This is a genomic window from Pseudomonas grimontii (genome assembly GCF_007858185.1).
Lineage (GTDB): Bacteria > Pseudomonadota > Gammaproteobacteria > Pseudomonadales > Pseudomonadaceae > Aquipseudomonas > Aquipseudomonas grimontii.
In genome coordinates, this window is record NZ_VFES01000004.1 from 1 (window position 1) to 230,686 (window position 230,686).

The 230,686-nt window shown below is 61.5% G+C and carries 191 protein-coding genes, 4 tRNA genes and 2 pseudogenes (1 of these 197 cut by a window edge); 84 read left to right on the top strand and 113 right to left on the bottom strand.

The genetic code is table 11. From position 1 onward, the window contains the following. Positions 1-257: 257 nt before the first annotated feature. Positions 258-1,574 carry a xylose isomerase gene (xylA, locus tag FIV39_RS08475; RefSeq protein ID WP_090402514.1) on the bottom strand — a complete coding sequence of 439 codons (1,317 nt, stop codon included), beginning with the start codon at positions 1,572-1,574 and terminating at the stop codon, positions 258-260. Between the two features lie 139 nt (positions 1,575-1,713). Here xylA and FIV39_RS08480 point away from each other — a divergent pair, with 139 nt between their 5' ends. Further along, the gene (locus FIV39_RS08480; protein WP_090402516.1) at positions 1,714-2,910 is read left to right on the top strand and encodes a XylR family transcriptional regulator; all 1,197 of its coding nucleotides are present in this window, start codon (positions 1,714-1,716) and stop codon (positions 2,908-2,910) included. 81 nt (positions 2,911-2,991) lie between these two features. Here FIV39_RS08480 and FIV39_RS08485 read toward each other — a convergent pair whose 3' ends face one another. Then, on the bottom strand, positions 2,992-3,300 hold the full coding sequence (locus FIV39_RS08485) for a DUF6124 family protein (protein ID WP_090402518.1): 309 nt from the start codon (positions 3,298-3,300) through the stop codon (positions 2,992-2,994). 424 nt (positions 3,301-3,724) lie between these two features. Beyond that, the gene (locus FIV39_RS08490) at positions 3,725-6,133 is read right to left on the bottom strand and encodes a glucose/quinate/shikimate family membrane-bound PQQ-dependent dehydrogenase (RefSeq protein WP_090402520.1); all 2,409 of its coding nucleotides are present in this window, start codon (positions 6,131-6,133) and stop codon (positions 3,725-3,727) included. A 223-nt stretch (positions 6,134-6,356) separates the two neighbouring features. Between FIV39_RS08490 and FIV39_RS08495 the strand changes: the two genes are divergently transcribed. Continuing rightward, a complete protein-coding gene (locus FIV39_RS08495) occupies positions 6,357-7,658 on the top strand; it encodes an Nramp family divalent metal transporter (RefSeq protein WP_090402522.1) in 1,302 nt (433 codons plus the stop codon). 50 nt (positions 7,659-7,708) lie between these two features. Here the strand turns inward: FIV39_RS08495 and FIV39_RS08500 are convergent, their stop codons facing one another. Together FIV39_RS08500 and FIV39_RS08505 are read right to left on the bottom strand one after the other, a co-directional pair. After that, a complete protein-coding gene (locus FIV39_RS08500) occupies positions 7,709-8,752 on the bottom strand; it encodes an LLM class flavin-dependent oxidoreductase (RefSeq protein ID WP_090402524.1) in 1,044 nt (347 codons plus the stop codon). A 56-nt stretch (positions 8,753-8,808) separates the two neighbouring features. After that, positions 8,809-9,294 (bottom strand): flavin reductase family protein, encoded by a 486-nt coding sequence (locus FIV39_RS08505; protein ID WP_065925516.1) that lies wholly within the window; start codon positions 9,292-9,294, stop codon positions 8,809-8,811. Positions 9,295-9,615: 321 nt separating this feature from the next. Between FIV39_RS08505 and FIV39_RS08510 the strand changes: the two genes are divergently transcribed. Continuing rightward, the gene (locus FIV39_RS08510; RefSeq protein ID WP_090402526.1) at positions 9,616-11,022 is read left to right on the top strand and encodes a purine-cytosine permease family protein; all 1,407 of its coding nucleotides are present in this window, start codon (positions 9,616-9,618) and stop codon (positions 11,020-11,022) included. Here the strand turns inward: FIV39_RS08510 and FIV39_RS08515 are convergent. From FIV39_RS08515 to FIV39_RS08545, 7 genes are all read right to left on the bottom strand, one after another. Beyond that, the gene (locus FIV39_RS08515) at positions 11,010-11,576 is read right to left on the bottom strand and encodes a sarcosine oxidase subunit gamma (RefSeq protein WP_143513858.1); all 567 of its coding nucleotides are present in this window, start codon (positions 11,574-11,576) and stop codon (positions 11,010-11,012) included. The two genes, FIV39_RS08510 and FIV39_RS08515, sit on opposite strands and share 13 nt — an antisense overlap. Positions 11,577-11,579: 3 nt before the next feature. Beyond that, positions 11,580-14,477: a 2Fe-2S iron-sulfur cluster-binding protein gene (locus FIV39_RS08520; protein ID WP_090402528.1), complete on the bottom strand. Its 2,898-nt coding sequence runs from the start codon at positions 14,475-14,477 to the stop codon at positions 11,580-11,582. Next, the gene (locus tag FIV39_RS08525) at positions 14,474-14,773 is read right to left on the bottom strand and encodes a sarcosine oxidase subunit delta (RefSeq protein ID WP_065939715.1); all 300 of its coding nucleotides are present in this window, start codon (positions 14,771-14,773) and stop codon (positions 14,474-14,476) included. The genes FIV39_RS08520 and FIV39_RS08525 overlap by 4 nt, the downstream gene beginning before the upstream one ends. A gap of 13 nt (positions 14,774-14,786) precedes the next feature. Then, a complete protein-coding gene (locus FIV39_RS08530) occupies positions 14,787-16,028 on the bottom strand; it encodes an FAD-dependent oxidoreductase (RefSeq protein ID WP_090402530.1) in 1,242 nt (413 codons plus the stop codon). After that, positions 16,010-16,915: a bifunctional methylenetetrahydrofolate dehydrogenase/methenyltetrahydrofolate cyclohydrolase FolD gene (gene folD, locus FIV39_RS08535; protein WP_090402532.1), complete on the bottom strand. Its 906-nt coding sequence runs from the start codon at positions 16,913-16,915 to the stop codon at positions 16,010-16,012. Before folD (FIV39_RS08535) ends, FIV39_RS08530 begins: the two co-directional genes overlap by 19 nt. Beyond that, entirely contained in the window at positions 16,912-17,778 is an 867-nt protein-coding gene (gene purU, locus FIV39_RS08540) for a formyltetrahydrofolate deformylase (protein ID WP_090402534.1), read from the bottom strand. Before purU (FIV39_RS08540) ends, folD (FIV39_RS08535) begins: the two co-directional genes overlap by 4 nt. Before the next feature lie 343 nt (positions 17,779-18,121). Next, complete coding sequence (locus tag FIV39_RS08545) at positions 18,122-18,721, bottom strand: helix-turn-helix domain-containing protein (protein ID WP_027603577.1); 600 nt, start codon at positions 18,719-18,721, stop codon at positions 18,122-18,124. A gap of 283 nt (positions 18,722-19,004) precedes the next feature. Between FIV39_RS08545 and glnT the strand changes: the two genes are divergently transcribed. The 5 genes from glnT (at position 19,005) to FIV39_RS08570 (ending at position 24,913) form a co-directional block, all read left to right on the top strand. Beyond that, complete coding sequence (gene glnT / locus FIV39_RS08550) at positions 19,005-20,339, top strand: type III glutamate--ammonia ligase (protein ID WP_090402536.1); 1,335 nt, start codon at positions 19,005-19,007, stop codon at positions 20,337-20,339. 145 nt (positions 20,340-20,484) lie between these two features. Further along, positions 20,485-21,390, top strand: a complete 906-nt coding sequence (locus tag FIV39_RS08555; protein ID WP_090402538.1) for a class II glutamine amidotransferase — start codon at positions 20,485-20,487, stop codon at positions 21,388-21,390. An 11-nt stretch (positions 21,391-21,401) separates the two neighbouring features. Next, positions 21,402-22,076: a GltB/FmdC/FwdC-like GXGXG domain-containing protein gene (locus tag FIV39_RS08560; RefSeq protein WP_090402540.1), complete on the top strand. Its 675-nt coding sequence runs from the start codon at positions 21,402-21,404 to the stop codon at positions 22,074-22,076. A gap of 14 nt (positions 22,077-22,090) precedes the next feature. Next, positions 22,091-23,413, top strand: a complete 1,323-nt coding sequence (locus FIV39_RS08565; protein WP_027603581.1) for an FMN-binding glutamate synthase family protein — start codon at positions 22,091-22,093, stop codon at positions 23,411-23,413. Positions 23,414-23,587: 174 nt separating this feature from the next. After that, positions 23,588-24,913, top strand: coding sequence for an ammonium transporter (locus tag FIV39_RS08570; RefSeq protein WP_090402542.1), 1,326 nt, complete (start codon positions 23,588-23,590; stop codon positions 24,911-24,913). Positions 24,914-25,443: 530 nt separating this feature from the next. On the opposite strand, the gene folD (FIV39_RS08575) is transcribed toward FIV39_RS08570, so the two are convergent. From folD (FIV39_RS08575) to FIV39_RS08615, 9 genes are all read right to left on the bottom strand, one after another. Continuing rightward, positions 25,444-26,379, bottom strand: coding sequence for a bifunctional methylenetetrahydrofolate dehydrogenase/methenyltetrahydrofolate cyclohydrolase FolD (gene folD / locus FIV39_RS08575; RefSeq protein WP_090402544.1), 936 nt, complete (start codon positions 26,377-26,379; stop codon positions 25,444-25,446). Positions 26,380-26,453: 74 nt separating this feature from the next. Beyond that, positions 26,454-28,133, bottom strand: a complete 1,680-nt coding sequence (locus FIV39_RS08580; RefSeq protein WP_090402546.1) for an APC family permease — start codon at positions 28,131-28,133, stop codon at positions 26,454-26,456. A 74-nt stretch (positions 28,134-28,207) separates the two neighbouring features. Continuing rightward, a complete protein-coding gene (locus tag FIV39_RS08585; protein ID WP_090409892.1) occupies positions 28,208-30,517 on the bottom strand; it encodes a DUF1989 domain-containing protein in 2,310 nt (769 codons plus the stop codon). Between the two features lie 2 nt (positions 30,518-30,519). After that, entirely contained in the window at positions 30,520-31,887 is a 1,368-nt protein-coding gene (locus FIV39_RS08590; protein WP_090402548.1) for an NAD(P)-binding domain-containing protein, read from the bottom strand. Between the two features lie 20 nt (positions 31,888-31,907). Beyond that, positions 31,908-32,774, bottom strand: a complete 867-nt coding sequence (gene purU / locus FIV39_RS08595; protein WP_090402550.1) for a formyltetrahydrofolate deformylase — start codon at positions 32,772-32,774, stop codon at positions 31,908-31,910. A gap of 30 nt (positions 32,775-32,804) precedes the next feature. Next, positions 32,805-33,935, bottom strand: a complete 1,131-nt coding sequence (locus tag FIV39_RS08600) for an aminomethyltransferase family protein (RefSeq protein ID WP_090402552.1) — start codon at positions 33,933-33,935, stop codon at positions 32,805-32,807. Between the two features lie 30 nt (positions 33,936-33,965). Next, positions 33,966-34,982 carry a heme-dependent oxidative N-demethylase family protein gene (locus FIV39_RS08605; RefSeq protein ID WP_090402554.1) on the bottom strand — a complete coding sequence of 339 codons (1,017 nt, stop codon included), beginning with the start codon at positions 34,980-34,982 and terminating at the stop codon, positions 33,966-33,968. 11 nt (positions 34,983-34,993) lie between these two features. Next, positions 34,994-35,923: a PDR/VanB family oxidoreductase gene (locus FIV39_RS08610; protein WP_090402556.1), complete on the bottom strand. Its 930-nt coding sequence runs from the start codon at positions 35,921-35,923 to the stop codon at positions 34,994-34,996. Beyond that, entirely contained in the window at positions 35,920-36,366 is a 447-nt protein-coding gene (locus FIV39_RS08615; protein WP_090402558.1) for a dimethylamine monooxygenase subunit DmmA family protein, read from the bottom strand. Before FIV39_RS08615 ends, FIV39_RS08610 begins: the two co-directional genes overlap by 4 nt. Positions 36,367-36,615: 249 nt before the next feature. Here FIV39_RS08615 and FIV39_RS08620 point away from each other — a divergent pair, with 249 nt between their 5' ends. The 3 genes from FIV39_RS08620 to FIV39_RS08630 are packed head-to-tail and all read left to right on the top strand — an operon-like array spanning position 36,616 to position 39,031. Then, positions 36,616-37,662: an ATP-binding protein gene (locus FIV39_RS08620; protein WP_090409894.1), complete on the top strand. Its 1,047-nt coding sequence runs from the start codon at positions 36,616-36,618 to the stop codon at positions 37,660-37,662. Then, positions 37,631-38,290, top strand: a complete 660-nt coding sequence (locus tag FIV39_RS08625; RefSeq protein WP_090402560.1) for a response regulator — start codon at positions 37,631-37,633, stop codon at positions 38,288-38,290. The genes FIV39_RS08620 and FIV39_RS08625 overlap by 32 nt, the downstream gene beginning before the upstream one ends. Next, positions 38,291-39,031, top strand: coding sequence for a PAS domain-containing protein (locus FIV39_RS08630; RefSeq protein WP_090402562.1), 741 nt, complete (start codon positions 38,291-38,293; stop codon positions 39,029-39,031). A 447-nt stretch (positions 39,032-39,478) separates the two neighbouring features. On the opposite strand, the gene FIV39_RS08640 is transcribed toward FIV39_RS08630, so the two are convergent. From FIV39_RS08640 to copC, 9 genes are all read right to left on the bottom strand, one after another. Next, positions 39,479-40,366, bottom strand: coding sequence for an aldose 1-epimerase (locus FIV39_RS08640; RefSeq protein ID WP_090409896.1), 888 nt, complete (start codon positions 40,364-40,366; stop codon positions 39,479-39,481). A 2-nt stretch (positions 40,367-40,368) separates the two neighbouring features. Further along, positions 40,369-41,649: a TRAP transporter large permease gene (locus tag FIV39_RS08645; RefSeq protein ID WP_090402564.1), complete on the bottom strand. Its 1,281-nt coding sequence runs from the start codon at positions 41,647-41,649 to the stop codon at positions 40,369-40,371. 1 nt (position 41,650) lies between these two features. Next, on the bottom strand, positions 41,651-42,178 hold the full coding sequence (locus FIV39_RS08650) for a TRAP transporter small permease (protein WP_090402566.1): 528 nt from the start codon (positions 42,176-42,178) through the stop codon (positions 41,651-41,653). 67 nt (positions 42,179-42,245) lie between these two features. Continuing rightward, positions 42,246-43,208 carry a TRAP transporter substrate-binding protein gene (locus FIV39_RS08655; RefSeq protein ID WP_090402568.1) on the bottom strand — a complete coding sequence of 321 codons (963 nt, stop codon included), beginning with the start codon at positions 43,206-43,208 and terminating at the stop codon, positions 42,246-42,248. Positions 43,209-43,259: 51 nt separating this feature from the next. Further along, positions 43,260-44,135 carry an SMP-30/gluconolactonase/LRE family protein gene (locus FIV39_RS08660; protein ID WP_090402570.1) on the bottom strand — a complete coding sequence of 292 codons (876 nt, stop codon included), beginning with the start codon at positions 44,133-44,135 and terminating at the stop codon, positions 43,260-43,262. Between the two features lie 30 nt (positions 44,136-44,165). Then, positions 44,166-44,984 carry an NAD-dependent epimerase/dehydratase family protein gene (locus FIV39_RS08665; protein ID WP_090402572.1) on the bottom strand — a complete coding sequence of 273 codons (819 nt, stop codon included), beginning with the start codon at positions 44,982-44,984 and terminating at the stop codon, positions 44,166-44,168. Between the two features lie 223 nt (positions 44,985-45,207). Then, a complete protein-coding gene (locus FIV39_RS08670) occupies positions 45,208-46,470 on the bottom strand; it encodes an OprD family porin (RefSeq protein ID WP_090402574.1) in 1,263 nt (420 codons plus the stop codon). A gap of 174 nt (positions 46,471-46,644) precedes the next feature. Next, entirely contained in the window at positions 46,645-47,502 is an 858-nt protein-coding gene (gene copD / locus FIV39_RS08675; RefSeq protein ID WP_090402576.1) for a copper homeostasis membrane protein CopD, read from the bottom strand. 3 nt (positions 47,503-47,505) lie between these two features. After that, entirely contained in the window at positions 47,506-47,871 is a 366-nt protein-coding gene (gene copC / locus FIV39_RS08680; protein ID WP_090402578.1) for a copper homeostasis periplasmic binding protein CopC, read from the bottom strand. 115 nt (positions 47,872-47,986) lie between these two features. Here copC and FIV39_RS08685 point away from each other — a divergent pair, with 115 nt between their 5' ends. Next, entirely contained in the window at positions 47,987-48,607 is a 621-nt protein-coding gene (locus FIV39_RS08685; RefSeq protein WP_027606227.1) for a TetR/AcrR family transcriptional regulator, read from the top strand. A 95-nt stretch (positions 48,608-48,702) separates the two neighbouring features. On the opposite strand, the gene preA is transcribed toward FIV39_RS08685, so the two are convergent. The 3 genes from preA to hydA form a co-directional block, all read right to left on the bottom strand. After that, positions 48,703-49,977 (bottom strand): NAD-dependent dihydropyrimidine dehydrogenase subunit PreA, encoded by a 1,275-nt coding sequence (preA, locus tag FIV39_RS08690; protein WP_146371500.1) that lies wholly within the window; start codon positions 49,975-49,977, stop codon positions 48,703-48,705. After that, positions 49,977-51,344 (bottom strand): NAD(P)-dependent oxidoreductase, encoded by a 1,368-nt coding sequence (locus FIV39_RS08695; RefSeq protein ID WP_090402582.1) that lies wholly within the window; start codon positions 51,342-51,344, stop codon positions 49,977-49,979. The genes preA and FIV39_RS08695 overlap by 1 nt, the downstream gene beginning before the upstream one ends. Positions 51,345-51,499: 155 nt before the next feature. Then, entirely contained in the window at positions 51,500-52,939 is a 1,440-nt protein-coding gene (gene hydA / locus FIV39_RS08700; protein WP_090402584.1) for a dihydropyrimidinase, read from the bottom strand. A 591-nt stretch (positions 52,940-53,530) separates the two neighbouring features. Between hydA and FIV39_RS08705 the strand changes: the two genes are divergently transcribed. Both FIV39_RS08705 and FIV39_RS08710 read left to right on the top strand, forming a co-directional pair. Next, the gene (locus FIV39_RS08705) at positions 53,531-55,018 is read left to right on the top strand and encodes an NCS1 family nucleobase:cation symporter-1 (RefSeq protein ID WP_090402586.1); all 1,488 of its coding nucleotides are present in this window, start codon (positions 53,531-53,533) and stop codon (positions 55,016-55,018) included. A 166-nt stretch (positions 55,019-55,184) separates the two neighbouring features. Further along, positions 55,185-56,468, top strand: coding sequence for a Zn-dependent hydrolase (locus FIV39_RS08710; RefSeq protein WP_090402588.1), 1,284 nt, complete (start codon positions 55,185-55,187; stop codon positions 56,466-56,468). Positions 56,469-56,577: 109 nt separating this feature from the next. Here the strand turns inward: FIV39_RS08710 and FIV39_RS08715 are convergent, their stop codons facing one another. Continuing rightward, on the bottom strand, positions 56,578-57,036 hold the full coding sequence (locus FIV39_RS08715) for an REP-associated tyrosine transposase (RefSeq protein ID WP_090402590.1): 459 nt from the start codon (positions 57,034-57,036) through the stop codon (positions 56,578-56,580). Positions 57,037-57,404: 368 nt separating this feature from the next. Here FIV39_RS08715 and FIV39_RS08720 point away from each other — a divergent pair, with 368 nt between their 5' ends. After that, positions 57,405-57,893, top strand: a complete 489-nt coding sequence (locus tag FIV39_RS08720; protein WP_244176274.1) for a hypothetical protein — start codon at positions 57,405-57,407, stop codon at positions 57,891-57,893. Between the two features lie 199 nt (positions 57,894-58,092). Here FIV39_RS08720 and FIV39_RS08725 read toward each other — a convergent pair whose 3' ends face one another. From FIV39_RS08725 to FIV39_RS08735, 3 genes are read right to left on the bottom strand one after another with little or no spacing between them, the layout of a single operon-like run. Continuing rightward, on the bottom strand, positions 58,093-59,511 hold the full coding sequence (locus FIV39_RS08725) for an efflux transporter outer membrane subunit (protein WP_090402592.1): 1,419 nt from the start codon (positions 59,509-59,511) through the stop codon (positions 58,093-58,095). After that, the gene (locus FIV39_RS08730) at positions 59,495-60,661 is read right to left on the bottom strand and encodes an efflux RND transporter periplasmic adaptor subunit (RefSeq protein ID WP_090402594.1); all 1,167 of its coding nucleotides are present in this window, start codon (positions 60,659-60,661) and stop codon (positions 59,495-59,497) included. The genes FIV39_RS08725 and FIV39_RS08730 overlap by 17 nt, the downstream gene beginning before the upstream one ends. Next, positions 60,651-63,872 carry an efflux RND transporter permease subunit gene (locus tag FIV39_RS08735; RefSeq protein WP_090402596.1) on the bottom strand — a complete coding sequence of 1,074 codons (3,222 nt, stop codon included), beginning with the start codon at positions 63,870-63,872 and terminating at the stop codon, positions 60,651-60,653. Before FIV39_RS08735 ends, FIV39_RS08730 begins: the two co-directional genes overlap by 11 nt. A 207-nt stretch (positions 63,873-64,079) precedes the next feature. On the opposite strand from FIV39_RS08735, the gene FIV39_RS08740 reads away from it, so the two are divergent. Further along, positions 64,080-64,448, top strand: a complete 369-nt coding sequence (locus tag FIV39_RS08740) for a PA0061/PA0062 family lipoprotein (RefSeq protein ID WP_090402599.1) — start codon at positions 64,080-64,082, stop codon at positions 64,446-64,448. Between the two features lie 38 nt (positions 64,449-64,486). Here the strand turns inward: FIV39_RS08740 and FIV39_RS32960 are convergent, their stop codons facing one another. Beyond that, positions 64,487-64,648 carry a hypothetical protein gene (locus FIV39_RS32960; protein ID WP_167361105.1) on the bottom strand — a complete coding sequence of 54 codons (162 nt, stop codon included), beginning with the start codon at positions 64,646-64,648 and terminating at the stop codon, positions 64,487-64,489. Between the two features lie 211 nt (positions 64,649-64,859). On the opposite strand from FIV39_RS32960, the gene FIV39_RS08745 reads away from it, so the two are divergent. Continuing rightward, positions 64,860-65,522 (top strand): C39 family peptidase, encoded by a 663-nt coding sequence (locus tag FIV39_RS08745; RefSeq protein ID WP_090402601.1) that lies wholly within the window; start codon positions 64,860-64,862, stop codon positions 65,520-65,522. Between the two features lie 39 nt (positions 65,523-65,561). On the opposite strand, the gene FIV39_RS08750 is transcribed toward FIV39_RS08745, so the two are convergent. The 5 genes from FIV39_RS08750 to FIV39_RS08770 form a co-directional block, all read right to left on the bottom strand. After that, on the bottom strand, positions 65,562-66,263 hold the full coding sequence (locus FIV39_RS08750; protein WP_090402603.1) for a VIT1/CCC1 transporter family protein: 702 nt from the start codon (positions 66,261-66,263) through the stop codon (positions 65,562-65,564). A gap of 13 nt (positions 66,264-66,276) precedes the next feature. Beyond that, positions 66,277-67,266, bottom strand: a complete 990-nt coding sequence (locus tag FIV39_RS08755) for an FAD:protein FMN transferase (RefSeq protein WP_090402605.1) — start codon at positions 67,264-67,266, stop codon at positions 66,277-66,279. Next, positions 67,256-69,436, bottom strand: coding sequence for a PepSY domain-containing protein (locus FIV39_RS08760; protein WP_090402607.1), 2,181 nt, complete (start codon positions 69,434-69,436; stop codon positions 67,256-67,258). The genes FIV39_RS08755 and FIV39_RS08760 overlap by 11 nt, the downstream gene beginning before the upstream one ends. 25 nt (positions 69,437-69,461) lie before the next feature. Continuing rightward, positions 69,462-69,932: a DUF2271 domain-containing protein gene (locus FIV39_RS08765; RefSeq protein ID WP_146371502.1), complete on the bottom strand. Its 471-nt coding sequence runs from the start codon at positions 69,930-69,932 to the stop codon at positions 69,462-69,464. An 84-nt stretch (positions 69,933-70,016) separates the two neighbouring features. Further along, entirely contained in the window at positions 70,017-70,340 is a 324-nt protein-coding gene (locus FIV39_RS08770) for a PepSY domain-containing protein (RefSeq protein ID WP_090402612.1), read from the bottom strand. 131 nt (positions 70,341-70,471) lie between these two features. Here FIV39_RS08770 and FIV39_RS08775 point away from each other — a divergent pair, with 131 nt between their 5' ends. Then, complete coding sequence (locus FIV39_RS08775) at positions 70,472-71,131, top strand: response regulator transcription factor (RefSeq protein WP_090402614.1); 660 nt, start codon at positions 70,472-70,474, stop codon at positions 71,129-71,131. Further along, complete coding sequence (locus FIV39_RS08780) at positions 71,128-72,468, top strand: sensor histidine kinase (RefSeq protein ID WP_090402616.1); 1,341 nt, start codon at positions 71,128-71,130, stop codon at positions 72,466-72,468. Before FIV39_RS08775 ends, FIV39_RS08780 begins: the two co-directional genes overlap by 4 nt. Before the next feature lie 158 nt (positions 72,469-72,626). Here the strand turns inward: FIV39_RS08780 and pbpG are convergent, their stop codons facing one another. Then, the gene (gene pbpG, locus FIV39_RS08785) at positions 72,627-73,550 is read right to left on the bottom strand and encodes a D-alanyl-D-alanine endopeptidase (RefSeq protein WP_090409900.1); all 924 of its coding nucleotides are present in this window, start codon (positions 73,548-73,550) and stop codon (positions 72,627-72,629) included. A gap of 208 nt (positions 73,551-73,758) precedes the next feature. Further along, positions 73,759-74,613, bottom strand: a complete 855-nt coding sequence (gene folD, locus FIV39_RS08790; RefSeq protein WP_090402619.1) for a bifunctional methylenetetrahydrofolate dehydrogenase/methenyltetrahydrofolate cyclohydrolase FolD — start codon at positions 74,611-74,613, stop codon at positions 73,759-73,761. A 275-nt stretch (positions 74,614-74,888) separates the two neighbouring features. On the opposite strand from folD (FIV39_RS08790), the gene FIV39_RS08795 reads away from it, so the two are divergent. The 11 genes from FIV39_RS08795 to FIV39_RS08845 all read left to right on the top strand — a co-directional run bounded on the left by FIV39_RS08795 (position 74,889) and on the right by FIV39_RS08845 (position 84,913). Further along, a tRNA-Arg gene (locus tag FIV39_RS08795) sits at positions 74,889-74,965 on the top strand. Between the two features lie 32 nt (positions 74,966-74,997). Next, positions 74,998-75,073: transfer RNA gene (locus FIV39_RS08800), tRNA-His, on the top strand. Positions 75,074-75,130: 57 nt separating this feature from the next. Next, positions 75,131-75,215: transfer RNA gene (locus FIV39_RS08805), tRNA-Leu, on the top strand. 77 nt (positions 75,216-75,292) lie between these two features. Further along, positions 75,293-75,368: transfer RNA gene (locus FIV39_RS08810), tRNA-His, on the top strand. A 399-nt stretch (positions 75,369-75,767) separates the two neighbouring features. Continuing rightward, entirely contained in the window at positions 75,768-77,078 is a 1,311-nt protein-coding gene (tig, locus tag FIV39_RS08815; RefSeq protein WP_090402622.1) for a trigger factor, read from the top strand. Positions 77,079-77,169: 91 nt separating this feature from the next. Continuing rightward, the gene (gene clpP, locus FIV39_RS08820) at positions 77,170-77,805 is read left to right on the top strand and encodes an ATP-dependent Clp endopeptidase proteolytic subunit ClpP (RefSeq protein ID WP_003174822.1); all 636 of its coding nucleotides are present in this window, start codon (positions 77,170-77,172) and stop codon (positions 77,803-77,805) included. A 112-nt stretch (positions 77,806-77,917) separates the two neighbouring features. Further along, on the top strand, positions 77,918-79,201 hold the full coding sequence (gene clpX, locus FIV39_RS08825) for an ATP-dependent Clp protease ATP-binding subunit ClpX (RefSeq protein ID WP_003238279.1): 1,284 nt from the start codon (positions 77,918-77,920) through the stop codon (positions 79,199-79,201). A 162-nt stretch (positions 79,202-79,363) separates the two neighbouring features. Next, entirely contained in the window at positions 79,364-81,760 is a 2,397-nt protein-coding gene (lon, locus tag FIV39_RS08830) for an endopeptidase La (protein ID WP_090402624.1), read from the top strand. Positions 81,761-81,879: 119 nt separating this feature from the next. Then, on the top strand, positions 81,880-82,182 hold the full coding sequence (locus tag FIV39_RS08835; RefSeq protein ID WP_222435745.1) for an HU family DNA-binding protein: 303 nt from the start codon (positions 81,880-81,882) through the stop codon (positions 82,180-82,182). 233 nt (positions 82,183-82,415) lie between these two features. Then, the gene (locus FIV39_RS08840) at positions 82,416-84,290 is read left to right on the top strand and encodes a SurA N-terminal domain-containing protein (protein WP_090402628.1); all 1,875 of its coding nucleotides are present in this window, start codon (positions 82,416-82,418) and stop codon (positions 84,288-84,290) included. Between the two features lie 98 nt (positions 84,291-84,388). Further along, positions 84,389-84,913: a GNAT family N-acetyltransferase gene (locus FIV39_RS08845; RefSeq protein WP_244176276.1), complete on the top strand. Its 525-nt coding sequence runs from the start codon at positions 84,389-84,391 to the stop codon at positions 84,911-84,913. Here the strand turns inward: FIV39_RS08845 and FIV39_RS08850 are convergent. Next, positions 84,860-86,065 (bottom strand): MFS transporter, encoded by a 1,206-nt coding sequence (locus FIV39_RS08850; protein ID WP_090402632.1) that lies wholly within the window; start codon positions 86,063-86,065, stop codon positions 84,860-84,862. The genes FIV39_RS08845 and FIV39_RS08850 overlap by 54 nt on opposite strands. Before the next feature lie 119 nt (positions 86,066-86,184). Here FIV39_RS08850 and FIV39_RS08855 point away from each other — a divergent pair, with 119 nt between their 5' ends. Both FIV39_RS08855 and FIV39_RS08860 read left to right on the top strand, forming a co-directional pair. Continuing rightward, positions 86,185-87,081, top strand: coding sequence for a LysR family transcriptional regulator (locus tag FIV39_RS08855; RefSeq protein ID WP_090402634.1), 897 nt, complete (start codon positions 86,185-86,187; stop codon positions 87,079-87,081). An 89-nt stretch (positions 87,082-87,170) separates the two neighbouring features. Continuing rightward, on the top strand, positions 87,171-87,947 hold the full coding sequence (locus FIV39_RS08860) for a DUF2242 domain-containing protein (protein WP_090402636.1): 777 nt from the start codon (positions 87,171-87,173) through the stop codon (positions 87,945-87,947). A 108-nt stretch (positions 87,948-88,055) separates the two neighbouring features. Here FIV39_RS08860 and FIV39_RS08865 read toward each other — a convergent pair. The 3 genes and pseudogenes from FIV39_RS08865 to FIV39_RS08875 form a co-directional block, all read right to left on the bottom strand. Further along, positions 88,056-88,259 (bottom strand): annotated as a pseudogene (locus tag FIV39_RS08865) (hypothetical protein); the annotation flags it as partial. Between the two features lie 327 nt (positions 88,260-88,586). Then, positions 88,587-89,621, bottom strand: coding sequence for an AraC family transcriptional regulator (locus FIV39_RS08870; protein ID WP_090402638.1), 1,035 nt, complete (start codon positions 89,619-89,621; stop codon positions 88,587-88,589). A 4-nt stretch (positions 89,622-89,625) separates the two neighbouring features. After that, positions 89,626-90,756 carry a carbon-nitrogen hydrolase family protein gene (locus FIV39_RS08875; protein ID WP_090402640.1) on the bottom strand — a complete coding sequence of 377 codons (1,131 nt, stop codon included), beginning with the start codon at positions 90,754-90,756 and terminating at the stop codon, positions 89,626-89,628. 211 nt (positions 90,757-90,967) lie between these two features. Between FIV39_RS08875 and FIV39_RS08880 the strand changes: the two genes are divergently transcribed. Together FIV39_RS08880 and FIV39_RS08885 are read left to right on the top strand one after the other, a co-directional pair. After that, a complete protein-coding gene (locus tag FIV39_RS08880) occupies positions 90,968-93,007 on the top strand; it encodes an NADPH-dependent 2,4-dienoyl-CoA reductase (RefSeq protein WP_090402642.1) in 2,040 nt (679 codons plus the stop codon). A 57-nt stretch (positions 93,008-93,064) separates the two neighbouring features. Continuing rightward, entirely contained in the window at positions 93,065-94,027 is a 963-nt protein-coding gene (locus tag FIV39_RS08885; protein ID WP_090402645.1) for a 1-aminocyclopropane-1-carboxylate deaminase/D-cysteine desulfhydrase, read from the top strand. Here the strand turns inward: FIV39_RS08885 and FIV39_RS33310 are convergent. From FIV39_RS33310 to FIV39_RS33320, 5 genes are all read right to left on the bottom strand, one after another. Next, positions 93,981-94,343 carry an SAM-dependent methyltransferase gene (locus FIV39_RS33310; RefSeq protein WP_261384634.1) on the bottom strand — a complete coding sequence of 121 codons (363 nt, stop codon included), beginning with the start codon at positions 94,341-94,343 and terminating at the stop codon, positions 93,981-93,983. The two genes, FIV39_RS08885 and FIV39_RS33310, sit on opposite strands and share 47 nt — an antisense overlap. 3 nt (positions 94,344-94,346) lie before the next feature. Continuing rightward, the gene (locus FIV39_RS33315; protein WP_244176278.1) at positions 94,347-94,661 is read right to left on the bottom strand and encodes a hypothetical protein; all 315 of its coding nucleotides are present in this window, start codon (positions 94,659-94,661) and stop codon (positions 94,347-94,349) included. A 39-nt stretch (positions 94,662-94,700) separates the two neighbouring features. Continuing rightward, the gene (locus FIV39_RS08895; RefSeq protein ID WP_090402647.1) at positions 94,701-95,834 is read right to left on the bottom strand and encodes a terpene synthase family protein; all 1,134 of its coding nucleotides are present in this window, start codon (positions 95,832-95,834) and stop codon (positions 94,701-94,703) included. Positions 95,835-95,931: 97 nt separating this feature from the next. Continuing rightward, entirely contained in the window at positions 95,932-96,978 is a 1,047-nt protein-coding gene (locus tag FIV39_RS08900) for a terpene synthase family protein (RefSeq protein ID WP_090402649.1), read from the bottom strand. Between the two features lie 170 nt (positions 96,979-97,148). Next, positions 97,149-97,541, bottom strand: a complete 393-nt coding sequence (locus FIV39_RS33320; RefSeq protein WP_244176279.1) for an NUDIX hydrolase — start codon at positions 97,539-97,541, stop codon at positions 97,149-97,151. A 291-nt stretch (positions 97,542-97,832) separates the two neighbouring features. Between FIV39_RS33320 and FIV39_RS08915 the strand changes: the two are divergent. Next, positions 97,833-98,224, top strand: a pseudogene (locus FIV39_RS08915) (hypothetical protein). 254 nt (positions 98,225-98,478) lie between these two features. On the opposite strand, the gene FIV39_RS08920 reads toward FIV39_RS08915, so the two are convergent. From FIV39_RS08920 to FIV39_RS08930, 3 genes are all read right to left on the bottom strand, one after another. Then, positions 98,479-99,054: a cytochrome b gene (locus FIV39_RS08920; RefSeq protein WP_090402651.1), complete on the bottom strand. Its 576-nt coding sequence runs from the start codon at positions 99,052-99,054 to the stop codon at positions 98,479-98,481. Between the two features lie 113 nt (positions 99,055-99,167). After that, positions 99,168-99,995: a phosphonoacetaldehyde hydrolase gene (gene phnX / locus FIV39_RS08925; protein WP_090402654.1), complete on the bottom strand. Its 828-nt coding sequence runs from the start codon at positions 99,993-99,995 to the stop codon at positions 99,168-99,170. 27 nt (positions 99,996-100,022) lie between these two features. Further along, positions 100,023-101,132, bottom strand: coding sequence for a 2-aminoethylphosphonate--pyruvate transaminase (locus FIV39_RS08930; protein ID WP_090402656.1), 1,110 nt, complete (start codon positions 101,130-101,132; stop codon positions 100,023-100,025). 112 nt (positions 101,133-101,244) lie between these two features. Between FIV39_RS08930 and FIV39_RS08935 the strand changes: the two genes are divergently transcribed. After that, positions 101,245-102,102, top strand: a complete 858-nt coding sequence (locus tag FIV39_RS08935; protein ID WP_090402658.1) for a LysR substrate-binding domain-containing protein — start codon at positions 101,245-101,247, stop codon at positions 102,100-102,102. 100 nt (positions 102,103-102,202) lie between these two features. Continuing rightward, positions 102,203-102,910: a YebC/PmpR family DNA-binding transcriptional regulator gene (locus FIV39_RS08940; protein ID WP_090402660.1), complete on the top strand. Its 708-nt coding sequence runs from the start codon at positions 102,203-102,205 to the stop codon at positions 102,908-102,910. A 76-nt stretch (positions 102,911-102,986) separates the two neighbouring features. Here the strand turns inward: FIV39_RS08940 and FIV39_RS08945 are convergent, their stop codons facing one another. The 4 genes from FIV39_RS08945 to FIV39_RS08960 all read right to left on the bottom strand — a co-directional run bounded on the left by FIV39_RS08945 (position 102,987) and on the right by FIV39_RS08960 (position 106,729). Beyond that, positions 102,987-104,291 carry a protein kinase gene (locus FIV39_RS08945; protein ID WP_090409903.1) on the bottom strand — a complete coding sequence of 435 codons (1,305 nt, stop codon included), beginning with the start codon at positions 104,289-104,291 and terminating at the stop codon, positions 102,987-102,989. 40 nt (positions 104,292-104,331) lie between these two features. After that, positions 104,332-105,426 carry a cell division protein ZapE gene (zapE, locus tag FIV39_RS08950; RefSeq protein ID WP_090402662.1) on the bottom strand — a complete coding sequence of 365 codons (1,095 nt, stop codon included), beginning with the start codon at positions 105,424-105,426 and terminating at the stop codon, positions 104,332-104,334. A gap of 62 nt (positions 105,427-105,488) precedes the next feature. Further along, the gene (locus FIV39_RS08955; RefSeq protein ID WP_090402664.1) at positions 105,489-106,226 is read right to left on the bottom strand and encodes an anti-sigma factor family protein; all 738 of its coding nucleotides are present in this window, start codon (positions 106,224-106,226) and stop codon (positions 105,489-105,491) included. Next, entirely contained in the window at positions 106,223-106,729 is a 507-nt protein-coding gene (locus FIV39_RS08960; RefSeq protein WP_090402666.1) for an RNA polymerase sigma factor, read from the bottom strand. Before FIV39_RS08960 ends, FIV39_RS08955 begins: the two co-directional genes overlap by 4 nt. Before the next feature lie 169 nt (positions 106,730-106,898). Here FIV39_RS08960 and FIV39_RS08965 point away from each other — a divergent pair, with 169 nt between their 5' ends. Next, complete coding sequence (locus FIV39_RS08965; RefSeq protein ID WP_090402668.1) at positions 106,899-107,981, top strand: catalase family peroxidase; 1,083 nt, start codon at positions 106,899-106,901, stop codon at positions 107,979-107,981. Beyond that, positions 107,978-108,517, top strand: coding sequence for a cytochrome b (locus FIV39_RS08970; protein ID WP_090402670.1), 540 nt, complete (start codon positions 107,978-107,980; stop codon positions 108,515-108,517). The genes FIV39_RS08965 and FIV39_RS08970 overlap by 4 nt, the downstream gene beginning before the upstream one ends. Positions 108,518-108,539: 22 nt before the next feature. Here FIV39_RS08970 and FIV39_RS08975 read toward each other — a convergent pair whose 3' ends face one another. Further along, positions 108,540-109,691, bottom strand: a complete 1,152-nt coding sequence (locus tag FIV39_RS08975; RefSeq protein ID WP_090402672.1) for a M14 family metallopeptidase — start codon at positions 109,689-109,691, stop codon at positions 108,540-108,542. A gap of 465 nt (positions 109,692-110,156) precedes the next feature. Continuing rightward, positions 110,157-110,507 carry a DUF6124 family protein gene (locus FIV39_RS08980; RefSeq protein ID WP_090402674.1) on the bottom strand — a complete coding sequence of 117 codons (351 nt, stop codon included), beginning with the start codon at positions 110,505-110,507 and terminating at the stop codon, positions 110,157-110,159. A 131-nt stretch (positions 110,508-110,638) separates the two neighbouring features. Here FIV39_RS08980 and FIV39_RS08985 point away from each other — a divergent pair, with 131 nt between their 5' ends. Then, on the top strand, positions 110,639-111,274 hold the full coding sequence (locus tag FIV39_RS08985) for a LexA family protein (RefSeq protein ID WP_090402676.1): 636 nt from the start codon (positions 110,639-110,641) through the stop codon (positions 111,272-111,274). Here the strand turns inward: FIV39_RS08985 and FIV39_RS08990 are convergent. The 4 genes from FIV39_RS08990 to FIV39_RS09005 all read right to left on the bottom strand — a co-directional run bounded on the left by FIV39_RS08990 (position 111,271) and on the right by FIV39_RS09005 (position 116,888). Then, positions 111,271-113,196, bottom strand: coding sequence for an acetyl/propionyl/methylcrotonyl-CoA carboxylase subunit alpha (locus FIV39_RS08990; protein ID WP_090402679.1), 1,926 nt, complete (start codon positions 113,194-113,196; stop codon positions 111,271-111,273). The two genes, FIV39_RS08985 and FIV39_RS08990, sit on opposite strands and share 4 nt — an antisense overlap. After that, entirely contained in the window at positions 113,193-113,999 is an 807-nt protein-coding gene (locus FIV39_RS08995) for a gamma-carboxygeranoyl-CoA hydratase (protein WP_090402682.1), read from the bottom strand. Before FIV39_RS08995 ends, FIV39_RS08990 begins: the two co-directional genes overlap by 4 nt. 15 nt (positions 114,000-114,014) lie before the next feature. Then, positions 114,015-115,619 carry a carboxyl transferase domain-containing protein gene (locus tag FIV39_RS09000; RefSeq protein WP_090402684.1) on the bottom strand — a complete coding sequence of 535 codons (1,605 nt, stop codon included), beginning with the start codon at positions 115,617-115,619 and terminating at the stop codon, positions 114,015-114,017. Positions 115,620-115,724: 105 nt separating this feature from the next. Beyond that, complete coding sequence (locus FIV39_RS09005) at positions 115,725-116,888, bottom strand: isovaleryl-CoA dehydrogenase (RefSeq protein WP_090402686.1); 1,164 nt, start codon at positions 116,886-116,888, stop codon at positions 115,725-115,727. Between the two features lie 150 nt (positions 116,889-117,038). Here FIV39_RS09005 and FIV39_RS09010 point away from each other — a divergent pair, with 150 nt between their 5' ends. Next, complete coding sequence (locus FIV39_RS09010) at positions 117,039-118,673, top strand: AMP-binding protein (protein WP_090402688.1); 1,635 nt, start codon at positions 117,039-117,041, stop codon at positions 118,671-118,673. 80 nt (positions 118,674-118,753) lie between these two features. Continuing rightward, positions 118,754-123,937, top strand: a complete 5,184-nt coding sequence (locus FIV39_RS09015; RefSeq protein ID WP_159440120.1) for an NEL-type E3 ubiquitin ligase domain-containing protein — start codon at positions 118,754-118,756, stop codon at positions 123,935-123,937. Positions 123,938-124,486: 549 nt separating this feature from the next. On the opposite strand, the gene FIV39_RS09020 is transcribed toward FIV39_RS09015, so the two are convergent. From FIV39_RS09020 to FIV39_RS09030, 3 genes are all read right to left on the bottom strand, one after another. Beyond that, on the bottom strand, positions 124,487-125,386 hold the full coding sequence (locus FIV39_RS09020; RefSeq protein WP_090402691.1) for a hydroxymethylglutaryl-CoA lyase: 900 nt from the start codon (positions 125,384-125,386) through the stop codon (positions 124,487-124,489). A 16-nt stretch (positions 125,387-125,402) separates the two neighbouring features. Beyond that, positions 125,403-125,795 carry a MerR family transcriptional regulator gene (locus FIV39_RS09025; RefSeq protein ID WP_090402693.1) on the bottom strand — a complete coding sequence of 131 codons (393 nt, stop codon included), beginning with the start codon at positions 125,793-125,795 and terminating at the stop codon, positions 125,403-125,405. Between the two features lie 115 nt (positions 125,796-125,910). Next, positions 125,911-126,846 (bottom strand): LysR family transcriptional regulator, encoded by a 936-nt coding sequence (locus tag FIV39_RS09030; protein WP_027606275.1) that lies wholly within the window; start codon positions 126,844-126,846, stop codon positions 125,911-125,913. Between the two features lie 166 nt (positions 126,847-127,012). Between FIV39_RS09030 and FIV39_RS09035 the strand changes: the two genes are divergently transcribed. Beyond that, entirely contained in the window at positions 127,013-128,242 is a 1,230-nt protein-coding gene (locus FIV39_RS09035; protein ID WP_029298342.1) for an acyl-CoA dehydrogenase, read from the top strand. A gap of 122 nt (positions 128,243-128,364) precedes the next feature. On the opposite strand, the gene FIV39_RS09040 is transcribed toward FIV39_RS09035, so the two are convergent. Next, positions 128,365-129,699, bottom strand: a complete 1,335-nt coding sequence (locus tag FIV39_RS09040) for a substrate-binding domain-containing protein (RefSeq protein ID WP_146371504.1) — start codon at positions 129,697-129,699, stop codon at positions 128,365-128,367. 123 nt (positions 129,700-129,822) lie between these two features. Further along, positions 129,823-130,635, bottom strand: coding sequence for an exodeoxyribonuclease III (gene xthA / locus FIV39_RS09045; protein WP_090402697.1), 813 nt, complete (start codon positions 130,633-130,635; stop codon positions 129,823-129,825). A 168-nt stretch (positions 130,636-130,803) separates the two neighbouring features. Here xthA and FIV39_RS09050 point away from each other — a divergent pair, with 168 nt between their 5' ends. The 7 genes from FIV39_RS09050 to FIV39_RS09080 all read left to right on the top strand — a co-directional run bounded on the left by FIV39_RS09050 (position 130,804) and on the right by FIV39_RS09080 (position 141,778). Further along, positions 130,804-131,448: a GNAT family N-acetyltransferase gene (locus FIV39_RS09050; protein ID WP_090402699.1), complete on the top strand. Its 645-nt coding sequence runs from the start codon at positions 130,804-130,806 to the stop codon at positions 131,446-131,448. A 64-nt stretch (positions 131,449-131,512) separates the two neighbouring features. Next, entirely contained in the window at positions 131,513-133,240 is a 1,728-nt protein-coding gene (locus FIV39_RS09055; RefSeq protein ID WP_090402701.1) for an autotransporter assembly complex protein TamA, read from the top strand. After that, entirely contained in the window at positions 133,240-136,911 is a 3,672-nt protein-coding gene (locus FIV39_RS09060; protein ID WP_090402703.1) for a translocation/assembly module TamB domain-containing protein, read from the top strand. The genes FIV39_RS09055 and FIV39_RS09060 overlap by 1 nt, the downstream gene beginning before the upstream one ends. Positions 136,912-137,112: 201 nt before the next feature. Beyond that, a complete protein-coding gene (locus FIV39_RS09065) occupies positions 137,113-137,586 on the top strand; it encodes a MarR family winged helix-turn-helix transcriptional regulator (protein WP_090402705.1) in 474 nt (157 codons plus the stop codon). Continuing rightward, positions 137,583-139,034 (top strand): efflux transporter outer membrane subunit, encoded by a 1,452-nt coding sequence (locus tag FIV39_RS09070; protein WP_090402708.1) that lies wholly within the window; start codon positions 137,583-137,585, stop codon positions 139,032-139,034. Before FIV39_RS09065 ends, FIV39_RS09070 begins: the two co-directional genes overlap by 4 nt. Before the next feature lie 15 nt (positions 139,035-139,049). Next, the gene (locus FIV39_RS09075; protein WP_090402710.1) at positions 139,050-140,249 is read left to right on the top strand and encodes an HlyD family secretion protein; all 1,200 of its coding nucleotides are present in this window, start codon (positions 139,050-139,052) and stop codon (positions 140,247-140,249) included. Further along, on the top strand, positions 140,249-141,778 hold the full coding sequence (locus FIV39_RS09080) for a DHA2 family efflux MFS transporter permease subunit (protein ID WP_090402712.1): 1,530 nt from the start codon (positions 140,249-140,251) through the stop codon (positions 141,776-141,778). The genes FIV39_RS09075 and FIV39_RS09080 overlap by 1 nt, the downstream gene beginning before the upstream one ends. Before the next feature lie 324 nt (positions 141,779-142,102). Here FIV39_RS09080 and lpxH read toward each other — a convergent pair whose 3' ends face one another. Together lpxH and FIV39_RS09090 are read right to left on the bottom strand one after the other, a co-directional pair. Beyond that, a complete protein-coding gene (gene lpxH, locus FIV39_RS09085; protein ID WP_090402714.1) occupies positions 142,103-142,852 on the bottom strand; it encodes a UDP-2,3-diacylglucosamine diphosphatase in 750 nt (249 codons plus the stop codon). Beyond that, positions 142,849-143,352, bottom strand: coding sequence for a peptidylprolyl isomerase (locus tag FIV39_RS09090; protein ID WP_090402716.1), 504 nt, complete (start codon positions 143,350-143,352; stop codon positions 142,849-142,851). Before FIV39_RS09090 ends, lpxH begins: the two co-directional genes overlap by 4 nt. Before the next feature lie 239 nt (positions 143,353-143,591). On the opposite strand from FIV39_RS09090, the gene FIV39_RS09095 reads away from it, so the two are divergent. Next, positions 143,592-145,292 (top strand): glutamine--tRNA ligase/YqeY domain fusion protein, encoded by a 1,701-nt coding sequence (locus tag FIV39_RS09095; RefSeq protein WP_090402718.1) that lies wholly within the window; start codon positions 143,592-143,594, stop codon positions 145,290-145,292. A 37-nt stretch (positions 145,293-145,329) separates the two neighbouring features. Beyond that, positions 145,330-146,718 (top strand): cysteine--tRNA ligase, encoded by a 1,389-nt coding sequence (gene cysS, locus FIV39_RS09100; protein WP_090402720.1) that lies wholly within the window; start codon positions 145,330-145,332, stop codon positions 146,716-146,718. Between the two features lie 437 nt (positions 146,719-147,155). Here the strand turns inward: cysS and FIV39_RS09105 are convergent, their stop codons facing one another. The 7 genes from FIV39_RS09105 to FIV39_RS09135 all read right to left on the bottom strand — a co-directional run bounded on the left by FIV39_RS09105 (position 147,156) and on the right by FIV39_RS09135 (position 154,299). Further along, the gene (locus tag FIV39_RS09105) at positions 147,156-147,494 is read right to left on the bottom strand and encodes a Na+/H+ antiporter subunit G (protein WP_069076526.1); all 339 of its coding nucleotides are present in this window, start codon (positions 147,492-147,494) and stop codon (positions 147,156-147,158) included. Then, positions 147,491-147,769: a K+/H+ antiporter subunit F gene (locus tag FIV39_RS09110; protein ID WP_005789171.1), complete on the bottom strand. Its 279-nt coding sequence runs from the start codon at positions 147,767-147,769 to the stop codon at positions 147,491-147,493. The genes FIV39_RS09105 and FIV39_RS09110 overlap by 4 nt, the downstream gene beginning before the upstream one ends. After that, complete coding sequence (locus FIV39_RS09115; RefSeq protein WP_090402722.1) at positions 147,766-148,254, bottom strand: Na+/H+ antiporter subunit E; 489 nt, start codon at positions 148,252-148,254, stop codon at positions 147,766-147,768. The genes FIV39_RS09110 and FIV39_RS09115 overlap by 4 nt, the downstream gene beginning before the upstream one ends. Further along, positions 148,251-149,933 (bottom strand): monovalent cation/H+ antiporter subunit D, encoded by a 1,683-nt coding sequence (locus tag FIV39_RS09120; RefSeq protein WP_090402724.1) that lies wholly within the window; start codon positions 149,931-149,933, stop codon positions 148,251-148,253. Before FIV39_RS09120 ends, FIV39_RS09115 begins: the two co-directional genes overlap by 4 nt. After that, positions 149,930-150,274 carry a Na+/H+ antiporter subunit C gene (locus FIV39_RS09125; RefSeq protein WP_003192163.1) on the bottom strand — a complete coding sequence of 115 codons (345 nt, stop codon included), beginning with the start codon at positions 150,272-150,274 and terminating at the stop codon, positions 149,930-149,932. The genes FIV39_RS09120 and FIV39_RS09125 overlap by 4 nt, the downstream gene beginning before the upstream one ends. Continuing rightward, complete coding sequence (locus FIV39_RS09130) at positions 150,274-153,195, bottom strand: monovalent cation/H+ antiporter subunit A (RefSeq protein WP_090402726.1); 2,922 nt, start codon at positions 153,193-153,195, stop codon at positions 150,274-150,276. Before FIV39_RS09130 ends, FIV39_RS09125 begins: the two co-directional genes overlap by 1 nt. A gap of 174 nt (positions 153,196-153,369) precedes the next feature. Then, positions 153,370-154,299, bottom strand: coding sequence for a DMT family transporter (locus FIV39_RS09135; protein ID WP_090402728.1), 930 nt, complete (start codon positions 154,297-154,299; stop codon positions 153,370-153,372). A gap of 92 nt (positions 154,300-154,391) precedes the next feature. Between FIV39_RS09135 and FIV39_RS09140 the strand changes: the two genes are divergently transcribed. The 11 genes from FIV39_RS09140 to FIV39_RS09190 all read left to right on the top strand — a co-directional run bounded on the left by FIV39_RS09140 (position 154,392) and on the right by FIV39_RS09190 (position 165,435). Then, positions 154,392-154,955: a helix-turn-helix domain-containing protein gene (locus tag FIV39_RS09140; RefSeq protein WP_090402730.1), complete on the top strand. Its 564-nt coding sequence runs from the start codon at positions 154,392-154,394 to the stop codon at positions 154,953-154,955. Positions 154,956-155,109: 154 nt separating this feature from the next. Next, the gene (locus FIV39_RS09145; RefSeq protein WP_090402732.1) at positions 155,110-156,306 is read left to right on the top strand and encodes an SfnB family sulfur acquisition oxidoreductase; all 1,197 of its coding nucleotides are present in this window, start codon (positions 155,110-155,112) and stop codon (positions 156,304-156,306) included. A gap of 11 nt (positions 156,307-156,317) precedes the next feature. After that, positions 156,318-156,644 carry an acyl-CoA dehydrogenase gene (locus FIV39_RS09150; protein ID WP_090402734.1) on the top strand — a complete coding sequence of 109 codons (327 nt, stop codon included), beginning with the start codon at positions 156,318-156,320 and terminating at the stop codon, positions 156,642-156,644. Continuing rightward, positions 156,644-158,047: an LLM class flavin-dependent oxidoreductase gene (locus FIV39_RS09155; RefSeq protein ID WP_090402736.1), complete on the top strand. Its 1,404-nt coding sequence runs from the start codon at positions 156,644-156,646 to the stop codon at positions 158,045-158,047. Before FIV39_RS09150 ends, FIV39_RS09155 begins: the two co-directional genes overlap by 1 nt. A 299-nt stretch (positions 158,048-158,346) precedes the next feature. Next, positions 158,347-159,195, top strand: a complete 849-nt coding sequence (locus FIV39_RS09160) for an AMP-binding protein (protein WP_090402738.1) — start codon at positions 158,347-158,349, stop codon at positions 159,193-159,195. Continuing rightward, the gene (locus tag FIV39_RS09165) at positions 159,192-159,962 is read left to right on the top strand and encodes an ABC transporter ATP-binding protein (RefSeq protein WP_090402739.1); all 771 of its coding nucleotides are present in this window, start codon (positions 159,192-159,194) and stop codon (positions 159,960-159,962) included. The genes FIV39_RS09160 and FIV39_RS09165 overlap by 4 nt, the downstream gene beginning before the upstream one ends. Continuing rightward, positions 159,962-160,843, top strand: a complete 882-nt coding sequence (locus FIV39_RS09170) for a branched-chain amino acid ABC transporter permease (protein ID WP_090402741.1) — start codon at positions 159,962-159,964, stop codon at positions 160,841-160,843. The genes FIV39_RS09165 and FIV39_RS09170 overlap by 1 nt, the downstream gene beginning before the upstream one ends. Positions 160,844-160,847: 4 nt before the next feature. Further along, positions 160,848-161,897 (top strand): branched-chain amino acid ABC transporter permease, encoded by a 1,050-nt coding sequence (locus FIV39_RS09175; RefSeq protein WP_090402743.1) that lies wholly within the window; start codon positions 160,848-160,850, stop codon positions 161,895-161,897. A 19-nt stretch (positions 161,898-161,916) separates the two neighbouring features. Next, entirely contained in the window at positions 161,917-163,257 is a 1,341-nt protein-coding gene (locus FIV39_RS09180) for an ABC transporter substrate-binding protein (RefSeq protein ID WP_090402745.1), read from the top strand. A 3-nt stretch (positions 163,258-163,260) separates the two neighbouring features. Further along, complete coding sequence (locus tag FIV39_RS09185) at positions 163,261-164,028, top strand: ABC transporter ATP-binding protein (RefSeq protein ID WP_090402747.1); 768 nt, start codon at positions 163,261-163,263, stop codon at positions 164,026-164,028. Positions 164,029-164,040: 12 nt separating this feature from the next. Continuing rightward, the gene (locus FIV39_RS09190; protein WP_090402749.1) at positions 164,041-165,435 is read left to right on the top strand and encodes an FAD/NAD(P)-binding protein; all 1,395 of its coding nucleotides are present in this window, start codon (positions 164,041-164,043) and stop codon (positions 165,433-165,435) included. A gap of 41 nt (positions 165,436-165,476) precedes the next feature. Here the strand turns inward: FIV39_RS09190 and FIV39_RS09195 are convergent, their stop codons facing one another. The 4 genes from FIV39_RS09195 to FIV39_RS09210 are packed head-to-tail and all read right to left on the bottom strand — an operon-like array spanning position 165,477 to position 170,082. Further along, positions 165,477-166,718 (bottom strand): efflux RND transporter periplasmic adaptor subunit, encoded by a 1,242-nt coding sequence (locus tag FIV39_RS09195; RefSeq protein ID WP_090402751.1) that lies wholly within the window; start codon positions 166,716-166,718, stop codon positions 165,477-165,479. After that, positions 166,708-168,186, bottom strand: a complete 1,479-nt coding sequence (locus tag FIV39_RS09200; RefSeq protein ID WP_090402754.1) for a TolC family protein — start codon at positions 168,184-168,186, stop codon at positions 166,708-166,710. The genes FIV39_RS09195 and FIV39_RS09200 overlap by 11 nt, the downstream gene beginning before the upstream one ends. Further along, positions 168,179-169,378: an ABC transporter permease gene (locus FIV39_RS09205; protein ID WP_090402757.1), complete on the bottom strand. Its 1,200-nt coding sequence runs from the start codon at positions 169,376-169,378 to the stop codon at positions 168,179-168,181. The genes FIV39_RS09200 and FIV39_RS09205 overlap by 8 nt, the downstream gene beginning before the upstream one ends. Further along, positions 169,375-170,082, bottom strand: coding sequence for an ABC transporter ATP-binding protein (locus tag FIV39_RS09210; RefSeq protein WP_090402759.1), 708 nt, complete (start codon positions 170,080-170,082; stop codon positions 169,375-169,377). The genes FIV39_RS09205 and FIV39_RS09210 overlap by 4 nt, the downstream gene beginning before the upstream one ends. Before the next feature lie 357 nt (positions 170,083-170,439). On the opposite strand from FIV39_RS09210, the gene FIV39_RS09215 reads away from it, so the two are divergent. Continuing rightward, complete coding sequence (locus FIV39_RS09215) at positions 170,440-171,198, top strand: TetR/AcrR family transcriptional regulator (protein ID WP_090402761.1); 759 nt, start codon at positions 170,440-170,442, stop codon at positions 171,196-171,198. Between the two features lie 162 nt (positions 171,199-171,360). Here FIV39_RS09215 and FIV39_RS09220 read toward each other — a convergent pair whose 3' ends face one another. From FIV39_RS09220 to FIV39_RS09230, 3 genes are all read right to left on the bottom strand, one after another. Beyond that, positions 171,361-177,738 carry a hypothetical protein gene (locus FIV39_RS09220; RefSeq protein ID WP_090402763.1) on the bottom strand — a complete coding sequence of 2,126 codons (6,378 nt, stop codon included), beginning with the start codon at positions 177,736-177,738 and terminating at the stop codon, positions 171,361-171,363. A gap of 366 nt (positions 177,739-178,104) precedes the next feature. Then, on the bottom strand, positions 178,105-179,166 hold the full coding sequence (locus FIV39_RS09225) for an FUSC family protein (RefSeq protein WP_090402765.1): 1,062 nt from the start codon (positions 179,164-179,166) through the stop codon (positions 178,105-178,107). A 49-nt stretch (positions 179,167-179,215) separates the two neighbouring features. Further along, positions 179,216-180,832, bottom strand: coding sequence for an NADP-dependent glyceraldehyde-3-phosphate dehydrogenase (locus tag FIV39_RS09230; RefSeq protein WP_090402767.1), 1,617 nt, complete (start codon positions 180,830-180,832; stop codon positions 179,216-179,218). A gap of 151 nt (positions 180,833-180,983) precedes the next feature. On the opposite strand from FIV39_RS09230, the gene FIV39_RS09235 reads away from it, so the two are divergent. The 3 genes from FIV39_RS09235 to FIV39_RS09245 all read left to right on the top strand — a co-directional run bounded on the left by FIV39_RS09235 (position 180,984) and on the right by FIV39_RS09245 (position 184,526). Beyond that, complete coding sequence (locus tag FIV39_RS09235; protein WP_090402769.1) at positions 180,984-181,847, top strand: Dyp-type peroxidase; 864 nt, start codon at positions 180,984-180,986, stop codon at positions 181,845-181,847. 120 nt (positions 181,848-181,967) lie between these two features. Continuing rightward, complete coding sequence (locus FIV39_RS09240; protein ID WP_090402770.1) at positions 181,968-183,335, top strand: MFS transporter; 1,368 nt, start codon at positions 181,968-181,970, stop codon at positions 183,333-183,335. 57 nt (positions 183,336-183,392) lie between these two features. Next, positions 183,393-184,526: an MFS transporter gene (locus FIV39_RS09245; protein WP_090402772.1), complete on the top strand. Its 1,134-nt coding sequence runs from the start codon at positions 183,393-183,395 to the stop codon at positions 184,524-184,526. 1 nt (position 184,527) lies between these two features. Here FIV39_RS09245 and FIV39_RS09250 read toward each other — a convergent pair whose 3' ends face one another. Then, on the bottom strand, positions 184,528-185,049 hold the full coding sequence (locus tag FIV39_RS09250; protein WP_090402774.1) for a DUF3087 domain-containing protein: 522 nt from the start codon (positions 185,047-185,049) through the stop codon (positions 184,528-184,530). Between the two features lie 132 nt (positions 185,050-185,181). On the opposite strand from FIV39_RS09250, the gene FIV39_RS09255 reads away from it, so the two are divergent. Both FIV39_RS09255 and FIV39_RS09260 read left to right on the top strand, forming a co-directional pair. After that, on the top strand, positions 185,182-185,361 hold the full coding sequence (locus FIV39_RS09255) for a hypothetical protein (protein WP_090402776.1): 180 nt from the start codon (positions 185,182-185,184) through the stop codon (positions 185,359-185,361). Positions 185,362-185,373: 12 nt separating this feature from the next. Continuing rightward, positions 185,374-185,574, top strand: a complete 201-nt coding sequence (locus FIV39_RS09260) for a DUF6021 family protein (RefSeq protein WP_032889722.1) — start codon at positions 185,374-185,376, stop codon at positions 185,572-185,574. A 31-nt stretch (positions 185,575-185,605) separates the two neighbouring features. Here FIV39_RS09260 and FIV39_RS09265 read toward each other — a convergent pair whose 3' ends face one another. Then, positions 185,606-185,842 carry a DUF6555 family protein gene (locus FIV39_RS09265; RefSeq protein WP_090402778.1) on the bottom strand — a complete coding sequence of 79 codons (237 nt, stop codon included), beginning with the start codon at positions 185,840-185,842 and terminating at the stop codon, positions 185,606-185,608. A 120-nt stretch (positions 185,843-185,962) separates the two neighbouring features. Between FIV39_RS09265 and FIV39_RS09270 the strand changes: the two genes are divergently transcribed. The 12 genes from FIV39_RS09270 (at position 185,963) to tssK (ending at position 200,881) form a co-directional block, all read left to right on the top strand. Beyond that, a complete protein-coding gene (locus FIV39_RS09270) occupies positions 185,963-186,778 on the top strand; it encodes an arylamine N-acetyltransferase family protein (protein WP_090402781.1) in 816 nt (271 codons plus the stop codon). Between the two features lie 258 nt (positions 186,779-187,036). Further along, on the top strand, positions 187,037-188,074 hold the full coding sequence (gene tssA, locus FIV39_RS09275; RefSeq protein WP_244176282.1) for a type VI secretion system protein TssA: 1,038 nt from the start codon (positions 187,037-187,039) through the stop codon (positions 188,072-188,074). A 38-nt stretch (positions 188,075-188,112) separates the two neighbouring features. Then, complete coding sequence (tssB, locus tag FIV39_RS09280; protein WP_090402783.1) at positions 188,113-188,613, top strand: type VI secretion system contractile sheath small subunit; 501 nt, start codon at positions 188,113-188,115, stop codon at positions 188,611-188,613. Positions 188,614-188,692: 79 nt separating this feature from the next. Next, positions 188,693-190,192, top strand: coding sequence for a type VI secretion system contractile sheath large subunit (tssC, locus tag FIV39_RS09285; RefSeq protein ID WP_090402785.1), 1,500 nt, complete (start codon positions 188,693-188,695; stop codon positions 190,190-190,192). A 31-nt stretch (positions 190,193-190,223) separates the two neighbouring features. Beyond that, entirely contained in the window at positions 190,224-190,703 is a 480-nt protein-coding gene (locus tag FIV39_RS09290; protein ID WP_090402787.1) for an Hcp family type VI secretion system effector, read from the top strand. A 63-nt stretch (positions 190,704-190,766) separates the two neighbouring features. Further along, the gene (gene tssE / locus FIV39_RS09295) at positions 190,767-191,285 is read left to right on the top strand and encodes a type VI secretion system baseplate subunit TssE (RefSeq protein WP_090402789.1); all 519 of its coding nucleotides are present in this window, start codon (positions 190,767-190,769) and stop codon (positions 191,283-191,285) included. After that, entirely contained in the window at positions 191,282-193,159 is a 1,878-nt protein-coding gene (gene tssF / locus FIV39_RS09300) for a type VI secretion system baseplate subunit TssF (RefSeq protein WP_090402791.1), read from the top strand. The genes tssE and tssF overlap by 4 nt, the downstream gene beginning before the upstream one ends. After that, complete coding sequence (tssG, locus tag FIV39_RS09305) at positions 193,144-194,163, top strand: type VI secretion system baseplate subunit TssG (RefSeq protein WP_244176284.1); 1,020 nt, start codon at positions 193,144-193,146, stop codon at positions 194,161-194,163. The genes tssF and tssG overlap by 16 nt, the downstream gene beginning before the upstream one ends. After that, positions 194,156-196,786: a type VI secretion system ATPase TssH gene (gene tssH / locus FIV39_RS09310; RefSeq protein WP_090402795.1), complete on the top strand. Its 2,631-nt coding sequence runs from the start codon at positions 194,156-194,158 to the stop codon at positions 196,784-196,786. Before tssG ends, tssH begins: the two co-directional genes overlap by 8 nt. Before the next feature lie 2 nt (positions 196,787-196,788). After that, on the top strand, positions 196,789-197,430 hold the full coding sequence (locus FIV39_RS09315; protein WP_090402797.1) for a YopT-type cysteine protease domain-containing protein: 642 nt from the start codon (positions 196,789-196,791) through the stop codon (positions 197,428-197,430). Between the two features lie 119 nt (positions 197,431-197,549). Next, positions 197,550-199,511 carry a type VI secretion system Vgr family protein gene (locus FIV39_RS09320; RefSeq protein WP_090402799.1) on the top strand — a complete coding sequence of 654 codons (1,962 nt, stop codon included), beginning with the start codon at positions 197,550-197,552 and terminating at the stop codon, positions 199,509-199,511. A 38-nt stretch (positions 199,512-199,549) separates the two neighbouring features. Then, entirely contained in the window at positions 199,550-200,881 is a 1,332-nt protein-coding gene (gene tssK / locus FIV39_RS09325; protein WP_090402801.1) for a type VI secretion system baseplate subunit TssK, read from the top strand. Positions 200,882-200,953: 72 nt separating this feature from the next. On the opposite strand, the gene nuoN is transcribed toward tssK, so the two are convergent. From nuoN to FIV39_RS09440, 22 genes are all read right to left on the bottom strand, one after another. Then, on the bottom strand, positions 200,954-202,417 hold the full coding sequence (nuoN, locus tag FIV39_RS09330) for an NADH-quinone oxidoreductase subunit NuoN (protein WP_003174731.1): 1,464 nt from the start codon (positions 202,415-202,417) through the stop codon (positions 200,954-200,956). A 7-nt stretch (positions 202,418-202,424) separates the two neighbouring features. Further along, positions 202,425-203,957, bottom strand: a complete 1,533-nt coding sequence (nuoM, locus tag FIV39_RS09335) for an NADH-quinone oxidoreductase subunit M (protein WP_090402804.1) — start codon at positions 203,955-203,957, stop codon at positions 202,425-202,427. A gap of 55 nt (positions 203,958-204,012) precedes the next feature. Further along, positions 204,013-205,866, bottom strand: a complete 1,854-nt coding sequence (gene nuoL / locus FIV39_RS09340; protein ID WP_090402806.1) for an NADH-quinone oxidoreductase subunit L — start codon at positions 205,864-205,866, stop codon at positions 204,013-204,015. Further along, entirely contained in the window at positions 205,863-206,171 is a 309-nt protein-coding gene (gene nuoK / locus FIV39_RS09345) for an NADH-quinone oxidoreductase subunit NuoK (RefSeq protein WP_003174727.1), read from the bottom strand. The genes nuoL and nuoK overlap by 4 nt, the downstream gene beginning before the upstream one ends. Positions 206,172-206,173: 2 nt before the next feature. After that, the gene (gene nuoJ, locus FIV39_RS09350) at positions 206,174-206,677 is read right to left on the bottom strand and encodes an NADH-quinone oxidoreductase subunit J (RefSeq protein ID WP_003174726.1); all 504 of its coding nucleotides are present in this window, start codon (positions 206,675-206,677) and stop codon (positions 206,174-206,176) included. Positions 206,678-206,686: 9 nt separating this feature from the next. Next, positions 206,687-207,235 (bottom strand): NADH-quinone oxidoreductase subunit NuoI, encoded by a 549-nt coding sequence (gene nuoI, locus FIV39_RS09355; RefSeq protein ID WP_003174725.1) that lies wholly within the window; start codon positions 207,233-207,235, stop codon positions 206,687-206,689. 11 nt (positions 207,236-207,246) lie between these two features. Continuing rightward, positions 207,247-208,254: an NADH-quinone oxidoreductase subunit NuoH gene (nuoH, locus tag FIV39_RS09360; protein WP_057721782.1), complete on the bottom strand. Its 1,008-nt coding sequence runs from the start codon at positions 208,252-208,254 to the stop codon at positions 207,247-207,249. Next, complete coding sequence (gene nuoG, locus FIV39_RS09365) at positions 208,251-210,965, bottom strand: NADH-quinone oxidoreductase subunit NuoG (protein WP_090402808.1); 2,715 nt, start codon at positions 210,963-210,965, stop codon at positions 208,251-208,253. The genes nuoH and nuoG overlap by 4 nt, the downstream gene beginning before the upstream one ends. Positions 210,966-211,099: 134 nt before the next feature. Then, positions 211,100-212,455 carry an NADH-quinone oxidoreductase subunit NuoF gene (gene nuoF / locus FIV39_RS09370; RefSeq protein WP_090402811.1) on the bottom strand — a complete coding sequence of 452 codons (1,356 nt, stop codon included), beginning with the start codon at positions 212,453-212,455 and terminating at the stop codon, positions 211,100-211,102. Next, entirely contained in the window at positions 212,452-212,949 is a 498-nt protein-coding gene (gene nuoE, locus FIV39_RS09375; protein ID WP_090402813.1) for an NADH-quinone oxidoreductase subunit NuoE, read from the bottom strand. The genes nuoF and nuoE overlap by 4 nt, the downstream gene beginning before the upstream one ends. A 2-nt stretch (positions 212,950-212,951) precedes the next feature. Further along, positions 212,952-214,736, bottom strand: a complete 1,785-nt coding sequence (gene nuoC / locus FIV39_RS09380; RefSeq protein WP_090402815.1) for an NADH-quinone oxidoreductase subunit C/D — start codon at positions 214,734-214,736, stop codon at positions 212,952-212,954. A gap of 72 nt (positions 214,737-214,808) precedes the next feature. Next, the gene (locus tag FIV39_RS09385) at positions 214,809-215,483 is read right to left on the bottom strand and encodes a NuoB/complex I 20 kDa subunit family protein (RefSeq protein WP_003174719.1); all 675 of its coding nucleotides are present in this window, start codon (positions 215,481-215,483) and stop codon (positions 214,809-214,811) included. A gap of 10 nt (positions 215,484-215,493) precedes the next feature. Continuing rightward, entirely contained in the window at positions 215,494-215,907 is a 414-nt protein-coding gene (locus FIV39_RS09390; protein ID WP_003219575.1) for an NADH-quinone oxidoreductase subunit A, read from the bottom strand. 656 nt (positions 215,908-216,563) lie between these two features. After that, positions 216,564-217,889, bottom strand: a complete 1,326-nt coding sequence (gene aceA / locus FIV39_RS09395; protein WP_003219577.1) for an isocitrate lyase — start codon at positions 217,887-217,889, stop codon at positions 216,564-216,566. Positions 217,890-218,384: 495 nt separating this feature from the next. Then, a complete protein-coding gene (locus FIV39_RS09405; protein ID WP_090402817.1) occupies positions 218,385-219,122 on the bottom strand; it encodes a secretin N-terminal domain-containing protein in 738 nt (245 codons plus the stop codon). A gap of 231 nt (positions 219,123-219,353) precedes the next feature. Then, entirely contained in the window at positions 219,354-219,776 is a 423-nt protein-coding gene (locus FIV39_RS09410; RefSeq protein ID WP_090402820.1) for a GNAT family N-acetyltransferase, read from the bottom strand. Beyond that, complete coding sequence (locus FIV39_RS09415; protein ID WP_090402822.1) at positions 219,769-220,935, bottom strand: ribosomal protein uL16 3-hydroxylase; 1,167 nt, start codon at positions 220,933-220,935, stop codon at positions 219,769-219,771. The genes FIV39_RS09410 and FIV39_RS09415 overlap by 8 nt, the downstream gene beginning before the upstream one ends. A gap of 84 nt (positions 220,936-221,019) precedes the next feature. Continuing rightward, positions 221,020-222,390 carry an adenylosuccinate lyase gene (gene purB, locus FIV39_RS09420; protein WP_032889684.1) on the bottom strand — a complete coding sequence of 457 codons (1,371 nt, stop codon included), beginning with the start codon at positions 222,388-222,390 and terminating at the stop codon, positions 221,020-221,022. Positions 222,391-222,515: 125 nt separating this feature from the next. Further along, the gene (gene hflD, locus FIV39_RS09425) at positions 222,516-223,139 is read right to left on the bottom strand and encodes a high frequency lysogenization protein HflD (RefSeq protein ID WP_090402824.1); all 624 of its coding nucleotides are present in this window, start codon (positions 223,137-223,139) and stop codon (positions 222,516-222,518) included. Then, complete coding sequence (mnmA, locus tag FIV39_RS09430; protein WP_090402826.1) at positions 223,136-224,260, bottom strand: tRNA 2-thiouridine(34) synthase MnmA; 1,125 nt, start codon at positions 224,258-224,260, stop codon at positions 223,136-223,138. Before mnmA ends, hflD begins: the two co-directional genes overlap by 4 nt. 59 nt (positions 224,261-224,319) lie before the next feature. Beyond that, positions 224,320-224,766 carry an NUDIX hydrolase gene (locus FIV39_RS09435; protein WP_090402828.1) on the bottom strand — a complete coding sequence of 149 codons (447 nt, stop codon included), beginning with the start codon at positions 224,764-224,766 and terminating at the stop codon, positions 224,320-224,322. A 220-nt stretch (positions 224,767-224,986) separates the two neighbouring features. Next, a complete protein-coding gene (locus FIV39_RS09440) occupies positions 224,987-227,212 on the bottom strand; it encodes an NADP-dependent isocitrate dehydrogenase (RefSeq protein WP_090402830.1) in 2,226 nt (741 codons plus the stop codon). 493 nt (positions 227,213-227,705) lie between these two features. Here FIV39_RS09440 and icd point away from each other — a divergent pair, with 493 nt between their 5' ends. Continuing rightward, a complete protein-coding gene (gene icd / locus FIV39_RS09445) occupies positions 227,706-228,962 on the top strand; it encodes an NADP-dependent isocitrate dehydrogenase (protein WP_090402832.1) in 1,257 nt (418 codons plus the stop codon). 81 nt (positions 228,963-229,043) lie between these two features. Here icd and cspD read toward each other — a convergent pair whose 3' ends face one another. Beyond that, complete coding sequence (gene cspD, locus FIV39_RS09450; protein ID WP_090409906.1) at positions 229,044-229,319, bottom strand: cold shock domain-containing protein CspD; 276 nt, start codon at positions 229,317-229,319, stop codon at positions 229,044-229,046. A 225-nt stretch (positions 229,320-229,544) separates the two neighbouring features. On the opposite strand from cspD, the gene clpS reads away from it, so the two are divergent. Together clpS and clpA are read left to right on the top strand one after the other, a co-directional pair. Next, positions 229,545-229,913 carry an ATP-dependent Clp protease adapter ClpS gene (gene clpS, locus FIV39_RS09455; RefSeq protein ID WP_010567912.1) on the top strand — a complete coding sequence of 123 codons (369 nt, stop codon included), beginning with the start codon at positions 229,545-229,547 and terminating at the stop codon, positions 229,911-229,913. Between the two features lie 29 nt (positions 229,914-229,942). Then, positions 229,943-230,686: the 5' portion of an ATP-dependent Clp protease ATP-binding subunit ClpA gene (gene clpA, locus FIV39_RS09460; RefSeq protein WP_053128508.1), read on the top strand. Its footprint extends 1,527 nt past the window's final position; 744 of the gene's 2,271 nt are visible here — the first part of the coding sequence; the start codon lies at positions 229,943-229,945; the stop codon falls past the right edge of the window.

Here is a 230,686-nt window from a genome sequence, read left to right on the forward strand (position 1 = left end):
GAACACTGTAATTGTGGCTAGCCGGGTGTTGTGGCTAACCGGGCTGTTGTGGCGAGCGGGCTTGTTGTGGCGAGCGGGCTTGCCCGGCGTTGGGCTGCGAAGCGGCCCCAAACCCAGGCACCTCGGTGTGTCAGCTAAAAACACATCGCCTGTAATGGGGCCGCTTCGCGCCCCAGCGCGGGGCAAGCCCGCTCGCCACAACAAGCCCGCTCGCCACAACAAGCCCACTCATCACAACAAGCCTGCTCGCCACACTGTCACCGATAAATAAACCGGTTGACTACCCCCTCCAGCATCTCCTGGCGACCACTCACGGCCTGCGGGTTCAGTTCGTGGGCAAACGCATGTTCGGCCAGCGACTCCAGGCTGAACTCACCGGCCAGCACGGCCTGGCCCAGCGGCTGCTGCCAGCCGGCATAGCGCTGGTCCTTGAACTGCTGCAACTGGTCGTTCTGCACCATGGCCGCCGCACGTTCGAGCGCCAGGGCGAGTACATCCATGGCGGCGACATGCCCGTGGAACAGGTCGACTTCGTCCAGGCTCTGGCGGCGGACCTTGGAGTCGAAATTGTAGCCGCCATTCTTGAAGCCACCGGCCTTGAGGATTTCATAGGTGGCGAGGGTCATCTCCTCGACGCTGTTGGGGAATTGGTCGGTGTCCCAGCCGTTCTGCGGGTCGCCACGGTTGGCGTCGATGCTGCCGAAGATGCCCAGGGACACGGCCGTGGCAATCTCATGGTGGAAGCTGTGCCCGGCCAGGGTGGCGTGGTTGGCCTCGATGTTCACCTTGATCTCGTGTTCCAGGCCGTACTCATGCAAAAAGCCGAACACCGTGGCGCTGTCGTAGTCGTACTGGTGCTTGGTCGGCTCCTGGGGCTTGGGCTCGATCAGCAGGTCGCCCTTGAAGCCGATCTTGTGCTTGTGTTCCACCACCATGCGCATAAAGCGCCCGAGCTGTTCGCGCTCGCGCTTGAGGTCGGTGTTGAGCAGGGTTTCATAACCTTCACGGCCGCCCCACAGCACATAGTTGGCGCCCTTGAGCCGCAGCGTGGCGTTCATCGCGCTGAACACCTGGGCGGCGGCATAGGCGAACACCTCCGGGTCCGGGTTACTGGCGGCACCGGCGGCAAAACGCGGGTTGCTGAAGCAGTTGGCGGTGCCCCACAGCAACTTGATGCCGGTCTGTTCCTGATGACGCTCCAGGTGGTCGACCATCTGCGCAAAGTGGTTGCGGTACTCCTTGATCGAACTGCCTTCCGGCGCCACGTCGGTGTCGTGAAAACTGTAGTAGTCGATGCCCAGCTTGGAGAAAAACTCAAACGCGGCCTCCGCCTTGCCGATGGCCACTTCCATCGGCTCGCCACTGCGCTGCCACGGGCGCTTGAAGGTGCCCATGCCAAACATATCGGCACCGGGCCACACGAAGGTGTGCCAATAACAGGCGGCCATGCGCAGGTGCTCGCGCATCGGTTTGCCGAGGATCAACTTGTTGGCATCGTAATGGCGAAAGGCGAGGGGGGCATCGCTGCTGGGGCCTTCGAAGCGAACCTTCTCGACACCGGGGAAGTACGGCATGGCGTTTTCCTTATTGTTCTTGGCGGTGCCTGGATACTAGCAACGGCACCTGGCCCACTGATTATGAAAATCACCAAGGTGTAGTGCGATTTTGACTGGCGAGGGCTAGTCTGTTGCGACTGGCCCCAGGACAAAAACAATGAAAACCCTACCGCCCGTCCACCGCATCGCCCTGTTGTTTAACGGCAGCAAAATCTACGACCGCGGCATCATCGCCGGCATCGGCAATTACCTGAGCAGCACGCGCGCGTCCTGGGATTTGTTCCTCGAGGAGGATTTTCTCTGTCGCCTGCGCGGTATCGAGCGCTGGCAGGGCGACGGCATCATTGCCGACTTCGACGACCCGCTGATCGGCGAAGCGTTGGCCGACAGCAAGTTGCCGGTGGTGGCGGTGGGTGGCTCGTATGAAGACGCGCGCGCTTATCCCAAGGGCATTCCCTACGTGGCCACCGACAACCATGAGTTGATGAAGCTGGCGTACGAGCACCTGATCGAGGCCGGGCTGACCCGATTTGCCTGTTTCAGCCTGCCCGAGGCCCAGGCCAATCGCTGGGCCCAGGAGCGTGAAAAAGCCTTTCGCCGCCTGCTGCAACGCGATGGTCTGCACGTCGAGGTGTATCGCGGCCTGGGCACCAGCGCGCCGTTGTGGGACAGCGCGGTGGAACAGCAGATTGCCTGGCTGCACAGCCTGCCCAAGCCCATCGGCATCATCGCCGTCACCGACGCCCGCGCCCGACAACTGCTGCAAGCCTGCCTCACCGCCGGCATCGCCGTGCCGGAGCAAGTCGCATTGATCGGCATCGACAATGACCCCCTGACCCGCACCCTCACGCGGGTGCCGCTGAGTTCGGTGATCCAGGGCACGGAAACCATGGGGCGCACGGCCGCCGCCTTGCTGCACCAGATGCTGCACGGCAAACCGTGCGTGGGCACGCAGGTCCTGGTGCCGCCGGAGGCGATCAATGTGCAGGCCTCCAGCTTGCATCAACCCTTGGGTAATCCGTACGTGATGCAGGCGCTGCTGTTTATCCGCCAGTACGCCTGCCAGGGCATCAAGACCGCGCAGGTGGCCGCCTATGTCGGCGTGTCGCGCTCATCCCTGGAAGCGCACTTTCGCAAGGTGCGCGGCTGCAGCGTGCATGACGAGATCCTGCGTTTCAAACTCGCCGCCGCCGCCAAGGGCCTGGAAAGCCACGAACTGGCGATTGCCGATATTGCCGCCAAGTGCGGCTTCAAGTCGGCGCAGTACCTGCATACGGTGTTTCGTCGCGAGTTTGGTTGTACGCCGCGGGAGTACCAGCAGGGTGCGGAGTTTGAGTTGCCCGTGCCTGAGTAAGGCCTTACATACACTGCTGGACCCAATGTGGGAGGGGCGGTGCGACGCTTCGAGTTGCCCCCTCCCACATTTTTAACGCGTTCAGGCAGTTGCTTTTGCGGGTTTCAGGCATTCGATGGAGCGATCCACGGTGGTCTTTGCAATTTCCAGCAAATGCCACACGGCCAGAATCTTCGCCCGTTCGGGGGTTGGTAGCAGGTCACCGCAATCCAGCGCCGTGGCGGAAGCGCTGTCGAGCAAGCTGGCGGTGTAAAGCAGGGTATCTTCGAAACTCAGGTCTTCGTTGACCGAGTGGAGGCCTTGAGTGGGCAGGTAGTGGTCGATGGCGCGGTTGAAGGCGGCGCGGTCTTTGGCGGGATCAAAGGGTGGATCGGGTATGACTTTATTCATGGTGTACCTTCGCGTTGGATGAGGGGCCGACACCTTTCGCGACTAAACGAGGGTGGCGGCTGTACGCAGGTTAGTCGACCGGCTCCAACGCGAAAATACCGGCGCACCCGAAGGTGCCCTGCGCACAGCCACCATAAAACTCATGAAGGACCATGCACGCGTTGGAAGATCAGGCGACTAAACCCGATCACTGATTTGGCAGTGACGGACCGCAGACTAGCCAGCGATTCCAACAGGCACAAGGCGGCAGGGATTGTCTAGGAAACGTCCTGCAATTAATAGCGACCCGACTTGCTGGCCCTTTACAAACCATGACCAAATGCCACTAACGATACCGCTCACCTATTGAAATGCAGGCGATGTAGAAGGGGCTTGTTGCCGATGCCGGAGCGCGCGGTGCAAGGGCACCGCGCGGACAGAGGGGTTATGGCAGGGCGTAGGCGATCACGTAGTCGCCACGGTCGGTGGACTGGCGCGCACCGCCGGCGGTGACCACGATGTACTGCTTGCCGGTTTTCGGCGACACGTAGGTCATCGGGCCGCCTTGGCTGCCGACGGGCAGGCGGGCCTTCCAGATTTCATCACCGTTGCCGCTGTTGAAGGCGCGCAGGTAGAAGTCCTGGGTGCCGGCGATAAAGATCAGGCCGCCCTGGGTCGACAGCGTGCCGCCGAGGGTCGGCAGACCGATCTTGATCGGCAGGTGCATGCGGATGCCCAGCGGGCCGGTGTCTTCAACGGTGCCCACCGGCACTTGCCACGCGACTTTCTGGGTCTTCATGTCGATGGCGGTGAGGGTGCCGAATGGCGGCGCCTGGCACGGAATGCCGGCCACCGACAGGAAGCGGTTTTTGTTCACCGCATACGGCGTGCCCTTGAGCGGTACCGCGCCCATGCCAGTGTTCAGCGCTTCGCCACCGGACGAAGTCTGGGCCTTGTTCTGCGACGGCACCATCTGGATCCACAGGCCCAGGCGCATGTCGTTGACAAAGATAAAGCCGTGCACCGGGTCGGTGGAAATACTGCCCCAGTTCATGCCGCCCAGGGAGCCTGGGAAACTCAGGGATTTATCGGTGCCCGGCGCGGTGTACAGGCCGTCGTAGCGCATGCCCTTGAAGTCGATGCGGCACAGCAACTGGTCGTACGGCGTGGCACCCCACATGTCCGATTCGGTCAGGGTTTGCGCGCCAATCTGCGGCATGCCCACGGATTTCGGCTGGGTTGGCGAGTAGGGTTCGTTGGGGATGTTGGCGGCCTTTACCGGGACTTCCTTGACGTCGGTGAGTGGCTGGCCGGTGGCGCGGTCGAGTACATAGATTTGCCCGGCCTTGGTGCCAATCACCACCGCCGGTACCGCCTTGTCGCTGCCCGGTGGGGTGAAGTCGATCAGGCTCGGCTGCATCGGCAGGTCGAAGTCCCACAGGTCATTGTGGACGGTCTGGTACACCCACTTTTCAGCCCCGGTGGAGGCATCCAGCGCCAATACCGAAGCACCGTATTTGTGGTTGAGCTGGGTGCGTTCCACGCCGTAGATGTCGGTGGACGAGCTGCCCATCGGCAGGAAGACCGTGTTCATCAGCGGGTCATAGGACATCGGCGCCCAGCTGTTGGGGGTGCTGCGCACATAGGTGCTGCCGTCTGCCGGGGCGTGTTTGTCCTCCGGGTTACCTGGATCGAAGGCCCAGCGCATTTGCCCGGTGACCACGTCAAAACCACGGATCACGCCGCCGGGCATATCGGTCTGGACGTTGTCGGCCACGCGGCCACCGACCAACACGGTGGTGCCGGCGATCAACGGCGCGGACGACAGCTGGTAGTAGCTGTCCGGCACATTGCCCAGGCCAGCTTTCAGGTCCACCTGGCCGTGGGTGCCGAAGTCTTCGCAGAATTTGCCGGTGTCGGCATCCACGGCGATCAGGCGCGCATCGATGGTGTTGGTCAGCAAGCGGCGCTGGCATTGCGCACCGGCTGGAACGCTGGCGGCAATGATCGGCGAGCTGTTGGGCTGGGTCGGCTGGGCAATCGGCGCGGTGGCGTCGAAATACGCCATGCCCCGGCAACGCTGCCACACCGCCGACTTGGCGTTGACTTCGTTCTTCCACAGCTCTTTGCCGGTGTCGGCGTCGAGGGCGATCAGGTTGTTGTGCGGCGTGCAGATAAACACCTTGTTGCCGATCTGCAGGGGCGTGAGCTGGTCTTCGGCGCCATTGCCGTCGCTGAGAGCCACGTCACCGGTGTGGTAGGTCCACGCCACTTTGAGCTGGTTAATGTTGTCGCGATTGATCTGGTCCAGCGCGGCGAAGCGGCTGCCACCTTCGGTGTTGCCGTAGTGGGCCCAGTCTTTCTGAGCATCGGCCGGGGCTACCGGGGTGATACCAGGGCCTGCACCGGTTGGGGCGACACTGGGGTGGGCGACAAACATATTGCCCGCCGCAGCCGCCACGCCCACCGCCAACACGGAGGCAACGCCATAGGCACCGCGCGCAGGTCGGCCCGCCAGCAACGGATACACCAGCGCCACCACCAGGCCGATGACCGCGAACATGAACAGCCGCGAGAACAGCGGCCAGAACACCAGGCCCACATCCGCCACCGCCCAGATGGCCGTGCCGATCAGGAACGCCGCGAACAACCATGCACCTGCGGTGTTACGTCGGGCAATCAACAGGCCGGAAACCGCCATGGCTGCGCCGCCGATCACGAAGTACCAGGAGCCGCCGAGGCTGATCAGTTTGACGCCGCCGATGGCCAGCGCGAGGCCGAGCAGGGCGATGATCACGCCCAGGCCCAACAGGAGGAATCTAGAGGCGCCAAGGGCGCTCGATGCTCGTTTCATATCGACAGGACTCGAAGGTGAGAGGGCAAAGACGCGATTTTAGCAAGATAAGTAACCAGTTAGTACATTGTTGCGACAGGTGTTGGCCTGTTGCGAATGGCGCATGCCTGGGTCCGTACGAAACATTTATTAATACTTAACTCACTGTGATAGTTGTACGACGTCTCATCAGTTGTGTTCGACTACCCGCGCTCTCACAAAAAAAATAACGGAGACTCCCCCTATGACCGGTTTTCCTTCTGTCGAAGGCAAGGCTATGGCCAATGCGCCCGGCCATGTTGTACGACTTCTCAAATTGCTCGGCCCTGGCGTCATTGCGGTGCTGTCCTGGCTGGGTGCAGGCGATCTGATTACCTCCTCCGTTGCCGGTGCCAACTACGGTTACGCCATGATGTGGGTGCTGGCAGTGTCCCTGCTGCTCAGGTACCTGATCGTCAACATCATTGCGCGGTTTCAGCTGTGCAATAACCAAGGCATGACGATCCTTCAGGGTTATGCCCAATTGAACCCGTTTTTTGCCTGGTTCCTGCTGGTGTACGCGCTGCTGATGGGGCATTTGATGAATGCCTACATGATCAAGGGCGCGGGTGAAGCCTTGGCCATGCTGTTCAAGACCGACTATGCGCTGCTGTGTTCGGTAGCGGTGGTGCTGGCCGTGTGGCTGCTGGTCGGGCGCAATATCTATTCGATGATCGAAGGCGTGATGAAAGGCCTGCTGGCGATCATGACCCTGGCATTCATTGCCTTGGCGGTGATGTCCGGGCCGGATATGGCGGGCATTGTCAAAGGGACCATCGGTTTCAGCATTCCGCCGGATGAGGGCGTACATGGGGCACTGCTGGTGGCGGTCTCGGTGATCGGTGCGGTGGCGGGCTCGATTGCCAACTTCGTGCACCCCTATGTCATGCGCCAGAAGGGCTGGATCGGCCCACAGCACAAGCGCATCCAACGTAACGACCTGCTATTTGCCGTGTTCGTCGGCATTGTGATCAACCTGGCGATCTGGATTGTGGGCGCCGAGATCCTGCGGCCCAACGGCATTGAAGTGAAGACCTTGGGCGACCTGGGCAAGGCGCTCGAAATCTTCTTCGGCCCGATCGGTTGGTACATCTTCTTTATCGGTGTGTTCGCCACGCTGTTTGCGAGCATCTCCGGTAAAACCACGGCGTTTCCGATGCTCATCACCGACGCCTTCCAGCACGTACGGCCTGGGCGCCGGGAGCGTTACGGCAAAGAGTTTCACCATGACCCGATGCACAAGTGGTTCATGTTGTTCATCCTGGTGACCCCGCTGATCTGGTCGCTGCCGGGCATGCCGGACTTTGTCACGCTGACCATCGGCGTCAGCGCGTTGAACATCATTGGCTTGCCGGTGATTTCCCTCGGCTTGCTAATCATGTCCAACCAGAAGTCGCTACTGAACAAGGAGTACCGCAATAACCTGTTCGAGAACATTGCGCTGCTCTTCGCCACGGGGCTGGCGCTGTGGGTCGCGTTCCAACTGGGTGTCGAACTGTTCAGTTGAGGAGCGGGCGTGCAGGCGTCGCACCTGTGTGATGCGATGCCTGCAGACAGTCAACGAAACGCCGGCACCACCTGCTCGATAAACAGCGCCAGCGACTTCTTCTTCTCGGCATGGGGCAGGCTGTTGTCGCACCAGAAGCTGAACTCATCCACGCCCAGTTCCTGGTAGTAGCGGATGCGCGGGATGATTTCTTCGGCGGTGCCGATCATCGCGGTCTTGTGCAGGCTTTCCAGCTCGAACTCTGGGCGGGCAGCGAATTTTTCTTCCGGGCTCGGCGCCAGGAAACCATTCACCGGCACCTCTTTATTGCCGAACCAGGCATCGAAGGTGCGATAGAACTTCGAGATCGCCTTGGCCCCGACTTTCCAGCCGTCCGGATCATCGGCGGCATGCACGTGGGTGTGGCGCAGCACCATCAGTTGCGGGCGCGGTACGCCGGGATTGTTGTCGAGGGCGGCCTGGAATTTGTTTTTCAGGTCGAGGACTTCTTCGTCGCCCTTCATCAGCGGCGTGACCATCACGTTGCAGCCGTTGGCTACTGCGAAGTTGTGCGAGTCCGGGTCGCGGGCGGCGATCCACATCGGCGGGTTGGGCTGCTGGATCGGCTTGGGCACGCTGGTGGAGGTGGGGAATTTCCAGATGTCGCCGTCGTGGGCGTAGTCGCCTTTCCACAACGCACGCACCACCGGCACCATCTCACGCAGCGCCTGGCCGCCGCTGGAAGCGGGCATGCCGCCGGCCATGCGGTCGAATTCGACCTGGTAAGCACCACGGGCCAGGCCGACTTCCATGCGCCCGTTGCTGATCACGTCGAGCAAGGCGCATTCGCCCGCCACCCGCAGCGGGTGCCAGAACGGCGCGATGATGGTCCCGGCGCCCAGGTGAATGGCGGTGGTCTTGGCCGCGAGGTAAGCCAGCAGCGGCATCGGGCTCGGCGAGATGGTGTATTCCATGGCGTGGTGTTCGCCAATCCATACGGTGCTGAAACCGCCGGCCTCGGCCATCAGGGTCAGTTCGGTCAAGTCTTCGAACAACTGGCGGTGGCTGACACTTTCGTCCCAACGCTCCATGTGTACGAACAGGGAAAACTTCATGACGCTTACCTCTAATCTGTTGTTATTTTCCGCAAATACCGGGTTTGCAGGGAGGGTCAGGCAGGCACGGGCAGGGTACCCATTTTGCCGTGGCAATACACCAGTGGACCATTGGCCTGCTCTGGCACGATCAGGTTCTTTACCGAGCCGACCATAATCGCGTGGTCGCCGCCTTCATATTCGCGCCACAGCTCACACTCGATCACTGCAGTGGCATTCGCCAGGATCGGGTTGCCCAGTGCGCTGAGCGTCCATTCGATGCCTTGGGCCTTGTCTTTGCCCTTGCGCGCGAAGGCGTAGGCTTCATTTTGCTGTCCGCCCGACAAGACGTGGATGGCAAAGTGCCTGTTCTTGATCAGAATGGGATAGGAGTCGGAGCTGTAATTGGGGCAGAACAGCACCAGGGCCGGGTCCATGGACAGCGAGCTGAACGCGCTGGCGGTGAGGCCGACGATCTGCCCGTCGTCATCGAGCGTGGTAATCACGGTGACCCCGGAAGGAAACGAACCCATCACTTGTTTGTAGATGGTGGCATCGATCATGTGACGGTCCTCTGGCGGTGAAACGGTTTTTATCGGGTTGTAGGTATGATGGTATACCGTAATACAAAGCTTGCAAGCGCTTTTTTAAATCCCTGATAAACGTCTTTTGTGGCGAAATATTCAATGAATACGGGGTGTTAGGTTGAAAAATCAAGGAATCAATACGACAAGGAACCGGATCAGTTGCAGGTAAAACCAGCGGATCAGTCTTGTGGAAATGTTGGAATACCATAATATGGTGTTCATCTGAGGGGCGGCCAGAGAGCTCCCCCGGTTTGGCGTCAAACAACTATAAGATCAGACAAACGCGAGTTCATTTCCATGCCCCAGATGTCCCGGCAAGACCCCCTGATCGAGCATCACACGGTCGATTACGTCCCCCTCGCAGAGCGCCATGGAAAGGCCCGCGACCTGTTCACCTTATGGTTCAGCACCAACATCGCGCCGCTGCCGATCGTCACCGGCGCCATGGTGGCCCAGGTGTTCCATCTCAATCTGGCGTGGGGGCTGCTGGCGATTGCCCTCGGGCATCTGCTCGGCGGCATCGTGATTGCCCTCGCATCGGCCCAGGGCCCGCGCATGGGCATCCCGCAGATGGTGCAAAGCCGTGGCCAGTTCGGCCGTTACGGCGCGCTGCTGATCGTGTTCTTCGCCGCACTGATCTACATCGGCTTTTTCATCTCCAATATCGTCCTGGCCGGCAAGTCCATCGTCGGCATTGTGCCGTCGGTGCCAGTGCCCGCGAGCATCCTGATCGGCGCCCTCAGCGCCACCGCCATTGGCGTGATCGGCTACCGCTTTATCCATACCCTCAACCGCATCGGCACCTGGGTGATGGGCAGCGCATTGCTGGCCGGTTTTATCTACATCTTCGCCCATGACCTGCCCGCGGACTTCCTTACCCGTGGCGGCTTCAACGCGGCTGGCTGGTTGGCCACCGTGTCGCTCGGCGTGATCTGGCAGATCAGCTTTTCGCCCTACACCAGCGACTACTCGCGTTATCTGCCGGCGGATATCGGCATCACCCGACCGTTCATTGCGACCTACCTGGGCGCCACCCTTGGCACCATCCTGTCCTTCGCCTTTGGCCTGGTTGCCGCACTGGCCACGCCCGAAGGCACCGAAGCGATGGTCGCGGTCAAGCAAGCCACCGGCTGGCTGGGGCCGATCCTGATGGTGCTGTTCCTGCTCAATATCATCAGCCACAACGCCCTGAATCTGTACGGCGCGGTGCTGTCGATCATCACCTCGGTCCAGACCTTCGCCAGCCACTGGACCCCGAGCATCAAGGTGCGTGTGCTGCTGTCGGGCGTGATCCTCACCGGTTGCTGCCTAGTCGCCTTGGGCGCGTCGGCGGACTTCATCTCGCAATTTATCGGCCTGATCCTCGCGCTGTTGCTGGTGCTGGTACCGTGGGCGTCGATCAACCTGATCGACTTCTACATCATCAAGCGCGGGGTCTATGACATTGCCTCGATCTTCCAGGCGGACGGCGGGGTGTACGGGCGTTTCAACCTGCATGCGATCGTGGCGTACTTCATCGGCATCATCGTGCAACTGCCGTTTGCCAATACGTCGCTGTATGTGGGGCCGTGGGCCAACCTGGTGGAAGGCGCGGACTTGTCGTGGCTGGTGGGACTGGTGGTGACGTGCCCGTTGTATTACTGCCTGGCGACACGTCAACACACCCAAAAGGTCAGGGCGGCGCGGTTGGGCTACACCGACTGAGCCACTCCGCCGAACTCCTCCAACGCATCCCGCAACGCGCCCTCGAAGTATTCCTTCGAGGCGCGATCCCAGAGGATATGAAACGCCGGCAGCTCCACACTCCCTGTGTGGATGACAAGCGCATTGACCCGCGCCACCGACGTCTGCGCCACCATCCCCGGCTTGAAGGCCGGGAAACTCAGATCCACCCCACACAGCTTGGCCATCACCTGTGCAATCACGCCACCGCTGAGCCGCACACAGGCATGGCTGTCCTGGCGCGGCAGCAGGTAGTTGGCGCGGTGGTCCAGTTCCCAGCGCGCTTCTTCATCGGCAATGCGTTGCCCCTGATCCTGCGGGCTGCCCAGCACCAGGTATTCGTTCTGCGACAGGCGCGCCACCCAGCTGCCGTCCGCTTGCGCGCTGGCTTGGTTGGGCGTGCCCGGCAACGTAAAGCCGCGCGCGGTAAGGTACTCGGCGCTTTGTGCGCCGCGAAAGCCGACCCGGGGCAGGTCGGTCTGGTCCTGCAGCTGGCAGGGTGGCGTGAACAATTCTCGGGCTTTCAGACTGGTCATGGCTTAACCCTCCTGGCGTTGGTTAGTGGGGTCGAAGAACGGCAGTTGCACCACCTCGGCCTGGACGACGATGCCGCCCTCGACGCGAATTGGAATGCGCTGCCCCGGTGTGCTCTGGTCGATCCCCGCGTAGGCCAGGCCGATGATGCGGCCCAGGCTGGTGGAGTATTCGCAGGAGGTGACGTTGCCGCTGATGTCCGCGCCGTTGAGCACCAAGTGGCCTTCCAGCGGTTGCACACTGCCCTTGGGCAGGCTGAAACCCACCAGTTTGCGTTTCAGCGGCTGGGCTTCGAGGATGTCCACCGAGCGGCGGCCGACGAAGAACGGCTTGTTGCGGCTGACCGCCCAGCCCATGTCGATTTCTGCCGGGTGGGTCATGCCGTCGGTGTCCTGGCTGATGATCACGTGGCCTTTTTCCAGGCGCAGCAGGCGTTGGGTTTCGACGCCGAAGGGGCGAATGTCAAAGGCCTTGCCAGCCGTCATCAACGCGTCCCACAACGCCAGGCCGTGGCGTGCCGGTACGTGGATTTCATAGCCCAGTTCACCGACGAACCCGACCCGCAGCAGGCGCGCCTTGATCCCGGCCACCGTGCCCTGGCGCACGCCCAGGTAGGGGAAGCCTTCGGCACTGAGGTCGAGGTCGTTGCACACCTGCTCCAGCACCTTGCGCGAATCCGGCCCGGCGACGTTGACCGCACAGATCGCGGCGGTGACGTTGGTCACGTCCACGTCCAGGCGCCACTGTGCGTTCCACTTGAGCATCTGCTGGTAGATGCGGTCGACGCCGCTGGTGGTGGCAGTGACGTAGAAGTGGTTGTCGGCCAACCGCGCGCACACGCCATCGTCGATCACCACGCCGTGTTCGTTGGTCATCAGCGCATAACGCGAACGGCCCACCGGCTGCTTGAGGAACGCGAAGGTGTACAGGCGGTTGAGTAATTCGGCGGCGTCCGGGCCGCGCACGTCGAGGCCGCCGAGTGTGGACACATCGATCAACCCGACCTTGTTGCGCACGTGCAGCGCTTCGGCCTGCATGCACGCTTCGCGGTCGTCGGCCTTGCCGTAATAGGCCGGGCGCTGCCAGATACCGGCGGGCATCATCTTCGCTCCGGCTTGCACATGACGCGCGTGCATCGGCGTTTGGCGGTAAGGGTCGAAGGCACGCCCGGCGACATGCGCGAGCTTCTCCGCCACGAACGGCGGGCGTGCGGTGGTGACCCCGGTTTCACTGATATTGCGCTGGGTCGCCCAGGCCACCAGCCGTGCGGTCGGCAGCGCCGAGTGACGCCCCTGGGACGGGCCCATGCCGACCGTGGAGTAGCGTTTGACCAACTGCACATCGCGGTAGCCGATGCGGGTGGCGTTGACGATGTCGGCCACCTGCAGGTCTTCGTCGAAGTCGACGAAATCCTTGCCCTTGGGGTGCGGGAAGATCGGCCAGCTAAAGTTGACCTGGGCTTCGCTGCGCAGCGCTGCAGGCAAGCTGGCGCTGTTCAAACCGAGGGCGAGCAGGCTCTCGGCGGCAGCGTTGGTCGCATCTGCCAGCACGTTGTCCAGGTGATGCCGACCGTGTACGGAACCGGCCACGCCCAGGTTGCGCGGCAGGCCACTGAGGCTGAACTCCGCGCGCTGATCGTCATAGGCCAGCTTGCCACCGGCCTGGCACAGCAGCTGATAGACCGGCATATAACCGGCCGACATGCACAGCAGGTCGCAGTCAATCACTTGCCCACTGGCGCTGACCTGGCCCTGGCCGGTGATCTGGCGCACATCGACGCCCTTCACATGGCGCAGGCCTTTTTCATGCAGGGCCTCGAACACGGTGCTGTTGCTCAGGCACGGGATCTTGCGCTGGGCCAGGGCAGCCTGCAGGGCTTTGTCCGCCGGGGCGTGACGCAGGTCGATCACGGCGGCGACGTCCACGCCCTGGTCATGCAGGTCGAGGGCGGCGAGGTAGCCGTCATCGTTGCCGGTAAGCACCACCGCGCGCTTGCCGGGCTTGACCGCATACAGCTTCATCAGGCGTTGCGCGGCGCTGGTGAGCATCACCCCCGGCAGGTCGTTGTTGCGGAAGACCACCGGTTGGTCGAACGAACCGCTGCACACCAGGCACTGTTGCGCACGTACTTTGTACAGGCGCTTGCCCTGGATCACCGGCAGGTAGTTGTCGGTGAACCAGGCATTGCAGGTGGCGTCGGTGAGCACCTGGATATTCGCGTGTTGCTGCACCGCGCCGAGCAACTCGCGGCGCAAGGTGTCGGCGCGGGTGCCGGCAATGTCGAAGCGCGCGTAGGTCAGCGACCCGCCGAGGATCGGTTGCTGCTCGATCAACAGCACCTTGGCCCCGGCATTCGCGGCGGTCAGCGCGGCCTGCAAGCCGGCGGGGCCGGCACCGATCACGGCGAGGTCGGTGAACAGGTAGGCCTTGTCGTAGTACTCGGGTTGGAAGGTCAGGTCGAGCACGCCCAGGCCGGCCTTTTTGCGGATGATCGGCTCCCAGACTTTCCACATGCCCTTGGGCTTGTAGAACGAACGGTAGTAGAAACCCACCGGCATGAACTTGGAGAACTTGCCCAGGTAGGCGTCCTTGTCGTTGTCCAGCGAGCCGTTGACGTTTTGCGCAGTCACCGCCAGGCCGGCGGACAGCGCGTGGGCGTCGGCCAATACGTTGGGTTCGCGGGGCAGTTGCACCAGGCTGTTGGCGTCCTGGCCGGCCATGGTCAATGGGCCGCGTGGGCGGTGGTATTTGAACGAACGCGACATCAGGAAGCGCCCGTTGGCGAGCAGCGCGCTGGCGATGCTGTCGCCCTGCAAACCTTGGTAGGGCAGGCCGTCGAAGCTGAAATCGAGTGGCTGGTCACGCTGGATCAGCAAGCCCATGGGGGCGGGGAGGCGGTTCATCCGGCGATCTCCTTGGCGGTGGTGAAGTCGACGCGGGTGGTGAACACTTCGCGCGGATCGAAGGTGCGCACGATCTCGTCGGTGACCGTGTGGCGCTCGGCGAGGAACCAGTAGCTGGACGGCGTGTGCATCCACCATTCGCGCACCACGCCGGCGAGGTTGTCGGTGTTGAACACGTAGTCGGCCCATTCGGCATCGCTGCACGTCACCGGGTCGGGCATCGGTTTGAATTCACCGCCGTAGGTGAACTCGCTGATATTGCGCGGCCCGTTGAGCGGGCAAATCATGATTTTCATCGTCTGCTCTCCGTCAGTGGCTGGCCGCTGTGGCGCCCATTTCGTTGACTTGCTGGAAGGTCGAGAAACGTTCGAGGCCGAAGGGCTTGATCAAGTCCGGCACCTTGCCGCCGCTGGCGACCAGCTCGGCCATGGTCTTGCCGCAGATCGGCGTGGCCTTGAAACCCCAGGTGCCCCAGCCGGCGTCGAGGTAGTAATTCTTTACCGGCGACAGGCCCATGATCGGGCTGTAGTCGGGGGTCATATCGGTGATCCCGGCCCACTGGCGCATCAACTTGGCGTTGGCCAGGAACGGGAACATCTCGATGGCATGGGCCAACAGGCTTTCCTTGAGGTCCAGGGTCGAGCGCGTATTGAACAGCGGGTAAGGATCAGAGCCGCCACCGAACACCACTTCGCCACGGCTGGTTTGCTGCACGTAGCAGTGCAGGGCCGAGGAACTTACCAATGGGTCGAGGAACGGCTTGAACGGCTGGGTGACCATCGCCTGCAACGGGAAGGTCTGGATCGGCGAGCGGATACCGGCCTTGGCCATCAGCAGCGAGCTGTGCCCGGCAATCGCCTGCACCGCGCAGCCGCACTTAATGGTGCCGCGATTGGTTTTCACCGCAGTGATGGCGCCGTTTTCGATGATCAGGTCCTGTACTTCGGTGAGCTGATGGATTTCCACGCCGCGCTTGGCCGCCTGCTTGGCGTAACCCCAGGCCACGGCATCGTGACGCGCGGTGGCGCCGTCGATATGCCAGAGCCCGGCGAGCACCGGCAAGTGGCCGGGGTCGAGGTTGAGGCTGGGCACCAGCTCGCGGATCTGCTGGCGGTCGATCATCTCGGTACGCCCGCCGAAGTGCTTGTTGACCTCGGCACGCTGGCGGAACGAACGCACGGTGGCGTCGGTGTGGGCGAGGGTCAGTTGGCCGCGCTCGGAGTACATGATGTTGAAATCGAATTCGTTGGAGAGCGACTGGAACATCTTCACCGACTCGGCGTAGAAACGAACGCCTTCGCTGGTGAGGTAGTTGGAGCGGATCACCGCCGTATTGCGCGCGGTATTGCCGCCGCCCAGGTAGGCCTTTTCCAGCACGGCGATATTGGTGATGCCGTGGTACTTGGCCAAGTAGTAGGCGGTCGCCAGGCCGTGACCACCGGCACCGATGATCACCACGTCGTAACTCGACTTGAGTGCCTTGGGCGGTGGCAGGTCTACCTCCACCGGGTACTCCGAACTCAGCCCGTATTTCAATAGATTGAATGGCATACGGCCTCCGATTGGCTGCGTAGGGCGTGGTGTTGCGCCAGGGCGGCGGCCACGGTGTTTTTCATCAGGAAGGCAATGGTCATCGGCCCGACACCGCCGGGCACCGGGGTGATGGCGGCGACATGGGGCAGGGCGCTGTCGAAGTCGACATCACCCACCAGGCGGCTGCGGCCGTCGTCGTCGATGCGGTTGATGCCGACATCGATCACTACGGCGCCGGGCTTCAACCAGCTCGCGTCAATCAAGCGGGCGCGGCCCACGGCGGCGATCACGATATCGGCCTGGCGACACAGGGCCTGGGCGTCGTGGCTGCGCGAATGCAGCACGGTCACCGAGCAATCGGCCTTGAGCAGCAGCGCGGCCATGGGCTTGCCGACGATGTTCGAACGGCCGATCACCACCGCGTGTTTGCCACGCAGGTCGCCGCAGGTTTGCTCCAACAGATACAAGCAACCGCTCGGGGTGCATGGCGTGAGCACTGCGCGGCCCTGGCTGAGGCCGCCGACGTTCTGGCTGTGAAACCCGTCGACGTCCTTGTCCGGCGCGATGGCCTCCAGGGCGCGCAGTTCGTCCATCTGCGCCGGCAACGGCAATTGCAGGAGGATGCCGTGGATTGCCGGGTCGGCATTCAATTGGCCGATCAGGATCAACAATTGTTCGGTGCTGGTATCGCTGGGCAGGCGATGCTCCACGGAGCGGATGCCGACCTCTTCGGCGCGCAGGATCTTGTTGCGCACATAGACCTGGCTGGCCGGGTCGCTGCCCACCAAAATCACCGCCAGCGCCGGTTGAATAGCCTGTCCATGCAGGCGCGCCACGTCCTCGCGCACTTGCAGCAGCACCCGTGCGGCGGCGGCTTTGCCGTCGATCAGTTTATGCGCGCTCACCGGAACACCACCGTTCTGTCCTGATTGAGGAAGACTCGGTGCTCCAGGTGGTACTTGACCGCCTTGGACAGGGCCACGGTTTCGGTGTCGCGACCGATGGCGACCAGGTCGTCAGGTTTGTACACGTGGTCGACGCGCTGCACTTCCTGCTCGATGATCGGGCCCTCATCCAGGTCGCTGGTCACATAGTGCGCGGTGGCACCGATCAACTTCACGCCGCGTTGATAAGCCTGGTGATAGGGCTTGGCACCCTTGAAACCCGGCAGGAATGAATGGTGGATATTGATCGCCCGTCCCGACAGTTGCCGGCACAGGTCGTCGGAGAGGATCTGCATGTAGCGCGCCAACACCACCAGCTCGGTGCGGGTGTCGTCGACGATCTTCATCAACTCGGCTTCCTGCGCGGCCTTGTTGTCCTTGGACACCGGCAGGTAGATAAAACGAATGCCCTCGCGCTCGGCCATCGGCCGCAGGTCCAGGTGGTTGGAGACGATGGCGGTGATGGTCATGTCCATCTCGCCCTTGTGGTAGCGGTAGAGCAGGTCGGTGAGGCAGTGGTCGAACTTGCTCACCATCAGCATCACGCGCATCGGCTCGCGGGTGTCGTACAGCTCCCACTGCATGTCGAAGGCCTGGGCGACATCGGCGAAACCGTCTCTGATCTCTTGCAGGTCCCCTGTGTGCCCATCGTTGAAGCGGAACACGGCACGCATGAAAAAGCGCCCGCTGAAGTCATCGTCGAACTGCGCCATTTCCCCGATGTAGCACGCCTTGTCCGCCAGGTAAGTGGTAACGGCAGCGACGATGCCGGACACGGCGGGGCACGTCACCTTGATGATGAAATGGTTTTTTTCGTGTTGCATGACACGTCCTCGGGATGATGGCGGCAGCTCATCGCATAGCGAAAAAATATCTGAGGACAGCAGGCTCATTCCTTGAGCGCGTTTTCTTGTGGGGAATAAAATATTCCTGAAGTGGCTTTATAGGGGAATGGTGGCGGGGCGTCTAGGGGTTTTGGGAAAGATTTTTAACTGAGGGGAAATTTTTAGCCGGCAGAACGGCATCGAATGCAGTCAAACATGTGGGAGGGGGCTTGCTCCCGATAAGGGTGGGTCAATGACAAATGCATTCACTGACACTCCCTTATCGGGAGCAAGCCCCTCCCACAGTTGAATCTCTGTGCTTCAGGTGTATCGCGAGTTCGGATTATTCCTTGTCGTTACCGTAGTTCATGATCGACAACAACCGAATCGGCACCCGCACCAACTCCTCCGGCCCATGGGGAATCTCGCCCTCAAATGTCAGGCTGTCACCAGCTTCCATCCGATACAGCTGGTTGCCATGCCGATAAATCAACTCCCCCTCCAGCAAATGCAGAAACTCGGTCCCTGGATGGGCAAAGGTCGGGAACTCCTCACTGGCGTCATCCATGCTGACCATGTACGCCTCGAAGCTCTTCTTTGGCCCGCGCGTGTGGTTGAGCAGGTGATAGGTATGCCCTTTCTCGGTCCCCCGGCGCACCACTTCCATGCCTTGGTCGGCCTTGACCAGCAAGGCGCTGCCATCCTGCTGGTCGTATTCGCTGAACAACTTCGATAACGGCAGCCCGAGCACATCGCACAGACGGCTCAAGGTATCGAGGCTGGTGGAGACCTGGGCGTTCTCGATCTTGCTCAACATGCCCTGGCTGATATCGGCAATCTTCGCCACGTCGGACAGCTTCAAGTCCTGGGCCTGGCGCTGGCGTTTGATCTGCAGCCCCAGGTATTGCTCGAGCTTGAGGCGCGGGGCGGTTTCGGTGGACATGATCATCGGCTCCTGCACGGTTTCCGTTCAGTAATATTATTTTCGCACTGGGAAAGTGCAAGGTTTGGCGCTTGGAAGGTCACCCCGCTGTACATATTCCTGCGGGGAAAAGAATTTTCCCATATATACAGCACAAAAGCGCGGCTCCACCCACTTCGATGTGTCGATCACGAATCTGGCAAGGGTATTGCATTCCTGTAGGGAAACTAACTTTCTTTTTAGGAATAAAAAGACAGCCTAGGCCCACCCACACGGTTTTGCCTTTCGCGAGGAGTGACACGCAATGTTGCCAGCAGAAACCCAGCGCATCATCGACAAGCACGGGATCAAGTACGTGCTTGCGCAGTTTGTGGATATACACGGTGCGGCCAAGACCAAGTCGGTGCCCATCTGCGGGCTCAAGACGGTGGCCGAAGAGGGCGCGGGGTTTGCCGGGTTTGCCATCAGCGGCATGGGCATGGAGCCCCACGGTCCGGACTTTATGGCGCGCGGCGATCTGTCGACCTTGATCCCGGTACCCTGGCAGCCAGGTTATGGGCGCGTGGTGTGCGTCGGGCATGTCGACGGCAAGCCTCATCCCTACGACAGCCGCTACGTGTTGCAGCAACAAGTGCAGCGCCTGCAGGACAAGGGCTGGACGCTGAACACTGGCCTGGAGCCCGAGTTCAACCTGATGCGCCGCGACGAGCAGGGCAAGTTGCAACTAGTGGACCCCAGCGACAACCTCGACAAGCCTTGCTACGACTACAAGGGCCTGTCGCGTTCGCGGGTGTTCCTCGAATGCCTGACCGAAGCCTTGCAGGCGGTGGATTTCGAGGTCTACCAAATCGACCACGAGGACGCCAACGGCCAGTTCGAGATCAATTACACCTACAGCGACGCCCTGACCTCCGCCGACCGTTTCACCTTCTTCCGCATGGCCGCCGGCGAGATCGCCAATGACCTGGGCATGATCTGTTCCTTCATGCCCAAGCCCGACCCGAAACGCGCCGGCAACGGCATGCATTTTCACCTGTCGATCAGCAGCGCCGAAAACAAAAACCTGTTTCATGACGCCAGCGACCCGAGCGGCATGGGCCTGTCGAAACTCGCCTATCACTTCGCCGCCGGCTTGCTCGCCCATGGTCCGGCGCTGTGTGCGTTCGCGGCGCCCACGGTCAACTCGTACAAGCGCCTGGTGGTCGGCAACTCGTTGTCCGGCGCCACCTGGGCCCCGGCCTTTATTGCGTTTGGCGCCAACAACCGCTCGGCCATGGTGCGCGTGCCGTATGGCCGCCTGGAGTTCCGCCTGCCGGATGCCGGCTGCAATCCTTACCTGGTCAGCGCTGCGATCATCGCCGCGGGCCTGGACGGTATCGACCGCCAGCTGGAAATCGACCACGTCTGCAACGAAAACCTCTACAGCCTGAGCCTCGAACAGATCGCCGAGCGCGGCATCAAGACCCTGCCGCAATCCCTCAAGGAAGCCTGCGACGCGCTGGAAGCCGACGCGCTGTTCGCCGAAGTGCTCGGCGCGCAGATCGTGGGTGAGTTCATCAAGCTCAAGCGCATGGAGTGGGTGGAGTACAGCCGCCATGTGAGTGATTGGGAGGTCGCGCGCTATACCGAATTTTTCTGAGGCAAGGGGCGGCAGCTGTGAGTTGCAAGCTTCAAGCTGCAAGTCAAAGCGGTTGTAGGAAACGCTCCAAGTCATTTGTCTACCCGGCTTGCTTGCAGCTTGAAACTTGCAGCTTGCCACTGCGAACAAAGTGAGGACTGTTCTTATGTGTGGAATCGTAGGCCTGTACCTGAAGAATCCGCAGCTGGAGCCCCAGCTCGGCAAGCTGTTTGAACCCATGCTGCAAGCCATGACCGACCGTGGCCCGGACAGCGCCGGTTTCGCTATCTACGGCGATGAAGTCGCCGATGGCTGGGTCAAACTGACCCTGCAAGCCACCACCGAAGCCTTCGATTGGAAAGGCTTGATGGGCGAGCTGGAAGGGCGCCTCGGCTGTTCCCTGGATTGGTTCCAGAACGCCAGCGCCGCCGTATTGAAGATCCACACCGACGAAGCCCCGGTGCGCCTGGCCCTGGCCGAACTGGCGCCGAGCGTGCGCATCATGAGTGCCGGGCAGAGCATCGAGATCCTCAAGGGCATGGGCCTGCCCCAGGAAATTTCCCAGCGCTTCGGCCTGGCAAACATGCAGGGCAGCCACATCATCGGCCACACCCGCATGGCCACGGAAAGCGCGGTGACCATGGAAGGCAGCCACCCGTTTTCCACCGGTGCCGACCTGTGCCTGGTGCACAACGGCTCGCTGTCCAACCACTTCCGCCTGCGCCAGGAACTCAAGCGCGAAGGCATCCACTTCGAAACCGACAACGACACCGAAGTCGCCGCCGGCTACCTGACCTGGCGCCTGCAACAGGGCGACTCGCTCAAAGAGGCGCTGGACCATTCCCTGGAAGACCTCGACGGTTTCTTCACCTTCGCCATCGGCACGCGCAACGGCTTTGCGGTGATCCGCGACCCGATTGCGTGCAAGCCGGCGATCCTCGCCGAGACCGACGACTACGTCGCCATGGCCTCTGAGTACCAGGCGCTGTCGAGCCTGCCGGGCATCGAGAACGCGCGGATCTGGGAGCCGGCACCGGCCACGTTGTACATCTGGGAACGCCAGTCAGCTTAAGGAGCGCACACATGAAAACCATCGATCTTTCCACTGCCACCGTGCGTGACCTCAACCAGGCGCTGCACGCGCCGGTGCTCGAAAATGAATGGCGCGTGACCCATTCCAACGGCAAGCACAACCTCGCGGTGGGCGTGAACCAGGCCGTGTCCATCGATATCGAGGGCCACGCCGGCTACTACTGCGCAGGCATGAACCAGCAGGCCTCGATCACCGTGCACGGCAATGTCGGCGTGGGCTGCGCCGAGAACATGATGTCCGGCTCGGTGCGCGTCAAAGGCAGCGCGTCCCAGGCTGCCGGGGCCACGGCCCATGGCGGTCTGCTGGTGATCGAGGGCGACGCGGGCGCGCGTTGCGGGATTTCCATGAAGGGCATCGACATCGTCGTCGGCGGCAGCATCGGCCATATGAGCTGCTTCATGGGCCAGGCCGGGCGCCTGGTGGTGTGCGGCGACGCCGGCGATGCGCTGGGCGATTCGCTCTACGAAACTCACATCTACGTCAAAGGCACGGTGGAGTCCCTGGGCTCGGACTGCGTCGAAAAAGAGATGCGCAGCGAGCACCTGCAAGAGTTGCAGGAACTGCTCGACCGCGCCGGTTTCGCCCACCAGGCGGCGGACTTCAAACGCTACGGCTCGGCCCGTCAGCTGTACAACTTCAAAGTCGATAACGCCTCCGCGTACTGATCAGGAGCTCCACCATGACTGAACAAACCCCGCCGGTCCTGCGCGAGTCGGCCACCTTCGACCGCCTGACCATCCAGGAAATCCAGCGTGCCGCCGAAACCGGCATCTACGACATTCGCGGCGGCGGCACCAAGCGCAAGCTGCCGCACTTCGATGACTTGCTGCTGCTCGGCGCCAGCGTGTCGCGCTACCCGCTGGAAGGCTATCGCGAGAAGTGCGGCACCGATGTGATCCTCGGCAATCGCTTTGCCAAGAAGCCGATCCACTTGAAGATCCCGGTGACCATCGCCGGTATGAGTTTCGGTGCGCTGTCGGCGAATGCCAAGGAGGCCCTGGGCCGTGGCGCGACCATTGCCGGTACCAGCACCACCACCGGTGACGGCGGCATGACCCCGGAAGAGCGCGGCCAGTCCCAGCACCTGGTGTATCAGTACCTGCCATCACGCTACGGCATGAACCCGGATGATCTGCGCAAGGCCGACGCCATCGAGATCGTCCTCGGCCAGGGTGCCAAGCCCGGCGGCGGCGGCATGTTGCTCGGCATGAAGGTCACCGAGCGTGTGGCCGGCATGCGCACCTTGCCTATCGGCGTGGACCAGCGCAGCGCCTGCCGCCACCCGGACTGGACCGGCCCCGACGACCTGGCGATCAAGATTGCCGAGCTGCGCGAAATCACCGATTGGGAAAAACCGATCTACGTGAAAATCGGCGCGAGCCGGCCGTATTACGACGTGAAGCTGGCGGTCAAGGCCGGTGCCGATGTGATCGTGCTCGACGGCATGCAAGGCGGCACCGCCGCGACCCAGGAAGTGTTTATCGAGCACGTGGGCATCCCGATTTTGTCGGCCATCCCGCAAGCGGTACAGGCTTTGCAGGAGATGGGCATGCACCGCAAGGTCCAGTTGATTGTGTCGGGCGGGATTCGCAACGGCGCCGATGTGGCCAAGGCCATGGCGATGGGCGCGGATGCGGTCGCCATCGGCACGGCGGCGCTGATTGCCCTGGGCGACAACCACCCACGGCTGGACGCGGAACTGAAAAAGATCGGCTCGGCCGCCGGCTTCTACGACGACTGGCAGAACGGCCGCGATCCGGCCGGCATCACCACCCAGGACCCGGAGCTGTCCAAGCGCCTCGACCCGGTGGAAGGCGGGCGGCGGTTGGCCAACTACCTGCGGGTGATGGTGCTGGAGGCGCAGACCATGGCCCGTGCGTGCGGCAAATCGCACCTGCACAACCTCGACCCCGAGGACCTGGTGGCGCTGACGGTGGAATCGGCCGCCATGGCCCGGGTGCCGCTGGCGGGGACCAGTTGGGTGCCGGGTTCCGGTTACTGAGTTACGAGTCGGCTTGCCGGCTGCTACGGCGTTCCACCCCTGTAGGAGCGAGCTTGCTCGCGAAGGTCGTTAACGATAACGCGGGCATCCTGGATGACCGCGTTGCCTGGACGTTTTTCGCGAACAAGCTCGCTCCTACATGCATCTCCCCTATCTTTTGCAGGAGCTTTGAACATGGTCAATCGTCTTCTCGGCAAATCCTTCTTCGGTTTATTCGCGGCCAGTGCCTTTGCACCCTTGGCCCAGGCCGCCGACGCCCCCACCTTGAACACCGGCAGCACCGCCTGGATGGTCACCGCCGCCGTGCTGGTGCTGTTCATGTGCTTGCCGGGGCTTGCGTTGTTCTATGGCGGCCTGGTCCGTGCGAAAAACATGCTCTCGCTGTTCACCCAGTGCTTCGGCATCGCCGGGTTGGTGGGCGTGCTGTGGGTGATCTACGGCTACAGCATGGTGGTCGACACGTCCGGCATGGTCGAAGGGCAGGTGACCTTCAACAGTTTTGTCGGCGGCCTGAGCCGCGCCTTCCTGGCGGGCATGACCCCGGAGAGCCTGGTGGGGGATATTCCGGAAGGGGTGTTCGTGACCTTCCAGATGACCTTCGCCATCATCACCCCGGCCCTGATTGCCGGCGCCTTTGCCGAACGTATGAAATTCTCGGCGGCGCTGCTGTTCATGGCCCTCTGGTTCACCCTGGTGTATGCCCCGGTGGCGCATATGGTCTGGGGCGGTTCGGGGGCCTTGATGCATAACTGGGGCGTGCTCGATTTTGCCGGCGGCACCGCCGTGCACATCAATGCCGGTGTGGCTGCGCTGGCCGCGTGCCTGATCCTCGGCAAGCGCAAGGGCTACCAGAACACGCCGATGCCGGCGCATAACCTCAGCCTGACCATGGCCGGCGCGGCGATGCTCTGGGTCGGCTGGTTCGGCTTCAATATCGGCTCCGGTGGCGGCCTCAGCGGCACCTCGGGCATCGTCATGCTCAACACGCAGTTGGGCGCCTGCGCCGGGATTCTGGGCTGGATGTTCACCGAGTGGTTTAAGGTCGGCAAGCCAAGCGCCCTCGGCCTGGCCAGCGGTGCGTTGGCCGGACTGGTGGGGATTACGCCGGCGTGTGCTTATGTGGGTGTCGGTGGTGCGTTGGCTATCGGTCTGTTGTGCGGGGTGTTCTGCTACTTGAGCGTGACGGTGTTGAAGCGCCGCTTCGGTTACGACGATAGCCTCGATGTGTTTGGTCTGCATGGCATCGGCGGCATGATCGGCGCGGTGTTGACCGGTGTGTTCTGCGTACCGTCCATGGGTGGCCTGGTGGAAGGTGTGACCATGGGCGGGCAGGTGGTCGCCCAGCTTAAGGGGGTGCTGTTGACCACGGTGTATTGCTTTGTGATCAGTTGGATCATCCTCAAGGTGGTCAATGCCCTGGTTGGCTTGCGTGCCCATGAGTCGGTGGAGGAGATGGGGCTGGACCTGGCCGAGCATAATGAGCGGGCCTACAACCACTGATCATTTTCCCTGAGTAAACGCAGCTCAAAATGTGGGAGGGGGCTTGCTTCCGTGATGGCTCAGGAGCCGACGACTATCTAACTGGTGCCCCGCTACCTAAATGTGGGAGGGGGCTTGCTCCCGATGGCGGCCTTTGGGCCGACCATTTGTTGGAGTTGGAATGAGTACATATCCGTTGCTGCGGTCACGGCCGCTATGGGTTCCGCCCTTACGGCGGGTCACTTTTGGAAAAGAGCCCCAAAAGTAACCAAAAGGGCTCTTGCCCCACCACTCGGCACCTCGCCTAGGCTCGGTGTGCCCGTAATCCGACAGTGATGTGGGGGGCCGCCGCCACGCGCCATCCATGGCGCGGGGCGGCTAAACCGGCATCCCTGCCGGTTTACCCCCCAAATCACTATCGGATTCCGGCCAGCGTGGTTAACGGGGCGCCTGAGATCAAGATCAAGATCCAGATCAAGATCTACAGCAAGAGCAAGAGCGGCTCGCTTCGCATCGTGGTTACCATCTCTGCGTCGACAGCGGTCTGTCAGTCAGCTTGGTTGTAGCTGAGCCAACGCCATCGGGGGCAAGTCCCCTCCCTCATTTGCCTTGCTGCGTTGCAGCTGGCTTGCCACCAGGGTGTTTTTCAGCAAGTAGGCTATCGTCATCGGGCCCACACCGCCGGGCACCGGCGTGATCGCGCTGGCCACGGTGCGTGCGCTGGCGTAATCCACATCCCCCACCAACCGCGTGCCGGTCTCGGTAGTGATGCGGTTGATCCCCACATCGATCACCACTGCGCCGGGCTTGAGCCAACTGGCATCGATCAACTGCGGCCGGCCTACGGCGGCGACGACGATGTCGGCCAAACGGCACAACGCTGGGGCATCGACGCTGCGCGAGTGCACCACGCTGACCGAGCAGTTGGCTTGCAGCAGTAGGGTCGCCATGGGTTTGCCGACAATGTTCGAACGGCCAATCACCACTGCGTGCAAGCCGCTTAAGTCGCCGCAGGTTTCGTGCAGCAGGCGCATGCAGCCGCTGGGGGTGCAGGGCGTGAGCACTTCGATGCCTTGCACCAGGCCGCCGACGTTTTCGCGGTGGAAGCCATCGACATCCTTGATCGGGTCGATCGCGTGGATCACTGCCGCTTCGTCGATATGCGCCGGCAGTGGCAACTGCACCAGGATGCCGTTGACCGTCGCATCGGCATTCAACTGGGCAAGCAGGTCGAGCACCTGCGCCTGGCTGGCATCCTCCGGCAGCCGGTATTCCAGGGAGCGAATCCCGACTTCCTTGGCCCGCAGCAGCTTATTACGCACGTAGACGTGGCTGGCCGGGTCATCGCCCACCAGCAATACCGCCAGGGCCGGGTAGATTTGCTGCGAGGCTAGCAGCAGGACCTCTTCGCGAACCTCGTCGAGTACCTGGGCAGAGATGGCCTTGCCGTCGATATCGCGGGCAGGCGTGGGGAGAGAGCTGGTCAAAAGCGTCACCGTTGTCTGGGGAAATTAAGGCGCTGAGGGATAAGAATCCCTCAGCCATAGGCAGGCCAGAAGGCTCAGGCTACCAGTTGATGGCAGGCATATACCACCAGCACACCGGCGACCAGCGTGGCATAGGGCAGCCAGCCTGCGCGGCGTTGGCCGTCATCGGCCTGGATATACAGGTCAGTGAGCATGGCGGCGGGGAAGCGGCCCTTGTCCTGCACATAGTGGCGGTAGCAGAACACCGGCAGGATCAGCAGCGCCAGCAGCAACCCGGTGACCAGCGTGCCCGCGCCCCAGATGTCCGCGCCCAGGCCCATGCAGGCCAGGTTGACGAAGCTCAGCACGCCGCCGGCCGCCAGCAGCACGGTGGGGGCTTTGTACGGGCGCACCCAGTCGGGGCGGTCCAGGCGGTGGATCCAGCCGGCATTGAGGTTGAGGAAGTTGAAGATGATGTAGCTGACATTTGAAGCCGCAAGCACGAACACATAGTCCGACATCAGCAACAGCAGCAGGTTGAACGACAGGTCGGTCCACATCGCCGCCGTCGGCGCGCCATGTTCGTTGGTGCGCCCCAGGTACTTGGGCAGCCAGCCATCCACCGAGGCCTGATACAGGGTGCGCGACGAACCGGACATCGAGGTCATGATCGCCAGCAACGTCGCCAGCACCAGCATGATCAGCACGATATTGGCCACCACCTTGCCGCCGCCGATGCTGTCGGCCAACACCTGGCCAACGCCCATGCCGCTGTAGATCGCGGGCGAGAGCAGGCCGCTGTACACCGCGGGCGTGACGACTGCGCCGCTGGCATCGAGCACCGCTGGCGTCACCAGTTGGCCCAGCCCGAGGCTGCCTTGAAACGCCAGCGGCACCAGGGTGAACACCAGGATGCACAGCAGGCCGGCGTAGAAGATCGCCTTGAAGGTGTCGCGCTTGGGGTCCTTGAACTCACGGGTGTAGCACACCGCCGTTTCAAAGCCGTAGGTGGACCACGCCGCCATGAACAGCCCGCCGGCCATCAGCGACCAGCCGGAAATATCCCATGGCCCATCGATGACTTGCCCGGCCGCGTCATGGGCCAGGGGATACAGCGGCAGGAAGTTGGCCTGGGTCGCATCCCCAGTGAACAACGGCACCACGCCCACCAGCAGCAGCGGAATCAACGAGGTGACGCCGAGCACCAGGGTCAGGCGCGCCGACCGCAGGATGCCGCCGTGCTGCACGGCAAACACCGTGAGCAAAATCAACAAACCAATGGCGAACGTCGCGTTGATGCGCAACGACAGCCCGCTCTTGACCCAGCCCAGGTCCAGCAAGGTCAGTTGCCAGGTGTTGATCAACGCGTCGGCGGGAAACAGCGCCGTGAGGATATACCCCGCCGCCAGCCCCGAACCGATGGACAGCACCGGCGACCAGGCCAGCCAGTTACACCACACTGACACCGGTGCGATCAGCTTGCTGTAGCGCACCCAGGCCACCGCGCCGTACACCGAAGCGCCGCCGGATTTGTGCGGGAACAGCCCGGCGATCTCGGCGTAGGTGAAGGCCTGGATAAACCCGAACAGGATCGACACGATCCACACGATCCACGCCGGTTTGCCCACCGTGGCGGCAATCGCACCAATGGAGAACAGCACCAGCGCGGGCACGCCACTGGCGACCCAGAATGCTCCGCGCCAATCGATCTTGCGGTGCAGGCTGCCCACCGAGCCGGCAGCCTGCGGTACAGCCTCGAACGTCGTCGCTTCCATCTTCGTATTCCCATGTCTGAATAGCGGTTAGGTTGGGGCAGTCAAAATGGGGTGGCACACACGTTTCGGGACGATCAGCTACGCACCCGGCTTTTGTCCGGGTCGTAGAAAATCGCTGCGCTGACCGTGGCGCTGATGCGCTTCTGCAGGCCATCGACTTTGCCGATCTCAAGTTCAGTGCCGGGCTCGGCGCAGCTCACGTCGACCCGGCACAGCGCGATATTGCTGGCCAGCAGCGGTGAGCGGCAGGCACTGGTGATCACCCCGACCTGGGCCCGGCCCTGGTACACCGGGTCGCCGTGGTGGGCGGCCTCGTTGCCGCTCAGGTGCAGGCCGACCAGCTTGTGGCTGGGGTGGGCGCTGCGCCGCAGCAGGGCGTCGCGACCGATAAAGTCATCGGTCTTGCTCTTGAGCGGCACGCTGAAACCGATACCGGCCTCGAATGGATCGGTCTGGTCGCTGAACTCGTAGCCGGCGAAAATCAGCCCGGCTTCGATGCGCAGCAGGTCCAGGGCTTCCAGGCCCAGGGGCACCAGGCCCAAGGGTTGGCCGAGTTGCCAGATGCGGTCCCAGACCCGTTCGGCGTCTTCGGGCTGGCACCACACCTCAAAGCCCAGTTCGCCGGTGTAGCCGGTGCGCGAAATCATCAACGGGCAGCCGTCGAAGCCGTCCAGCCGGCCGACCAGGAAGCGAAACCAGCCGAGGGTTTCCACACTCGGTTGCGTGGGCGGGGTCCAGACCATCTGCTTGAGCAACTCGCGACTGCGCGGCCCTTGCACCGCCAGGTTGTGAATCTGTTCGCTGGCGGACTTGACCCACACCTTCATGCCCAGTTTCTGTGCCTGTTCGCGCAACCACACGCCGGCGTAGTCTTCGCCGCAGATCCAGCGGAAGTTGTCCGGGCCCAGGCGCAGCAAGGTGCCGTCGTCGAGCATGCCGCCGTGGGCGTGGCACATCGCCGAATAGACCACTTGGCCCACCGCCAGGCGCCGTACATCACGGGTCAGGCAGTACTGCAACAGGGCTTCGGCGTCGGGGCCGATGATTTCGAATTTGCGCAGGGCGGTCAGGTCCATCACCGCCACCCGTTCGCGGCAACCGAGGTATTCCTCGGTGGCGCCGTAACCGTCGTAGCGCAGCGGCAGCCACCAGTTGCGGTAGTCGGTGAAGCTGCCGGTGAGGGCGCGGGTACGTGAGTGAAACGCGGACTCACGGGTGAGGATCGGGTCGGCATCCGCCGTGGTTCGAGTGCTCATGGCGATGGAAAAACGCTCCTTTTCGCTGTAGATGCGGACATGGATGTCGGTCGGGTTCCAGCCATTGGCCGGGTCAATGTCATCCGGGCACGAGGTACTGCCGCACAGCAGGTCGGTCATGGCCCGCAGCAGCACATAATCGCCGGGCCGAGACCAGGGTTCATCGAGGGTCATCTGCTGGTGCGCATCGATACCGGTGTTAAAGAAAAAATTGATCGCCGGCCAGCCGTTGCGCGCCTGCACGCCATGGGGCGCAAGGACGCGGCTGAGGTTGTCGCTGCAGTTGTCGTGCCCGAAATAGCCATGGGTTTCGTAGTAGCGCGCCGCGCAGGCCAGGGCGAATGAATCGTGGCGCCCGACCGTGTCTTGCACCACCTCCAGCATCGGTTGCATCTGGCGGTCGAAAAACTTCGAGAACAGCCCCGGTGCCGGGTAGGCGCTGCCGTTCAGCGTGCGCGTGACGGTCTGGTCCAAGTCCAGCTCGACGCCGCGATCCAGGGCACGCCGGTCGAGGGCGACGAAGTCCGAACACTGGCGGCCCGCCACGTCCAGCACCTGGATGTACTGCCCCTTGGCGACGGTGTAGCCGTGGGCCGTGCCCGCGCGCAGGGTGAATTCGTCGAGTACATCGCCCAACGGCTCGGGCAGGGCCGGCAGTAGCAGCGGCGACGGATTGGCCCGCGTCACTATCAGACGCAGTTCGCTGGGCCGGTATTGCCGGTCGACGGCGGTGGCCTCGGCGGGTGCGGCGACAATCACCAGCAGCGCGTCCTCGGCGACAAACTGCCGGCTGTGGCCGGGCGGGCTGTCGGCGTCCCACAGCGAGGCAGCCAGCGGCAATGCCTGTGCGTCGATGCCGCGCCGCTGCAGTGCCTGGCCGATACGCCCAGGCACGCTGCAAACCGTTGACCCGCTCAGCCCCCAGCTCGCCAACGCGCTGCGACCGCCGGCGTCGAGGGCCAGCAGTGCGCAGGTTTGCCGGCCTTCGACGTCGATCACTTGCAGGCCGTCGCCGGGCTGCAAGTCGACCAGGGTCACACCGCCGGCGGCCACGCGGTAGCGTTCCAGGTTCGGCGCGCGGGCAAACAGCCCGGGCTCTCGGGGATGGGAAACACGCGGTGCATTCATCATCAGCCGACCGACTTGATGGGTGTCGTGGGCTCACCCAGGTACGCCGCCATCGAGTCATCCAGGGCCTGCAACCACGGCGTGTGGTGCGGCGGCGACTGGGTGCCGGTCATCAGCGAGCGATAGGACTTGTCGCGATAGCCCATGATGTTTTCCGCCTTGTCGTGCTTCCAGTGCAGAAAGGTTTCGTTGACGGCGGCGATGTCGAAATTCGGGTAGTCGGTGGCGTCCACCAGTTGCTGGATATAGGCGCCCTGGTACTCGAACATCTGCTGGTTGGTTTCCAGGGTCTGTTCCCGTGCGTGCCACGCTTGGCTGTCGGCGACCATCTCGGCGTGGCCGGGCAGCTGAATGCGCCCGAGGATCACATCGCGGGCATACCAGGCCTGGGCGTCGAACATGTTGAAGGAGTACCACTGGTCCTGCATGCCGAGGTAGATCAGGCGCGGGTTGGGTTCCCAGAACACGCCCTTGTAGAGGTTCATCGGCCACAGGCGGTTGTCGGTCTTGAGGCTCAGTTCATCGGGCAGGAACGGGAAGTGGTGCTTGTAGCCGGTGCACAGGATCACCGCGTCGATGTGCTTGCTGCTGCCATCGATAAAGTACGCGCGGTTGTTTTCCAGGCGCTGGAGCAGCGGTTTTTCTTCCCAGTTATCCGGCCAGGCATAGCCCATGGGCGCGCTGCGGTAGCAACTGGTGATGCTGCGCGCGCCGTATTTGTAGCATTGCGAGCCGATGTCCTCGGCCGAATAGCTGCTGCCGACGATCAGCAGGTCCTTGTCCTTGAACTCCAGCGCCTCGCGAAAATCGTGGGCATGCAGGATACGCCCGGCGAACTGTTCGAAGCCTTCGAAGTACGGCACCTTGGGCGTAGAGAAGTGGCCGCAGGCGTTGATCACGTAGTCGAATTCTTCGCAGGTCAAGGTGTCGCTGGTGTAGTCGTGGGCGTAGAGGGTGAAGCGCTGGCTCTGTTCATCGAAGGTGACTTGGCGCACCACATTGTTGAAGCGGATGTAGTCGCGCACGCCGGCCTTTTCCACGCGGCCCTTGATGTAGTCCCACAGCACTTCACGCGGCGGGTAGGAGGCGATGGGTCGGCCGAAATGCTCTTCGAAGGTGTAGTCGGCGAACTCCAGGCATTCCTTGGGGCCGTTGGACCACAGGTAGCGGTACATGCTGCCGTGCACCGGCTCGCCGTTCTCGTCGAGGCCGGTGCGCCAGGTGTAGTTCCACATGCCGCCCCAGTCCTGCTGTTTTTCGAAACACACCAGCTCAGGGATGGCGGCGCCTTTGTCGCGGGCCGACTGGAACGCGCGAAGTTGCGCCAGGCCGCATGGGCCGGCACCGATGATTGCAACACGTAGGGTCATGAGCGTGCCTCCTGAAGGTTTCAGCGAAAGATCACTGTCTTGTCCTGGTTGATGAACACCCGGTGTTCCAGGTGGTATTTCAGGGCTTTGGAAAGGGCCACGGTTTCGGTGTCACGGCCGATGGCGACCAACGAGTCGGGCAAGTGGGTATGGTCGACGCGCTGGATTTCCTGCTCGATGATCGGGCCCTCGTCGAGGTCGCTGGTGACGTAGTGGGCGGTGGCGCCGATCAGCTTGACGCCGCGGTCATAGGCCTGGTGATAGGGTTTGGCGCCCTTGAAACCGGGCAGGAACGAGTGATGGATATTGATTGCGCGCCCCGACAGTTGCTGGCACAGACCGTCCGACAAAATTTGCATGTAGCGCGCCAGCACCACCAGGTCGGTCTGGGTGTCTTCGACGATGCGCATCAGCTCGGCTTCCTGGCTGGCCTTGGTGTCCTTGGTGATCGGCAGGTAGATGAAGCGGATGCCTTCGCGCTCGGCCATTGCCCGCAGGTCCAGGTGGTTGGAGACCACGGCGGTGATGTGCATGTCCATCTCGCCCTTGCGGTGGCGGTAGAGCAGGTCGGTAAGGCAGTGGTCGAACTTGCTGACCATCAGCAGCACGCGGGTCGGTTGGCGCGAGCTGAACAATTGCCAGTGCATGTCGAAGCCACCGGCGAGGTCGCCGAGGCCCTTGCGCAGGGCGCCGATGTCGCCGCTCACGCCGGTGTTGAAACGGAACACCGCACGCATGAAAAACTGCCCGGTGAACTCATCGTCGAACTGCGCCAGCTCGCTGATGTAGCACTGTTGTTGGGCCAGGCACGCGCTGATCGCGGCGACAATCCCGGACGCCGCCGGGCAGGTGATCTTGAGGATGTAATGTTCGCTGGAGGCGTCCATCGAAGGCTCCTGAATTGCGTGAAGGAAGGCTCAGCCCTTGGCCGTGCGCTTGGTTTTTTGCGGGTCGTCGAAGGGCAGGGCGTGGGTGCTGGCGCTGGCCTCAAGGCTGCCGCGCACCTGCAAGGCGATGCCGGGTTCGGAGCAGGCGACGCTCATGCGTGCGATGGCCATCGAGCGTTTGCTCAGGCGTGAATACATGCCGCAGGTGATCACGCCGACTTGTTGGTTGCCTTGCCACACAGTGTCGCCGGCCTCGGCGGCGCGGACGCCCTCAAGCAGCACGCCGGTGATCTTGAAGCGCTCCTGGCCGCGCAGGCGCAGGTGTTCTTCGGCGCCACGGAAGGCGTTCTTGCCAGGTGAAACAGTGAAATCCAGGCCCATTTCCCAGAGGGTGTCGCCGGCCTTCTGGTCGGCGAAGGGGTACATCTGCGAGTTGTCGTAGGGGAAAAACATCAGCGAGCTTTCTACCCGCAACCAGTCCAGGGCGGTGAAGGCGCAGGGGATGATCCCCAGGCTCGCGCCTTGTTCGAGGATGCTGTCCCACAGGAACGGCGCATCGGCGGCCTTGCAGAAAATCTCGTAGCCACGTTCGCCGGTGTAGCCGGTGCGCGAGATCATCACCGGGCGGTCGAACAGGCGGGTTTGCAGGTGGTGGAAGTACGCCAGTTGGCGGATGCCGGGCATGTGTTCGGCGAGAAAATCCACCGCCAGCGGGCCTTGCAGCGACAGGTCGTGCAGGTCGTCATCGAACAGCACCGCCACTTGCCGGCCCTGGGCCGAGCGCACGAGCATTTCATGCCCGGTGCCGGCGCCATGCACCACCATGAACGCGTTGGGGCCGGTGCGGTAGACGATGCAGTCATCGACGAATTTGCCATCCTCATCGAGCATCGAGGCATACACCGATTTGCCGGGGTAGAGCTTGGCGATGTCGCGGGTGGTGGCCCACTGCAACAGGCTCTCGGCGTGGGGGCCCACGTAGTGGACTTTTTTCAGGCCGGACACGTCCATCAGGCCGGCGCAGGTGCGGATCGCCTGGTGGTGGTCGGCGAGGTCACTGCTGTAGGTCCAGGCAGTGCCCATGCCGTTCCAGTCTTCGAGGTTCGAGCCGAGGGCGCGGTGCCGTTCGGCCAATGCAGAAATACGCCATGAGTGGGTCATGTGAGGTTCCTTGTCGTAGAAGAAGGGGCGTCAGGCCTGTGGGTCGAACTGGCTCAGCCACTCGACCAGCGTGTGGCGGTAGCGGGTCATGCCCTTGTAGTCGGCGATGGGGTCGGGCAGGTCGCGCAGCACACGGTGCAGGCGACAGCCCCAGCCGGGTTGCGTGACCAGTTCGTCCAGGCTGATCAGGTAAGTGCGGATGCTGAACATCACCGCGTGGCTGCGCGGCAGGCGCGCCATCACTTGCAGCTCGACCCGCAGGTGCACTTGTCGGCCGACGTTCTGCGCGGTGATCTGGCCGCGATCGGCGCCCCATTCATGGAAGGTTTCCGGCGACGAATCCAGGCGCGGGTTGATGGTCAGGGTCCAGTTCAAGCGCCGTACCGGCTGGCCGACCTGCAGGTTGAGCAGGTACTTCAGCGCCCGTTCGAACACGCCCATCTGATGGGCCATGGGCACCGGTGCGTGCCACTGCTTGAAACTCATGCCAGCGTCGAACGCCAGCGACCAGTCGGCCGGGCTGGTGACCAGGCCGGCGTCCATGTACAGGTCGCCGTCGCGCTGGTCGAGCAGGGCGAAATCCCCCTGCACCTGGCGGCCGATGTACTCCAGCGGCGCGCAGGGCAGGCTGCTGGCATCGCCGAAGATGAAGGACTGGTCGATGTCCAGCAGGTGGTTGCGCCACTGCCAGCGCTCGCCGTTTTGCGTCAGGCTGAACGACTGCGGGTAGTCGGCGGCCAGGTGTTCCATGATCATCTGCAGCGCATCCCAGGCTGCCACTTGCATGTGCGGCATCACCAGGTAGCGGCGCGGGTCCTTGTCCAGCACCAGGGCGCGCTCGGCCATTTCCGAGCGGTAGTGCTCGTCGATGTCGAAGGCGTGTTCATAGATCGAGCCGGGGTCGCGGGAGATGGCCGGTTCGATGTTCACCGAGTACAGGTAGCTGTCTTCGATAAAGGGAAAGGGAAAACGCCGGATCGCTGCCGGGCTGTTGCGAAAACTGAAATCGTCGCGATAGCTCAGCACGGGGCTCGTTTGCAGGGGCATGGCACTCACTCCTATAGGTCCAGCGAAACGCAGGGGCCGCTGCCGCGCGAGACGCAGGGCATCAGAAAGTCGGCCTGCTCGGCCGGGCTGAGGAAGCTGTCGCGGTGTTCGATGGCGCCGCCCTGGTGGCGCGTGATGCACTGGCCGCAGACCCCGCCACGGCATAGGTTGGGCACCTGTAATCCTGCGTGTTCCAGGGCTTCGAGCAGGCTTTGTTCGGCCTCGACCCGCAGGCGCCGGCCACTGCGCAGCAGGTGCAGGTCGAATGGCTGGCCGGGTTGTGCGCCCTTGAAGGCTTCCGAATGCACACGCCTGCTCGGCCAACCGAGGCGTGAAGCGTGTTGCTCAACCGCCTCGAGCAAGGGCTGCGGACCGCAGGTGTAGACGTGGCTGCCCAGCGGCCGGTTGGCGAGGATCTGGTTCAGGTCCGGGCGGCGGTCGTAGGTGTGCAGGCGCGGGCCGAGGCGCTGTTGCAGCTCGTCGAGATAGGCGTCGCTGAGGCCCCGGCGGAACAGGTAATGCAGTTCGAAGTCGGCCTGCTGCTGTTCCATCGCGGCGATATAGGCCATGAACGGCGTGATCCCGATCCCGGCGGCGATGAGGATATGCAGGCGCGCGGTGCCATGGGGCGCGAACAGATTGGCCGGCGGGGAAATCTGCAAGGTGTCGCCGACCTGCACCTGCCTGTGCAGGTACTGCGAGCCACCGCGCGAGGCGTCTTGCAGGCGCACGGCAATGCGATAGTGCTGGGGGTGCGCCGGGTCGCTGGTGAGTGAATAGGCGTTGCGCACCGTGCCTTCGGCCAGCGGCAGGTGCACCTGCACATGGCTGCCGGGCGAGAAGCCGGGCAGGCTGCCCGTGGCGGGCGTCAGGGTGAATTCGCGCACCTCCGGCGTGAGCATGCGTGCCGCACTGACCTGAACGTTGAGGGCCGCGCTCATGGCTGGAACCCCGCGTAGGGTTGGTCGGGGTTGATGCATACGCCGAGATACGCCCCCAGGCGCCGGGAAAAATGCGTGCGGACCTCCAGCCCGACGTGGCAGCCGATGCAGTTCAACAGCGGCTCCGGCCCCGCCGCCTGGGTCAGGCCGCAGTGCGCGCAATACACCTGGCGCAGGCCCGGCGTGGTGCAGGTCATGTCGATCTCGTCGTCTTCCAGGCCGGCGGCGCGGGCCTCGCCGTGCACACGCCAGATAAAGGCTTCGTCGCCCAGCAGGTAGAGCCGGCAGCCCACGGTGGCGCTGGCCAGCGCCTGTTGCAGGCGCCGCGTAAAGTCGGGGTGTTCGCCGTTCAACAGCACGGGCATGTGCAGTTCGCTGATGAACGCTGCGCTGGCGGCGGCTGATTGCATTACCACGATGGGGCGGCTGCGGGTAGGCGTCATGCGGGCTCTCCACGGTGTGTTTTGTTTCCTGTTGGGAGAGATACTTTCCTATGGGGAAAATCTTCTCAATCTGGAAAAAGGGCTATGCCTTTGGAGATAAGCCTTGCGTGCCGGCCATTCGGGGCATGGAAGTTGCTGGTCCTTTGGACCACGCAGAGCAACCGGACGGGGAGTTATCAAAGAGTGCTGACACGACCAAAAGGCTGGCCGCTCTGGTTGGGGCCTGTACGCCCCGAACAGGCGCGCAGCGTGCGCAGGTTGTTGGCCGGGTTGCCCCTGCACGCTGACGGTGCCCTGTCGGGTTTCCTGGACCGTTTCGACGCACTGCTGCCGCCTGCCAGGCTTAACCTGATCCTCGGCGGTGAAGACCTGGGCCCGACGCGGCGAGGGTGGCTCGACGGCTGCCAGGAGGTCGCGCGTTGCCCCTGGCGCGACGCCAGCGTGACGGACGCTCCCCAAGCCTGCGGACCTTGCCGGCAACGGGGCGTGCACCGTCTGGTGTGCGCCTTGCCCGAGGGTGAGAAGGGCGCATTGCTGCTCGACACCCCCCGGCGGGCCGGTGCCAGTTGGCGCCAGTTGCTCGAAGAGGCGGCGCAGGCGGTGGGCGTGAGCGTGCGCCTGCGCAGCCACCACCGTGAGCAGCAGCGCAAACAGGCGACCTCCCGCCACGGCGCCCTGGCCCGTGAGCTGCACGATTCGGTGGCGCAGCAGTTAGGCTACCTGTCGTTCCAGGCCCATGGCTTGCAGTCGCAACTGGGCGAGCCGGCGCTGCAGGACCTGTGCAGCGGCCTGAGCCAACTGCAACGCCAGGTGCGCGAGCTGATCACCAGTGCGCGCCTGACCATGGACGGGCGCTCGCTGCGCCAGGCCCTGGCCGATTCGGTCGCGGAGTTCTCGCGGCGCTGCATCATTGTCTTCGAACTCGACAACCGCCTGGCCGACGACGCCCTGAGCCCGGAAACCGAATTGCAGATCCTGCAGATCATTCGCGAGGCCCTGGCCAATGCGGTGCGGCATTCCCACGCGCGCCACGTGCGCATCGAACTGCGCCAGACCCAGGATGGCGACGCCTCGGTGTCGGTGGAAGACGATGGCATCGGCTTGATCCCGGCCTGCGACGAGCACAACCATTTCGGCCTGGCGATTATCCGCGAGCGCGCCGCCAGCATCGGCGCACGGTTGAGCATTGAAGCGATCCGCCCGCACGGGGTGCGTGTGCACCTTGGCCTGCGCCGCCACCACGATCTGCCACAGGGGAGTCTCGATGGACTGCACGACCTTATTACTGATCGATGATCACCCGTTGTTTCGCAAGGGCCTGGCGCAGTTGTTCGATGCCAGCGGCGACTTCGAAGTGGTGGGGCAGGCGGCCAGCGGCCGCGAGGGCATCAACCTGGCCGTGAGCCTGACGCCGCAACAGGTGCTGCTGGATTTGCACATGCCCGGACTCAGCGGATTACAAGTGCTGGATGAACTGCGCCAGTTGCGTCTGGATTGCCAGGTGGTGGTGCTCACCGCCTCCATGGACCGCGCCGAGTTGCTCACGGCCTTGCGCCTGGGCGCCAGCGGTTATGTACTCAAGGAAACCGAGCCGGACGCGTTGCTGGCGTATATGCGCAACTGTCACAAGGGCGCGATCGTGCTGGACTCGAGCCTGATTGCCTTGCTCGCCGACCAGGCCGAGCCGTCGCCGTCGTGCGACCCCATCGACAGCGGCAACCTCACCGAGCGTGAAGGCCAGACCCTGGCGCTGATCGCCGCCGGCATGAGCAATAAGCAAATCGGCCGGGAACTGGGGATCAGCGACGGCACGGTGAAAATCTACGTGCGCAGCCTGTTGCAGAAGCTCGGCCTGCATTCGCGCCTGGAACTGGCGGCCTGGGTGCACAGCGGCGCCTTGATGAAACACGAGGAGCGCCACTAGATGAGGGACAGCCCCGAAGCGTTTGCGCCGCCGCCAATGGACTTGATGGATTGCTTTCCCGCCGCCTTATTGCAACTGCGCGACAACGGCCAGATCGCCCACTTCAACCTGGCCTGGGCCGAGTTGATGGGCCCGCCGGGCGCGGAGCGCAACCTGATGGACTACGTGCACCAGGAAGACCGCCCGCTATGGCGCCAGGCCCTGAACGAACTGCGCCGCCGCCCCGACACCTCATTCAATCAGCGCCTGCGCTTTGTGCACCCCAGCGGCGAGTTACGCTGGTTCGAGATCAGCCTCAAGCGCGGCCCCCAAGGCTTCTACCTGGTGGCCGGCGATGTCACCGCCCACAAGCGTCGCGAAATCGCCTGGCAGGCCAGCCAGCGCAGCAGCATGAGCTTGCTCGACAGCATGCCGGGCCTGATCTATCGCGGCCGCAACAACCGCGACTGGACCATGGAATTCGTCAGCGCCGGTTGCCTGCAACTCACCGGCTACCCCGCCGAACGCCTGGTGGACAACCATGAGTTCACCTACAACAGCCTGATCCTGGCGCAGGACGCTGACTACGTATGGCGCGAGGTGCAATATGCGTTGTCACGGCAGGAGCCGTTCGAGCTCAATTACCGGATTCGCTGCGCCGACCGGTCGATCAAGCATGTGTGGGAGAAGGGCGTGGGGATTTATGCGGATACCCGTGAAGTGTTGGGGATCGAGGGGGCGATTTTCGAGCGCAAGCTTTAACGGGTAAACGCAGCTCAAATGTGGGAGGGGCGGTGCGACGATTCGACTTGCCCCCGATGAGCATGGGTATCTACACACGTTGTATTAGCCAACGCTAACCACGATGCGAAGCGAGCCGCCCTTGATCTTGCTTTAGATCTTGATCTTGATCTCAGGCGCCCCGTTAAACCACGCTGGCCGGAATTCGATAGTGATTTGGGGGGTAAACCGGCAGGGATGCCGGTTTAGCCGCCCCGCGCCATGGATGGCGCGTGGCGGCGGCCCCCCAAATCACTGTCGGATTACGGGCACACCGAGCCTGGGCGAGGTGCCGAGTGTTGGGGCGAAGGCCTTTTGCTTTACTTTTGGGCCTTTCCAAAAGTGAGCCGCTGTAAGAGCGGAACCCTAAGTGGCCGTTACCGCAGCAACGGATATGTACTCGATCTGATCCAACATCCTGGTCGGCTGTCAGGCCGCCATCGGGGGCAAGCCCCCTCCCACATGTTGAATGTATTTCAGGTTGAAATTGAGTTGGACCGACTGATTGTGTTCCAGCAGTTTCAGGCCCGGCCGTCCCGCCAGGTGATGAGCATTCACCGGATGACTCACCGGCTCGATGCAAAAGAACCCCAGCCCCGGCGGGCAGTACAGCAGGAAGTAATCGGCCCCGCTGGCCTGGCATTCCAGCGCATAGCCCAGGTCCGGCTGTTCGATCCGGCAATACCCGTCCCACTGGCAAAACCCGTTGTCCACCAAGCCTTCGGGCAGGGTCTTCAATCCCCGGAAATCCCACTCCCCCGGCACCGGCGCCAACCCTGTCGGCAGCTTGGAGGCGTCACTCATCCACACCTGCGCGGCCTTGGCCTGCAACCGGGTACCCGGTCGGCGCGGGAAGTAGGGATGCAGCCCCAGCCCATGCCACGCTGCTTTCTCACTCAGGTGGGTGACGCGCAACTCGATACTCAGCATCCCTTCGCCCAAGCGAATACGCTGCTCGGCGCGATAGGCAAACGGCGCGTCACACAGCACCTCCAGCAGTACCTCATCCGACGTCTGGCTGACCACCTGCCACGCCTGTTGCCAGGCCGAACCATGAATCGGCAGCGGATCGGTCAGGCTGTTGGGCGTGAGTGCCAGCCAACCCTCGGGGTTGTCGAAACCGCCACGGGCAATGCGGTTGGACCAGGGCACCAACGGATAGCACCCCAGCTTGCCGGGCAAACCGGTATGGATCGCCTGCTCATCGTTATGGCGCAGCAACGGCTGCCCGGTGGCGCGCACCGTCCAGTTGACGATGCTGCCGCCCACGGCCGGATTCACGGTGAGGTGAGTCAGGTGGTCTTCAAGTTCAATCATCATCACAACACCACGCTGGGCAGCCACAACGACAGCGCCGGAATGTAAGTCACTGCGATCAGCACGAGGAACAGCACCGCATAGAACGGCAGCAGCGCCTTCACGGTCTTCTCGATACTCACCTTGCCCACCGCCGCGCCCACAAACAGCACCGCACCCACCGGCGGCGTAATCAAGCCAATGCCGAGGTTGACCAGCATGATCATGCCGAAGTGCACCGGGTCGACGCCGATACCGAGCACCACCGGCAGCAAAATCGGCGTGAGGATCAGGATCAGCGGCGCCATGTCCATCACCGTGCCGAGCAACAGCAGCATGACGTTGATGCACATCAGGATCACGTAGCGGTTGTCCGACAGGGTCAGGAACAGCGTGGTGATCTTCGCCGGGATCTGCATCAGGGTCATGATGTAGCCGAAGCTGGCGGCGAAGGCGATCAGGATCATCACGATGGAAATGGTGCGCACCGTGCGGTGCATCAGCTTGGGCAGCTCGTTCCATTTGTAGTCGCGGTAGATGAACATGGTCACGAAGAACGCCCACAGCACGGCAATCGCGGCGGACTCGGTGGCAGTGAAGATGCCCGAGAGAATGCCGCCGAGAATGATCACCATGGCCATCAGGCCCCACAACGCGTCGGCGCAGATTTTCAGGGCCTGTTTCAAGGGGATGACTTCGCCCTTGGGGTAGTTGCGCTTTTTCGCGAAGATCAGGCACAGCACCATCAGGCACGCGCTCATCAACAACCCAGGCACCACGCCGGCCATGAACAGCGAGGCGATGGACACCGTGCCGCCCGCCGCCAGGGAGTAGAGCACCGAGTTATGGCTGGGCGGGGTCAACAGTGCCTGCACCGAACCGCTGACGGTGACTGCGGTGGCAAATTCCCGTGGGTAGCCACGGCGCTCCATTTCCGGGATCAGCACCGAGCCGACCGAGGCGGTGTCGGCCACCGACGAGCCGGAGATGGCGCCGAAAAACGTCGAGGCCATGATGTTCACCAGCGACAGGCCGCCGCGCACAAAGCCCACCAGCACTCCGGCAAATGCCACCAAGCGCCGCGACATGCCGCCCTCGGCCATGATCGCCCCCGCCAGCACGAAGAACGGAATCGCCATCAGCGAAAACTTGTTCACCCCGCCCGCGACCTGAATCATCAGGGCCTGGAACGGGATATCGATCCACCACGCGCCAATCAGCGCCGACAAACCCAGGGCGTAGGCCACCGGCATGCCGATCAGGATCAGGGCGATAAAGCTGCCCAGCAGAATCAATGCGTCCATATCAGGCAGCCCCTTCGCTTTCTTCCACCAGGTCAAAGCGCACCACGCGCCGGTTGCTCTGGTCACCGAGCAGGAGTTTTTCCACCACGAAGATCAGGGTCAGCAGCCCGCCAATCGGGATCGGCATATAGGTGATGCCCACGCGCAGGGTCGGGATGGCGCTCATGAACTGGTTCCAGGTGGACAGGCACAGCTTGGTGCCCCAGATGGCCATGAACAGGCAGATGGTGCCCATCAGCAGTTGCGAAAGGATGCCGACGATGCGGCGCTGGGCGGGCGGCAGGCGGTCCGTGACCATGGCCACCGACATATGCGCACCGGCGCGGTAGCTGGCGGCGGCGCCGATAAAGGTGAACACCAGCATCAGCAGGATGGCGGTGGGTTCCGGCCAACTGGAGCCGGTGCCGAGGATATAGCGGGCGAAGATGCCCCAGGGGATGATCAGTGCGACGCCGAGAACCGAGAGGCCGGCGACCCAGATGCAGGTCATGTAGATGCGGTCGTTGATGCGCAGCAGTAGATTCTTCATGGCGTTCACCGTAACCGGGCGCGTCGGTGCAGACCGCGCCGGGCCTTTTTGCGAGAGGCAGGAGAGGTTATTGAACGGCGTCGATCCGCGTGATGATGTCGGCGTAAGGCGCGCCGTACTTGGCGCGAACCGCTGCGGTGGCGTCATAGAAGGGTTTTTTGTCGACGGTGATGAACTCGACACCGGCCTTTTTGAGTTTTTCCTCACTGCTGGCGGACTTGGCATCCCACAGCGCGCGCTCATCGGCCTGGGCGGCCTTGGCGGCGTTTTTGACCATGACCTGTTGCGCCGGGGTGAGCTTGTTCCAGGTGATTTTCGACATCACGATGGGCTCGGGCAGGATCAGGTGCTCGGTGAGGGTGTAGTACTTGGCGTTCTGGAAATGGTTGTGTTCCAGCATCGTTGGCGGGTTGTTTTCCGCGCCGTCGATCACGCCGGTCTGCAGGGCGCTGAAGATCTCGCCGGTGTCCATGGCAATCCCGTTGGCGCCCATCGCGTTGAAGGCATCGATGAACAGCGGGTTGCCTTGCACACGGATCTTCATGCCCTTGAGGTCTTCGATCTTGCGCACGGGTTTCTTGGTGTAGAGGTTGCGCGTGCCGCCGTCCATCCAGGCCAAGGCCACCAGGCCGAACTCGGAGTCGGTGATCTTGGCGAGGATCTCATCGCCGATCTCGCCATCGATGACCTTGCGCATATGCGCCTGGTCGCGGAACACGAACGGCAGGTTGAACACGTTCACGTCCGGCACCACCGGCCCGACGATGCCGAGGCTGACACGGGTCATCTGCACGGCGCCGACCTGGGCCTGTTCGACCACTTCCTTCTCGGAGCCCAATACGCCGCCCGGGAAGTACTTGAAGGTCAGTTCGCCGTTGCTTTCCTTGGTCAGGGCCTTGCCCATGTTTTCTTCGGCGACGACGGTGGGGTAGCCGGCAGGGTGAATGTCGGCGAATTTGATTTCCAGCGCGTGGGCGGCGCTGCTGAGGGTAAAGACTGCGGCGGCGAGCAAGGTGCGTTTGAAGTCCATGGGAGGTCACTCCTGTGTTGTTATTGTTGTATTCAAGGCACAGCGATGCAGCTAGAGGGTAAACGTCGGTTCAGGCAGTCCTTGGACGCCGGGGTTGAGGGCGAACACGCCGCCGGAGACTGACTGGTCACTCTGGTCGTCGCGGATCGAAGTGACGAACAGGGTGTCCAGGCGGCTGCCGCCGAAGGCGCACATGGTGGGTTTTTTCACCGGCACGGTGAGGGAGCGGTCCAGGCGCCCCTCGGGGGTGAAGCGGTGGATCAGGCCGGCGTCGTTGGCGCAGATCCAGTAACAGCCATCGGCGTCCACGGCGGCGCCGTCGGGGCGGCCAAGGTAGTGGTGCATATCGACGAACACGCGACGGTTGGACGGTGTACCGGTGTCGATGTCGTAGTCGAAGGCCCAGATTTGCTGCACCAGCGGGTGCGAATCCGAGGCGTACATCGTGCGGCCATCGGGGCTGAAGGCCAGGCCGTTCAGAGTGATAAAACCATCCAGCTGGGCATGGGGCGCTGAACCCGAGGCATAGCGATAGAGGATGCCCTCGGCCGCATTCGCGCCCATGTTCAGCACCATGCTGCCGGCCCAGAAACGCCCCTGGCGGTCGCAGCGGCCGTCGTTCATGCGCATGTCCGGGCGTGGGTGCTCGACGCTGGCCAACGGCGTGGTGTCGAGGCTGCCATCGTTGTGCGGCGTGAGTTGGAAGAAACCGGTTTCCATCCCGGCGACCCAGTTGCCCGTCGTTGTGCGGGCAATGCAGGCAAGCATCTGCGGGGCTTTCCAGGCGGTTACGTGGCCACGGGCGGCGCTCCAGCGTTGCAGGCCGCCGTTGGGGATGTCCACCCAGTACAGGGCGTTTTCCTCGGGCACCCACACCGGGCATTCGCCCACGGCATTGCGGGCGTCGACGATCAATTCAGCAGTCATGGCAACTCATTCCCTTGGGTGGGTGTGAACTCAGTCACCGAACGGCCCCGCGGCGCAGAACGCACCACCCTGATAGACCTTGGCCGGGTCATCGGCGGCCACCGGTGGCTGGGTTTCGACCTGGGCACGGAAGACTTCGGAGCTGTCTTTCGGGGCGTAGCCCAGGTGCGCGGCGTAGCGGTTGTCCCACCAGGTGTCGAGGTTATCCGACATGCCGTAGACCAAGGTGTGGCCGACATTCGGCGTATACAGCGCGCGTTCGAGCAGTTGGGTCAGGTCGTCGAAGCTCAGCCAGGTGTGCATCATCCGGCGGTTCTGCGGTTCGGGGAACGAGGAGCCGATACGGATGCTCACGGTCTCGATGCCGTAGCGGTCGAAATAGAAGCTCGCCATGTCTTCGCCGTAGGACTTGGACAGCCCGTAGTAGCTGTCGGGACGGCGTGGAGAGTGGGCGTCGAGTTTTTCGCCCTGCTTGTGGAAGCCGATCACATGGTTTGAGCTGGCGAAGATCACGCGCTTTACCCCATGGCGGCGCGCGGCTTCGTAGATATGGAAGGTGCCGCTGATATTGGCGCCGAGGATTTCTTCAAACGGACGCTCCACCGATACGCCGCCGAAGTGCAGGATCGCGTCGACGCCTTCCACCAGGTGATGCACCGCTTGTTTGTCGGCAAGGTCGCAGGGCTGGACTTCTTCCGAGGCATCGACCGGCGGGGCCATGCTGGCGATGTCCGACAGGCGTAGCACCTGGGTGTACGGACGCAGGCGTTCGCGCAGGACTTTGCCGAGGCCGCCGGCGGCACCGGTGAGCAGCAGGCGGTTGAAGGGAGTGGGGGTGGTCGTGGTCATGGGGAATTCCAATTTTTTTGTTGTAGGTTGTCGTATGACTATGTCGAAGTATTGCTAGGGATCCCCCAGGTTGTCAACGTTCTTCCAGACGAGTGAGATTCAAATGTGGGAGGGGGCTTGCCCTCGATGAGGGCGTGCCAGTGAATGCATCTGTTACTGACCCACCGCCATCGGGAGCAAGCCCCCTCCCACAGGGGATTTTCTGGGGCTGGGAGACTAGGTTCTACAGTAGGGAGATTGGATAGCTGATAAAGATGCGGTTTTCATCGAACTCGTTGGTGCTGAAATCCCGTCGCAGGGTCGAGTTGCGCCACTTCACGTTGAGGTTCTTCAATGCACCGCTTTGCACGGTGTAGGCCAGCTCCGATTCACGTCCCCATTCCTTGCCATCGGTGATCGCCCCGGTGTGCACGTTACTGCCGCTGATATAGCGATTCATCAGGGTCAGCCCCGGCACGCCGAGCACCACGAAGTTGAAGTCATGCCGCACCTGCCAGGATTTTTCCTTGGCGTTGTCATAACTGGAGTTGTAGCTGTCGTTGGCCAGGGTGCCGCCGCTGGTGCCGTTGACGCGCATCCACACGCTGTCGCCGGTGAGTTTCTGCAGGCCGACGTAGAAGGTGTTGCCGCCGTATTTAGCCGAGAGCAGGGCGAAGGTGGTCTTGTTGTCGAGGTCGCCGGCCAGGGCGCTGCCGTCTTCCTTGCCGTTGAAGAACCCGAGATTGGCGCCCAGGGTCCAGTCGCCCACCGGTTGGCTGTGGGTCAGGTTGACGTACTGTTGCTGGTAGATGTCGGTGAGCTCGGAGTACCACAGGCCAACTTGCGTGCGCTTGTCGTTGAAGCTGTATTCGCCGCCGCCGAAGTTGAAGCGGTCGGAGGTGAACGCGGCTTTGCCGTTCATGAACATGTCTTCCATGCTCGCGTCGTTGCGCGGGCTGTTGCCGCGAAACTGGCCGCCGTAGAGGGTCAGGCCGGCGATTTCATTGGACGTCACCTGGCCGCCGCGAAAGGTCTGGGGCAGCGAGCGACCATCGTCGGAGCGCAGGATCGGCAGCACCGGCATCCATTCGCCGACCTTCAATTCGGTCTTCGACAGCCTGGTTTTCAGCGCCACGCCCAGGCGCCCGAAATTGTCGGCGGGGCGGCCGTCATCGTGGATCGGCAGCAACTGGGTACCGCCGGTGCCTTTGCCGCCATCGAGCTTCTGCGAATACAGCCCCAGCACATCAATGCCGAAACCCACGGTGCCCTGGGTGAAGCCGGATTTGGCGTCGAGAATAAAACTCTGCGTCCACTCTTCGGCCTTGCCCTGAGGGTTGCTCGGGTTGGTGAAGTTACGGTTGAAGTAGGCGTTGCGCAGGTTGAGCGTGGCTTTGGCGTCGTCGACGAAGCCTTCGGCGTGGGCGACGAGGGGCAGGGCGAAGGCCAGGCTGCCGAGACCGATAAGGCCGATACACGACGAGGAATTACGGGCGAATTGACTCACAGTGACGCTCCCTTTCATTTGTTGTTTTTATTATTTGTTATACGTCGTCGTACAACATTGGAGGGATATTTGCGGGGTTTTCGTGAGGTGTCAAGCAGAAGTTATACGATGACTAGGTGGGGGTTGATCTAAAGCGGGCACAGTCAATGTGAGAGGGGCAAGCCTCTCACACATTCAGCCAGCCAGGACCATTGGAGGCAGGGTGCCAAGCAGGGATACGGCAGCGACTGCTGAAACACCGAGCAGCCACTCCAGCATCACACTGGCCTTCAAGCTGCCCAGCCGTTGTTCGCCGCTATCAAGGCGCAACCGGTTCAGCAGCGCCAGCGCCAACATGCCCAGCACCAGCATCACCTTGATCAACAGAATCAGCGCGAAACCACTGAACAACGGCGTGGGCCACAGCTGCCCGGTGAGTACGCGCACATTGATCAGGCCGGTCACCAGCAACCCCGCGACCAGGCCATAACCCACGCCGCTGAAACGACGCAGGACCGGCGCCAGCTCAAAACCGTTTGGCGGCTTGAGGATCAATACCAGCAGCAATAACCCACCCAACCATGCGCCGACGCACATCAGGTGCACCACCTGGTTGAGTATCAACAACTGCCCCCTCAGCCCATCAAGCATGGCGCCATGGCCGACCGGGGCCAGGGTCATCAGCAACAGCGTGATCAACGGCAGGCGCGCGGCCTTCCAGGCGGTCATCAGGGCGATGACCAACAACCCATTCAACATCAGATGCCAGGTCCACACCTGGCCAAAAAAGGTCTTGCCCAGCACCCGTTGCACGGTCGACAGTTCCAGCGCCGCCGGCCATGAACCGGCCATGCTGGCGGTAATCAACAGTAACCAGATCACCGCCGACGCGAGGGCCGTCCATGCCAGCCCACGGGTGATGCGCAACAATTGCCGGTCCAGCACCGGCTGCGGTTCAGCGCCGAGGAGCCAGGGCCTGAATACACAGGCCCCGAACATCAACAGCACGACGATGAAATGCACGAACCGGCACAGCACCAGCAGCGTTGCCATGGGTTATTGGCCGACCTTGAAGCTGTATTCACCGTTGCTCTTGTGGGTGTCGACGGACACCGCATTCCACACCACCTTGTAGTTGCCGGCCGCGAGCGGTGCGGCAGGGGTGACCACCAGGGTTTTCTTGTCGGCGTCCGGGGTTTCCAGGCCTTTGATGGCGATTTCGGTGCCGTCCTTGCTCAGGGACACCTTGGTGAAGGTGGCTTCGACGCCTTCGCTGAAGGTCAGGCGCAGATCTTTGGGGGCCGTGACGCTGCTGTCTGCCGCAGGCGTGGCGCTTTTGAGATGAGCATGGGCAAACGCTGCGCAGGGACCCAGCAGGGAGGCGAGCAGGGCGACAGTGGTCAGGGTTTTCTTGATCAACATTGTGCAATACCCAGCAATGGTTAGGAGCGGGCAGTGTACGAAGTTTCGACTGCGCCTGTCGCCCCGATCTAGAGCGGTGGTAGTCTTTGGGTCATGTCTTTGTCAGGGAGCCCTTATGGGCAATCACAAGAGCGGAATTCGCCGGGTCAACGTCGAAAAAATCCTGCTGGCGGCGGAGAAAATCTTCGCCGAGAAGGGCTACGGCAGTACCGCCATGGCCGATATTGCTGAAGAAGTGCAACTGCCGCGCTCCAACCTGCATTACTACTTCACCACCAAGAGCGAGCTGTACAGCGCGGTGCTGTTTGACCTGCTGGAAGTGTGGAAGCAGGACGCCCTCAGCTTCGAGACCTTCGATGACCCCCGCGTGGTGCTCAGCAGTTACATCCGCGCCAAGATGCAGCGCTCGCGCACGCGGCCGTATGGCTCCAAGGTCTGGGCCAACGAGATCATCCACGGCGCGCCGACACTCGGTGAGGCGCTGGATGAGAGCCTGTACGACTGGGCCAAGATGAAGGAGGCGAAAATTCGCCAGTGGGTGGAAGACAAACGCATCCTGCCGGTGGAACCGTCGAGCCTGCTGTACATGATCTGGGCGTCGACCCAGCACTATGCCGACTTTGATCACCAGGTGAAGATTCTGAATGATCACCAGCCGTTGTCGGATATGCAGTTCGAGAAGGCGATCCAGACGGTGACCAGTGTGATTTTGCGCGGGATTGGGTTGGAGCCTTGAGTGGGAGGGTGGGGCTTAGGGCCTCATCGGGGGCAAGCCCCCTCCCACATTTGATGTGTGGTGTGGGAGGGGGCCCCCGATAGCGGCCTGAAGGACTACACCGCCTCCCGATAGGGATTCCTCGGATCCTGCGTCCAATTCAAAAACGGCTTGCCCGTGTCGATAGGCACCATCTCGATGCAATCCGCCACCGGACAGGTGATCTGGCACAAGTTGCAGCCCACGCACTCATCATCGATCACTTCGTATTTATGCGTGCCGTCCGCCTGCTTCAAGCTGGCGATGGCCTGGTGCGAGGTGTCCTCACAGGCAATGTGGCAACGCCCGCAGCCAATGCACGCCGCTTGGTCGATCTTGGCGATCACCTGGTAGTTGATGTCCAGGTACTTCCAATCCGTGGTATTGCCCACTGCGCGCCCGGAAAATTCCTGCAAGCTCTGGTAACCCTGGCTGTCCATCCACCGCGACAGCCCGTCCTTCATCTCTTCAACGATGCGAAAACCATGCAGCATCGCCGCCGTGCACACCTGCACCGCGCCGCAACCGAGGGCGACGAATTCCGCAGCGTCGCGCCAGTTACCGATGCCGCCGATCCCGCAGATCGGCAGGCCCTGGGTCTGCGGGTCGCGGGCGATTTCGGCGACCATGTTCAGGGCAATCGGCTTGACCGCCGAACCGCAGTAACCGCCGTGGGTGCTCTGGGTGCCGACCATTGGCAGGGCGACCATGCGTTCCAGGTCCACGCTGGTGATGGAGTTGATGGTGTTGATCAGCGACACCGCGTCCGCACCGCCGCGATACGCCGCCCGCGCCGCCACACGGATGTCGGTGATATTCGGCGTGAGCTTGACGATCACCGGCAGCGAGCAATAGGTCTTGCACCAGCGCGTCACCTGTTCCACGTACTCCGGCACCTGGCCCACCGCCGCGCCCATGCCGCGCTCGGGCATGCCGTGGGGGCAGCCGAAGTTCAGCTCAATGCCGTCGCAGCCGGTGGCTTCCACCAGGGGCAGGATGTTTTTCCAGGATTGCTCAACGCACGGCACCATCAGCGACACGATCAGCGCGCGATCAGGCCAATCCTTTTTCACCTGGGTAATTTCCCGCAGGTTGATCTCCAGGGAGCGGTCGGTGATCAGCTCGATATTGTTGATGCCCAGCACTTCACGGTTGGCGCCGTAGTGCGCCGAGTACCGCGATGACACGTTGACCGCTGCCGGGTCTTCACCCAGGGTCTTCCACATCACGCCACCCCAGCCCGCTTCAAACGCACGCACCACGTTGTAGGCCTTATCGGTGGGCGGCGCGGAGGCCAGCCAGAATGGGTTGGGGGCCTTGATACCGGCGAACACAATCGAGAGATCGGCCATTACGCAGCCTCCACATTCAGCATGAGTTGGGCGTGCATGGCTTCGGCGGCCAGCTTGCCGTGTTGCACCGCCTGCACGGTGAGGTCCTGGCCGAGGCTGACGCAGTCGCCGCCGGCGTAGACCCCAGGGATGCTGGTGCGCAGCTGTTCGTCGACGAAGATCCGCTCGCCGACGCGGTGCAGCTGTTGCGCCATGGGATCATGCAAGGCCTCGCCGTCAAAACCCTGCCCGATGGCCTTGAAGATGGCATCGGCGGCCAGTTCGAAGGTCTCTCCAGTGGGATGCAGGCGGCCGTTTTCCAGGCGGGTGCGGGCGAAGCGCATGCCGCGTACACGGCCCTGTTCATCGAGCAGCACTTCTTCGGGCTGGGCCCAGGTCAGCAGGCGCACCTGATTGGCCTTGGCGATGTCCTGCTCATGGTGGGTGGCGCCCATATCGGCGAGGCCACGGCGGTAGACGAGGTTCACATCACGGGCACCGAGCCTGGCCATTTGCACGGCCATGTCGATGGCGGTATTGCCGGCGCCGAGCACGATGCAGCGGTCGGCCAGGGGCAGTTGGGTCAGGTCATCGGCCTGGCGCAGCTCGCGGATATAGTCGGTGGCGGCAAGCAGGCCGGGTGCGTCCTCATGGGGCAAGCCGAGTTGTTTGCTGGCCGCCAGGCCCAGGCCGAGGAACACCGAGTCGAATTGCTGGTGCAGTTCGCTGAGGGTGAGGTTCTCGCCGAGGCGCTGGCCGTGGCGGATTTCGATGCCGCCGATCTGCAGGAGGAAATCCAGTTCCTTCTGGGCGAAGTCATCCACCAGCTTGTACTTGGCGATCCCGTATTCGTTCAGACCGCCGGCTTTTTCCCGCGCTTCGAAGATCACCACGTCATGCCCGTGCAGGGCGGCGCGATGGGCGCAGGCCAGCCCAGCGGGACCTGCACCGACCACGGCGATGCGTTTTCCGGTAGAGGCGGCACGCTGGAACGGGTGTTCGCTGAAGTGGGCGTTATCCACCGCGTAGCGTTGCAACAGGCCGATCAGCACCGGCGCGCATTCTTCGGCGTTGTTACGCACGCACGCTTGCTGGCAGAGGATTTCTGTCGGGCAGACCCGTGCGCAACTGCCGCCGAGGATGTTGGCCGAGAGGATTTTCTGTGCTGCGCCCTGGACGTTGTCGGTGTGGATATTGCGGATGAACGAGGGAATGTCGATTTCGCTGGGGCACGCGTTCACGCACGGGGCGTCGTAGCAGTACAGGCAGCGCGAGGCTTCCAGTTGGGCCTGGCGGGCGTTGAGGGGCGGCGCCAGGTCGGTGAAATGGCTGGCGAGGGTGGCCCCGTCTTCATGGGGATGGGGGAGGTGGGTCAGGGTCTGGATCACGGTGTTGGCCTCACGGTTTTTTGGATTGCCTCTAAGTGGGCATTTTTGTTGCCTGTACTGGCCTCATCGAGGGCAAGCCCCCTCCCACATTCGACCGAGTGGTATCTGAATGAATGCGGTCAAGTGTGGGAGGGGGCTTGCCCCCGATGGCGGTCTCAGCGCTTCACAGCCACGGGCCTGGAATGCTCCGCCCGCTTGCTCAACTGCTCAAACACCGACGGATACGCCGGCCGCTCCACATAGCGCCCGGCCCCGTGTTCGGCGCGCAGGTCGCCATCGGCCCAGACCAGCTTGCCCTGGCTGATGGTGTGGCTCGGCACGCCGCGCACGGTCTTGCCTTCGAAGATGTTGAAGTCGACCTTCTGATGGTGGGTCTTGGCGGAAATGGTCCGCGTGCCTTCGGGGTCCCACAGCACCAGGTCGGCATCCGCACCTACGCGGATCGCGCCTTTGCGTGGGTAGAGGTTGAAGATCTTCGCGGTGTTGGTGGAGGTCAGCGCGACGAACTCCTGCATCGACAGGCGCCCGGTGTTGACCCCTTCGTGCCACAGCAGCGCCATGCGGTCTTCGATACCGGCGGTGCCGTTGGGGATCTTGCTGAAATCGTCACGCCCGGCGGCTTTTTGTTCGGCGCAGAAGCAGCAGTGGTCGGTAGCGGTGGTGTGCAGGTTGCCCGATTGCAGGCCATGCCACAGCGCTTCCTGATGCCCGCGCGGACGGAATGGCGGGCTCATCACATAGCCGGCGGCGGTTTGCCAGTCGGGGTGCTGGTAGACGCTGTCGTCCAGCAGCAGGTGGCCGGCGAGCACCTCACCGTAGACCGCCTGGCCCTTGCCTCGGGCGTAGGTGATTTCATCCAGCGCCTCCTGGGTAGACACGTGCACAAGGTACAGCGGCGTGCCGATGGTCTCGGCGATACGGATCGCGCGGCTGGCCGCTTCACCTTCCACCTGGGACGGGCGTGACAGCGGGTGCGCTTCCGGCCCGGTGATGCCCTGGGCCATCAGCTTGCGTTGCAGGTGGTACACCAGCTCGCCGTTTTCCGCATGCACGGTGGGCACGGCGCCGAGTTCCAGGCAGCGTTCGAAGCTGGCCACCAGGGTGTCGTCGGCCGCCATGATTGCGTTCTTGTAGGCCATGAAATGCTTGAAGCTGTTGATGCCGTGGTGGCTGACCAGCTCGGCCATTTCCTCGCGCACCTGTTCGCTCCACCAGGTGATCGCCACATGAAAGCCGTAGTCGGACGCAGACTTTTCTGCCCAGCCCCGCCACTGGTGGAACGCTTCCATCAACGATTGCTGCGGGTTGGGAATCACGAAGTCGATGATCGAGGTGGTGCCCCCGGCCAAACCCGCCGCCGTGCCGCTGAAAAAATCTTCACTGGCCACGGTGCCCATGAAGGGCAGTTGCATATGGGTATGGGGGTCGATGCCGCCCGGCATCAAATATTGTCCGCTGCCGTCGAGTTGTTCAGTGCCGGCGGGAATATCCAGGTCCGTGCCAATGGCGCGAATCAGACCGCCTGCGCATAACACATCGGCGCGGTAACTTTCATCATGGGTAATAACGGTGGCGCCACGGATCAACAGCGACATGTCGAGTTCCTCACAGGCTTGACCGGCTTGTGCCAGTTCTAAGTGTTGTATTGCTACGCGCCGATGTTCGGTTAATTCCTGTCATCGGTGACAGGAATAGAAACTAGCCCGAGTTTTTCGATTGAGCAAGAAGATTTTTTATAAGCTTATATAGTATTTAATCTATTGATTTATAAGGATAAAAATACAAAATCACCAAAATGTAGCGGTCTCTCACCATTTTGACGCACTTGACAGGTTCCCAATATGAGCAACATTTCTTATTGCAAATCAGATGCTTGAGACATGCCTCTTGACGGGGTCGGTAAATAAAAATAATTGTGGTGCACCAGATTGACTCCTGACGGTTCGGATAACTGGCGCGTTATTTAGCCTGAGTAACGCGGCAAGTACCGCAGGCGCAATCGGAAAGCTGATTAACATCAGCAAGTTATATAAGCGGTGCGGGTTCAAGGGCAGTTGTCGGCACGGTTATTGAGTGCAGTGGCGGCTGGCCGGACCCGTGATGTCATGTTGTTTACGAGGTACTCCGGCCACCCAGCGTTCAGCGCGGGGTGAGCAACAATAATTCGAAAAAACCGTGGAGCGGCCATGCAACAGAACAGATCGCAAGTCATTGAGCGCAACGGCCTGTACGAACTCGACGCCGGCCCCGACGTCCTCGACAGCCCTCGCTACAACCACGACATGGCACCGACCAAGGTGCACGAACGCACCTGGAACAAGTGGCACATCACCGCGCTGTGGGTCGGCATGTCGATCTGCGTGCCCACCTACACCCTGGGCGGTGTGCTCACCGCATATTTCGGGTTGTCGGTGGGGGAGGCGCTGATGGCGATATTGCTCGCCAATATCGTGGTGCTGATCCCGCTGACCCTTAACGCCTTCCCCGGTACCAAGTACGGCATTCCGTTTCCGGTGTTGCTGCGTTCGTCCTTCGGCATCCTCGGTTCCAACGTGCCGTGCCTGATCCGCGCGCTGGTGGCGTGTGGCTGGTTTGGTATCCAGACCATGTTTGGCGGGCTGGCGATTCACCTGTTCCTGGGCTCGATTTTCGAGGGGTGGAAGTCCCTCGGCGGCACCGGTGAGGTGATCGGCTTCATGATGTTCTGGTGCCTGAATTTGTGGGTGGTGCTGCGCGGCGCCGAGTCGATCAAGCGCCTGGAAACCCTGTCGGCGCCGTTGCTGGTGGCGGTGGGCATTGGCCTGCTGGTGTGGGCGATGCCGAATGTGTCTCTCAGCGAACTGATGGCGATCCCGCCCAAGCGTCCAGAGGGCGCGAGCCTTACCGGGTACTTCATGGCCGGCCTGACTGCGATGGTGGGCTTCTGGGCCACCTTGTCGCTGAATATTCCCGACTTCAGCCGCTATGCCAAAAGCCAGAAGGACCAGATCCTCGGGCAGATTTTCGGCCTGCCGCTGACCATGTTCCTGTTCGCCGCCCTCGGCGTGATCATGACCGCCGCCTCGGTGAAACTGGTGGGCGTCAGCGTGTCCGATCCCGTGACCCTGATCGGTCATATCCAGAGCCCGGTGTGGGTGGCCGTGGCCATGGCGCTGATCATCGTCGCCACCTTGTCCACCAACACCGCCGCGAACATCGTTTCGCCCACCAACGACTTCCAGAACATCGCGCCCAAGCTGATCAACCGCACCACGGCGGTGATCCTCACCGGCCTGGTCGGGCTGGTGCTGATGGGCCATGAACTGCTGAAAAAACTCGGCTTGATCGTCTCGGATGTGAGCCTGGAAACCGTGTATTCCAACTGGTTGCTGGGCTACTCAAGCCTGCTGGGGCCGATCGCCGGGATCATGGTGGTGGACTACTTCATCACCCGCAAACAGCAACTGGACCTGGCCGGTCTGTACCGCGACGACGTGTACCCGGCGTGGAACTGGAGCGGCTTTATCGCCTTTGGCGTGCCGGTGGTGTTGACGTTGCTGTCGTTGGGCAGCGATGCGTTCAGCTGGTTCTACAGCTACGGCTGGTTTACCGGTTCGGCGTTGGGCGGGTTGCTGTATTACGGCCTGAATGCCAGGCGTGGAATCAGTCCGATGCCAGCCAAATCCCCGCTGTAACGGAAGTGGAATGCAATCTAAATGTGGGAGGGGGCTTGCTCCCGATAGCGGTCATTCAGCCAATGCATGGGTGACTGATCCACCGCAATCGGGAGCAAGCCCCCTCCCACATTGGACCGCGTTCCCCCTGCTCCTATCATAAGAAGCTCAGCCTGAGGAGATCCCCATGAATGCTGCCCTTGACGTTCTGCAATCGACCCACCAGCACATCAACCGCGACCGCTTGTGGCAGTCGCTGATGGATCTGGCCAAACTCGGTGCCACCCCCAAGGGGGGCGTGTGCCGCCTGGCCCTCACCGACCTTGACCGCAAGGCCCGCGACCTGTTTGTGCAGTGGTGCGAAGACGCCGGTTGCACCGTGACCGTCGATGGCATCGGCAATATCTTCGCGCGCCGTCCCGGTCGTAATCCCAACCTGCCGCCGGTGATGACCGGCAGCCATATCGACACTCAGCCTACGGGCGGCAAGTTCGATGGTTGCTTCGGTGTGCTGGCGGGTGTGGAAGTGCTGCGTACGCTGAACGACCTCAAGATCGAAACCGAGGCGCCCTTGGAAGTGGTGGTGTGGACCAACGAGGAAGGCTCGCGCTTCCCGCCGTGCATGATGGGCTCGGGGGTATTTGCCGAGAAGTTTACCCTGGCGGAGACCTTGGCCAAGGTCGATGCGGACGGGGTCAGCGTGGGTGATGCGCTGAACGCGATTGGCTACGCAGGAACCCGTCCTGAGCGTGGGCATAAGGTCGGTGCGTATTTCGAGGCACATATCGAACAAGGGCCGATTCTGGAAGATGAGAAGAAGACCATCGGCGTGGTGCTCGGCGCCCTCGGGCAAAAGTGGTTCGACCTGAAGCTGCGCGGCGTTGAAGCGCATGCGGGGCCGACGCCGATGCACCTGCGCAAGGACGCCTTGGTAGGCGCGGCGGCGGTGGTGGCGGCGGTCAATGCGGCGGCGCTGGGGCATCAGCCGCATGCTTGCGGGACTGTCGGTTGCCTGCAGGCGTATCCCGGCTCACGCAACGTGATTCCCGGCGAAGTGCGCATGACCCTGGACTTCCGGCACTTGGAACCGGCGCGATTGGATTCGATGATCACCGAAGTGCGTAAGGTGATTGACGAGACCTGTGCCAAGCACGGGTTGAGTTTTGAAATGGAACCCACGGCCGACTTCCCGCCGCTGTACTTCGACAAAGGCTGCGTCGACGCCGTGCGCGATGCGGCGAATGGGTTGGGCCTGTCGAACATGGACATCGTCAGCGGGGCAGGGCACGACGCGATCTTCGTCGCCGAGTTGGGCCCGGCGGGGATGATCTTTGTGCCGTGTGAAGGTGGTATCAGCCATAACGAAATCGAAAACGCCGCACCGGATGACCTGGCCGCGGGATGTGCGGTGCTGTTGCGCGCCATGGTGGCCGCTTCGGCAGCCATCGCCAGCGGCAAACTCGCCGCCTGAAATGCGGGAGGGGGCTTGCTCCCGATAGCGGTGTATCAGTTACAGATAAGCTGACTGACCTACCGCAATCGGGAGCAAGCCCCCTCCCACATTTGAACTGTGTTTGACGTTAAACCCAGATGGCATCCCACAGTGGGTAGTCGCCAATCCGCTTGACCAGACCCGCTCGCAATGGATTAGCCACCACATACCGGGCTATTTTCACCAAGTCATCTTCCTTGCGCAGTGCGCGGTCATGAAAGCTTTCTTGCCAAAGCCGTCCCTTGCGACCACTCACGGCATTGACGGTCCTGGTGCTCTTTGACTTCACCTGGCACATCAAGTCCGCCAGCGAGCCTTTTTTCAGTTCAAGCAGCCAATGGAAATGGTCCGGCATGATGACCCAGGCCAGGGAATTGGCCAGCCCTTGGTACTGGGCCAACCGAAATTGCCAGACCACCAAGCGAGCGAGATGGAAATTGTCGAATATCGGTATGCGTTCGTGGGTGTTGGTGGTGATGAGGTAGATGCGGCTTGGTTCGCTGAAGCGGCCGATGCGCAGGCGGTGTGAAGCGGGTAAATCTGCCATTCCCTGGCCCTCTCTAGATGTGCTTAGAGAGGCTAGATTGGAGAGCAAGAGGTTGATGGGCGGGCTTTTGGCAGGATGTGTCTGGAAGGACGCTATCGGGGGCAAGCCCCCTCCCACATGGGGTCCGCAGTGCTTATACATTATGTGTCTGACGCAGAATCAGTGTGGGAGGGGGCTTGCCCCGATGAGGTCGGAACTGACGCTGCCGAAACCTCATTGCACTTGGAAATGTCTTGCTTTGAGGCTGTGGTGTAAGGCATGTCTTACTCCTTCGTACGAAGTCTCTTTTGTTCTTCTCCTCGCTCATCATCTTGGCCATCTGGTGTTAGGTTCTGCCGCGCAAAAACCTAATGCAGAGGAAGCATGTAATGGCGAACCCTATGCCCGCGCCTGATGAATCAGCTATGCCAGGTTCAGGAACTACTAGAAAGTCGCTTTACTCAAGGGTTACAACGATTTTGCTGGCGCTTTGCTTGGTGTATATCGCTGGTGATTGGCTGCTTTCGCCGGGCCGCCCGCAATTGACGGAGGTTGTACTCCGCGTGCCGATCAGTGATGACGCTTCGATCTATGGCGTCAAGGATGATCGCGGAGGGGCCACTGTGCCGTTCAGTTACCGATATTACGTTTACCGCACCTTGGGAACCGATAGTGAAATATTGGCTGTATTGAGAGATGCCAATCCGTTTCTGGTTACGCGTGACGGGGCGGTAAAAGTTGATGTCGAGAGCCGTTCGATTACGGTTTCGGTGTCGGGGGATGTATCCGACTATCACAGCAGTACCTTGTATCGGCATGCCAATGGTAGTGATTACACAGTGGTGAGTGTTTTTCTTAATAGTCGGCCAGAGGGCTGAGATGTGCGGTGGATCAGTCAGTGATGATTGACTGAACCACCGCAATCGGGGGCAAGCACCCTCCCACATTGGCTCAGTGGTGTTCATACATTGTGTGTCTGACGCAGGATCAGTGTGGGAGGGGGCTTGCTCCCGATGGCGGTGGCTCAGCTACGGATAAACTGGCTGTTCCACCGCCATCACTGTGCCTGGGGTGATGTCAGGCGCCAGGTTGCCAGCCGCCGCCGAGTGCGGTCATGAGTCCTACACTGGCCTGCAACTGCCGCGTCTGCACCGCCTGCAATGTCCGCTGCGCCTGCAACGCTGCGGTCTGCGCGGTCACCACATCCAGGTAACTCACCGCCCCCGCCTGATAGCTGTTCATCGCCAATGATTGCGTATGCTGCGCCGCATCCGCCGCCGCTTGTTCGTCCTGCGCCTCCTGCTGCAAATCCCTTAACTGCGCGAGGTTATCTTCCACCTCCCGTACAGCCTTCAACACCTGGCTGCGATACTGCGCCGACGCCTCTTCAAACTCGGCCTTGGCCTGGCGTTCATTGGCGCTCAGGCGCCCACCGTCAAAGATCGGCACATTCACCAACGGCCCCAGCGCCCAATACCGATTACCTGCCGAGAGTAGATTGCCCACGCCTTGCGTCTGCCCGCCGATCAGCCCGGTCAAGCTGAAGTCCGGATACCACGCCGCCTTGGCCACGCCGATATTCGCGTTGGCCGCAAACACCCGTCGCTCTGCCGCCACAATATCCGGGCGACGTTGCAGCAGGTGGCTTGGCAGCTGCGAAGGAATCCCCGGCAGGGCGATCAGTTGCTGACCGGGCGGCAAGGTAAAGTCGCTGGCTGCCACACCCACCAACTCACCGATGGCGTGCTCGGTGAGGTTGCGTTGCCCGCGTACCTCATCCAATTGGGCCTTGGCCTGCGCCAGTTGGTTTTGCGCCCGTGTCAGGTCCAGTTCCGAGGCAATCTGGCCCTCGTACCGGCTGCGGGTCAGTTGCAGTGCCTGGCTGAAATCCTCCAGCGAGCCAGTGAGAATCCGACTCTGCGCATCCAGCCCATTGAGCTGCACGTACAAGGTCGCCAACTGACGCTGCAAACTCAGGCGCGCCACCGCCAGGTCATCTCCTGACGCTTGCGCCTGGGCGTCGCCGGCTGCGACCTGGTTGCGGATTTTGCCCCACAAGTCCAGGTCGTAACTCAACGAAAAACCGGCGGTGTTGCCGTTGTACACCGACGGCTGCGTCTCTCCCCGCAACGGCCGCGAGTCAGATTGGCGCTGGCGCAACGGCTGTGCGCTGGCGGTGATCTGCGGGAACAGCCCGGCATGTAGCTGACTGGCATAGGCCTGGGACGCATCGAAGTGCGCCAGCGCCGCCGCCAAGTCCGGGTTGGCCTTGAGCAGTTGCTGCTGCAGGTCATTCAGGCGCGAATCGTTGTAGAGCTTCCACCATTCGGGGGCCAGTTGGTCGGACGGCTGCGCGCTGTGCCAGGGGCCGTCGCTGGTCTGTTCGCGGTAGTTGGCCGGCAGGTCAATCGCCGGCACCTTGTAGGTCGGCGCCATCGAGCAGCCTTGCAAGACCAGCAGCATCAATGCCGCGAGCGGTTTAAGCCCTGCGCGCATGTGCACCTCCGGCGTCGGCCAGTTGCACCGGGTCGCCTTCGCGCAAGGCATCGGGCGGGTTGTCGACGATGCGGTCGGCGGGTTTCAAGCCTTGATCGATCACCAGGCGTTCGCCCAGGTCGAGGCCGATGTGGATGGCTTGCAGGTGCACATGGTTCTGCCCATCCAGCACCGCCACCTGGGTGCCCTGGGCGCGGAAGATCAACGCGCTGGCCGGGATGCTCACACCATGGGTATCGGCCGGAATCGGCAGAGTGGCTTCGGCGTAGTCACCGGGCAGTAATTCGCCGTTCGGGTTGTCGGCGACGAATTGGGCGAGCAGGGTGCCGGAGCGGCGGTCGATGGCGGTGGAATCACCGATCAGGCGCGCCTTGAAGTGCTTGCCGGGATGCTCGGGCACGGTCAGCTCGGCTTCAAGGCCGGGATGGATGACCGCCGCGTAGTTTTGCGGCACCGGCACATAGAGGCGCAATTGGTGGGTGTCGGCGATGTTGAAGAGTTCCGGATCGCTGTCGGTGTCGGCCTTGATCAACTGGCCGATATCGGTGTTGCGCGCGGTGATGGTGCCGGTGAACGGGGCGCGAAGGGTCTTGTAGCTTTCCAGCGCCGACAGCCGTGCATAGTCGGCAGCGGCCGCCTCGGCGTTGGCCTTTGCGGCAGCGGCGTTGGAGGTTTTTTCATCGGCCTCCTGGCGCGAGACCGAATGGCTGGCCAGCAGGTTTTGCCAACGTGTGGCGGTGGTTTCGGCCAAGCGTGCGTTGGCCTGCTCCTGCACCAGGCGTGCATGGGTTTGCGCCAGTTGCTGGTCGAGGTCGGGGCTGTCGATTTCGGCGAGGACTTGCCCGGCCTTGACCTGGCTGCCGATGTCGACTTTCCAGTCCTTCAAATAGCCGCTGACCCGGGCGTGGATCGGCGCCTTGCTCCAGGCCTCCAGGTGCGCCGGCAGGCGCAAGGTATCGCCGGCCACATTCTGCTTGGGCTGGAACACCATCACTTGCGGGATGGCCGCGGTCTCGGTCCAGGCGGTGACCGATTGTTCGTGCAGCGTGCGGGCATGCAGGCCGTTGGCGACCAACAGGGCGGCCAGGGTCAGGCCGCCGACACCCATGAGCATCAGACGCTTGCGCGAGGGTTTGTGATCAGACGACATGTGGGGTTTCTCCTGCAACTGCGCGAGTAGGGTGACGACCGTGGACCAGGCTGAAGACCACGGGAACAAACAACAACGTGGCGAGGGTGGCGAAGATCAAGCCGCCGATAACGGCGCGCCCGAGCGGGGCGTTCTGCTCTTCGGAAATCGCCAGGGGCAACATGCCGATGATCATCGCCAGGGCAGTCATGCACACCGGGCGGAAGCGCGTGTAACCGGCCTCCATGGCGGCCTTCAACGCATCACCATGTTCGGCCAGGCGCTCGCGGCAGAAGCTCACCACCAAGATCGAGTTGGCCGTGGCGACGCCCATGCACAAGATCGCTCCAGTGAGCGCCGGCACCGACAATGAAGTGCCGCTGAGGAATAGCATCCACACGATCCCCGCAAGTGCTGCCGGCAAGGCCGTAATGATCACAAACGGGTCGGCCCACGACTGGAAGTTGACCACGATCAGCAGGTAGATCAGCACCACCGCACCCAGCAGGCCAAAGCTCAAGCCGCTGAAGGCTTCATGCAACGCATCGATCTGCCCATGCAGGCTGATCACCGCGCCTTTGGGACGCAGGGACGCGGTGTCATCCAGCACTTTTTGCACGTCGCGGGCCACGCCGCCGAGGTCGCGGCCCTGTACGTTGGCGTACAGGTCCAGGGTCGGTTCGATGTTGTAGTGGGTCACCACCGCCGGGCTTTGCACGCGAGAAATGGTTGCCACGCCGCCGAGGATCTGCGACTGCCCGTCGGCACCGGTCACTGGCAGCGCTTCCAGTGACGGCAGGCTGTCGAGGCGGTATTGCGGGGTGGCGGCGACGATGGAATAGGACACGCCGTTGGCCGGGTTGAGCCAGAAGGTCGGCGCGGTTTGCGAACTGCCGGCGAGGGAGGCAACCATGCTGTTGGTCACGTCCCGCTCGGTAATGCCCAGTCCGTTGGCGCGCATGCGGTCGACATTCACCTGCAGCGACGGGTAGCCGGTGGACTGCTGGATGCGCAGGTCGGCGATACCGGGCACATGTTGCAGGCGACGTTCCAACTCGACGGCGTAGGCGCGGTTTTCTGCATCGCTGCGCCCGGAGATTTTCACGTCCAGCGGCGCCGGCGCGCCGAAGTTGAGGATCTGGCTGCTGATGTCCGCCGGCAGGAACGCGAAGTGGCTGCCAGGAAAACTTTGCGGCAGCGCCTCACGCAGTTTTTTCACGTAGTCGGCGGTGGGCGCATGGTCTTTTTTCAGGCTGACCTGAATGTCGCCGTCCTGCGGGCCGATGGTGCCACTGCTGCTGTAGGCCATGTCGATGCCGCTGAGCGGGATGCCAATGTTATCGACGATGGTGTCCAGCTCAGCGGCGGGAATCACTTCACGGATCCGCGCTTCGATGCGGTCGAAGGCGGCGGCGCTTTCTTCGATACGCGTGCCCAGCGGCAGGCGCACATGCAGGGCCAACGCACCGGCATCCGTCGCCGGGAAAAAGTCCTGGCCCAGGCTGGGCAATAGCAGGAATGAGGCGAGCACACAGGCCAGAAAGCCCACGACAAAACGCTTGCGATGACCCAGGGCCAACGTCAGCAAGCCATGGTAAGTGTCGCGGATATTCGAGAAGTGGCGCTCGAAACCTTGCTGGAAATTCAGCACGGCTTGCAGCGCGGCATTGCGCGGTTGCTTGTGCTGCTCGCCTTCATGGTGGTTGATGAATGCATCTTCGGGATGATGTCCCACGCCCTGCTCCGGCGTGTGCGGCTTGAGCAGGAACATCGCCAGCGTCGGCACCAGGGTACGCGAGAGAATGAATGAGCTGGCCATGGCAAAGATCACCGCCAGCGCCATCGGCCGGAACAGATAACCGGCGATGCCTTGCAGCAGGAACATCGGCACAAACACGATGCAGATGCACAGCAGCGAGACGAACGCCGGGCCGACAATTTGCGCGGCGCCGTCGAGGATCGCGGTCTTCACCGCCTTGCCTTGTTCCAGGTGCCAGTTGATGTTTTCGATGGTCACCGTGGCGTCGTCCACCAGGATCCCCACCGCCAACGCCAGCCCGCCAAGGGTCATGACGTTGAGGGTTTGCCCGCTGACGGCCAGCAGCGCGATGGCCGACAGCACCGCCAGGGGGATCGACGCCGCAATAATGATCGTGGAGCGCCAACTGCCGAGGAACAGCAGGATCATCGCGCTGGTCAGCAGCGCGGCGATGATGCCTTCCTGGGCCACGCTGCCCACCGATTGCTTGACGAACACCGACGCGTCGCCCAGCAACGAGGTCTTCAGTGACGGTGGCAGGGTTTCGTTGATGCGCGGCAGCATCTGGCGGATACCGTCGATGATCGACAGGGTGGAAATGCTGCCGTTTTTCAACGCCGGCATCAGCACCGCCCGATGGCCGTCGACGCGCACGATGTTGGTCTGTGGCGGCGAGCCATCGCGCACGTGGGCGACCTGGCCGATGGTGATCAACGCGCCGTCGACGGTCTTGATCGGCAGGTCGTTGAGCTCATCGATGGCCTTGGGGCTGTTGTTGAGCAGGATCGTGTATTCGTTGGGGCCGAGTTTGGCGGTGCCCACCGGGATGATCTGGTTCTGCAGCGCCAGGGCATTGCCCACATCCTGGGCCGACAAGCCCTTGGCAGCCAGTGCCTGGGGGTCGAGGTCGAGGGTGATCTGCCGCTGTTTGCCGCCCATTGGCGTGGGCATTGCCAGGCCGGGCAGGGCGCTGAGAGGCAGGCGGATATTGTTCTGCACCAGGTCGCGGATCCTGGCTTCCGACAGCGTCGGGCTGGAGAACGCCATTTGCAGGATCGGCACCGTGGAGGCGCTGTAGTTGAGGATCAGCGGCGGCGTGATACCCGGTGGCATCTGCTTGAGTACGGTTTGTGACACAGCGGTCACTTGGGCATTGGCGGTGCGGATGTCGACGCCGGGCTGGAAGAAAATTTTCACGATGCCCATGCCGGGCAGCGATTGCGATTCGATATGTTCGATGTCGTTGACGGTGGTGCTCAGGGAGCGTTCGTAGGTGTAGATCACCCGACCGGCCATGGCGTCCGGCGACAGGCCGTTGTACTGCCAGACCACGGCGACTACGGGGATACCGATGTCGGGGAACACGTCGGTGGGGGTTCGCAGGGCCGCCATCGGCCCGATGATGCAGATGAATATGGCCAACACGATAAACGTGTACGGCTTTTGCAGTGCGGTCTTTACCAGCCCGAGCATGCGTGAACCTCCGAGGGAGCAGGATTGCAAACCCCGGCAGTCTTGCCCGACCCACCTAACACGCGCCTTTCAGCCAGGTGAAGGAACATTTAGGTAAGGGCTGAAGATCGTTTCATACGTATTCATTTGTTCTACAAAGCCTGGCTGCCCAAGCTTGCACCCCATCGGACGACTTGTCTTTTTACTGATGTTCTTTGGAGCCCTGCCATGTCACTCAAACCTTTATTGCTGATCCCCGCCCTGAGTGCTGTTTTGTTGTTGTCGGCCTGCGCCGGCCCGATCCCCAAGGCGGACCCCAGCGAAGCCTGGATTGGCTTGAAAGAAGATGCGCCCAACGACCTGATGGCTGAACGGGTGGACGGCAAGCGTGTAGATGACGGGCGCTTTTTCGAAGTGACACCCGGGGATCACCGCTTGGACGTGACGTTATTCGAGGAAGAGCCGGGCGACGACAACCAGCAGGACTGCCAGGGCCGAGTCGAGTACAAGGATTTCAAGGCGGGTGAGCATTACACCCTGGTGGAGTCGAGCCTGGGCACCACCGTGCGTGCATCCCTGAGGGATGGGCACGGTTAGGAAGTCGCAGCAACTCAGGATTTCAATTGCATGCCTGGCTAGGCGTGGTGCACTGCCGCCTTGTGGGGCTTGGCAGGTGCAGCGGGTTTGACGTGGGGGTGATGGTGCCGGCGGGTAATGCGCAACACCCCCCACAACATGGCGCTGGCTACCGCCAGCCAACCGCAGATCAACAGGAAAATCGTTGTTGCAAGGCTCATTTGGGCCTCCTTTCGCCCCGCAGGGGGCACACACAGTCTTCTCAATGGACAGTCTAGCTACCCGGCGGTTGCCTGCTATTGACCAATGGTCGTGTTCGTCCAACTTGTTTGCTCTATCCGCGACGCTTTACTGAGCCTATGGGCTATACCCGCGTGGCAGAGCGTCCTATGATCAGGGCCCTCACCGGCAGTTGATCAAGAGAGTAAAAAATTGCGGTTACGGTCGAACCTTAAAACATCCTTGTTGCTGGCCTGTGCCATAGGGCTCGCGGCCTGTTCCGGGCACCCGTCGAAACTTCCAGGCCTGCCGGAACGTGTCGAACTCAATGGTGTGCCGACCTTTCGCGGTGAGGCTTATCAGAGTGGTCCTACAGCGTTAGCCAGCATGCTGTCGCAACAAGGCATTGTGATGACACCGGGATTGCTGGATAAGCCGTTGCATTTGCCGGGCGGTGAAGCGGACCTGGAGCGCAATATGCAGGTGCTGGCCCGTGAGTACGGGCTGATGGTGTACCCGCTGGATGCCAAGCTGACCGCGGTACTGGCGCAGGTGGCGGCGGGTTACCCGGTGATGGCGCGGATTGGCGGCGGCCTGTTGTCTGACGCGCACTACGTGGTCGTGGTGGGTTTCAACCAGCAGAAAAGCACGGTGCTGTTGCGCTCAGGCATGGATCGACGCCTGCTGATGAGCTTCAGCGACTTTGAGTCGAAGTGGAATAGCGCCGGGCACTGGGCAATCCTCACCCAGCGCCCGAGCCAATTACCGGCCAATGTGGATGCGCAGCGCTGGCGGGATTCGGCTAACGCGACGGCCCAGGCCGGGCAGGAGCGGGCGGCGGCGCAGGCGCTCAAAGTGTTGGCCGAAAGAAAGTAAAACCAACTGCGCCCACCCCATGGGCGCGCGGGTTTTACACTAGACCACCGCACCGAACAACGCTCCGACGGTGGCCGTAATGCCCATGGCCAGCACCCCCCACAGGGTCACGCGCCAAGCGCCGACGAGGACTTTCGCCCCTCCGGCCCTGGCTGCCACGGCGCCAAGGCTGGCAAGAAACAGCAGGGACATGCCGGACACCCACGGCACAACGCTGTGCGCCGGGGCGACGACCGTCACCGCCAGCGGCAACGCGGCACCCACCACGAAACTGGCAGCCGAGGCCAACGCCGCTTGCAGCGGTTTGGCGGTGAGGGTTTCGCTGATTCCCAGTTCGTCCCGCGCATGGGCACCCAATGCGTCGTGTGCCATCAATTGATCGGCGACCTGATGGGCCAGTTCGGGTGATACGCCACGCTGCATATAAATGTGGGCAAGCTCGCTGTGCTCGGCTTTCGGGTTGCTGGCCAGCTCCGCCCGTTCCCGGGCCAGGTCGGCGCGTTCGGTATCGGCCTGGGAATGCACGGAAACGTATTCACCGGCGGCCATGGACATTGCCCCCGCCACCAGCCCGGCCATGCCGGTGACGATCAGCGAGGTATGGCTGGCGTTGGCGGCGGCTACGCCGATCAGCAGGCTGGCGGTTGAAACGATACCGTCATTGGCCCCCAGGACTGCCGCGCGCAGCCAGCCGATACGGTCACTGCGGTGGGATTCGGTGTGCCGGTGCATGAATTTCATAGCGTTGCGGGACTCACGGTCGTGGGTAGGCTTGGGGCGGACGGCTTTCAATCTGCGCCTGCAGAATGCCGCCGACAATGGATATTTCTTTGAGCTGGTCACCCTCGCGCAGCACAAATAGTGCGTCCAGCCCGCGTGCCTGGGCCAGGCGGGGGCCTTCGATCTCGCCCAGCACCATCAACGCCGTGGCCCAGGCATCGGCGAGCATGCACGAGGTTGCCACCACCGTGACGGCCGCGACTGTATTGCACAACGGTGCGCCGGTGGCCGGGTTCATGGTGTGGGCATAATGTTGTCCATTGACGTCAATCCAGTGCCGGTAGTCGCCGGAAGTGGCGATGGCCGCATCGCTGAGTTCCATGACCCCCATCACGTCACGCTGGCCCCGGCACGGTTTTTCAACGGCCACGACCCAGGGTTGAGCGTCCGGCTTGACGCCGCGCGCGCGCATCTCGCCATCGATGCCGACCAGGTAACGGGTCAGCCCGAAGCCGTCCAGGCAGCGTGCCAGTTCGTCCACGCCAAAGCCTTTGGCGATACCGTTGAGGTTGAGCTTGAGCGGTGCGCGTTTACGCACCCGGTGGCGTTGCGTGTCCACCGTCAACGCCGCATTGCTCGACAGACCGTAGCGTGGCGGCGGAGCGTCGATGGTCTGCTTGGTGACTGATGGTGCGCCGGGCCCGAAGCCCCAGGCGTCCACCAGATCACCGACGGCAATGTCGAAAGCCCCGCCGGATTGCGCGCTGATCCGCAGCGCGGCGGCCAGCACCGTGACCAGCTCTTTGGGCACCGGTACCCATGCCTGCTCGGAAGCGGCGTTGAGGCGATTGAGGTCGGAGTCGGGTTTCCAGATGGACATCTGCTGGTCCACCCGACTCACGGCCTGGGCCAGGCTGCGGTTGATCGCGTCGGTGTCGATGCCGGGTTCGGCATAGAACACGGCGGTGTAGCGGCTGCCCATGGTCTCGCCGTTCAGGCTGTAGCGTTGGGGCTCAGTACACATCTTCACGGTAGCGTCCTTGTGCCTTTAGGGCTTGCACACTCAGGTTAAGCGGCATGAGCACTTCATCCAGGGCGTGCATCACGCCTTTGGCCATGTCGCGGCTGCCACACACCAGCACCTGGGCGCCTTTTTCAATTAATCGGCGCAACGCCAGGGCATCGCTGATCAATCGGTCTTGCACATAGCTGCTGTCTTGCACTTGGGAAAACGCGGCACGCAACGTGGTCAGGCGACGGTCGGCCAGGTAGCGCTTGAGTTCCGGTTCATAGAGGAAATCCGAAGCCGGATTACGCCCGCCCCAATACAGGTGCATCGGGTGTCGGGCTTTGTTGTTGCGAATAAAACCGGCCAGGGGGCCAATGCCGGTGCCCGCACCAATCAGGATCACCGGGTGCGCGCCCGATGCCGGACGAAATTGCGGGTTGGGCTGGATAAAGGCATCGATCGGCGCGCCGATCGCCAAGTCATGCAGGAAGCCCGAGCACAGGCCGTCCTCGTGTTTGCGCACGCAAATCTCCAATACCCCGTCGTCGCTGCTGCTGGCCAGCGAGTAAAAGCGTGGCAGCGGACTCCCCGGCGGGTAGATGCCGACCAGGTCGCCGGCCTGGAAGCGCGGCAGTTTGCCGCGCGCCTTGAACCGCAGGACGTGGGTCGGGGCCTGCACTTGTTCGCCGTAGACGGTGCGCTCCGCCAGCACCAGTTGATGGGTGTGCGGCCGCTCGGGACTGTGGACCAGTTTCAACGGCTGCCCCAGGACTTCGCCCAGGTCCACGCCCCAGCGCGCGAACGCTTGAGAAGACTGGCGGTTGATGGTTTCCAGCGGCAACAACGCCACGCCACCGGCCTGCTCCATGGCGGCCTGCACCGTTTGGGCGTACTGACAGAATTGCGTGAACTGTCGATCGCCAAAACCCAAGACGGCAAAGGGCAGGCCGGGTTTGATCCCGCAGTGCGCCAGCCGCTTCAGGAACTGTGCGGCTGAGGCCGGCGCGTCGCCGTCGCCGTGGGTTGCCGTGAGGATGACAACCCGCTGCGCGCTGCGGTAATCCCCCTGCCATTCATTCATCGCTGCGCTGTGCACCTGATGACCGGCCTGGTGCAGCGCGTCATGCAAGGTACTGGCAAAGCCCCAGGTGGAGTTGTTTTCACTGCCCACCAGAATCACGCTGTCGGCGCAGTGGGCGGGGCTGTTATGGCGAAGGTGCGGACCGGCCTTGCGGCGATGCCACCACAGCAGAACACCGGTCACGCTCATCAACGGTACGCTCAGGGCGCTGAGTCCAAGGAGCAAACCCAGCCACCATAGGCCTTCGCCGGTGTGCAACTGATAGATCAATTGATAAAGGTTGTGCAGCGGGTCGTGGGCTTGATACGACAACAGCGCGCCGCTGACCGGGTCCACGTAGCCGTCGCCCTGGGCCGTGCGCAGGGAAAACACATCCTGGGGGTTGCCGGGGCTCGGGTACACCAGCTCGCGCAAGTCATTCAGGTCGGTGGCCTGCAATGCTTGCAGATTGGCCACTGGCTGTGCCGTGCCGGCGCTGATGCCGGCCGGGAAGGCCGGTTCAGTCTGACTGCCGTCGGCGATCAAACCAAAGGTCGTGGCCGACATGTAGAGCCCACTCAAGGCCGAGAGCAACAGCCCGAGCAAGGCCAGGCGCCCGATTTCGGCATGCCAGCGCTGGCTGAATGTGCCTCGCAGCGGTCGTGACAGGTTGCGCAGGCCGCCCAGGCGGCGCGCCAGCAACAGTGCGCCGGACACTGAAAGTATCAACATGAAGAGTGCGCCGACACCGGTGACCCCATGACCTGCGGTGCCCATGAACAGCGAACGGTGCAGGTCTTTTACCCAGCGCGAAAAGGCGGATGGCTCATAGGGGCCGAGCCCTTGCCCGGTGAGTGGGTCGACTGTCTGCGCACCGGCCTGGCCTTCCTGGTTGTAGTAGATGATCAGCGTCCCGGAGGGGCTGCGCTGGATCTGCTCCACCCCCGGGAAGTGCGTGGCAATGCGTCCTGCCAACTGCCCGACATTGAGCTGCCCGGTCGCGGTCGATGTGTTGTGCAGGCGTTCCAAAGCCGGGTTGACGGACAAAACCGCACCGCTGATGGCCAATATCATGACCAGCAGGGCGGCGATCAGACCGGGCAGTGAATGGAACTGGCGAAGCATGTTCAGCCTCCAGAAAGCACAATGGCTACAGGTCGTAGGTAAAGGACTCGACATAGATGTTGCCGCTGACCGGTTTGCCCGAGCCGCTCGATGTCAGGGGAACACTGACGTCGGCGCGGCTATCGCGCTTGTCTTCCACGGCGCTGTCGATACGGATCTGATACCCGGCATCGATCAAGGTGTCGGCCAGTTCCACGCTGACGTTGAGGGTGCGGCCACTGCCCACACTGGCGCCGCTGAGCCCGTCGAACTCACTCGGGTTCAGGCCACTGCCGCGCGCCCAGTCGCTCAGGTGCCGGTAGTACTTGGCCTTCTTGCCGGCGACCCACAGGGTTTTCTGGTATTGGCCGTTGGCGTCGGTGACATAAATCGCCAGGTATGCACCGTTGCCGCTGTAGTCCTTGAGCTGGGTGGTCAGGGTCACTTCGCGGGCCTGGGCCAACCCCGGTAGGGCTATGGCGCCGGCGAGGCAGGTTGCGACGATAAGCTTTTTCATAAGAGTCTCCTGATTGAGCGGTGTGGAGAGAGCCTGGACCTGCTGGCTGACAGCAACCTGAAGGCCTCGGGACAAGGTGATGAATCAGTGCGCTTCAGGGCGGTTGAGGTAGTCCTGGGGGTTGCCCTTGTCGCCAAAACGGATTTCCAGTTTGCGCAGGCGAAGGGAAGCCGGTGTGTAGCTGGCTTTGATGGCATTGCCCTTGCGGTCGCTGCCCTTGAGCTCGTAACAGCCGTCGTCGACCTTGATGCGCTGCACGCTCCAGCCATATTGCTGCTCCACTTGCTGGCGCAGGTTTTCGCGCGGTTGCCAGTCGCTGACCGGCTCGCTGCAATCATCATCGGCCAAGGCGTATCCACCGAGCAGGACGCTCAACAATGCAGTGCTGGCAATAAAAGCTGATTTCATGATCTGTCTCCGACCGAGTTGGCATGTACGGCATACGCTAAGGCGCATTCCTGACAACCAGCTGAATCTTCAGATTCACGTCAGGTAAGGCCGTTAGGGTGCTGCACGACAACCATCAGAGGAGGTGACAGATGCGGGTTTTATTGGTGGAGGACGCGCCAGGATTGGGGGAGGCGGTGCGCGAACAGATTGCCGATGACGGCCACGCGGTCGACTGGGTGCAGCGACTGGACCATGCCAGAGCCAGCGTGCGCACCACGCCGTATGACCTGATCCTGCTGGACCTGATGCTGCCCGACGGTCGCGGGCTGGACTTTTTGCGCGAACAGCGTTCGGCCGGCAATGTGACCCCGGTGATCATCCTCACCGCCCAGGACCAGATATCCGATCGCATTGCCGGCCTCAATGTCGGTGCCGACGATTACCTGGTCAAACCATTCGACCTGTTTGAACTCTCGGCCCGGGTGGCCGCCGTGGCCCGACGTTACAGCGGCAACCCTAACCCGCAGATCAAGCTCGGAGAGCTGCAGATTGATCTGGGCGCGCGCACCGTACAGCGCGCCGGCGTGACCATCGACCTGACGGCGCGCGAGTGGGCGCTGTTCGAGGCGTTTGTGCAACGCCCTACGGCGTTGCTGTCGAAGGCCCAGCTCGAAGATCGCTTGTATGCCTTTGGCGCGGAAATCGAGAGTAATACCATTGAGGTCTATATCAGTCGCCTGCGCAAAAAGCTGGGACGCGAACTGGTGGAAACCGTGCGTGGCATGGGGTATCGGTTGATGGCCGTATGAAGTCGTCGGTCAGTCTGCAAAAGCGTCTTGGCCTGGGATTGACCCTGGGTATGACCGTGCTCTGGCTGGGGGCGACCGCCGTGGCTTGGCAGGTGGTGCAACATGAGCTCAACGAGACGTTCGACAGCGCCCTGGAAGAGACTGCGCAACGGATCCTGCCCTTGGCCGTGCTGGAAATCAGCAATCGTGAAGAGCCCCGCACCGCGCAGCATGTCGCCACCCTGAAAATGCACAAGGAATACCTGACGTACGTGGTGCGTGACGCCCAGGGCCAGATTCTGATGCAATCCCATGACGCCAACCCGAAGATCTTCAACGAACACCCGCGCGAGGGGTTCTCCACAACGCGAAAATACCGGCTGTATGGCGCGAGTGCACAGCGCAGTAGCCTGTTCATCGAAATCGCCGAGCCGCTGAAACATCGTCGTGAGGCCGCGCGGGAAGCCTTGTTGGCGTTGTTGGTGCCGTTACTGGCGCTGATCCCCATCAGCCTGCTGGGCACTTGGTTGTTTGTACGCCTCAGCCTGCGCAGCGTATTGGCCTATCGCCGTGCCGTAGAAGCTCGTGGTGCGGGGGATTTGTCGCCGATCCGCGTGGCGCGCCTGCCCGCTGAAATCGACCCGTTGGCCGATGCGGTCAACCGCCTGCTGGAGCGCTTGCGCAAGGCGTTGGAGGCCGAGCGCAGTTTTACCGCCAACAGCGCCCACGAGTTGCGCACGCCGCTGGCGGCGACATTGGCGCAGATTCAGCGCTTGCGCCAGGAGGCGCCGGAAGGCCCTTTGCGGGGGCGAGCGGTAAAGATAGAACACTCCCTGCGCGAGCTGGCGCGGCTATCGGAGAAGCTTATGCAGTTGGCCAAGGCTGAGGGCGGCGGGCTGCTGTCCGAGGCGCCCCAGGATCTGATTCCCTTACTGGCCCATGGCGTCGATGAGTGGAATCGCAGCAGCGGGCAGCGCATTCGCTTGCACCTGCCCACTGAGTGCAGCGTTTATTGTGCTATCGACCCGGACGCGTTCGGGATCCTGTTGCGCAACTTGATCGAGAATGCGTTGAAGTACGGCACTACTGACCAACCCGTCGAAGTCAGCCTCACGGACCAAGCGTTGTTGCGTGTGGTCAATGGCGGACCGGCCATCCCGGAAGCGGTGTTGCAGCGTCTGACCGAACGCTTTGTGCGCGGCAGCAGCGAAGCCAGAGGTACAGGGCTGGGTTTGGCGATTGCCCAGGCGATCGTGCAAGGGGTCAAGGCGCGTATGACCCTGGCGTCGCCGGCGACAGACCGGGAGGACGGATTTGAGGTGAGTATTCAGTTTGTGCGCCTGCCCACTGGTGAATGAAGTGCGGTGACGCTCCTGAGAGGAGATCGAACGGGAGGGAGAGTCGCCTGCAGCGGTTATCCAGGGTGTCAATTGAGGGGCAAAACCTGCGTTTGGTGGTGCGTATCCATAAAAATGCCCCGGGCAAATCGAGGCCGGGGCATTTTAGGCGGACGTGTTTAACGACGTACTTCTGCGGCGTTCGGACGGTTCTTCAGGTTCTTGTCAGCCTTGTAGCGCAATGCGACGTCCGGCACCGAGCCGCCCTTGCCGGTCTCGACCCAGCTACGGATACGGCTGGCATCGGCGAAGTGGGTGAACTTGCCGAAAGCATCCAGGATCACCAGCGACACCGGACGGTTGCCCATGCTGGTGACCAGCACCAGGCAATGACCGGCCTGATTAGTGAAGCCGGTCTTGGTCAGCTTGATATCCCAGTTGGCGCGGTTGATCAGGTGGTCGGTGTTGGAGAAACCCAAGGTGTAGTTGGGCTTGCGGAACGCCACGGTCTTTTCCTTGGTGGTGCTCAACTGGCTCAGCATCGGAAATTTGTGCGCGTAGGCCAGCAGTTTGCTCAAGTCGCGGGCGGTGGACACGTTGTGGATCGACAGGCCGGTAGGTTCGACGTAGTGGGTGCTGGTCATGCCCAGGGCCTTGGCCTTGGCGTTCATCGCGGCAATAAAGGCCGCGTAGCCGCCCGGATAGTGGTGCGCCAGGCTCGCCGCGGCGCGGTTTTCCGAGGACATCAGGGCGATCAGCAACATCTCCTTGCGCGGCATCTGGCTGCCGATCTTCACGCGCGAGAACACGCCTTTCATCTCCGGCGTGTCGGTGATGTTGATGTCGATGTACTCGTCCATGTTCTGCTTGGCTTCAAGCACGATCAGGCCGGTCATCAGCTTGCTCACCGAAGCGATAGGGACCACCACGTCGGGGTTGCTGGCGTAGATGACCTTGTTGGTTTGCAGGTCCACCAGCATGGCGCTGCCGGAAGCGATCTGCAGTTTGGACGGATCGCGCGGCGCCAGGGTGGATTCGGCGGCGTGCGCAAAGGTGCCCGTGAAAGCAAAAAATAGGCTGACAATGGAAAGACGAATTTTCACGCGGATGAACTCGCTAAAAAAGTAAGAAATACCGTTGGGAAACGGGTTTTGTGACAAATGGCGTTACATTTTAGGAGTATGGACGAGAGACTGTCGAATGTTCTTCTAAAACCAGACGAAAGTGCTTAAAAACTAAGAAAAAACAGGCTTTCTTCCGGGCAATAAAAAGCCCTGCGATAAGGCAGGGCTTTTTCAGTACGGTTGGTTATTAACCGTGCAGGGTTTCTGCGGCGTACAGGGTGTTTTCCAGCAGGCAGGCACGGGTCATCGGGCCAACGCCACCCGGCACCGGGGTGATCCAGCCGGCGCGGGGCAGGGCGGTTTCATACACTACGTCGCCGACCAGCTTGCCGTCTTCCTGGCGGTTGATGCCCACGTCGATAACGATGGCGCCTTCCTTGATCCATTCACCCTTGACCAGGCCCGGCTTGCCGGCGGCCACGACGACCAGGTCGGCACGGCCAACGTGGCCTGCGAGGTCCTTGGTGAAGCGGTGGGTCACGGTGACGGTGCAACCGGCCAGCAGCAACTCCATGGCCATGGGGCGGCCAACGATGTTGGACGCGCCGACGATGACGGCATCGAGGCCGTACAGGTCGACACCGGTGCTTTCCAGCAGGGTCATGATGCCTTTGGGCGTGCACGGGCGCAGCAGCGGGATACGCTGGGCCAGGCGGCCGACGTTATAAGGATGGAAACCGTCGACATCCTTGTCCGGGCGGATGCGCTCCAGCAACTTGGATGCGTCCAGGTGCGCGGGCAATGGCAATTGCAGGAGGATGCCGTCCATCGCCGGGTCGTCGTTGAGGCTGTCGATCAGGTCGGTCAGGGCTTGCTGGGTGGTGTCGGCAGGCAGGTCGTAGGCCTTGGAAATAAAGCCGACCTCTTCACAGTCTTTACGCTTGTGCGAGACATAAACCTGAGAGGCAGGATCGCTGCCGACCAGGATCACCGCGAGGCCAGGCGTGCGCAGGCCTTGCTGGCTGCGCTCGGTGACTCGTTTGGCGATCTGCTGGCGCAGGCTGGCGGCGATTGATTTGCCGTCGATAAGTTGTGCAGTCATTACGCGTGATTAACCATCGAGAGGGGGAGGAAAAGTGCGCGCATTCTCGCACGCCACGGCGTGAGGGCAAAGGCGCTTGGTCTGCAAATTGGCCTAACCCCTTAAATAAAATGAATTTTTTTCAAAAAAGATTTGACGGGTTTCCAGGCCCTCTATACTATTCGTCGCACTTGTCGGGCACAGCCTAGCACTGGTTAAGAAGGTCGAGCAGAATCGTTGTTCTGTAAGGCTGGAAGCACTTAGTTTGTAATCCTCCAAGAGTACAGATTAATAAGGCGCCCGTAGCTCAGCTGGATAGAGCATCCGCCTTCTAAGCGGATGGTCGCAGGTTCGAGTCCTGCCGGGTGCGCCATTAGGCAGCTTTGGCACAAGTAGCGCTATATGGTGGGCGTAGCTCAGTTGGTAGAGCACGGGATTGTGACTCCCGTTGTCGAGGGTTCGATCCCCTTCGTCCACCCCATATTTTGAAAAGGCGCCAGATTAATCGTCTGGCGCCTTTGCTTTAAGAGCTTCAAGCGCGGATGTGGTGGAATTGGTAGACACACTGGATTTAGGTTCCAGCGCCGCGAGGCGTAAGAGTTCGAGTCTCTTCATCCGCACCAAATAAAGCTTTACTCGGTCTACATGCAGGGTAGGGTTCGACAAAGAAGTAGTTTGGTTTCTTTGTTAACGCAATATGGTGGGCGTAGCTCAGTTGGTAGAGCACGGGATTGTGACTCCCGTTGTCGAGGGTTCGATCCCCTTCGTCCACCCCATATTCGAAAGGCGCCAGATTTAACAGTCTGGCGCCTTTTTTGGTTTTGGCGGTTCGGATTTTCGCGGCTGCAAGTTCTGGGTCGCGTTGGCGGTGCGTTTCATCGTATTTATGTGTCTCGATGATGCTGCGTTGTCTATCTGCCCTCTTTGCAGGGTGGGACGTCAGGGAGATGAGTGACGACCCCTTCTATATATAGAAGGGGCGGCGCAGAGCCTTGGCGTGATTGGCTTTATTTGTCACCGGGGCGGGGCGCGACAGTGCCTTCGTACCGATAAATTGCCGGCTGTTTACGGGCGTATTTCCAGTAGGGTGACTTCTTGAGTTTGACCCACTAGAATGCATGCCCTTGATTGGGGTCGGAAATGGCCGGCTAACGTCTGTGCAACGAGGAATATCCATGCAAGTTTCTGTTGAAAATACTACTGCTCTCGAGCGCCGCATGAGCATCACCGTGCCGGCTGAGCGCATCGAGACTGCGGTCAACAAGCGTCTGCAGCAGACTGCCCAAAAGGCCAAGATCGCTGGTTTCCGTCCAGGCAAAGTGCCAATGAGCGAAATCAAGCGCCGTTTTGGTGCTGATGCGCGCAATGAAGCCGTAGGTGACGTGATCCAGGCTTCTTTCTACGAAGCAGTGGTTGAGCAAAAGCTGAACCCGGCTGGTTCGCCTTCGATCGAGCCTAAGTCCCTGGAAGCGGGCAAGGACCTGGAATACGTTGCCGTATTCGAAGTGTTCCCTGAATTCGAAGTGGCCGGATTCGACGGTATCGCTATCGAGCGCCTGAGCGCCGAAGTGGCTGATTCGGACCTGGACAACATGCTGGAAATCCTGCGCAAGCAGAACACCCGTTTCGAAGTGGCCGACCGTGCTGCCCAGAACGAAGACCAGCTGAACATCGATTTCGTTGGCAAGGTTGACGGCGAAGTATTCGCTGGCGGTTCCGCCAAGGGTACTCAGTTGGTGCTGGGCTCCAACCGCATGATCCCTGGTTTCGAAGACGGCCTGGTCGGCGCCAAGGCTGGCGAAGAGCGCGTCCTGAACCTGACTTTCCCTGCTGACTACCAGAACCTGGACCTGGCCGGCAAAGCCGCCGAGTTCACCGTGACGGTCAACAGCGTTTCCGAGCCTAAGCTGCCGGAGCTGAACGAAGAATTCTTCAATCAGTTCGGCATCAAGGAAACCGGTATCGAAGGCTTCCGCACCGAAGTTCGCAAGAACATGGAGCGCGAGCTGCGCCAGGCCATCAAATCCAAGGTCAAGAACCAGGTCATGGACGGTCTGCTGGCCGCCAACCCGATCGAAGTGCCTAAGGCCCTGCTTTCCAACGAAGTGGATCGCCTGCGCGTACAAGCTGTTCAGCAGTTCGGCGGCAACATCAAGCCAGACCAACTGCCGGCCGAGCTGTTCGAAGAGCAAGCCAAGCGTCGCGTTGTGCTGGGCCTGGTCGTGGCTGAAGTGGTCAAGCAGTTCGACCTCAAGCCTGACGAAGACCGCGTTCGCGAAATGATCCAGGAAATGGCTTCGGCCTACCAGGAGCCTGAGCAGGTCGTGGCTTGGTACTACAAGAACGACCAGCAGCTGAACGAGGTACGTTCGGTTGTGCTGGAAGAACAAGTTGTGGATACTGTTCTGCAGAAGGCTAAGGTGACCGATAAAGCGGTCTCTTACGAAGAAGCAGTCAAGCCGGCGGAAGCAGCACAAGCCGACTGATTGTCCAACTCGTTGGAAATTCAACCATAAGCCAGCCTCGCGCTGGCTTATGCGTTTTCAAGACATGACTATTTGGGAGTAACTGCAGAGCATGTTCCGTAATTCCTATATTCAGCAGAACTCTGATATCCAGGCCGCAGGCGGCCTGGTCCCGATGGTTGTCGAGCAGTCCGCTCGTGGCGAACGCGCCTACGACATCTACTCGCGCCTGCTCAAGGAGCGAGTGATCTTTCTGGTGGGCCCGGTAGAGGACTACATGGCCAACCTGATCTGTGCGCAACTGCTGTTCCTTGAAGCGGAAAACCCGGACAAGGACATCCATCTCTACATCAACTCGCCGGGCGGTTCGGTGACAGCGGGCATGTCGATCTACGACACCATGCAGTTCATCAAGCCGAACGTATCGACTACCTGCATTGGCCAGGCCTGCAGCATGGGCGCGTTCCTGCTGACCGCGGGTGCCGAGGGCAAGCGTTACTGCCTGCCTAACTCGCGCGTGATGATTCACCAGCCACTGGGCGGTTTCCAGGGCCAGGCGTCGGACATCGAAATCCACGCCAAGGAAATCCTCTTCATCCGCGAACGTCTCAACACGCTGATGGCCAAGCACAGCGGGCACACCCTGGAAGAAATCGAGCGCGACACCAACCGCGATAACTTCATGAGCGCCGAAGCCGCACGTGAATACGGGTTGATCGACGCAGTGATCGAAAAGCGCCCCGCTTAATATAAGCCGCTCAAAATAGGGCTGGTCGGGTTTTCCGATCACCTGCGGGCTTGAAAAAGCCCGCATAAGCCTTCATCTTGTGTTGCAAGCCTATCGGATTTGGATCGAACGAATGACTGACACCCGCAACGGCGAGGACAACGGCAAGCTGCTCTATTGCTCCTTCTGTGGCAAAAGCCAGCATGAAGTGCGCAAATTGATTGCCGGCCCCTCGGTCTTTATCTGCGACGAGTGCGTCGACCTGTGCAATGACATCATCCGTGAGGAGGTGCAGGAAGCCCAGGCCGAAAGCAGCGCGCATAAATTGCCTTCGCCTAAAGAAATCAGCGGCATCCTTGATCAGTATGTGATTGGTCAAGAGCGTGCAAAGAAGGTTCTGGCCGTAGCGGTATACAACCACTACAAGCGTCTGAACCAGCGTGACAAGAAAGGCGACGAAGTCGAACTCGGCAAGAGCAACATCCTGCTGATCGGTCCTACAGGCTCGGGTAAGACCCTGCTTGCAGAAACCCTCGCTCGCCTGCTGAACGTTCCGTTTACCATCGCCGACGCCACCACCCTCACCGAGGCTGGCTACGTGGGTGAGGACGTCGAGAACATCATTCAGAAACTGCTGCAGAAGTGTGACTACGACGTAGAGAAGGCCCAGATGGGTATTGTCTACATCGACGAAATCGACAAGATTTCGCGCAAGTCCGACAACCCGTCGATCACCCGGGACGTTTCCGGTGAAGGCGTGCAGCAAGCCCTGTTGAAACTGATCGAAGGCACGGTTGCTTCCGTACCGCCACAAGGCGGCCGCAAGCACCCGCAGCAGGAATTCCTTCAGGTTGATACGCGCAACATCCTGTTTATTTGTGGCGGTGCATTCTCCGGCCTGGAGAAGGTTATTCAGCAACGGTCTACCCGTGGCGGCATCGGTTTCAGTGCAGAAGTGCGCAGCAAGGAAGAAGGCAAGAAGGTGGGCGAGTCCCTGCGTGAAGTCGAGCCTGACGATCTGGTCAAGTTCGGTCTGATCCCTGAGTTCGTTGGCCGTCTGCCGGTCCTGGCGACGTTGGACGAGTTGGATGAGGCGGCTCTGATTCAGATCCTCACCGAACCGAAAAACGCCCTGACCAAGCAATATGCCAAGCTGTTTGAGATGGAAGGTGTGGACCTTGAGTTCCGTACTGACGCACTCAAGTCGGTAGCCAAGCGGGCATTGGAGCGCAAGACCGGTGCACGTGGCCTGCGTTCTATCCTCGAAGGCGTGTTGCTCGACACCATGTATGAAATCCCCTCGCAGTCCGAGGTGAGTAAAGTGGTGATCGACGAAAGCGTTATAGAAGGCAAGTCCAAGCCCCTGTATATCTACGAAAACAGTGAGCCGACTGCCAAGGCTGCGCCAGACGCGTAAGCGTTTCGCAGTTTCGGTACAAATGAAGGGGCCTCTAGGGGCCCCTTTGTTTTTCATAAGGATTTTTACTGCGTGTAACTGCCAGCATTGAGCTTGTTTTTTTTACACGCAGCCCCCATCTTGGTTTCAAGCTTATTTTTCAACTGTCATAGAGGCGAAATCATGAAGACAACCATCGAATTGCCTCTCCTGCCGTTGCGTGATGTCGTCGTCTATCCGCACATGGTTATCCCGCTGTTCGTGGGGCGCGAGAAGTCTATCGAAGCCCTTGAGGCTGCGATGACGGGCGACAAGCAGATACTGCTATTGGCCCAGAGAAATCCTGCCGATGATGATCCAGGCGAAGACGCCCTGTATCGCGTCGGCACCATTGCCACTGTCCTGCAACTGCTCAAGCTGCCCGATGGCACCGTCAAGGTGTTGGTGGAAGGCGAGCAGCGCGGTTCGGTAGAGCGTTTCATGGAGGTGGACGGCCACCTACGCGCTGAAGTGGTGCTGATCGACGAAGTCGAGGCCCCTGAGCGCGAGTCCGAAGTCTTTGTGCGCAGCCTGCTCTCGCAGTTTGAGCAGTATGTGCAGTTGGGCAAGAAGGTCCCGGCTGAAGTCCTGTCTTCCCTCAATAGCATCGATGAGCCAAGCCGCCTGGTCGACACCATGGCCGCGCATATGGCGCTGAAGATCGAGCAGAAGCAAGACATCCTCGAAATCATTGACCTGTCGGCCCGTGTCGAACACGTGCTGGCATTGCTGGATGCCGAAATCGATCTGCTCCAGGTCGAGAAGCGCATCCGGGGTCGCGTCAAAAAGCAAATGGAGCGCAGCCAGCGCGAGTACTACCTGAATGAGCAGATGAAGGCCATTCAAAAGGAACTCGGCGACAGCGAGGAAGGCCACAATGAAATCGAAGAGCTGAAAAAGCGCATCGATGCTGCAGGCCTGCCGAAAGACGCCCTGACCAAAGCCACCGCCGAGTTGAACAAGCTCAAGCAGATGTCGCCGATGTCCGCCGAGGCCACCGTGGTGCGCTCGTACATCGACTGGCTGGTGCAGGTGCCGTGGAAGGCTCAGACCAAGGTACGCCTGGACCTGGCCCGCGCTGAAGACATTCTCGATGCCGACCACTATGGCCTTGAAGAAGTCAAAGAACGCATCCTCGAATACCTCGCCGTGCAAAAGCGCGTGAAGAAGATTCGTGGCCCGGTGTTGTGCCTGGTTGGCCCGCCTGGCGTGGGTAAAACCTCCCTGGCCGAGTCCATCGCCAATGCCACCAACCGTAAATTCGTGCGCATGGCCCTCGGTGGTGTGCGAGATGAAGCGGAAATTCGTGGTCATCGGCGGACTTACATCGGTTCGATGCCAGGAAGATTGATTCAAAAAATGACAAAGGTGGGTGTGCGCAACCCGCTGTTCCTGCTCGATGAAATCGACAAAATGGGCAGCGACATGCGTGGCGATCCGGCGTCGGCCTTGCTGGAAGTGCTCGACCCTGAGCAGAACCACAATTTCAACGACCATTACCTGGAGGTCGACTACGACCTGTCCGACGTAATGTTCCTGTGCACCTCCAACTCCATGAACATTCCGCCAGCGTTGCTGGACCGGATGGAAGTGATTCGCCTGCCGGGTTACACCGAAGACGAGAAGATCAACATCGCCGTCAAATACCTCGCGCCCAAGCAGATTTCGGCCAATGGCCTGAAGAAGGGTGAGATCGAATTTGACGTCGAGTCGATTCGCGACATCGTGCGCTACTACACTCGCGAGGCCGGTGTACGGGGCCTTGAGCGCCAGATCGCGAAGATTTGCCGCAAGGCGGTTAAGGAGCACGCGCTGGAAAAACGCTTCTCGGTGAAGGTCACTGCCGACGCTCTTGAGCACTTCCTGGGCGTGCGTAAATTCCGTTACGGCCTGGCTGAGCAACAGGATCAGGTAGGGCAGGTGACTGGCCTGGCGTGGACCCAGGTGGGCGGCGAATTGCTGACCATCGAAGCGGCGGTGATTCCCGGCAAGGGCCAGTTGATCAAGACCGGCTCCCTCGGTGACGTGATGGTCGAATCCATTACCGCCGCGCAGACCGTGGTGCGCAGCCGCGCCCGGAGCCTGGGGATCCCCCTGGACTTCCACGAGAAGCACGACACCCACATCCACATGCCGGAAGGGGCTACACCGAAGGATGGCCCTAGCGCCGGCGTAGGTATGTGCACGGCCCTGGTATCGGCATTGACCGGCATACCGGTGCGCGCCGACGTGGCCATGACCGGGGAAATCACCCTGCGTGGCCAGGTATTGGCCATCGGTGGTCTGAAAGAGAAATTGCTCGCTGCACACCGGGGTGGTATCAAGACCGTGATCATTCCTGAAGAGAATGTTCGCGACTTGAAGGAAATTCCTGACAATATCAAGCAAGATCTTCAGATTAAACCGGTTAAATGGATTGACGAGGTCCTGCAAATTGCGCTGCAATACGCGCCGGAGCCCTTGCCGGATGTGGCTCCGGAGATAGTTGCAAAGGATGAAAAGCGAGAGTCTGATTCCAAGGAAAGAATTAGCACGCATTAATGTGAATAAGCCTGGAGGCTTCCTTGACAGCTTTTTAGAGCCCTTGTTATAAAGCGGCTCTTAAGTGTCTGTAGGCCATTCAGCACTGGTTTTTGCTGTTTACCAAAAAACTTAGAATCATACTCAATAGATATGTAAGGGGACTTAGAGTGAACAAGTCGGAACTGATTGATGCTATCGCTGCATCCGCTGATATCCCGAAAGCTGCTGCTGGCCGTGCGCTGGATGCAGTAATCGAATCCGTCACTGGCGCTCTGAAGGCCGGCGACTCCGTGGTACTGGTAGGCTTCGGTACTTTCTCTGTGACTAACCGCCCAGCTCGCGTTGGCCGTAACCCACAGAATGGCGAAGCGCTGCAAATCGCGGCTGCCAAGAAACCAGGTTTCAAAGCCGGTAAAGCCCTGAAAGAAGCCGTTAACTAAGTTTCGATCAAGCCTTTACCTACTACCCGGGTCGGACGCTGGTCTGGCCTGGCAGTGGAGCGGTAGCTGACCCACGTATCCATCGGGTCGCCACGCCGGGGTGTCGGTTCAAACCTCCGCCCGCTCCGCCAGTTACGAGAAGGCGCATCCTCGGATGCGCCTTTCTTCTATCCGGACTCTACCCACGCTCCACGGTTGCCAATTTTTGAAGTTCAACCGTTTCTGGGGGACGCATGCTGCAAAATATCAGGGACAATTCACAAGGCTGGATTGCCAAGACCATTATCGGGATCATCGTCGCATTGATGGCGTTCACCGGTATCGAGGCCATTTTCCAGGCCTCGACCAACACCAAGCAGGACGTGGCCAAGGTCAACGGTGAAGAAATCACCCAGACTGAACTCAGTCAGGCCGTCGACATGCAACGTCGCCAGCTGATGCAACAGCTGGGTAAGGATTTCGATGCGTCGCTGCTGGACGAAAAACTGCTGCGCGATGCGGCGCTCAAGGGCCTGATCGATCGTAAGCTGCTGCTGCAAGGCGCCGCCGACTCCAAGTTTGGCTTCTCTGAAGCGGCACTGGACCAGGTAATCCTGCAGACGCCGGAATTCCAGGTGGACGGCAAGTTCAACGCCGAACGCTTTGACCAGGTGATCCGTCAACTGGGCTACAGCCGTATGCAGTTCCGTCAGATGCTGACTCAGGAAATGCTGATCGGCCAGGTTCGCGCAGGCATCGCCGGCAGCGGTTTCGTAACCGACGCCGAGGTGCTGGCATTCGCCCGTCTGGAAAAACAGACCCGCGATTTCGCTACCGTCAATATCAAGGCCAACCCCGCGGCGGTGAAACTCACCGACGACGAGGTCAAGGCTTACTATGACCAGCACGCCAAGGAGTTCATGACTCCGGACCAGGTGGTCATCGACTACCTGGAACTGAAGAAGTCTTCCTTCTTCGACCAGGTCAGCGTGAAGGACGATGAACTGCAGGCTGCCTATCAGAAAGAAACCGCCAACCTCGCTGAACAGCGTCGCGCGGCGCACATCCTGATTGAAGTCAACGATAAGGTCACCGACGCGCAAGCGAAGGCCAAGATCGAAGAAATCCAGGCACGCCTGGCCAAGGGCGAGAAGTTCGAAACCCTGGCCAAGGAGTTCTCCCAAGATCCAGGTTCGGCCAACAGTGGCGGCGACCTCGGCTTTGCCGGCCCGGGCGTCTACGACCCGGACTTCGAAGCAGCCTTGTACGCATTGAACAAAGACCAGGTCTCGGCGCCGGTTCGCAGCACCTTCGGTTGGCACTTGATCAAGCTGTTGGGCGTTGAGGCACCGCAAGTGCCGACGTTTGCCAGCCTGAAAGACAAGCTGACCCGCGAGCTCAAGACCCAACAGGTCGAGCAGCGTTTTGTCGAAGCGACCAAGCAATTGGAAGATGCGGCATTCGAAGCCTCCGATCTGGCCCAACCGGCGTCTGACCTGAAGCTGACCGTACACACCTCCGCGCCGTTTGGCCGTGAAGGTGGTGACGGTGTTGCGGCCAACCGTGCCGTGGTCACCGCTGCGTTCAGCCCGGAAGTGCTGGATGAGGGTGCCAACAGCAGCGCCATTGAACTGGACCCGGAAACCATCATCGTGCTGCGTGCCAAAGAGCACCGCAAACCTGCGCAACTGCCGCTGGAAAGCGTTGCTGCGGCGATCCGCACACAGATGGCCAAGGAGCGCGCCAGCGCGGCTGCCAAGACTCACGCTGATGAGCTGATCGCCAGCCTGCGTGATGGCAAGACCCCGCTGAACCAGCCGGTCGACGGCCAGGCCTGGAAAGTCACTGAAGCGGCTACCCGTAGCCAGGAAGCGATTGACCCGGCCGTGCTGCAAGCCCTGTTCCGCATGCCCAAGCCTGCGGCCAAGGACAAACCGACCTTTACCACCGTTACCCTGGCTGATGGCAGCCTGGTGATCGTGCGCTTGAACGGTGTCAACGAAGCGGCTGCCCCAACGGACGAAGAAAAGGCGCAATACCGCCGCTTCCTCGCTTCCCGTGTTGGCCAGCAGGACTTCGCGGCATACCGCAAGCAGTTGGAAACCAAGGCTGATATCAAGAAGTACTGATGTTGGTTTGAACAAGAAGCCCCCGGCCTGAAAAGACCGGGGGCTTTTTTATGTGCGCTAGACTGGGTACTCGGTATCGTCGACCCAGGAGTTTCAGCGTGTTGATTCAAGGAATGGATGGCTGGGTGATCCGCCGCGCCAAGGTGGCGGATGTTCCTGCCGTGCTGCAGGTGTTCGACGAGGTGATCGCCTGGTTCGTTGGCATGGGCAATAACGATCAATGGGGCACTGAGCCCTGGTCGGCGTCGCCCCGGCGAGTAGTGCAAGTGACTGAAGCCTGCGCGTTGCCCGGGGCCTGGGTTGTCGAGGACCCCGAAGGGCATCTTCGGGGAGCGCTGGTGTTGGGCGATCCCATGCCTTATGTGCCGTCGGAGGCAGAGCCACAGGTGTATGTGCGCCTGTTGATTGCCGCGCGTGATCCGCGAGTTCGCGGCCTTGGGCGGCGCATGATGGCCTTTGCCGATGACCAGGCCCGCGCAGCAGGAGTGACACGCTTGCGTGTGGACTGCTACGGCGGCGGCACAGGGGATCTGGTGCGTTTTTATGAGTCCTGTGGCTACGAACGCATTTCAACGTTCGACTTGGCGGGGTGGCCGGGCCAACTGTTGGGGCGCCGTCTGTGATGCGCCGGCCCAGGCCAGTAGCATCAGTAGTATAACGGCCCATGGAAAGCCCGAGACGCCCCAGCCCTGAAGTAACACGCCACCCGCCAACCCGCCACCGGCGATCCCCAGGTTCCACACGGTCACCAGCATTGATTGCGCTGCATCCGCCGACTTGCCCGCCGATTGGGCCAGTGCGGTTTGCAGCAATGCCGGCAAGCCGCCGAACGCCAGGCCCCATAACGCCACGGCGGTATAGATGACTGCTGGCACATTGATCCAGAACGCCAGTGCCAGGGCGATCAGGCCAAACAGCGCACAGCTGATCAACAGCAAGGCGCGCAGCCAATGGTCAATCAACAGACCTGCCAGCCAGATGCTCAGTACCGCCGCGACGCCAAACACCAGCAGCACTCGGTCAACGTCCGCCTCAATACCCGCTGGCACCAGCAACGGGGCGATGTAGGTGTACAGAATGTTGTGGGCCAGCACATAGGTAAACGTCACCCACAGCACCGGACGAATGCCTGGCAGGTTCAGCACCTGGCGCAGCTCCAAGCGTTTATCCGCCCGTTCGCCGGCAAAATCCGGCAGTTGCCAGCGCGCCCAGACCAGTAGCACCAAGGTCAGCCCGGTCATGATCGCAAAGCTCAGGCGCCAGCCAACGGCGGTGCCGAGGAAGGTGCCTGCGGGCACACCCAGTGACAGCGCCAACGGTGCACCCAGCATCGCTACGGCAATTGCGCGACCTTGCAGGTGCGGCGCTACCATTCGGCTCGCATAACCCGCCAGCAACGCCCAGAGCAGACCGGCGAAGACCCCGGCAAAAAAGCGCGCCACCAGGGTCAGCTCGTAGTGGCTGGACAGTGCGGTCACGCTGTTGACCAAGGCAAAGCCGCCAATGGCCAGCAGCAGCAACGGCCGCCTGCGCCAGCCGCGGGTCAGCAGCGTCAGGGGGATGGCGGCCAGCAACGAGCCAAGGGCGTAGAGGGTGACCAATTGACCGACCAAGGCGGGCGACACGCCCAGGCCTTCGCCCATCTGCGGCAGAAGCCCGGCAGGCATGGCTTCGGTGAGGATGGTGATAAAGCCGGCGCTGGCCAAGGCCAGTAGACCGCCCAGCGGTAATGAATCCCGCTGGGCTGATGCGGTGAACGAAGGGCTGCTGCTCATGAGGTTTTATCCGGGTGAAAGGGCGAGCGGGCAGAGTAGGGGGCTGTGGCTGGCGGAAAAACAGGCTAAAGTTCCGAACTTATCGGACACTGGTGTCCGTAATCGCTAACGGCGGGATCATGGACAGCTTGGGCAGCCTTTCGGTATTTGTGCAGGTGGCGCAGACGCTCAGCTTCACCGCCGCCGGCCGCATGCTGGGGGTGTCGTCGTCGGCCGTGGGCAAAAGCATTGCGCGGATGGAAGAGCGCCTGGGCGTGCGGCTGTTCCACCGCAGCACGCGCAGTATCACCTTGACCAGTGAAGGCTCGCTGTTCCTTGAACGGTCGCGGCGGATTCTCGCTGAAGTGGAAGCGGCAGAGCAGGAGCTGACAGACGCCGGTGCAATGCCACGGGGCAAGTTGCGCATCAGTGTGCCGCAGGTGCGGGGCTTATTGATGCCGGTACTCAGCGACTTTATGCGCGCCTACCCGGAGATCGAGTTGGATGTGGATTTTTCCGACCGAATGGTGGACGTGATCGAAGAAGGTTTCGATGCAGTGATTCGCACCGGCAAGCCGGAAGATTCGCGGTTGATGGCGCGCCACTTGGGCCACTACCAGTTGGTTCTCGTCGCCACACCGGGCTACTTCGCCCAACACGGCACCCCGCAGCAGCCGCAGGATCTGAATGGTCATGCCTGTCTGCGCCACAAGTTCTGCGCCACGGGCAAGCTCGAGCCCTGGCCGTTGCGTCTTGCCCCAGGCGCAGCCGAACCGCTGTTGCGCACGCCGTTGGTCAGCACCACCATCGAGTCCCTCAACCATGTGGTGCTCGAGGGATTGGGCATTGCCTGCCTGCCGGACTACATGGTCCACCAGGCCGTGGGCGAGCGGCGCTTGCAACGGGTGCTGGATGACTACCTGGAACACCGGGGCAGTTTCTGGATGTTGTGGCCCGGCCGCCATACCTCGGCCAGGTTACGCGTGTTTATTGACCATATGTGCGCCGGGCTTTTTCCCGCAGGCCCCGGCGCGTAGGTCTGTGACGTTTTACCGACAGGAATGCGCGCGCCAAGACCTCGTTCTGTTGCACAATACCGCCCAGACCGTTTTCCTCAGGATTTTCAATGTCGACATCATTCCACTTGCGTAGCCTCGGGCTGGCGCTGGTGCTGGCGGGCGCCGCGGGCTGCTCGTCACCCAAGACCGCTATTTATGAACATGAGAACTTCGACGACTCCGGTACATTTTCCCGGGATTACCCGGTTAGTGATGTAGCGGCGTGCGAGGCCGCGCGGCGCGCCTTGCTGAGCCAGGGCTACATCATTACCAGCAGCGACCCGAAACTGGTCGTGGGTAACAAGAGCTTCCAGCAGACCGGCGAAACTCACCTGCAGATCAGCTTCAACGTGGTGTGTGCCGATGATGGCAAAGGCAAAAAACACTCGACGATGTTTGCCAACGCCCTTCAGGATCGCTATGCGCTGAAGAAGGTCAACAACTCCGCGAGCCTGGGTGTAGGCGTGCTGGGGTCGGTGTCGATGCCGATCGGCTCCACCGATGACTCGATGGTGAAGGTGGCCAGTGAGACGGTGTCCGCGCCGAAGTTCTACGAGCGCTACTTTGCGTTGGTGGACGTCTTCCTGCCCCAGGAAGTGAAGAAGGCTGAGCATATCCCCGAGCAGCCAAAGGCCGACCTCGGTGTACCGGAGCCGAAGGCCGCACCGGCTGCGGAGAAAGTCGAGGCGCCGAAGGAAGAGCCTGCCGCACCCGCTGCCTCGGAGACGGTTGTGCCCGCGCCTGAGGCTGCACCGATTGCGCCGCAGGCCGAGCCCGCCACGACCACGCCGGACCTGCCGGCCCCGACCGAAGCCATTCCACCCCTGCCGACGCCTGCGCAGTAAATCAGACCGCTACGGGGTCGGCCTTGTCGACGTTGATCCCGTAGCGTTTGATTGCTTCACTGACCTTGTCGCGACCGATCAGTGGTCATCGGCCAATGCCTTCAAGGTTTCGTTGAGCAGGGTGATGTAGTAGTAAATGTTATCTTGCTCGACGTACATACCCCGCATGCCCTCTCGGATAATCACCGCCAGTTCGTAGGCAAAGGTTGGGTCATAGGAGATGCAGCACGGAATCACCGACGAGAGGATATGGCTATGGCCATCGTCATGCTGCAAGCCTTCGCCCATCAGCGTGGTGCGCCCGGCGGCGGCATAGGCGTTGTAGACCTTGTCCGCGTCATGGCCACCCCGTTCATTTCAGTGCGTACCTGATTGCAATCGCGCCTCAGAACCCCAGTGCTAAATCCATGTAACGCTGCTACGTTTAATCCTGGAGTGCAGGAACGTCATGACGTCGACATTTTTTCGTCATCACGGCACTTTAGGCTGGCTGTGCAGGTCATTTATCTGCAGCCGCTTTTAATTCAAAAACAAGGAGCCCACCATGGACGAATATCAGGAAGAACTGCTGGAGTACCAGGCCTTTGAACTGGATCCTCTGGATCCGGCCGATGACGCCACCGAGCTGTAAGACCGACTTCAGGCGGAATGCCGCTGACTGCGGCGAAATTCCCCTGGGGTCTGGTTGTTCCACCGCCTGAATGCCCGTTGAAACGCTTGGGCCGAGGCAAAACCGAGCAAGTAGGCGATTTCGCCGAACGCCAGTTCCGTATCGCGAATGTAGGTCATGGCCAGGTCGCGGCGGGTATCGTTGAGAATCGCGCGAAACTGAGTGCCTTCTTCGGCCAGTTTGCGGCGCAGTGTCCAGGTCGGCAGCTTCAAGCGTGCCGCCACTTCTTCCAGGTCGGGTTCCCGGCCGCCATTGAGCATCGGCCCGAGCAAGCGGGTAATGCGCTCGCGGAGACTGCGGGTGCGGGTCAACTGCTCCAACTCATGTTCACAGAGCTTCAACAACAGCTGCCAGGTACTCGGGCAATGCTGCGGGTTGCGCATGGCCAGGGTTTGCTGGCTCAGGCGTAGTTGATTGACCTCGGCGCCGAACTGGATCGGGCCATCGCCCAGCAGCGCGTACTGTTCGCTGTAGTCCGGCGTTTCAAATTCGATTTCAATCCGCTGCGCCTGCACCGTTTGCTGGGCCAGGCTCGACAGTTGCTGCAGCCAGCCGGCGATGATCGAGTCCACCACAAAACGGTTGTAGGCGTTATAGGGGCTGATGGAATAGAACCGCAGCCAGGCGCCTTCGGCGTCCTCGTGAAAACTCGATTGCCCACGATAGTTGGAGCCGTATAGCGCTTCGAAGCGGGTCAGTGTGCGCGCCGCCTCGCGCACGTTGGGCGCCTGGGCGGCGGTGACTCCAGCCAGCCCGGCCTGGCTCAGGCGGCTGAGCTGGCCCATGCGCAGGCCCAGGCCGGGGTCGCCGGTGAGTTGGATGGCCGCATGGCCCAGGCGCATATAACGCGGGATCGACAAACGTGCGCCAGCCTCGGCGAGGCGCGCCGGGTCCAGGCCGTATTGCAGCAGCAGCGGTTGCGGGTCCAGGCCGTGGCTGTGGATCGCGTCGGCCAGGGTATGCACGAAGCCCACCGACAGCTCCCCCAGGCGCACCGGCTTCATCGTGTTACAGCCAGATATTCAGTAGGCGCGCACCACGGGCGTCGCCGTCGGCGTTGATCTGCCCGTTGTGGCTCAGGAAGCTCTGCCCGGCGGTGCCCAGGTCCCAGAACTGCCCACGCAGGAATACGCTCATGCCGGCGCTGGCCTGGCTGATCGGTGTCTGGCTGATCAAGGTCAGGCGACGCCACGCTTCGCCCTCGCTGAGTTCTTCTGGCTTGAGGCTGATTTCCTGCGGCGTGGAGACGCTTTTGAAACCGCGCCATGGCTGCTCCCAGGTACCGCGGCCGAGCACAAACGCCGGCACTGCGATCAACTGTGCACCTTGTTCATTGAGTTTGCGGTAGTTGTCCGGGTACCAGCTGTCACTGCCCACCAGTACGCCCAGGCGCCCGGCCGGGGTGTCGACCACGCTGACGACATTCTCGTCACCGGGTTCGATAAAACCGCGTTCATCGTAGATCGGATAGAGCTGGCGCTGTGGATCGCCGATGGGCAGGCCGTCTGCGGCGAACACTACGCTGGCGTTGTACAGGGCACCATGGCCGACCTGCAGTTGGCCCTGGCTGACACTGGGGTTTGGCAGGGCGATGGAACCGGCCACCAGCGTGACGCCAAACTCCTTGGCCAAGCCGCCGAACAGCACCTGATAGTCCCGCGCCATGCCGGAGGCTTTCATACGCAGGTAGGCGTCATCGGTGCGGTTATCGCCGGTGGCGCTGATCCAGGCACGGGCAAAGAGCAGCGGGTTGCTGACCGATAGCCAGTTCATCGCATCCTTGACGTGCAGCGCCTGGTACACCTCATTTTTTTCACCGGTCAGCATCAGCCAGGTACCGATGTGTTCGGGCAGCACCACAATGGTCTTGTCGTTGATCAGGCCCTGGTCCCGGGCCTTTTGCAGATAGGCCGAGAGCTTCAGGTGCAGGCGTTCCAGGCTCTGGTAATCAGCCGGAAACAGCTCTGGCTGGATGCCCAGCAGGTTGCCTCGATCAGCGGGCAGGCCTTCATTCACGGCCAGGGTGATACGCAGGTCCGACAGGTAATGCGCCACGGGGCGCTCCTGGGTCCAGACCAGATACGCGGCGACGGCGGCAACCAGGGCCATGGAGACGGTAAAAGCTAGAAGTTTACGCATGGGGCAACAGACAACAGACCGTGTGCAGGGTTCGCGACTAGGGTAGGGCCCATGCAGCCGCTTGCCAAGGGGCGCTGTACATTTGGATCAATAACTTGTCAGTTTCAGTCATTGAGCCGTGGTCCACCGCCTCTTAGTCTGTGGGACATAAACCGATGGGGTGCCATTCGAGCCCCCCACGTCCCGTGATGATCCGTTGTGGAGCTGTACCATGACCGCTGCTACCTACCCGCACCTGCTGGCCCCGTTGGACCTGGGTTTTACCACCTTGCGCAACCGCACCCTGATGGGCTCGATGCACACGGGCCTGGAAGAAAAGCCCGGTGGTTTCGAGCGCATGGCGGCCTACTTTGCCGAGCGTGCCCGTGGCGGCGTGGGGCTGATGGTCACCGGCGGCATAGGGCCGAATGATGAAGGCGGGGTGTACTCTGGCGCGGCCAAGCTCACCACCGAAGAAGAAGCGCAGAAGCACAAGATCGTCACGAAGGCCGTGCATGAGGCGGGCGGCAAGATCTGCATGCAGATCCTCCACGCCGGGCGTTATGCCTACAGTCCGAAACAGGTCGCGCCGAGTGCGATCCAGGCGCCGATCAACCCGTTCAAGCCCAAGGAACTGGACGAGGAAGGCATCGAGAAGCAGATCCAGGATTTCGTCACCTGTTCGCTGCTGGCCCAGCTCGCCGAGTACGACGGCGTGGAAATCATGGGGTCCGAAGGCTACTTCATTAATCAGTTCCTCGCCGCCCACACCAACCACCGTACCGACCGTTGGGGCGGCAGCTACGAAAACCGCATGCGCCTGGCGGTGGAGATCGTGCGCCGCGTGCGTGAAGCGGTGGGCCCGAACTTCATCATTATCTTCCGCCTGTCGATGCTCGACCTGGTGGACGGCGGCAGCGTCTGGGAAGAAATCGTGCAACTGGCCAAGGCCATCGAGCAGGCGGGCGCGACCCTTATCAACACCGGCATCGGCTGGCACGAAGCCCGTATCCCGACCATCGCCACCAAAGTACCGCGTGGCGCGTTCAGCAAAGTCACCGCTAAATTGCGCGGTGCGGTGCAAATCCCGCTGATCACCACCAACCGCATCAACACACCGGAAATTGCCGAGCAAATCCTCGCCGAAGGCGATGCCGATATGGTCTCGATGGCGCGGCCGTTCCTCGCCGACCCTGAGTTCGTCAACAAGGCCGCCGCCGGCCGTGCCGATGAAATCAACACCTGCATCGGCTGCAACCAGGCCTGCCTGGACCACACCTTCGGCGGCAAGTTGACCACCTGCCTGGTCAACCCGCGCGCGTGCTACGAAACCGAACTCAACTACCTGCCGGTCAAGCAGATCAAGAAAATCGCCGTGGTCGGTGCCGGCCCCGCAGGCCTGGCCGCCGCGACCGTGGCGGCTGAGCGTGGCCACCAGGTGACCTTGTTCGATTCGGCCAGTGAGATCGGCGGCCAATTCAATATCGCCAAGCGCGTACCGGGCAAAGAAGAGTTTTTCGAGACCCTGCGCTACTTCAATCGCAAGTTGCAGACCACCCACGTCGAGCTGTGCCTCAACACCCGTGTCGACACCGCACAACTGGTGGCGGGCGGTTACGACGAGATCATCCTGGCCACCGGCATTGCACCGCGTACGCCGGCGATTCCGGGGGTTGAAAACGCCAAGGTGCTGAGCTACCTGGACGTGATCCTTGAGCGCAAGCCGGTGGGCAAGCGTGTGGCGGTGATTGGCGCCGGGGGTATCGGTTTTGACGTGTCTGAATTCCTCGTGCATGCAGGCGTGTCCACCAGCCTCGACCGTGAAGCGTTCTGGAAGGAATGGGGCATCGATACCCAGTTGCAAGCCCGTGGCGGCGTGGCCGGGATCAAGCCTCAACCCCATGCCCCGGCCCGTGAAGTGTTCCTGTTACAACGCAAGACCTCCAAGGTCGGCGACGGCCTGGGCAAGACCACCGGCTGGATCCACCGTACCGGTTTGAAGAACAAGCGCGTGCAGATGCTTAACAGCGTCGAGTACCTGAAGATCGACGATGACGGCCTGCATATCCGCATCGGCGCCGAGGGGGAGCCGCAGCTGCTGGCCGTGGACAATATCGTCATCTGCGCCGGGCAAGACCCGCTGCGCGAGTTGCAGGACGGCCTGGTTGCAGCGGGGCAGAACGTGCACCTGATCGGCGGCGCCGATGTGGCGGCCGAGCTGGATGCCAAGCGCGCCATCAACCAAGGCTCGCGCCTCGCCGCCGAGCTGTAAGACGACGCAAGGGGCGGTGTTAGACTACCGCCCCTTTTTTCAGGCAGATGCCGCCCGATGGGTCCTTTCGATTGGCTTCCCCATGCTCCGCTTGCACCGTTAGCGCTGGAGTGGCTCAACGGCGTCGAGCTGGCCGTGCTGCGCCTGGATCGCATCGACCCGCTGATCAGCGGTAACAAGTGGTTCAAGCTCACCGAACATCTGGCCCAGGCACGACAAGCCGGTGCCAGCGGCATCATCAGCCTCGGCGGGGCTTACTCCAACCATCTGCACGCGCTGGCAGCGGCGGGCAAACGCTTTGGTTTCCCTACCGTCGGCCTGCTGCGTGGCCATCCCCAAGACACCCCCACCGTCCTCGACCTGAAAACCTTTGGCATGCACCTGCATTGGTTGGGGTATGGCGGCTATCGCGCGCGCCACGCGCCGGACTTCTGGTTGCCGTGGCGTGAGCAATACCCGCACTTGTATCCCGTGCCCGAAGGCGGCGGCGGGATGGCCGGGGCGCGGGGATGCGGGGTCTTGGTCGAACAGGCACGCGGGCAATTGAACAACCTGGGTTGGGCCGATTACGACGCCTGGTGGTTGGCGGCAGGGACCGGTACGACCCTGGCGGGTTTGGTCCTGGCAGAGGCGGGCGCGCATCCGGTGTACGGTGCAATGGCGGTACCGGATGATCATGGTGTGGCGCAGAACGTGAGCGCCCTTGTGCAGCACGGTTATGAATTGCTGGACGCCAGTCGGGGTGGCTTCGCCAAGGTCGATCCGCTGTTGCTCGAATTTATCGACGCCACCGAACAGGCCTGCGGTATACCGCTTGAGCCGATCTATACCGGCAAGGCGTTGCTGGCGTTGAAGCAGCAGGTCGAAACCGGGCGTTTCGCGCCCGGCACTCGCCTGGTCTTCGTGCATACCGGTGGTTTGCAAGGCAGCCGAGGGGCGCCGTCTGGCACCGTTCCAATGCGTGAGGGATTAATCATGTGTGATCAATCAGATCCTCGCGAAATCGACCCTGCCAGTTAAAAACTGGGTGAGTCATGCCCTTGTAGAGGCTTTCGGAAATGATCACCGTGCCGCCTCTTCGCATGCGTGCCACCAGCGATGCCAGGGTCTCCTCCAGCACTTGTGGCGTGAAATGGATGAGGCTGCCGCGAAAAATCGCAAGATCATAGGGCGTATCCAGATCGGGTAGTCTGCCGATGTCCTTGGCGTTGCACAGGTAAAGGTTGATCCTCTCGGACAAACCTTCCTGCGCGATCATTCGGCGGGCCTCTTCCATCTGTGACTGGCTCACATTGACGCCGTCGATGCAGTTGCAGGCAGGGAAACGCTCGGCAATGAATTAAAGTACCGGCCCCCAGCCGCAGCCGATGTCTATCGCGCGGTTAACGGCGTTACTTGACAGGTGAGCGCCGGCACGCTTGGCTAACTCGAATTGCAGCTCCATGTGCCGGCGACCAGAGGCATCCAGCGGTGAATAGCGCACATCCATCTTCTCCTCAAAGACGCCGTATTGGTACCAGAGGTCTTTGCCGATTACCTCGCGCCATTCATCGGGCAGGCCGGAATAGATCTGTTCGATCTTGTTCTTATAGTAGTCAACCTCGCTTGCGTGGATTTCCACGATTGGAAGGGTATCTAGATGCGCCTGTGCCATTGCTCTTCTTCCAAAACCTTCGAAATCTCTGCCCCGAGGTCAACGCAGCGTGTTTGCACGCTCTCCAACGCGCCACCACCAAGCGATTGAGGGGATCGGGCTTGGCTCAGAGATTGACGATCCTTCCCATTGATCGGTAAATCCTGGCGGTGGACGCGTCAGTTGGCTGTCAGTTGTGTCATCGATAAGCCGTCGATAACGCATTGTTTCTTGGCACCATCGCTGTGCGCCGACGAAATACCCTTCAAGCGCTTGAAAATAGAGTTCGGCTCCAGGGCTATGTTTGGTTCGGAGGACTTCGTCACGCAGCTCGACAAAACGCTTCAACATGTTGGCCAGCATATCGAATGCAAGTTTGAAGGCTTGTTCGGTGCTGCAATCATATTCATCGATGAGTACATCAATGATGTTGTAGCCATCAGCTGTCCGCACGACCTCCTTCGCGTAACCATAACAATCGCCGCCGATGTTGGTCGCTAACGCTACGATCTCCATCAAAACGAAGATGCGTCGGTCGCTAAGCAGGTCTGGTCCGAGGTCTAATCCATTGACGATTTCTACATTGAGCATGAATGTTGGAGTTGCTCCTGAGTGCAAACGCGTCACAAGATAATCATTAAGTTTCGGACGGACACCCCGCGCGACATTGGCTGCCTTCTGGATTTCCGTGAAATACCATTGGCGCATGGTATTTACCCATCGTGTAGTTTGATGGGCTGGGCAGAGATGTTTGATTCGCTGGAGAATATCGTGCCCTGCCATCGCATATCGATTGCTTTCATCGATGACAACATCGTGAGCTTCAAAGCAGCGCATCGTTCGAAATGCCGCATCGGCAAGCTCCAAAGGCTTGTCACGAGTTGGTCCCTCGTCACAAAACTCATCATCCCAAGTAAAAGTAAATATCGCGAAGTCGGCACCGATCTGCAAATGCTCTCTGTCGGGGGCCATTTGATAAATGTAGCCTGCTATACCACCGCAATCCTGCCCGTAGAGACGCTTGCGCTGCGACTCTTGCCAGTACAGGCGGTACTGTTCCATGAATTGCAGCGCTCCTTTCTCAACTTCATCTTTGAGCGCATGTGTTGGTTTTATTCCGCGAAATGGATTGAAACAGGGGGATAGTTTCATCGCGAATAATTCATCAAATTTTTGCTTCTGATATTGGCTCATTGTAGTGCTCCTATGCGAAGAGGAGAGTGTCCATCAAGATCGCGCGTCATTTGGAGATCGTTACGCACCCGGCAGTGTGGGGACGATGATGGGGCTCCTACTGCGCGCTCCCCGCGTCTGACCACCACCAAGCGATGGAAACGATGGACGGTGCTTGGAGCGAAGAATTCATCTGCGAAGTTAAGTCTTGCGCCGAGACCGAAGTCGGTAAGTCAGCATAGTCGTAGCGTTGCGAAGCATTGCACCAATCAAAAGAGGCGCGGATATAGTGCCCCAAGGTTTGCAAGTAACGGCGCAGTTCCGCAGGCGCGTCCAGCGTTAGGCGCTCACGCAAACGCATGAAGAGCTCCATCATCTGGCCACACAAGTTGGTCGCTTGATCTGTCGCCCATTCCGGCGAACGTCCATGTTCATGCTGTATGACGCTAATCAGGTTGTGCCCGCCATGCTCGCGCGCGACCTCTTTCCCATAGGAAGCGATATCAGCCATCCACGCCACGAGCGAGGCCGCAATCTCGGTGAGCGCTTTGACTCTTCGGTCTTCGAGACAATCGAGCGGTACGGCATAGTTCTCGGCGATGGTGATGAGCACCGGAAACACCATGGCACCTCCGCTGTATAGCCGTAGTGTCGCGTATTCGTCGAGAGTCGGTATCCGCCCCCCCGCAACATTTCCGGCCTTCCAGGTTTCGGTAAGAAACCATCCCCGCATCGCCGTCAGCCATTGGTACATTTGGACGGGAGCGGCAAACGCATCAAGGCGTCGCCTGATGTCCAGCATTGCACGAGCATAGCGATCGCCGCCGTGCAATTCGCTTTCGGGCACCTCGATAGCCCGATGAATAAGCGAAACCGTTCTCGCCAGTTCCCCTGGTTGTTGGCTCAGGGGTCCTTCGTCGCAATACTCATCATCAAACGAGACATTCCAGATGAAGAAGTCCGATACGACCTGCAGTGTCTGTCGCGTGGCATTTGGTGCGATCCGGGCTGCTAGCTGTCCACAGTGGGACTTGCTGAGCCTATTGCGCTCAATCTCATTCGCGCAAAGGCTGAAGCGCCTCATCCAGGCAGCCGATTGTGCGTCGACGCTGTTCGCCTCCGGATGGATCGCACTTGGAATTGGGCATTTTAGACTGTTCATCATAATAAGCCTCTTGGGATGCAGTCAGAGAGTGCGCTGGGCGATGACGCTGTAGGTCGAGAACTGGTCCTTAATCCACGCTACCGAAACATTCACCGCCATCACGCGCAACTCTTCGAGCGGCGGCGGAATGGTATCTACCGTGAAGTGCTTTTCGATGTTTTTATTGACGTCTATCCCGACTCATCCAGTGAGATCAGTGGTTGCGAACGAGGGTCGTCGTATACGCCGAACTGAAACATCAGGCGATCTCCAATCGCCTTACGCCAATCCTCAGGGTCGTCTTGGTAGGTGTAGATGACCTTACTTTCGTAACGACTGACCTTAGGACCCTGAATGATATGGTAAGGCACTGCTCTTCCACGACGGTCAGTCACAGGCTTGAGTGGATGTTTATGAGAGTGGTATTTGCCAAAGGCGCGCTGTTGCAACGGTAAACGGTCTGCACTATCGAAAATGAAGATCGAAAACGCGCGATGTAACTGGCCTTTTTGATGGGCTTCTAATTTGGATGCACTGCCTTTTCTACGATCATGTCGATCGACCAGCATAAGTAACTCTTTCATAGTAAAGACTCCATCCATTGTGTCTTCGCTACTCGGTTGCTGCTGGGTGAGGTAGGGAAAAGCAGACATGTACGACGTAGAGCGAGAACTTAGTGGGCGGGCGTGTGCTTTTCAAGTTTTCGGATAGACTGAATTTGATATTTTTTCTGTTTTTAATTTCGAGTAGCTATATGGGGGATGAATGTCCGGTGATGACCCATTTATGATTATTTAAAAGCGCCTGTATAGCTGAATTTCATAGAGAGTACCTTGTAAAGTAAAATGGGCTTGCTATCGTCAAGTTGGTTTTGAATGCGTGGGAGGGTGACTGTTGTGTCGCAGCGCCTATGTATTCTCGGTTCGGCCGGGTCCTTTGGCGACAGTGTTTTAGATGTGGTCGCGTGTAATTCGGATATGTTTTCTGTGCGCGGTTCAGTGCGCATCACAATATAAAGAAGTTATTCAAGCAGTGTTTGAAGTATGAGCCAGCAGTTGCGGTGGTCAGCGAGCCTCATCAAGCGATTGAGCGTCAGGCTCATCTTCAAACCGGACATCTATCCACCGAAGTCTATTGTGGTGTGGAAGCTCCGTGTGCAGCCGCTCGCTCTGATGATTGCGAAACAGGTGTCGCCGCCATTGTTGGAGCGGCAGGGCTTTTACCCTCGTTGAGCGCTGTCAGGGCCGGAAAAAATACTGTTGGCTAATAAAGAGGCGCTGGTTATGTCCGGTGCCCTATTCATGGAGATAACCCGAAAGCCTCGTTTTACCGACATTGAGAGGATTGTTGAGCGCACGTTGCAGCGTGTTGCAGTTACGACGCTCAACTCACTGGACGACGTTTTGGATAGAGACGAGCAGGCTCGCGCCGTCAGTCGTGAGTCAGTTGCATTGCTCTAGGCCGAGACGGATTACAGCCCGCACGGATGATGCTGCGGGCTATAGCTTTTTGCGTAAGGTATCAGTCGGTCGATTGGATTGCTGATTTAGCGCGCTTACCCGGCATCATCCGCAACGCCGTATTATCACGCATCACATAATGATGAAAGATCCCCGCCAACGCATGCAGGCCGATCAGCCAGTAGCCGATCTGGCCGAACAGCACGTGCCAGCCTTCAATCTCTTTGGCCAGTGCCTTGTTTTCAGCGATCAGCGGCGGCAACTCGATCCCATAGAACATCACCGAATGCCCCTCGGCACTGACGATCAGCCAACCGGCAATCGGCATGCCGATCATCAAGGCGTACAGCGCGAAGTGCATCAGCGTGGCGAGCAGGCTTTGCCATTGCGGCGGGGTGGGGACGATCTTCGGTGCAACCCCCAGGCTGCGCGCGAACAGGCGCAGCCACACCAGCACAAACACGGTGAGGCCGAACATGAAGTGCATCTCGACGATCAACGTGCGTGCGCCGCTGCCTTTGGGAAACTGTCCGCGTAACTCAATGCAGGCGTAGACCACCGCCAGTAGCACCACCATCAACCAGTGCAGCGCAATCGACATGGTGCTGTAGCGCGTATCGGAATTTTTCCACGGCATCGCTGGGTTCCTCACTCATCAGGGCAAATCTCCGTTCTTTGGCGACGAAGTCCTTTTACTGTAAGCCTGTTTTGCACGGTTTGCCCGACGCGATGCCGTTGTCTTGACCTCTATCAGTAGCTTTGCGGCATTTCACCGCGGGCCAGGCGCTGGTTGATGTCGGTGATGATGGCCGGCAGGTCGGTAATGGTGTCGATCAGGTAGTGGGGGCGCGAGCCTTCGAACATCGCTTCGATACGCGTGCGTTCGCTGGCCAACGTGGCGCTGTCCAGGGCGCGGAACTGCGCGTAGGTCAGGCCCAGCGCGTTGCCGGAGCAGGTCAGGGCCACGGTCCACATCCCGGCGCGACGGCCTTCGAGGATGCCCGGCACGGTGTCATCGACCTTGACGCACGCCGCCACATCGTCAATGCCCAACGCGATCACGTTGGCGAGGGCCTGGGCCGGCCATGGGCGGCCATTGGGCACTTCGTCGGTGGCGACCACGTGGTCGGCGACGTAGCCGTTGGTGGTGGCCAGCGCGACGACCTTGTCCATGACTTGCTTGGGGTAGCCGGAGCAAGAGCCGATCTTGATGCCTTGCACACGCAGCCGGGCGATGGTGTCGAGGGCGCCGGGGATCAGCGCCGAGTGTTCGGCGATCTTCTCGATCTGCAAGGGCATGAAACGCTGGTAGATGGCCGTCACGTCGTCATCGGTAGGCGTGCGCCCGAATGCCTGGCGATAGCGCTCGGCGACTTGCGGCTGATCGCACAGGGTACGGATATGGTCCCACTTGCCCATGCCCATCGGGCCACGGGCTTCTTCGATGGAAACCTGCACGCCGAACTCGGCGAAGGCCTCGACAAAAATCTGCGTGGGGGCGAAGGAGCCGAAGTCGACCACGGTGCCGGCCCAGTCGAGGATAACGGCCTGGAGGGTGTTGGGGTTTTGATAGTTCATGGTTCAGATCCTGTGGGTTAGGGGCAATCAGATGTCCGACACTTCCATTTCTTGCAGCACCTCGGCGATCGCCTTGACCGCAGCGCGCATGCCGGCTGCGTCGACATGGCCGATGCAGCCCACGCGGAACGTCTCCACCTGGGTCAATTTGCCGGGGTACAGAATGAAACCCTTGGCCTTGACCCGTTCGTAGAAATCCTTGAACTGGTAGCGCGGGTTTGTCGGTGCATGAAAGGTCACGATGATCGGTGCCTGGATCGCCGCCGGCAGGAAGCTGCGCAGGCCCAGGGCGGCCATGCCGTCGAGCAATGCCTGGCAGTTGTCGGCATAGCGTCGGTGGCGCGCGGGCAGGCCGCCTTCTTCCTGGTATTGCAGCAACGCTTCGTGCAGGGCAGCGACCACATGGGTCGGCGGGGTAAAGCGCCATTGGCCGGTCTTGGCCATGTAGTTGTGCTGGTCGAACAGGTCCATCGCCAGGGAATGGCAGTTGCCCTGGGCAGCGGCCAGCGCCTGTTTGTTCACGAAGACGAAGCCCATGCCCGGCACGCCTTCCAGGCACTTGCCCGACGCGGCGATCAGCGCGTCGAAGGGCACCTCGCGGGCATCGATCGGCAGCGCGCCGAAGGCGCTCATGGCGTCGATGATCAGGCGCTTGCCGTGGTGTTTGACGACCTGTGCGATCTGCGGCAGCGGGTTGAGAATGCCGGTGCTGGTTTCGCAGTGGATCAACGCAACGTGGGTGATGGCGCTGTCTGCCGCCAGCAGGCGCTCCACATCGGCGGCGGTGGTGGGCTCGTCCTCGGCGGTTTCAAAGATGCTGAAATCACGGCCGAGCACTTCGCAGATCTTGGCCAGGCGCTTGCCGTAGGCGCCGTTGATCAGCACCAGTACCTTGCCGTTACGCGGGACCAGGGTGCCGATGGCGGCTTCGACCGCAAAGGTGCCGCTGCCTTGCAACGGTACGCAATAGTGGCTGCCTTCGCCGTGGAGGATCGCCAGCAATTGCTCGCAGACGCTGGCGGTGAGCTGGTTGAAGCGGTCATCCCATGAACCCCAGTCCACCATCATGGCCCGGCGGGTGCGGTTGGATGTGGTCAGGGGGCCAGGGGTCAGCAGGATCGGCGCGGCAGTGGTCATCTCAAGTCCTTGCAAGGCATCGGGGTTGAAGCTACGGCGCCTAAATTGCAGTTTGGCTTGCCATCAATCAAATTGTTTGTTGTTATGCGAGCTATCAGTGAGGCCGATAGCTATGAACCTGTTCCAACTGCGCGCATTCGATGCCGTGGCCCGCGAGGGCAGTTTTACCCGGGCTGCCGCGCGGCTGTTTATCAGCCAGCCGGCGGTGACCGGGCATATCAAGGCCCTGGAGGAGCACTACCAGATCCCGTTGCTGCGCCGCACCGCCCGACGCGTGGAGTTGACCGAAGAGGGCGCGCGGCTGGCGGCGATCACACGGGCGATCTTTGGCCTGGTGGACGAAGCCCAGACGATGCTGGAGGCCAACCGCCAACTGCTGACCGGGCGCCTGGAAGTCGCGGCGGACGGCCCGCACCTGGTGATGCCGATGATTGCCAGCCTGCGCGCGCGCTACCCCGGGATTACCGTCAACCTGCGCCTGGGCAATGCCCAGGAAACCCTCGCCGCGCTGCTGTCCGAACATGCGGATGTGGCGGTGCTCACCGAAGTGGAGCCGCGCAATGGCCTGCACCTGCAACCGTTGAATGAGTCGCGGATTTGCGCACTAGTGCCGGCCAGCCATCCGTGGGCGCAGCAACCCGAGGGTATCCGCCTTGAGCAACTCAACGACGTGATCATGGTGCTGCGCGAGCCCAGCTCCATCACCCGGCGTACCTTCGATGACGCCTGCATGGCCGCGAATGTGCAGCCCAAGGTGCTGCTGGAACTGGACAGCCGCGAGGCGGTGACCGAAGCCGTCGCCGCTGAGTTGGGGGTGGGCGTGGTCTCGTCCATGGAAGTCAGCCCGGACCCGCGGGTGCGGGCCGTGGCGGTCCAAGGCGATGGGCTGGTCAACCGGCATACGCTCGGTTGCATGGAGCGGCGCCGCTCGTTGCGCCTGATTCAGGCGTTTTTCGAGTTGGCGCCCTGAGGGTTTTTTGGTGGAACGATGCGTTCTCGCGCTATAAACTCTGCCCCCAAAGCGCCGGCCAGTAGACGTTTCGGCGCGATGGACGAAAAGAGAGTGAGTCATGGGCGCACAGTGGAAAGTCAAACATAAAGAAGCGGCATCCAATGCCAAGGGCAAGATTTTTGGCAAGCTGGTGAAAGAAATCACCATCGCCGCCCGCAACGGGGCCGACACCGCGACCAACGCCCACCTGCGTCTGGTCGTGGAACAGGCCAAAAAGGCCTCGATGCCCAAGGAAACCCTGGAACGCGCGATCAAGAAGGGTGCCGGTCTGCTCGGTGAAACCGTGCAATACCACCGCGTGACCTACGAAGGGTTCGCCCCGCACCAGGTGCCGTTGATCGTCGAGTGCGTGACCGACAACATCAACCGCACCGTGGCGGAAATCCGCGTGGCGTTCCGCAAGGGTCAGCTGGGTGCTTCCGGCTCCGTGGCCTGGGACTTCAACCATGTCGGCCTGATCGAAGCCTCGCCGGACACCCCGGACGCAGATCCGGAAATGGCAGCCATCGAAGCCGGTGCGCAGGACTTTGAAGACGGCGAAGAAGAGGGCACCACCCTGTTCATCACCGAGACCACTGACCTGGACGCCGTGCAAAAAGCCCTGCCGGAACAGGGTTTCACCGTGCTGTCGGCCAAGCTGGGCTACATCTCGAAAAACCCGGTAAGCGGCCTGACCGATGAGCAGATGGCTGAAGTCGAAGCCTTCCTCGAAGGCTTGGACAACCACGACGACGTGCAGGATATGTTCGTGGGCCTGGCGGGCTGATTTATCAACTGAAGAAACGCGATCCACATGTGGGAGGGGCGGTGCGACGATTCGACTTGCCCCCTCCCACAGTTGTTTAGCGGTGTTGGATGGATTGCAGCAAGGCGTTGATTTCTTCGAAGCTCGGCCGTGCCAACACATCGGGCTGGCAGCAGCTTTTCTGCAACTCTACCAGCGCCTCGTCAAGCGACCCCGCCTCAACCCGCTCCAGCAATTCCCCCAGCAACACCCCGAACGCGCGCACTTCAATGCGTTGCAATGCCCGCGTTTCCAAGGTGTCTGCCTTGGCATGAAACGACGCCGCGCCAAAGTCTCCGAGCAAACACTCTCCCGCTTCATTCCACAGGATATTGTGGCCGTACAGGTCGCCATGGGTGATACCGTGCCGGTGCAAATGCGCGGCCACGGAGGCGATGCCTCGGGCCATGCGCAAAGCTACGTCGACGCTGAAGCGGGTGGCGGGGTCGTAGACGTCGCGGGTGCACGAGGCCAGGCTCGGCAGGGCGGCGAGGTTGCGGTAGCTCGGGTCGATCAGGTCCATGACCAACGCGGCCTGGTGCTCAGGGGCACCCACCACGCGGCCTTGCACCTTGATCAGGTTGGGGTGCAAGCCGGCGGCGATGCAGGCTTGCATTTCGTGCAGCGGCGAGCCGTCGCTGGTGATCGTGCCTTTGTACAGCTTGACGGCGACGGGCTTGGCCGTGGGGGTCCACAGGGCCTTGCGAATGACCCCCGAGGCACCTTCGCCCAGCACGTCGGCCAGTTCCAGTTCCGTCCAGGGAATATCCGGTGTCGCGTCGTCAGCCGCCATGTCCACGGCCATTTCCACCGGGTTGCCCGCATAGGCCAGCCACGTCAGGCTCGGCAGTGCCAACAGCCACTCGGGCAGGCGCGTGAGGCGGTTGGAGGCGATGCGGATCAGCTCCAGGTTGCTGCAGTTGGCTAGGCTCTCAGGCAACTGCGTCAGTTGGTTACCGGCGAGCATCAGTTTTTGCAGCAGCGGCCGCTCGCCCAACTCGCTGGGTAACTGGCTGATGCGGTTGTCGGTGAGGATCAGCCAGCGCAGCAACGGTGGCAGCGCGGCGGCGGGCACGTGGCTGATCTGGTTGGCCTTGAAGCCGATCATGCTCAATTTGGCGCACTGGCCGAGGCTCGCGGGCAGCTCGGTAAAGGCGTTGTCCGAGCAGAACAGCACGCGCAGGTGCGGCAGGCGGTGCAGGTCGTCGGGCAGGCGGCTCAGGGCGTTGCCGCTGAGGTTAAGGATTTCCAGGGAGTCGGCCAGCCCGAAGATTTCCTCCGGGAATTCGGTGAGCCCGCAGGACAGGTCCAGGCGCGTAATGCCGGCCAAGTGGCCGGCCTTGAGTTGGGCGAGGGTATTCATGAACGGCGCGGTCACTCGGCAAGGGGGGCGTAAATGGCGCTCATGATACCGGGTCGCGTACCGGTTGCGGGGTGGCCTGTTGCAATTGGTTCAGGCGGCTGGCGGTGCGCGCCAGGTCGATGGCCTGGCCGCTCATGGCCTGTGCCAGCGGTTGTTCGCCGATCAGGATCAGGTGCTTGTCCTTGTCGTAAAGCACGTCCACCAAGTTGATAAAACGCTGCTGCACGGCGATCGGGCACTCTGCCAGGTGGGGCAGGCCGTCGATGACCCAGTGATCGAATGCCTCGCACAGCAACAGGTAGTCCATCACCGCCGTCAGTTGTTCGCACAGGTCGTTGAAGGTGAATACGATGGTGCGGGCTTGATGCTGGCGACAGATCAACGTCCGGTTGCCCACCGTCAGCGTCTGCGTCGGGCCGCCGCTGGCAGGCAGGTCGAGCGCCGCACGCTGGGCCTGCGTGCCCGGCCACAGGTAATAGCCGGTGGTAAAGCGCTGTACGGCATGGGCCTGGGGCAGGCTGCGAAAGTCTTCGGGCGAACTGACTTCCAGCACGTCCATACGCGCGGCAATCAAGTCGATCACCGGCTTGAAACGCTCGTGGTACAGCGGGTTGGGCAGCAGCCCTTCGGGTGGATAGTTGGAGGTGACCAGCACCCACACGCCACGCTGGAACAGGGCCTTGAACAGCCGGGTAATCAGCATGGCATCGCCGATGTCGTGCACGTGGAACTCGTCGAAACACAACACGCGGCAGCCGTCGAGCAGCTCGTCCAGGGCGATGGCCAATGCATCGTCCGTCGCCTGGTGCGTGAACATACCGCGGTGCAGTTGGGCGAAAAACTCATGGAAATGCACGCGTTGCTTTTCGGCGATGGGCAGTGCCTGGAAGAAACCGTCCAGCAGCCAGCTTTTGCCGCGTCCCACCGGGCCGTGCAGGTACAGGCTGCGGGTGGGCTGGCCGGCGAGCAGGTACTGGGTCTGGCGCGCCATCGCGGCGATGGCCTGGGCTTGGCCACCACTGAGGGTGTAACCCAGTTGCCGGGCTTTGTCCTGAAAGAACGTCTGGATGGGCGTGTCGTCCAGTGTGTCGGTTTTTTTACCGAACAAACGACGGATAAGGGGGAGCACGGCCAATGCGAGTCACTCTGTAGTGCGGTGGTCGCTTACTTTAGGGCGCCGGTGGCGATTTGACCAATCTAGAACGGCGGTAGGGGTGGCGTCGGCTGGTCCGTCGGGCTGACCACCGCATAGTTGTAGCCGCCGCCGGACCAGTATTGCGCTTGCAACCCATCCGCCGTGCGCTCGCCACGCGGCAGGAAACCGTTGTCCGGGCCAGGTGGGCGGATGTAGAAGCTGATGCGCCGACCTTGTGCGTCCTGGTACAGCACCATGGCGGCGGCGCCTTGATCGGTGGTGAGCAGTCGCCCGCTGACGGGCGTGAAGCCTGCTTGGCTCAAGTCCGGCAGGCGATGGGCTTGATTGAAGTAGCGGTCGAGCCACGCCTGCATCGTGCCGCGGTCCTGGCCGTTGTAGTCGGCGGGCATGATGCCCTCCTGGGCAAACAGGCGGAACGCTTGCATCGCATCGGCCATCGGTAACAGCGGCGGTTGCGTGGCTTCACGGGCATGCCAACCGCCGAGGCCGCCGAGGCTGACGGCAATCAGCAACACCGCCGCCGTGGCAAAGTGGCGGCGCGATTGATGCTTGATGCGTTGGCGAATCAGCGCCGGGTCCAGCGCCGGGTTGGCCGGCTGTTGCAGGACGCCGCTCAATGACGCACGCAGCCATTGTGCGTCCTGCTGCCAGGCCTGCACTTGGGCCGCGAGCTCTGGGTGGGCGGCCAAATAGGTTTCGAGCACACGGCGATCACTGTCCAGGAGTTGGTGATCGACGTAGGCATGCAGGTCGCGTTCGCTGGGGGGCAGGCTGATCATTTGAGTATCCGCAGGGAAGGGCTGGCAATGTCGCCATCGCTGAGTTGACGCAGTGCTTGGCGCGCACGGGACAGGCGCGACATCACGGTGCCGATCGGCACCTCGAGTATTTGCGCGACTTCCTTGTAGCTCAAGCCCTCCACCGACACCCACAACAGCAGCGCGCGTTGTTCGGTGTTGAGTTGATCGAAGGCTTGCAGGGTCGCTTGGGCGATGACGGTGCGCTCCACCGACGGCTGCGCATCATCGCGGCCGGTAAAGAATTCCAGCATGCGTGCATAGCGCCGGGTGCGGCGGTGGGCATCGAGGAACTGCCGGTAGAGGATCGAGAACAGCCAGGCGCGCAGATCGCCTTCGATGCGTTTGTCGGCCCAACGGGTGATCGCCCGCTCCAGGGTCGTCTGCACCAGGTCGTCGGCACTGCTGGCGTTACGGGTCAGGGACACAGCGAAACGCCGCAGCCTGGGGATGAGTTCACGTAACGGTTCGTCGAGTTCATGCATGGGTGTCTGGCTGGTCACTTCGCTGGGACTAGAGAGACGTCCGGCGTGAACGGTTATTCCCGACCGTGGAAAATAAATCCAGGGCCTGGGAATAGAGCGGATCGGCGTTCGTCTTAATGCTCCGACCTTATGTTTACCCCCAAAGGCCTTCAGGCCCTGGAGTTTGTTCATGGTAGATCACTCATCACCGCCACGTCCCCCGTTAAGCACGGCGAGCCTGATCGCACGACTCGCGGGAATTGGTGCCGTGGTTGCGGTTATGGCCGGGGCATTTGCCTACGTCAATGGCAGCCTCGACCCACAACGCCTGCGCCCGAAAACCCTGGTCAATGCCCTGGAAACCAACAACGGCGTACACCCTGGATTCCGGCGTAACCACGCCAAGGGCGTGTGCGTGGCCGGGTACTTCGAAAGCAGTGCCGAGGCCCGTGCCTACTCCAGCGCCCAAGTGTTCAGTGAGGCCAGGACCCGGTTGATCGGCCGCTTCGCCTTGCCCAGCGGCAACCCCTATGCGCCGGACAGCAGTGTGCCGATCCGCAGCTTTGCCGTGCAGTTCAGCCTGGCCAACGGCCAGCAATGGCGTACCGGCATGAACAGCATGCCGGTGTTCCCGGTGGGCACGCCCGAGGCGTTCTACCAGATGCTCAAGGCCGGTGCGCCGGACCCGGCCACCGGCAAGCCGAACCCGGCGAATATGCCGGCGTTTTTTGCCGCACACCCTGAGGCGGCGCCATTCCTGGCGTGGGTCAAGACGGCCAAACCATCGGCCAGTTATGCGACCGAAACCTATAACGGCATTAACGCGTTTTACTTGGTGAGTGCCGAGGGCAAGCGCCAGGCCGTGCGCTGGGGCGTAGTGCCCGAGCGTCAGGATGCGGCGGGGGAGACCGCACCGGCCGGGGGCGATTTTCTTGAGAAAGACCTGGTGCAACGCCTGGCCTCAGGGCCTTTGCGTTGGCAGTTGAACATGACCCTGTCCAACCCCGGCGACCCGCTGGAGGACGCGAGCAAACCCTGGACCGGTGAGCACAAGGTGTTGAATGCCGGCACCCTGGTGCTGCAAAGCAGCCAACCCCAGGCCGACGGTGATTGTCGCGACATTAATTTCGATCCATTGATTTTGCCCAGCGGCATCGAAGCCTCCAATGACCCGCTGCTGGCTGCACGTTCGGCGGCGTATGCCAGTTCGTACCTGCGCCGTGCCGGTGAAGTCAGCCCCTTGCACAGTGCCCCTGCGGAGTCGAAGCCATGAACGCCCAACCCCGGTTTTTTGCGCCCCTGGCGCGCCTGCTGCACTGGTTGATGGCGCTGATGGTCATCGCCATGTTGTTTATCGGCGCAGGTCTGGCGGCGTCGGTGTCAGAGCGGCATGAGTGGTTGATCCACCTGCACAAGCCGCTGGGGATCGCGATCCTGGTGCTGGTGATCGTGCGTTTGGCGGTGCGCTTCTCCACCCGCCAGCCGCCGTTGCCGTCTGACTTGCCGCTGTGGCAAGTGCTGGCGGCCAAGGCGTCCCATCTGGTCTTGTATGGGTTGATGCTGGTGTTGCCGCTGCTGGGCTGGGCGATGATCTCGGCGGCGGGTGATCCGGTGATGCTCAGCAGTTCAGTGCAGTTGCCGGCACTGGTCGGGGCGAATGCGCCGTTGTTTGCGGTGCTGCGCAAGGCCCATGGGTATCTGGCCTACCTGCTGTTCCTGACGGTGCTGTTACACCTGGCGGCGGCGTTGTTCCATGGCTTGATTCGGCGCGATGGCGTGTTGCAGAGCATGACCGGCACCAAGGACTGACGACGGGGGGAGTGGGCAGGGGTTAGCGCAGTGCCGTGACGAGATCGGCCACGGTACTTAACACAGTCTTGCCCAGTTGCCTTGAGCGCTCACCTGACCAACCGGTCTTCGGGTTGGGGGCGTCATCGTTGTCCTTGAACGGCATTTCCAGGGTCAGGGACAGGCAGTCGTATTTCTCGCCAACGGCATTGCAGGCCAGGGTCATATTGGCTTCGCCCGGCAAGTCGCGGGTGTAGCCGTGAGTGGTTTGGAAGTCACGGGTCAGCGAACTCAAATGGCTGCGGAAGCGTTTTTCCAGCGCTTTGATACGCGGGGTGTAGCCGGGGTTGCCTTCGCAGGCAGCGGTGAACACGTAGGGGATTTCTTCGTCGCCGTGGATGTCGAGGAACAGATCGACACCGTACTGTTCCATTTGCTGTTGCACGAACAGCACTTCCGGGCTGATCTCCTGGCTGGCGCTTTGCCAGGCACGATTGAGGTCCTGGCCCATGGCGTTGGTGCGCAGGTGACCGTGGAAGGCGCCGTCGGGGTTCATGTTTGGCACCAGGTACAGGTCGGCAACGGCCAGGAGTTTTTTCATCTCGGCATCGCCATCCTGTTGCAGGCGTTCGATGATGCCCTCCATGAACCATTCGGCCATGTGCTCGCCGGGGTGCTGCTGGGCGATGATCCAGATATGGCGCCGGCCTTCGCCGCCTTTGCCACGCCGCAATAGTTGAATGTCGCGGCCCTCGACACTTTTGCCGGTGGCCAGCAGTTTGGTGCCGGCGTACTTCAGGGCCTGGTCAATCAGCCAGTCGTGGCGTTCGCGGCTGTAGGGCTCGAAGTAGGCCAGCCAGGCATGTTTCTCACGGGTTTCGAGGCTGATGTGCAGGATCTCGCCGTCAAAGCGCGTAGGGACTCGGAACCAGTTGACGTGATCATAAGACGCGACAGCGTTGTAGCCGCTCCAAGCGTGCCTATACGAAGAGCCACCGGCGTTGCTCAGGCGAAAATTATGGGTGTGGCCCACGTGCATGCCTTCGGCTTTGAAGTGAAACCATTGGTAATGGTGGCTGCGGGTATCGGGTTGGATGGCCAGCAACAACTGGTAGGCATCGCTGGCGTCGAGCACTTGGATATTGCCACTGTCGAAGTCGGTACTGATCTTGATGGAGGTCAAGGCCACGGTCATAGTCTGGTTGCCTGAATATGAGTGTTGTGGCGGCTATATTACACAGGAGTCTGGTAAAGCCTGGATGCAAAATTGTTGCAGGGAGGGGGGGCGTCGTCCATGACGCCGCCGCAGCTTAGAATCTATGAGATTGATTCTCAAGCGCTATTTCGCAGAGATGTGCGCCAGAGCGCTCGACCGGCTTTCTTTGGGCGATGGTCTTTTGCTACTATGCGCGCCATCAAGCAATACACAGTCTTCATTAGCCTGAAGCCATGCCAGGGAAACTGGCAAAAAAAAAGACCCGGCCAAAGAGCCGGGTCAAAAACCGTGATTAGCCTGATGAGGAGATATTCCAAGAGTCCGACCTAAGGTCCCTTGGTCTATCGACTGATCTCGCGATCAGCTGAGTCCAATAATAATCATTATCATTTGCAAGTCAAATGTTTTTATCCGTGGGATAGAAATATTTTTCCTTCGCGCCTGTTATCCGTTCGCCCGAACCTCCGGTGCCTGCAACGACTGCTCTACCATCGCCTTCGCCATATCAATCAAATACACCACCGAAAATGCCAGGTCGCGCTGACTGCCCTGATGGCTGCTCGCTGATTCGTAGGCCGTTGCGGCGGCACTGCGCAACAGGTCCGAGGCGTGCACCAGGGCTTCCTCCTGGCTGATGCCAGGCTTGATGGTGAACAAGCCCATATCCGGGATGGGTGCTGACATATTCTCTTTCAAGTAAAAGTCCAGCGCACGCTGGGCAGCACCGCTGCTGCGCAGGCCTAGCATGTCATCGCTTTGAGGGGGTTCAGGCAGGAGATACGGGCTCGTCGTCATAAGGGGCGGTACTCTGGGTGGGTGTCGAAAACCTTATGTTCGATGATAGTACGTATCGTATTTATGTCGTTTTATGGATTACTACAAACTGTTTATTGCCCTGGAAAATACCTGACGTATTGTCGGCCCCCATGGATAAATGGATAGCGTTGGTCAAGGCCAATATGAAAGACCGCAAGGTCACCCAGGGTGAGTTGGCTGAACGCTTGGGCATGTCCCAGGGCGGCGTCGGCCATTGGCTCAACAAGCGCCGCGTGCCGAGCCTGGCGGATATGAACCGGGTGCTGGCAGAGCTGGGGCTGGGCTACCTGGAAGTGGTGCAGGAGCTGCGTGAGAAGGCCGACGAGGTTCGTGGCCCGACAAAACAGTACACGTCGTATTTTCGCTACCCGGTCAGCGAGTGGAAAGGCCTGTGCGAAATCCGCGAAGAGCGCCCGGCCTATGGCGCTGCGCGCTTCGAACTGACGGACTACCACGCCCAGGGAGACGCCTTCTGGCTGCCGGTGACAGGTGACGCCATGACTGCGCTCAGCGGCCCGAGCATCGCTGCGGGGATGATGATCCTGGTGGATCCGGCCATCGCCGTCGAACCCGGCAAACTGGTAGTCGCCCAACGGGCCGACAGTCCCCAGGCGACCTTCCGCCAGTTGCTGGAGGAAAGCGGCCAGCTCTACCTGGTGCCGCTCAACCCCACCTACCCGAAACTGCTGTTCACCGTTGATTGTCGGATCCTCGGCGTCGTCGTGCAGGCTACGGCGAAGTTCTAGTCCGCCGTTTCGAGCTCCACCAGCGCGCACCCTTCGGCAACCATTTCGCCTTCCAGGCAGAACAGCGCCTTGACCACCCCGGCCTGTGGCGCGCGGATGCTGTGCTCCATCTTCATTGCTTCAAGCACCACCAGTTGCGCGCCGGCCTCGACCGTTTGGCCGACGTCCACCAGCACCCGCACGATGCTACCGTTCATCGGTGCCGTCAGGCCGCCCTGGTGAGACTGGTTGGCTTCGACGGCCGCAATTGGATCGAACAGGCAGACGCCATGCATCTCGCCGTCCCAACGCAGGAAAACCGTGTGCTCGTTGCGCACTGCCAGATGTGAACGACGGACGCCCTGATATTCGATCACTAACTGCTCGCCCTGCAGTTTCGCGGCGTCTGCGACCAGTGTCACCAGGCGGTCCTGGCCATTGCAGCTCAAATGCAGCGAGACCTCAGCGGGCAATCCAGCACGGAATCCACCGGTGTCCGCCCATGGCCCGTCACCCGCAGGCAAGCTCTGCATGAAGGCCGAACCGGCCGCCTGCCAGAACGCGTCGCTCAACGTTTCGGCCACCGGCAGCAGCTCGTCCTGATAGCGCGGAATGAACCCGGTGTCCAACTCAGCTGCGGCAAATGCCGGATGGCCAATGATGCGCCGCAGGAAGCCCAGGTTGGTCTTCAGCCCACCCACGGCAAACTCATCGAGCATGCTCAGCAACCGCAGGCGCGCCTGTTCACGGTCGTCGCCCCAGGCAATCAGCTTGCCGAGCATCGGGTCGTAGAACGGCGATACGGTGTCTCCTTGCTCAACGCCACTGTCCACGCGGCGCCCCGGGCCCGGCGCGGACTCGCGATACAACGCCAGGTGCCCGGTGGCGGGCAGGAAGTCGTTGGCGGGGTCTTCGGCGTACAAACGCACTTCAATTGCATGGCCGATCAGCGGCACCTGCTCCTGGGTGATCGGAAGCGCCTCGCCCTGGGCGACGCGAATCTGCCAGGCCACCAGGTCCAGGCCGGTAATCGCTTCGGTGACCGGGTGTTCAACCTGCAGCCGCGTGTTCATCTCCATAAAGAAAAACTCGCCGCGCGCATCCAGCAAGAACTCGACCGTGCCCGCACCCACATAACCAATAGCCTGGGCCGCACGCACCGCCGCTTCGCCCATGGCCTTGCGCTGTTCAACGCTCAGCCCCGGTGCCGGCGCTTCCTCGACGACCTTTTGGTGGCGACGTTGGATCGAGCAATCCCGCTCATTGAGGTACAGGCAATGCCCATGTTGATCGGCAAACACCTGAATCTCTACGTGGCGTGGCTTGAGCAGGTATTTCTCCACCAGCATCTGCCCGTTGCCGAAGGACGACAGCGCCTCACGCTGGGCGGAGGCCAGGGCTTCGGCGAGTTGGCTGACGTCCTCCACCACTTTCATACCCTTGCCGCCACCACCGGCGGTGGCCTTGAGCAGCACCGGATAGCCGATGCGCGCGCAGGCGGCGCGGAAGGTTTCCAGGTCCTGGTCTGTGCCGTGATAACCCGGCACCAGAGGCACGCCGGCGGTTTCCATCAGGGCCTTGGCGGCGGACTTACTGCCCATCGCGTCGATGGCCGAGGCGGGCGGCCCCAGGAAAATCAGGCCTGCCGCTTCAATCGCACGGGCAAACCCGGCGTTTTCCGACAGGAAACCGTAGCCTGGATGAATGGCCTGGGCGCCGCTGGCCTGGGCGGCGGCGATCAGTTTGTCGATTTGCAGGTAGCTCTCGGAGGCCTTGCTGCCCCCCAGGTCGACACGAATATCCGCCTCGCGGCTGTGTCGCGCATCACGGTCGACGGCGCTGTGTACCGCCACGGTGGTCAGGCCCATGGCCTTGGCGGTACGCATCACCCGGCAGGCAATCTCGCCGCGGTTGGCCACCAGTACGGTGGTCAATGTGCTCATGAACGTGGCTCCTGGGACTGCCAACTCGGTGGGCGTTTTTGCAGGAACGCGCGCAAACCTTCCTGGCCCTCGGCGCTGACACGGATGCGCGCAATGGCATTTTCGCAATAGCGGCGCAGGGCAGGGGTGAGCGTGCCGTTACCGACTTCGCGCAACAGGTCCTTGCTGGTGCGCATCGCCGCCGGGCTGTTTTGCAGCAGATTGGTGATCCACTGTTCCACCTGCTGGTCCAGTTCGCCAATCGGGTAGCTTTCCGCCAACAGGCCGATCTCCCGTGCACGCTGGCCGCCAAAACGCTCGGCGGTCAGGGCATAGCGCCGCGCCGCACGTTCGCCGATGGCCTGTACCACGAACGGGCTGATCACCGCCGGGGCCAGGCCGATGCGCACTTCCGACAGGCAGAACTGCGCATCATCGACGCCGATGGCCATGTCGCAGCAACTGATCAGGCCCAGCGCGCCACCGTAGGCAGCGCCTTGCACCACCGCCAGGGTCGGGATTTTCAGCTTGGCCAGGTTGTACATCAGCTCCGCCAGTTCGCGGGCGTCGTCCAGGTTGGTGTGGTAATCCAGCTCGGCCGACTGCTGCATCCAGGCCAGGTCGGCACCGGCGCTGAAATGCCTGCCGCGCCCACGCAGGACCAGGAAACGCAGGGACGCATCACTCTGCACATGGTCGAGGGCGATGATCAGTTCGCGGATCATCTCGGCGTTGAACGCGTTGTTCTTGGCTTCACGACTGAGCCACAGCGTGGCAAAGCCACGGCTGTCGGTGATCAGTTCGAGGGTGTTGAAATCGCTCATGGGGGACAGCTCCATTTACATGCGGAACACGCCGAAGCGGCTCGGCTCGATGGGGGCATTCAGCGCGGCGGACAAGGCCAGGGCCAGCACGTCGCGGGTCTGCAACGGGTCGATGACGCCGTCGTCCCACAGGCGTGCGCTGGAGTAATAAGGGTGACCCTGGGTTTCATACTGGTCGAGGATCGGTTGCTTGATCGCCGCTTCCTCTTGCGCGCTGAACCCGACGCCTGCGCGTTCGGCCTGCTCACGCTTGACCTGCACCAGCACGCCCGCCGCCTGTTCGGCGCCCATCACGCCAATCCGCGCGTTGGGCCACATCCACAAAAAGCGCGGGTCATAGGCGCGCCCGCACATGCCGTAATTGCCGGCGCCGAAGCTGCCGCCGATGATCACCGTGAATTTCGGCACTTTGGCGCACGCCACCGCCGTTACCAGCTTGGCGCCGTGCTTGGCGATGCCACCGGCTTCGTACTTCTGGCCGACCATAAACCCGGTGATGTTCTGCAGGAACAGCAGGGGTATCCCGCGTTGGCAGGCCAGTTCGATAAAGTGCGCGCCTTTTTGCGCGGCCTCGGCAAACAGAATCCCGTTGTTCGCCAGGATCGCAATCGGGTAGCCGTGCAGGTGCGCGAAGCCGCACACCAGGGTGGTGCCGAACAGCGCCTTGAACTCATCGAACACCGAGCCATCGACCAGCCGTGCGATGACTTCGCGCACATCGAAGGGCTGCTTGGCATCGGCCGGGATCACGCCATAAAGCTCTTCGCTGCTGTACAGCGGCGCCACTGGCGTGCGTTGCAGCAGTTGGCCCTGCTTGCGCCAGTTGAGGTTGGCCACGCTGCGTCGGGCCAGGGCCAGGGCGTGTTCGTCACTGTCGGCATAATGGTCGGCCACGCCGGAGATCTTGCAGTGCACATCGGCACCGCCGAGGTCTTCGGCGCTCACCACTTCACCGGTAGCCGCCTTGACCAGCGGCGGGCCGGCCAGGAAGATCGTCGCTTGGTTGCGCACCATGATCGCTTCGTCGGCCATGGCCGGCACGTAGGCGCCGCCAGCGGTGCACGAGCCCATCACCACGGCGATCTGCGGGATGCCCTGGGCGCTCATGTTGGCCTGGTTGAAGAAGATCCGCCCGAAGTGCTCGCGGTCCGGAAATACTTCGTCCTGGCGCGGCAGGTTGGCGCCGCCGGAATCCACCAGGTAGATGCACGGCAGGCGGTTTTGCTCGGCGATGGTCTGGGCGCGCAGGTGTTTTTTCACCGTGAGCGGGTAGTAGGAGCCGCCTTTCACCGTGGCGTCGTTGGCGACGATCATGCATTCCACGCCTTCCACGCGGCCGATCCCGGCAATCACCCCGGCGGCCGGCACGTCTTCGCCGTACACCTGATGGGCGGCCAGTTGGCTGAGTTCAAGGAACGGCGAGCCCGGGTCCAGCAGGCGGTTGATACGCTCACGGGGCAGCAATTTGCCGCGCGAGGTGTGGCGCTCCTGGGCCTTGGCGCCGCCGCCTTGCTGCACGTGGGCGAGCAGGGTGTGCAGGGCGTCGACCTGTTGGCGCATCGCCGCGCTGTTGGCGGAAAATTCCGCCGACCGTGGGTTGAGCTGGGTGTGTAGAAGCATGGGCTACTCCGTAGCAGCTTTGAGTTTCGAGCGACAAGCTACAAGTTAGAAGCAAGAGCACCGTCCTCTTGCCGCTTGAAGCTTGTCACTTGCCGCTGACGAAATTCATTTTGTCTCGTTAAAGAGTTCGCGACCGATCAGCATCCGCCGAATCTCACTGGTACCGGCGCCGATTTCATACAGCTTGGCGTCACGCAGCAGGCGCCCGGCGGGGAATTCATTGATATAGCCATTGCCGCCGAGAATCTGGATCGCGTCGAGGGCCATTTGCGTGGCGCGTTCGGCGCTGTAGAGGATCACCCCGGCCGCGTCCTTGCGCGTGGTCTCGCCACGCTCGCAGGCCTGGGCCACCGCGTAGAGGTAGGCGCGGCTGGCGTTGAGTTGGGTGTACATGTCGGCGACCTTGCCCTGGATCAGCTGGAATTCGCCGATGCTTTGGCCGAACTGCTTGCGGTCGTGGATGTACGGCACGATCAGGTCCATGCACGCCTGCATGATCCCGGTGGGGCCGCCGGACAGCACCACACGCTCGTAATCGAGGCCGCTCATCAGTACTTTCACACCGCCGTTGAGCACGCCGAGGATGTTTTCCTCCGGTACTTGCACGTCATCGAAGAACAGCTCGCAAGTGTTGGAGCCGCGCATGCCCAGCTTGTCGAACTTGTTGCTGCGGCTGAAGCCTTTCCAGTCGCGCTCGACGATAAATGCGGTGATGCCGTGGGCGCCTTTCTCAAGGTCGGTCTTGGCGTAGATCACATAGGTGCTGGCGTCGGGACCGTTGGTGATCCAGGTCTTGCTGCCGTTGAGCACGTAGTGGTCGCCGTGTTTGTCGGCGCGCAGTTTCATCGAGACCACATCGGAACCGGCGTTGGGTTCGCTCATGGCCAGGGCGCCGACGTGTTCGCCGCTGATCAGTTTGGGCAGGTACTTGAGCTTCTGCTCGTGGCTGCCGTTGCGGTTGATCTGGTTCACACACAGGTTGGAATGGGCGCCGTAGGACAGCGCCACCGAAGCCGAGCCACGGCTGATTTCTTCCATGCTCACCACGTGGGCCAGGTAACCGAGGCCGGCGCCGCCGTATTCTTCCGGCACGGTGATGCCCAGCAGGCCCATGTCCCCGAACTTGCGCCACAGGTCGGCGGGGAACAGGTTGTCGATGTCGATCTGTGCCGCGCGGGGCGCGATTTCCTTGGCCACGAAGGACTGCACCTGGTCGCGCAGCATGTCGATGGTTTCACCGAGGGCGAAGTTCAGGGACGGGTAACTCATGGACAGGCACCTTAATGTGGACTTTGTTGTTGTGTGGAAGGTGTGCCAGGGAGGGGCGCTCACCTTTACGTTAACGTAAGCTTGCGTTACGGCGCTGTCAATCGTAGTTTACGTATACGTCAACCTACAAAAAAGACAACAGGGGTCGTTATGGATCAACCGCATCCGAGCTACAGCCGTGGCTCCCAGGACAAGAGCTTGCTGGCCATGACCATTGGCCAGGCCTTCGATCACACCGTGGCGCAATACCCCGATGGCGAAGCCCTTGTGGTGCGCCATCAGCAACGTCGCTACACCTGGCGGCAGCTGGCCGAGGCCGTCGATGTGCACGCCCGTGCATTCATGGCGCTGGGCATGCAAACCGGTGATCGCCTGGGCATCTGGGCGCCCAATTGCGCCGAGTGGTGCATCAGCCAAATCGCCAGCGCCAAGATCGGCGTGATCCTGGTCAACATCAACCCGGCTTACCGCAGCAGTGAACTGGACTACGTGCTCAAGCAGTCCGGGTGCGAGTGGTTGGTGTGCGCCGGGGCGTTCAAGACCTCCGACTATCACACGATGCTGCAGGAGCTGCAGCCTGAGCTGCGCGGCATGATCAGCCTCGACCCCAACCCGCCCCCGGGATTCCTGCCCTGGTCGCAGCTGGCGGCCCTCGGTGCAGCCCTCCCACCCGAGCAGTTGCACAGCCGCCAGGCCAGCCTGCACTTCGACCAAGCCGTCAATATCCAGTACACCTCCGGCACCACCGGTTTCCCCAAGGGTGCCACCCTCAGTCACCACAACATCCTCAATAACGGCTACATGGTCGGCGAAAGCCTGGGCCTGACCGCGCAGGACCGCCTGGTGATCCCGGTGCCGCTGTACCATTGCTTCGCCATGGTGATGGGCAACCTGGGCTGCATCACCCACGGCACCACCATGATCTATCCGAATGACGGCTTCGACCCGCTGCTCACCCTCACCGCCGTCGCTGAAGAGCGCGCCACCGGCCTGTACGGCGTGCCCACCATGTTCATCGCCCTGCTCGATCACCCTCGCCGGGGTGAGTTCGAGCTGTCCACCCTGCGCACCGGCATCATGGCCGGCGCCACCTGCCCGATCGAAGTGATGCGCCGGGTCATTGGCGAATTGCACATGGGCGAGGTGCAGATTGCCTACGGCATGACCGAGACCAGCCCAGTGTCGTTGCAGACCGGCGCCAACGATGACCTGGAGCGCCGTGTGACCACCGTCGGCCGTACCCAGCCGCAGTTGGAAAACAAGATCATCGACGCCGACGGCAATACAGTTGTGCGCGGTGAGATCGGCGAGTTATGCACGCGTGGCTACAGCGTGATGCTCGGCTACTGGAACAACCCCGAAGGCACCCGCGAGGCCATCGACGACGCCGGCTGGATGCACACCGGTGACCTGGCCAGCATGGATGAGCACGGCTATGTGTGCATCGCCGGGCGCAACAAGGACATGATCATTCGCGGTGGCGAGAACGTGTACCCACGCGAGGTGGAAGAGTTTTTCTTCACCCACCCGGCGGTGGCTGACGTGCAGATCATCGGCATTCCCGATGAGCGCTATGGCGAAGAGATTGTCGCCTGGATCAAATTCCACCCCGGTCATGTCGCCACTGCGCTGGAGCTGCAAAGCTGGTGCAAGGGTCGCATCGCGCATTTCAAGACGCCCCGGTACTTCAAGTTTGTGGAGGAGTTCCCGATGACGGTGACCGGCAAGATCCAGAAGTTCTGCATGCGCGAGATCAGTATCGAAGAGCTGCACCACGCGAGCTGAAACGCGGTGCATGGCTACCGCCGCGGGCGGGACCGCGTTGCCTAGAGTGGCGGGATATTTCGCCATTGAAGGCCATGCGCATGACAGTCCCGATTATAGACCCACCCGCACCTGACACTGATGAAGAGCAAAGCCCTCATGTCACGGTGATCCGAGACAACACGCCGACGTGGTACACCGCCGCCGCAGACGTGCGTAAAACCGAGTTGGCCGCGCTGAGCCTGCGTATACCGGATTGGTTCAAGCAGGCTTCAGCGTCATCCAAGGCCACGCTCAAGGAGGTTCACGACCGCAGCCGGCGCGCCTTGAATAACTTGGACCAGTTGCTCAGCCAATTGCAAAGCCCGGTTGACTACGCCGAACCGTTGCTGGTGGCCGCCATCGAACAAACCTTTGGCCAGCGCCTGGATGTGCGCACCGTGTTCTATGCACGCAAGATGGAGGAAAACGAATGCAACCCCGGCCCCGTTGAGGTGGACGCCAGCAGCGCTCATGCATTGGCGCCCCGGTACTATTTCTACAAAGGCCTGAGCCTGCTTGAGGCGGCGCTGAATAATTTCACTGCCGATGAGGCCGAAAAACCGGTATGCGGCGATTGCCACCTGATCACGCGGTACAACTTTCACCACTACCGTGCCGACAGGAAGCATTCCGTGACGAGTGTCCAGGCACAGACGCTGGACATCGATGCCCACGCGTTTGCCGGCCTGTGCCGGGAGCTGGATCTGGGCAAGTCGTATTTCGAACACGCGCGCGCCGCGCTCAATGCGCATATCAGCTCAACGCCAGGCGCGCCCCCCGGCAAGCTCTATGGCACGCTGATCACCAGTCATCGAAATCAATTGGCACTGGCTGCTGAAATCGCCTTGATGAAGGGCGATATTCAACCGCCGCAGCACGCCTTGATCAACGCGATCCTGCTCAATCAAACCAAACACAAATGGGCCGGGGATGACGTCGCGTTCTGCCCGTACCGCCTGTTGAACGTGCAATTGGAGGGCATCCTGATCATCGGGCCGCGAGTCTGGCAGGAGTACCTTGTCAACGCCGAGATCCTGCCGCGCCCGTGCATGGTGTACATCCCCGGCGACCCCCTTTACCCGCTCAAGACTTACGACACCCTCGTCGCGTTTACCGAGCACTTGACCACGCGCCTGTGCAGCGTCGAGTACCGCACGTTCTTCAGTCAATGTGTGCCGCTGTCCGAGCAGGATGGTTTTTTTTCCAGGCTCAAGATGTTGCTTGATCCAAAGGCTGTGTACACGTTCGACCAGGATTTCGATGCGTCCAACAAACGCTCGATCAACCGTCAGGGCCATTACGGCACGGCCTGGGACGACGTGTGGATGGACTACGCGCAGCAGCGCGTGCAGGCAATCATGCACAACGCCAGCGCCAGTGCGGTGGCCACGGCGGATATCACCCAGCGTGCCTATAACGCCTGGCTGTGGTCGTGGGGCAGCAAGGCCTTGAACATTCTTAACCTGGCGGCGTTCGTGGTACCGGGCCTCGGCGAAGTGATGCTGGTGGTCGGCGCGGTACAAATGGCCTATGAAGTGTGCGAGGGGATCGAGTCGTGGTCCAACGGCGATGTGCGCGAAAGCTGGGCACATTTCTCGGGCGTGGCGCTCAACTTGGCGGGCCTGGCGGTGCCCAAGGCACTGATGGTGTTCAAGGACACGGCATTGGTCAGACGGCTGGTGCATGTGCAGTTCGGCGGGCGCCCGCGCCTGTATGACTTCACCCCAGGCGCCTACCGGCATCAGGTCGCATTGCCGGCCGATCTTGTCGCGCAGGCCGACGGCCTCTATGCCCATCAGGGCCGACTGTACCTGCCGGCCGAAGAGGGCGGGCATTATCAGGTGCAGGCCACGCCAACCCGCAATCACTTCAAGCTGGTGCACCCCGAGGGCGAGGCGCGCTATGCGCCGAGTATTCGTCATAACGGCGAAGGCGCGTGGGTGCATGAGTTCGAACAACCGCTGAAGTGGGATCGCAGAACCCTGCTGCGGCGTATCGGCCCGCATGTCGAGCGTTTCAGCGATGACCAACTGGAGCAGATCCGGCGGATCAGCGGGGTGTCCGATGATGCATTGCGGCGCATCTATGTTGACCAGCAACTGCCCCCGCCGTTATTCCAGGAAACCCTCAGGCGCTTTGAGTGTGGAGCCAGGCACCAGGCGTTTATCGATCAGTTGAGCAACGCCGACCCGCAGGTCTTCGGTCGGGTCGATGCGTCATTGCAACTGAAGCTACTGCTGGACAACGGCCTGTGGCCCAAGTCCCGGGTACTGGTGATGTTTGATGCGCAAGGCAATCTGGTCTGGCGTTCTGCTGAGGTCCGGGCACTCAGCCAGGTGGTCAAGGTTGAGGCCGAGCAGGCTGAAAGCGGTCTGCTGCTACCGGCGTTTCTCGAGCAACTGAGTGAGCCTGAAATCCGCCAGTTGCTGGATGAGGACAGCCTGTTGCGCGATGTCCGGTTTCGCCTGATTCTGGGCGGGGAAGTGGACGCAGAGGGCAACTCTATCCCCAGGGCGGCGGATGACGAGGCGCTCAATGCCCAGGCGCAACAGATGATGCAGTCGCTGCGTACGCCGCAGGCGAGGGCGCTCCGGTACCGTGATCGGTTGCTCGAAGTGGCCACGAAGACCCAGGGCAAGCTCTACAGGGGCGAGGTCCTGGCCGGGGATGTCTCCAGCGATACCCACGCGCAACTGATCCAGCGTACATTCCCCGGCTTGCCCAAGCTCGCCGCCGAGGAACTGGCAAGCCATGCCAGCTCTCAGGAAGTGGCGCAAATGGACACCACCTCACGGCTACCCCTGCGGATGGCCGAAGAAGCCCGTTATTACCTGCAAAAAGCGCGGATCATGCGCGCGCATACCGCGCTGCTGTTCGACAGTGAACTGACGATGGACGGCGTACACCTGGCGCTGCACAAGCTCGCAGCGATAGCCGGTCGCCTCGAGGGTATCGGGATCGAGTTGCGGGCGGACAGCTACGATGGCGCGGTGTTGGATCGTATTGGTGCCATGGATGCCCCTCGGCAGATTCGCCTGGTACGGGTCAGCATGAAAGAGTGGGCGGTTTACAGCGAGTCGCACAGGCTGACGTACCGGCGGGCAGACAAAGATGCGTTCTATAGCGCGCTCCTGGTGGCCACTGAAGATCAATTCCTCGACATGCCGCGAATCCGTGCATCGACCCCGGGCTTGAAGGCGCAGATTGTGCAGCAGGCCCTGAGTGAACAGACGAGCCGCAAGGCGCTGGGCCTGCAAGCGATCAAACCGGGGTTCAAGTCGCCCATGCGCTTGGCCGACGGGCGTGTCGGCTACCCGCTGAGTCCGGTGGGTGGCGCCACGCCGTGGCCCTCGGTGTGTGTCATGAAGGCGATGATGTTGTACCCGTCAAAATCCATTGACGCCGTTGTCGAGATGCTTGGGCTGCAAGGCCGCAGCAGTGCCACGCTGCTGGCAAGGCTGAACCAGCTTGAACAGGAATTCGCGCAGCTCGACCGCGACTTGGTCGCCTGGCAGCAGGCCGGCGAGTCGGGTTACCGGAGCGCAAGGCGTCGGGCCAGCGCGGACCTGCGAAACGCCTGGCAGCGCAAAACGGCCATAGCGTTCGCGGCGGATGGGACGCCTATTGGGCATGTCCTGGATCTTTCCGATGAGGTGATCCACGAGCTTCCTGCGCTCAGCGCCAATATGGACCACGTGGGCAGGCTGAATCTACGCCGCATGGGGTTGTCGGACAGTTCCTTGCCGTTTTTTCGGGCATTCGGCGGGTTGCGCTGGCTGGATCTGCGCGAGAATAACCTCACCCAACTGCCGGAATTTGCCAACGCGGGCGCCGGGCTGACCAAGCTCAACCTGAGCCGCAATGATATCCGCCTGAGCGAGCAAGGCCGGGTGCGCCTGGAAGGCATGCGGGCTCTGAAAATTCTCAACCTCTCCGATAATCCCCACCTCGGCTGGACCGCCGACGTGCGCGGCATGCGCAGCCTGAACCAGCTGTATCTGAGTAACACCGGCAGTACCCACTTCCCGACAGGCGTCGAGCAACTGACTCAGCTGGCGCGGATAGACCTGCACACCAACCGGCTCACCACGCTGCCGGAGTACGCGTTCGAGCATCTGGAACGCATCATTGTGCACGACAATCCGTTATCGGCAGACACCTTGGCGCGTCTTGCTGCTGAGTTGCCGGCGCATCAGGCGGTGTGGACGGACCATGTCGATACCGTCGATGCCCGGGATTTATGGCTGGTTGATACGCCGCAGGTGCAGCGCGCCCAGCGTAGCAACCTGTGGGATGACCTGCGTGCCAGTGCAGACTCGCAACAGTTCTTCACGGTGCTGGCCGACACCACCCGCGGTGCCGAATATGCTTCCGGTAACACCCGTGCGGCCCTGGCAGCACGGGTGTGGGACATGCTTGAAGCGGCGCAGCAAAGCCAGGACATCCGCGAGATCTTATTCAGCACGGCAGATGATCGAGTCACCTGTGGCGACGGGAGCACCGTGGAGTTCATGAACCTCGAAAGGGAGTTGATCGGCGCCAGAGCGTTGCTGCTGGCAGGGGATGTGCACGCCGAGAGCATGCTGATCAGTACCGCGAAAAAACTGTTTCGCCAGCATCTGGTGGATGTCATCGCGCAGCGCGACGTCGAGGCGCGGGGGCCTGGCTTCGCCGAGCAGGTCGAAGTCATCCTGGCCTATCGGATCGGTCTGGCGGACCGATTGGACCTGCCGGTGAAATCCCGAGGCATGCTGTTTCCCCAACAAGCGAATGTCAGCCAGGCAGCACTCGACCAGGCCTATACGCAGGTGCTTGCGGCTGAACAGGTCACCGCCGATGAAACGGCGTTTTTTGCCGAGCGGCGCTTCTGGCAACAGCACTTGCGCACCCAGTACCCGCAACAACTTGAAGCCTTGATGGGGCCCGGCGACGCGCTGAATCGAGCCAGGGGCGACGCGCTCGATGAGCTCGCGCAGTGGGAGGCGCAGGAGAATACTGCTGCGGATCAGGCGAGCAAAGATCAGTGGCAGGCACGGCACACTGAGCTGGTGGATAATCTGGTAAACATGCTGGGTAAGCCCAGGACAGAAATCCTGGTCGATGGCACGATGCAAAGCGCGTTCTATCTTGAGCAGTTGAACGTGCTGGGCGTGGTGCATTTGCAACAGGAAGAACAGGCCATGCGCACACTGACGCGGTCAGTGCTCAACAACGCCGCCGCCGAGCAGGGGACGCCGGTCTGAAAAGGCCAGGTGCAGACAGCACAAGGGGGACCCGAGGGTCCCCTTTAATTTGTCGTTGCGTGCTCTTTTTTTATTATTGAGGGGCGGCCTGTTGTTGTTTTTGGCAGCCGTGGCCCTTTACCGCTGTTTTGGCGACCCCCATTCGGGGTCAAGAGCAAACGTATTTTTTTGAGCGCTGATCTACTTCTTCGTTATCGATCCAACCAGTGGGTAGCTACCTGAGGTAGTTTTATTTTTCTCTAACCGGTTGCGGGTTTCGGCAAGCCGTACCCTGCGAAGCACATCTTCTCCAAAAAAATCTGTTAGCTGCGTCTCTGCCGTGTTGTTTTTGTTATGTCAGAGTCGTTTCGTCTTATTTTTATTAGGTTTGGCGCTTTTTATTCTTGTTATGCCATAGAGATAGCAGAAGGCGTGCCAACTTTTAAAATTGCTTTAAAATCAATAGGTTAATTTTTTGGTAGGATTTTTCCTGCGGCAAATGCGACTAAATATGTTCCCGTGTTACTCGATGTGTAGTCGTGCGGTAACACATTGTCACGGCTACGCTACTCAACTGGCGTTACGCGCCTTGGCCACGCGCGAACCCGTGGGGCGGCCCAGCACGTGGCTGATTTGCAGGCCCGCACGAATCAATGCGTCCAGGTCGATACCGGTGTCGATTCCCAGGCCATTGAGCAGGTACAGCACATCTTCGGTGGCGACGTTACCGCTGGCGCCCTTGGCATAAGGGCAGCCGCCGAGGCCCGCAATAGAGCTGTCGAATACCGTGATACCTTCCAGCAGGCTGGCATAGATATTGGCGATGGCCTGGCCATAGGTGTCGTGGAAGTGGCCCGCGAGTTTGTCCCGTGGTACCTGCGCACCGACCACGTCGAACAGCCGCCGCGTGGTACCCGCCGTGCCGGTGCCGATGGTGTCGCCCAGGGACACCTCGTAGCAGCCCATGGCATACAGCTCCCGCGCGACCGCCGCCACTTGCTCTGGCGCAATCTCACCTTCGTAAGGGCAACCCAACACACACGACACATAGCCGCGCACGCTGATGCCGTGCTGCCTGGCTGCGGCCATGATCGGCGCAAAGCGTTCCAGGCTGTCGCTGATGGAACAGTTGATATTGCGCTGGGAAAACGCTTCGGAGGCCGCTGCAAACACCGCCACTTCCTTTACGCCCGCCGCCAGCGCGTCCTCAAAACCACGCAGGTTTGGCGCCAGCGCGCCGTAGGTCACGCCGGGCTTGCGCTGGATCTGCGCAAACACTTCGGCGGAACCGGCCATTTGCGGCACCCACTTGGGCGAGACAAAACTGCCGACTTCGATATAGCTCAAGCCCGCCGCGCTGAGGGCGTCCACCAATTGGACCTTGTCGGCCACGCTGATGGGTTGGGCTTCGTTCTGCAAACCGTCGCGCGGGCCGACTTCCACCAGGCGTACATGAGAGGGGAGGGACATGGCAGCTACCTTCTGATCAATGGCCAACCTGGCCCATGGTGTGGGCCAGAGCCTGGGTGCAACGCTCTTCAGCGGTGTCCAGTTCCAGCTTCATTTGTTCGATATCCAACAGTTGCTGTTCCAACTGCTCACGACGCTCGGCGATCTTGGCCAGCATGCTGTTGAGTTGGATCTGGTTGCCGCCGGTGGGGTCGTAGAGTTCGATCAGCTCACGGCACTCGGCCAGGGAAAAACCGATGCGCTTGCCCCGCAGGATCAGCTTGAGGCTGACCTTGTCCCGTGCCGAATAAATGCGCTCCTGGCCCCGGCGTTCCGGAGCCAGCAGGCCTTGTTCTTCATAGAAGCGAATGGCGCGGGTGGTGATGTCGAGCTCGCGGGCTAGGTCGGAGATGCTGTAGGTCGTGCTCATGGGGGCGCTCAAGAAGGTCTTGGCGCTAAGCTAATGGCAGGTTGACGTGAACGTCAAGGTCCGCTGCGCAGCCCATCGCGGGCAAGCCCCCTCCCACAGGGGGCGTTCTTCAACCTCAGGCCTGTTGTTTATCCAGCTTCTTTTCGTGGGCGGTGACTTGCTGGCACAACTCGATCATCTGCTCGCGCATCCAGCGGTTGGCCGGGTCCTGGTCGGTGCTTTCGTGCCAGTACAGGTGGGTCTCCACCGGTGGCACGTCATTGACCGGCAGGTTGAACCAGTGCAGTTCATGGCGGCGGGCGAAGCGTTCCGGCACGGTCATGACCATGTCGGTCTGCTGCAACACTTGCGAGGCCATCAGGTAATGCTGGGAGCGCAGGGCGATCTTGCGCTGGATGCCCATCTTGCCCAACGCCAGGTCGACGTGGCCCAAACCGTTGCGGCGGCTGGAGATATGGATATGGGTCAGCGACAGGTAGTCATCCAGGGTGAATTTGTCCTTGCCCGCCATGGGATGACCCTTGCGCATGGCGCACACGTAGCGGTCTTCCATCAGCTTGACGTGGCGTACCTGCGGGTCGGTGTTGAGCGGCGCATCCACGGCAAAATCCAGGCGCCCGGCCGCCAGTTCCTTGGTGGTCTCGCGGCGTTTGGACAGGAAGCTCTCGATCACCACGGTGGGCGCCAGGCGGCGCAGGCGTTGGAACAGCAGCGGCAGAATCACCGCTTCGGTGAGGTCGGTCATGCTGATGCGGTAGGTCTTGGCCGCCTGCTGTGGGTTGAAGATGCGGCTTTCCTGCACCGACACGCGCAGCAACGACAACGCATTGCGCACCGGGCCGATGATGTTCTGCGCCATCGGCGTGGGCACCATGCCTTGGGCGGTGCGCACGAACAGCGGGTCGTTGAACGTCTCGCGCAGGCGGGCCAGAGCGTTGGACACCGCCGGCTGGGTGATGCCGACAATTTGCCCGGCGCGGGTCAGGTTGGCTTCGGTGTAGATCGCGTCGAAGACGATAAAGAGGTTGAGGTCGACCTTGCTCAGATTCATTGGGTTGCGCTCTTATTATTAGGTGGCGATTTGTTACGTGCTCATACGTCAATCATATATCGGTGATGAATGTTAATACACGCCGAGAATAGGCTAGGTAAATTATCAACGCTGTTCTAGCATCGATTGCATGACCTAAACAACCTCTCAAAGAAGGGAGCTGCTCATGGATTTCGCCTATTCGCCCAAGGTTCAGGAACTGCGTGAACGCGTCACCGCGTTCATGGACGCTTACGTTTACCCGGCCGAGCCGGTGTTCGAACGCCAGGTCAGCGAAGGCGACCGCTGGCAGCCCACCGCCATCATGGAAGAGCTGAAAGCCAAGGCTAAAGCCGAGGGCCTGTGGAACCTGTTCCTGCCCGAATCCGAACTGGGCGCCGGCCTGACCAACCTTGAATACGCGCCACTGGCCGAGATCATGGGCCGCTCGCTGCTGGGCCCGGAGCCGTTCAACTGCTCCGCCCCCGACACCGGCAACATGGAAGTGCTGGTGCGCTATGCCAACGAAGAGCAGAAACAACGCTGGCTCGAGCCGTTGCTACGCGGTGAGATCCGCTCAGCCTTCGCCATGACCGAGCCCGATGTGGCGTCCTCGGACGCCACCAACATGGCCGCCCGCGCCGAGCGACAGGGCGACGAGTGGGTGATCAACGGCAAGAAGTGGTGGACGTCCGGCGCCTGCGACCCGCGCTGCAAGATCCTGATCTTCATGGGCCTGAGCAACCCGGATGCACCGCGCCACCAGCAGCACTCGATGATCCTGGTGCCGGTGGATGCCCCCGGGGTGAAAATCGTACGCCCGCTGCCGGTGTTCGGCTACGACGACGCGCCCCACGGTCACGCCGAAGTGCTGTTCGACAATGTCCGTGTACCCTATGAAAACGTACTGCTCGGTGAAGGCCGTGGCTTCGAGATTGCCCAGGGTCGCCTCGGCCCAGGCCGTATCCACCACTGCATGCGCTCCATCGGCATGGCCGAGCGCGCACTGGAACTGATGTGCAAACGCTCGGTCAGCCGCACCGCATTCGGCAAGCCTTTGGCGCGCCTGGGCGGCAATATCGACAAAATCGCCGATTCGCGCATGGAAATCGACATGGCGCGCCTGCTGACGCTGAAAGCGGCATACATGATGGACACCGTGGGCAATAAAGTGGCGAAAAGTGAAATCGCCCAGATCAAGGTGGTGGCGCCGAACGTGGCGTTGAAGGTGATCGACCGCGCGATCCAGATCCACGGCGGCGCCGGCGTCTCCAACGATTTCCCGCTGGCCTACATGTACGCCATGCAACGCACCCTGCGCCTGGCCGACGGCCCGGACGAAGTGCACCGCGCGGCAATCGGCAAGTTCGAGATCGGCAAGTATGTGCCTAAAGAGTTGATGCGCAGCGGGCAGTAACACCGCGTCGCCTGCATCGGGGGCAAGCCCCCTCCCACACTTTGAATGTATTCCCAAATCAAAATGTGGGAGGGGGCTTGCCCCCGATGAGGCCGGATCAGGCCCTGAAGATCCAGCAGCCCTCAGTACACCCAAACCTCCACCCGCCGATTCTTGATCCGCCCCTCATCCGCCGTATTCGCCGCCACCGGCATCTGTGCGCCGAACCCGCGAATATCGCGCAATACCACGCCGTTCTTGACCAATTCCCGGCGCACCGCCATCGCCCGCAGCTTCGACAGCAGCGCGGCGCGTTGCGGGTCATTCTTGGCGTCGCCGAACCCGACCAGTGATACCTGCTTGTCGAGTTGGTTGTGGCTCTTTATATAGGCCACGACGCGCTGCACATCCTGGCGCGCCTTGTTGTCCAGGCTGGCGCTGCCTTCCGCGAAGCGAAAATTCACGGTCAAACGCTGGGCGTCACGGGCAATCGCTTGGTAGTCGTCAGGCATCGAGGGACGCGGTTGCACCGTCATCGCCTGCACCTGCTGCGCGATAAACCCGTTGGCCGCCACAATCGCCTGGCCTTTGCTGCTCTGGGTAAAGTCCACCAACGCCTTGGCCCGCGGGTTGCGGGAGGACGGCGGCAGGTAGAAGAACAGTCGGCGCGACAACGGGTAATCCTCGGTGGCAATCAGGCTGTTCAACGGCAACATTGGTTGCGAATCACCATCGACAATTGCCACCGCCTTGGCCTGGCGTACGTAAGGCAAGCCGATAAAACCGATGCCCTGGGGATCCTGGCTGACCGCATCGGACAACGCTTCGCTGGACTCGAAGCGCTTGGCGGAGGCGGCCAGGGGCTTGCCGCGCAGGCGCAGCACCAACTCCTTGAAGGTGTCATAGGTGCCGGATTGGTCATCCCGCGCGTACAAGTGAATGGCGCCGCCGACACCGCCCAATGCTTCCCAGGTGTTGATTTCGCCATTGAAGATCTGCGCCAGTTGCTCAGTGTTCAACGTATTCAGTGGGTTGTGCGGGTTGAGGATAATGGCCAGGCCGTCGATGGCGATCACCTGTTCGGCCTCGGGGCTTTTCAGGTCGCCCAGGGGTTCGAGGTCCACCCGTTCGCTGTCCTTGATCGGACGCGAAGACGCGGCGAGGTCGGCGCTGGTTTTTTTCAATGCGACAAACCCGGTGCTGGAACCATGGGCCGCGACTTCTATGGTCACCGTCTTGCCCTGGCGCGTCTTGCCGACCACGCGCTGTTCATTGGCGCCCTCGGCGGGTTCGCTGTGCACCGCCTGCAGGCCCTGATGCTCCATCAACCCCTTGACCAACGCCGGCCCCAACGCCGCGCCAATGGTGTTGGAACCTTGGATGCGCAAGGCAGGCCCTTGGTCGGGAACGGGTAGGGGAGCAGCCACAACGGGGAGGGAAAGCACGCAACACAACAGGAACAGAACGCGCAGCGTCATGCCGGCACCTTCTCAAGCCAAAGGGAGTGCCGCGAGATTAAGTCAGTTGGGTTTCAATAATGTGACCGACACTCAAGCGATTAAAACAGTGGGAGAGGGCAAGCCCCCTCCCACATTTGATCGTCAGCTCAGTTCAAGCCAGATCGGCGCATGGTCAGACGGCTTCTCCAAACCACGCAGGTCGTAATCCACACCCGCATCCTTGACCCGCGGCACCAGGCCGGTAGACGCCATGATCACGTCAATGCGCAGCCCACGCTTGGGCTCATCCTCGAACCCGCGGCTGCGGTAGTCGAACCAGCTGAAACGGTCGGCCACATCGGGGTTCAGGTGACGGAAGCTGTCCACCAGGCCCCAATTCTTCAGGCGCGCCATCCACTCGCGTTCTTCCGGCAGGAAGCTGCACTTGCCGGTTTTCAGCCAGCGTTTGGCGTTGTCGGCCCCGATGCCGATGTCGCAGTCTTCCGGGGAGATATTCACGTCGCCCATCACCACCAGGGCCTGGTCGTTGCTGAACTGGCTTTCCAGCAGTTGCTGCAAGTCTTCGTAGAAGCGCTGCTTGGCCGGGAACTTGGTCGGGTGGTCGCGGCTTTCACCTTGTGGGAAATAGCCGTTCATGATGGTAACCGGATGGCCGTTTTCATCGGCGAAGGTGCCCCAGATAAAGCGGCGCTGGGCATCCTCTTCATCACTGGCAAAGCCCTTGTGCACGCTCAACGCTTCTTTGCGCGAGAGCAGTGCCACGCCGTAGTGGCCTTTTTGGCCGTGGTAGTACACGTGATAGCCCAGTGCCTGCACTTCGGCCAGGGGGAACTGGTCGTCGTGGACCTTGGTTTCCTGCAGGCCGATGACATCGGGTTGGTGTTTTTCAATCAGTGCCGCCAGCTGATGAGGGCGGGCGCGCAGCCCGTTGATATTGAAGGAGACGATTTTCATGGTCGGCGGTCCAGTCTGGCAAAAGGGCGATGCTAGCGGACAAGTCGGATGGGGGCCAGCGTGGCGGTAGGACAGATGCACTGCTAATGTCTGGGAACGACTGGTGCTGCGTAGGTTCGTACCCATAAGAACGCCATCTATTGAGTGGCGCCCAGGGAGATTGACTGTATGACTGACACTGCCATTGGCGAAGTTCGCCTGCTCAACAGCGGCTATTCCCGCGAAGCTCGCTCCCTGCTGTACCAGGCCTATCGGCATGAGCCGACGTTTGCCTACATCTTTGAAGCTGAACGCGCAGGCTATGAACAGAGGGTACGCGCCACCGTGCGCGAACTGGTCAAGCAGCATTTCTTCCAGAAACTTCCCGCCATCGGTCTGTTCGTCAACGACCGCCTGATCGGCATCGCGCTGATCGCGCCACCCCAGCGGCGCCTGGGGATTACCGAAAGCTGGGCCTGGCAATTGCGCATGTGGCTGAGCACCGGCGTGCGTGGCACCCGTCGCTACCTGGACTACCACTATGCGGTGATGGCCTGCTTGCCCAACGAGTCGGTGCATGTGCTGCCGCTGATGGGCATTCACCCGCAATTCCAGGGCAAGCACTACGGTGAACAGCTGCTGGGAGCGGTGCACAACTGGTGCGCGGAAGACCCGCACTCATCCGGCGTGGTGTTGGACACGGGGAATTCGCGCTATCTGGAGTTCTACAAACGCCAGGGTTATGAGGAGATCGGCGAAGTCGCTGTAGGACCGATTCTGGAACACGTATTTTTCCACCCCAATCCGCAGGTGTTACATGCTGCAACGGCTTAGCGCAGAATTTTTCAGAATCGTCTGAGTTCTAAGTTTCTCCCCAGCTCGTGTAGCATCCGCGCCTATGAAGTTTCCAGGAAGATTTACCAGCGGCTTGGTTCTGCTGTTCACAAGCTGCGGCGCATTTGCGCAAAGCGAATTGGACGTGCGGATCAAGCCTTCAAACGACGCGTTGAAAGCCAACATCGAAGGCTATATCGGCGGGGTGGGCGAGCGTGATGAAGAGGCCTTGCTGCGGTTCAGCCGTGGTGCCGAAGAGCAGGCGCGCAAAGCTGCCCAGGCACTCGGTTTCTATCAGCCCCGGATCGAAAGCGATGTGAAGGGCGGCAAGAACCCGCGCCTGATCCTCACCATCGACCCCGGCGAACCGGTGCATTTGCGCAACGTGACCATTCGGGTCGACGGCCCTGCCGCGAACCTCAAGGCCTTTCGCGTGCCCGCCAGCGACGACCTCAAATCCGGCGCCGTGCTCAACCACGGCCACTACGAAGACGCCAAGCGTCTGATCCAGAACCAGGCCTCGCGCTACGGCTTTTTCAGCGGGCGCTTCACCCGCCAGAAACTCTCGGTAGACCCGCAGGCCGGCGTCGCCGATATTGAACTCATCTACGACAGCGGCCCGCGCTACACCTTGGGCAAGGTCAGCTTTGCCGGCGACACGCCGTTTGACGAGGAGCTGCTGCAACGCATGGTGCCGTTTAAAAGTGGCGCGCCCTACGATTCCGAACTGATCGCCGAACTCAACCAGAACCTGCAAGCCAGCGGCTTTTTCGAAGGCGTGCGGGTGGACGCGGCACCCGCGGCTTCGGCCAACGACGTGATCCCGGTCGCCGTCAATCTGGAAACCCGCAAGCCGCGTACCATGGGCCTGGGCCTGGGTTTCTCCACCGACGTCGGCCCGCGTGGCAGGGCCAACTGGACCCGCCACTGGGTCAATCCCCAAGGCCACAGCTATGGCTGGGAAACCGAGTTGTCGGCACCCCGGCAAAACGTTGGACTGTGGTACGACATCCCGCTCGACCCGCCGCTTACCGATAAGCTGCGTTTCGCCGGCGGTTACCAGAATGAAGAAATCGCCAACACCGACACCTTGAGCAAATTGCTCACCCTAGGCCCCGAATGGCACAGCAAGTTGCCCAGTGGCTGGACCCGGGTGGTCTCGCTCAAATACCAGCGCGAAGAATATCGCCTGGGCAATGACTCCGGCCTGAGTAACCTGCTGATGCCAGGTGTGAGCTATTCCTACCTGCGCAGCGATAACCGCATCGACCCCCACAATGGCTACCGCCTGCAATTCGACAGCAAGGTGGCCAAGGAGGGGTTGGGGTCCGACACCAACCTGCTTTATGGCACGGCGATGATCAAGGGCCTGACCACCCTGTGGGACAACCACCGCTTCCTGGCGCGGGCGCAGGTCGGCGGCAGCGCCACCAACGGCTACAAGTCGGTGCCACCGTCGCTGCGCTTCTTCGCCGGTGGCGACCAGAGCGTGCGCGGTTACGAATACCAGACGCTCTCACCGGAAAACGACCGGGGTGATCGTATCGGTGGCCGCTATATGGTGGCCCTGAGCGCCGAGTATCAATATTCCATCGCCGAAAAATGGCGGATCGCGACCTTTATCGACCAGGGCAACTCCTTCAATACCCTGGACTTGCCCAGCCTGAAAACCGGCGTCGGCGTCGGCATCCGCTGGGTCTCGCCGGTCGGGCCGATCCGCCTGGACCTGGCCCATGCCCTGGAAGACCCGGGCGGCGTTCGATTGCACTTTTCCATGGGGCCTGAGCTGTGATGCGTGGTGTGAAAATAGCGGGGCTGGCCGTGTTGGCCATCCTTGCGGTGCTGTTGCTGGCACTGTGGGCGGTACTCGGCACCCAGGCGGGCAGTCGCTGGGCGCTGGGGCGTGTACCGGGGTTGAGCGTGGAGCATTTCCAGGGCCGCCTGGGTGGCCAGTGGAGCGCCGATCATCTATTGTGGGCGCAAGACGGCAGTCGCGTGGAACTGGATGCGCCGGCGTTTGACTGGTCACCGGCATGCCTGCTGCGCATGACCCTGTGCATCAATCGCCTGGACGTGGAGCAAGTCCGCCTGGACGTTGCGCCGAGCACCGAAGAGAGCAGCGGGCCGATTCAATTGCCGGACCTGAAGCTGCCCGTTTCCATTCAGTTGGGCGACGTTCGTGTCGGCAGCCTGCTGTTTAACGGCAGCGAACAACTCAAGGGGCTGCAACTGGCGGCGCACTGGACCGCCGCCGGTATGCAGATTGACGCGGTGCACCTGCAACGGGACGGCCTGGTGCTGGACCTGAACGGCCTGTTGCAACCCAGCGGCGACTGGCCGCTGACCGCCAACGGCAACCTGAGCCTGCCCTATGCGCCGGGCGGTGCACCGTGGACGGTGGCGCTCAATGTCGAGGGCGATCTGCTCAAGACCCTCAAGCTCGACGCCGACAGCAGCGGCTACCTGCCCGCCAAGCTCATGGGTGAGCTGCAACCCCTGGCGGACGACCTGCCCGCACAGGTGCACATCACCGCCGATGGTTTCAAACCCAGCGCCGATCTGCCCGACACCCTGCAACTCAATCAACTGGACCTGACCGCCAAGGGCGATTTGCGCAGCGGCTACCAACTGCTGGGCAAGGCTGTGCTGCCGGCGGAGAAAGGCCCGGTGGACCTGTTGCTGCAAGGCAAGGTCGACGCCAAGGGCGCGCAGATCGCCGGCCTGGACCTGAACGCCGGCGAGCAGCAGAGCCTCAAACTCACGGCCCAGTTGGACTGGCAACAGGGCTTCAGCGCCGACGCCAAGATCGATTGGCTGGATTTTCCCTGGCACCGCCTCTATCCGCTGATCGACCAGCCGCAGGTGGTAGTGCGCACCTTCAACGGTGAGGTTTCCTACAAAGACGGCAACTACCTCGGCAACCTCAAGGCCGACCTCGACGGCCCGGCCGGCAAATTCAATGTGGTCACGCCGTTCAGTGGCGACCTCACGCAAATCTTCCTGCCGGAGCTGAAACTGACCGCCGGCCAAGGCAAGGCCGAAGGGCATTTGAACCTGAAATTCGCCGATGGCATTGCCTGGGATACCGCATTGGACCTGTCGGCGCTGAACCCGGCGTACTGGGTGGCGCAATTGCCGGGCACGTTGGCTGGCCCCTTGCGCAGCCAAGGTGAGTTTAAAAACGAACAGCTCAAACTCAACGCCGACCTCGACCTCAAGGGCCGCCTGCGTGGGCAAACCGCCGTGCTGGCGGCCAAGGCCGAAGGCGCGGGGGAGCAATGGACCCTGGCCAACCTGGATGTTCGCTTGGGCGACAACCGCATCAACGGCAGCGGCAGCCTGCAGCAACGCCTGGCCGGGCAGATCGACATCAAGCTGGCGCGCCTGGCCCAGCTGTGGCCACAGTTGCGTGGGCAGGTGAATGGCCGACTCGACGTGGCCGGCAGCCTCAAGGCGCCCCAAGGCAAACTCGAGCTCAAGGGCCAGCAACTGGCGTTCGCCGATAATCGCCTGCAAAGCCTGAGTTTGGACGCGAACCTGGACAGTGCCCAGCGCGCGAAAATCGACCTCAAGGGCAACGGCATTCAAAGCGGCGACACCCAGGTCGGCACGCTCACCGCCAGCGCCCAGGGCGACATCAGGAACCAGAAGGTCCAACTCGACCTGGCCGGCCCCTTGGTCAAACTCGCCCTGGCCCTCGACGGCAACCTCGACCAAGGCAACTGGCGCGGGCGCCTGGCCAGTGGTGATGTGCAGACGGGTGGCCAGGACTGGAGGCTGCAAGCACCGGCAAAAATCGAGCGCATGGCCGACGGCAAGCTGACCTTCGCGGCCCATTGCTGGGTCTCCGGCGCGGCCAGCCTATGCGGTGAAGACCAGCGCCTCATGCCCGAACCCAAATTGCGCTACCACCTCAAGCAATTCCCCATCGACAGCCTGGCGGCGTTTTTGCCCAAGGACTTCGCCTGGCAGGGCAATCTCAACGCCGACATACAACTCGACTTGCCCGCCAGCGGCCCCAAAGGCGTGGTCTCGGTGGATGCCAGCGGCGGCACCCTGCGGGTCAAGGACAAGGACCAGTGGCTGGATTTCCCCTACGACACCCTCAAGCTGGAAACCACCCTCAACCCCAATCGTATCGACACCCAGCTGAACTTCCGTGGCGGCCAGCTCGGCGAGTTGCTGTTGCAGGCGCAGATCAACCCGTTACCGAAAAACAAGCCGATCAGCGGCAATTTCAGCCTCACCGGACTCGATCTCGCCGTGGCGCGGCCGTTTGTGCCAATGGTCGAGAAACTCAATGGCAGGCTCAACGGCAGCGGCCGCATCTCCGGTGGCCTGCTGGCGCCGCAGGTCAACGGCAACGTCAACCTGGTGGGGGGTGAAGTGTCCGGACCGGAGCTGCCCATCAGCCTTGAAGGGCTGAACGTGCAGGCGTTGATTGCCGGTGAAAGCGTGCAGCTCAATGGCGCGTGGCGCAGCGGTAAGGCCGGGCAGGGCAGCCTCAAGGGCCGGATCGACTGGGGCCAGGCGCTGGCGGTGGACCTGAGCCTGCAAGGCTCGCAATTGCCGGTCACGGTGGAGCCCTACGCCGAGCTGGAAGTGGCGCCAGACCTGAAGATCAGCTTGAAGAATGACAAGCTCGCTATTGCCGGCAAGGTGCGGATCCCGCGCGGCGACATCACCGTGCGCGAACTGCCGCCCTCCACCGTCAAGGTCTCGGATGACACCGTGATCGTCGGCAGCCAGACCGAAGAAGGCAAGCCGCCGATGGCCATGGCCATGGATATCGACGTGGCGGTGGGCGAAGACCAGCTCAACTTCTCGGGCTTCGGCCTCACCGCCAAGGTGCAGGGCCATGTGCATATCGGCGACAACATGGACACCCGTGGCGAGTTGTGGCTCAACGACGGCCGCTACCGTGCGTACGGGCAGCGCCTTGATGTGCGTCGTGCGCGGCTGCTGTTCGCCGGGCCGCTCGACCAGCCCTATCTGGATATTGAAGCGATCCGCAAGACCGATGATGTGGTCGCCGGCATCCGCCTGAGCGGCAGCGCCGAGCAGCCCACCACGCAAATCTTCTCGGAACCGGCCATGAGCCAGGAACAGGCGCTGTCCTACCTGGTGCTGGGGCGCCCGTTGAGCTCCACCGGCGAAGACAACAACATGCTCGCCCAAGCGGCCCTGGGCCTGGGCCTGATGGGCAGTGCCGGGGTCACCTCGGATCTTGCCAACAAACTGGGTATCCAGGACTTCGACCTCGACACCCAGGGCAGCGGCACCACCACGGCGGTGGTGGCCAGCGGCAAGATCACCGAGAAACTCAGCCTGCGTTACGGGGTAGGGGTGTTCGAACCGGCCAGCACCATCGCCTTGCGCTACCTGCTGAGCAAGAAGGTGTACCTGGAGGTGGCGAGTGGCGTGGCCAGTTCCCTCGACATCTTCTACAAGCGCGATTTCTAGATCCTTTCGCGGTACAAAATGTGGCAGGGGGCTTGCGCCGATAGCAGTCGTTCAGTCAACACAGTGACTGACCCAACGCTCTCGGGGGTAAGCCCCCTGCCACATTAGCAAGCAAGCTAATTATTCCATTTGACTTTCGCTGCCTAGGCAGTAACATCTGGTCATACATTCACTGCCTAGGCAGTAATAAGGTGACTTCCGATGCCTCACTTCACCCCTGAAAACTTCCACAACTGCCACCTCGGGCTGTTGCTGGGCCGCGCGGCGCTCCTCAAGGACCGCATCATCGACACCCATATGGAACCCCACGGCGTTACGGCCGCGCAGTTCAAGGTGTTGATCATCATGGCGCAGTTCGGCGTCGACACCCCGGCGGAGTTGTGCCGCAACCTGTCCCTGGACAGCGGTTCGATGACCCGCATGCTCGACCGCCTCGAGCAGAAAGGCCTGCTGGATCGCAAGCGCTCCGAGCAGGACCGTCGCCAAGTGCGGTTGGTCCTAACCCCGGATGGCCAGCGCCTGGCGGACATGCTCCCGTACATCGGCGCGCAAGCCTTGAACCAGCTGGCCGGGGCGTTGGAGCCCGGCGAGTTGCAAACCCTGGAACGGATCCTCAAGAAAATTCTGATAGCTGCCGGTGACCCCATCACCCTGCAGCGGGTAGGTAAAGAATGAACACACGTGCCCTTTGCCTGGTGCTCGTGGCCATGAGTGTGGCCGGTTGCGCCAACTTCAGCGGCCTCGACACCCAGGGCAAGCGCCTCGACGCCAACACCTTGCAAACCGGCAAATCCCTCAGCGGGGTGACCCTGTCGAATGCCGCCTGGCCCAGCGCCGACTGGTGGAAAAGCCTCGGCGACCCGCAGCTCGACGGCCTGATCCAGGAAGCCCTGCAAAACAGTCCCGACATGCAAGTCGCCAGCGCCCGTGCCCATCAGGCCGAAGCCGCCGCCTATGCCGCGAATGCCGCGCGCATGCCGACCCTGGATGCCAGCGCCGGCGTGAGCCGTTCACGCCTGGCCAAGGACCAGGATCCGCGTGGCGAAGGAGACGCCTATTCGACCGTGCGTAATATCGGTGCCAGCTTCAACTACAACTTCGACCTCTGGGGTGGCCAGCGTGCCGCCTGGGAAGCCGCGTTGGGCCAGGCCCGCGCCGCCGAAGTCGACCAGCAGGCCGCGCGCCTGACCCTCGCCGCCGATGTGGCCAAGGCCTACAGCGACCTGGGCCAGGCGCATATCGTGCGCGACCTGGCCGGCGATGACCTCAAGCGCACCCGGCAAATGCTCGACCTGGGCAAACGCCGCCTGGCCGCGGGCATCGACAGCCAGTACCAGTACCAGCAAACCGAAAGCCTGGAAGCCAGTTCCCAGTCGCAATTGATCGATGCCGACAAACAACTGCAGAGCGCCAAGATCGCCCTCGCGGTATTGCTCGGCAAAGGTCCGGACCGAGGTAACGAACTGGCCCGCCCGAATGTGCTCAAACCCGCCGCTGTCGCCGTGCCTTCGGTGTTGCCCGCCGAGTTGCTGGGTCGGCGCCCGGACCTGATCGCCGCGCGCTGGAGAGTCGAGGCTGCCAGTAAGGACATCGCCGCCAGCAAGACGCGTTTCTACCCGAACCTCAACCTCAGCGCGAGCGCCGGGGCCGAGTCGTTGCTGGGCGATGCGATGTTCGGCTCGGCCAGCCGCTTCTTCAATATTGCGCCGACGATCTCACTGCCGATCTTCGATGGCGGCCGCCTGCGCGCCGACCTCGATGCGCGCGATGCCGACTACGACCTGGCGGTGGCCCAGTACAACAAAACCCTGGTGCAAGCCTTGGGCGATATCGGCAACACCCTTTCGCAACTGCGCGAAACCGGTCGGCAGATCCAGGCCCAGCAACACGCCACGGACATTGCCCAGCAGTCTTACGACACCGTGGTTCAGCGTTACGGATCAGGGGTCGGTAACTACCTGGACGTGCTCAGCATCGAGCAGCAATTGCTGCAGGCCCAGCGTCAGCTGGCGACCCTGAATGCCGGGCAAATCGATCTGTCGATTCAATTGATGCAGGCCCTGGGTGGCGGATACAACGCCGACAACGTGGCGTCGACCACCCCAGCCACACGCACGGAATAATTTGAGGTATTTGTCATGGCCACTGCCGAAAACACTAACGCTACAGAACAACCCAAAGACAACAACCCGCGCAAACGCAAACTCATGCTGATTGGCCTGGCGCTGATCGTCATCCTCTGCGTCGTGGGCGTATGGGCCTGGCACGAATTCTACGGGCGCTTCAACGAAAGCACCGATGACGCCTATGTGAACGGCAACGTGGTGGAAATCACTCCGTTGGTCACCGGCACCGTGGTCAGCATCGGCGCCGACGACGGCGACCTGGTCCACGAAGGCCAGGTGCTGATCAACTTCGACCCCAACGACGCCGCCGTCGGCCTGCAAAGTGCCCAGGCCAACCTGGCCCGCACCGTGCGCCAGGTGCGTGGCTTGTACAGCAACGTCGATGGCATGAAAGCCCAGGTCAACGCACAGAAAGCCGACGTGCAAACCGCCCAGGACAATTTCAATCGTCGTAAGACCCTGGCCCAGGGCGGCGCGATTTCCCAGGAAGAACTGTCCCACGCCCGTGACAGCCTGACCGCCGCCAAGAACGCCCTGACCAACCTTGAGCAACAACTCAAGACCAGCAACGCGCTGGTGGACGATACCGTGATCTCGTCGCACCCGGACGTGCAAGCGGCCGCTGCGCAACTGCGCCAGGCTTACCTGACCAACGCCCGCAGCACCTTGATCGCACCGGTCACCGGCTATGTGGCCAAGCGCACCGTGCAACTGGGCCAGCGTGTGCAGCCGGGCACTGCGTTGATGGCGGTGATCCCGCTGAACCAGCTGTGGATCGACGCCAACTTCAAGGAAACCCAACTGCGCGACATGCGTATTGGCCAGCCGGTGGACATCGAGTCGGACATCTATGGCAGCGATGTGAAATACAGCGGCACCGTGGATAGCCTCGGCGCCGGTACCGGCAGTGCGTTTGCCCTGCTGCCGGCGCAGAACGCCACCGGTAACTGGATCAAGATCGTGCAACGGGTGCCAGTACGCATCCACATCAATGCCGAAGAGCTGGCCAAGCACCCGCTGCGGGTCGGCTTGAGCACCGTCGTCAATGTCGACCTGCATGACCAGAGCGGCCCGGTGCTGGCGCAACAGGCGCCGCAGAAGGCTTCGTTCACCACCAACGTGTATGACCGACAATTGGCCGAGGCTGACGCCATGATCACCCAGTTGATCCATGACAACAGCATCGCCGCGCCCAAGGCTGTGCAACGCTGATGAGCAATAACGCCTCCTTCACGCCACCCAGCCTGTTGATGGCCACTATTGGCCTGTCGCTGGCGACCTTTATGCAGGTGCTCGACACCACCATCGCCAACGTGGCGTTGCCGACTATTTCCGGCAACCTCGGCGTGAGTTCGGAGCAGGGCACCTGGGTGATCACCTCGTTTGCGGTGAGCAACGCCATCGCCTTGCCGCTGACCGGCTGGCTGAGCCGGCGTTTTGGCGAAGTGAAGCTGTTCTTGTGGGCCACCATTCTGTTTGTGCTGGCGTCGTTCCTGTGTGGTATTTCCACCTCGATGCCCGAGTTGATCGGTTTCCGGGTGCTGCAAGGCCTGGTGGCCGGGCCGTTGTACCCGATGACCCAGACGTTGCTGATCGCGGTCTACCCCCCAGCGAGGCGTGGCATGGCCTTGGCGCTGCTGGCGATGGTCACGGTGGTGGCGCCGATTGCCGGGCCGATCCTCGGCGGTTGGATCACTGACAGTTACAGCTGGCCGTGGATATTCTTTATCAACGTCCCCATCGGCATCTTCGCGGTGATGGTGGTGCGTGCGCAGCTCAAGAAACGCCCGGTGGCGACCAGCTACCAACCGATGGATTACGTCGGGCTGCTCAGCCTGATCGTGGGCGTCGGCGCGTTGCAGATCATCCTCGACAAGGGCAACGACCTGGACTGGTTCGAATCCAACTTCATCATTGTGGGCGCGGCGATTTCGGTGATTGCCCTGGCGGTGTTCATCATCTGGGAAATGACCGATAAGCACCCGGTGGTCAACCTGCGGCTGTTTGCCTACCGTAACTTTCGCATCGGCACGATTGTGTTGATCCTGGGCTACGCGGGCTTCTTCGGTATCAACCTGATCCTGCCGCAATGGCTGCAAACCCAGATGGGCTATACCGCCACCTGGGCCGGCCTGGCGGTGGCGCCGATCGGCATCCTGCCGGTGCTGATGTCGCCGTTTGTGGGCAAGTACGCGCACAAGTTCGACCTGCGCCTGCTGGCAGGCCTGGCGTTCCTGGCAATTGGCTTGAGCTGCTTTATGCGCGCGGGTTTCACCAATGAGGTGGACTTCACCCACATCGCCCTGGTGCAGTTGTTCATGGGCATCGGCGTGGCGCTGTTCTTCATGCCGACCTTGAGCATCCTGATGTCCGACCTGCCACCGCACCAGATTGCCGACGGCGCCGGTCTTGCGACCTTTCTGCGGACCTTGGGCGGCAGTTTTGCGGCATCGTTGACCACCTGGATCTGGATCCGCCGGGCTGACCAGCACCATGCGTACATGAGCGAGAACATGACCACCTATGACGCGGCCACCCGCGACGCGCTGCAGGCGCTTGGTGGGGCAGGGCACAAGGCTTATGCGCAACTGGACCAGATCCTCACCAGCCAGGCGTACATGATGTCCACCGTGGATTACTTCACGTTGCTGGGGTGGATGTTCATGGGGTTGATGTTGCTGGTGTGGCTGGCGAAGCCGCCGTTTGGCGCCAAGGCCGGGCCGGAAGCAAGCGGCCACTGATCCGCACGGATTGGAATGCAATCAAATGTGGGAGGGGGCTTGCCCCCGATAGCGGTGTGTCAGCCAAAAATAGGCTGACTGATCCACAGCCATCGGGGCATAAGTATCTACACAACTTCAGTAGGATAACGCGTAGCAGCTGTCGAGCCTTGGCGAGGCTGCGTTTGCGGCGCGTCTGACACACCGCCGACGCAGCCTCGCCAAGGCTCGACGCTGCTACGCAGGGGGCTCGGCTCAAGATGTGTAGATACTTATGGCCATCGGGGGCAAGCCCCCTCCCACATTTTGATCTCTGTTCACATTGGATCAGTGGTGTTTGATATATCAGGCGCCAGGCAACGCCAGCTGCGGATTGACGAAGTCAAACGCCGCCAACTGAAACCCTTGCTCATCCGCCTGCAACGCCCAGCCCTGCTTGTCCCAATCCCCCAGCACAATGCGCTTGGCCGCCTGGTCACCAATCTGCAACTTATGGATCGCCGGGCGGTGCGTATGGCCGTGGACCAGGGTGCGTACGCCGAACTGCTGCATCACCCGCGGCACTTCCTCGGGCGTGACATCGACAATGTCGTTGGCCTTCATGCGCGTTTGCGCGCGGCTTTCACTGCGCAGCTTGCGCGCCAGCCGGTGGCGGGTGCGCAACGGCAAGTGACGCAGGATAAACAGCACAACCGGGTTACGCAGGATGCGCCGCAGCTTCATATAGCCAAGGTCGCGGGTGCAGAGGCTGTCGCCGTGCATCAACAGCACGGGTTCGCCTGCGAGCTGCACGACACTCGGATCCTTGAGCAAGGTGGCGCCTGCCGCTTTGCAGAACGCCTTGCCGAGCAGGAAGTCGCGGTTGCCGTGCATGATAAAAATCGGGGTGCCGCTGTCGCTCAGCTCGCGCAGAGCCTCGCAGATCGAACGCTGGAAGGGCGTCATCCCATCGTCGCCAATCCAGGCTTCAAAGAAGTCCCCCAGAATGTACAACGCCTGGGCGCCACGGGCGCGGCCGTGGAGCAGATCCAGAAACGCCCGGGTAATGTCCGGGCGCTCCTCTTCCAGATGCAGGTCTGAAATCAGCAATATCACCCAACGATCTCGGCTTTCTCGATGATCACGTCTTCTGCTGGAACGTCCTGGTGACCGGCCTTGGAGGTGGTCTGCACGCCTTTGATCTTGTCGACGACGTCAGTGCCTTCGGTGACTTTACCGAACACGGCGTAGCCCCAGCCCTGGGTGTTCTTGCCGCTGTGGTTCAGGAAGGTATTGTCGGCCACGTTGATGAAAAACTGCGCGGAGGCCGAATGCGGCTCCATGGTACGGGCCATCGCGACGGTGTACTTGTCGTTGGAAAGGCCGTTGTCCGCTTCGTTCTGGATGCTTGGGCGCTTGTCTTTCTTTTCTTTCATGCCAGGCTCGAAACCGCCGCCCTGGACCATGAAGTTGCCGATAACACGGTGGAAAACCGTGTTTTCGTAGTGGCCGGCGTTAACGTATTCGATGAAGTTGGCGACGGTGATCGGCGCTTTCTCGGCGTTCAGCTCGATGACGATGTCACCGTGGTTGGTGGTCAGTTTGACTTGAGTCATGTTCACTACTCTTTTCAGGGAATTCGTGGGTTTGGACGCCTGGGGCGCCTTACCGGGTTGGCGCAATGGCGACCAAGGCGCGCAGTTTAGCGTGCCCAGCAGGAATTTCGAGGTGGTTTTTTACCAGCGGTGCGTTAAATGCACCTCAACGCTGTCAGCGCCTTGACAGCATCAGCTATGATACGGCCTTTGTTTTATCTGGCCCCACCTGGCCACGAACCTGTCTGTTCAAGGATCCTATGAGCAAGCCCACTGTCGACCCTACCTCGAATTCCAAGGCCGGACCTGCCGTCCCGGTCAATTTCCTGCGCCCGATCATCCAGGCGGACCTGGATTCGGGCAAGCATACGCAGATCGTCACCCGCTTCCCGCCAGAGCCCAACGGCTACCTGCACATCGGTCACGCCAAGTCGATCTGTGTGAACTTCGGCCTGGCCCAGGAGTTCGGTGGCGTCACGCACCTGCGTTTCGACGACACCAACCCGGCCAAGGAAGACCAGGAATACATCGACGCCATCGAAAGCGACATCAAGTGGCTGGGCTTCGAATGGTCCGGTGAAGTGCGCTATGCCTCCAAATATTTCGACCAACTGTTCGATTGGGCCGTCGAGCTGATCAAGGCCGGCAAGGCCTACGTCGACGACCTGACCCCGGAGCAGGCCAAGGAATACCGTGGCACCCTGACCGAACCGGGCAAGAACAGCCCGTTCCGCGACCGTTCGGTAGAAGAGAACCTCGACTGGTTCGCCCGCATGCGTGCCGGTGAGTTCCCGGACGGCGCCCGCGTGCTGCGTGCCAAGATCGACATGGCCTCGCCGAACATGAACCTGCGCGACCCGATCATGTACCGCATCCGCCACGCCCACCACCACCAGACCGGCGACAAGTGGTGCATCTACCCGAACTACGACTTCACCCACGGTCAGTCGGACGCCATCGAAGGCATCACCCACTCCATCTGCACCCTGGAGTTCGAGAGCCATCGCCCGCTGTACGAATGGTTCCTCGACAGCCTGCCGGTACCGGCGCACCCGCGTCAGTACGAATTCAGCCGCCTGAACCTGAACTACACCATCACCAGCAAGCGCAAGCTCAAGCAGTTGGTGGATGAAAAGCATGTGCATGGCTGGGATGACCCGCGCATGTCGACGCTGTCGGGCTTCCGCCGTCGCGGCTACACCCCGGCGTCGATCCGCAACTTCTGCGAGATGGTCGGCACCAACCGTTCCGACGGTGTGGTCGACTACGGCATGCTCGAGTTCAGCATCCGCCAGGACCTCGACGCGAACGCGCCGCGCGCCATGTGCGTGCTGCGTCCGTTGAAAGTCGTGATCACCAACTACCCGGAAGACAAGGTCGACCACCTCGAGCTGCCGCGTCATCCGCAAAACGAAGCACTCGGCGTGCGCAAGCTGCCGTTTTCGCGTGAAATCTACATCGACCGCGATGACTTCATGGAAGAGCCGCCAAAAGGCTACAAGCGCCTGGAGCCGAACGGCGAAGTGCGCCTGCGCGGCAGCTACGTGATCCGTGCCGACGAAGCGATCAAGGACGCCGATGGCAACATCGTCGAACTGCGTTGTTCCTACGACCCGGAAACCCTGGGCAAGAACCCTGAAGGCCGCAAGGTCAAGGGCGTGGTCCACTGGGTGCCGGCCGCTGCCAGCATCGAATGCGAAGTGCGCCTGTACGATCGCCTGTTCCGTTCGCCGAATCCTGAAAAGGCCGAAGACAGCGCCAGCTTCCTCGACAACATCAACCCTGACTCCCTGCAAGTACTCACGGGTTGTCGTGCCGAACCCTCTTTGGGCGACGCACAGCCGGAAGACCGTTTCCAGTTCGAGCGCGAAGGTTACTTCTGCGCGGATATCAAGGACTCGAAACCCGGTCATCCGGTATTCAACCGTACCGTGACCTTGCGTGATTCGTGGGGCCAGTGAAGCCTTTGGCGGCTTTGCGTAGAAAGAAGGATTTGTCGTGCTAACGATCTACAACACACTCAGCAAGACCAAAGAAGTCTTCAAACCGCTGGATGGAAACAAGGTGCGCATGTACGTGTGCGGCATGACCGTGTACGACTACTGCCACATCGGCCACGGCCGCAGCATGGTTGCCTTCGACCTGGTGACCCGCTGGTTGCGTTTCAGCGGCTATGACTTGACCTATGTGCGCAACATCACCGATATCGACGACAAGATCATCAACCGCGCCAACGAGAACGGCGAGTCGTTCGACGCGCTGACCGAGCGCATGATCGCCGCCATGCACGAGGACGAGGCCCGCCTCAACATCCTCAAGCCGGATATGGAGCCGCGCGCCACGGACCACATCCCTGGCATGCACGCGATGATCCAGACCCTGATCGACAAGGGTTACGCCTACGCCCCGGGCAATGGCGACGTGTACTACCGCGTCGCCAAGTTCATGGGCTACGGCAAGTTGTCGCGCAAGAAAATCGAAGACCTGCGCATTGGTGCGCGCATCGAAGTCGACGAAGCCAAGCAGGACCCGCTCGACTTCGTGCTGTGGAAAGGCACCAAGCCCGGCGAGCCGAGCTGGGAATCGCCCTGGGGCGCCGGGCGTCCGGGCTGGCACATCGAATGCTCGGTGATGTCCACCTGCTGCCTGGGCGAGACCTTCGACATTCATGGCGGCGGCAGCGACCTTGAGTTCCCGCACCACGAAAACGAAATCGCCCAGAGCGAAGCCGCCACCGGCAAGACCTACGCCAACGCCTGGATGCACTGCGGCATGATCCGCATCAATGGCGAGAAGATGTCCAAGTCCTTGAACAACTTCTTCACCATCCGCGACGTGCTGGCAAAGTACCACCCGGAAGTGGTGCGTTACCTGCTGGTGTCCAGCCACTACCGCAGCGCCATCAACTACTCGGAAGACAACCTCAAGGACGCCAAGGGCGCCCTGGAGCGGTTCTACCACGCGTTGAAAGGTTTGCCCGCCGTTGCCCCGGCTGGCGGCGAAGCGTTCGTGGCACGGTTCACCGAAGTCATGAACGACGACTTCGGCACCCCCGAAGCCTGCGCCGTACTGTTCGAGATGGTGCGCGAGATCAACCGCCTGCGCGAGAGTGATCTCGACGCAGCGGCTGGCCTGGCTGCGCGCCTGAAGGAACTGGCCAGCGTGTTGGGCGTGTTGCAGATGGAAGCCGACGACTTCCTGCAAGCCGGCGCCGAAGGGCGTGTGGATGCGGCTGAGGTCGATGCGCTGATCCAGGCGCGCCTGGCGGCTCGTGCCAACAAGGACTGGGCGGAATCCGACCGTATCCGCGACCAACTGACCGCGATGGGCGTGGTGTTGGAAGACGGGAAGGGCGGGACGACGTGGCGGTTGGCTGATCAGGCTTGATGGGTAAACGCTGAATGAAAAACGCCCCGACTGGTTCGGGGCGTTTTTTTGCACACCGTTTTAGTGAGTGGCTCACCCGATCCAGTGTGGGAGGGGCGGTGCGACGATTCGACTTGCCCCCGATAGCCAAGGGTATCTACACAACTTTTCAGACCCTGACAAATCTCCCTGTGGCGAGCGGGCTTGTCCCGCGTTGGGCTGCGTAGCAGCCCCAGTAAAGAAGAACGCGGTGTATCGGACAGTCTGTAGAGGCTGGTTTTGGGGCTGCTACGCAGCCCAACGCGGGACAAGCCCGCTCGCCCAACAGCCCTATCTGCCGGGCGTTCAGCGTTGAGCATAGGACCAGTCAGCTCATCTGTAGCTGACCACCGCCATCGGGAGCAAGTCGAATCGTCGCACCGCCCCTCCCACATTTTTAACCGTGTTCGCCTCAGCGTTCAGCGGCGGCTGCTGACCTCGGCCGGTACATCATCACCAGCCATACGCTTGCGGAACAGCGCCGTACGGGCCAGCAGCAACGTGGTCACCGGCACGGTGATCGACAGCAAAATCGGAATCAACCAGCCGTGCAACACCGGCCCGGACTTGAGCACCGAAAAATAGATAATCGACGCCAACGCCACACTCCACGCGCCCAGCGTCGAGGCCAGTGCGGGCGGGTGCATGCGCTGGAAGAAGTCTTTCATGCGCAGCAAGCCAATCGCGCCGATCAGGGCGAAGACGCTGCTCAACACCAGTAGGACCGCGACGACGATTTCCATCCATAACGGCATCATTCAATCACCTCGCCACGCAGCAGGAATTTGGCCAGGGCAAACGAGCCCACGAAGCCGAACAGCGCGATCAGCAATGCCGCTTCAAAGTAGGTGTCACTGGCATAACGAATACCCAGCACCAGCATCATCAACATTGCCAGGATGTACAGGTAGTCCAGCGCCAATACGCGGTCCTGGGCCGACGGGCCTTTGAACAGGCGGATCAACGTCAGCACCATGGCCAGGGAGAACAGGAACAGGCTGAACAGGATCGCATTGGAGAGCAGGGCGCTCATTCGAAGATCTCCATCAGGGGCCGCTCGTAGGTGGTCTTGAAGTGCTCGATAAACGGCGCTTCATCCTCCAGGTCGAACACGTGCAGCAGCAGGATGCTGCGGTCCAGCGCCAGTTCCGACCAGATGGTGCCGGGGACCACGGTGGTGATCATCGACAGGGCGGCGAGGCCGTTGGGGTCGCGCAGGTCCAGGGGGATTTTGACGAAGCGCGAACGCGGTGGGCGCGAGCCGCATATCAGCACGCCCCAGGCCACTTGCAGGTTGGAGACGATCACGTCGCGACCGACCACGAAGAACAGGCGGATGATCACGCCGGGGCGGCGGATGCGGATCGGCAGCGGTCGCAGCGGCGCCATCAGCAGCGGTGCAAGGAAGCCCAGCAGCGCGCCCAGCAGCAAGTTGCCGGGGCTGACGGACAGGTTCAGCACCAGCCACAGCAACCACAACGCCAGGGACAGCCACGGGGCAGGCAACAAGCGCTTCATGGTTGCACCTCCAGCGCGGCGGTCTTGGCTTCGGGGCTTGGAACCGGGCGGGTCGCCATCACCGCCATGACGTAGTTCTCCGGATTGTTCAGGCTCTGGGCGGTGGCCTGGGTGTAGCGCATCAGCGGCTCGGCCTTGAAGGTCAGCAGGATGCTCAGGCCCAGCAGGAAGAAGATCGGCACGCACTCATAGCGGCGCAGCAAAGGCGATGGGCGTTCTTCCGGGGTCCAGAAGCGCTGGATGCCCAGGCGGGCGAAGGCGATCAACGAGGCCAGGCCGGACAGGATCAGCAACGCCATCAGGCCCCATGCCGCAGGGCGGATCGGGCCTTCCTGGCCACTGCCCAGGCCCAGGGGATTAACCAGTGCACTCAACAAACTGAGCTTGCCGATAAACCCGGACAGCGGCGGCATGCCGATAATCAGCAGGGCGCAGGCGACAAAGCTCAAGCCGAGGAAAGCCATGGTCCAGGGGATTACCTGGCCGACCACGGCTTTCTGCTCGTCATCCAGGTTGACGCCAGGACGCGGATGCAGCGACTCCATGGCCTTGGGCAGTGCGTCGATCTCTTCATCCAGCGGCAGGTCGTTGGCCGAGCGCGAACGCTCGATCAATTCGGCCAGCAGGAACAGCGCGCTCAGCGCCAGCGTGGAGCTGACCAGATAGAACAGCGCCCCGGCGGTCAGGCTTGGCTGGGCGAAGCCGATGGCCGACAGCAGGATCCCGGCCGAGACCAGGATGCTCAAGCTGGCCATGCGCTCCAGCCGCTGCGCCGCCAGCATTGCCAGCGCCGCGCAGATGATCGTAGCCATGCCGCCGTACACCAGCCAGTCGCCGCCAAACAACGCCGACGCGCCGGCCTGGCCGGAGAACAGCAGGGTCCACAAGCGCAGCACGGTGTACACGCCGACCTTGGTCATGATCGCAAACATCGCCGCCACCGGCGCACTGGCCGAGGAGTAGGCGGGGGCCAGCCAGAAGTTCAGCGGCCACATGCCGGCCTTGGCCAGGAACGCGGTGGCGAGGATCGCCGCACCCGCATGCAACAGGCCACGATCCGCCTCGGGCACCAGTGGGATTTTCAGTGCCAGGTCGGCGAAGTTCAGCGTGCCGGTCACGCCGTAGATCATCGCCGCGCCAATCAGGAACAGCGACGACGCCAGCAGGTTGATCGCGATGTAATGCAGGCCCGACGACACCCGCGCCCGGCCCGAGCCGTGCAGCATCAAGCCGTAGGACGCCGCCAGCAGCACCTCGAAGAATACGAACAGGTTGAACAGGTCCGCCGTGAGGAACGCGCCGTAGAGGCCCATCATCTGGATCTGGAACAGCGCATGGAAGCTGGTGCCGGCACGGTCCCAGCGGGCCATGGCGAACAGCAGCGCGCTCACGCCGATGATCCCGGTGAGCACCAGCATCAGTGCAGAGAGTTGGTCGACCACCAGCACAATCCCGAACGGCACCTGCCAGTTGCCCGGAAGGTATACGCCAATCGAGCCGGGGCCGCCTTTTTGCGTCCAGTACAACAGCAGGATCGCGATGCCCAGGCCGATGACGCTGGAGAACAGATTGATCTTGGCCTTCAGCGGGCGGCGTTTTTCGCCGAGCATCAGCATCAGGGCGGCGGTGAGCAACGGCAGCAGGATGGGGGCGACGATCAGTTGGTTGACCCAATTCATTCCTTGGGCTCCCGGCCGTCCACATGGTCAGTGCCGGTCAGTCCCCGTGACGCCAGCAGCACCACCAGGAACAGCGCAGTCATGGCGAAGCTGATCACGATCGCCGTGAGCACCAGGGCCTGGGGCAGGGGGTCGGTGTAGTTGAGCAGGTCTTGCGGCACGCCGTCCTTGATGATCGGCTCCTTGCCGATAAACAGGCTGCCCATGCTGAAAATGAACAGGTTGACCCCGTAGGACAACAGGCACAGGCCCATCACCACCTGGAACGTCCGCGGCCGCAGGATCAACCAGACGCCGGAGGCCGCCAGGACCCCAATGGCAATTGCGATGACTTCTTCCATCAGGCGGCTCCTTCGGTGGCGGCGACTACTTTGGCCTGGTTGCTCGGTTTATGCGCGCGCACCGACTGGTGCCCGAGGGCGGTGAGCATCAGCAGCGTCGAGCCGACGACCATGGCGTACACGCCGACGTCGAAGAACAAGGCGCTGGCGATATGAATATCGCCCAGCAGCGGCAGGCTGAAGTGCCAGGTATGGGTGGTGAGGAACGGGTAGCCGACAAACAACGCGCCGATCCCGGTCAGCGTCGCCGAGAACAGGCCGAAGCCCATCCAGCGCATCGGCCGCAGGCTCATCTGCGCCTCGACCCACTGGGTACCGGCGACCATGTATTGCAGGATAAACGCCACCGACATCACCAGGCCCGCGACAAACCCGCCGCCCGGTTGGTTGTGGCCGCGCATGAACAGGTAGAACGACACCACCACTGCAATCGGCAGCAGCAGGCGCACCAGCACCGCCGGCACCATCATGAAACCCAGGGCGGTGTCGCTGGCCTGGCGCGGGTTGACCAGGTCGGTGGCCACGTCCGGTGCCAGTTGGCGCTGTTGCGCGGGCAGTTGCATGCTTTCCTTGGACGGGCGGAAGCGCCGCAGCAGGGCGTACACGGTCAGCGCCACGGCGCCGAGCACGGTGATTTCGCCCAAGGTATCGAAGCCACGAAAGTCCACCAGCATCACGTTCACCACATTGCTGCCACCGCCCTCGGGCAGGGCGCGGCTCAAGTAGAACGAGGAAATATCGTTAGGCGTCTGGCGCGTCAGCATCGCGTAGGACAGCAGCGCCATGCCGCCGCCCACCACGGTGGAGAGCAGGAAGTCGCGCACCCGGCGAATCCGCGCCTTGCGCAAGGTATTGGGCAGTGGCCACACCTCTTCGATCCGTCGTGGCAACCAGCGCAGGCCGAGCAGGATCAGTACCGTGGTGACGACTTCCACCACCAATTGGGTCAGCGCCAGGTCGGGTGCCGAGAACCACACGAAGGTGACGCAGGTCATCAGGCCGCACACGCTGACCATGGTCAGGGCCGCGAGCCGGTGGTACTTGGCTTGCCAGGCGGCGCCCAGGGCACAGGCAATCGCCAGCAACCACAGGGTGACGAACACGATGGAACCCGGGATCTTCGGCCGGTCGCCCCAGGTAAGGCCGCTGTTGAGCATCGGGATCATGGCGCCGATCACTGCGACGATCACCAGCAGGAACAATTGGGTTTGCAGGCGCTTGGTGCTGATGCGTTTCTCGATCTTGCGCACCCCGCGCATCATCACCACCAGGCTGCGCTCGAAGCCGCGCTTGCCGTTGAAGTAGCTGATGATCGGTGGGTACTTGAAGCGGCCACGCTTGAGTTGCTTGCGCAGCAGCAGGTACAGCACCACGCCACCGGACATGGCCACCAGGCTCATGATCATCGGCGCATTCCAGCCGTGCCAGATCGCCAGGCTGTACTCCGGCAGCACGCCACCGACCACCGGCAGCGCGGCGGCGGCGAGGATCGAACCGACCACCTGGGCCGGGAAGATCCCCACCAGCAGGCAGGTAAACACCAACAGCTCAACCGGCGCGCGCATCCAGCGCGGCGGCTCGTGGGGCGTATGGGGCAGGTCGGTGGTGGGCGGGCCGAAGAACACATCGACCGTAAACCGCAGGGCGTAGGCCACGCTGAACGTACCCGCGATGGTGGCGATCACCGGCAGGGCGATTTCCACCCATTTTGTCGCCGAGATAAACACCGTTTCGGCGAAGAACATCTCTTTGGACAGGAAACCATTGAGCAACGGCACACCGGCCATGGAGGCACTGGCAACCATGGCCAGGGTCGCGGTAAACGGGATCAAGCGCACCAGGCCGCTGAGTTTGCGGATGTCCCGCGTGCCGCTTTCGTGGTCGATGATGCCCGCCGCCATGAACAGCGAGGCCTTGAAGGTGGCGTGGTTGAGGATATGGAACACGGCTGCGACGGCGGCCAGGGGACTGTTGAGGCCCAGCAGCAGGGTGATCAGCCCGAGGTGGCTGATGGTGGAATAGGCTAAAAGGCCCTTGAGATCATTCTGGAACATGGCGCAGTAAGCGCCGAGGAGGAGGGTGAGGGCGCCGGCACCGCCGACGATCCAGAACCATTCTTCGCTGCCGGACAGCGACGGCCACAGGCGGGCCAGCAGGAACACGCCGGCCTTCACCATCGTCGCCGAATGCAGATACGCCGACACCGGCGTGGGGGCCGCCATGGCGTGGGGCAGCCAGAAGTGGAACGGGAACTGCGCGCTTTTGCTCAGGGCGCCGATCAGCACCAGCGCGAGCATCACCGGGTACAGCGAATGTGCGCGAATCTGGTCGCCGGCAGCCAGCACCAGGTCCAGGTCATAGCTGCCGACGATATGCCCCAGCAGCATCACCCCGGCCAGCAGGCACAGGCCGCCCGCGCCGGTGACCATCAGCGCCATATAGGCACCGCGTCGCGCATCGGCGCGGTGGTGCCAGTAGCCGATCAACAGGAACGAGAACAGGCTGGTCAGTTCCCAGAAGAACACGATCTGGATCAGGTTGCCGGAAATCACCAGCCCGAGCATGGCACCCATGAAGGCCAGGAAAAACGCGAAGAAACGCGGCACCGGATCGTCCGGTGACATGTAGTAGCGCGCATACAGCGACACCAGCGCGCCGATGCCGAGCACCAGCATCGAGAACAGCCAGGCAAACCCATCCATGCGCAAGACGAAATTCAGGCCGAGGCTGGGCAACCACATGAATTCTTCGCGGATCACGCCACCGTGGGCGATCAGGGGGTAGAGCAGGGCGACTTGAACGGTTCCGACCAGGGCCACGAGGCCAGCCAGCAGGGATTCGGTGTTACGTGCATTATGCGGCAGCAAGGCCGCCAGACAGCTGCCAATGAACGGCAGAAGCAGTAGAACTATCAGGGACATAGGCTTCTAATCTGCGGGAGTTTGGGATGCATCATACGTGCCGCTTTCACGATCACCAAACGGCAAGATGTGGCAGGATCCTACAGAGGCAGTGGAAGGCGGCTACAAGCGGCAAGCTGCAAGATAATAGCCGACCGCGTATTTCTTGCAGCTTGCAGCTTGCAGCTTAAAGCATCACCTGCGACTTTCCGGTTCAACTTCGGCCTCGGCATCGACAACTTTCGAGCTGCTCCTCTTCATCTCACTCACAATCACCGCCACCACAATCAACGCCGCACCCAGCATCGCAATCGGCGGGAACCGCTCGCCGGCGATCCGCCCGACTACCCCTGCCCACACCGGCTCACCGGCATAGATCAACGTGGCCCGTGTCGGCGAAACGCTCTGCTGCGCCCAGTTCATCGCGACCTGGATCACCGCACTGGTCAGGCCCAGGCCCACCGCGCTGAACAGCAGCAGCCACGAAAACCCTGGCAGCGCCTCCCCCATGGGCACCACCATCAGGAACGACAGCAGCGACGCGGTAGCCAGTTGCACCACCGTCACCCGGCGTACGTCCACCTGCCCGGCAAACGCACTGATCAAAATGATCTCGGCCGCAATCGCTATCGCGCCGATCAATGTGGCGATTTCACCGGGGCTGAAATTCAACGAGGCACCGGCAGGACCGGTCAACAACATCAACCCGGCAAACGCCAACATGATGCCGATGCTCGGCATCAACCCCGGACGACGGCCCAGCACCAGCCACTGTAATAAAGGTACGAACGGGACATAGAGCGCGGTGATGAACGCCGACTGGCTGCTCAAGATCGTCTGCAGGCCAATGGTCTGCAAGCCGTAGCCGAACATGATTGCCACGCCGATGAACACGCCGGCCTTCAGTTCGAACAACGTCAGGTCGCGCAAGGTACGCAAGGAAAAGAACCCCACCACAATCGCCGCCGCCGCAAAGCGCAGGCCCACGAAAAACATCGGCCCGCTGACGGTCATGGCATGCTGCACCAGCAAAAACGTGCCGCCCCAAATCATGGTGATAAACACCAGGATGCATTCGGCTTTGCTGAAGCGGTTGAAACGCGACGGGGAGTTCGGGGTAGTCATGGCGGCTCGGTCTTGCAAGGGAAAGGCACGGACCGCACAATGCGCCGCACGCTGGGCAGTATACTGCGCACACCCACCCATTGAGCAATATAGTGCACAAAGAAAATCCACAACGGGCCTCGGTCCTGCAGCACGTCAGCCAGAACGTTCGTCGCCTGCGCCACGCCGCCGACCTGAGCCAGACCGCGCTCTCGGAAAAGTCCGGGGTCAGCCGGCGCATGCTGGTGGCGATTGAGGCGGGGGAAAAGAACGTCAGCCTGTCCACCCTCGACCGCGTGGCCGAAGCGTTGGATGTGGCGTTCAGCGACCTGATCCAGGCGCCGGATGTGCGCGATCACAGCCGCATCAACGAACTGGCCTGGGCGGGTGAAATCGACGGCAGCAAGGCGGTGTTGCTGGCCAAGGCCACGGCGCGGCGTGAGGTCGAGTTATGGGAGTGGCGCCTTGAACCGGGCGATCGTTATTGCCCGGACCCCGACCTGGAGGGGTGGAGCGAGCAACTGTTCGTCTTCGAGGGCAGCCTGACGTTGGTGGTCGGCGATCAGGAAAACACCATCGGCACCGGCGAATTCTTCATGTTCGCCAGCCACCAGCCCCATGCCTATCGCAATGACGGCCAGGTCGCCGTGCGCTTTGTGCGCAATGTGGTGATCTAACTGTTTGCCAGCCAACAGTGGATGCACACTTTGCTGGTTTGAAACCGCGGTTGTACGCCTATTTACGCAGCAACCACCTGATTTTACTGACGATTAAATTCAGGCACGACTCCTGCAATCACTCCAGTATCCCATCGGAGCCTGGAGTCGGCCCATGTCTGCCCACCCTCAACAACCTGCCCATATCATCCGCTCGGACGCGGAGGCCATCGAGGTCGCCAAGCGCCTGGCCGAACGCTTTGCCGTCGACGCCAGCGAGCGTGACCGTGAGCGTCGCCTGCCTGTCGCCGAGCTTGACGAATTTTCCGCCAGCGGCCTGTGGGGCATCACCGTTCCCAAGGCCTATGGCGGCGCCGAGGTGTCCTATGTGACGGTGGCCGAGGTGATCAAGTTGATCTCCGCCGCCGACCCGTCTTTGGGACAAATTCCGCAGAACCATCTGGGCGTAGTGGACATCCTCGTGCAAACCGCCACCGAGGAACAAAAGCTCCACTACTTCGGAAAAGTCCTGGCGGGTTATCGCTTCGGTAACGCCTTCTCCGAGGCCAAGAGCAAAAACGCCGGTACCTTCGATACCCAGATCCGCTTTCACGGCGACACCGCGCAAATCAACGGCGAGAAGTTCTACTGCACCGGCGCGTTGTTCGCGCATATCGTGCCCACCGTGGGTAATAACGAAAAGGGTCAGGCGTTCATCGGCCTCGTCGAGCGCGATGCGCCAGGCCTTACCGTCATCGACAACTGGGACGGCTTCGGCCAGCGCACCACCGCCAGCGGTGGTGTGACCCTCGACGGCGTGACCGTGCCCTTGAGCGCGGTGATTCCCGCCCACCTGGCGTTTGACCAACCCACGGCCGATGGGCCGATTTCGCAAATCATCCAGGCCGCCGTTGACACCGGCATTGCCCTCGGCGCCCTTGAACAGGCAAAAATCTTCGCGCGCCAGGCCCGCCCGTGGATCGACAGCCAGCAGGATCACGGCTGGCAGGATCCATTCACCATCGCCGCCATCGGTGATCTGGAATGGCGTGTGCACGGCACCGAAGCCATCCTCGCCAAGGCCGGCCTGGCTGTCGACCGGGCCCTCGCCGAACCGAATGAAGACACGGTTGCCCAAGCCTCGCTGGTGGTCGCCCAGGCCAAGGTCCTGTCGGCCGAAACCGCGTTGCTCGCCAGCAGCAAACTCTTCGAACTGGCCGGGACCCGCTCGGTCACCGCCAAGCACAACCTCGACCGCTTCTGGCGCAACGCGCGCACCCACACCCTGCACGACCCGGCCCGCTGGAAATACCACCTGATCGGCAACTTCGTGCTCAACGGCGTGAAACCTGCGCGCCACGCCTGGAACTGAGGACCTGACCCATGACCGCACTGACGCTCGCACGCCAACTGCTGGACAGCACCCGTCGCCACGTCGAAAAAAGCGATGACCCCTACGTGATCAGCCGCTTCGGCGATTGGCAGATTCGCGTGGATGTAGCGGCCGCCTTGCTTGAGCGCGCCGAAATCGATCCAAGCCCGGTCGCCCTCACCGAAGCGCAGATCGCCGCCGCTGAAGCCTTGCTCTTCGCCAGCAACACCGAATTCGAACTCACCGGCCAACGCACCGCGCTGCCACCGACCCTGGATGATCCGTTGCGCTGGAAGTACCAGGTCGTCGGCAACTACCACCTCAACGGAGTGCTGTGATGTCCCGTGAAATCCGCTTGAACGCCTTCGACATGAACTGCGTCGGCCACCAATCGCCGGGCCTGTGGGCACATCCGCGTGACCGCTCGTGGCAGTACAAGGATCTTGAGTACTGGACCGACTTGGCGAAGATCCTCGAGCGCGGCAAGTTCGACGGCCTGTTTATCGCCGACGTACTGGGCATCTACGACGTGTACAACGGCAATGGCGACGCGGCGATTCGCCAGGCGACCCAGGTGCCGGTCAACGACCCGTTGTCGCTGATCGCACCGATGGCGCTGGTCACCGAGCACTTGGGTTTTGGCCTGACCGCGTCGCTGTCGTTCGAACATCCGTATCCGTTTGCGCGCAGGCTCTCGACCCTCGACCACCTGACCAAGGGCCGCATCGGCTGGAACATCGTCACGTCCTACCTGGAAAGCGGCGCCAAGAACCTTGGCCAGAAAGCCCAGACCGAACACGACGCGCGCTACGACTACGCCGAGGAATACCTGGAGGTCTGCTACAAACTCTGGGAAGGCAGTTGGGAAGAGGGCGCGGTACTGCGTGACCGTGAACGGCGGATTTTCAGCGATCCAAGCAAAATCCACGAGATCCGCCACGTCGGCAAACACTTCCAGGTGCCCGGCATCCACCTGTGCGAACCGTCGCCGCAGCGCACGCCGGTGCTGTACCAGGCCGGTGCCTCCAGCCGTGGCAAGCAGTTCGCCGCCGAGCAGGCCGAATGCGTGTTCGTTGCTGCGCCGTCCAAGGTACTGCTGAAAAAGACCGTCGCCGACATCCGCCGCCGTGCGGCCGAAGCCGGGCGCGACCCGAATAAAATCCTGATCTTCAACTTGCAGACGGTGATCGTCGACGAGACCGATGCCAAGGCCAAGGCCAAGTTTGACGAGTACAAATCCTACGTCAGCTATGAAGGTGCGATGGCGCTGATCTCCGGCTGGACCGGGATCGATTTCAGCCAGTTCAAGCCGGATGAACCGCTCAAGCACGTGCACACCAATGCGATTCAATCGGCGGTGGAAGCTTTCTCCACGGCGGATCCGAACAAGGTCTGGACCCCCAACGAACTGGCCGATTGGGTCGGTATCGGCGGCTTTGGCCCGCTGTTCGTCGGCGGCCCGCAGACCGTCGCCGACCTGTTGCAGGAGTGGGTCGAAGAGACCGACGTCGACGGCTTCAACCTCGCCTATGCGCTGACTCACGAAACCTTCGTCGACGCCGTCGAGTGGCTGGTGCCGGAGTTGCAGAAGCGCGGCGTGTACAAGACCGAATACGCCCAGGGCACCTTGCGCGAGAAGTTGTTTGGCGACGGTGCAAGGTTGGGCTCGAACCACCCAGGCGCCGGCTACCGTGATCTATCAGGCTCACATAAAACCAATGTGGGAGGGGGCTTGCCCTAATGCCAGTCAGTTAAGGAGGAACACTGTAACTGTGGCGAGCGGGCTTGTCGAGTCGTCGCACCGCCCGCGTTGGGCTGCGCAGCAGCCCCAATAAGAGCGCTGCAGTGTGCCAGGCAGGTCCGGGGCTGTGTTTTGGGGCTGCTTCGCAGCCCAACGCGGGGCAAGCCCGCTCGCCACAGGTTACTGTTTGCCCGTTCTAGCATTAGGGCTTGCCCCCTCCCACAGTTGTCCCGTGTCGATCCAAATAATCAAGCCAGCGGACCACCGCACGCACACCCCCCCAATAGGAGCAACCCCCTATGAGCGTGCACGAACCAACGGCCCTCCTGGAACACCTGCGCCACTGGGCGCAACTCACGCCGTTGCACATCGCCCTGCGCCACAAGCGCCAGGGCCAATGGTATGCCTGGCGCTGGATCGACACCTTGCGCGACGTCGAACGCCTGGCCGGCGGTTTGCGCCAGCACGGTTTAAGTGAACAGTCACGCGTGGTGCTCAGCGGCGCCTTTGAGCCGAACCTGCTGTTGCTGGCGTTGGCGGCCCAGTCCGTGGGCGCACAGGTGCTGACGCTGGCCGATAACCTCGAGCCGCAGGCTCTGGAGCAAAAGCTGTGGCGTATTCATCCCAGTCACGCCTACGTTCAAGGTCGCCAGCGCGATTGGACGTTCACCCAGCGGTTGGATTTCGCTCAACTGCTGGGCCCGGTCGAGCCGGCGCAATACCAGCAGCGCTGGTGGCAACCCACAGGCGAAACCGCGCTATGGAGCGAAGAAGGCACCCAGTGGCAAGGCGGCCTGGCCGTGGTGCTGGAGCAGTGGCTGAACAGCGGCCACGGCCTGGCCTTCCCGGAAAGCCTGGCCTCGGCGCGGCGTGATCGCAGTGAAGTGGCGCCCACCGGCCTGCTGCTGTCGCCCGCGCGCCTGCAGCACCTGGCTGACGACATCGAAAGCCGCCTGGCACCCCACGGCACCTGGCGTCGGCGCCTGTGCGACTGGGCCATTGCCCATCCGCAAAGTGGCCTGCGCCGCCTGCTGAAAAACCGCGTGCGCAAACTGCTGGGCTTCCAGCGGCTGGCTTATATCTGGCAGCCCCTCAAATCCAATGCTGAGCCGACGTGGCTTGCCGAATTCAAACGGGAACGTGCATGAGCCAAGCCATCCTCCAGGTGCGGGACATCTCGCTGTCGTTCAAGGGCGTCAAGGCGATCAATGCGTTGTCGTTTGAAGTGCAGCGCGGTGAAATCTGCGCGTTGATCGGGCCCAATGGCGCCGGCAAGAGTTCATTGCTCAACGTACTTAACGGCGTGTATCGCTTCGATGCCGGCGAGATCGTTTTCGAGGCGCAACACTTCCACCGCATCGACCCCTTGGGCGCCGCGCGCCGGGGCATTAGCCGTACATTCCAGAACAACGCCCTGTTCAAGAAAATGAGCGTGCTCGACAACCTCCTCACCGGCCTGTCGCGGCATATGCGCACCAGCTTTATCGAACAGGCCCTCGGCTTGCCGCGCGCACGGCGTGAAGCCGACGCCTTCCGCCTGCGTGCCCAGGGCCTCCTCGAATTCCTTGAACTGCAAGCCCACCGCGATGTGCTGGTGGGCAACCTGTCCTACGGCCTGCAAAAGCGCGTGGAACTCGGCCGCGCGTTGATCGCCGGGCCGAGCCTGTTGTTGCTGGACGAACCCATGGCCGGCATGAACGCCGAGGAAAAACAGGACATGGCGCGCTTTGTCGCCGACGTGAACCGCGACCTCGGCACCACCGTGGTGTTGATCGAACACGACATGGGCGTGGTCATGGGCCTGTCCGACCATGTGGTGGTGCTCGACTACGGGCGCAAGGTCGGCGATGGCACCCCGGCGCAGGTGCAGGCCAACCCCGAGGTGATCGCGGCCTACCTGGGAGTGGCGCACTGATGACGTTCTTCTTCGAAACCCTGTTCGGCGGCCTGCTCGCCGGTACCATGTACTCGCTGGTCGCCATCGGCTTCGTGCTGATCTACAAGGCCAGCGGCGTGTTCAATTTTGCCCAGGGCTCGATGCTGCTGTTTGCCGCGCTGACCTTCGTCAGCCTGCACGACCAGGGCGTGCCGTTTGCCCTGGCGTTGCTGTTGACGGTGATCGTGATGATCGTCGGCGCCTTGCTCATCGAGCGCCTGGTGCTGCGGCCGCTGGTGAACCGTTCGCAAATCACGCTGTTCATGGCGACGTTGGGCCTGTCATTCATTATCGAAGGCCTGGCCCAAGGTGTGATGGGCTCGCAAGTGCGCGCCCTGGACCTGGGCATCGACGATGTACCGCTGTTCGTCGGGCCGCTGATGCTCAGCCAGTTTGACCTGATCGCCGCGGCCGTGGCCGTGGTGCTGGTGACGGTACTGGCGCTGCTGTTCAACAAGACCCGCATCGGTGTGTCGCTGCGCGCGGTGGCGGATGACACCACGGCGGCGCTGTCCATCGGTATCAACCTCAACCGCATCTGGCAGATCGTCTGGGCGGTGGCCGGCATCGTCGGGCTGGTGGCGGGGTTGTTGTGGGGCGCGCGCCAGGGCGTGCAGTTTTCGCTGTCGCTGGTGGTGCTCAAGGCGTTGCCGGTGTTGATCATCGGCGGCTTCACCTCGATTGGCGGAGCGATTGTCGGCGGGCTGATTGTCGGCGCGGCGGAGAACCTCGCCGAGGTGTATATCGGCCCGCTGATCGGTGGCGGCATCACGCCGTGGTTCGCCTATGTCCTGGCGTTGTCCTTCCTGTATATCCGTCCCGCCGGCCTGTTCGGCGAGCGTGCCATCGAGCGAGTCTGAAAGCATGTCGATCCCTGTTGCTGAACACACCGCACCGTTGCTGCTGATCCAGCGGCGCGTGCCCTGGGGCCTGCTCGGCCTGCTGGCGTTGGCGTTTATCGTGGTGCCGCTGTGGGGCAATGACTATTGGCTCAATGCGATCCTCATCCCGTTCCTGGTGCTGTCACTGGCCGGGCTGGGCCTGAATTTACTCACCGGCTATACCGGGCAGACCTCGGTCGGTGCCGCCGGGTTCATGGCCGTCGGCGCCTTCGCCACCTATGGGTTTTTGCTGCGCCTGCCGGAGCTGGGCCTGCCGGTGGCGCTGCTCGGCGGCGGGATCATCAGCGCGTTGGTCGGGCTGCTGTTTGGCTTGCCCAGCTCGCGGATCAAAGGCTTCTACCTGATGGTCACCACCTTGGCCGCGCAGTTTTTCCTGGAGTGGCTGTTCGTCAAATTCCCCTGGTTCTACAACTACGGTTCGTCCGGGACCATCTCGGCGCCGAAGCTGGCGCTGTTCGGCCATGACCTCAACACGCCGCTGGGCCGCTACTGGCTGACCCTGGTCACGGTGCTGTTGTTGACCTGGGCCGCCGTCAACCTGGTGCGCAGCCAGGTGGGCCGCAACTGGATGGCGATCCGCGACATGGACACCGCCGCCGCCGTCGTCGGCATCCCGGTGGTGCGCTACAAGCGCCTGGCGTTTGCGGTCAGTTCGTTCTACCTCGGCATCGCCGGCGCGTTGTGGGCGTTTGCCTACCTGGGCACGGCCAGCGCCAGCAGCTTCGACATCAATCGCTCATTCCAGATCCTGTTCATCATCATTATCGGCGGCATGGGCAGCATCGCCGGCAACTTCGTCGGCGCGGCGTTTATCAGTTTGCTGCCGATTTTCCTCAGCCATGCCGGGCAGGCGTTGTTCGGTGGCTCGGTGGACGCGGGGCAGTTGCAGAACCTGCAGAAAATCATTTTTGGCGTGTTGATCATCGTGTTCCTGATCAAGGAGCCCGAGGGCTTGATTCGCCTGTTGCACAACCTTCGCGATCGGCTGCGTCAGTGGCCCCTACGTTTCTGACTTGAAGAAGAGAATCCCAATGCGTGCATCCTTGAAACGCTCCCTGGCCGGCGCCGCCTTCGCGCTGGCAGCCCTGGCCGGTGCCGTGCCACAGGCGATGGCTTCGGCCGACCAGCAGTTCTTTCCCCTGGCCACCTACCGGGTGGGTGCCTACGCGTCCAGCGGCGTGCAGGTGTGGGCCGGAATGATCGACTACCTGCGCTATATCAACGAGGTCGAAGGCGGCATCAATGGCGTCAAGCTGGTGTGGCAGGAATGCGAGACCGAGTGGACGGCGGAGAAGGGCATCGAGTGCTACGAGCGCTTCAAGAACGGCCTGGATGGCGCGCCGGTCGCGGTGTACCAGCCCAACGGTGCACCGGCGGCCTATGCGCTCAGTGAAAGGGCTGAGGTGGACAAGATCCCGCTGATCACCCTCGGCTACGGTCGCACCGAAGCCACCGACGGCACGGTGTTCCCGTACAACTTCCCGGTGATGCTGACGTTCTACAGCGAGGCGTCCACCCTGGTGAATTACATCGCCCAGCGCGAAGGCGGCTTCGACAAACTCAAGGGCAAGAAGATCGCCACGGTCTACCACGACTCGGCCTACGGCCGCGAAACCCTCGGCCCGCTGAAGTTGCTGGCGGAAAAATACGGCTTTGAAAATATCCAGATTCCGGTGGCCGACCCGGGTAACGAACAGTCCGCGCAATGGCGCCAGGTGCGCCAGGCCAACCCGGATTGGGTGTTCCTGCGTACCTGGGGCGTGTCTACCCCGGTGGCGGTGAAAACCGCCGCGCGCTTCGGCTTCCCGGTGGACCATATCATCGGCGATATATGGGCCAGTTCCAGCGAAGACGTATTGCCCGCAGGCGCCGCCGCCAAGGGCTACCTGGCGCTCACGCCTTACCCGGCAGGCGCGGATTTCGAGATCCACAAGCGCCTCAAGCAGTACATCCTCGACAAGGGCCACAGCGACCTCAAGGACCTGAAGAATTTCGGCAGCGTCTACTACAACTCCGGCCTGGTGAACGCCGCCGTCGCCGTGGAAGCGATCCGCACCGGCCAGGCCAAGTTCGGCAAGCGCCCGCTCAATGGCGAAGAAGGCCGCTGGGGCCTGGAACACCTGAATATCGATGACGCGCGCCTGAAGGACATGGGCTACCTGGGCCTGATGCAGAACCTCAAGCTGTCGTGCCGCGACCACGAAGGCGGCGGCTCGGCGCGCGTACAGCAATGGGACGGCGCCCACTGGACGCTGATCAGCGACTGGATCGCTGCCGACCGCGGCCTGTTACGCCCGCTGATCGATGAAAAATCCGCGGCCTTCGCCAAGGAAAAAGGCCTGACGCCACGCACCTGCACCGGGGATGAATAAATCATGAGCCAGCTCGCTACCGAAGCCACGCGCCCGTCGTTGTTGACGGTCAACGATATTGAAGTGATCTACGACGGCGCGATCCTCGCCGTGGCCGGCGTGTCGCTGAGCGTACCCAAGGGCGCCATCGTCGCCTTGCTCGGGGCCAATGGCGCCGGCAAGAGCACCACCCTCAAGGCGATCTCCGGGTTGGTGCGTGCCGAGCGCGCCGAAGTCAGCCGGGGCGTGATCGAATACGCCGGCGTCGACCTGGCCGGCGTCGACCCCAGCCAGCGCGTGCGCCAGGGCATGGTGCATGTGCTGGAAGGCCGCCATGTGTTCGGCCAGCTCACCGTGGAAGACAACCTGCGCAGCGGCGGCTTTGTGCGGCGCCTGAGCCGCAAGGCCATGGAACAAGACCTGGAGCGCATCTACGCCTGGTTCCCCCGGCTCAAGACCAAACGCCACACCCGCGCTGGCCTGACGTCCGGCGGCGAGCAGCAAATGGTCGCCATCGGCCGCGCGTTGATGACCCGTCCTACTTTGGTACTGCTCGACGAGCCGTCCATGGGTTTGGCGCCTATGATCGTGCAGGAGATCTTCGAGATCATCGCGCAGCTCAACCGCGAGCAGCAGGTGAGCTTCCTGATCGCCGAGCAGAACATCAACGTCGCGCTCAACTATGCGTCCCAGGGCTACGTGCTGGATACTGGGCGCGTGGCCTTGAGTGGCAGCGCCGCCGAGCTGTTGGCACGCGGCGATTTGCACGATATTTATCTGGGTAAACAGTAAAGGCGAATGTGCATGACTGAATCCCTCCGCAACGCTGATGTGCTGATCATCGGCGGCGGCCTGAGCGGTACGATGCTGGCCGTGCAACTGCTGCGCCGGCCTGGGCAGCGCCGGATCCTGGTGATCGAACCGCGCGCCGAACTCGGCCGTGGCGAGGCCTACAGCGCCGTCGAACTGGGCCACACCTTGAACGGCAACGCGGCGCGCATGAGCGTCGACCCGGACAACGCCGATGACCTGACCCAATGGCTCACCGCCTACATCGGTGCCGGCGGTTGGCCGGAGTCGGACCAGCAGCACGTGCCCATCAGCGAACTGTTCCCGCCACGCGGGATCTTTGGCCTGTATGCGCAGCAGCGGCTGGCTGAGGCCAAGGCGTTGTCGGCGTCCACCGTCGAGCATATCCGCGCCGAAGTCGTCGACCTGCAAGTCGGCGACGACTCAGTGTTGCTGACCCTCGACAATGGCCAGCAACTACGCGGCGCCCAGGCGGTGTTGGCCACCGGCATGTTCCCGGCGGCGCGCACGCCGCAGACCGACTCCAGCGGGTTGAACGCCGCCGCCGTGGACCCCTGGGACGTGCAGGCCATGACCCGGATCGACCCGCAGGCGCCCGTGCTGATCATCGGCTCCGGGTTGACCATGGTGGACGCCGTGGTGTCCCTGGAACAGGCCGGGCATCGTGGGCCCATCGAGGTGTTTTCACGCCACGGTTTGTTGCCCCATGTGCGCCGGCAACCACCGAGTTGGGAAGATTTCCTCGCCGCTGACCACGCCTTGCGCAGCCCTCGGCAACTGCTGCGCGAGGTGCGTCGCCAATGCCGCCTCGCACTGGCGCAGGGTATCGATTGGCAGGCGCCACTGGACACGGTGCGCGCCCATATCGGCCGGCTGTGGAGCCAGGCCAGCGAAGGCCAGAAACATCAGTTCGTACGGCATGTACGGCCCTGGTGGGAAAGCCATCACCACCGCTCGCCGCCGTTGAGTGCGCAGTTGGTGGCAAGTCTGCATAAAGAAGGGCGGTTGCGCATTCGTGCGGCGTCGTTCAAGGGGCTGGAGCCGGCGGGTGAGGGCGTGACCATTCGTTTGCGTTATCGGGGCGAACAGGCGATCACCTTGGTGTCGGGGGCGGCGTTGATCAACTCCAGCGGCATCGAATACGACTGGCGCCGCGTGGCCCGGCCGTTGCCCCGGCAGTTGCTTCAGCGCGGGCTGATCACGCCTGGGCCGTTGGCGTTGGGGATTGCGGCGGACACCTGCGGCGCAGTGCTGGATGCCCAGGGCGAGGTCAGTACGCGATTGTTCGCCATGGGCCCGCCGTTGAGGGGGATGTGGTGGGAGAGCACAGCAGTAACGGATGTGGCGCTTCAGGCTAAAGCCCTGGCATCGAAGTTGGCGCAACTCTAAATGTGGGAGGGGGGTTGCCCCCTCCCACAGGGGTTCTCCATTTATTTTGAGGTCTTTACGAAGCCGGGTGTTAGGCCGAACACCTCCACGCCCTGCGCCGTCGATTGCCCGGTGGTTACCTTCACCCGCTCCACCGGCTTATCCATCGCTTCTCGATACTCCACCGTCATATCCGCCTGGATCGCCTCGCTCGGAATCACCATCGCCTGCGCATTGTTGTAGGTGACGATGGTCAACCGCGCACTCATGCCCAGCCGCACCCGCTGCAACTGTTGCGGGGTCAGCTTGGGGATCGACAGGGTCACCGGAAACTGCGCGCTGCCCTGGCTGTCGCTGGCAATCGCCAAGCCGCTGACCACACTCACCGAGCCGCTCAGTCGTTCGCCGTCAAAGCCATCGCCCAGCACTTCCACCGCCTGGCCCTGGTGCAGTTGGTTGATGTCCAGCTCAGAGACCTTGGCGACGATTTTCAGCCGCTCGATATTGGCCAGGCCGAACAGCACCTGGCCCTGGCTGACCTTGCTGCCGGCCTGAATGGGTGCGTTCGTGCCGCCGCCTTGGGGCGTATTGTTGCCGGGCGCCGGCACGACGATGCCGGAGAACGGCGCCTTCACCTCCTTGCCTGCCAGCAGTGCGCGCAGGGTGTCGTATTTCACCGTGGCATTGGTCAGTTCCATGTCGGCGATCTGGCGGTATTCGCCCTTGCCCTGATCGAGTGCCTGTTGCAGTTCGCTGCGGGCGGAGGCGAGGTCCAGCTGTTGCTGCTGGGTCTGTTGCTTGAGATCGTCCAGCTCATTGCGCGGGATGATGCCGCGCTTGAACAGGTTTTCGCTTTCGGTGAGTTTGCGCTGGGTGTTGCCGGCGGTCATCTCGGCGGTACGCAGGCTGCGGCGCGCACGGCTGACGGTGGGGCCGCTGTCCCAGTCCTGCAGCTCTTGCACGGTGCGCCGGGCCTTGAGCTGGGCGGAGAGGGCGTCGCGCAATTGCACTTCAAGGGTGGCCGGGTCCATGCGCAGCAGTACCTGGCCGGCCTCGACCCGCTGGCCTTGCTCCACCAGATTGGCCTGCACATTGCCGTCGAACGGCGCGGTGAGGGTGAGGGTGGTGTCGGGCTCGATCTTGCCTACCAGGCCGATCTGGTGCACCAGCGGGTCGGGCTTGACGCCCAGCCACTGTTCGGTGGCGCCGGCCGGGCCTTCTGCGGGGCTGCGCAGGGCCAGCCCCGCGCCGGCCAGCAGCAGGATCAACGCGGCGCCCAGCAGGCGTTTTCGATTAGTAGTCATTGAGGGCGATTTCCCAACTTTCCAGCGTCATGCCCAGGGTCAAGTCGAGCTGAGTCTGGGCGTTCAAATAAGCGATCAGTGCGTTGAGCTGTGCATTTTCGGCATTGCGCAGGTCGGTCTCGAAACTCAGCACCTGGAAGTTGGTGGAGCGCCCGGCGCTGAGTTTCTCGCGTTCGATCTCGATCTTGCGCCGCGACAATTCCACCGCGCGCTGGGAGATTTCATATTGGCGCCAGCGGGTGCCGAGGTCGCGCACCACATCGTTGACGTTGCGTTCCAGTTCCTGGCGGGCGTCGGTGATGCGGATCTCCTGGTCCTCCACGTTGACCCGCGCGCGCACTTCGGCCTGGCGCGTGCTGATGTCGCCGATGGGGATCTGCACCTGCACCCCGGCGTAGCTGTCCCAGGTGCGGTTGTTGGTGCTGCCGGCGTCGTTATTGTAGGCGTCGCGTATCTGGTTCGCGCCGGCTACCAGGTCCACTTGCCAGCGCCCGGAGTCCTTGGCGATCACCAGGTTGAGGTCGGCCTGCTGGCTGCCGAGCAGGGCGGCGAGGTATTCCGGTTGCTGGGTCTGCGCGAGGTTGAAGGCTTGGCGTTTATCGATCTGCATGGGTTTGGCCTCCAGGGCTTCGCTGGCGCGAATCGGCGTGGACAGGTCCAGGGCCAGCAGGCGCAACAGCGCCAGGCGGCTGGTGTCGAGCTGGTTCTGCGCCTCTTCCACGCCCAGTTGCTGGGTGGCGATGTCGGCTTCGGTCTGCACGATTTCGAATTCGGCCATGCGCCCGGCACTGATCAGGGCCTTGTTCACTTCCAGCAAGGTGCCGGAGCGCTTGAGGGCGTCCTGCACGATGCTCAGTTGCTCCTGGGCGCGCAGCAGTTCGCGGTAGGTGGCGATGATCTGGCTGATGGTCTGCGCCACGGTCGCCTTGAGGTTCAGGCGGTTGGCCTGCTCCGACAGGCGTGACAGGCGCAACGGTGCGGTGGTGGCGTCCCAGCCGGCGCCGCGCAGCAGCGGCTGGATGATCGCCAGGTCGAGGCCGTCGCTGCGGTAGCGGCCGGCGCGGTCGGCGTTGTTCAACTGCTGGGTCCAGGCCATGCTCAGGCGGGTGCCGTACTCACTGAGCAAGCTGGTGGCCGGCGCCACGTTGGCATTGCGCGCACTGTCCTGGGAGCCGCGCGTGCTGCGGTAATAGCTGTTGAGCGTGAGCTTGGGGTTGAACACGTCTTCGGCGACGCGCAGGTCGAATTTCTGCGCGACCCGTTGCAGGTACGCGCTGCGGATCGCAGGGTTGTTGCGCAGGCCCAGGTACACCGCGTCACCCAGGGTCATGGTGGTGACCTGGGCATTCAAGGACACGCCCCGGTCGTAACCGCTGCGGGTGCTGCTGGGGGCTGACGGCTTGATGAGCACATCAGCGGCCATGCCGTGCAGGCTGATCAACACGAGCAACCCTAGCCATTTACTCATCGCGCAAGGCCTCCACCGGCTGCAACCGTGAGGCCGAGACCGCCGGGTAGATGCCAAAGAACAAGCCCACCAGCAACGTACTGCCCACCCCCAATGGCAGGGCGGCGACGGCCAGGTCGAAAATCCAGCCCGACAGCCAGGCGTAGAGCCAGGCGGCCGTCATCCCGAGCACCGCGCCGCACAGCGCGCCGACGGCGGTGAGGGTGACGGCTTCGAGCAGAAACAGGTTACGGATGTCGCGCTGGCGAGCGCCCAGGGCCATGCGAATGCCGATCTCGCGACGGCGTTCCGACACGTTCATCAGCATCACGTTCATCACCCCCACACCGCCGCCGACCAGGGAGATGGCGCCGAGGGCCAGCAGCAGGTAGGCGAAGGTGCGGCTTTGCCGGGTCATGCCGTCGATCATTTGCTGGGGCACCTGGATGTCGACAGTGTGGTCGGTGAGCTGGGTCTGCAAGGCGCTGGCGGCTTGCTTGGCAATGCGCTCCATGTCCTGGCCGGGCGCGGCGCGGATAATCACATTGCCGATCTGCGGCGTGGGGAAGATGCGGCGCATGCCTTCGGCGGGAATGAACAACGAATCGTTGGCCTGTACCGGCATCAGCATTGCCCGGGGTTGGTTATGCAGAATGCCCACCACCAGGAACAGGTAATCGTTGATGCGCACGCGGTCGCCCAGTTGCAGCGGATCGCCCGGCGTTCCAAGGGCCTGGGCCACCTGGTCGCCGATCACGCCATAGGTTTCGTTGGCATCGAAGCTCGACAGGAAGCGTCCCTGCTGTACCACCAGGCGCATGGCCGCCTGGATGTCCGGCGTACTGCCGACGAAGTTGGCGTTGGTGGTGCGGCCATGGAACACGATGGGCCCGCTGAACAAGCTGAGCGCGCCGATATGGGCGATGCCCGGCACGGCTTGGCGCACGGCCTCCAGGTCGAGCCTGGCGGGCGCCGGCACAGTGCTGCTGCCCTTGGGCGGGAACTGGGCGACCAGGGTGTCGGTGCCCATGTCCTTGAAAATCATCGCGGCATCCACCGCCGCGTTATGGCCGATATTGATCAACGCCACCACCGACGAACTGCCGATGACGATGCCCAGCAGCGCCAGGACCGAGCGCTTGCCCAGGGTGCGCAGGCTGACGAAGGCTTCGTGCAGTAGTTGGCTGAAGCTCTGTTCGACCCGCAGGCTCATAGGCGCCCGACCTCGTGCACCACGCCGTTGCGCACCAGGATCTTGCGCTCCAGGCGTTCGGCGATATGCGAATCGTGGGTAACGATGATCAGCGTGACCTGTTGCTCGCGGTTTAACGCCAGCAGCAGGTCCATGATGTCCTGGGCGGTGGTGCTGTCGAGGTTACCGGTGGGTTCGTCGGCCAGGATCACCGACGGTTTGCCCACCAATGCACGGGCAATCGCCACACGTTGGCGCTGGCCGCCGGAGAGGTCGGCGGGACGGTGGTGGGCGCGCTCCGCCAGCCCGACCTGTTCGAGCATACGCAGGGCCTGCTCCACCGATTCATGCCGTGACACACCGCGATAGCTCAGGGGCAGGGCGACGTTGTCCAGGGCGCTGAGACGCGGCAGCAGGTTGAAACTCTGGAACACAAAACCGATCTGCTGGTTACGGATTGCCGCCAGTTGATCCGCACTGGCGTTGAAAATATCGTGGCCGGCAAAGTGGTACTGGCCGCCATTGGGCAGGTCCAACAGGCCGAGGATATTAAGCAGGGTGCTTTTGCCGGAACCTGAGGCACCGAGGATGCCGCAGCTGTCACCACGGGCGATGGACAGGCACACATCATTGAGAATGGTCAGTTCTTGCCCGGCGAGCTGATAGCGCTTGCCGATGCCTTGCAGGGAAATCAAGCCTGGGTGCGCGGGGGTCTCTGTCATCATGACTACGCCTGCAGTCTCGACACCGCCGTCACGCCCCGTGTAAAGCCTTGTAACAAGTTCGGGAGCTGTCTGGTGCGCGTCACGGACTGGTTTTATTTCTTGTTTTTAAAATATTGTTTGAATACTAACCGTGTTCCCTGCCGTTCGCCAGCCATGGGTGTAGAGCGGTTTTACCCTTTGAAACGATTTCACCCGTTGGCGTGGTGGGCTGCCAAAATACCCCTGAACAGCCTCAAAATGCCCGCCGGCAAAGGCTTTGGATAGTATGGCGGTGTGTCACTACTTGCTTTCGACCGGCCGCCCCGGTATAAAAAATCAAATTATTTTTTAAAACAATATTTCCCCCGTGGAACTTTTATGGCCGCGAAGAAACTTAGCGCTCCAAACATTACCAAGACTCGATTGCTGGATGCGACAGAGGCTCTCTTCATCAAATACGGCTATGACGCCGTTCTGCTGCGGCAGATTACCGAGCGTGCGCAGGTGAACCTGGCCGCCGTGAACTACCACTTCGGGGACAAGGACTCCCTGATGAAGACCCTGCTGATGCAACGCCTGGAGCCGCTCAACGAGCAGCGCCTGGAGCTGCTGGCACGCTGTGAAGCGGAATCCGATGGCCCCCTCGATTGCGACACCTTGCTCGGCGTACTGTTTGCCCCGGCCATGGGCCTGGAGCGCAGCGACCCGGCCAGCGCCAGCGGGGAAGGGCGTTCCTTCATCCGCTTCCTTGGGCGGGTGTACAGCGACACCTCACCGTTTATCCAGGAATACCTCAAGGTGCATTACCAGCCGGTGTTCCAGCGTTTCTTCGAAGCCTTCGCCCTGGCCTTGCCGGATCTGCCGCGCAACGAACTGGGAGTGCGCCTGCAATTTGCCCTCAAGGCGATTTCCGGGGTGATGGCCGGCACCGAGCTGCGCCTGCTGATGAATTCCATGAGCCTGGGCCGCCCGGCGACGGATGCCGAAGTGATGGCCAAGCTGATCACCCTGGTATCGGCAGCGATTCGTGTGCCGCAGCAGAGCCCGGAAGCGGAAACCGCTTTGGCCAAGGTGCTGGATACCCAGCGGGCGATTCGCGAACAGGCGTCGGCATCGGTGAGTAAGGCTGCACGCTGAGCGCAACGCATGCCACCACAGGGGCGAACGTGCTCGCTCCTGTGAGGCTTTTTAGCTTGCTTTACACGGTCATTGGCCCGCACCGTCAAATCTCATACCGGGAGGTGCACAAGATTGGCAGGCTACAGCGACGCTACGCTGCAGCGCACCGATCCTGAAGGTTTATGGCTGTTTGAGTATCGGCGTTTTTGCTTCCCTGAACTCCGCTATCCAGGCGTCATCCAGCGGACTTTCAAAGGTCCCCGTGATACCGAAGCTGCGGGAAGTCCAAATCGTTTTTCCTTCGCGCTCCCATTGGGCCATTCGACGTTCAAACATCCGGGTGTAGTCTTTGGCTTTGCAGGTTATGCCTGCCCATGGGTCGACGATCCAGGCATCCTTCCATTCGGGCTCTGCGAAATCTACCGTAGCTCTTTCAACCGCAGAATCAGGGCCGCCAATCACGGTAAACACATGGCCCTCCTGGGCCGTACTCCATATTTTTGCCTCACCACCACTTTGCTTGATGATATAGGACGTGATTTGCGCCATTTCTCCGCAGTTACCCGCGCCGGTTGTCAATATCTGGTCCATTTTTATGGATTTATCCCAGTTCGGTTTGCTGCGTAGCCACGATACGACATCACTCGCAAGTGCTTGTCGCTCAAAGTCGGCTGGCGTAGGGGTGAGCTTGTTACCTGCTCCTAGACCCGTCGCGGCCATTTGTTCGTTGACGGCCTTTACCGAGCCTTTTGCATAAAATTCATTTTTTTCAAACGCTGATAAGCTGTCAAAGTTCGCAGGTTTTTCCAGGGGCAATGCTTGAATGGGCGCCAAGGCAACCTTGCCCTCTCTGCCATAGGCTTTGGTATAAACCTCATTGAGGAACTCGCGTTTTTGTATCGCACTCAATTGTGAGGTTTTAGCTTCCAGCGAATTCAACTGGGCTTCAGTCGTTCCGTTGTTTTTAAGTTTTTGTATAAGAGATCTGTAGGTTGGAAGCTGATACAGGTTTTGTTTTTTTGGCATACCTGCGCAGGCATAAAGGGCCTCTTTTTCACTGTTGTAAAGATCTACAAGCTGCCGGTTTGCCTTGGTGAATTTCCCGGACCCGTCCGCCAGTTTTCGAGCGTAAAAGACGCCTGTATCTGCTTCTGCTATTACATGTTTTTCGGGGTTAGACCCTACGCTTTCAACGATTAATCCCCTCATCATCCGTTGGTCTGAGATGCTTTTGCTTATCGGCCCAAACTGGATGACAACGGTGTTTTGCTCAATGTTGGTAATCGCCGTATCACCTGTAACGCCGAAGAGCGGATCCTTCTTGATCGTGCCGATTACATCATCTGCATAGATGATAGGTTTGTTCTTCGAGTGGGCAGGGACGAGTTCATCATCAACTACCGTGTAGATTCGGCGATCACGAATGATGGCGCTTGCTTCGCCATCAGTTGCGGATGACGGAAAAAAGCGCTGATGCTCAAGGGCTTGAATGATTTCTGCATTCCGTCCCAGGTCGTTACTGAGCACTTTTGTAAAACACATTGCGGATGTTTCGCGTCGGAGCCTATTTACGGAGGGCGCCGGGCAGAAGGCTTCGATATCGTCAGGTTTTTGATAGTGGTCGACGGATGACAGCTCAGACAATAGGTCAGGGTTTTCGGGGGAGTAGTGATAAACCTTGTCCCCATCCACCACATCAAATCCGGAGGGGCGCCGGATCGTATAGGCTTGCTCTGACAGCGGCTTCCTGGCAACCAATGCATGGGTACCGTCGGAAAAGGTTTCTTGAGCAAGAGGAATGGAGGCGTCAGAAATAAACCCCTGCACGGGCGGTCCGTAAGCGGTCATGGCATTCACGTCATAGGCATACCAGTTGCCGTTTTGAAACACGGCGGTCACTTTGCTGCGTGTGCTGTCTGTAAGCTTAAGGTCGCCATCGCCGATGTCAGGCCGGTTCTCCAGCACACGCGCTCCAGCGCCGAGGTCAGCACGTTGAAGTCGGCCTATGCGGGCCCTTTCTTTCGCGGCAGTCGCCGAACGTATATCGTGAAGTAATCCGCCGGGTTGCAGCACTTCCTCAGAGGCGCCATCAACTACGCCGTTTTTCAGGGGGCTGGCGGCAACCCGCTCGAAGGTTTCTCCGACGGCTGTGAAGACTTTCCCCATTCCGCTAGGGAGAACGAGGCTCATCGCATCGATAAAGAGGTCTTTGCCAGCCGCTACATACTTGCCCTCTACAATATCTTCAATACTGGTTACGCCCGGAACCATACGGGCGAGGAAGTTCAGCCGTTGCGGGAACGTCATGGGAGTCGTTTCAAACGCATTATGCCCCCGTTGGCAGGCTTCGAATTCTTCTTTGCGCAAGAAGTGCGAGTCAACGGCGATGTTGGCAATGAGTTGCAGAGACTCACTGAAATACGTCGGCGATATCGAACTGTCGCCACTGCCGAACGTTACCATGCCGTCAACCACCATCTCGCCGTTGATACGGGTCTTAGGCTCGATAGGGTCCACGATGACATTCGAGGTCACGCCGTCTCTGGGCGTCGCAGGAGAACTGAACGCGTTGAAGTCCAGTGGCAATGCATGACTGCCCTCATCTCTGCTGTCATAAATTTTGCCGTAACTTTTATTGGTGCCACCGATCGGCATCGGAACGGGCAAGTGAGGGATTTTTTTGATAATCGCGGCATCGGGGAATATGCCGTAGTCGTTAACGACCCCGTTGTGTGTTGCCCTGATCAATATTCCGTGGCTGCCCTTTTTTCCTGTTTTCGCTTGCAGGTTTTCCCAGAACGAAGTGTCTGATTCTCGTACGCTGTAATAACGGATGCTGCCATCGTTCAGGTGGTTTCTGTCCTCCAGCGGAAGTTTGGACAATAAATCCTTGATGACCGTTATTGAGTGATTTCGGCGTAGCGCGTAGTCATTGTTAATGATCGATTCGAACTGAGCAGTGACATTTGGCAAAGTCCCCGCTTGGGCTCTCAGCCGTTGGAGCGGGATATGAGTGTCGCTGGTCTCCCATGCGGGGTCGTCCAGTTGGTTGGCTTCATATAATTCCAGCACGCTTGCCCACCTGTCTTGCAGGGTGGAGTCATTGGCTTTGCGCAAGCGGCTCGCTTCATAGGGAATATCAGGGCCAAACGTGGCCCTCAGGTTTTCAAGCGCCAGGGCCCTGCGCGTCGGCGGCGTGGATTGGCCGAGGAATTTTACCGCCGCGTTGGTTTCCTTGATTTGTTGCTCAAGTCTGTCCTGGCACAGTTTTATATCTTCAAAGGTGTATTCGTCTTTATCATTTTTGTCGATGATGTCGTTGATAATCCCCCAGTCAATTAGCGGATTCATTTGCGCCCTTGCCAACTGCCGCTCTTCGGCCGTGGAAATGGGCGTTATTTTATGAAAGTCCATGACTTGTTGATAGGTCATGGTGCTGACGGCGCCGGGGGCGATCTGTTCAATACGGTTAACTGCTGTATTGAAGTCGGTCCAGGCGGGCGTGCCGTAGATCAACGTTGAAGGCAACGCGTTGACAAGAAATTGGGGCGCTTTGCCAGACAGAAGAACGTGGGCCGCCAAGGGCGCCACAGCGGCGTCGATTTTGTGAGTATCGATGAGGTGTTGGGTAAACTTGCCAAGCAATTGACTGGCAGAATGCCCCCAGTGGTGCGGCTGCATGAAGTCAAAACCGGCGATAACGTTACGTTTGCCATCTGCCGTGGGATCCATCTCAAGTATCAGTGCTGTCAGAATCCACTGGCTGATGCTGGTTGACGTCGGGAATCCCTTCATTTGAGTTTGCAAGGCCTGGCCCAATGCCTGTGCCTTGTCGCCGGCGAGCAGGTGGTCAAGGTTCTTTTGGCTATCTGTGTGGAGGTTCTCCGATGTCGGCGCGAGATAGTTGAATAGCCTGGTGCCTGTAGCCAATTGGGCCTTCACCACCCGTTCTACTTGCTCACGTTGAACCGTGCTCAGCGGCACCGGCGTCGACAGAAACCCCCATAGGTCTGCCAACGGACTGCTCTGCGGGACAGGCGTGCTGAGGGCCTTCAGCAGGTTTCGTATTTCCGCTGTGTTTTGCGGTACTTTCCAGCCGTTGTCGTTGATGAATGTATCTGCGCTCCTGACCCCCTTGGGGGAGTGGGAGGAGTTCGGGTCAGCCTTGAGGTGAATATCTTCCAAGCGAGTCCCGTTGAGCGCCCGCTTCAACCGATTGATAAGTGTGTAACGGTCGTTTTGGTTGCCGAGCGCCGTCTTCTGGTGCTCGAGTGCTTCGTCGCTATGCTCTGGCTGTCTGGAATGAGGGGTAAAGGCCTTTGCGCGCTTCATGTCGTGGGCCAGCCGGGTGAAGCTCGGGCTGCTCAGGTCGCTGGTGTTGCCACCGTAAAAATTGAATACAAGGCCAAACGGTGCCGCTGTTGCGCTGGAGGGCTTGGCAATCATGATCGGTTGACCATGGGCCACTAAGGCATTTGCCGCGTCGGCCAGCGGGACAAGGGCGTCAAACAGTGCTGGGAAATCACGGGCAAAGTCCTTGATAAAGAACACTTGGTCGATGCCGTTGGCTTTGGCCTTCAAGGCCTTGATGGCAGGGTCGAAGACCAAAGTCTCTGAGTCGATGTTATACATCGCTGCCCACTCGGTGAATGCCCGCCCGTTGAAGGCGCTGGTGAGGTGTTTCCACCACTGCCCAAACGTCGAATGCGCGGGAATGTTTTCAAGCATTCTTGATAAGTCGGACGAGCGCTCATTATTGAGGGCCAGCATCATGGCGCTGACGAGCAGCGCCAGCTCACTGTCACCGTCGACGCGGTTTTTGGCGAAGGAGGGTACGCTAGCGGTGGGTAGCGTACTGGCCAGCCTCTGCTTGAGCGCTTGCTGCTGCTCCCTGGCCGCGCGCTGCCGCTCCGGGTGGCCGTGTGTGGCGGGTGCGAAGGCGCTGAAGGACGTGTTATTCAGCTCCGCGCATTTTTTAAAAATCTGATCAAAAGCGCCGTCGGGAATGACCTCTCCGTAAAACCGTAATATCAAGCCCAAGGGGGCGGTTTCCAGATTGGAATAGCTGGCGCCGTCGGATTTTCCGCCGGTCAGGCGTGCTGCTGCCTCAACGATAGGCGCAGCGATATCCGGCCACTCGGACACATCATTCAAGGTGAATACGGTGTCTATGCCTTTGGCCTTACAGATCAAACTGCTGGTAACGGGATCGACACTGATACTGCTCAGATCAATGCCGTGCGTTTGGATAAACGCCTTGAATTCACGGGACGTCAATGAAGCCTTGAACGCTTTCTGTGCCTGACCGAATGTCGAGTACTCAGGTATAGGGTCGACAGTATCTTGAGCGTCATTGATGAACTTTGTTTTAAAGGCGCTATTGGCCACCGCTCGGCTGCAAAGTCGAGCGAGGCGTTGATCGTCCGCGTCAACCCGTTGCGCTGGCGTTAGCTTGACCTTTGCCTGAGAAAGTTCATCGCGCTGTGCTGGCGTCAATCCGTTTACGTAATGGATGGCCGCTTGTTGACGTTGCGAAAAGCCATGGGGCAACTCGGCCGTTCTGATGTCATGAAACGTTTTGAAGGTTGTCAGGTACTTAATTGCATAGAGCCTGGCATTAGGATTGTTGCTGAAACCGGCATTGTAAAAATTCCCGACAGTGCTGAGTGAGGCTTTATCACTGGACTGGAAGTCAACGTGCTTATCACTGCCAGGCGTCAGCCTTGCGGCCGCGGCTAAAACGGCCGACGACGCAGTTGACCAACCTGAATGGTCCTTTAGCGAGAAGGTGCGAGGCTGGTCATCGGCGATACAGCTCAGTTCTCCCGTGTGAGTGGAGATTCGAAGGGAGGACACTTCAATATTGTTGTTCCGGGCGAAAGTAGCGAACGGTTCGCTGCCCAGCGCTTGACTTAGCTTCGCCCACGCAATACCAAAGGTTGAAAATGGTGGAATGTTGTGGATGTTTTCCTCTGGGGGCTCTTCACCATTGATACGGCTGTAGGCATAACTGGCTGCGATCTCATCGGCACACAACTGGGCCATTTCGCTGTCGCCCTGGAGCAACCATGCGCCTGGCGAAAGTACCCCGTCGTTCTCGGCAGGGGGTAGGAGTTCACGCCTGGCTCTAGACGGTATTGTTGTTGTTTCCCCGCTATTGCTGATCAGCTGCGCATAGGTTTTTCGCGCATCTTGAGGACTGGGCTGATTCAGCAAGCAGGCAACTGCCCTGGCTATCTCAGCGTCTTCCATGGGGGTGTTTGAGGTAAACAGGAGATAGAGAATTTGATCGGCAAGACTGGGCTTGTCCGGTGCAGGGCGCTGTTCAAGTATCTCAAGGACACGTTGCTCAACCGTGAGTGGCGCCGCTGTTCGGAGCTCTGGCTTGCTTTCCCAGTGGGGTGAACCCGTGCTTGACGGGCGTTCAATCACAGCGTGCAGGCGGTTGCCCAATGCGCTCAATACGGTGGAAACTGTTGCGTTGTCCACGGGTGTATTGAGCTGGGGTGCAACGGAGTGCAGGGCTTGAACGCTGCGTTGGGCGTTGACCGTTCTCATAACTCACTTTCTCGCTGGGTTGAAGATCCCAGTGAGTGGTTGCAGAGGTGTTAGGGTTCCTGCACCCGGCGTGGTGGTTTTGTGAGTACCTGCTGGTTAGCCCGGTAGACATAACCATGGGCTCGTCGAAAAAGCCCTCATCCAAAAAGCATAAAAAAAGCCCGCTGGGGCGGCGGGCTTGATATGCAACGTTTGTAACGGATGAGGCTTCACCCTACGTCCTTGGATGTGAATAAATCGTGAAAAAAATGTAGGAAAAAGTTAGAGGCTTAAAAAGATCTACGCAGAGGCGATCACATGCCTTTCGTAGGCCGCTGTTAACTCTGACAGAAGGAGCGCCCTCAAACGGGTCTTGGGGCTGATTGGTCAAATCTTCCAGCGCCCGGCGCTCTTAGCCAGCCGCTGACGCATCCCATCCACGTTCGCCGCCAACTGCACGGTCAACAACCGGTAGCCATCCAATGCGCTATAGACCGGCGCATCCAGAGCTGCCTCGCTCACACCAGCAGGGCTGGGCCGCTCAAGCCGCTCGGTCACCCCCGACCTCAACGCCCGCGCCATCCCCACCAGTTGCACACGAATTTGCCGGTGCTCGGCCTTCAACATGACCTGCATCCGTGCAGTGGCCTGTTCATCGCGAGGGTCTGGACGGGTGTTGCCGAGAATCTCCAGGGTGCTGATGCACATGCGCAGGTGCCGCTGGATCGTGTCCAGTTCGGTCATGGAGATGCGCACTTCCTTGGACACCGACGGCATCAGCGAACGCAGTTGCACCATCGCCGCATTCAAGCGGTTCAGCAACTTGAGGTGCTCATCGTCGGTGACCGACTGGCCACTGATAATTCGGCTATAGATCGCGGCACAATCGCGCAACGCGCTGGCCAGGTTGTAGCGCCACGAGTACACCGCATACAGCGGCAGCGCGAAGGAGAACGCCAGGGCCAGCACGATACCGATCAGGATGTCGACCGTGCGCCACAAGCCATCCGAGATCGGATTGTCACCGTGCCCGGCAACGATAAACACCGTGATCGCCGACAGCAGCGCGATGTAGCCGCCCTTGCCGATGGCGTGATAGGAGAAGAAGCCGCACACCACCGACATCAACAGGTACGTCAGCAGCGGCTGGCCGAAGTAGGCCTGTTGCACCACCAGCAACAAGCCGACGCTGGCGCCGATCAAGGTACCGTAGGCGCGCTCCATGGCTTTCTTGCCGATATTGCCGTGGTGCTGCAAGCCGCCGATCACAATCAGCATGGTCACCGACGCCCACTCACCGTGGGGCAGGTTGATGCCAGTGGTCAGCAGGATCGTCGCCAGCAAGCCGATGGACACGCGCACGGCGTGGATCAGTTTGGCATGGCGATAGCGGCGGTACGGGTCGAGCAAGGGGCGCACCAGGCGCCGGGCGAGGAGTGGCAGGTTCATCGGTACTAAAGTGGCCTCGGTTCTGGAGATGTACACAATCCAAATGTGCTTAGAAAATGTAGTCAGTGGTCAGGAAGCTCGAATCACGGTTGCGCAGGATGTCGCTGACCAGCGCCTTGTTGCTCTCCTGGAACTTGGTGGCAACCAGGGTGCGGATCGAAAACACCCGCAGCGCGTCATGTACCGACAGCGTACCCTCGGCCGAGTTCTTGCGTCCGTTGAACGGGAAGGTGTCTGGCCCGCGCTGGCACTGGGCATTGATATTGATGCGGCCGACCTGATTGGCAAAGGTGTCCACCAGGCGCCCGACTTCCACCGGGTTGCTGCCGAAGAGACTCAACTGCTGGCCGAAGTCCGAGTCGAGTACGTACTCGATCACCGTGTCCAGATCACGGTAGGGCACGATGGGCACCACCGGGCCGAACTGTTCCTCGTGGTACACGCGCATCTGCGGGTACACCGGGTACAGCACCGCCGGGTAGAAGAACGAACCACGGCTGCTACCGCCATTGGCATTCACCACCTGGGCGCCGTGTTGTTGCGCATCGGCCACCAGCTCGTTGAGGTAATCCACCTTGCCGACTTCCGGCAGCGGTGTCAGTGAAACGCCGTCTTCCCAGGGCATGCCGGGCTTGAGGGTTTCCAGTTTGCGGTTGAATTTCTCGATGAAACTGTCGACCACGTCTTCATGCACAAACAGGATTTTCAGCGCGGTGCAGCGCTGGCCGTTGAAGGACAACGAACCGGTGACGGCCTCGCTGACGGCATTGTCCAGGTCCACCTCGGGCAGCACGATGCCGGGGTTTTTCGCATCCAGGCCCAGGGCGGCTCGCAAGCGGTGCGGCTTGGGGTGCAGCTTTTTCAAGTCACTGGCGGCCTTGTTGGTGCCGATAAAGGCAAAGATGTCGATCTTGCCGCTGGCCATCAATGCACTGACGGTTTCGCGGCCGCTGCCATAGATCACATTGATCACGCCGGCCGGGAAACTGTCGCGAAACGCCTCCAGCAACGGGCGGATCAACAGCACGCCGAGCTTGGCCGGCTTGAACACCACGGTGTTGCCCATGATCAGCGCCGGGATCAGCGTGGTAAACGTCTCGTTGAGCGGATAGTTATAGGGGCCCATGCACAGCGCGACGCCCAGGGGCACGCGGCGGATTTGCCCGAGGGTGTCCTGTTCCAGCTCGAAGCGGCTGCTGCGGCGGTCGAGTTCCTTGAGGGCATTGATGGTGTCGGTGATGTAGTCGCAGGTGCGGTCGAACTCTTTCTGCGAGTCCTTGAGGTTCTTGCCGATCTCCCACATCAGCAGCGTGACCACTGCGTCGCGCTGTTCGCGCATACGCCGCAAAAACGCCTCGACGTGCCGGATACGGTCCACCACCCGCATCGTCGGCCATTCACCCTGGCCACGGTCATAAGCGCGCACGGCGGCGTCGAGGGCCGTGAGGGCGGTCTCGGCGTCCAGCAACGGCGTGCTGCCGATCACCACGCGGCGGTCGCCCAATTGCACCGGGCTCTGCACCTGGGCCAAGGGGCCGTTCCACACCTGCAACTGGCCGTCCACCAGGTAATCACGCTGTTCGATGGGCGCTGCCAGGCGGTATTGCTCGGGAATATCGGCGACGCTGGTGGGAAACAGCTGGGCGAGCAGGTTGCTGGTGGTCATGTCACTTCCCCTGGAATAGTTGCAAAACATGACTAGAGAGTCACCCAACAACGGGCTCTATGGCAAGGCTTGTGCGCTTTGCAGTACGCAGCGGGGCGTGTGGCCTGCTCTTCAAGATAGTAAACTGCGCGCCTTTCTTGAAGGAGTTCACATGAGCCAGTACCAGCCGGGCATTCTTGCCGCACCGGTGCCTTTGCAGGCACGCCATCTGTTTTTTGCCGTTGAAACCCTGGAAACCGTGCCTGGCGCGTTGGACGCGCTGTTGCAGCTTGTGGATTCGATGGCGGTGGTCGGCTTCGGTGAACCGCTGGTAAACGCGCTGGGCGCACGGATCGATGGCCTGCGCGCCTTCCCAGCGGTCAGCGGTCCGGGCGCGAATAACCCATCGACCCAGCAGGCGCTGTGGGTCTGGCTGCATGGTGTCGATCGCGGCGAGTTGTTGTTGCGCAGTCGCGCTTTCGAGAAGGCCCTGGCCCCGGCGTTTCGCCTGGTGCAGTCGACCGAAGGCTTCCGCTACAAGACCGGCTTCGACCTCACCGACTACGAAGACGGCACCGAAAACCCCCACGACGACGCTGCCGTTGAAGCCGCCCTGACCGACAGCGGCGCCAGCTTCGCCGCGATCCAGCAATGGCAGCACGACCTCGATGGTTTCGCCGCATTGCCCGCCCAGGAGCGCGACCACATCATTGGCCGCCGCCATGGCGACAACGAAGAGCTGGAAGACGCCCCCGAGTCCGCCCACACCAAACGCACCGCCCAGGAAAGCTTCACCCCGGAAGCCTTCGTGGTGCGCCGCTCGATGCCGTGGGCCGAGAACGGCCAGGCCGGGTTGATGTTCCTTGCATTCGGCCATTCCTTCGATGCGTTCGAAGCGCAACTGCGCCGCATGAGCGGGTTGGAAGACGGGATTGTCGATGGCCTGTACCGCATCAGCACGCCGTTGACCGGTGGTTACTACTGGTGCCCGCCGATCCTCGCTGGGCGGCTGGACCTGAGCGCTCTGGCCGGCTGATCGTCTCTGACTGGCAATCGTGGCTGAACATGAACATTCGGACAGCCACGCAATCCCCCACTGAAAAAATCCCCTTCTGCCCGTAATCTAGATGCCTCCGCCACCCTGTACGGATTGTTCATGTCTTCTGTTGCCGATGGGCTGCCCCTCAATAAACGCCTGCCTGCCGTGATCGCGATCTCCCTGGGGATCGGCATGGCGACCCTGGACACGGCCATCGTCAACACGGCGCTGCCGACCTTGGCCGAAGGGATTGGTACCGATTCCGCCTCGGTGATCTGGGTGGTCAATGCCTACCAGTTGGCGATTATCGCCACGGTGCTGCCGTTTGCGTCGCTCAGTGATGTGCTGGGGCACCGCCGGGTCTATCTCGGCGGATTGCTGCTGTTTATCGTCTCGTCGCTGTTTTGCGGGCTGGCCGGCTCGCTGGTGACCCTCACGGCAGCCCGTGTGGTGCAGGGGCTGGGGGCGGCGGCGATCATGAGCGTGAACACGGCGTTGCTGCGGCATATCTACCCGTCAAAAATGCTCGGGCGTGGCCTGGGTTATAACTCGTTGGTGGTGGGGCTGGCCTTCACCCTGGGGCCGACCGTCGCTTCGGCGATTCTGTCGGTGGCGACCTGGCACTGGCTGTACCTGATCAATGTGCCGTTGGGGCTGTTGGCGCTGGGATTGGGCCTGCGTTCATTGCCGACCCTGCCGATGACCGGGCATGCCTTTGACCGCCTCGCGGCCGCGCTGTGTGCCGGGTTGTTCGCCTTGCTGGTGTTGGGGCTGGGCACGGCGGTGCACGGTGCGCAGGGGGCGTTGACCCTTGGCTTGATTGCGGTGGCGCTGGTGTGTGGCGCCTTGCTGCTGCGCCGCCAGGCCGGTCACCCGGCACCGATGTTGGCCCTGGATCTGTTCAAACGCCCGGTGTTTGCCTTGTCTTCCCTCACGGCGATCTGCGCCTTCAGCGCCCAGGGCTTGGCCTTTGTGTCGCTGCCCTTTCTGTTGCAGGCGGTGCTGGGGCATAGCCAGGTGGCAACCGGGTTTCTGATGACGCCGTGGCCGGCGGTCGTGGCGGTGATGGCGCTGGTCGCTGGGCGCCTGGCTGACCGTGTGTCCCTGGGCCTGCTGTGCGGTATCGGGCTGTTGATGTTGAGCGTGGGGATGGCCGCGTTGGCGACCTTGGGCACCGGCGCAACGGCCTTCGATATTGGCTGGCGCATGGCATTGTGCGGTGCCGGGTTCGGCTTCTTCCAGTCGCCCAACCTCAAGGCCTTGATGACCAGTGCGCCGTTGGCGCGCAGCGGCGGGGCCAGCGGCATCGTGGCGATTTCGCGGTTGCTGGGGCAGACGCTGGGGGCGTCGTTGGTGGCGCTGTGCTTCCACGTGTCCCTCGGCAGTGGCCCGCTGTATGCGCTGTGGTTGGGGTGTGTATTTGCGCTGGTGGGCGCCGTGGCCAGCGGCCTGCGTTTGCTGCCCTACGGGAAAAAGCCGTTGTAAAACCAGCGGCGGGAGGGCTACCGTGGCGACCTGAATATTTCGGGATGTTTCAGATTTATGTCAAGCCTGGCCCTCCGCACTGCTGATACCCATTCCCGCCGCGCTGCGTTGACCCTGGCTTTATGCCTGCCCAGTGACGTGTTGCTCTATCTGCTGCTGCCCATGGAGTCCCAGGCCTTCGGCATCACGCTGGCCCAGGCCGGGGTGTTGCTGGCGGCCAACCGCCTGGTGCGGATTTTCGGTTACCGGCATGTGTTGAATTTCTATGCGCGCAACGGTGATCGCCTGACCTGCATGATCGCCGCCGGCGCCGCAACGCTGTGCGCCCTGGGCAATTGGGTGCTGTCGGGCTTTGCCGCACTGTTGGGACTGCGGCTGGTGTGGGGCCTGTGTTTCGCCGCGTTGAACCTGTCGACCCAAGTATTGGCCACCTCCGAGCCCGAGGGCGCCGCGCGCCGGGCCGGGCGTTCGCGGGCCTTGATCGCCTGGGGGCCGATGCTGGCGTTACCGTTCGGTGGCTGGCTGACGCTATGGGCCGGGCCACGTCCGATCTTTGTGATCCTCGCCGGCTGTTGCCTGCTGGGGCTGTGGATGGCGCGCAGCCTGCCCAGCGCCGGGCATGATTTGCACAGCACTCCCGGGCGCCGCTTCAAGTGGCCCGACAGCGTGGCGATGTGGTCGTTTATCGAAGGCGTGGCGCTGGACGGACTGTTTATTTTCGGCCTGTCGATCCAGGCGCAGAAGCTGCTCGGCGGCGATGCGGTGCTGATTGCTGGCGGCTTGATGGCGCTGCGTTATGTCTCGGAAATGCTCCTGAGTCCGTTGGGCGGCCGCGCGGCGCAACGCTTTGGCGCCACCTCGATGTTGTTGCTGTTTTCGTTCCTGAGTGCCTTGGCCTTGATGGCGTTCGGCAGTTACTGGGTGATTGTCGGCGCGGCAGCGGTGTTGGTGCTGCGTGCGTTGCAACTGCCGCTGGTGACCACTTTGGTCGCCGAGCGCAACCCCGGTTCGATGCGGGTGTCGGCCCTGGCCTCCAATGCGGTATGGCGTGACATCGGCGCAGGCCTCGGGCCGCTGCTGGCGGGCCTGCTGTTGCCGGTGGCCTCGGCACCCCTGGTGTTTGGCGTGGCAGGCGCGGCGATTGCGCTGAGTGCGTTGTTTTGCTGGCGCACACGCGTGGCAGCAGACTGACTTACGCGCTTTTCAAACCTTCCAGCCAGGTGGGATCAAAGCGGGTTTGCTCGGTGTCGATCCCCAGTGCCTGCATCGTGTTCTTATGCGCGTCCATTTCGCCGACCAACTGCGCCTGGGCGCTGGAATTGGCGTCCAGGGCGTGCATCTGCGTCAGCCCCAGGTGATAGAAGCGCAGCACCTTCATGGCCGTCGGATCATTCGCCTGCACACGCTCGGTGACGGTGTGCATCACATTGGTCACGCGCATCAGGTTGCGCTTGAGCTGCCAGCCATACACGGCCGACGCCAGCCACGGTTGGGTCCAGAACGGGCCGCGCACCAGGGCGACGGTAATCAACACGCCGGCGAATACGCCGCCGACATTGAAGCGCAAGTTGTCGCCGCCGGGTTCGCCGAACAGCATCACCGCCAGGCTCGACAGCAGCATGGCCAAGGCCATGAACAGCACGGCCACGATCAGCGTGCTGCGGCGGGTCTGTTGGCGGTAGGTGACGGGGTCGCAGGGTTTGAGTTCGAACATCCGGTCCAGGTCTCCAGGGCGGGTAGGGGGGGCATCTTCTCATGGTCAGCGGTCAGGGGTGGGGCAATCAAGTTGAACCATGATCTGGAGCAGTTTCTCTAAACCGATGAAGTCCCTTTGAGGTGAACCACCATGCCCGAATACAAGCAACCACCGCCCGGTACACCCGACCCTGATCGCACACCCGGTGAAGAGGAGCGCGACAACGATGCCCTGCGCCCCAATGACCCGAAAGAACGTGACGAACAGGATGATGTTGAGCGCGTCGAAGAAGACCTGGAAAACCTTCACGACAAAGCTCGCCCGCTCTAACAGGAGACCATGATGAACAAGCGCTCGGATGGGCCCCCCTCCAATGAACACGCCAGCGGCAAGGATGAGCTGGGATTTGATCCGGACTCGCCCGATGTGGCTGATCCCCAGGTTGATCCGGTAGGTCCGGCCATCGCCCCATTGGATAAAAAGGACAAGGACGAAGCGAAAAAAAAGCCGCCCTACGATCCGTTGGGCGACTTGAAAAAATAAGCTGAGCCCCGCCGTTGTGCGGGGCTTTTGTTTATTTGGGCGGTGCCCAGGTGACTTCGGTAATGCCGTACTTCTCGGCCCATGGGCGGGTGGTTTTTTTCACCTGCTCATGGCCAACCCGGCCGATACGACTGACATGCGCAATGTCAGCGTCAACGGCCGCCCAGTGCCAGGCCTCGGCGTTGTTCATCACTTCGGCACGCACCACGAAGGACTTCGGTTGGCCGTGCAGTTGGTAGTGGATGGTGTAGATTTTTGCGGTACTCATGTTGCCTCCCTGTCTTGTTATAGATGGATAGGGAACGGTTTAAAAAGGTTCATTCAAAATGACAATCTGCATGCTTGCGCGGCATAGTGACGCATTCCTCCCGCGCTCAAGGATCGCGCCATGACCCTCCTGAACCACAGCCGTCTGTACCTGCAACGCCTGGGTTACGAGTCGCCGCCACCGCCCACCCTGCAAACCCTGCGGGATTTGCAACTGCGTCATGTATGCACCTTCGCCTTTGAAAGCCTGTCGACCCTGCTGCGCCTGCCGGTGCCGATCGACTTGCCCAGTGTCGAGCAGAAAGTCTTGCTCGATGGGCGCGGTGGGTATTGCTATGAGTTGAACCAGATGTTCCTGGCGCTGTTGCAGGAATTGGGCTTCGAGGCGCGCGGCATTACCGGGCGGGTGGTGATGGGCGGCCCGCCGGACGCACGTACGGCACGCACCCACCGCCTGAGCCTGGTGACCCTGGACGGCGTGCGCTATATCACCGACGTTGGCTTTGGCGGCATGGTACCCAGCAGTCCGTTGCAGTTGGACACGCAGGCCGTGCAGGCCACGGCCCATGAGCCGTATCGCCTGACACTCAATGAGCAGGAAGGCAGCTACACCTTGTGGGCCGAGGTTTCGGGGGAGTGGCGTGGCTTGTATGTGTTCGACCTGCAAGTGCAGGCGGCCATCGATTACGAAATCGGCAACTGGTACGTCTCGACCCACCCGGCTTCGCCGTTCCTGGGGCAATTGAAAGTCGCGCTGTTGGCGCCCGGTAAACGCCATACCTTGAACAACGCCCATTACGCGATCCACGCCCTGGATCAGCCCAGCGAAAAGCGCGTGCTGAACAACGTGCAAGAACTGAGGGCATTGCTGCGGGACACCTTCGGTATCCGCGTGCCGGTGCACCCGTCGCTGGATGAGGTATTTGCCGGCGGGTAACTGACACAAGGGCACGCGTCGGCGTGTTTGAATAGGCGCCTTCAACCCACCCACGCTGCATTCGCAGCTTATTCCTACGCCCTGCCATGACACTGCCTGCATTCGCATGTAGGCGTATCGCTATATAAATCCGCCCACGCTGAACATTTTCGGCAGTAGGCATAGCGATAGGCTTCAACCGCCTCAGTTTTTCTGAGCCGTTGGATTCGACCTCCCGACGCATTGCTCTACCGCCCGAGCAATTTGCACGAGGGACACATGATGGGGTTGCCCGCCGACGTTCAATCACTGGATTTCACCCGACTGTCCTTGCCACTGGGCGAGGCCGAGGGCGGTGGCCAGAACTTCGAATATTCGGCGCAATTCTTCGAACTTGAAGAAGAGGGCCAGGGTAAACCCGAGGTGCAGTACGGCGACACGCTCACCCAGGCCATCGAACCGAACTGGAAGCGGGTCATGGCCCTTGCACTGCCAATGATGGAGCACAGCCGCGATCTGCGCCTGGCCATCTGGGCCACTCGTGCCCAACTCAATGTGCACGCCTTCGCTGGCCTGGCCAGTGGCCTGGGACTGGTAGAGGGACTGTTGAAAAACTGCTGGGACGGCCTGTACCCAAGACTCGACCCGGATGACGGCTACGACCCGTTGCTGCGGATCAATATCCTCGCGTTTCTGTGCGCGCCCGACGGCCTGGTGCACGACGTGTTGGATGCGCCGTTGATCAGCGCCCGTGGTATCGGCGCGGTCAGCTTGAGGCTGATCGACCTGGTCATGTCCGATCCTGGCGGCGAGGGCGGTCAGCCGAGTCTGGCGATGATCGAAGGGGCTTTTACCGATACCGATGTGCAGCAGTTGCGGGCCGTTCACAGTGCACTGACCCAGGCGTTGGCGCACAGCGTGCAGATTGAGCAGTGGCTGACGGAAAAAGTCGGCGTAGGGCGCGCCATCGACCTCAGTGGCTTGGCTGCACCACTGCGCCGAGCTGCGGAAATAGTCAGCCGGTTCCTGCTCGATCCAGCGCCATACGAGGCCGCTGCGGCCACTGTCGCAACCTCAGCCGTGGTCGCACCGAAGCTACCGTACGCGGAGGTCCGCAGCCGCGAAGAGGCGCGCCAGGTCATCGACCGACTGTGCAGCTATTTTCAGACCCACGAACCCGCAAGCCCGGTGCCGTACCTGCTGCAACGGGCAAAGACCCTCATCGACAAGAACTTCATCGAGTTGTTGCAAGACCTCGCACCCGATGGTCTCGCGCAACTGGCGCAGGTCAGCGGCGTCCATACCCGCGACAACTGAACCTTTATCTCTCAACTCCACTCACCGGAGCCAGTTCCGTGGCCAAAGAAAGCAGCCAGAAGTTCATCGCCCGCAATCGTGCGCCCCGCGTCCAGATCGAATACGACGTGGAGATCTACGGCGCGGAAAAAACCGTGCAATTGCCTTTTGTGATGGGGGTGTTTTCAGACCTCTCCGGTAAACCGGCCGAGCCGTTGCCGCCGGTGGCCGAGCGCAAGTTCCTGGAGGTCGATGTCGACAACTTTGACGAACGCCTCAAGTCCATGAAGCCCCGGGTCGCCTTCCAGGTGCCCAATACCCTGACGGGTGACGGCAACCTGCCGGTGGAAATCACCTTTGAGAGCATGGACGACTTCACCCCAGGCGCCATCGCCAGCAAGGTGCCGAGCCTCAACCAGTTGCTGACCGCGCGCCGTCAGCTATCGAACCTGTTGACCTATATGGACGGCAAGGTGGGAGCCGAGGAATTGCTGGCCAACGTGCTCAGCGATCCCGGCTTGATGCAAGCCCTGTGCGCGGCCCCCCAGCAACCCGAATAACTGACTGACCGTTGACTCTGCCGGAGCCCCGTATGCCCCGGTATGGGGACGCTGTTGCCCACTTTTCAAGGATACCGTCATGTCCACTCCGCAATCGGAACAGCCAGCCCAGGAAACCGTGGCCACGGCATTCGACGCCGGCGACTTCGCCAGCCTGCTGCAAAAAGAATTCAAGCCCAAGACCGACAGGGCCAGGGATGCCGTGGAAACCGCCGTGCGCACCCTGGCTGAACAGGCGCTGCAGGGCACGCAACTGATGTCCCATGACGTGCTGGGCACCATTGAAGGCCTGATCGCCAGCCTCGACCAGAAGCTCACCGAGCAGGTCAACCATATCCTCCACCATGAGGAATTCCAGGCCGTGGAAAGTGCCTGGCGCGGCTTGCACTACCTGGTCAGTAACACCGAGACCGACGAGTCCCTGAAGATTCGGGTGATGAACATTTCCAAGGCCGAGGTGCACAAGACCCTGCGCAAGTTCAAAGGGGTGGCCTGGGACCAGAGCCCGATTTTCAAGAAGCTGTATGAGGAGGAATACGGTCAGTTCGGCGGCGAGCCCTACGGTGCCTTTGTCGCCGATTACTACTTCAACAACAGTGCGCCGGACGTCGAGCTGTTGACCCAGATTGCCCGCGTCAGCGCCGCCGCGCACTGCCCATTGATCTCCGCCGCCGACCCCAGTGTGATGCTCATGGAGTCCTGGCAGGAACTGGCCAACCCGCGCGACCTGACCAAGATCTTCCAGACCCCGGAACATGCGGCGTGGCGCAGCTTGCGCGGCAGTGAAGACTCGCGCTACGTGGGCCTGGCCATGCCGCGTTTCCTGGCGCGCGCCCCGTACGGGGCCAGGACCAACCCGGTGGAAGACTTCGATTTTGAAGAAACCACCGATGCCGCCGACGCCAAGGATTTCACCTGGGCCAACGCTGCCTACGCCATGGCCGTGAACATCAACCGTTCGTTCAAGCACTACGGCTGGTGTTCGCAGATTCGCGGCATCGAATCCGGTGGTGTCGTGGAGGGCTTGCCGGTGCACACCTTCCCGACCGACGACGGTGGTGTGGACATGACTTGCCCGACCGAGATCGCCATCAGCGACCGGCGCGAAGCGGAGCTGGCCAAAAACGGCTTCATGCCGCTGGTGCACAAGAAAAACAGCGACCTGGCCGCCTTTATCGGCGCGCAGTCGCTGCATAAACCGGCGGAGTACGACGACCCGGATGCCACCGCCAACGCCAACCTGGCCGCGCGCCTGCCGTACCTGTTTGCCACCTGCCGTTTCGCTCACTACTTGAAGTGCATCGTGCGCGACAAGGTCGGTTCGTTCAAAGAGCGCAACGACATGCAGACCTGGCTCAACAACTGGGTCGGCCGTTACGTGGAACACAACCCGGCGACCGCCACCGATGTCGACAAAGCGCGCAAGCCGTTGGCCGGTGCCGAGGTCGTGGTGGAAGAAGTGGCAGGTAACCCCGGCTTTTACAGCGCCAAATTCTTCCTGCGACCGCACTACCAGCTTGAAGGGTTGACCGTGTCCTTGCGGTTGGTCTCCAGGCTGCCCTCCACCAAAGCGTCATAACCCCGCTGTTCAACCCTGAAAGGTACTCATCATGATCCTGCTGAACTTCAAAGGCACAAAAATCAAAGGCACTGCTACCGTTGACGGTCACAAGGACTGGATCACCGTCGACGCCCTCCAGATGGCCGTCTATCGGGGAATTAGCAGTAGCGGCGGCGGAGACCGTGACCCCAGCACCCCGAATTTCACGGAATTGTCCTTGAGCAGGGCCACCGACCCGGCTTCGCCCGACCTGTTTATGCAAGCCGTGTGCGGCATAAGCATGGGCGATGCCGAGATTGACTTTATCCAGACGGGCGGCTCGGACAAAAAACAACAGGTGTACCTCAAGCTCGTCCTGGGCGGCGCGATCATCAATTCCTACTCGGTCAGCAGTAACGGCGAGCGCCCGGTCGAAAACCTCACGATCAACTTCACCACCATCAATTACACGTTCAGCGCCTTCAGCGGTGACGCCGTGACTTCCAATACGAAGAGGGGCTGGAATTTGCAAGATGGTCAGTCACTCTGATTCGGATGCCAGCGGACGGACGGGTTCGCCCGTCCGCCGCACCGTCGATAGAGGTCTCACGCCATGGCTGAACTGACCAGTCTCGAACGCTTGCAGCCGTCCTTGCTCGATCGCTTGAGCGACGACGACACCGAGCAGGCCATAGAGCCTCGCGACCAGCGCATTTTATCCATGCGCGGCTTGCGCAAGGCGGTACTGCGCGACTTGGGATGGCTGCTCAACAGCATCAGCCTCGGCAGCTTTCGCGACCTGAGTGAGTCGCCATTGGTGGAGCAATCGGTGGTCAATTTCGGCCTGCCCGACCTTGCTGGAAAAACCGCAGCCGGCCTGGACCGTGAAGCATTGGGGCGGCGCATTCGCCAGGCGATCTGGCGTTTCGAACCGCGAATTTTACGCGACAGCCTGCGTGTGGTGCCGGTTGCACCCTCGGGCACACCCTGCAGTCCGAACCAGATGGCTTTTGAAATTCATGGCGAACTCTGGGGCCAACCGTTGCCCGAACGCCTGTACCTGAAGACCGAACTTGACCTGGAAGCGGGTGAAGCGCGGATCTTTGATATTGAGACAAGGGACGTGCGGTGAACGCCAAACTGTTGCGCTATTACGAACGTGAACTGGCCCACCTGCGCGAAGTCGGCGGTGAGTTCGCCCGCGACTATCCCAAGGTGGCCGGGCGCCTGGGGCTGGAAACCTATGCCTGTGCCGACCCTTATGTGGAACGGCTGTTGGAGGGTTTCAGCTTTCTCGCCGCACGGGTGCAACTGAAGATCGATGCCGAATTCCCACGCTTTACCCAGCACCTGCTGGAACTGGTCTACCCACACTACCTGGCACCGACGCCATCGATGGCGGTCGTGCAATTGCAGCCGGACATGGGCGAAGGCAGCCTGGTCTCAGGCTTCAAGGTGCCGCGCAACACGGCACTGCACAGCCAATTGGGCAAGGATGACCAGACCGCCTGCGAGTTTCGCACGGCGCACGAGGTGACCCTGTGGCCGGTGGAGTTGGTCGAGGCACGTTACTTTGCCTGCGGCACGCACGTGGCCGGGGTCGACCTGTCGCGCCTCGGCGGGGTCAAGGCCGCCTTGCGCCTGCGTCTGAGCGTGGGGGCTGGGCTGGCGTTCAGCGATCTGGCCCTCGACACGCTGGCGCTGCACATCCGTGGTGGCGACGCCTTGCCTTCGCGTGTCCTGGAGCAATTGCTGGCCCAGGCGGCCGGTGTGGTGGTGATGCCGGTGCAAGCGTCTGCGGACTGGCACCAGATCCTGCCCAAAAATGCGATCCGCGGTGTGGGTTATAGCGACGGCGAAGCCTTGCTGCCTCCCGGGCCACGAGCGTTCCAGGGCTATCGGTTGTTGCAGGAATACTTCGCCCTGCCGCAACGCTTCATGTTCATCGATGTGGTGGGGTTGGCTGCCAGTGTCAGCCGCTGCACCGCCGGGCAACTGGATGTGATTGTGTTGTTCAAGCAGGTGGACCCGCTGCTGGAGCAGAACCTCAGTGCGGCCAATTTTGCGCTGCATTGCACGCCGGTGATCAACCTGTTCCCGATGCGCACCGAGCGTGTGCATCTGGTGCAGCAACGCTCCGAGTACCATGTGAGTCCGGACCGCATGCGGCCAATGGATTACGAGATTTACCAGATTGAAGCCGTGACCGGCTATGGCAGCGGCGCCGAAGCCAGCCAGGCGTTCGAACCCTTCTACCGTGCCAACGACCTGCATGGGCGCAAGCCGCCGCGCGCGTATTACCAGGTGCGGCGCGACGCACGGGTATTGTCCGAGCCGCAGCGCAGTCGCGGCCCGCGTTCCAGCTACGTGGGCAGCGAGTTGTTTCTATCGCTGGTGGACGGCGAGCAAGCCCCGCATCGCAGCGACCTGCGTCAATTGGGCATCGACGCCCTGTGCAGTAACCGCGACCTGGTGCTGAGCATGCCGGTGGGCAGTGGTCGCACTGACTTCAGTTGCGAATCCGCCGCGCCGCTGCAGTCGGTGCGATGTGTGGCGGGGCCGACGCTGCCGGCGCCATCGTTTGCCGAAGGTGAAACCGCGTGGCGCCTGGTCAGCCATTTGTCCCTCAACTACCTGTCGCTGCTGGACCAGGACACCGAGCAGGGCGCCGTCGCCTTGCGTGACCTGTTGCGCCTGTATTGCCGCGTCGACGACGCCGTCGCGCACAAACAGATCGAAGGCCTGCGCTCCGTGACCGCTGTGAGCATCGTGCGGCGCCTGCCGTTGCCGGGGCCTGTCACCTACGGGCGGGGCTTGCAGATCAGCGTGAGCGTGGACGAGTCGGCCTTCGAGGGCACGGGCGCCTATGTGCTGGGCTCGGTACTGGAACAGTTTTTCGCCAAGTACGTATCGCTCAACTCATTCACCGAGACGCGCATCATGAGCACGGCACGTGGCGTGATCATGCAGTGGCCGGCGCGGGTGGGCAGATGCGAGATCCTTTGACCCTGCTCGGTGCCCTTGAAGCGCACCCGAGGCTTTTTGATTTCTACGCGGCTTTGCGCCAATTGGAGTGCGCCTTTGCGCACCTGCCGCGCATCGGCCAGGCCACGCGCCCGGCGGATGAGGCCGTGCGTTTCGGCCAGCATCCCTCGCTGGCGTTCGAGCCGGCAATGATTGCGGGGCTCATACCCGGTGCCACGCCCAAGCTGCTGCTCAACTTCTTCGGCCTGATGGGCGCCAATGGCCCGTTGCCGATTCACCTCACCGAATACATCCGCGATCGTCAACGCAACCTCAACGACCCCACGCTGGCGGCGTTTTGCGATGTGTTCCATCACCGCATGATCAGCCTGTTCTACCGCGCCTGGGCGAGTGCCCAACCGACGGTGAGCCTGGACCGGCCGGGGGCGGATCGCTTTGCCGGCTATTTGGGCGCATTGATCGGTATCGGCATGCCCTCGCTGCAGGCGCGCGACAGCGTGGCGGACGTCGCCAAGCTGCATTTTGCCGGACGCCTGGGGCCGCAGACGCGCAATGCCGAGGGCCTGGCGGCATTGCTGGGCGACTACCTCGGCGTGCCTGTGCAGGTCGAGCAATTTGTCGGCCACTGGATGAGCTTGCCCAGCGACGGCCTGTGCGCCTTGCGCAGCGGCCCCGATGCGGCCGTGCTTGGCCAAGCCACGGTGCTGGGCAGGAAGGTCTGGAATGCCCAGCACAAGTTTCGCCTGCTGATCGGCCCCCTGGACCTGGCGCAAACCCGCCGCCTGCTGCCCGGTGGTGACAGCCTGCAACGCGTGCAGGACTGGGTGCGCCAGTACGTCGGCCTGGCGATGGATTGGGACATCAACCTGATCGTCAAGAAACACCACCGGCCTCGCTTTCGCCTGGGGGTCACGCCATTGGGCTGGACCAGTTGGCTGAGCAGCAAGGTGCCCGAGCAGGATGATCGGCAGTTGCTGATCAATCCTCGAACTTCATCGTCTTCTCAAGGACCTGCCCATGGCTGATATCAGTCGCGTCGCGCTTTTCGGCAAGCTCAACCGCCTGTGCTACCGGGCGATTGAAAGCAGCACCGTATTCTGCAAGCTGCGGGGCAATCCCTATGTGGAGCTGGTGCACTGGTTGCAACAGCTGCTGCAATTGAGCGACTCGGACCTGCTGCGCCTGATCCGCCATTACGGCATCGATGCGGCGGTGCTGGAGCGTGATCTCACCGCCGCCCTCGACCGTTTGCCACGCGGTTCGACGTCGGTCACGGACCTGTCTTCCCAGGTCGAGGAAACCGTCGAGCGTGCCTGGGTCTACGCCACCTTGATGCTGGGCGAGTCCCAGGTGCGTTCTGGGCACTTGCTGCTGGCGCTGCTGAAAACCCCGGCGTTGCGCAACGGTTTGTATGGTGTGTCCCGTGAGTTCAGCAAGGTCAGTGGCGAAGACCTCAGCGTGCAGTTTGGCGCACTGCTCCAGGGCTCGCCTGAGGCGCAGATGACGGCCAGCGACGGCTATCAGGTACCGGGCGAGGAGGTTGGCGCACTGGCACCCGGCCGGTTGCACGCCTTGCAGTGCTTCACCGTCGACCTGACCGAGCAGGCGCGCCAGAACACCCTGGACCCCATCGTCGGGCGCGATGAGGAGATCCGGCAGGTCATCGACATCTTGCTGCGGCGTCGCCAGAACAACCCGTTGCTGGTGGGCGAGGCGGGCGTGGGCAAAACCGCCGTGGCGGAAGGGTTCGCCCAGCGCATTGCCCGCGGCGATGTGCCGCCGAGCCTCAAGGACGTGCAATTGCTTGCCCTCGATGTTGGCTTGTTGCAGGCCGGCGCGAGCATGAAAGGTGAGTTTGAACAGCGCCTGCGCTCGGTCATCGAAGAGGTTCAGGCCAGCGAACAACCGGTGGTGCTGTTCATCGATGAAACCCACACCCTGGTCGGTGCGGGTGGCGCCGCCGGGACTGGCGACGCCGCCAATCTGCTCAAGCCGGCGCTGGCCCGTGGCAGCTTGCGTACCCTGGGCGCAACCACCTTCAGCGAGTACAAAAAACACATCGAAAAAGACCCGGCGCTGAGTCGGCGCTTCCAGACTGTGCAGGTCGATGAACCGGATGAAAGCCGCGCGCTGCTGATGTTGCGTGGCCTGGCCGACAGCCTGCAGGCGCACCATCAGGTGCATATCCTCGATTCGGCGCTGGAAGCGGCGGTGCGCCTGTCCAACCGGTATATCCCGGCGCGCCAGCTGCCCGACAAGGCGGTCAGCCTGATCGACACCGCCTGCGCCCGCGTCGCCGTCAGCCTGCACGCCACCCCGGCTGAAGTGGATGACAGTCGCCGGCGTATCGAATCCCTGGAAACCGAACTCGGGATCATCGGGCGTGAAACCGCTATTGGCGTGGACACCGCCAGCCGTCCAGCGTCGGTCCAGGCGTTGCTGGCGACCGAGCGCGAGCGCCTGGATACGGTGCAAGGGCGTTGGGCCAACGAGCTGGCCTTGGTGGAGCAGATCCAGCGCCTGCGCAGCCAACTTGCCGAGTCAGCCGACCGCGCAGCCGGCCTGGTGGAGCTGCGCCAATTGCAGCAGCAACTGGCGGCTTTGCAAGGCGAGCACCCGCTGGTGCTGATCAACGTCGACGAACACACGGTGGCCGCCGTGGTGCAGGACTGGACCGGCATTCCTGTGGGGCGCATGGTCAAGGACGAAATCGCAACCGTGCTGTGCCTGGCAGAACGCCTGGGCCAGCGCATCGTCGGCCAGGACCATGGGCTGGAGATGATCGCGCGGCGCATCCAGACGTCGCGCGCCGGCCTCGACAACCCTGGCAAACCGGTCGGTGTGTTCATGCTCGCCGGTACCTCCGGGGTCGGCAAGACCGAGACGGCCCTGGCTCTTGCGGAGGCGTTGTATGGCGGCGAGCAGAACGTCATCACCCTCAATATGAGCGAGTACCAGGAAGCCCATAGCGTCTCCACCCTCAAGGGTGCACCGCCCGGTTACGTGGGGTACGGCGAAGGTGGCGTGCTCACCGAGGCCGTGCGGCGCAAACCCTACAGCGTGGTGCTGCTGGACGAAGTGGAGAAGGCCCACCCGGATGTGCACGAGGTGTTTTTCCAGGTGTTCGACAAGGGCTGGATGGAGGACGGCGAAGGTCGAATCATCGACTTCAAGAACACCCTGATCCTGCTCACCACCAACACCGGCACCGACCTGATCAGCCACCTGTGCCGTGATCCGCACACCCTGCCTGCGCCGGACGCGATAGCCAAGGCTCTGCGCAAGCCGCTGCTGGAGGTGTTCCCGCCGGCCCTGCTCGGGCGCCTGGTCGTGGTCCCGTATTACCCCCTGAGCGACGCCATGCTCGCTCGCATTATTCGGCTGCAACTGGGCCGCATCGCGAAGCGCATTGCCGAAGGCCACAAGATCCCATTCACCTACAGCGATGACGTGGTGCAGTTGATCGCCAGCCGCTGCACCGAGCTGGAGAGCGGTGGGCGGATGATCGACGCAATCCTGACTCATTCGATGTTGCCAGCGATCAGTCGTGAGTTTCTCAACCGCTTGTTGCTGGGTTCCCCCGCGAGTCAGGTGCAGGTGCGTGTTGAGGACAGCGAATTTATTTATGTGTTTACGGAGCAGGAGTAAAAATGCCTTATATCGCTTGGAAGACGCCCCTCACAATGAAGTGGCACCGCGTCGCGAAGTTCAAGCAGCGTGCGCAATTGGAAAAAAATCCCCGCCTGAGGGCCATCCCCAGCCTGGCCGGCGGAGCCTGCGTCGGACTGAGCTTCGTCTGGTTGAGCCGGCATCTTCAGTTTCCCGCAGAGTCTGCGACCGGGCGATGCGCTTTTTTGAGCCGGGGCGATACCTGGTTGCTTATCGAACGCCATTGCAGCGCCTTCAACACGACCTTGACCCTGGATAACACACGCCGCATTCAGATCAACTTGCCGAACATCTGCGGCCGATCGAGCACGTCGTCGATAGAAGCCCGGGGACGTGAAGGGTTGAAGACGCTCGTGCAGCATGTAAAGAACACGCAGCCCGGCTACTACATATGGCTAATGGACTTCGAGTGCGGAGGGTCGGGCCACATGTGCGCGTTCCACGCTGACAGTAAACACTTGCGCTTCTTTGATGCCAATTCAGGTGAGTACCTAATCCACGCTGATCGCGCGTCGGATTTTTTCAAACAGCTCTACACGCATTACCTCAATTACCTGTCGGGAGCGGGTGTGAGGAAGGAACTCAAGTTTGATGAGCATTGCCTGGTGCAGATGGGGACATAAAACCGGCGGTCGCTAATCAACGCCTCATCTGCCATCGCTGTGCCCTGTGAGTGGAGCCAATCCGTTCGCCTGGCGGTCCTGGGCAGCTTTTTTCCAATTGCTTTGTAGGTAGAACGACTATGGCGACGACTCAACGCCACCGCGAAATCCAGCTCACCAGCGTATTGCCTGCCGATGTGCTGCTGGTTCGGCGCATGCAGGCGTTCGAAGGGCTGTCCCAACTCAGCGAGTACACGCTTGAGCTGTACAGTGAACGCGTCGACGTGAACATCGATGACTTGCTGGCGACCCCGATGACCGTGGCGGTGAACCTGCCCAAGGGTGGCAGCCGCTACTTCAGCGGGCACGTCAGCCACTTTTGGTTGACCGGTCGCCAAGGCCGCTATGCCACCTACAAGGCGGTATTGCGCCCTTGGTTGTGGTTCCTGACGTTGGCCAGCGACTGTCGGATATTCCAGGCGCTGAGCGTGCCGGAGATCCTCAAGCAGGTGTTCGCACCCTATAGCATCGCCGACGTCGACACTTCGGGCCTGAGCGGCAGCTACCCAGCGCTGAACTACTGCGTGCAGTACCGCGAGAGCGATTTCAACTTCGTCAGCCGGCTGATGGAACAGGAGGGCATCTACTACTTCTTCAAAAGTACGGCCGGGCGTCACACCTTGGTGCTGGCCGATTCCTATGGGGCGCACGCGCCGGCGCCGGGGTACGCGCAGGTGCGCTTCATGCCGACCGACGACCCTGCCATCCGCGACAGCGAGGTGATTTATGCCTGGCGCGTGGGCGGCCAGGTGCAGCCAGGTGGCTACACGCTGCAGGATTTCGACTTTGAGAGGCCTGCTGCCAACCTGCTTGCCAAGTCGGCCCTGGCCGGCGGTTATCCGCAGTCGCACCATGAGCATTATGACTATCCGGGCAAGTACACCGAGCGCAAGCACGGCGAAACCTATGCACGCACCCTGCTCGAATCCCAGCAGGTAGGTACCTGGCGCGTCACCGCTGCCACCCATGCGCGCGGCCTGTTTCCGGGGGCGTTGATGACTCTGGCGGAGCACCCGCGCAGCGAGCAGAACGCGCAGTTTCTGTTGCTGGAGGCGCGCTATAGCTTGTCATCAGACACCTATGAACCGACACCCGCGGAGCATCCCGCACCGGTATTGACCTGTGAGTTCGTTGCGCTGTCGTGCCAACAACAATTCCGCGCGCCGTGCCTGGCGCGCAAGCCGCTGATGCACGGCCCGCAGACGGCCATTGTGGTGGGTAAACAGGGCGAGGAGATCTGGACCGACAAGTACGGGCGCATCAAGGTGCAATTCCACTGGGACCGCGAGGGCCAGCGCGACGAAAACAGTTCGTGCTGGATTCGCGTGGCCCAGGGCTGGGCCGGCAAGCGCTGGGGCAGCCTGTATCTCCCGCGAATCGGCCAGGAGGTGGTGGTCAGCTTCCTGGAAGGCGACCCCGACCGGCCGCTGGTCACCGGCAGCGTCTATAACACCGACACCCTGCCGCCGTATGCCTTGCCGGAGCATGCCACGCGCTCGACGATCATGAGTCATTCGTCCAAGGGCGGCGGTGGCTACAACGAGCTGCGTTTCGACGACAAGAAAGGTGCGGAACAGGTGTTCCTGCACGCGCAGAAGAACCTCGATCAGCGTGTGCTCGAGGATTCCCTGGAGTGGGTGGGCGGCGACCGTCATACCAAGGTCGACAAGGACCTGTGCGAGAAGGTCGGCGGTGACCGGCACTCCTCGGTCGGCGGTGATCGCAACGAAAACACCGAGGGCGCGCTGTCGATGAGCGCCGGCACCGAGCTGATCCTCGCGGGCACGTTGAAGACAGGTGTCAGTGCCGGGACCGATGTGCATATCAACGGCGGCATGAACGTGGTGATCGAGGCTGGCGCGGGCATCACCCTGAAAGTCGGCTCGACCTGCCTCAACATCACCCCGGGCGCGATCCTCGCCTCGGTCGCCCCCGTGCCCTCGCCAGCGGCTGCTATTGCCGGCACGGCGGCGGCGCAGTCGGCGGCCACCGGACCTGCCGGCGTACCGCAACTGCCCAAGGAAGCCGATGATGGCAAGTAACGTCCTGCCGCTGGCACGTCTGCACAAGTGGGAATCTTATGGCTTGGAATAACAAAGTAATCTGGTCTGAAGGCATGCTGTTACAACCCCAGCATCTGCAACAACACGACCGTTTTCTGCAGGCCCAACTGGAAGCACGGGTCAGTCGATTGCGCGCTTATGCGTGGGGCTTTTCCACACTTGAAATTGACCGGCAGCAACTGGCCTTGGGCAAACTGGCCTTGCTGTCCTGTGACGGTGTATTCCCGGACGGCACGCCCATGGGCCTGCCGTTTACCGATGAGATGCCGCTGCCCCTGGACATCCCTGCAGACGCCCGTGACTTGAATGTGGTGCTGGCTCTGCCCAGCTGGCGTCCCGGCAGGGTGGAAGTGGACGATGATCCCGGTTGGGAAAATTTCGCCCGCCATCGCAGCGTTGAATACGAAGTGTGGGACAGCAACGGCCTCGACACCAGTGCGCTGATGAGCATCGGTAAACTGCGATTGCGCCTGGCATTTGCAGGTGATGTGGCCGACGCCCATACCACCCTGGGCATCGCTCGAGTGGTGGAGAAACGCGCGGATAACAGTGTGCTGCTTGACCGCGATTACTGCCCGCCGTGCCTGGATATTCGCGCCGCCGAGCCTCTGGGAAGGTGCGTTGATGAGCTGTTGGGGCTGTTGCAGCAACGGGTCGATGCCCTGGCCATGCGCCTGATTGGCGCCGATGGCAGTGGGGAGAAGCACATCGCCGATTTCCTGTTGCTACAGGTCCTTAATCGCAGCGTGCCGTTGGTGCGCCACTTGTCGCTTATGACTGGCCTGCACCCCGAGCAGCTATACCGCGACCTCGCAAGCCTGGCCGGGGAGTTGGCAACGTTTACCGGCGCCGATAAACGCGCGGCAACGTACCCGGTCTATCGTCATACCGCGCTTGCTGAAACCTTTGCCCCAGTGATGGACGACCTGCGCCGTACGCTGTCGATCATCATGGATGTGCGTGCCATTGCCATCCCATTGGAAGAACGTCAGTTCGGGATACGCGTGGCGGCATTACCGGACAAGGCGCTGCTGAGTTCGGCCACCTTCATCCTGGCGGTGCAGGCGCAGGTGCCTGCCGAAAGCCTGCGCGACAGCTTTCCACGTCGGGTCAAGATCGGCTCGGTGGAGAAGATCCGTGACCTGGTCAACCTGCAGCTGCCGGGGATCGGTTTGCTCGCGCTGACGGCCGCACCACGGCAATTGCCGTTCCACGCAGGCGTCACTTATTTCGAACTGGATCGCGCCAGCGAGTATTGGCAGTTGCTCAGCCAGTCGGCCGGCTTTGCCCTGCATGTGCCGGGGGCATTCCCGGGGTTGGTCATACAGTTCTGGGCTATTCGCGACTGACGGTGGGGGCTGCTCTGGAAATGCAAAACGGCGCCCGAAGGCGCCGTTTTGTTTACCGCATCGACTAAGCGATCAAACGCCCAGCACCGCGTGCTGCACCAGGGTGAGCAACGGTTGTGGGTACACGCCCAGGAAGAAGGCGAGCAGGGCGATGGCCAGCAGCATCACGCCACCGGCTTTCTGTTCCCAGTGCAGCTCGGCATCCACACGGCGCAGGTTTGGCTCGATCAGGTACAGGGTGACCATCACGCGCAGGTAGTAGAACACCCCGATGGCACTGCCCAGCACCAGGGACGCAACCAGCCACCACTCGTGGGCTTCGACACCGGTAGCGACGATGTAGAACTTGCCGATGAAGCCTGCGGTGAGCGGGATACCAGCCAGGGACAGCATCATCACGGTGAGTACGGCGGTCAGGTACGGACGGCGCCAGAACAGGCCGCGATACTCGTACAGGGCGTCGGCGTCACGGCCTTTGTAAGGCGAGGACATCAAGGTGATCACGCCGAACGCGCCGAGGCTGGTGATCACGTAGGTGACCAGGTACACGCCGATGGCTTCCACGGCCAGGCCTTTGCTCGCCACCAGGGCGATCAGCAGGTAGCCGAAGTGAGCGATGGACGAGTAACCCAGCAGACGCTTGAGGTTGTTCTGGGTCAGCGCCAGCAGGTTACCGAACAGGATCGACGCGATGGCGATCACGGTCAGCACGTTGCTCAGCACGCCGGTGTTGGCGGCAGGCGAGATCTGGAACAGACGCACCATCACCGCAAACACCGCAACCTTGGACGCGGTCGCCAGGAACGCCGCCACCGGCGCCGGGGCGCCTTCGTACACGTCCGGGGTCCACAGGTGGAACGGCACCAGCGACAGCTTGAACGCCAGGCCGATCAGCATCATCGCCAGGCCCAGCTGGGCAATCGGCGCGGGGCTGTTGGTGGCGGCCAGGGCGTGGCCGATACCGGTGAAGCTCAGGCTGCCGGCTTCGGCATAGAGCAGGGCCATGCCGAACAACAGGAACGCGGAACCGGCGGCCGACAGCACCATGTACTTGATGCCGGCTTCCAGGGAGCGCTTGTTGAAGAAGGCATAGGCCACCAGGCCGTAGGTCGGGATCGACAGCAGTTCCAGGCCGATGAACAAGCCGGCCAGGTGCTGCGCGCTGACCAGCACGATACCGCCGGCCGCAGCCAGCAGGATCAGCAGGTACAGCTCTTCGCGGTTGCCTGGGTAGCCGGTGCCGCCTTCGCCGAGGTAGGCGTGGGCGAGGGTGACGCAGGCGAGGGTGGCGACGAGGATCAGCGCGATATACAGCAGCGCAAAGTCATCGACCATCATCAGCGGGGTCACCGCCAGTGGCGCGACCTTGAGTGCCGGGATAATCGACAGCAAGGCCAGGTTCAGACCGGCGCAGGACAGCAGGAACGTTTGTGAGTGATTGCGGCGCCAGGCGATCGCCAGCATCACCACCACGATGGTGAGGCTGGTGATCAGCAGCGGCGCAAGCGCGATAAAGTGTTGGATCGTGAATTCCATAGCGCTCTTACCGGGCCGAAGCGAGTTGAGAGAAGGCGGTGCCGAACCACTGCTGCACGCCATGCATCGTCGCGGCAGAAGTGTCCAGGAACGGTTGCGGGTACACGCCGATGTAGATCAGCAATACCGCAAGGCCGAGCACCATGATCAGTTCACGAGCATCCATCCCTTTCAGGACGGCGTCGGACTTGGCCGGGCCGAAGTAGGCGCGGTGGATCATGATCAGCGAGTAGACCGAACCGAATACCAGGCCGGACGTAGCAATGGCGCTGATCCACGGCGTTTGCACGAAGGTACCCATCAGGATCAGGAACTCGCCGATGAAGTTACCGGTACCCGGCAAGCCCAGGGAAGCGGCGGCGAAGAACAGGCTGATCGCCGGCAGGTACGCGATGCGCGACCACACGCCGCCCATCTCACGCATGTCACGGGTGTGCAGGCGCTCGTACAACTGGCCACTCAGGATAAAGAGTGCGGCGGCCGAGACACCGTGGGCCAACATCTGGATCACTGCGCCTTGCAACGCCAGCTGGCTGCCGGAGTAGATGCCGATCAGTACGAAGCCCATGTGGGAAACGGACGAGAAAGCGATCAGGCGTTTGATGTCGGTTTGCGCGAACGCCAGGAAGGCACCGTAGAAGATCCCGATCAGACCGAGGGTCATGGCAATCGGCGCGAACTCGGCCGAGGCGTTCGGGAACAGCGGCAGGGCGAAACGCAGCAGGCCGTAGGCCGCCGTCTTCAGCAGGATACCGGCCAGGTCCACCGAACCGGCGGTCGGCGCCTGGGCGTGCGCGTCAGGCAGCCAGGAGTGGAACGGCACCACCGGCAGCTTCACCGCGAAGGCGATGAAGAAGCCCAGCATCAGGATGTACTCGGTGGTCAGGGACATCTTGGTTTTCAACAGGTCGGCGTAGTTGAAGGTAATCACGCCCGTGCTGTTGAAGTTGACCAGTACCAGGCCCAGGATCGCCACCAACATGATCAGGCCGGAAGCCTGGGTGAAGATGAAGAACTTGGTCGCCGCGTAGATCCGGGTTTTCTTGCCGTCCGAAGAACTGTGACCCCAGAGCGCGATGAGGAAGTACATCGGCACCAGCATCATTTCCCAGAAGAAGAAGAACATGAACAGGTCGAGGGCGAGGAACACGCCGACAACGCCGCCCAGGATCCACATCAGGTTCAGGTGGAAGAAGCCCACGTGACGCTGGATCTCTTTCCAGGAGCAGAGTACCGAGAGGATACCCAGCAGGCCGGTCAGCAGGATCATCAACAGCGACAGGCCATCGAGGGCCAGGTGCACGTTGATGCCGAAGCGCTGGATCCACACGTGCTTGAATTCAAGCGCGAACGTCGGATCGACACCCGGTGCCGGAGCAAATGAATAGTCGCCATGGGCCCACAGCCAGAGGCCGAGCGCGAGTTCCAGGGACATGGTCAGCAACGCAATCCAGCGGGGGAGGGTGGCGCCGAAGCGTTCACCCATCCAGCAGAGCAGGCCGCCGATAAAGGGGATCAGGATTAGCCAGGGCAGAATCATGACGGGCTCGTTTCCTTTCGCAAGTTCGCAAAGTACGCAGTGCACTTAAACATAGTCAGACCGCTACCACGACGATGGCGCCGATCACCAGCACGGCACCAGCAGCCATGGAAGCTGCATACCAACGCAATTGACCAGTCTCGGTACGGCTCAGGGCAGTGTGACCGCCTTTGGCAGCGCGCGGGATCAAACCGATGGTCTGGTCGAGCGGGTCTTTACGCAGTACATGACTGATGGCCAGGTATGGCTTGACGAACAGTTTGTCGTAGATCCAGTCGAAGCCCCAGGCAGCGAACCACCAGGCCGAGAGGAAACGGCCAACGCCACTGTTGGCCACGGCGGTCACGAAGCGACGCTTGCCGAGGAACAGCATGGCCGCCAGCAGGATACCGGCGATGGCAATGGCGCCCGAGGCGATTTCCAGGCTGTGCTTGGCGGCGCCGCCGGCATGGCCGGCGCTTTCCGGCAGTACACCGGCCAGTGGCGGGGTGATCAGGGCGCCGATGAAGGTCGACAGGATGATCAGCACCGACAGGGGCAACCAGTGGGAAATGCCATGGCCTGCGTGGGCTTCGGTCTTGGCTTCACCGTGGAAGGTGATGAAGATCAGGCGGAAGGTGTACAGCGAGGTCATGAACGCACCCACCAGGCCTGCGTACAGCAGGTTCTGGTTACCGCTGGCAAAGGCTTCCCAGAGGATTTCGTCTTTGGAGTAGAAACCGGCGGTCACCAACGGCAAGGCGGCCAGGGCGGCACCACCGACGATGAAGCTGGCGTAGGCCAGTGGCAGTTTCTTCCACAGGCCACCCATCTTGAAGATGTTCTGCTCGTGGTGGCAGGCAACGATCACCGCGCCGGAGGCCAGGAACAGCAGGGCCTTGAAGAACGCGTGGGTCATCAGGTGGAAGATCGCCGCGTCCCAGGCGCCGACGCCCAGGGCCAGGAACATATAGCCGATCTGGCTCATGGTCGAGTAAGCAAGGATACGCTTGATGTCGGTCTGCACCAGCGCGGCGAAGCCGGCCAGTACCAGGGTCACGCCGCCGACCACGCCCACCAGGTGCAGGATGTCCGGCGCCAGGGTGAACAGGCCGTGGGTACGGGCGATCAGGTAGACACCGGCGGTGACCATGGTGGCGGCGTGGATCAGTGCCGACACCGGGGTAGGACCGGCCATCGCATCCGCCAGCCAGGTTTGCAGCGGCAGTTGCGCGGACTTACCCACGGCGCCGCCCAGCAGCATCAGGGTCGCCAGGGTGATCCAGAAGTCGCCGACCTGGAATTTCTGCGGTGCCAGCACCAGCAGTTCCTGGATGTTCAGCGTGCCCACCTGTTGGAACAGGATGAACAGGCCGATGGCCATGAACACGTCGCCGATCCGGGTGACGATAAACGCCTTGAGTGCCGCGTTACCGTTGTTGCGGTTGCTGTAGTAGAAACCGATCAACAGGTACGAGCACAGGCCCACGCCTTCCCAACCGAAGTACAGGAACAACAGGTTATCGCCGAGCACCAGGAACAGCATGCTGGCGATAAACAGGTTGGTGTACGAGAAGAAGCGCGAGTAGCCCGCTTCACCGCGCATGTACCAGGACGCGAACAGGTGGATCAGGAAGCCCACGCCCACCACCACACCGAGCATGGTGATCGACAGGCCGTCGACGTAGAGGGCGAAGTTAGGCTTGAAGCCTTCCACCGACATCCACTGCCACAGCACCAGGGTGTAGTGACCACCTTCCGGCGGCGCCACGTTGAATTGCCAGATGACGTAGGCGGCGACAATGGCCGACAGGCCAATGGAGCCCACACCGATCAGGGCAGAAAGGTTTTCCGACCAGCGTCCGCGAGAGAACGACAGCAGCAGGAAACCGATCAGGGGAAATACGAAAGTCAGAAAGATCATGTTCATCCGCGCATCTCACTGGCAGCGTCGATATCAAGCGTGTGGAAGCGACGATACAGTTGCAGCAGGATCGCCAGGCCGATACTGGCCTCGGCGGCTGCCAGGCTGATCACCAGGATGAACATGACTTGTCCATCCGGCTGGCCCCAACGTGCACCCGCAACGATGAACGCCAGTGCCGCAGCGTTCATCATGATTTCCAGGCTCATCAACACGAACAGAATGTTACGGCGAACCATCAGGCCGACCAGGCCAAGGCAGAACAGGATGCCGGCGACCGCCAGACCATGCTCCAAAGGGATAGCAGGCATCGTCATTGCTCCTTGGCTTCGTTGCGGCCCAAGTGGAAGGCGGTGATGGCTGCGGCGAGCAGCAGCATCGAAGCCAGTTCGACCACCAGCAGGTACGGACCGAACAGGCTGATGCCCACGGCTTTCGCGTCCACGGTGGTGTGGCCGATGGCCTGGCCGCTCTGGTGAGCGAACAGCACATACAGCAGTTCACCCAGCAGCAGCGCTGCGAGGACAACCGGGCCGAGCCAGATGCCGGGCTTGAGCCAGACGCGTTCCTGGGCGACCGAGGCCGGCCCGAGGTTGAGCATCATCACCACAAACACGAACAGCACCATGATGGCGCCGGCGTAGGCGATCACTTCGAGCACACCGGCGAACGGCGCGCCGAGGCTGAAGAAGGTCATGGCCACGGCGATCAGCGAAATGATCAGGTAGAGCAGGGCGTGCACGGGGTTGGTGTTGGTGATCACGCGAAGCGTGGACACCACTGCAATACCCGATGCGAAATAGAAAGCGAATTCCATCTTTCTTCCTTAAGGCAGCAAGCTCTTCACGTTGATCGGCTCGGCTTCGTTTTGTGCGGCGCCTTTCGGCTTACCGGCAACGGCCATACCTGCAACACGATAGAAGTTGTAATCAGGGTTTTTACCGGGACCAGAGATCAGCAGATCTTCTTTCTCGTACACCAGGTCCTGACGTTTGAACTCGGCCATCTCGAAATCCGGTGTGAGCTGGATCGCGGTGGTCGGGCAAGCTTCCTCGCAGAGGCCGCAGAAAATGCAGCGCGAGAAGTTGATGCGGAAGAAGTCCGGGTACCAGCGACCGTCTTCGGTTTCAGCTTTCTGCAGGGAGATGCAACCCACCGGGCACGCCACGGCGCACAGGTTGCAGGCTACGCAACGCTCTTCGCCATCGGGGTCGCGGGTCAGCACGATGCGGCCGCGATAGCGCGGCGGCAGGTACACCGCTTCTTCCGGGTATTGCAGGGTGTCGCGTTTGCGGAAGCCATGGCCGAAAACCATCACCAGGCTTCGCAACTGGGTACCGGTACCCTTAACGATGTCGCCAATATATTTGAACATGGGTCAAATCCTCACTGAACCGCGCCCGCTGGCGTGTTCAACAACACAACGGCAGCAGTCACCAGCAAATTGATCAGGGTCAGCGGCAGGCAGAAACGCCAGCTGAAATCCATCACCTGGTCATACCGTGGACGCGGAATGGAAGCGCGCAGCAGGATAAACAGCATGATGAAGAACGCGGTCTTCAGGAAGAACCAGAAGAACGCCAGCTGCGGCAGGATGCCGAATGGACCGTGCCAGCCGCCGAAGAACAGCGTGACCAGCAGGGCCGAGATCAAGATGATGCCGATGTACTCACCGACGAAGAACATGCCCCATTTCATGCCGGCGTATTCAATGTGGTAACCGTCGGCCAGTTCCTGTTCCGCTTCCGGCTGGTCGAACGGGTGACGGTGAGTCACGGCGACGCCGGCGATGAAGAAGGTACAGAAGCCGAAGAACTGCGGAATGATGAACCACAGGTTCTGCGCCTGGTACTCGACGATGTCGCGCATGTTGAACGAGCCGACCTGCACCACGATGCCCATCAGCGCGAGGCCCATGAACACTTCGTAGGACACGGTCTGGGCCGAGGCCCGCAAGCTGCCCAGCAGGGCGAACTTGTTGTTGCTCGACCAACCGGCGAACAGCACCGCATAGACCGACAAACCGGCCATGGCGAAGAAGAACAGCAAGCCGATGTTCAGGTCCGCCACGCCCCAGGTCGGGGTGATCGGGATGACCGCGAAGGCGATCAGCAAGGCGCTCATGGCCACGACGGGTGCCAGGGTGAAGATCACCTTGTCGGCAAACGGCGGGGTCCAGTCTTCCTTGAAGAACATCTTCAGCATGTCGGCAGCGATCTGGAACATACCGAACGGGCCAACGCGGTTCGGACCGTAACGGTCCTGCCACCAGCCCAGCAGGCGACGTTCGACGAAGCTGAGCAGGGCGCCCGCGACGACCACGGCCAACAGGATCACGATGGCCTTGACGACCGAGATGATCACGTCGATCACTTCAGGGGTGAACCAGGTCATTGCGCTGCCTCCTGCAGACCGTCAACGGTTTTGCCAAAGATCGCAGGTGGGATACCGGCGAGGCCTTTAGGCAGTGCAACCAGGCCGGCACCCAACGCTTCGTTGATGCGCAGCGGCAGACGCAGGGTCTGGCCGCCCACGCTCACGCTGAGCAGGGCACCGTCGTTGACGCCCAGGCGGTCGGCTTCGGACTTGGCCAAGGACACGTAGGCTTCGGGAATGCGCTCTTGTACCGGTGCGGCCTTGGAAGAGGTCTCTTCGCTGCCGAACAGGTGGAAGAGCGGCACAACCTGCCAGGTGCCCTGGGCCGGGTTGAACGGACGCGGGACCGCCGCGAACCAGTTCAGCGAGTCGCCCTGGGTTTCGATCAGGCGGGTGCCCGGGTCGCCAGCGCGGATATGCCCACCGACTTCGTCCTGGAACTTGTTCCAGGCCTGTGGCGAGTTCCAGCCCGGCGACCAGGCAAACGGCACCTGCTGACGGGGCTCGACCGAACCCGAGTAACCTTCCATGGAGAAGGCGAACGCGGTGTCGTTGTCTTGTGGAGTGCGCGGTTCGTGCACGCTGATGTCGGCGCGCATGGCGGTACGACCGGAGTAACGCAGCGGCTCACGGGCGAGTTTCATGCCCTTGATGCGGAACGCGGCGGACGGTGCGGCGTCGACGATACGCGCCAGCTGCGGCGCGCTCGCGGCGGCGGCGGCGGTCACGTGGTCCAGCTGGGTCCAGTCGATCGGCTGGTTCAGCAAGGTGGCGCGCAGGGCATGCAGCCAGCGCCAGCCTTCGTGAACCAGGATGCTGGCGTCCATGTACTTCGGATCGAACACCTGGAAGAAGCGCTGGGCACGGCCTTCCTGGCTGACCAGGGTACCGTCGCCTTCGGCGAAGGTGGCGGCTGGCAGTACCAGGTGGGCGCGATCGCTGGTGGCGGTCTTCTGGTGGTCGGCGACGATCAGGACCTTGGCGGCGTTCAGCGCAGCGTCAACCTTGGCGGCGTCGGTGCGGGTGTACAGGTCGTTTTCCAGCACCACGATCGCATCGGCGGTGCCGTCGATAACGGTTTGCAGGGCGGCGTCCAGGGACTCGCCACCGAGCATGGCCAGGCCGAGGCTGTTGGCTTCCGGCACGACCAGGCTGATGGAACCGTTCTTGTCGCGCAGCTTCAAGGCCTTGGCGATGTTGGCGGCGGCTTCGATCAATGCCTTGGAACCCAGCGAGGTACCGGCAATGATCAATGGACGCTTGGCTGCCAGCAGGGCGTCGGCAATGCGTTGGGCCAGTTCGACGGCTTCAGTGTCCAGGCCTTCGACCGCCGGTGCGCTGGCGTCGAGGGCGTGGGCCACGGCGAAACCGATGCGCGCCAGGTCATCCGGCGCAGCGTGCACGCATTCTTCGGCGATGTCGTCGAGCTTGGTTTCCGCCAGGCTGGCGATAAACAGCGGGTTCAGCGCGTGCTGGCCGATGTTTTTCACCGCGGCGTCGAGCCAAGGCTGTACGCGCATGGCGTCGGCCATGTCTTCGGCCTTGCCTTTGACCGATTGACGCAGGGACAACGCGATACGCGCGGCGGTCTGGGTCAGGTCTTCACCGAGCACGAAGATGGCGTCGTGGTCTTCGATGTCGCGCATGTTCGGCACCGGCAGCGGGCTGTCGTTCAGCACTTGCAGGACCAGGCGGATGCGCTCCAGCTCACCGGCTTCGATACCGCAGTAGAAGTGCTCGGCACCCACCAGTTCGCGCAACGCGTAGTTGCTTTCGAGGCTGGCGCGGGGCGAACCGATACCGACGATGTTACGGCCGCGCAGCAGGTCGGCGGCTTTATCCAGCGCTGCGTCGAGGCTCAGCTTGGCGCCATCGGCCAGCAGCGGCTGGCGTGGGCGGTCTTCGCGGTTGACGTAGCCATAGCCGAAACGGCCACGGTCGCACAGGAAGTACTGGTTGACCGAACCGTTGAAGCGGTTTTCGATGCGACGCAGTTCGCCGTAGCGCTCGCCCGGGGAGATGTTGCAACCGCTCGAGCAGCCATGGCAGATGCTCGGCGAGAACTGCATGTCCCACTTACGGTTGTAGCGCTCGGAGTGAGTTTTGTCGGTGAACACACCGGTCGGGCAGACCTCGGTGAGGTTGCCGGAGAACTCGCTTTCGAGCACACCGTCTTCAACGCGACCGAAGTACACGTTGTCGTGGGCGCCGAATACGCCGAGGTCGGTGCCGCCGGCGTAGTCTTTATAGAAGCGTACGCAGCGGTAGCAGGCGATGCAGCGGTTCATTTCGTGGGAAATGAACGGGCCCAGCTGCTGGTTCTGGTGGGTACGCTTGGTGAAGCGATAACGGCGCTCGTTGTGGCCGGTCATCACCGTCATGTCTTGCAGGTGGCAGTGACCGCCTTCCTCACAGACCGGGCAGTCGTGGGGGTGGTTGGTCATCAGCCATTCGACAACGCTGGCGCGGAACGCCTTGGATTCATCATCGTCGATGGAGATCCAGGTGTTGTCGGTGGCTGGCGTCATGCAGGACATGACGATACGACCACGGGTGTCGTTTTCGTCGGTGTACTGCTTGACCGCACACTGGCGACAGGCACCGACGCTACCAAGCGCGGGGTGCCAGCAGAAATAAGGGATGTCGAGGCCTAGTGACAGACACGCCTGTAACAGGTTGTCCGCCCCATCGACTTCGAGCGCTTTGCCGTCTACGTGGATAGTGGCCATGGTTCAAAGTTCTTCGTTGGCCCGTTGTCAGCGGGCGTGGCTAATGGAATCTTGTTGTTCATGGGCATCAACACAGCCTTTACGGCGTCAGCCCATGAGAAAGCGAAGGGTACGGACCCTTCGCTTTTTAAGCGTTACGCGCCGACTACGATCGGCCTTGCCAGAGGCGGGACGGCGGCGCTGACAGGCGCGATGCCGGCTTCGAACTCCGAGCGGAAGTATTTGATTGCGCTGCCCAATGGCTCCACGGCGCCCGGTGCGTGAGCACAGAAGGTCTTGCCTGGGCCGAGGAAACCGACCAGCCCCAGCAGGGTCTCGATGTCACCCTCGCGGCCTTCGCCGTTTTCCAGGGCCATCAGCAGCTTGACGCTCCACGGCAAGCCGTCGCGGCATGGGGTGCAGAAGCCGCACGATTCACGGGCAAAGAACTGCTCCATGTTGCGCAGCAGCGAGACCATGTTCACGGTGTTGTCCACCGCCATCGCCAGGCCGGTACCCATCCGGGTGCCCACCTTGCCGATGCCGCCGGCATACATCTGTGCGTCGAGGTGCTCGGGGAGCAGGAAGCCGGTGCCGGCGCCGCCTGGCTGCCAGGCCTTGAGGGTGTAGCCGTCGCGCATGCCGCCGGCGTAGTCCTCGAACAGCTCGCGTGCGGTCACGCCGAACGGCAGTTCCCACAGGCCAGGGTTCTTGACCTTGCCGGAGAAGCCCATGAGCTTGGTGCCCATGTCTTCGCTGCCTTCGCGGGCCAACGATTTGTACCAGTCCACGCCGTCGGCGATGATCGCCGGCACGTTGCACAGGGTCTCGACGTTGTTCACGCAGGTCGGCTTGCCCCACACGCCCACGGCGGCAGGGAAGGGCGGCTTGGAGCGCGGGTTGGCGCGGCGGCCTTCGAGGGAGTTGATCAGTGCGGTTTCTTCACCGCAGATGTAACGCCCGGCGCCGGTGTGCACGAACAGTTCGAAGTCAAAACCCGAACCGAGGATGTTCTTGCCCAACAGGCCTGCTGCCTTGGCTTCTTGCACGGCACGGTTGAGGTGCTTGGCGGCGGTGGTGTACTCGCCGCGCAGGAAGATGTAGCCACGGTAGGTTTTCAGCGCGCGGGCGCTGATCAGCATGCCTTCGATCAGCAGATGGGGCAGTTGCTCCATCAGCATGCGGTCTTTCCAGGTGTTGGGCTCCATTTCATCCGCGTTGCACAGCAGGTAGCGGATGTTGATGGATTCGTCTTTGGGCATCAGGCCCCACTTCACGCCCGTGGGGAAGCCTGCGCCGCCGCGCCCCTTGAGGCCGGCGTCCTTCACGGTCTGGACGATGTCGTCCTGGGCCATGTCGGCAAAGGCTTTGCGCGCGGCCGCGTAACCGTTCTTGGCCTGGTACTCGTCAAGCCAGACCGGCTCGCCGTCGTCACGCAGGCGCCAGGTCAGCGGGTGGGTTTCGGCCGAACGCTTGATCAGGTTGGCCGGGCCGAAGGAAGTCAGGGTCATGGGTAGCCCTCGAGCAATTGGGTCACGCCAGCTGGCTGCACGTCACCGAATGTGTCGTCGTCGATCATCAACGCCGGCGCTTTGTCGCAGTTGCCCAGGCAGCACACCGGCAGCAGCGTGAAGCGGCCGTCCGGGGTGGTTTGGCCAAGGCCGATGCCCAGCGTGCTCTGGATCTCGCTGACCACCGACTCGTGGCCACCGATGTAGCAAACCATGCTGTCGCACACGCGAATGATGTGGCGGCCGACCGGCTGGCGGAAGATCTGGCTGTAGAACGTGGCCACGCCTTCAACGTCGCTGGCGGGGATGCCGAGGATCTCGCCGATGGCGTAGAGGGCGCCGTCTGGCACCCAGCCACGTTCCTTCTGGACGATCTTCAAGGCTTCGATCGACGCCGCGCGCGGGTCTTCGTAGTGATGCAGCTCGTGCTCGATGGCCGAGCGCTCGGTTTCACTCAGGGTGAAACGGTCTGTCTGGATAAGCTTGCTGTTCATGCTTAGCGGTCCACGTCGGCCATAACGAAATCGATACTACCCAGGTACGCAATCAAGTCCGCGACCATCTCACCTTTGATCACCGAAGGGATCTGCTGCAAGTGGGCGAAGCTTGGGGTACGAATCCGGGTGCGGTAGCTCATGGTGCCGCCATCGCTCGTCAGGTAATAACTGTTGATACCCTTGGTCGCTTCGATCATCTGGAAGGATTCGTTGGCCGGCATCACCGGGCCCCACGAAACCTGCAGGAAGTGCGTGATCAGGGTTTCGATGTGCTGCAGCGTGCGCTCTTTCGGCGGCGGCGTCGTCAGCGGGTGATCCGCCTTGTACGGGCCGGCCGGCATGTTGCGCATGCACTGCTCGATGATCTTCAGGCTCTGGCGCATTTCTTCGACGCGCACGATGCAACGGTCGTAGGCATCGCCATTGGCCGCCAGCGGCACTTCGAACTCGAAGTTCTCGTAGCCGGAATAGGGGCGCGCTTTACGCAGGTCGAAGTCGCAACCGGTCGAACGCAAGCCTGCACCGGTGACGCCCCATTCCAGGGCCTCTTTGGTGTTGTAGGCGGCAACGCCGATGGTCCGACCCTTGAGGATGCTGTTGTCCAGGGCGGCTTTCTGGTACTCGTCCAGACGCTTGGGCATCCAGTCGATGAATTCCTTGACCAGGCGTTCCCAGCCATTCGGCAGGTCGTGGGCGACGCCGCCGATGCGGTACCAGGCCGGGTGCAGGCGGAAACCGGTGATGGCTTCGATGACCTTGTAGGCGCGCTGACGGTCGGTGAAGGTGAAGAACACCGGGGTCATGGCGCCGACGTCCTGGATATAGGTACCCAAGAACAGCAGGTGGCTGGTGATCCGGAAGAACTCGGCCATCATGATGCGGATGGTGTCGACGCGGTCCGGGACCTTGATGCCGGCCAGCTTCTCGACCGAGAGCACGTACGGCAGGTTGTTCATCACGCCGCCGAGGTAATCGATACGGTCGGTATAGGGGATGAAGCTGTGCCACGACTGACGCTCGGCCATCTTCTCGGCACCACGGTGGTGGTAGCCGATGTCCGGCACGCAGTCGACGATTTCTTCGCCGTCCAGTTGCAGGATGATGCGGAAGGCACCGTGGGCCGAAGGGTGGTTCGGGCCCAGGTTGAGGAACATGTAGTCCTCGTTGGTGCCGGAACGCTTCATGCCCCAGTCTTCCGGACGGAAGCGCGCGGCCTCTTCTTCAAGCTGCTGCTTGGCGAGGTTGAGGCTGAACGGGTCGAACTCGGTGGCGCGGGCAGGGAAGTCCTTGCGCAGCGGGTGACCTTCCCAGGTCGGCGGCATCATGATGCGCGTCAGGTGCGGGTGGCCCGGGAAGTCGATACCGAACATGTCCCAGACTTCGCGTTCGTACCAACTGGCATTCGGCCAGATACCGGTCACGGTCGGGATGCTCAGGTCGCTTTCGGACAGCGCGACCTTGATCATCACGTCGCTGTTACGTTCCAGCGACATCAGGTGATAGAACACGGTGAAATCGGCGCCGCTCGGCAGCCCCTGGCGCTTGGTACGCAGACGCTCGTCCACGCCATGCAGGTCATAGAGCATGACGTACGGCTTGGGCAGGTTGCGCAGGAAGGTCAGGACTTCGACGAGCTTGGCGCGCGCCACCCACAGCACTGGCATACCGGTGCGTGTGGCCTGGGCGGTGAAGGCGTCAGGGCCAAAACGGTTGTTGAGTTCGACGACCACATCCTGGTCGTCTGCCTTATAAGGCGGGATGTACAGAGCACTGCCTGTAGTCATGGTTTTTTATCGCTTTCGGTCAACGTAAAGAATGAAGCCAGGTTTTCGTTCTATAAAAGAAGCGGTGCTGGATCAGACTTCGTCGGGGCTGCGCAGGTTGGTGACTGCGATTCGCTGTTCGCGGCGCTGTTCCTTTTGCGACGGCATCTCGGCGCGGTACACGCCTTGATCACCGACGACCCAGGAAAGCGGGCGACGCTCCTTGCCAATCGATTCCTGCAACAGCATCAAGCCTTGCAGGAATGCTTCGGGGCGGGGCGGGCAGCCAGGCACGTAGACGTCCACGGGCAGGAACTTGTCCACCCCCTGAACCACGGAGTAGATGTCGTACATGCCACCGGAGTTGGCGCACGAACCCATGGAGATAACCCACTTCGGTTCGAGCATTTGCTCGTAGAGACGCTGAATGATCGGCGCCATCTTGATAAAGCAGGTACCGGCGATAACCATGAAATCCGCCTGGCGCGGTGAGGCCCGGATAACTTCGGCGCCAAAGCGCGCGATGTCGTGGGGCGCCGTGAAGGCGGTGGTCATTTCCACGTAGCAACACGAAAGACCGAAGTTGTACGGCCACAGGGAGTTCTTACGTCCCCAGTTGACCGCGCCACTCAGCACGTCTTCCAGCTTGCCCATGTAGATGTTTTTGTGGACTTGGTCTTCTAACGGGTCGGAAACGGTTTCCCGTTCGCCGATGGGGTACTGCTCGTTAGGAGCATCCGGGTCGATCCTGGTGAGATTGTATTGCATCGCCAAAGCCTCATTGTTTCAGCTTCGCTTGCCGCTTACGACGAGCTTCCGGAGCCCAGTCAAGGGCGCCCACTCGAAATAGGTAGACAAGGCCTGCCAACAGAATTGCTATGAAAACGAGGGCTTCGACGAATCCGGTCCAGCCGCTTTCGCGGACGGACACAGACCAGGCAAAGAGAAAGAGGGCTTCGATGTCGAAGATCACGAAGAGCATCGCGACCAGATAGAATTTGGCTGAGAGCCGCAAGCGGGCGCCACCTGTAGGCAGCATGCCGGATTCGAACGGTTCATTCTTGCTGCGGCCCCAGGCTTTTGACCCGAGGAGGCTGGAAACACCGAGCATGAAGGCGCAAAGGCCGACAACACCGAGGAGGAAAATGGCAAAGCCCCAGTTGTGGGCCATGAGTCCTGTCGCTTCGGTCATGCTGGAAATCCTTAACAGAGAGCAAAGGTCTCTGAGCTCGAAAAAGTAACGATGCAGTGACGATATGTCGCACTGCAATCAATCGCGGTGATTTTATGGCTAAACACCGGGCAAGTAAAATTCCTATAGCGAAATTATTCGATGGAATAAGCACATAGTGCACCTTCTTGGGGCTGTAGCCCTTGCGGGGCGGGCATTAGCGGGCATTTGATCAATTATGTTTTGTTTAATCTGCAACGAAGTTTTCATGTTCCAAATGATAATGAATATTGTTTGCGTGGGGTTTAAGCGATTGTTTCTCATGCCGCGGGGTAAGTTGCCGTTACTTGCTTGATTAGCGCTAGTTGCCGGAGCGGATCTTTTAACCGATTTATCTGCAGCGAATACCGCTCTGGATCAAGGTTTTGTACAAAATCTTCAGGTTGCATGGGTTGCCCTTGTAGGAGGGGGCTTGCTCCCGATTGCTGAGTGTCAGTCAATAACGCTGTTGCTGGTCCACCGCTATCGGGGGCAAGCCCCCTCCCACATTTGGACTCTCATTGGCCCGGGGCAGATATCTCAGGCAAAAAAACGCCCCGAACCAGTCGGGGCGTCAGATCGTGCGGCACTGCGGTTAGCTCTTTAACGGGTCCGCAGTGGCCGTGTGCTCACATCGATCAGTGGAACTGCTCTTCTTCGGTCGAACCGGTCAGCGCGGTCACGGACGAGGTGCCGCCCTGGATCACGGTGGTCATGTCGTCGAAGTAGCCGGTGCCCACTTCCTGCTGGTGAGCCACGAAGGTGTAGCCCTTGGCGGCGTCAGCGAATTCCTGTTCCTGCAGCTTCACGTAGGCGGTCATGTCGTTGCGGGCGTAGTCGTGCGCCAGGTTGAACATGCTGTGCCACATGTTGTGAATGCCGGCCAGGGTGATGAACTGGTGCTTGTAGCCCATGGCGGACAGTTCGCGCTGGAACTTGGCGATGGTCGCGTCGTCCAGGTTCTTCTTCCAGTTGAAAGAAGGCGAGCAGTTGTAGGACAGCAGTTGGTCCGGGTATTCCTTCTTGATCGCTTCGGCAAAGCGGCGGGCTTCGTCCAGGTCCGGCTTGGCGGTTTCGCACCAGATCAGGTCGGCGTACGGCGCGTAGGCCAGGCCGCGGGCGATGGCCTGGTCGAGACCGGCGCGCACTTTGTAGAAACCTTCCTGGGTGCGTTCGCCGGTCACGAACGGCTGGTCGTACGGGTCGCAGTCCGAGGTCAGCAGGTCCGCAGCGTTGGCGTCGGTACGGGCCAGGATGATGGTCGGCGTGCCGGCAACGTCAGCCGCCAGGCGCGCAGCAGTCAGCTTCTGTACGGCTTCCTGGGTCGGTACCAATACCTTGCCGCCCATGTGGCCGCATTTTTTCACCGAAGCCAGTTGGTCTTCGAAGTGCACGCCGGCAGCGCCAGCTTCAATCATGCTCTTCATCAGCTCGTAGGCGTTCAGTACACCGCCGAAACCGGCTTCGGCGTCAGCCACGATTGGCGCGAAGTAGTCGATGTAGCCTTCGTCGCCCGGGCCTTTGCCGGCTTTCCACTGGATCTGGTCGGCACGACGGAACGAGTTGTTGATGCGCTTGACCACGGTCGGCACGGAGTCCACCGGGTACAGCGATTGGTCGGGGTACATGGATTCAGCGGAGTTGTTGTCCGCTGCCACTTGCCAGCCGGACAGGTAGATCGCCTGGATACCGGCTTTCACCTGTTGGACCGCCTGGCCGCCAGTGAGGGCGCCCATGCAGTTGACGAAATCTTTCTCGGGGCGGAAGGACGGCTTGGCACCTTGGGTGACCAGCTTCCACAGCTTCTCGGCGCCGAGTTTTGCAAAGGTGTGCTCAGGTTGAACCGAGCCACGCAGGCGGACGACGTCAGCAGCGGAATAAGCGCGGGTTACGCCTTTCCAGCGTGGGTTTTCAGCCCAGTCTTTCTCGAGGGCTGCAATTTGCTGTTCGCGTGTCAGTGCCATGGGGGAAAACCTCGTCGCATAGGTCTAGGTGGAAAATTCCATTTGCCAGCCACGTAGTGAATGCGTGGTTGTGGCCGCTCGCTGACCAGAAGCTTAGGTGTTCAAGTCAAGTTCGGCGGGGTAGGCGACGGGATGAACGATGGCTCAAGGGCGGGAGTTGAGCAGGTAAGGGCGAACTGCGAACGGTCTTCGGGCATCGTGGGCCTTTGTACGATCCATCAGTGTGTAGCCGGGTTACCTGGTTAGCTTCCGTCCCTCGGGACAACTTCGTTCCAGTCGCAACCTCGTCAAACACACCTTGTGGGCGGTACAGACACGAATCGGCTCGGGTGGGTAGCTTTGAGCGTCGATTCGAAGGCCCTTGCCAGGGCCCCTGATTAGCGGGAGCGAGGCCATCATGCCCATGCTTTTTTGGATCGTCAAATGTTTTGTAGTGCTTTTTTTATGGCACTACATCTTTAGTCTAATACGACTCATCAGTCAGTTTTTGGTGCTTCAGTTCAGGGTGTCGACTTTAACCCGCAACGTCAGGTCATCACGGCCCTGAGTAGAATAGCTGCGGGTTGTAGAGGATTTATCGGCCTGGGTCTCACGGTTGATGCCGGCCAGGGGGATCCATTCGCCGAGACGCCCGCTGACGGTTGTGTCGGTACTTTGCACATTCACTACATCGGGACGCTCCTGGCTCATGCGGTCACGGTTGGTACTGATCGCCAGATGCACGGTCTCGCCGGTGACGCTGGCGGTGACGTAGAAGCCCTGGGTGACGTTGCGGTACTGGGTCTGGTTCTGCGGGCGACCGTAAGCATCCGGTTGGGTTGTGGTCAGTGGCACGCTCTGCCCGACCTGGATCAGCGCGGGCACGCCTTCGCTGGCCTGGATCTGCTGGATGCCGCCGTCGCGGCTGGCGGTGCCGTAGCTGATGATGCGGGTCTGGCTGTCGCCGCTGTTCTGCTGGTTGTTTTCATTGGTGTCGACGGTGATCAGCAGGCGCCTGGCCGGTGTGTCCAGTTGGGCAAGCAGCGCGCGCAGGTCCTGGATCTTGCCGGGGGCGGCGTTGACAATAAGCTGGTTGCCGTAGGCGCTGACGGTGCCGTCCTTGCCGATGAAGTTCTGCGCCACGGGCAGCAGGTCGGTGCTGGTGCGGTTGCTCAGGTTGACGACTTCGGTGTCGGCCATTGCTGAGCAACTGGCGGTCAGGAGGAGGGCGGTGAGCAGGGTGCGTAGGGACATGTCCGTTATCTCTGCGAGTCATTTAGGCTTGATAGTGCCAGTTTGTCGGCCTGGTGGGTCGCAAGTTGAATCGTAGACGGCAAAATGCCCTGGCATGGCAGGGCATTTGGGGTGTTGCTGAAGCAGCTATCGGGGGCAAGCCCCCTCCCACATTTTGACCGAGTACATCCTTTGGAATGTGGTCACGTGTGGGAGGGGGCTTGCCCCCGATGGCGGCGACACGGCCTCGGATCAGCCCCCGCGCACCATATCAACATGGGGAATCCCGACTTCCAGGAATTCCTCGCTGACGATCTTGAAGCCCAGCCGCTCATAGAATGGTGCCGCATAGACCTGCGCACTCAGGAACTGCTTGGCCTGGCCGCGCTTCTCGGCCACGCCAATCACCGCCTCCATCAGCTTGTCGCCGACCTTCAGCCCGCGCCAGTCCTTGAGGACCGACACACGGCCGATCTCGCCGCTGGGCAGCAGGCGCGCGGTACCAATCGGAAAGTCGCCTTCGAATGCAAGGAAATGCACCGCGTCTGCGTCGTCCGCGTCCCACTCCAGTTCGGGTGGGACCGATTGTTCCGCGATAAATACCGTTTCACGAATGCGCCGAATCTCGGCGATATCCTTATGCCAGTCCGCGACACTTACGTGAATCTTATTCATCGGCAAACCCCAGGCTTCCTTGCTTGACCAGCTCGCACAGCAGGTCGCGGGCGTCTTCGTCCAGCAGCCATTCGCCGAGGTTTTCGGCGTGCAGTGCATCGGCGGCGCAGACCAGTTTCAGCAGCTCGCGCAGTTTGCCCGGCAGGTAACGGCTCTGGCCGCTGGCGAACAGCAATACGTCGTCGTCTACTTCCGACCAGGCCATGCGCGCGCTTGGGTTGCGCACCAGGATCGCGCCGTCTTGCAGGCTGCTGATGAAGTCGTCTTCGCCCAGTTCTTCGCCCGCCACCATTTCCGGGTAGCGCGGCTCGGTCATGAATTGGCCGAACCAGGTCAGCAGCATGCGCTCGTCGCTCATGTGCTCGGCCAGCAGGCTCTTGAGGCGGTCGAGGGCGTCGCTCTGGATCTGGTGCGGGTCGCTGACCGGCTGCGCGTCGGCGTCGGTGTAGCGCTCTTCGTCGGTCAGGTACTGGGCGAGGAAGTCGGTGAAGTGGGTCAGTACTTCAGCGGCGCTTGGTGCGCGAAAGCCTACCGAGTACGTCATGCAGTCATCTTCGGCGATGCCGAAATGCGCCAGGCGCGGCGGCAGGTAGAGCATGTCGCCCGGCTCCAGCACCCATTCGGCGCTTTCTTCGAATTCGGCGAGGATGCGCAGGTCGGCGTGCTGCAGCAGCGGGCTTTCGGAGCTGCACATCTGACCGATTTTCCAGTTGCGCTTGCCCTGGGCTTGCAGCAGGAATACGTCGTAGTTGTCGAAGTGCGGGCCTACGCTGCCGCCGGGTGCGGCAAAGCTGATCATTACGTCGTCGATACGCCAGCTTGGCAGGAAGCGGAACTGCTCCAGCAGTTCGGCCACTTCCGGCACGAACTGGTCGACCGCCTGTACCAGCAGGGTCCACTCACGCTCAGGCAGGGTGCTGAAGGCGTCTTCGGCGAACGGGCCGCGGCGCAGTTCCCACGGGCGCTCGCCGTGTTCGATCACCAGGCGCGATTCGACTTCTTCTTCCAGGGCCAGGCCGGCGAGTTCGTCGGCGTCGATCGGGCTTTCGAAGTCAGGGATCGCCTGGCGGATCAGCAGTGGTTTTTTCTGCCAGTAGTCGCGCAGGAATTCCCGTGCCGTGATGCCGCCCAGAAGTTGAAGAGGGATATCAGGATTCATGTGTAACCTATTGAAAAAAAGCACTTTTCAGACTGGAATAAAAACGCCCGGCGCGGCCGGGCGTCTCAAGGGGGCTTGCGCGAATCAGATGCGCTTGGCTTGCTCTACAGCGTTGCCGATGTAGTTGGCCGGGGTGAGCAGTTTCAGCTCGGCCTTGGCCGCGGCTGGCATGTCCAGGCCGTCGATGAAAGTTTGCAGTGCTTCAGGGCTGATGCCCTTGCCACGGGTCAACTCTTTCAGCTTCTCGTAAGGGTTTTCGATGTTGTAGCGGCGCATCACGGTCTGGATCGGCTCGGCCAGCACTTCCCAGCACGCGTCCAGGTCAGCGGCGATTTTCTGCGCGTTGAGCTCCAGTTTGCTGATGCCTTTGAGGCTGGCTTCGTACGCGATCACGCTGTGGGCAAAGCCCACGCCGAGGTTGCGCAGCACGGTGGAGTCGGTCAGGTCGCGCTGCCAGCGGGAGATCGGCAACTTGCTGGCCAGGTGCTGGAACAGGGCGTTGGCGATGCCGAGGTTGCCTTCGGAGTTTTCGAAGTCGATCGGGTTGACCTTGTGCGGCATGGTCGACGAACCGATTTCACCGGCAATGGTGCGCTGCTTGAAGTAGCCCAGGGAGATGTAGCCCCAGATATCGCGATCGAAGTCGATCAGGATGGTGTTGAAGCGCGCAATGGCGTCGAACAGCTCGGCGATGTAGTCGTGCGGTTCGATCTGCGTGGTGTACGGGTTGAAGCCCAGGCCCAGCTCGTCTTCGATGAAGGCGCGGGCGTTGGCTTCCCAGTCGATCTCTGGGTAGGCCGACAGGTGGGCGTTGTAGTTGCCGACGGCGCCGTTGATCTTGCCCAGCAGTGGGACTGCGGCCACTTGGGCGATCTGACGCTCCAGGCGGTACACCACGTTGGCGAGTTCTTTGCCCAGGGTGGTCGGGGAGGCTGGCTGGCCGTGGGTGCGCGACAGCATCGGCACGTCGGCGAAGCGGATGGCCAGCTCGCGGATGGCTTCGGCGGTCTGGCGCATCAGCGGCAGCATTACGTCATCACGGCCTTCGCGCAGCATCAGGGCGTGGGACAGGTTGTTGATGTCCTCGCTGGTGCAGGCAAAGTGGATGAATTCGCTGACCTGGGCCAGTTCCGGCAGCTTGGCCGCCTGTTCCTTGAGCAGGTATTCGATGGCTTTGACGTCGTGGTTGGTGGTGCGCTCGATCTCTTTCACACGCTCGGCGTGCTCCAGGGAAAAGTTTTCCGCCAGGGTGTTGAGCACAGCATTGGCTTCGGCGGAGAACGCCGGCACTTCGCTGATGGCGGGGTGAGCGGCCAGGCGCTGGAGCCAGCGCACTTCAACCAGGACACGAGCACGGATCAGACCGTATTCGCTGAAAATAGGGCGCAGGGCCTGGGTTTTGCCGGCGTAGCGGCCGTCAACAGGGGAAACCGCAGTGAGCGAAGAGAGCTGCATGGGGTGTTCTCGGACAGTCGGGCAACGAAATGGGGCGCGTATCATACATGAAAAAATCCGCCGGTCCGTTGCCAACTGACCGGCGTATTACGCGTAACGGCTTGAAAATAGCCTGTTGATGCGACTTATTCGTTGCGCATCAACGGGTAAAGCTCTTTGAGCAATTTGCGTCGGCTGATCACCAGCTGCCAACGATGACCGCCCAATTGCCGCCACAACCGCGCCGAACGAATACCGGCCAGCAGCAGGGCACGGATTTTCGAGGCGTTGTTCGGTTGCTGCAGGTTGCGCATGTCGCCGTGCACCTGGATGCGCTGGCGCAAGGTGCTCAAGGTGTCCTGGTACAGCGCACCGCAGGCGGCGATCACGTTTTCGTGGGCCGGACCGAAGTGTTCTACCTGTGACTGGATCTGTGGCAGGCGTTTGCCGATGGTTTCCAGCATGTCTTCGCGCTTGGCCAGTTGGCGCTCGAGGCCGAGCATCGACAGGGCGTAGCGCAGCGGCTCGCGCTGCAAGGTGCTGGGGTCGCGCTCCAGGGCGCCGACCAGGGCGCGATAACCTTCACGCAGTGCCAGGTCGTCGCCGCCGTAGACTTCCAGGGTGTCCTTGGGGTCGCGGATCAGCAGGCTGCCGAGCATGCAGGTCAGGCCGGCTTCGGTGACCTGGCCGGTCTTGGCGATCTTGTCCACCAGCACGGCGGAGAGAAATACCCCGCCGAGTGCCGTCAATTGCTCCTGGGTCGGGCTCATGCCGGGTTGCTCCAGGCTTCGGCGACTTCAATCACGCCGCCGCCCAGGCAAATCTCACCGTCATAGAACACCACCGACTGGCCAGGGGTGACCGCGCGTTGCGGGTCATCAAAGGTGGCGCGGTAGCCCGTCGCGGTTTTTTCCAGGGTGCAGGGCTGGTCGCTTTGGCGATAGCGCACCTTGGCAGTCAGGCGGCGCGGGGTGCTCAAGTCGATCGGGTTGACCCAATAGATCTCCGAGGCCAGCAGCGCGCCCGAGAACAGCAGCGGGTGCTCATTGCCCTGGCCGACGATCAGCACGTTGTGCTCCAGATCCTTGACCAGCACGTACCACGGCTCTTCGCCGGCGTCTTTCAAGCCGCCGATGCCCAGGCCCTGGCGCTGGCCGATGGTGTGGTACATCAGGCCGTGGTGACGGCCGATCACTTCACCCGCGGTGGTCTTGATCTCGCCCGGTTGTGCCGGCAGGTATTGCTTGAGGAAGTCGCTGAAGCGACGCTCGCCGATAAAGCAGATCCCGGTGGAATCCTTCTTCTTGGCGGTCGCCAGGCCATGTTGCTCGGCGATCCTGCGCACTTCGGGTTTTTCCAGCTCACCCACCGGGAACAGGGTCTTGGCGATCTGTTCACCGCCGACGGCGTGCAGGAAGTAGCTTTGGTCCTTGTTCGGGTCCAGGCCCTTGAGCAGTTCGGTGCGGCCATCGATGTCGCGGCGGCGCACGTAGTGGCCAGTGGCAATCAGGTCGGCGCCGAGGATCATGGCGTAGTCGAGGAACGCCTTGAACTTGATTTCGCGGTTGCACAGGATGTCCGGGTTCGGCGTGCGACCGGCTTTGTATTCGGCCAGGAAGTGCTCGAACACGTTGTCCCAGTACTCGGCGGCGAAGTTGGCGGTGTGCAGCTTGATACCGATCTTGTCGCACACGGCCTGGGCGTCCGCCAGGTCGTCCATGGCGGTGCAATATTCCGTTCCATCGTCTTCTTCCCAGTTCTTCATGAACAGGCCTTCCACCTCATAACCCTGCTCCATGAGCAGAACGGCGGAAACGGAAGAATCCACGCCGCCGGACATGCCGACGATGACGCGCTTCTTTTGTGTGTCAGAAGGGGCTGGATCACGCATAGGGTTTCAACGGGTGTCTTGAAAAAGGACGCGATTCTAGCAGGCCTGGGCCCGCAAGGCTAAAGAGAAGGGCGGATCAATTCCAGACTGTGACGCTGGCCGCTCAGATAATCATCGATACAGCGGATGATCAGCTCGCTGCGCCAGTCGTCGCGCACGGCCATCAGCTCGTCGCGGGTCAGCCAGCGGGCGCGCACGATACCTTCGTCGAGCGGATAGTCCGGGTGGTGTTTCAAGGCCTTGGCGGTGAAGCACACCCGTTGGTAAGTCACGCCATTGCTGGGTGCGGTGTACAGGTAGATGCCGACGATGCCCGTGGCTTCCACGTCCCAGCCGGTTTCCTCGAGGGTTTCGCGCACGGCGGCCTCGGTCAGGGTTTCATGCGGGTCGAGGTGGCCGGCGGGCTGGTTGAGCACGGCGCGGCCGCCCTTGAGTTCTTCGACCATCAGGAACTTGCCGTTGTCTTCGACGATGGTGGCGACAGTGATGTGGGGTTGCCAGGTCATTGGAGGCCTCGATTCAAGATATGACGCGGTGTTTGGGCGCAATTGCGGTCAGTGTGGGAGGGAGCTTGCCCCCGATGACGGTGTGTCAGTTACCAATAGCTTGACTGATCCATCGCTATCGGGGGCAAGCCCCCTCGCACATTTGATCCGGTTTCTTCCGTTGAACAGTAGAAACAGAAACCCCGGCACAGGGCCGGGGCTTCTTTGCAACCTTACAACCTTACTTCAACTTGGCAATTGCCGCGTTGAGGGTGTTGCTTGGGCGCATGGCCTTGCTGGTCAGCTCCGGGTTCGGCGCGTAGTAGCCGCCGATGTCCACTGGCTTGCCCTGTACGGCATTGAGCTCGGCAACGATGGTTGCTTCGTTCGCGGCCAGGGTCTTGGCCAGTTCGCCGAATTGACCTTGCAGTGCAGTGTCTTCGGTCTGGGCGGCCAGGGCTTGGGCCCAGTACAGCGCCAGGTAGAAGTGGCTGCCGCGGTTGTCGATGTTGCCGACTTTGCGCGATGGCGACTTGTTGTTGTCCAGGAACTGGCCGGTGGCCTGGTCCAGGGTCTTGGACAGCACCAGGGCTTTCGGGTTGTTGTACGTTACACCCAAATGTTCGAGGGAAGCGGCCAGGGCCAGGAACTCGCCCAGGGAATCCCAGCGCAGGAAGTTCTCTTCCAGCAGCTGTTGCACGTGCTTCGGTGCCGAACCGCCGGCGCCGGTTTCGAACAGGCCACCGCCATTCATCAGCGGCACGATCGACAGCATCTTGGCGCTGGTGCCCAGTTCCATGATCGGGAACAGGTCGGTCAGGTAGTCGCGCAGTACGTTACCGGTTACCGAGATGGTGTCCAGGCCCTTGCGGGTACGTTCCAGGGTGAACTTCATCGCGTCGACCGGCGACATGATGCGGATGTCCAGGCCTTCGGTGTTGTGGTCTTTCAGGTAGGCCTGGACTTTCTCGATCACTGCGCCATCGTGGGCGCGCTGCGGGTCCAGCCAGAAGATGGCCGGGGTGTTGCTGGCGCGAGCGCGGTTGACGGCGAGTTTGACCCAGTCCTGGATCGGCGCGTCTTTGGCCTGGCACATGCGGAAGATGTCACCGGTTTCGACTTTCTGCTCCATCAGCAGGTTGCCCTTGCTGTCGGTGACGCGGACGACGCCGTCGGCCTTGATCTGGAAGGTCTTGTCGTGGGAGCCGTATTCTTCGGCTTTCTGTGCCATCAGGCCAACGTTCGGCACGCTGCCCATGGTGGTCGGATCAAACGCGCCATTGGCCTTGCAGTCTTCGATGACGGCTTGGTAGATGGTGGCGTAGCAGCGATCCGGGATCACGGCCTTGGTGTCGTGCAGCTGGCCGTCGGTGCCCCACATTTTGCCGGAGTCACGGATCATGGCCGGCATCGAGGCGTCGACGATCACGTCGCTCGGCACGTGCAGGTTGGTGATGCCTTTGTCGGAGTTGACCATCGCCAGGGAAGGGCGAGCGGCGTAGACCGCCTGGATGTCAGCTTCGATCTGCGCCTGTTGCTCGGCCGGCAGGGCCTTGATGCGGGCGTACAGGTCGCCGATGCCGTTGTTCAGGTTGAAGCCGATCTGTGCCAGCACGTCTGCGTGCTTGGCCAGGGCGTCTTTATAGAACTCGGCAACGATCTGGCCGAACATGATCGGGTCGGAGACCTTCATCATGGTGGCTTTCAGGTGGACCGACAGCAGCACGCCTTGTTTCTTGGCGTCTTCGATTTCAGCGGCGATGAAGCTGCGCAGGGCATTCTTGCTCAGTACGGCGCTGTCGATGATTTCGCCGGCCTTCACGGTGGTCTTTTCTTTCAGGACGGTGGTGGTGCCGTCTTGGGCGACCAGCTCGATTTTGACCGCGTCAGCGGCTTCGATCTGCACGGCTTTTTCGCTGCCGTAGAAGTCGCCGTTGCTCATGTGGGCAACGTGGGACTTGGAGTCGGCAGCCCAGGCGCCCATCTTGTGCGGGTGCTTGCGCGCGTAGTTCTTGACCGACAGCGGTGCGCGGCGGTCGGAGTTGCCTTCGCGCAGTACCGGGTTCACGGCGCTGCCCTTGACCTTGTCGTAACGTGCACGGGTTTCTTTTTCCGCGTCGGTGGTTACGGTTTCCGGGTAGTCCGGCAGGGCGTAGCCCTGGGCCTGCAGTTCCTTGATCGCGGCTTGCAGCTGCGGGGTCGAGGCACTGATGTTAGGCAGCTTGATGATGTTGGCTTCAGGCGTAACGGCCAGGTCGCCCAGTTCGGCGAGGTGGTCCTGGATAGCCTTGTCGCCCAGTTGCTCGGGGAAGCTTGCGAGGATGCGCCCTGCGAGGGAGATGTCGCGGGTTTCCACGGCAATATCAGCGGAAGCGGTGAAGGCCTCTACGATAGGCAGCAGTGAATAGGTGGCGAGGGCTGGGGCTTCGTCGGTGAAGGTGTAGATGATCTTCGAGCGGGTGGGCATATTCGGATTAACTCTCTTCTTTGCTGAAAGCGTGCGCAGAAACTCGAGATGCGCCGGGTGGAGCGCGTTCGTTCAAAGTCATCCATGAGCGAAAGGTCGAGGTTTCTTCGCGGTGATGTAGGGTTGCATCAGTCGAGCGTCAAGCGGGTGGACTATTGTATTAGTCCTGCTTTGTAGCGGAGGGCCCTGTTCCAGAGCGGTCTGCCATCGTGACTCTTTGGTCAGCGGCGGCATTATACATAGGTCGCTATGCTTACGCCGAGCCTTCATACAAAAGGTGTGTCGTCCATTGGTCTAAAGGTCGCAGGTACCGGGTTACGCCTAAAGTCGCACGATGTGCTCAAGATTGGCGCTTTTCCCTTTGCTTTCAGGCTTGTAGGCGACAATTTATGCTGTTTTCGAAGCAAATGAGCATGGCGCGAGGTTTCAGTCGCCATTTATCTGGAGTAGGCTCGAACGCAGCCAGATGTTCAATCCATAGATGGAGTTCAGCATGGGATACAAGAAGATTCAGGTTCCGGCAGTCGGCGACAAAATCACCGTCAATGCAGACCATTCTCTCAATGTTCCTGACCAACCGATCATCCCTTATATCGAAGGTGACGGTATTGGCGTCGACATCAGCCCGGTGATGATCAAGGTGGTCGACGCAGCTGTTGAAAAGGCCTACGGCGGCAAGCGTAAAATCTCGTGGATGGAGGTGTACGCCGGCGAGAAGGCGACCCAAGTCTACGACCAGGACACCTGGCTGCCCCAGGAAACCCTGGATGCGGTCAAGGATTACGTGGTGTCCATCAAGGGCCCGCTGACTACCCCGGTCGGCGGTGGCATTCGTTCGTTGAACGTGGCCCTGCGTCAGCAACTCGACCTGTACGTGTGCCTGCGCCCGGTGCGCTGGTTCGAAGGCGTGCCCAGCCCGGTCAAGAAACCAGGCGACGTGGACATGACCATCTTCCGCGAAAACTCCGAAGATATTTACGCCGGGATCGAATGGAAGGCCGGCTCGCCGGAAGCGACAAAGATCATCAAGTTCCTCAAGGAGGAAATGGGCGTCACCAAGATTCGTTTCGACCAGGATTGCGGCATTGGTATCAAGCCGGTATCGCTGGAAGGCACCAAGCGCCTGGCGCGCAAGGCCCTGCAATATGTAGTGGATAATGATCGCGATTCGCTGACCATCGTGCACAAAGGCAACATCATGAAGTTCACTGAAGGGGCCTTCAAGGAATGGGCTTACGAAGTGGCGGCCGAAGAGTTCGGTGCGACCCTGCTGGATGGCGGTCCGTGGATGCAGTTCAAGAACCCGAAGACAGGCAAGAATGTAGTGGTCAAGGACGCCATCGCCGATGCCATGCTCCAGCAGATCCTGCTGCGTCCGGCTGAGTATGACGTGATCGCGACCCTTAACCTGAACGGCGACTACCTGTCCGACGCCCTGGCGGCGGAAGTGGGCGGTATCGGGATTGCGCCGGGTGCCAACCTGTCCGACACCGTGGCCATGTTCGAGGCGACCCACGGTACTGCGCCCAAATATGCGGGCAAGGACCAGGTCAACCCGGGCTCATTGATCCTGTCGGCGGAAATGATGCTGCGTCATATGGGTTGGACCGAGGCGGCAGACCTGATCATCAAGGGTACCAACGGCGCTATCTCGGCCAAGACCGTGACCTACGACTTCGAGCGCCTGATGGATGGCGCGAAGCTGGTGTCGTCGTCGGGCTTTGGTGATGCGCTGATTTCGCATATGTAAAAGAGAGCAAATAAAAACGGCCACCTCAACTTGATTGGGGTGGCCGTTTTTTTTATCGCAAGCTACACACCCTGTGGCCGATCAGGCCAATTGCTTCTTCTTATGAGTGGGCAGTGGTGCGGTGTTTTCCAATGTTTCAGTTTTCACTACATCAATGTTCACTGCATGCAGCCCTTTGGGTCCTTGAATGATTTCAAAGGTTACCGCTTGGCCCGCTTTCAGCGTTTTGTACCCGTCCATGGTGATCGCTGAATAATGAGCAAAAAGGTCCTCGCTTTTACCTTCTTGAAGAACAAAGCCATATCCCTTGGTATTGTTGAACCACTTGACCTTGCCGCTGATCTTGACGCCAGACATACCCATTTCCCTCTGCACCAGACTCCATCACTGGAGTATCATCCAGTTTATCCGTCCTAACCCGAATAAATAAGGTTGACTGCGCGGACCTTTTTTACCCACTGTGGGTTCTATTGGTTGTAACACCGATTTGCCGATAGTCAAGGCGACCGGGTGGTCAGGAGTTGAAATTCTGACAGGTCGCCCCCACCACTGTATTTGAACCACTGACGAACCTTTCTTTCCATGCATGCAATCAGCCAGATTCGACTAACATTCAATCAGGATCGACCGGATCACGAACACGATGACGACGGTTCTGCAGGCATTGCTGTTCAGGAGGCCAAGCCTGCTTTACAGGCGCCGCCGATGTACAAGGTGGTTTTGTTCAACGATGACTACACACCGATGGATTTCGTGGTCGAAGTGCTCGAGGTGTTTTTTAACCTGAACCGCGAGTTGGCGACCAAGGTAATGCTGGCCGTTCACACAGAAGGACGGGCAGTATGTGGAGTGTTTACCCGTGACATCGCCGAGACAAAGGCCATGCAGGTCAACCAGTACGCCAGGGAAAGCCAGCATCCGCTACTCTGTGAAATCGAGAAGGACGGTTAACGCCGACCACTTGGGTATGAGGTGAAGCTATGTTAAACCGCGAGCTCGAAGTCACCCTCAATCTTGCCTTCAAGGAGGCTCGTTCGAAGCGTCATGAATTCATGACCGTCGAACACCTGCTGCTGGCACTTTTGGATAATGAAGCTGCCGCCACGGTTTTGCGTGCGTGCGGCGCCAATCTCGACAAGCTCAAGCATGACCTGCAGGAGTTTATCGACTCCACCACGCCACTGATCCCCGTGCATGACGAGGACCGCGAGACCCAGCCAACCCTGGGCTTTCAGCGGGTATTGCAGCGTGCTGTTTTCCACGTACAGAGCTCCGGTAAGCGTGAAGTCACAGGCGCCAATGTGCTTGTGGCGATTTTCAGCGAACAGGAAAGCCAGGCAGTGTTCCTGCTCAAGCAGCAGAGCGTTGCCCGTATTGATGTCGTCAACTACATCGCCCATGGTATCTCCAAGGTGCCTGGGCACGGCGATCATTCCGAGGGTGAGCAGGATATGCAGGACGACGAGGGCGGTGAGTCTTCTTCTTCAAGCAACCCGCTGGATGCCTATGCCAGCAACCTCAACGAACTGGCGCGCCAGGGGCGGATCGATCCGTTGGTGGGGCGTGAGCTGGAGGTCGAGCGTGTAGCGCAGATCCTCGCGCGTCGTCGCAAGAACAATCCGTTGCTGGTGGGTGAGGCGGGCGTGGGCAAGACCGCGATTGCCGAAGGCCTGGCCAAGCGCATCGTCGACAACCAGGTGCCGGACCTGCTGGCCAACAGTGTC

Coding starts and splice junctions, on each gene's coding strand:
- xylA (WP_090402514.1), bottom strand. CDS start 1,574: ATGCCGTACTTCCCCGGTGTCGAGAAGGTTCGCTTCGAAGGCCCCAGC.
- FIV39_RS08480 (WP_090402516.1), top strand. CDS start 1,714: ATGAAAACCCTACCGCCCGTCCACCGCATCGCCCTGTTGTTTAACGGC.
- FIV39_RS08485 (WP_090402518.1), bottom strand. CDS start 3,300: ATGAATAAAGTCATACCCGATCCACCCTTTGATCCCGCCAAAGACCGC.
- FIV39_RS08490 (WP_090402520.1), bottom strand. CDS start 6,133: ATGAAACGAGCATCGAGCGCCCTTGGCGCCTCTAGATTCCTCCTGTTG.
- FIV39_RS08495 (WP_090402522.1), top strand. CDS start 6,357: ATGACCGGTTTTCCTTCTGTCGAAGGCAAGGCTATGGCCAATGCGCCC.
- FIV39_RS08500 (WP_090402524.1), bottom strand. CDS start 8,752: ATGAAGTTTTCCCTGTTCGTACACATGGAGCGTTGGGACGAAAGTGTC.
- FIV39_RS08505 (WP_065925516.1), bottom strand. CDS start 9,294: ATGATCGATGCCACCATCTACAAACAAGTGATGGGTTCGTTTCCTTCC.
- FIV39_RS08510 (WP_090402526.1), top strand. CDS start 9,616: ATGCCCCAGATGTCCCGGCAAGACCCCCTGATCGAGCATCACACGGTC.
- FIV39_RS08515 (WP_143513858.1), bottom strand. CDS start 11,576: ATGACCAGTCTGAAAGCCCGAGAATTGTTCACGCCACCCTGCCAGCTG.
- FIV39_RS08520 (WP_090402528.1), bottom strand. CDS start 14,477: ATGAACCGCCTCCCCGCCCCCATGGGCTTGCTGATCCAGCGTGACCAG.
- FIV39_RS08525 (WP_065939715.1), bottom strand. CDS start 14,773: ATGAAAATCATGATTTGCCCGCTCAACGGGCCGCGCAATATCAGCGAG.
- FIV39_RS08530 (WP_090402530.1), bottom strand. CDS start 16,028: ATGCCATTCAATCTATTGAAATACGGGCTGAGTTCGGAGTACCCGGTG.
- purU (WP_090402534.1), bottom strand. CDS start 17,778: ATGCAACACGAAAAAAACCATTTCATCATCAAGGTGACGTGCCCCGCC.
- FIV39_RS08545 (WP_027603577.1), bottom strand. CDS start 18,721: ATGTCCACCGAAACCGCCCCGCGCCTCAAGCTCGAGCAATACCTGGGG.
- glnT (WP_090402536.1), top strand. CDS start 19,005: ATGTTGCCAGCAGAAACCCAGCGCATCATCGACAAGCACGGGATCAAG.
- FIV39_RS08555 (WP_090402538.1), top strand. CDS start 20,485: ATGTGTGGAATCGTAGGCCTGTACCTGAAGAATCCGCAGCTGGAGCCC.
- FIV39_RS08560 (WP_090402540.1), top strand. CDS start 21,402: ATGAAAACCATCGATCTTTCCACTGCCACCGTGCGTGACCTCAACCAG.
- FIV39_RS08565 (WP_027603581.1), top strand. CDS start 22,091: ATGACTGAACAAACCCCGCCGGTCCTGCGCGAGTCGGCCACCTTCGAC.
- FIV39_RS08570 (WP_090402542.1), top strand. CDS start 23,588: ATGGTCAATCGTCTTCTCGGCAAATCCTTCTTCGGTTTATTCGCGGCC.
- FIV39_RS08580 (WP_090402546.1), bottom strand. CDS start 28,133: ATGGAAGCGACGACGTTCGAGGCTGTACCGCAGGCTGCCGGCTCGGTG.
- FIV39_RS08585 (WP_090409892.1), bottom strand. CDS start 30,517: ATGAATGCACCGCGTGTTTCCCATCCCCGAGAGCCCGGGCTGTTTGCC.
- FIV39_RS08590 (WP_090402548.1), bottom strand. CDS start 31,887: ATGACCCTACGTGTTGCAATCATCGGTGCCGGCCCATGCGGCCTGGCG.
- purU (WP_090402550.1), bottom strand. CDS start 32,774: ATGGACGCCTCCAGCGAACATTACATCCTCAAGATCACCTGCCCGGCG.
- FIV39_RS08600 (WP_090402552.1), bottom strand. CDS start 33,935: ATGACCCACTCATGGCGTATTTCTGCATTGGCCGAACGGCACCGCGCC.
- FIV39_RS08605 (WP_090402554.1), bottom strand. CDS start 34,982: ATGCCCCTGCAAACGAGCCCCGTGCTGAGCTATCGCGACGATTTCAGT.
- FIV39_RS08610 (WP_090402556.1), bottom strand. CDS start 35,923: ATGAGCGCGGCCCTCAACGTTCAGGTCAGTGCGGCACGCATGCTCACG.
- FIV39_RS08615 (WP_090402558.1), bottom strand. CDS start 36,366: ATGACGCCTACCCGCAGCCGCCCCATCGTGGTAATGCAATCAGCCGCC.
- FIV39_RS08625 (WP_090402560.1), top strand. CDS start 37,631: ATGGACTGCACGACCTTATTACTGATCGATGATCACCCGTTGTTTCGC.
- FIV39_RS08630 (WP_090402562.1), top strand. CDS start 38,291: ATGAGGGACAGCCCCGAAGCGTTTGCGCCGCCGCCAATGGACTTGATG.
- FIV39_RS08640 (WP_090409896.1), bottom strand. CDS start 40,366: ATGATTGAACTTGAAGACCACCTGACTCACCTCACCGTGAATCCGGCC.
- FIV39_RS08645 (WP_090402564.1), bottom strand. CDS start 41,649: ATGGACGCATTGATTCTGCTGGGCAGCTTTATCGCCCTGATCCTGATC.
- FIV39_RS08650 (WP_090402566.1), bottom strand. CDS start 42,178: ATGAAGAATCTACTGCTGCGCATCAACGACCGCATCTACATGACCTGC.
- FIV39_RS08655 (WP_090402568.1), bottom strand. CDS start 43,208: ATGGACTTCAAACGCACCTTGCTCGCCGCCGCAGTCTTTACCCTCAGC.
- FIV39_RS08660 (WP_090402570.1), bottom strand. CDS start 44,135: ATGACTGCTGAATTGATCGTCGACGCCCGCAATGCCGTGGGCGAATGC.
- FIV39_RS08665 (WP_090402572.1), bottom strand. CDS start 44,984: ATGACCACGACCACCCCCACTCCCTTCAACCGCCTGCTGCTCACCGGT.
- copD (WP_090402576.1), bottom strand. CDS start 47,502: ATGGCAACGCTGCTGGTGCTGTGCCGGTTCGTGCATTTCATCGTCGTG.
- copC (WP_090402578.1), bottom strand. CDS start 47,871: ATGTTGATCAAGAAAACCCTGACCACTGTCGCCCTGCTCGCCTCCCTG.
- FIV39_RS08685 (WP_027606227.1), top strand. CDS start 47,987: ATGGGCAATCACAAGAGCGGAATTCGCCGGGTCAACGTCGAAAAAATC.
- preA (WP_146371500.1), bottom strand. CDS start 49,977: ATGGCCGATCTCTCGATTGTGTTCGCCGGTATCAAGGCCCCCAACCCA.
- hydA (WP_090402584.1), bottom strand. CDS start 52,939: ATGTCGCTGTTGATCCGTGGCGCCACCGTTATTACCCATGATGAAAGT.
- FIV39_RS08705 (WP_090402586.1), top strand. CDS start 53,531: ATGCAACAGAACAGATCGCAAGTCATTGAGCGCAACGGCCTGTACGAA.
- FIV39_RS08710 (WP_090402588.1), top strand. CDS start 55,185: ATGAATGCTGCCCTTGACGTTCTGCAATCGACCCACCAGCACATCAAC.
- FIV39_RS08715 (WP_090402590.1), bottom strand. CDS start 57,036: ATGGCAGATTTACCCGCTTCACACCGCCTGCGCATCGGCCGCTTCAGC.
- FIV39_RS08720 (WP_244176274.1), top strand. CDS start 57,405: ATGGCGAACCCTATGCCCGCGCCTGATGAATCAGCTATGCCAGGTTCA.
- FIV39_RS08725 (WP_090402592.1), bottom strand. CDS start 59,511: ATGCGCGCAGGGCTTAAACCGCTCGCGGCATTGATGCTGCTGGTCTTG.
- FIV39_RS08730 (WP_090402594.1), bottom strand. CDS start 60,661: ATGTCGTCTGATCACAAACCCTCGCGCAAGCGTCTGATGCTCATGGGT.
- FIV39_RS08735 (WP_090402596.1), bottom strand. CDS start 63,872: ATGCTCGGGCTGGTAAAGACCGCACTGCAAAAGCCGTACACGTTTATC.
- FIV39_RS08740 (WP_090402599.1), top strand. CDS start 64,080: ATGTCACTCAAACCTTTATTGCTGATCCCCGCCCTGAGTGCTGTTTTG.
- FIV39_RS32960 (WP_167361105.1), bottom strand. CDS start 64,648: ATGAGCCTTGCAACAACGATTTTCCTGTTGATCTGCGGTTGGCTGGCG.
- FIV39_RS08750 (WP_090402603.1), bottom strand. CDS start 66,263: ATGAAATTCATGCACCGGCACACCGAATCCCACCGCAGTGACCGTATC.
- FIV39_RS08755 (WP_090402605.1), bottom strand. CDS start 67,266: ATGTGTACTGAGCCCCAACGCTACAGCCTGAACGGCGAGACCATGGGC.
- FIV39_RS08760 (WP_090402607.1), bottom strand. CDS start 69,436: ATGCTTCGCCAGTTCCATTCACTGCCCGGTCTGATCGCCGCCCTGCTG.
- FIV39_RS08765 (WP_146371502.1), bottom strand. CDS start 69,932: ATGAAAAAGCTTATCGTCGCAACCTGCCTCGCCGGCGCCATAGCCCTA.
- FIV39_RS08770 (WP_090402612.1), bottom strand. CDS start 70,340: ATGAAATCAGCTTTTATTGCCAGCACTGCATTGTTGAGCGTCCTGCTC.
- FIV39_RS08775 (WP_090402614.1), top strand. CDS start 70,472: ATGCGGGTTTTATTGGTGGAGGACGCGCCAGGATTGGGGGAGGCGGTG.
- FIV39_RS08780 (WP_090402616.1), top strand. CDS start 71,128: ATGAAGTCGTCGGTCAGTCTGCAAAAGCGTCTTGGCCTGGGATTGACC.
- folD (WP_090402619.1), bottom strand. CDS start 74,613: ATGACTGCACAACTTATCGACGGCAAATCAATCGCCGCCAGCCTGCGC.
- tig (WP_090402622.1), top strand. CDS start 75,768: ATGCAAGTTTCTGTTGAAAATACTACTGCTCTCGAGCGCCGCATGAGC.
- clpP (WP_003174822.1), top strand. CDS start 77,170: ATGTTCCGTAATTCCTATATTCAGCAGAACTCTGATATCCAGGCCGCA.
- clpX (WP_003238279.1), top strand. CDS start 77,918: ATGACTGACACCCGCAACGGCGAGGACAACGGCAAGCTGCTCTATTGC.
- lon (WP_090402624.1), top strand. CDS start 79,364: ATGAAGACAACCATCGAATTGCCTCTCCTGCCGTTGCGTGATGTCGTC.
- FIV39_RS08840 (WP_090402628.1), top strand. CDS start 82,416: ATGCTGCAAAATATCAGGGACAATTCACAAGGCTGGATTGCCAAGACC.
- FIV39_RS08850 (WP_090402632.1), bottom strand. CDS start 86,065: ATGAGCAGCAGCCCTTCGTTCACCGCATCAGCCCAGCGGGATTCATTA.
- FIV39_RS08855 (WP_090402634.1), top strand. CDS start 86,185: ATGGACAGCTTGGGCAGCCTTTCGGTATTTGTGCAGGTGGCGCAGACG.
- FIV39_RS08860 (WP_090402636.1), top strand. CDS start 87,171: ATGTCGACATCATTCCACTTGCGTAGCCTCGGGCTGGCGCTGGTGCTG.
- FIV39_RS08870 (WP_090402638.1), bottom strand. CDS start 89,621: ATGAAGCCGGTGCGCCTGGGGGAGCTGTCGGTGGGCTTCGTGCATACC.
- FIV39_RS08875 (WP_090402640.1), bottom strand. CDS start 90,756: ATGCGTAAACTTCTAGCTTTTACCGTCTCCATGGCCCTGGTTGCCGCC.
- FIV39_RS08880 (WP_090402642.1), top strand. CDS start 90,968: ATGACCGCTGCTACCTACCCGCACCTGCTGGCCCCGTTGGACCTGGGT.
- FIV39_RS08885 (WP_090402645.1), top strand. CDS start 93,065: ATGGGTCCTTTCGATTGGCTTCCCCATGCTCCGCTTGCACCGTTAGCG.
- FIV39_RS33315 (WP_244176278.1), bottom strand. CDS start 94,661: ATGGCACAGGCGCATCTAGATACCCTTCCAATCGTGGAAATCCACGCA.
- FIV39_RS08895 (WP_090402647.1), bottom strand. CDS start 95,834: ATGAGCCAATATCAGAAGCAAAAATTTGATGAATTATTCGCGATGAAA.
- FIV39_RS08900 (WP_090402649.1), bottom strand. CDS start 96,978: ATGATGAACAGTCTAAAATGCCCAATTCCAAGTGCGATCCATCCGGAG.
- FIV39_RS33320 (WP_244176279.1), bottom strand. CDS start 97,541: ATGAAAGAGTTACTTATGCTGGTCGATCGACATGATCGTAGAAAAGGC.
- FIV39_RS08920 (WP_090402651.1), bottom strand. CDS start 99,054: ATGCCGTGGAAAAATTCCGATACGCGCTACAGCACCATGTCGATTGCG.
- phnX (WP_090402654.1), bottom strand. CDS start 99,995: ATGAACTATCAAAACCCCAACACCCTCCAGGCCGTTATCCTCGACTGG.
- FIV39_RS08930 (WP_090402656.1), bottom strand. CDS start 101,132: ATGACCACTGCCGCGCCGATCCTGCTGACCCCTGGCCCCCTGACCACA.
- FIV39_RS08935 (WP_090402658.1), top strand. CDS start 101,245: ATGAACCTGTTCCAACTGCGCGCATTCGATGCCGTGGCCCGCGAGGGC.
- FIV39_RS08940 (WP_090402660.1), top strand. CDS start 102,203: ATGGGCGCACAGTGGAAAGTCAAACATAAAGAAGCGGCATCCAATGCC.
- FIV39_RS08945 (WP_090409903.1), bottom strand. CDS start 104,291: ATGAATACCCTCGCCCAACTCAAGGCCGGCCACTTGGCCGGCATTACG.
- FIV39_RS08955 (WP_090402664.1), bottom strand. CDS start 106,226: ATGATCAGCCTGCCCCCCAGCGAACGCGACCTGCATGCCTACGTCGAT.
- FIV39_RS08960 (WP_090402666.1), bottom strand. CDS start 106,729: ATGCATGAACTCGACGAACCGTTACGTGAACTCATCCCCAGGCTGCGG.
- FIV39_RS08965 (WP_090402668.1), top strand. CDS start 106,899: ATGGTAGATCACTCATCACCGCCACGTCCCCCGTTAAGCACGGCGAGC.
- FIV39_RS08970 (WP_090402670.1), top strand. CDS start 107,978: ATGAACGCCCAACCCCGGTTTTTTGCGCCCCTGGCGCGCCTGCTGCAC.
- FIV39_RS08975 (WP_090402672.1), bottom strand. CDS start 109,691: ATGACCGTGGCCTTGACCTCCATCAAGATCAGTACCGACTTCGACAGT.
- FIV39_RS08980 (WP_090402674.1), bottom strand. CDS start 110,507: ATGACGACGAGCCCGTATCTCCTGCCTGAACCCCCTCAAAGCGATGAC.
- FIV39_RS08985 (WP_090402676.1), top strand. CDS start 110,639: ATGGATAAATGGATAGCGTTGGTCAAGGCCAATATGAAAGACCGCAAG.
- FIV39_RS08990 (WP_090402679.1), bottom strand. CDS start 113,196: ATGAGCACATTGACCACCGTACTGGTGGCCAACCGCGGCGAGATTGCC.
- FIV39_RS08995 (WP_090402682.1), bottom strand. CDS start 113,999: ATGAGCGATTTCAACACCCTCGAACTGATCACCGACAGCCGTGGCTTT.
- FIV39_RS09000 (WP_090402684.1), bottom strand. CDS start 115,619: ATGCTTCTACACACCCAGCTCAACCCACGGTCGGCGGAATTTTCCGCC.
- FIV39_RS09005 (WP_090402686.1), bottom strand. CDS start 116,888: ATGAGTTACCCGTCCCTGAACTTCGCCCTCGGTGAAACCATCGACATG.
- FIV39_RS09010 (WP_090402688.1), top strand. CDS start 117,039: ATGGATCAACCGCATCCGAGCTACAGCCGTGGCTCCCAGGACAAGAGC.
- FIV39_RS09015 (WP_159440120.1), top strand. CDS start 118,754: ATGACAGTCCCGATTATAGACCCACCCGCACCTGACACTGATGAAGAG.
- FIV39_RS09020 (WP_090402691.1), bottom strand. CDS start 125,386: ATGTCCCTCCCCTCTCATGTACGCCTGGTGGAAGTCGGCCCGCGCGAC.
- FIV39_RS09025 (WP_090402693.1), bottom strand. CDS start 125,795: ATGAGCACGACCTACAGCATCTCCGACCTAGCCCGCGAGCTCGACATC.
- FIV39_RS09030 (WP_027606275.1), bottom strand. CDS start 126,846: ATGAATCTGAGCAAGGTCGACCTCAACCTCTTTATCGTCTTCGACGCG.
- FIV39_RS09035 (WP_029298342.1), top strand. CDS start 127,013: ATGGATTTCGCCTATTCGCCCAAGGTTCAGGAACTGCGTGAACGCGTC.
- FIV39_RS09040 (WP_146371504.1), bottom strand. CDS start 129,699: ATGACGCTGCGCGTTCTGTTCCTGTTGTGTTGCGTGCTTTCCCTCCCC.
- xthA (WP_090402697.1), bottom strand. CDS start 130,635: ATGAAAATCGTCTCCTTCAATATCAACGGGCTGCGCGCCCGCCCTCAT.
- FIV39_RS09050 (WP_090402699.1), top strand. CDS start 130,804: ATGACTGACACTGCCATTGGCGAAGTTCGCCTGCTCAACAGCGGCTAT.
- FIV39_RS09055 (WP_090402701.1), top strand. CDS start 131,513: ATGAAGTTTCCAGGAAGATTTACCAGCGGCTTGGTTCTGCTGTTCACA.
- FIV39_RS09060 (WP_090402703.1), top strand. CDS start 133,240: ATGCGTGGTGTGAAAATAGCGGGGCTGGCCGTGTTGGCCATCCTTGCG.
- FIV39_RS09065 (WP_090402705.1), top strand. CDS start 137,113: ATGCCTCACTTCACCCCTGAAAACTTCCACAACTGCCACCTCGGGCTG.
- FIV39_RS09070 (WP_090402708.1), top strand. CDS start 137,583: ATGAACACACGTGCCCTTTGCCTGGTGCTCGTGGCCATGAGTGTGGCC.
- FIV39_RS09075 (WP_090402710.1), top strand. CDS start 139,050: ATGGCCACTGCCGAAAACACTAACGCTACAGAACAACCCAAAGACAAC.
- FIV39_RS09080 (WP_090402712.1), top strand. CDS start 140,249: ATGAGCAATAACGCCTCCTTCACGCCACCCAGCCTGTTGATGGCCACT.
- FIV39_RS09090 (WP_090402716.1), bottom strand. CDS start 143,352: ATGACTCAAGTCAAACTGACCACCAACCACGGTGACATCGTCATCGAG.
- FIV39_RS09095 (WP_090402718.1), top strand. CDS start 143,592: ATGAGCAAGCCCACTGTCGACCCTACCTCGAATTCCAAGGCCGGACCT.
- FIV39_RS09105 (WP_069076526.1), bottom strand. CDS start 147,494: ATGATGCCGTTATGGATGGAAATCGTCGTCGCGGTCCTACTGGTGTTG.
- FIV39_RS09110 (WP_005789171.1), bottom strand. CDS start 147,769: ATGAGCGCCCTGCTCTCCAATGCGATCCTGTTCAGCCTGTTCCTGTTC.
- FIV39_RS09115 (WP_090402722.1), bottom strand. CDS start 148,254: ATGAAGCGCTTGTTGCCTGCCCCGTGGCTGTCCCTGGCGTTGTGGTTG.
- FIV39_RS09120 (WP_090402724.1), bottom strand. CDS start 149,933: ATGAATTGGGTCAACCAACTGATCGTCGCCCCCATCCTGCTGCCGTTG.
- FIV39_RS09125 (WP_003192163.1), bottom strand. CDS start 150,274: ATGGAAGAAGTCATCGCAATTGCCATTGGGGTCCTGGCGGCCTCCGGC.
- FIV39_RS09130 (WP_090402726.1), bottom strand. CDS start 153,195: ATGTCCCTGATAGTTCTACTGCTTCTGCCGTTCATTGGCAGCTGTCTG.
- FIV39_RS09135 (WP_090402728.1), bottom strand. CDS start 154,299: ATGACTACCCCGAACTCCCCGTCGCGTTTCAACCGCTTCAGCAAAGCC.
- FIV39_RS09145 (WP_090402732.1), top strand. CDS start 155,110: ATGTCTGCCCACCCTCAACAACCTGCCCATATCATCCGCTCGGACGCG.
- FIV39_RS09150 (WP_090402734.1), top strand. CDS start 156,318: ATGACCGCACTGACGCTCGCACGCCAACTGCTGGACAGCACCCGTCGC.
- FIV39_RS09155 (WP_090402736.1), top strand. CDS start 156,644: ATGTCCCGTGAAATCCGCTTGAACGCCTTCGACATGAACTGCGTCGGC.
- FIV39_RS09160 (WP_090402738.1), top strand. CDS start 158,347: ATGAGCGTGCACGAACCAACGGCCCTCCTGGAACACCTGCGCCACTGG.
- FIV39_RS09165 (WP_090402739.1), top strand. CDS start 159,192: ATGAGCCAAGCCATCCTCCAGGTGCGGGACATCTCGCTGTCGTTCAAG.
- FIV39_RS09170 (WP_090402741.1), top strand. CDS start 159,962: ATGACGTTCTTCTTCGAAACCCTGTTCGGCGGCCTGCTCGCCGGTACC.
- FIV39_RS09175 (WP_090402743.1), top strand. CDS start 160,848: ATGTCGATCCCTGTTGCTGAACACACCGCACCGTTGCTGCTGATCCAG.
- FIV39_RS09180 (WP_090402745.1), top strand. CDS start 161,917: ATGCGTGCATCCTTGAAACGCTCCCTGGCCGGCGCCGCCTTCGCGCTG.
- FIV39_RS09185 (WP_090402747.1), top strand. CDS start 163,261: ATGAGCCAGCTCGCTACCGAAGCCACGCGCCCGTCGTTGTTGACGGTC.
- FIV39_RS09190 (WP_090402749.1), top strand. CDS start 164,041: ATGACTGAATCCCTCCGCAACGCTGATGTGCTGATCATCGGCGGCGGC.
- FIV39_RS09195 (WP_090402751.1), bottom strand. CDS start 166,718: ATGACTACTAATCGAAAACGCCTGCTGGGCGCCGCGTTGATCCTGCTG.
- FIV39_RS09200 (WP_090402754.1), bottom strand. CDS start 168,186: ATGAGTAAATGGCTAGGGTTGCTCGTGTTGATCAGCCTGCACGGCATG.
- FIV39_RS09205 (WP_090402757.1), bottom strand. CDS start 169,378: ATGAGCCTGCGGGTCGAACAGAGCTTCAGCCAACTACTGCACGAAGCC.
- FIV39_RS09210 (WP_090402759.1), bottom strand. CDS start 170,082: ATGATGACAGAGACCCCCGCGCACCCAGGCTTGATTTCCCTGCAAGGC.
- FIV39_RS09215 (WP_090402761.1), top strand. CDS start 170,440: ATGGCCGCGAAGAAACTTAGCGCTCCAAACATTACCAAGACTCGATTG.
- FIV39_RS09220 (WP_090402763.1), bottom strand. CDS start 177,738: ATGAGAACGGTCAACGCCCAACGCAGCGTTCAAGCCCTGCACTCCGTT.
- FIV39_RS09225 (WP_090402765.1), bottom strand. CDS start 179,166: ATGAACCTGCCACTCCTCGCCCGGCGCCTGGTGCGCCCCTTGCTCGAC.
- FIV39_RS09230 (WP_090402767.1), bottom strand. CDS start 180,832: ATGACCACCAGCAACCTGCTCGCCCAGCTGTTTCCCACCAGCGTCGCC.
- FIV39_RS09235 (WP_090402769.1), top strand. CDS start 180,984: ATGAGCCAGTACCAGCCGGGCATTCTTGCCGCACCGGTGCCTTTGCAG.
- FIV39_RS09240 (WP_090402770.1), top strand. CDS start 181,968: ATGTCTTCTGTTGCCGATGGGCTGCCCCTCAATAAACGCCTGCCTGCC.
- FIV39_RS09245 (WP_090402772.1), top strand. CDS start 183,393: ATGTCAAGCCTGGCCCTCCGCACTGCTGATACCCATTCCCGCCGCGCT.
- FIV39_RS09250 (WP_090402774.1), bottom strand. CDS start 185,049: ATGTTCGAACTCAAACCCTGCGACCCCGTCACCTACCGCCAACAGACC.
- FIV39_RS09255 (WP_090402776.1), top strand. CDS start 185,182: ATGCCCGAATACAAGCAACCACCGCCCGGTACACCCGACCCTGATCGC.
- FIV39_RS09260 (WP_032889722.1), top strand. CDS start 185,374: ATGAACAAGCGCTCGGATGGGCCCCCCTCCAATGAACACGCCAGCGGC.
- FIV39_RS09265 (WP_090402778.1), bottom strand. CDS start 185,842: ATGAGTACCGCAAAAATCTACACCATCCACTACCAACTGCACGGCCAA.
- FIV39_RS09270 (WP_090402781.1), top strand. CDS start 185,963: ATGACCCTCCTGAACCACAGCCGTCTGTACCTGCAACGCCTGGGTTAC.
- tssA (WP_244176282.1), top strand. CDS start 187,037: ATGATGGGGTTGCCCGCCGACGTTCAATCACTGGATTTCACCCGACTG.
- tssC (WP_090402785.1), top strand. CDS start 188,693: ATGTCCACTCCGCAATCGGAACAGCCAGCCCAGGAAACCGTGGCCACG.
- FIV39_RS09290 (WP_090402787.1), top strand. CDS start 190,224: ATGATCCTGCTGAACTTCAAAGGCACAAAAATCAAAGGCACTGCTACC.
- tssE (WP_090402789.1), top strand. CDS start 190,767: ATGGCTGAACTGACCAGTCTCGAACGCTTGCAGCCGTCCTTGCTCGAT.
- tssG (WP_244176284.1), top strand. CDS start 193,144: ATGCGAGATCCTTTGACCCTGCTCGGTGCCCTTGAAGCGCACCCGAGG.
- tssH (WP_090402795.1), top strand. CDS start 194,156: ATGGCTGATATCAGTCGCGTCGCGCTTTTCGGCAAGCTCAACCGCCTG.
- FIV39_RS09315 (WP_090402797.1), top strand. CDS start 196,789: ATGCCTTATATCGCTTGGAAGACGCCCCTCACAATGAAGTGGCACCGC.
- FIV39_RS09320 (WP_090402799.1), top strand. CDS start 197,550: ATGGCGACGACTCAACGCCACCGCGAAATCCAGCTCACCAGCGTATTG.
- tssK (WP_090402801.1), top strand. CDS start 199,550: ATGGCTTGGAATAACAAAGTAATCTGGTCTGAAGGCATGCTGTTACAA.
- nuoN (WP_003174731.1), bottom strand. CDS start 202,417: ATGGAATTCACGATCCAACACTTTATCGCGCTTGCGCCGCTGCTGATC.
- nuoM (WP_090402804.1), bottom strand. CDS start 203,957: ATGATTCTGCCCTGGCTAATCCTGATCCCCTTTATCGGCGGCCTGCTC.
- nuoL (WP_090402806.1), bottom strand. CDS start 205,866: ATGAACATGATCTTTCTGACTTTCGTATTTCCCCTGATCGGTTTCCTG.
- nuoK (WP_003174727.1), bottom strand. CDS start 206,171: ATGCCTGCTATCCCTTTGGAGCATGGTCTGGCGGTCGCCGGCATCCTG.
- nuoJ (WP_003174726.1), bottom strand. CDS start 206,677: ATGGAATTCGCTTTCTATTTCGCATCGGGTATTGCAGTGGTGTCCACG.
- nuoI (WP_003174725.1), bottom strand. CDS start 207,235: ATGTTCAAATATATTGGCGACATCGTTAAGGGTACCGGTACCCAGTTG.
- nuoH (WP_057721782.1), bottom strand. CDS start 208,254: ATGACCTGGTTCACCCCTGAAGTGATCGACGTGATCATCTCGGTCGTC.
- nuoG (WP_090402808.1), bottom strand. CDS start 210,965: ATGGCCACTATCCACGTAGACGGCAAAGCGCTCGAAGTCGATGGGGCG.
- nuoF (WP_090402811.1), bottom strand. CDS start 212,455: ATGACCCTGACTTCCTTCGGCCCGGCCAACCTGATCAAGCGTTCGGCC.
- nuoE (WP_090402813.1), bottom strand. CDS start 212,949: ATGAACAGCAAGCTTATCCAGACAGACCGTTTCACCCTGAGTGAAACC.
- nuoC (WP_090402815.1), bottom strand. CDS start 214,736: ATGACTACAGGCAGTGCTCTGTACATCCCGCCTTATAAGGCAGACGAC.
- FIV39_RS09385 (WP_003174719.1), bottom strand. CDS start 215,483: ATGCAATACAATCTCACCAGGATCGACCCGGATGCTCCTAACGAGCAG.
- FIV39_RS09390 (WP_003219575.1), bottom strand. CDS start 215,907: ATGACCGAAGCGACAGGACTCATGGCCCACAACTGGGGCTTTGCCATT.
- aceA (WP_003219577.1), bottom strand. CDS start 217,889: ATGGCACTGACACGCGAACAGCAAATTGCAGCCCTCGAGAAAGACTGG.
- FIV39_RS09405 (WP_090402817.1), bottom strand. CDS start 219,122: ATGTCCCTACGCACCCTGCTCACCGCCCTCCTCCTGACCGCCAGTTGC.
- FIV39_RS09410 (WP_090402820.1), bottom strand. CDS start 219,776: ATGAATAAGATTCACGTAAGTGTCGCGGACTGGCATAAGGATATCGCC.
- FIV39_RS09415 (WP_090402822.1), bottom strand. CDS start 220,935: ATGAATCCTGATATCCCTCTTCAACTTCTGGGCGGCATCACGGCACGG.
- purB (WP_032889684.1), bottom strand. CDS start 222,390: ATGCAGCTCTCTTCGCTCACTGCGGTTTCCCCTGTTGACGGCCGCTAC.
- hflD (WP_090402824.1), bottom strand. CDS start 223,139: ATGAGCCCGACCCAGGAGCAATTGACGGCACTCGGCGGGGTATTTCTC.
- mnmA (WP_090402826.1), bottom strand. CDS start 224,260: ATGCGTGATCCAGCCCCTTCTGACACACAAAAGAAGCGCGTCATCGTC.
- FIV39_RS09435 (WP_090402828.1), bottom strand. CDS start 224,766: ATGACCTGGCAACCCCACATCACTGTCGCCACCATCGTCGAAGACAAC.
- FIV39_RS09440 (WP_090402830.1), bottom strand. CDS start 227,212: ATGCCCACCCGCTCGAAGATCATCTACACCTTCACCGACGAAGCCCCA.
- icd (WP_090402832.1), top strand. CDS start 227,706: ATGGGATACAAGAAGATTCAGGTTCCGGCAGTCGGCGACAAAATCACC.
- cspD (WP_090409906.1), bottom strand. CDS start 229,319: ATGTCTGGCGTCAAGATCAGCGGCAAGGTCAAGTGGTTCAACAATACC.
- clpS (WP_010567912.1), top strand. CDS start 229,545: ATGCATGCAATCAGCCAGATTCGACTAACATTCAATCAGGATCGACCG.